This window comes from Jiella soli (genome assembly GCF_020615385.1).
Classification (GTDB): domain Bacteria; phylum Pseudomonadota; class Alphaproteobacteria; order Rhizobiales; family Rhizobiaceae; genus VKMB-3413.
On the sequence record NZ_JAJAVB010000002.1, the window covers coordinates 236,265 to 462,328 of the forward strand.

At 66.0% G+C, this 226,064-nt stretch carries 219 protein-coding genes, 3 tRNA genes and 2 pseudogenes (1 of these 224 only partly in view); 90 read left to right on the plus strand and 134 right to left on the minus strand.

From position 1 onward, the window contains the following. Positions 1-19: 19 nt before the first annotated feature. From LH400_RS01420 to LH400_RS01520, 21 genes are all read right to left on the minus strand, one after another. A complete protein-coding gene (locus LH400_RS01420; RefSeq protein WP_229150860.1) occupies positions 20-226 on the minus strand; it encodes a hypothetical protein in 207 nt (68 codons plus the stop codon). A 42-nt stretch (positions 227-268) separates the two neighbouring features. Beyond that, positions 269-4,153 carry a baseplate multidomain protein megatron gene (locus tag LH400_RS01425; protein WP_229150861.1) on the minus strand — a complete coding sequence of 1,295 codons (3,885 nt, stop codon included), beginning with the start codon at positions 4,151-4,153 and terminating at the stop codon, positions 269-271. A gap of 3 nt (positions 4,154-4,156) precedes the next feature. After that, positions 4,157-4,618 (minus strand): NlpC/P60 family protein, encoded by a 462-nt coding sequence (locus LH400_RS01430; protein ID WP_370638302.1) that lies wholly within the window; start codon positions 4,616-4,618, stop codon positions 4,157-4,159. Beyond that, on the minus strand, positions 4,615-5,505 hold the full coding sequence (locus LH400_RS01435; protein WP_229150862.1) for a DUF2163 domain-containing protein: 891 nt from the start codon (positions 5,503-5,505) through the stop codon (positions 4,615-4,617). The genes LH400_RS01430 and LH400_RS01435 overlap by 4 nt, the downstream gene beginning before the upstream one ends. Next, on the minus strand, positions 5,502-6,140 hold the full coding sequence (locus LH400_RS01440) for a DUF2460 domain-containing protein (protein ID WP_229150863.1): 639 nt from the start codon (positions 6,138-6,140) through the stop codon (positions 5,502-5,504). Before LH400_RS01440 ends, LH400_RS01435 begins: the two co-directional genes overlap by 4 nt. Positions 6,141-6,143: 3 nt before the next feature. Further along, on the minus strand, positions 6,144-6,719 hold the full coding sequence (locus LH400_RS01445; RefSeq protein WP_229150864.1) for a phage tail tape measure protein: 576 nt from the start codon (positions 6,717-6,719) through the stop codon (positions 6,144-6,146). Positions 6,720-6,723: 4 nt separating this feature from the next. Continuing rightward, positions 6,724-6,945: a phage tail assembly chaperone gene (locus LH400_RS01450; protein WP_255616753.1), complete on the minus strand. Its 222-nt coding sequence runs from the start codon at positions 6,943-6,945 to the stop codon at positions 6,724-6,726. Further along, positions 6,942-7,286, minus strand: a complete 345-nt coding sequence (locus LH400_RS01455) for a gene transfer agent family protein (RefSeq protein ID WP_229150865.1) — start codon at positions 7,284-7,286, stop codon at positions 6,942-6,944. The genes LH400_RS01450 and LH400_RS01455 overlap by 4 nt, the downstream gene beginning before the upstream one ends. Before the next feature lie 2 nt (positions 7,287-7,288). Continuing rightward, positions 7,289-7,702, minus strand: a complete 414-nt coding sequence (locus tag LH400_RS01460; RefSeq protein ID WP_229150866.1) for a phage major tail protein, TP901-1 family — start codon at positions 7,700-7,702, stop codon at positions 7,289-7,291. Positions 7,703-7,808: 106 nt separating this feature from the next. Then, positions 7,809-8,219, minus strand: coding sequence for a DUF3168 domain-containing protein (locus LH400_RS01465; protein ID WP_229150867.1), 411 nt, complete (start codon positions 8,217-8,219; stop codon positions 7,809-7,811). An 87-nt stretch (positions 8,220-8,306) separates the two neighbouring features. Continuing rightward, positions 8,307-8,564 carry a hypothetical protein gene (locus LH400_RS01470; RefSeq protein ID WP_229150868.1) on the minus strand — a complete coding sequence of 86 codons (258 nt, stop codon included), beginning with the start codon at positions 8,562-8,564 and terminating at the stop codon, positions 8,307-8,309. Then, on the minus strand, positions 8,564-8,896 hold the full coding sequence (locus LH400_RS01475) for a phage head closure protein (protein WP_229150869.1): 333 nt from the start codon (positions 8,894-8,896) through the stop codon (positions 8,564-8,566). The genes LH400_RS01470 and LH400_RS01475 overlap by 1 nt, the downstream gene beginning before the upstream one ends. Beyond that, positions 8,896-9,453 (minus strand): head-tail connector protein, encoded by a 558-nt coding sequence (locus tag LH400_RS01480; RefSeq protein WP_229150870.1) that lies wholly within the window; start codon positions 9,451-9,453, stop codon positions 8,896-8,898. The genes LH400_RS01475 and LH400_RS01480 overlap by 1 nt, the downstream gene beginning before the upstream one ends. A 68-nt stretch (positions 9,454-9,521) precedes the next feature. Next, positions 9,522-10,775: a phage major capsid protein gene (locus LH400_RS01485; protein WP_229150871.1), complete on the minus strand. Its 1,254-nt coding sequence runs from the start codon at positions 10,773-10,775 to the stop codon at positions 9,522-9,524. A gap of 77 nt (positions 10,776-10,852) precedes the next feature. Beyond that, positions 10,853-11,359 (minus strand): HK97 family phage prohead protease, encoded by a 507-nt coding sequence (locus tag LH400_RS01490; protein WP_229150872.1) that lies wholly within the window; start codon positions 11,357-11,359, stop codon positions 10,853-10,855. After that, complete coding sequence (locus LH400_RS01495; RefSeq protein WP_229150873.1) at positions 11,356-11,697, minus strand: DUF6107 family protein; 342 nt, start codon at positions 11,695-11,697, stop codon at positions 11,356-11,358. The genes LH400_RS01490 and LH400_RS01495 overlap by 4 nt, the downstream gene beginning before the upstream one ends. A gap of 168 nt (positions 11,698-11,865) precedes the next feature. Next, entirely contained in the window at positions 11,866-13,086 is a 1,221-nt protein-coding gene (locus LH400_RS01500) for a phage portal protein (protein WP_229150874.1), read from the minus strand. Between the two features lie 98 nt (positions 13,087-13,184). Beyond that, positions 13,185-14,591, minus strand: a complete 1,407-nt coding sequence (locus LH400_RS01505; protein WP_229150875.1) for a DNA-packaging protein — start codon at positions 14,589-14,591, stop codon at positions 13,185-13,187. Between the two features lie 65 nt (positions 14,592-14,656). After that, positions 14,657-15,487: a hypothetical protein gene (locus LH400_RS01510; RefSeq protein WP_229150876.1), complete on the minus strand. Its 831-nt coding sequence runs from the start codon at positions 15,485-15,487 to the stop codon at positions 14,657-14,659. A gap of 435 nt (positions 15,488-15,922) precedes the next feature. Further along, positions 15,923-17,311, minus strand: coding sequence for a M20 family metallopeptidase (locus LH400_RS01515; protein WP_229150877.1), 1,389 nt, complete (start codon positions 17,309-17,311; stop codon positions 15,923-15,925). 124 nt (positions 17,312-17,435) lie between these two features. Next, positions 17,436-18,350: a LysR family transcriptional regulator gene (locus LH400_RS01520; RefSeq protein ID WP_229150878.1), complete on the minus strand. Its 915-nt coding sequence runs from the start codon at positions 18,348-18,350 to the stop codon at positions 17,436-17,438. Positions 18,351-18,462: 112 nt separating this feature from the next. Between LH400_RS01520 and LH400_RS01525 the strand changes: the two genes are divergently transcribed. The 8 genes from LH400_RS01525 to ggt all read left to right on the plus strand — a co-directional run bounded on the left by LH400_RS01525 (position 18,463) and on the right by ggt (position 29,452). Continuing rightward, the gene (locus LH400_RS01525) at positions 18,463-20,334 is read left to right on the plus strand and encodes a CocE/NonD family hydrolase (protein WP_229150879.1); all 1,872 of its coding nucleotides are present in this window, start codon (positions 18,463-18,465) and stop codon (positions 20,332-20,334) included. Beyond that, the gene (locus LH400_RS01530; protein WP_229150880.1) at positions 20,331-21,872 is read left to right on the plus strand and encodes an ABC transporter substrate-binding protein; all 1,542 of its coding nucleotides are present in this window, start codon (positions 20,331-20,333) and stop codon (positions 21,870-21,872) included. Before LH400_RS01525 ends, LH400_RS01530 begins: the two co-directional genes overlap by 4 nt. 61 nt (positions 21,873-21,933) lie before the next feature. Next, complete coding sequence (locus LH400_RS01535) at positions 21,934-22,851, plus strand: ABC transporter permease (RefSeq protein WP_229150881.1); 918 nt, start codon at positions 21,934-21,936, stop codon at positions 22,849-22,851. A 10-nt stretch (positions 22,852-22,861) separates the two neighbouring features. Then, the gene (locus LH400_RS01540; RefSeq protein WP_229150882.1) at positions 22,862-23,758 is read left to right on the plus strand and encodes an ABC transporter permease; all 897 of its coding nucleotides are present in this window, start codon (positions 22,862-22,864) and stop codon (positions 23,756-23,758) included. 2 nt (positions 23,759-23,760) lie between these two features. Then, the gene (locus LH400_RS01545; RefSeq protein WP_229150883.1) at positions 23,761-24,786 is read left to right on the plus strand and encodes an ABC transporter ATP-binding protein; all 1,026 of its coding nucleotides are present in this window, start codon (positions 23,761-23,763) and stop codon (positions 24,784-24,786) included. Further along, a complete protein-coding gene (locus LH400_RS01550) occupies positions 24,786-25,772 on the plus strand; it encodes an oligopeptide/dipeptide ABC transporter ATP-binding protein (RefSeq protein ID WP_229150884.1) in 987 nt (328 codons plus the stop codon). Before LH400_RS01545 ends, LH400_RS01550 begins: the two co-directional genes overlap by 1 nt. A gap of 10 nt (positions 25,773-25,782) precedes the next feature. Then, positions 25,783-27,810 (plus strand): alpha/beta hydrolase domain-containing protein, encoded by a 2,028-nt coding sequence (locus LH400_RS01555; protein WP_229150885.1) that lies wholly within the window; start codon positions 25,783-25,785, stop codon positions 27,808-27,810. Positions 27,811-27,832: 22 nt separating this feature from the next. Further along, a complete protein-coding gene (ggt, locus tag LH400_RS01560; protein ID WP_229150886.1) occupies positions 27,833-29,452 on the plus strand; it encodes a gamma-glutamyltransferase in 1,620 nt (539 codons plus the stop codon). A 697-nt stretch (positions 29,453-30,149) separates the two neighbouring features. Here ggt and LH400_RS01565 read toward each other — a convergent pair. The 10 genes from LH400_RS01565 to LH400_RS01600 form a co-directional block, all read right to left on the minus strand. Beyond that, the gene (locus tag LH400_RS01565) at positions 30,150-31,178 is read right to left on the minus strand and encodes an IS110 family RNA-guided transposase (RefSeq protein ID WP_229151237.1); all 1,029 of its coding nucleotides are present in this window, start codon (positions 31,176-31,178) and stop codon (positions 30,150-30,152) included. Between the two features lie 96 nt (positions 31,179-31,274). Beyond that, positions 31,275-32,051: a class I SAM-dependent methyltransferase gene (locus LH400_RS01570; RefSeq protein WP_229151238.1), complete on the minus strand. Its 777-nt coding sequence runs from the start codon at positions 32,049-32,051 to the stop codon at positions 31,275-31,277. Then, positions 32,051-32,695, minus strand: coding sequence for a hypothetical protein (locus tag LH400_RS01575; RefSeq protein ID WP_229150887.1), 645 nt, complete (start codon positions 32,693-32,695; stop codon positions 32,051-32,053). Before LH400_RS01575 ends, LH400_RS01570 begins: the two co-directional genes overlap by 1 nt. A gap of 47 nt (positions 32,696-32,742) precedes the next feature. Beyond that, positions 32,743-33,318 carry an adenylyltransferase/cytidyltransferase family protein gene (locus tag LH400_RS01580; protein WP_229150888.1) on the minus strand — a complete coding sequence of 192 codons (576 nt, stop codon included), beginning with the start codon at positions 33,316-33,318 and terminating at the stop codon, positions 32,743-32,745. After that, positions 33,315-34,385, minus strand: a complete 1,071-nt coding sequence (gene selD / locus LH400_RS01585; RefSeq protein WP_370638303.1) for a selenide, water dikinase SelD — start codon at positions 34,383-34,385, stop codon at positions 33,315-33,317. The genes LH400_RS01580 and selD overlap by 4 nt, the downstream gene beginning before the upstream one ends. 6 nt (positions 34,386-34,391) lie before the next feature. Then, positions 34,392-35,069 (minus strand): glycosyltransferase family A protein, encoded by a 678-nt coding sequence (locus LH400_RS26230; RefSeq protein WP_370638304.1) that lies wholly within the window; start codon positions 35,067-35,069, stop codon positions 34,392-34,394. Then, positions 35,045-35,986: a polysaccharide deacetylase family protein gene (locus LH400_RS01590; RefSeq protein WP_229150890.1), complete on the minus strand. Its 942-nt coding sequence runs from the start codon at positions 35,984-35,986 to the stop codon at positions 35,045-35,047. The genes LH400_RS26230 and LH400_RS01590 overlap by 25 nt, the downstream gene beginning before the upstream one ends. Before the next feature lie 3 nt (positions 35,987-35,989). Continuing rightward, entirely contained in the window at positions 35,990-37,156 is a 1,167-nt protein-coding gene (locus tag LH400_RS01595; RefSeq protein ID WP_229150891.1) for a glycoside hydrolase family 99-like domain-containing protein, read from the minus strand. Then, positions 37,149-37,574 carry a 2OG-Fe(II) oxygenase gene (locus LH400_RS26235; protein ID WP_370638319.1) on the minus strand — a complete coding sequence of 142 codons (426 nt, stop codon included), beginning with the start codon at positions 37,572-37,574 and terminating at the stop codon, positions 37,149-37,151. The genes LH400_RS01595 and LH400_RS26235 overlap by 8 nt, the downstream gene beginning before the upstream one ends. Positions 37,575-37,979: 405 nt before the next feature. Beyond that, positions 37,980-38,249: an NHLP leader peptide family RiPP precursor gene (locus tag LH400_RS01600; RefSeq protein WP_229150892.1), complete on the minus strand. Its 270-nt coding sequence runs from the start codon at positions 38,247-38,249 to the stop codon at positions 37,980-37,982. Positions 38,250-38,347: 98 nt separating this feature from the next. On the opposite strand from LH400_RS01600, the gene LH400_RS26240 reads away from it, so the two are divergent. Continuing rightward, positions 38,348-39,163 carry a 2OG-Fe(II) oxygenase gene (locus LH400_RS26240; protein WP_370638305.1) on the plus strand — a complete coding sequence of 272 codons (816 nt, stop codon included), beginning with the start codon at positions 38,348-38,350 and terminating at the stop codon, positions 39,161-39,163. A 14-nt stretch (positions 39,164-39,177) separates the two neighbouring features. After that, positions 39,178-39,984 carry a glycosyltransferase family 2 protein gene (locus tag LH400_RS01605; RefSeq protein WP_229150893.1) on the plus strand — a complete coding sequence of 269 codons (807 nt, stop codon included), beginning with the start codon at positions 39,178-39,180 and terminating at the stop codon, positions 39,982-39,984. Between the two features lie 106 nt (positions 39,985-40,090). On the opposite strand, the gene LH400_RS01610 is transcribed toward LH400_RS01605, so the two are convergent. The 21 genes from LH400_RS01610 to LH400_RS01705 form a co-directional block, all read right to left on the minus strand. Next, positions 40,091-40,732, minus strand: coding sequence for a YcbK family protein (locus LH400_RS01610; RefSeq protein ID WP_229150894.1), 642 nt, complete (start codon positions 40,730-40,732; stop codon positions 40,091-40,093). A gap of 273 nt (positions 40,733-41,005) precedes the next feature. After that, positions 41,006-42,016, minus strand: coding sequence for an IS110 family RNA-guided transposase (locus LH400_RS01615; protein WP_229151239.1), 1,011 nt, complete (start codon positions 42,014-42,016; stop codon positions 41,006-41,008). A 179-nt stretch (positions 42,017-42,195) separates the two neighbouring features. Beyond that, positions 42,196-42,483 (minus strand): DUF6127 family protein, encoded by a 288-nt coding sequence (locus LH400_RS01620; protein WP_023851444.1) that lies wholly within the window; start codon positions 42,481-42,483, stop codon positions 42,196-42,198. A 19-nt stretch (positions 42,484-42,502) separates the two neighbouring features. After that, entirely contained in the window at positions 42,503-43,579 is a 1,077-nt protein-coding gene (locus LH400_RS01625; RefSeq protein WP_229150895.1) for a DUF2793 domain-containing protein, read from the minus strand. 9 nt (positions 43,580-43,588) lie between these two features. Beyond that, positions 43,589-47,554, minus strand: coding sequence for a baseplate multidomain protein megatron (locus tag LH400_RS01630; protein ID WP_229150896.1), 3,966 nt, complete (start codon positions 47,552-47,554; stop codon positions 43,589-43,591). A gap of 9 nt (positions 47,555-47,563) precedes the next feature. Further along, on the minus strand, positions 47,564-48,010 hold the full coding sequence (locus LH400_RS01635) for an NlpC/P60 family protein (protein ID WP_229150897.1): 447 nt from the start codon (positions 48,008-48,010) through the stop codon (positions 47,564-47,566). After that, the gene (locus tag LH400_RS01640; protein WP_229150898.1) at positions 48,007-48,891 is read right to left on the minus strand and encodes a DUF2163 domain-containing protein; all 885 of its coding nucleotides are present in this window, start codon (positions 48,889-48,891) and stop codon (positions 48,007-48,009) included. The genes LH400_RS01635 and LH400_RS01640 overlap by 4 nt, the downstream gene beginning before the upstream one ends. Then, a complete protein-coding gene (locus tag LH400_RS01645; protein WP_229150899.1) occupies positions 48,888-49,514 on the minus strand; it encodes a DUF2460 domain-containing protein in 627 nt (208 codons plus the stop codon). Before LH400_RS01645 ends, LH400_RS01640 begins: the two co-directional genes overlap by 4 nt. Beyond that, positions 49,514-51,931 carry a phage tail tape measure C-terminal domain-containing protein gene (locus LH400_RS01650; RefSeq protein WP_229150900.1) on the minus strand — a complete coding sequence of 806 codons (2,418 nt, stop codon included), beginning with the start codon at positions 51,929-51,931 and terminating at the stop codon, positions 49,514-49,516. The genes LH400_RS01645 and LH400_RS01650 overlap by 1 nt, the downstream gene beginning before the upstream one ends. Then, entirely contained in the window at positions 51,924-52,052 is a 129-nt protein-coding gene (locus LH400_RS25930; RefSeq protein WP_023414271.1) for a DUF7697 family protein, read from the minus strand. Before LH400_RS25930 ends, LH400_RS01650 begins: the two co-directional genes overlap by 8 nt. 98 nt (positions 52,053-52,150) lie before the next feature. After that, positions 52,151-52,588, minus strand: coding sequence for a hypothetical protein (locus LH400_RS01655; RefSeq protein WP_229150901.1), 438 nt, complete (start codon positions 52,586-52,588; stop codon positions 52,151-52,153). Between the two features lie 2 nt (positions 52,589-52,590). Beyond that, positions 52,591-53,532, minus strand: a complete 942-nt coding sequence (locus tag LH400_RS01660) for a phage tail tube protein (RefSeq protein WP_229150902.1) — start codon at positions 53,530-53,532, stop codon at positions 52,591-52,593. 24 nt (positions 53,533-53,556) lie between these two features. Beyond that, on the minus strand, positions 53,557-53,976 hold the full coding sequence (locus LH400_RS01665; RefSeq protein ID WP_229150903.1) for a hypothetical protein: 420 nt from the start codon (positions 53,974-53,976) through the stop codon (positions 53,557-53,559). A 388-nt stretch (positions 53,977-54,364) separates the two neighbouring features. Next, positions 54,365-54,952: a DUF6441 family protein gene (locus LH400_RS01670; RefSeq protein ID WP_229150904.1), complete on the minus strand. Its 588-nt coding sequence runs from the start codon at positions 54,950-54,952 to the stop codon at positions 54,365-54,367. 35 nt (positions 54,953-54,987) lie between these two features. Continuing rightward, positions 54,988-55,299, minus strand: coding sequence for a head-tail joining protein (locus tag LH400_RS01675; RefSeq protein ID WP_229150905.1), 312 nt, complete (start codon positions 55,297-55,299; stop codon positions 54,988-54,990). Next, complete coding sequence (locus LH400_RS01680) at positions 55,299-55,634, minus strand: DUF2190 family protein (RefSeq protein WP_229150906.1); 336 nt, start codon at positions 55,632-55,634, stop codon at positions 55,299-55,301. Before LH400_RS01680 ends, LH400_RS01675 begins: the two co-directional genes overlap by 1 nt. A 77-nt stretch (positions 55,635-55,711) precedes the next feature. Further along, positions 55,712-57,784 (minus strand): prohead protease/major capsid protein fusion protein, encoded by a 2,073-nt coding sequence (locus LH400_RS01685; protein WP_229150907.1) that lies wholly within the window; start codon positions 57,782-57,784, stop codon positions 55,712-55,714. Positions 57,785-57,799: 15 nt separating this feature from the next. Then, positions 57,800-59,305 (minus strand): phage portal protein, encoded by a 1,506-nt coding sequence (locus tag LH400_RS01690; protein ID WP_229150908.1) that lies wholly within the window; start codon positions 59,303-59,305, stop codon positions 57,800-57,802. Next, complete coding sequence (locus tag LH400_RS01695; RefSeq protein ID WP_229150909.1) at positions 59,305-59,514, minus strand: phage head-tail joining protein; 210 nt, start codon at positions 59,512-59,514, stop codon at positions 59,305-59,307. The genes LH400_RS01690 and LH400_RS01695 overlap by 1 nt, the downstream gene beginning before the upstream one ends. After that, complete coding sequence (locus LH400_RS01700) at positions 59,514-61,517, minus strand: phage terminase large subunit family protein (protein WP_229150910.1); 2,004 nt, start codon at positions 61,515-61,517, stop codon at positions 59,514-59,516. The genes LH400_RS01695 and LH400_RS01700 overlap by 1 nt, the downstream gene beginning before the upstream one ends. Continuing rightward, the gene (locus LH400_RS01705) at positions 61,465-62,061 is read right to left on the minus strand and encodes a hypothetical protein (RefSeq protein ID WP_229150911.1); all 597 of its coding nucleotides are present in this window, start codon (positions 62,059-62,061) and stop codon (positions 61,465-61,467) included. Before LH400_RS01705 ends, LH400_RS01700 begins: the two co-directional genes overlap by 53 nt. A gap of 111 nt (positions 62,062-62,172) precedes the next feature. Between LH400_RS01705 and LH400_RS01710 the strand changes: the two genes are divergently transcribed. The 3 genes from LH400_RS01710 to LH400_RS01720 all read left to right on the plus strand — a co-directional run bounded on the left by LH400_RS01710 (position 62,173) and on the right by LH400_RS01720 (position 63,519). Continuing rightward, a complete protein-coding gene (locus LH400_RS01710) occupies positions 62,173-62,397 on the plus strand; it encodes a hypothetical protein (RefSeq protein ID WP_229150912.1) in 225 nt (74 codons plus the stop codon). A 90-nt stretch (positions 62,398-62,487) separates the two neighbouring features. Then, positions 62,488-63,060 (plus strand): DUF3489 domain-containing protein, encoded by a 573-nt coding sequence (locus LH400_RS01715; protein ID WP_229150913.1) that lies wholly within the window; start codon positions 62,488-62,490, stop codon positions 63,058-63,060. Positions 63,061-63,180: 120 nt separating this feature from the next. Continuing rightward, complete coding sequence (locus LH400_RS01720; RefSeq protein ID WP_229150914.1) at positions 63,181-63,519, plus strand: YciI family protein; 339 nt, start codon at positions 63,181-63,183, stop codon at positions 63,517-63,519. On the opposite strand, the gene LH400_RS01725 is transcribed toward LH400_RS01720, so the two are convergent. The 17 genes from LH400_RS01725 to LH400_RS01805 all read right to left on the minus strand — a co-directional run bounded on the left by LH400_RS01725 (position 63,497) and on the right by LH400_RS01805 (position 78,241). Continuing rightward, entirely contained in the window at positions 63,497-63,778 is a 282-nt protein-coding gene (locus LH400_RS01725) for a DUF7220 family protein (RefSeq protein WP_229150915.1), read from the minus strand. The genes LH400_RS01720 and LH400_RS01725 overlap by 23 nt on opposite strands. After that, the gene (locus tag LH400_RS01730; RefSeq protein WP_229150916.1) at positions 63,775-65,151 is read right to left on the minus strand and encodes a site-specific DNA-methyltransferase; all 1,377 of its coding nucleotides are present in this window, start codon (positions 65,149-65,151) and stop codon (positions 63,775-63,777) included. The genes LH400_RS01725 and LH400_RS01730 overlap by 4 nt, the downstream gene beginning before the upstream one ends. Before the next feature lie 416 nt (positions 65,152-65,567). Beyond that, the gene (locus LH400_RS01735; RefSeq protein WP_229150917.1) at positions 65,568-65,948 is read right to left on the minus strand and encodes a DUF6362 family protein; all 381 of its coding nucleotides are present in this window, start codon (positions 65,946-65,948) and stop codon (positions 65,568-65,570) included. Continuing rightward, complete coding sequence (locus LH400_RS01740) at positions 65,941-66,141, minus strand: hypothetical protein (RefSeq protein WP_229150918.1); 201 nt, start codon at positions 66,139-66,141, stop codon at positions 65,941-65,943. Before LH400_RS01740 ends, LH400_RS01735 begins: the two co-directional genes overlap by 8 nt. After that, a complete protein-coding gene (locus LH400_RS01745; protein WP_229150919.1) occupies positions 66,138-66,677 on the minus strand; it encodes a hypothetical protein in 540 nt (179 codons plus the stop codon). The genes LH400_RS01740 and LH400_RS01745 overlap by 4 nt, the downstream gene beginning before the upstream one ends. A gap of 341 nt (positions 66,678-67,018) precedes the next feature. Then, positions 67,019-69,340 (minus strand): AAA family ATPase, encoded by a 2,322-nt coding sequence (locus tag LH400_RS01750; RefSeq protein ID WP_229150920.1) that lies wholly within the window; start codon positions 69,338-69,340, stop codon positions 67,019-67,021. Further along, positions 69,337-70,107, minus strand: a complete 771-nt coding sequence (locus LH400_RS01755) for a hypothetical protein (RefSeq protein ID WP_229150921.1) — start codon at positions 70,105-70,107, stop codon at positions 69,337-69,339. Before LH400_RS01755 ends, LH400_RS01750 begins: the two co-directional genes overlap by 4 nt. Beyond that, the gene (locus LH400_RS01760; protein WP_099650109.1) at positions 70,104-70,310 is read right to left on the minus strand and encodes a DUF6511 domain-containing protein; all 207 of its coding nucleotides are present in this window, start codon (positions 70,308-70,310) and stop codon (positions 70,104-70,106) included. The genes LH400_RS01755 and LH400_RS01760 overlap by 4 nt, the downstream gene beginning before the upstream one ends. 207 nt (positions 70,311-70,517) lie before the next feature. Then, complete coding sequence (locus LH400_RS01765; RefSeq protein ID WP_229150922.1) at positions 70,518-72,206, minus strand: DEAD/DEAH box helicase; 1,689 nt, start codon at positions 72,204-72,206, stop codon at positions 70,518-70,520. A gap of 13 nt (positions 72,207-72,219) precedes the next feature. Beyond that, positions 72,220-72,840, minus strand: a complete 621-nt coding sequence (locus LH400_RS01770) for a hypothetical protein (RefSeq protein WP_229150923.1) — start codon at positions 72,838-72,840, stop codon at positions 72,220-72,222. A 102-nt stretch (positions 72,841-72,942) separates the two neighbouring features. After that, complete coding sequence (locus LH400_RS01775; protein ID WP_229150924.1) at positions 72,943-73,818, minus strand: ATP-binding protein; 876 nt, start codon at positions 73,816-73,818, stop codon at positions 72,943-72,945. After that, a complete protein-coding gene (locus tag LH400_RS01780) occupies positions 73,818-74,114 on the minus strand; it encodes a hypothetical protein (RefSeq protein ID WP_229150925.1) in 297 nt (98 codons plus the stop codon). Before LH400_RS01780 ends, LH400_RS01775 begins: the two co-directional genes overlap by 1 nt. A 39-nt stretch (positions 74,115-74,153) precedes the next feature. Continuing rightward, positions 74,154-74,498 (minus strand): hypothetical protein, encoded by a 345-nt coding sequence (locus tag LH400_RS01785; RefSeq protein WP_229150926.1) that lies wholly within the window; start codon positions 74,496-74,498, stop codon positions 74,154-74,156. Between the two features lie 28 nt (positions 74,499-74,526). Next, the gene (locus LH400_RS01790; RefSeq protein WP_229150927.1) at positions 74,527-75,120 is read right to left on the minus strand and encodes a sigma-70 RNA polymerase sigma factor region 4 domain-containing protein; all 594 of its coding nucleotides are present in this window, start codon (positions 75,118-75,120) and stop codon (positions 74,527-74,529) included. 189 nt (positions 75,121-75,309) lie between these two features. Continuing rightward, on the minus strand, positions 75,310-76,023 hold the full coding sequence (locus LH400_RS01795; RefSeq protein ID WP_229150928.1) for a hypothetical protein: 714 nt from the start codon (positions 76,021-76,023) through the stop codon (positions 75,310-75,312). 30 nt (positions 76,024-76,053) lie between these two features. Continuing rightward, complete coding sequence (locus LH400_RS01800; RefSeq protein ID WP_229150929.1) at positions 76,054-77,034, minus strand: helix-turn-helix domain-containing protein; 981 nt, start codon at positions 77,032-77,034, stop codon at positions 76,054-76,056. Continuing rightward, positions 76,994-78,241 carry a hypothetical protein gene (locus tag LH400_RS01805; protein ID WP_229150930.1) on the minus strand — a complete coding sequence of 416 codons (1,248 nt, stop codon included), beginning with the start codon at positions 78,239-78,241 and terminating at the stop codon, positions 76,994-76,996. The genes LH400_RS01800 and LH400_RS01805 overlap by 41 nt, the downstream gene beginning before the upstream one ends. Before the next feature lie 348 nt (positions 78,242-78,589). Here LH400_RS01805 and LH400_RS01810 point away from each other — a divergent pair, with 348 nt between their 5' ends. The 3 genes from LH400_RS01810 to LH400_RS01820 are packed head-to-tail and all read left to right on the plus strand — an operon-like array spanning position 78,590 to position 80,822. Then, positions 78,590-79,045 carry a DUF2924 domain-containing protein gene (locus LH400_RS01810; protein WP_229150931.1) on the plus strand — a complete coding sequence of 152 codons (456 nt, stop codon included), beginning with the start codon at positions 78,590-78,592 and terminating at the stop codon, positions 79,043-79,045. After that, positions 79,042-80,367, plus strand: coding sequence for a recombinase family protein (locus tag LH400_RS01815; RefSeq protein WP_229150932.1), 1,326 nt, complete (start codon positions 79,042-79,044; stop codon positions 80,365-80,367). The genes LH400_RS01810 and LH400_RS01815 overlap by 4 nt, the downstream gene beginning before the upstream one ends. Then, positions 80,364-80,822 (plus strand): hypothetical protein, encoded by a 459-nt coding sequence (locus tag LH400_RS01820; RefSeq protein WP_229150933.1) that lies wholly within the window; start codon positions 80,364-80,366, stop codon positions 80,820-80,822. The genes LH400_RS01815 and LH400_RS01820 overlap by 4 nt, the downstream gene beginning before the upstream one ends. Positions 80,823-80,829: 7 nt before the next feature. Here the strand turns inward: LH400_RS01820 and LH400_RS01825 are convergent, their stop codons facing one another. Further along, positions 80,830-81,801: a hypothetical protein gene (locus LH400_RS01825; protein WP_229150934.1), complete on the minus strand. Its 972-nt coding sequence runs from the start codon at positions 81,799-81,801 to the stop codon at positions 80,830-80,832. Positions 81,802-81,882: 81 nt separating this feature from the next. Here LH400_RS01825 and LH400_RS01830 point away from each other — a divergent pair, with 81 nt between their 5' ends. Both LH400_RS01830 and LH400_RS01835 read left to right on the plus strand, forming a co-directional pair. Then, entirely contained in the window at positions 81,883-85,152 is a 3,270-nt protein-coding gene (locus LH400_RS01830; RefSeq protein WP_229150935.1) for a site-specific DNA-methyltransferase, read from the plus strand. A 4-nt stretch (positions 85,153-85,156) separates the two neighbouring features. Then, a complete protein-coding gene (locus LH400_RS01835) occupies positions 85,157-87,961 on the plus strand; it encodes a BPTD_3080 family restriction endonuclease (RefSeq protein ID WP_229150936.1) in 2,805 nt (934 codons plus the stop codon). Positions 87,962-88,260: 299 nt separating this feature from the next. On the opposite strand, the gene LH400_RS01840 is transcribed toward LH400_RS01835, so the two are convergent. Next, a tRNA-Ser gene (locus LH400_RS01840) sits at positions 88,261-88,350 on the minus strand. Positions 88,351-88,708: 358 nt separating this feature from the next. Between LH400_RS01840 and LH400_RS01845 the strand changes: the two genes are divergently transcribed. From LH400_RS01845 to LH400_RS01860, 4 genes are all read left to right on the plus strand, one after another. After that, positions 88,709-88,996: a hypothetical protein gene (locus tag LH400_RS01845; protein ID WP_229150937.1), complete on the plus strand. Its 288-nt coding sequence runs from the start codon at positions 88,709-88,711 to the stop codon at positions 88,994-88,996. Positions 88,997-89,136: 140 nt separating this feature from the next. Next, positions 89,137-89,805, plus strand: a complete 669-nt coding sequence (msrA, locus tag LH400_RS01850) for a peptide-methionine (S)-S-oxide reductase MsrA (RefSeq protein WP_229150938.1) — start codon at positions 89,137-89,139, stop codon at positions 89,803-89,805. A gap of 173 nt (positions 89,806-89,978) precedes the next feature. Next, the gene (locus LH400_RS01855; protein WP_229150939.1) at positions 89,979-90,227 is read left to right on the plus strand and encodes a hypothetical protein; all 249 of its coding nucleotides are present in this window, start codon (positions 89,979-89,981) and stop codon (positions 90,225-90,227) included. 223 nt (positions 90,228-90,450) lie between these two features. Further along, positions 90,451-90,870, plus strand: a complete 420-nt coding sequence (locus LH400_RS01860; RefSeq protein ID WP_229150940.1) for a DUF4864 domain-containing protein — start codon at positions 90,451-90,453, stop codon at positions 90,868-90,870. 78 nt (positions 90,871-90,948) lie between these two features. Here the strand turns inward: LH400_RS01860 and tgt are convergent, their stop codons facing one another. From tgt to coaD, 5 genes are all read right to left on the minus strand, one after another. After that, entirely contained in the window at positions 90,949-92,082 is a 1,134-nt protein-coding gene (gene tgt, locus LH400_RS01865) for a tRNA guanosine(34) transglycosylase Tgt (RefSeq protein ID WP_229150941.1), read from the minus strand. Positions 92,083-92,099: 17 nt separating this feature from the next. Further along, a complete protein-coding gene (gene queA / locus LH400_RS01870; protein WP_229150942.1) occupies positions 92,100-93,188 on the minus strand; it encodes a tRNA preQ1(34) S-adenosylmethionine ribosyltransferase-isomerase QueA in 1,089 nt (362 codons plus the stop codon). Positions 93,189-93,209: 21 nt separating this feature from the next. Beyond that, positions 93,210-93,680, minus strand: a complete 471-nt coding sequence (locus tag LH400_RS01875; RefSeq protein ID WP_229150943.1) for a peptidylprolyl isomerase — start codon at positions 93,678-93,680, stop codon at positions 93,210-93,212. A gap of 137 nt (positions 93,681-93,817) precedes the next feature. After that, positions 93,818-94,390, minus strand: a complete 573-nt coding sequence (locus tag LH400_RS01880) for a peptidylprolyl isomerase (protein ID WP_229150944.1) — start codon at positions 94,388-94,390, stop codon at positions 93,818-93,820. A 41-nt stretch (positions 94,391-94,431) separates the two neighbouring features. Then, positions 94,432-94,929 carry a pantetheine-phosphate adenylyltransferase gene (gene coaD / locus LH400_RS01885; RefSeq protein WP_229150945.1) on the minus strand — a complete coding sequence of 166 codons (498 nt, stop codon included), beginning with the start codon at positions 94,927-94,929 and terminating at the stop codon, positions 94,432-94,434. A gap of 183 nt (positions 94,930-95,112) precedes the next feature. On the opposite strand from coaD, the gene LH400_RS25935 reads away from it, so the two are divergent. After that, entirely contained in the window at positions 95,113-95,241 is a 129-nt protein-coding gene (locus LH400_RS25935) for a hypothetical protein (protein WP_255616757.1), read from the plus strand. Between the two features lie 121 nt (positions 95,242-95,362). On the opposite strand, the gene gyrA is transcribed toward LH400_RS25935, so the two are convergent. After that, the gene (gene gyrA / locus LH400_RS01890) at positions 95,363-98,152 is read right to left on the minus strand and encodes a DNA gyrase subunit A (protein ID WP_229151240.1); all 2,790 of its coding nucleotides are present in this window, start codon (positions 98,150-98,152) and stop codon (positions 95,363-95,365) included. Positions 98,153-98,475: 323 nt separating this feature from the next. On the opposite strand from gyrA, the gene LH400_RS01895 reads away from it, so the two are divergent. Continuing rightward, positions 98,476-99,111, plus strand: a complete 636-nt coding sequence (locus tag LH400_RS01895) for a MarC family protein (RefSeq protein ID WP_229150946.1) — start codon at positions 98,476-98,478, stop codon at positions 99,109-99,111. 80 nt (positions 99,112-99,191) lie between these two features. Beyond that, entirely contained in the window at positions 99,192-100,193 is a 1,002-nt protein-coding gene (locus tag LH400_RS01900) for a cation diffusion facilitator family transporter (protein ID WP_229150947.1), read from the plus strand. Between the two features lie 312 nt (positions 100,194-100,505). On the opposite strand, the gene ssb is transcribed toward LH400_RS01900, so the two are convergent. Further along, positions 100,506-101,027, minus strand: a complete 522-nt coding sequence (ssb, locus tag LH400_RS01905; protein ID WP_229150948.1) for a single-stranded DNA-binding protein — start codon at positions 101,025-101,027, stop codon at positions 100,506-100,508. 294 nt (positions 101,028-101,321) lie between these two features. Between ssb and uvrA the strand changes: the two genes are divergently transcribed. From uvrA to LH400_RS01920, 3 genes are all read left to right on the plus strand, one after another. Beyond that, complete coding sequence (gene uvrA, locus LH400_RS01910) at positions 101,322-104,243, plus strand: excinuclease ABC subunit UvrA (protein ID WP_229150949.1); 2,922 nt, start codon at positions 101,322-101,324, stop codon at positions 104,241-104,243. A gap of 143 nt (positions 104,244-104,386) precedes the next feature. Continuing rightward, a complete protein-coding gene (locus tag LH400_RS01915) occupies positions 104,387-104,599 on the plus strand; it encodes a hypothetical protein (RefSeq protein ID WP_229150950.1) in 213 nt (70 codons plus the stop codon). A gap of 31 nt (positions 104,600-104,630) precedes the next feature. Beyond that, the gene (locus LH400_RS01920) at positions 104,631-105,443 is read left to right on the plus strand and encodes a DUF72 domain-containing protein (RefSeq protein WP_229150951.1); all 813 of its coding nucleotides are present in this window, start codon (positions 104,631-104,633) and stop codon (positions 105,441-105,443) included. 263 nt (positions 105,444-105,706) lie between these two features. On the opposite strand, the gene LH400_RS01925 is transcribed toward LH400_RS01920, so the two are convergent. From LH400_RS01925 to LH400_RS01945, 5 genes are all read right to left on the minus strand, one after another. Further along, positions 105,707-105,783: transfer RNA gene (locus LH400_RS01925), tRNA-Asp, on the minus strand. 381 nt (positions 105,784-106,164) lie between these two features. Beyond that, a complete protein-coding gene (locus tag LH400_RS01930) occupies positions 106,165-107,127 on the minus strand; it encodes a cytochrome c (protein WP_229150952.1) in 963 nt (320 codons plus the stop codon). A gap of 111 nt (positions 107,128-107,238) precedes the next feature. Beyond that, entirely contained in the window at positions 107,239-107,703 is a 465-nt protein-coding gene (locus LH400_RS01935) for a c-type cytochrome (RefSeq protein WP_229150953.1), read from the minus strand. 220 nt (positions 107,704-107,923) lie between these two features. Beyond that, complete coding sequence (locus tag LH400_RS01940) at positions 107,924-108,526, minus strand: superoxide dismutase (RefSeq protein WP_229150954.1); 603 nt, start codon at positions 108,524-108,526, stop codon at positions 107,924-107,926. A 189-nt stretch (positions 108,527-108,715) separates the two neighbouring features. Then, positions 108,716-109,597, minus strand: a complete 882-nt coding sequence (locus LH400_RS01945; protein WP_229150955.1) for a branched-chain amino acid aminotransferase — start codon at positions 109,595-109,597, stop codon at positions 108,716-108,718. Positions 109,598-109,804: 207 nt separating this feature from the next. Here LH400_RS01945 and LH400_RS01950 point away from each other — a divergent pair, with 207 nt between their 5' ends. From LH400_RS01950 to LH400_RS01960, 3 genes are all read left to right on the plus strand, one after another. After that, positions 109,805-110,467 carry a haloacid dehalogenase type II gene (locus tag LH400_RS01950; RefSeq protein WP_229150956.1) on the plus strand — a complete coding sequence of 221 codons (663 nt, stop codon included), beginning with the start codon at positions 109,805-109,807 and terminating at the stop codon, positions 110,465-110,467. A 199-nt stretch (positions 110,468-110,666) separates the two neighbouring features. Continuing rightward, complete coding sequence (locus tag LH400_RS01955) at positions 110,667-111,380, plus strand: L,D-transpeptidase (RefSeq protein ID WP_229150957.1); 714 nt, start codon at positions 110,667-110,669, stop codon at positions 111,378-111,380. Between the two features lie 188 nt (positions 111,381-111,568). Beyond that, on the plus strand, positions 111,569-113,146 hold the full coding sequence (locus tag LH400_RS01960; RefSeq protein WP_229150958.1) for an FAD-dependent oxidoreductase: 1,578 nt from the start codon (positions 111,569-111,571) through the stop codon (positions 113,144-113,146). A gap of 41 nt (positions 113,147-113,187) precedes the next feature. Here LH400_RS01960 and LH400_RS01965 read toward each other — a convergent pair whose 3' ends face one another. From LH400_RS01965 to LH400_RS01980, 4 genes are all read right to left on the minus strand, one after another. Beyond that, positions 113,188-113,673 carry a DoxX family protein gene (locus LH400_RS01965; RefSeq protein WP_229150959.1) on the minus strand — a complete coding sequence of 162 codons (486 nt, stop codon included), beginning with the start codon at positions 113,671-113,673 and terminating at the stop codon, positions 113,188-113,190. After that, positions 113,658-114,449, minus strand: a complete 792-nt coding sequence (locus LH400_RS01970; protein WP_229150960.1) for an HvfC/BufC N-terminal domain-containing protein — start codon at positions 114,447-114,449, stop codon at positions 113,658-113,660. The genes LH400_RS01965 and LH400_RS01970 overlap by 16 nt, the downstream gene beginning before the upstream one ends. After that, the gene (gene bufB / locus LH400_RS01975; RefSeq protein WP_229150961.1) at positions 114,446-115,366 is read right to left on the minus strand and encodes an MNIO family bufferin maturase; all 921 of its coding nucleotides are present in this window, start codon (positions 115,364-115,366) and stop codon (positions 114,446-114,448) included. Before bufB ends, LH400_RS01970 begins: the two co-directional genes overlap by 4 nt. A 69-nt stretch (positions 115,367-115,435) precedes the next feature. Next, entirely contained in the window at positions 115,436-115,729 is a 294-nt protein-coding gene (locus LH400_RS01980; protein ID WP_229150962.1) for a BufA1 family periplasmic bufferin-type metallophore, read from the minus strand. A 269-nt stretch (positions 115,730-115,998) separates the two neighbouring features. Here LH400_RS01980 and LH400_RS01985 point away from each other — a divergent pair, with 269 nt between their 5' ends. Next, entirely contained in the window at positions 115,999-116,553 is a 555-nt protein-coding gene (locus LH400_RS01985) for a sigma-70 family RNA polymerase sigma factor (RefSeq protein ID WP_229150963.1), read from the plus strand. Between the two features lies 1 nt (position 116,554). Beyond that, a complete protein-coding gene (locus LH400_RS01990; RefSeq protein WP_229150964.1) occupies positions 116,555-117,193 on the plus strand; it encodes an NrsF family protein in 639 nt (212 codons plus the stop codon). 75 nt (positions 117,194-117,268) lie between these two features. Here the strand turns inward: LH400_RS01990 and LH400_RS01995 are convergent, their stop codons facing one another. Beyond that, entirely contained in the window at positions 117,269-117,649 is a 381-nt protein-coding gene (locus LH400_RS01995) for a hypothetical protein (RefSeq protein WP_229150965.1), read from the minus strand. A gap of 204 nt (positions 117,650-117,853) precedes the next feature. On the opposite strand from LH400_RS01995, the gene LH400_RS02000 reads away from it, so the two are divergent. Next, positions 117,854-119,491, plus strand: coding sequence for a fatty-acid--CoA ligase (locus LH400_RS02000; RefSeq protein WP_229150966.1), 1,638 nt, complete (start codon positions 117,854-117,856; stop codon positions 119,489-119,491). 115 nt (positions 119,492-119,606) lie between these two features. Beyond that, positions 119,607-120,518 carry a DUF1499 domain-containing protein gene (locus tag LH400_RS02005; RefSeq protein ID WP_229150967.1) on the plus strand — a complete coding sequence of 304 codons (912 nt, stop codon included), beginning with the start codon at positions 119,607-119,609 and terminating at the stop codon, positions 120,516-120,518. A gap of 55 nt (positions 120,519-120,573) precedes the next feature. Here the strand turns inward: LH400_RS02005 and LH400_RS02010 are convergent, their stop codons facing one another. Together LH400_RS02010 and LH400_RS02015 are read right to left on the minus strand one after the other, a co-directional pair. Beyond that, complete coding sequence (locus LH400_RS02010) at positions 120,574-121,476, minus strand: MBL fold metallo-hydrolase (RefSeq protein WP_229150968.1); 903 nt, start codon at positions 121,474-121,476, stop codon at positions 120,574-120,576. After that, on the minus strand, positions 121,476-121,967 hold the full coding sequence (locus LH400_RS02015; RefSeq protein ID WP_229150969.1) for a hypothetical protein: 492 nt from the start codon (positions 121,965-121,967) through the stop codon (positions 121,476-121,478). Before LH400_RS02015 ends, LH400_RS02010 begins: the two co-directional genes overlap by 1 nt. Before the next feature lie 209 nt (positions 121,968-122,176). Between LH400_RS02015 and LH400_RS02020 the strand changes: the two genes are divergently transcribed. The 27 genes and pseudogenes from LH400_RS02020 (at position 122,177) to LH400_RS02155 (ending at position 148,251) form a co-directional block, all read left to right on the plus strand. Then, positions 122,177-122,251, plus strand: a tRNA-Gln gene (locus tag LH400_RS02020). A gap of 105 nt (positions 122,252-122,356) precedes the next feature. After that, on the plus strand, positions 122,357-122,614 hold the full coding sequence (locus LH400_RS02025; protein ID WP_229150970.1) for a DUF6538 domain-containing protein: 258 nt from the start codon (positions 122,357-122,359) through the stop codon (positions 122,612-122,614). A gap of 573 nt (positions 122,615-123,187) precedes the next feature. Next, the gene (locus LH400_RS02030) at positions 123,188-124,759 is read left to right on the plus strand and encodes an ABC transporter substrate-binding protein (RefSeq protein WP_229150971.1); all 1,572 of its coding nucleotides are present in this window, start codon (positions 123,188-123,190) and stop codon (positions 124,757-124,759) included. Continuing rightward, positions 124,756-125,805 (plus strand): ABC transporter ATP-binding protein, encoded by a 1,050-nt coding sequence (locus LH400_RS02035; RefSeq protein ID WP_229150972.1) that lies wholly within the window; start codon positions 124,756-124,758, stop codon positions 125,803-125,805. Before LH400_RS02030 ends, LH400_RS02035 begins: the two co-directional genes overlap by 4 nt. After that, a complete protein-coding gene (locus tag LH400_RS02040) occupies positions 125,802-126,617 on the plus strand; it encodes an ATP-binding cassette domain-containing protein (RefSeq protein WP_229150973.1) in 816 nt (271 codons plus the stop codon). The genes LH400_RS02035 and LH400_RS02040 overlap by 4 nt, the downstream gene beginning before the upstream one ends. Before the next feature lie 25 nt (positions 126,618-126,642). Then, positions 126,643-127,389 carry a glycerophosphodiester phosphodiesterase gene (locus tag LH400_RS02045; protein WP_229150974.1) on the plus strand — a complete coding sequence of 249 codons (747 nt, stop codon included), beginning with the start codon at positions 126,643-126,645 and terminating at the stop codon, positions 127,387-127,389. Then, positions 127,386-128,813, plus strand: a complete 1,428-nt coding sequence (locus LH400_RS02050; RefSeq protein ID WP_229150975.1) for an alkaline phosphatase family protein — start codon at positions 127,386-127,388, stop codon at positions 128,811-128,813. The genes LH400_RS02045 and LH400_RS02050 overlap by 4 nt, the downstream gene beginning before the upstream one ends. Continuing rightward, positions 128,810-129,748, plus strand: coding sequence for an ABC transporter permease (locus LH400_RS02055; protein ID WP_229150976.1), 939 nt, complete (start codon positions 128,810-128,812; stop codon positions 129,746-129,748). Before LH400_RS02050 ends, LH400_RS02055 begins: the two co-directional genes overlap by 4 nt. Next, a complete protein-coding gene (locus tag LH400_RS02060) occupies positions 129,745-130,638 on the plus strand; it encodes an ABC transporter permease (protein ID WP_370638306.1) in 894 nt (297 codons plus the stop codon). The genes LH400_RS02055 and LH400_RS02060 overlap by 4 nt, the downstream gene beginning before the upstream one ends. Before the next feature lie 342 nt (positions 130,639-130,980). Next, positions 130,981-131,758: pseudogene (locus tag LH400_RS02065) on the plus strand (integrase core domain-containing protein). Between the two features lie 405 nt (positions 131,759-132,163). Beyond that, on the plus strand, positions 132,164-132,862 hold the full coding sequence (locus LH400_RS02075; protein WP_255616763.1) for a GntR family transcriptional regulator: 699 nt from the start codon (positions 132,164-132,166) through the stop codon (positions 132,860-132,862). Between the two features lie 44 nt (positions 132,863-132,906). Then, a complete protein-coding gene (locus LH400_RS02080) occupies positions 132,907-133,071 on the plus strand; it encodes a hypothetical protein (RefSeq protein WP_229150979.1) in 165 nt (54 codons plus the stop codon). Positions 133,072-133,179: 108 nt separating this feature from the next. Further along, positions 133,180-134,769 carry an ABC transporter substrate-binding protein gene (locus LH400_RS02085; protein WP_229150980.1) on the plus strand — a complete coding sequence of 530 codons (1,590 nt, stop codon included), beginning with the start codon at positions 133,180-133,182 and terminating at the stop codon, positions 134,767-134,769. Continuing rightward, on the plus strand, positions 134,766-135,920 hold the full coding sequence (gene argE, locus LH400_RS02090) for an acetylornithine deacetylase (RefSeq protein WP_229150981.1): 1,155 nt from the start codon (positions 134,766-134,768) through the stop codon (positions 135,918-135,920). The genes LH400_RS02085 and argE overlap by 4 nt, the downstream gene beginning before the upstream one ends. Beyond that, positions 135,917-136,888: an ABC transporter permease gene (locus LH400_RS02095; protein ID WP_229150982.1), complete on the plus strand. Its 972-nt coding sequence runs from the start codon at positions 135,917-135,919 to the stop codon at positions 136,886-136,888. The genes argE and LH400_RS02095 overlap by 4 nt, the downstream gene beginning before the upstream one ends. Next, entirely contained in the window at positions 136,885-137,778 is an 894-nt protein-coding gene (locus LH400_RS02100) for an ABC transporter permease (RefSeq protein ID WP_229150983.1), read from the plus strand. Before LH400_RS02095 ends, LH400_RS02100 begins: the two co-directional genes overlap by 4 nt. Continuing rightward, entirely contained in the window at positions 137,775-138,758 is a 984-nt protein-coding gene (locus tag LH400_RS02105) for an ABC transporter ATP-binding protein (protein ID WP_229150984.1), read from the plus strand. Before LH400_RS02100 ends, LH400_RS02105 begins: the two co-directional genes overlap by 4 nt. After that, entirely contained in the window at positions 138,755-139,717 is a 963-nt protein-coding gene (locus LH400_RS02110) for an ABC transporter ATP-binding protein (protein WP_229150985.1), read from the plus strand. Before LH400_RS02105 ends, LH400_RS02110 begins: the two co-directional genes overlap by 4 nt. Then, positions 139,714-141,150 (plus strand): M20 family metallopeptidase, encoded by a 1,437-nt coding sequence (locus LH400_RS02115; RefSeq protein WP_229150986.1) that lies wholly within the window; start codon positions 139,714-139,716, stop codon positions 141,148-141,150. Before LH400_RS02110 ends, LH400_RS02115 begins: the two co-directional genes overlap by 4 nt. After that, complete coding sequence (locus tag LH400_RS02120; RefSeq protein ID WP_229150987.1) at positions 141,131-142,321, plus strand: aminotransferase class I/II-fold pyridoxal phosphate-dependent enzyme; 1,191 nt, start codon at positions 141,131-141,133, stop codon at positions 142,319-142,321. Before LH400_RS02115 ends, LH400_RS02120 begins: the two co-directional genes overlap by 20 nt. A 504-nt stretch (positions 142,322-142,825) precedes the next feature. Then, positions 142,826-143,887, plus strand: a complete 1,062-nt coding sequence (locus LH400_RS02125) for a LacI family DNA-binding transcriptional regulator (RefSeq protein WP_229150988.1) — start codon at positions 142,826-142,828, stop codon at positions 143,885-143,887. A 74-nt stretch (positions 143,888-143,961) separates the two neighbouring features. Further along, positions 143,962-144,633, plus strand: coding sequence for an amino acid ABC transporter permease (locus tag LH400_RS02130; RefSeq protein ID WP_255616764.1), 672 nt, complete (start codon positions 143,962-143,964; stop codon positions 144,631-144,633). A gap of 9 nt (positions 144,634-144,642) precedes the next feature. Then, on the plus strand, positions 144,643-145,299 hold the full coding sequence (locus tag LH400_RS02135; protein ID WP_229150989.1) for an amino acid ABC transporter permease: 657 nt from the start codon (positions 144,643-144,645) through the stop codon (positions 145,297-145,299). A gap of 32 nt (positions 145,300-145,331) precedes the next feature. Beyond that, on the plus strand, positions 145,332-146,135 hold the full coding sequence (locus LH400_RS02140; protein ID WP_229150990.1) for a transporter substrate-binding domain-containing protein: 804 nt from the start codon (positions 145,332-145,334) through the stop codon (positions 146,133-146,135). A gap of 25 nt (positions 146,136-146,160) precedes the next feature. Continuing rightward, the gene (locus LH400_RS02145; protein WP_304502355.1) at positions 146,161-146,940 is read left to right on the plus strand and encodes an amino acid ABC transporter ATP-binding protein; all 780 of its coding nucleotides are present in this window, start codon (positions 146,161-146,163) and stop codon (positions 146,938-146,940) included. A 28-nt stretch (positions 146,941-146,968) separates the two neighbouring features. Beyond that, positions 146,969-147,934 (plus strand): 2-hydroxyacid dehydrogenase, encoded by a 966-nt coding sequence (locus LH400_RS02150; protein WP_370638307.1) that lies wholly within the window; start codon positions 146,969-146,971, stop codon positions 147,932-147,934. Next, positions 147,931-148,251 carry a hypothetical protein gene (locus LH400_RS02155; protein ID WP_229150991.1) on the plus strand — a complete coding sequence of 107 codons (321 nt, stop codon included), beginning with the start codon at positions 147,931-147,933 and terminating at the stop codon, positions 148,249-148,251. Before LH400_RS02150 ends, LH400_RS02155 begins: the two co-directional genes overlap by 4 nt. 235 nt (positions 148,252-148,486) lie before the next feature. Here the strand turns inward: LH400_RS02155 and LH400_RS02160 are convergent, their stop codons facing one another. Genes LH400_RS02160 through LH400_RS02175 form a run of 4 tightly spaced genes read right to left on the minus strand, consistent with a single transcriptional unit; the run spans position 148,487 to position 153,725 of the window. Beyond that, a complete protein-coding gene (locus LH400_RS02160; protein ID WP_229150992.1) occupies positions 148,487-149,305 on the minus strand; it encodes an inositol monophosphatase family protein in 819 nt (272 codons plus the stop codon). A 41-nt stretch (positions 149,306-149,346) separates the two neighbouring features. Beyond that, the gene (locus tag LH400_RS02165) at positions 149,347-150,408 is read right to left on the minus strand and encodes an ABC transporter ATP-binding protein (protein WP_229150993.1); all 1,062 of its coding nucleotides are present in this window, start codon (positions 150,406-150,408) and stop codon (positions 149,347-149,349) included. Further along, entirely contained in the window at positions 150,405-152,636 is a 2,232-nt protein-coding gene (locus LH400_RS02170; protein ID WP_229150994.1) for an ABC transporter permease, read from the minus strand. Before LH400_RS02170 ends, LH400_RS02165 begins: the two co-directional genes overlap by 4 nt. Before the next feature lie 60 nt (positions 152,637-152,696). Further along, the gene (locus LH400_RS02175) at positions 152,697-153,725 is read right to left on the minus strand and encodes an ABC transporter substrate-binding protein (protein WP_229150995.1); all 1,029 of its coding nucleotides are present in this window, start codon (positions 153,723-153,725) and stop codon (positions 152,697-152,699) included. A gap of 150 nt (positions 153,726-153,875) precedes the next feature. Between LH400_RS02175 and LH400_RS02180 the strand changes: the two genes are divergently transcribed. Beyond that, positions 153,876-154,886: a LacI family DNA-binding transcriptional regulator gene (locus tag LH400_RS02180; protein ID WP_229150996.1), complete on the plus strand. Its 1,011-nt coding sequence runs from the start codon at positions 153,876-153,878 to the stop codon at positions 154,884-154,886. 87 nt (positions 154,887-154,973) lie between these two features. Here LH400_RS02180 and LH400_RS02185 read toward each other — a convergent pair whose 3' ends face one another. From LH400_RS02185 to LH400_RS02215, 7 genes are all read right to left on the minus strand, one after another. Then, positions 154,974-156,014 carry an aldo/keto reductase gene (locus LH400_RS02185; protein WP_229150997.1) on the minus strand — a complete coding sequence of 347 codons (1,041 nt, stop codon included), beginning with the start codon at positions 156,012-156,014 and terminating at the stop codon, positions 154,974-154,976. Positions 156,015-156,055: 41 nt separating this feature from the next. Continuing rightward, positions 156,056-156,688 (minus strand): dihydroxyacetone kinase subunit L, encoded by a 633-nt coding sequence (locus LH400_RS02190; protein ID WP_229150998.1) that lies wholly within the window; start codon positions 156,686-156,688, stop codon positions 156,056-156,058. A 16-nt stretch (positions 156,689-156,704) separates the two neighbouring features. Next, on the minus strand, positions 156,705-157,706 hold the full coding sequence (locus tag LH400_RS02195) for a dihydroxyacetone kinase subunit DhaK (RefSeq protein WP_229150999.1): 1,002 nt from the start codon (positions 157,704-157,706) through the stop codon (positions 156,705-156,707). A 5-nt stretch (positions 157,707-157,711) separates the two neighbouring features. After that, the gene (locus LH400_RS02200; protein ID WP_229151244.1) at positions 157,712-158,755 is read right to left on the minus strand and encodes an ABC transporter permease; all 1,044 of its coding nucleotides are present in this window, start codon (positions 158,753-158,755) and stop codon (positions 157,712-157,714) included. Positions 158,756-158,772: 17 nt separating this feature from the next. Continuing rightward, positions 158,773-160,329, minus strand: a complete 1,557-nt coding sequence (locus tag LH400_RS02205) for a sugar ABC transporter ATP-binding protein (protein WP_370638308.1) — start codon at positions 160,327-160,329, stop codon at positions 158,773-158,775. A 206-nt stretch (positions 160,330-160,535) separates the two neighbouring features. Then, on the minus strand, positions 160,536-161,537 hold the full coding sequence (locus LH400_RS02210; RefSeq protein ID WP_370638320.1) for a substrate-binding domain-containing protein: 1,002 nt from the start codon (positions 161,535-161,537) through the stop codon (positions 160,536-160,538). A gap of 48 nt (positions 161,538-161,585) precedes the next feature. Beyond that, positions 161,586-162,599 (minus strand): ABC transporter permease, encoded by a 1,014-nt coding sequence (locus LH400_RS02215; RefSeq protein ID WP_229151001.1) that lies wholly within the window; start codon positions 162,597-162,599, stop codon positions 161,586-161,588. A 347-nt stretch (positions 162,600-162,946) separates the two neighbouring features. Between LH400_RS02215 and LH400_RS02220 the strand changes: the two genes are divergently transcribed. Then, positions 162,947-163,993, plus strand: coding sequence for a LacI family DNA-binding transcriptional regulator (locus LH400_RS02220; RefSeq protein ID WP_229151002.1), 1,047 nt, complete (start codon positions 162,947-162,949; stop codon positions 163,991-163,993). A 402-nt stretch (positions 163,994-164,395) separates the two neighbouring features. Here the strand turns inward: LH400_RS02220 and LH400_RS02225 are convergent, their stop codons facing one another. Further along, positions 164,396-165,328, minus strand: a complete 933-nt coding sequence (locus LH400_RS02225; RefSeq protein ID WP_229151003.1) for a LysR family transcriptional regulator — start codon at positions 165,326-165,328, stop codon at positions 164,396-164,398. Between the two features lie 262 nt (positions 165,329-165,590). Between LH400_RS02225 and LH400_RS02230 the strand changes: the two genes are divergently transcribed. From LH400_RS02230 to LH400_RS02280, 11 genes are all read left to right on the plus strand, one after another. Continuing rightward, positions 165,591-167,225, plus strand: a complete 1,635-nt coding sequence (locus LH400_RS02230) for a thiamine pyrophosphate-binding protein (protein ID WP_229151004.1) — start codon at positions 165,591-165,593, stop codon at positions 167,223-167,225. A 90-nt stretch (positions 167,226-167,315) separates the two neighbouring features. Continuing rightward, positions 167,316-168,290 (plus strand): Bug family tripartite tricarboxylate transporter substrate binding protein, encoded by a 975-nt coding sequence (locus LH400_RS02235; protein ID WP_229151005.1) that lies wholly within the window; start codon positions 167,316-167,318, stop codon positions 168,288-168,290. 165 nt (positions 168,291-168,455) lie between these two features. Then, entirely contained in the window at positions 168,456-168,944 is a 489-nt protein-coding gene (locus LH400_RS02240; RefSeq protein ID WP_229151006.1) for a tripartite tricarboxylate transporter TctB family protein, read from the plus strand. Then, positions 168,941-170,485 carry a tripartite tricarboxylate transporter permease gene (locus LH400_RS02245; protein WP_229151007.1) on the plus strand — a complete coding sequence of 515 codons (1,545 nt, stop codon included), beginning with the start codon at positions 168,941-168,943 and terminating at the stop codon, positions 170,483-170,485. Before LH400_RS02240 ends, LH400_RS02245 begins: the two co-directional genes overlap by 4 nt. Positions 170,486-170,508: 23 nt before the next feature. After that, positions 170,509-171,270, plus strand: a complete 762-nt coding sequence (locus tag LH400_RS02250; RefSeq protein WP_229151008.1) for a sulfite exporter TauE/SafE family protein — start codon at positions 170,509-170,511, stop codon at positions 171,268-171,270. A 150-nt stretch (positions 171,271-171,420) separates the two neighbouring features. Continuing rightward, on the plus strand, positions 171,421-172,152 hold the full coding sequence (locus tag LH400_RS02255; protein WP_229151009.1) for a succinate dehydrogenase/fumarate reductase iron-sulfur subunit: 732 nt from the start codon (positions 171,421-171,423) through the stop codon (positions 172,150-172,152). Positions 172,153-172,156: 4 nt separating this feature from the next. After that, complete coding sequence (locus LH400_RS02260) at positions 172,157-172,492, plus strand: succinate dehydrogenase (protein WP_229151010.1); 336 nt, start codon at positions 172,157-172,159, stop codon at positions 172,490-172,492. After that, complete coding sequence (locus tag LH400_RS02265; protein WP_229151011.1) at positions 172,489-172,830, plus strand: succinate dehydrogenase/fumarate reductase transmembrane subunit; 342 nt, start codon at positions 172,489-172,491, stop codon at positions 172,828-172,830. Before LH400_RS02260 ends, LH400_RS02265 begins: the two co-directional genes overlap by 4 nt. A 1-nt stretch (position 172,831) precedes the next feature. Then, positions 172,832-174,598 (plus strand): L-aspartate oxidase, encoded by a 1,767-nt coding sequence (locus LH400_RS02270; RefSeq protein WP_229151012.1) that lies wholly within the window; start codon positions 172,832-172,834, stop codon positions 174,596-174,598. Further along, positions 174,595-175,557, plus strand: a complete 963-nt coding sequence (locus LH400_RS02275; RefSeq protein WP_229151013.1) for a fumarate hydratase — start codon at positions 174,595-174,597, stop codon at positions 175,555-175,557. The genes LH400_RS02270 and LH400_RS02275 overlap by 4 nt, the downstream gene beginning before the upstream one ends. Beyond that, positions 175,521-176,201 carry a fumarate hydratase C-terminal domain-containing protein gene (locus tag LH400_RS02280; protein ID WP_229151014.1) on the plus strand — a complete coding sequence of 227 codons (681 nt, stop codon included), beginning with the start codon at positions 175,521-175,523 and terminating at the stop codon, positions 176,199-176,201. Before LH400_RS02275 ends, LH400_RS02280 begins: the two co-directional genes overlap by 37 nt. Before the next feature lie 182 nt (positions 176,202-176,383). On the opposite strand, the gene hppD is transcribed toward LH400_RS02280, so the two are convergent. Beyond that, positions 176,384-177,481, minus strand: a complete 1,098-nt coding sequence (gene hppD, locus LH400_RS02285; protein WP_229151015.1) for a 4-hydroxyphenylpyruvate dioxygenase — start codon at positions 177,479-177,481, stop codon at positions 176,384-176,386. Positions 177,482-177,603: 122 nt separating this feature from the next. Between hppD and LH400_RS02290 the strand changes: the two genes are divergently transcribed. Beyond that, positions 177,604-178,074 carry an Lrp/AsnC family transcriptional regulator gene (locus tag LH400_RS02290; protein ID WP_229151016.1) on the plus strand — a complete coding sequence of 157 codons (471 nt, stop codon included), beginning with the start codon at positions 177,604-177,606 and terminating at the stop codon, positions 178,072-178,074. A 41-nt stretch (positions 178,075-178,115) separates the two neighbouring features. Here LH400_RS02290 and maiA read toward each other — a convergent pair whose 3' ends face one another. The 3 genes from maiA to hmgA are packed head-to-tail and all read right to left on the minus strand — an operon-like array spanning position 178,116 to position 181,093. Then, entirely contained in the window at positions 178,116-178,742 is a 627-nt protein-coding gene (gene maiA / locus LH400_RS02295) for a maleylacetoacetate isomerase (protein WP_229151017.1), read from the minus strand. 7 nt (positions 178,743-178,749) lie between these two features. Further along, entirely contained in the window at positions 178,750-179,772 is a 1,023-nt protein-coding gene (locus tag LH400_RS02300) for a fumarylacetoacetate hydrolase family protein (protein WP_229151018.1), read from the minus strand. Positions 179,773-179,779: 7 nt separating this feature from the next. Continuing rightward, the gene (gene hmgA, locus LH400_RS02305; RefSeq protein WP_229151019.1) at positions 179,780-181,093 is read right to left on the minus strand and encodes a homogentisate 1,2-dioxygenase; all 1,314 of its coding nucleotides are present in this window, start codon (positions 181,091-181,093) and stop codon (positions 179,780-179,782) included. Between the two features lie 89 nt (positions 181,094-181,182). On the opposite strand from hmgA, the gene LH400_RS02310 reads away from it, so the two are divergent. After that, positions 181,183-181,620 carry a MarR family winged helix-turn-helix transcriptional regulator gene (locus tag LH400_RS02310; RefSeq protein ID WP_229151020.1) on the plus strand — a complete coding sequence of 146 codons (438 nt, stop codon included), beginning with the start codon at positions 181,183-181,185 and terminating at the stop codon, positions 181,618-181,620. Here LH400_RS02310 and LH400_RS02315 read toward each other — a convergent pair. Next, complete coding sequence (locus tag LH400_RS02315; protein WP_229151021.1) at positions 181,609-182,409, minus strand: IclR family transcriptional regulator; 801 nt, start codon at positions 182,407-182,409, stop codon at positions 181,609-181,611. The two genes, LH400_RS02310 and LH400_RS02315, sit on opposite strands and share 12 nt — an antisense overlap. Before the next feature lie 60 nt (positions 182,410-182,469). On the opposite strand from LH400_RS02315, the gene LH400_RS02320 reads away from it, so the two are divergent. The 5 genes and pseudogenes from LH400_RS02320 to LH400_RS02340 form a co-directional block, all read left to right on the plus strand. After that, on the plus strand, positions 182,470-183,780 hold the full coding sequence (locus LH400_RS02320; RefSeq protein ID WP_229151022.1) for a cytochrome P450: 1,311 nt from the start codon (positions 182,470-182,472) through the stop codon (positions 183,778-183,780). A 78-nt stretch (positions 183,781-183,858) separates the two neighbouring features. After that, positions 183,859-184,884 (plus strand): TRAP transporter substrate-binding protein, encoded by a 1,026-nt coding sequence (locus tag LH400_RS02325; RefSeq protein WP_229151023.1) that lies wholly within the window; start codon positions 183,859-183,861, stop codon positions 184,882-184,884. After that, positions 184,874-185,428, plus strand: a complete 555-nt coding sequence (locus tag LH400_RS02330; protein WP_229151024.1) for a TRAP transporter small permease — start codon at positions 184,874-184,876, stop codon at positions 185,426-185,428. Before LH400_RS02325 ends, LH400_RS02330 begins: the two co-directional genes overlap by 11 nt. Further along, positions 185,425-186,732 (plus strand): TRAP transporter large permease, encoded by a 1,308-nt coding sequence (locus tag LH400_RS02335; RefSeq protein WP_229151025.1) that lies wholly within the window; start codon positions 185,425-185,427, stop codon positions 186,730-186,732. The genes LH400_RS02330 and LH400_RS02335 overlap by 4 nt, the downstream gene beginning before the upstream one ends. A gap of 232 nt (positions 186,733-186,964) precedes the next feature. Next, positions 186,965-187,090 (plus strand): annotated as a pseudogene (locus tag LH400_RS02340) (IS3 family transposase); the annotation flags it as partial. 96 nt (positions 187,091-187,186) lie between these two features. Here the strand turns inward: LH400_RS02340 and adhP are convergent. The 14 genes from adhP to LH400_RS02410 form a co-directional block, all read right to left on the minus strand. Further along, positions 187,187-188,254: an alcohol dehydrogenase AdhP gene (gene adhP, locus LH400_RS02345; RefSeq protein WP_370638309.1), complete on the minus strand. Its 1,068-nt coding sequence runs from the start codon at positions 188,252-188,254 to the stop codon at positions 187,187-187,189. Positions 188,255-188,711: 457 nt separating this feature from the next. Continuing rightward, the gene (gene recQ, locus LH400_RS02350; protein WP_229151026.1) at positions 188,712-190,517 is read right to left on the minus strand and encodes a DNA helicase RecQ; all 1,806 of its coding nucleotides are present in this window, start codon (positions 190,515-190,517) and stop codon (positions 188,712-188,714) included. A 387-nt stretch (positions 190,518-190,904) separates the two neighbouring features. Then, positions 190,905-191,705 carry a 4-hydroxy-2-oxoheptanedioate aldolase gene (gene hpaI / locus LH400_RS02355; RefSeq protein WP_229151027.1) on the minus strand — a complete coding sequence of 267 codons (801 nt, stop codon included), beginning with the start codon at positions 191,703-191,705 and terminating at the stop codon, positions 190,905-190,907. 9 nt (positions 191,706-191,714) lie between these two features. Further along, positions 191,715-192,521 carry a 2-oxo-hept-4-ene-1,7-dioate hydratase gene (hpaH, locus tag LH400_RS02360; RefSeq protein ID WP_229151028.1) on the minus strand — a complete coding sequence of 269 codons (807 nt, stop codon included), beginning with the start codon at positions 192,519-192,521 and terminating at the stop codon, positions 191,715-191,717. Further along, the gene (locus tag LH400_RS02365; protein ID WP_229151029.1) at positions 192,518-193,399 is read right to left on the minus strand and encodes a fumarylacetoacetate hydrolase family protein; all 882 of its coding nucleotides are present in this window, start codon (positions 193,397-193,399) and stop codon (positions 192,518-192,520) included. The genes hpaH and LH400_RS02365 overlap by 4 nt, the downstream gene beginning before the upstream one ends. Positions 193,400-193,418: 19 nt before the next feature. Continuing rightward, complete coding sequence (hpaD, locus tag LH400_RS02370; RefSeq protein WP_229151030.1) at positions 193,419-194,408, minus strand: 3,4-dihydroxyphenylacetate 2,3-dioxygenase; 990 nt, start codon at positions 194,406-194,408, stop codon at positions 193,419-193,421. 86 nt (positions 194,409-194,494) lie between these two features. Beyond that, complete coding sequence (gene hpaE, locus LH400_RS02375; protein ID WP_229151031.1) at positions 194,495-196,012, minus strand: 5-carboxymethyl-2-hydroxymuconate semialdehyde dehydrogenase; 1,518 nt, start codon at positions 196,010-196,012, stop codon at positions 194,495-194,497. Between the two features lie 113 nt (positions 196,013-196,125). Next, complete coding sequence (locus LH400_RS02380) at positions 196,126-196,524, minus strand: 5-carboxymethyl-2-hydroxymuconate Delta-isomerase (protein ID WP_229151032.1); 399 nt, start codon at positions 196,522-196,524, stop codon at positions 196,126-196,128. A gap of 77 nt (positions 196,525-196,601) precedes the next feature. Further along, on the minus strand, positions 196,602-197,357 hold the full coding sequence (locus LH400_RS02385; protein ID WP_229151033.1) for an ABC transporter ATP-binding protein: 756 nt from the start codon (positions 197,355-197,357) through the stop codon (positions 196,602-196,604). Next, complete coding sequence (locus LH400_RS02390; protein WP_229151034.1) at positions 197,354-199,126, minus strand: branched-chain amino acid ABC transporter ATP-binding protein/permease; 1,773 nt, start codon at positions 199,124-199,126, stop codon at positions 197,354-197,356. The genes LH400_RS02385 and LH400_RS02390 overlap by 4 nt, the downstream gene beginning before the upstream one ends. Beyond that, on the minus strand, positions 199,123-200,163 hold the full coding sequence (locus LH400_RS02395; protein WP_229151035.1) for a branched-chain amino acid ABC transporter permease: 1,041 nt from the start codon (positions 200,161-200,163) through the stop codon (positions 199,123-199,125). Before LH400_RS02395 ends, LH400_RS02390 begins: the two co-directional genes overlap by 4 nt. Before the next feature lie 229 nt (positions 200,164-200,392). Further along, complete coding sequence (locus tag LH400_RS02400; protein WP_229151036.1) at positions 200,393-201,544, minus strand: ABC transporter substrate-binding protein; 1,152 nt, start codon at positions 201,542-201,544, stop codon at positions 200,393-200,395. A 93-nt stretch (positions 201,545-201,637) separates the two neighbouring features. Then, a complete protein-coding gene (hpaR, locus tag LH400_RS02405) occupies positions 201,638-202,138 on the minus strand; it encodes a homoprotocatechuate degradation operon regulator HpaR (protein WP_370638310.1) in 501 nt (166 codons plus the stop codon). Continuing rightward, a complete protein-coding gene (locus LH400_RS02410; RefSeq protein ID WP_229151037.1) occupies positions 202,135-203,082 on the minus strand; it encodes a LysR family transcriptional regulator in 948 nt (315 codons plus the stop codon). Before LH400_RS02410 ends, hpaR begins: the two co-directional genes overlap by 4 nt. A 152-nt stretch (positions 203,083-203,234) precedes the next feature. Between LH400_RS02410 and LH400_RS02415 the strand changes: the two genes are divergently transcribed. After that, the gene (locus LH400_RS02415) at positions 203,235-204,419 is read left to right on the plus strand and encodes a cytochrome P450 (RefSeq protein ID WP_229151038.1); all 1,185 of its coding nucleotides are present in this window, start codon (positions 203,235-203,237) and stop codon (positions 204,417-204,419) included. A gap of 230 nt (positions 204,420-204,649) precedes the next feature. On the opposite strand, the gene LH400_RS02420 is transcribed toward LH400_RS02415, so the two are convergent. After that, positions 204,650-205,684 carry an AraC family transcriptional regulator gene (locus LH400_RS02420; protein ID WP_229151039.1) on the minus strand — a complete coding sequence of 345 codons (1,035 nt, stop codon included), beginning with the start codon at positions 205,682-205,684 and terminating at the stop codon, positions 204,650-204,652. A 118-nt stretch (positions 205,685-205,802) separates the two neighbouring features. Between LH400_RS02420 and LH400_RS02425 the strand changes: the two genes are divergently transcribed. From LH400_RS02425 to LH400_RS02435, 3 genes are read left to right on the plus strand one after another with little or no spacing between them, the layout of a single operon-like run. After that, positions 205,803-207,251: an APC family permease gene (locus tag LH400_RS02425; protein WP_229151040.1), complete on the plus strand. Its 1,449-nt coding sequence runs from the start codon at positions 205,803-205,805 to the stop codon at positions 207,249-207,251. Beyond that, positions 207,248-207,415, plus strand: a complete 168-nt coding sequence (locus tag LH400_RS02430; RefSeq protein ID WP_229151041.1) for a hypothetical protein — start codon at positions 207,248-207,250, stop codon at positions 207,413-207,415. The genes LH400_RS02425 and LH400_RS02430 overlap by 4 nt, the downstream gene beginning before the upstream one ends. A gap of 36 nt (positions 207,416-207,451) precedes the next feature. Beyond that, the gene (locus LH400_RS02435) at positions 207,452-209,422 is read left to right on the plus strand and encodes a primary-amine oxidase (RefSeq protein WP_229151042.1); all 1,971 of its coding nucleotides are present in this window, start codon (positions 207,452-207,454) and stop codon (positions 209,420-209,422) included. Positions 209,423-209,606: 184 nt separating this feature from the next. Here LH400_RS02435 and LH400_RS02440 read toward each other — a convergent pair whose 3' ends face one another. Beyond that, the gene (locus tag LH400_RS02440; protein WP_229151043.1) at positions 209,607-210,527 is read right to left on the minus strand and encodes a helix-turn-helix domain-containing protein; all 921 of its coding nucleotides are present in this window, start codon (positions 210,525-210,527) and stop codon (positions 209,607-209,609) included. Between the two features lie 94 nt (positions 210,528-210,621). Between LH400_RS02440 and LH400_RS02445 the strand changes: the two genes are divergently transcribed. Further along, a complete protein-coding gene (locus LH400_RS02445; protein WP_229151044.1) occupies positions 210,622-212,181 on the plus strand; it encodes a 4-hydroxyphenylacetate 3-hydroxylase family protein in 1,560 nt (519 codons plus the stop codon). 8 nt (positions 212,182-212,189) lie between these two features. Continuing rightward, positions 212,190-212,705 (plus strand): flavin reductase, encoded by a 516-nt coding sequence (locus LH400_RS02450; RefSeq protein ID WP_229151045.1) that lies wholly within the window; start codon positions 212,190-212,192, stop codon positions 212,703-212,705. 88 nt (positions 212,706-212,793) lie between these two features. Here the strand turns inward: LH400_RS02450 and LH400_RS02455 are convergent, their stop codons facing one another. The 6 genes from LH400_RS02455 to LH400_RS02480 all read right to left on the minus strand — a co-directional run bounded on the left by LH400_RS02455 (position 212,794) and on the right by LH400_RS02480 (position 219,224). After that, the gene (locus LH400_RS02455; RefSeq protein ID WP_491014607.1) at positions 212,794-214,683 is read right to left on the minus strand and encodes a heavy metal translocating P-type ATPase; all 1,890 of its coding nucleotides are present in this window, start codon (positions 214,681-214,683) and stop codon (positions 212,794-212,796) included. Beyond that, positions 214,680-215,660, minus strand: coding sequence for an FAD:protein FMN transferase (locus LH400_RS02460; protein ID WP_229151047.1), 981 nt, complete (start codon positions 215,658-215,660; stop codon positions 214,680-214,682). Before LH400_RS02460 ends, LH400_RS02455 begins: the two co-directional genes overlap by 4 nt. After that, on the minus strand, positions 215,641-217,848 hold the full coding sequence (locus LH400_RS02465; protein WP_229151048.1) for a PepSY domain-containing protein: 2,208 nt from the start codon (positions 217,846-217,848) through the stop codon (positions 215,641-215,643). The genes LH400_RS02460 and LH400_RS02465 overlap by 20 nt, the downstream gene beginning before the upstream one ends. A 12-nt stretch (positions 217,849-217,860) precedes the next feature. Continuing rightward, positions 217,861-218,331 (minus strand): DUF2271 domain-containing protein, encoded by a 471-nt coding sequence (locus tag LH400_RS02470; protein WP_229151049.1) that lies wholly within the window; start codon positions 218,329-218,331, stop codon positions 217,861-217,863. Between the two features lie 38 nt (positions 218,332-218,369). Beyond that, positions 218,370-218,732, minus strand: coding sequence for a hypothetical protein (locus LH400_RS02475; RefSeq protein ID WP_229151050.1), 363 nt, complete (start codon positions 218,730-218,732; stop codon positions 218,370-218,372). Positions 218,733-218,885: 153 nt separating this feature from the next. After that, positions 218,886-219,224, minus strand: coding sequence for a PepSY domain-containing protein (locus LH400_RS02480; protein ID WP_229151051.1), 339 nt, complete (start codon positions 219,222-219,224; stop codon positions 218,886-218,888). A 142-nt stretch (positions 219,225-219,366) separates the two neighbouring features. Between LH400_RS02480 and LH400_RS02485 the strand changes: the two genes are divergently transcribed. Both LH400_RS02485 and LH400_RS02490 read left to right on the plus strand, forming a co-directional pair. Continuing rightward, positions 219,367-220,026: a response regulator transcription factor gene (locus LH400_RS02485; RefSeq protein ID WP_229151052.1), complete on the plus strand. Its 660-nt coding sequence runs from the start codon at positions 219,367-219,369 to the stop codon at positions 220,024-220,026. After that, positions 220,023-221,366 (plus strand): ATP-binding protein, encoded by a 1,344-nt coding sequence (locus LH400_RS02490; protein ID WP_229151053.1) that lies wholly within the window; start codon positions 220,023-220,025, stop codon positions 221,364-221,366. Before LH400_RS02485 ends, LH400_RS02490 begins: the two co-directional genes overlap by 4 nt. A 207-nt stretch (positions 221,367-221,573) precedes the next feature. Here LH400_RS02490 and LH400_RS02495 read toward each other — a convergent pair whose 3' ends face one another. The 5 genes from LH400_RS02495 to LH400_RS02515 form a co-directional block, all read right to left on the minus strand. Then, positions 221,574-222,284 carry a ribonuclease activity regulator RraA gene (locus LH400_RS02495; protein ID WP_229151054.1) on the minus strand — a complete coding sequence of 237 codons (711 nt, stop codon included), beginning with the start codon at positions 222,282-222,284 and terminating at the stop codon, positions 221,574-221,576. A gap of 69 nt (positions 222,285-222,353) precedes the next feature. Beyond that, positions 222,354-224,084 (minus strand): L-arabinonate dehydratase, encoded by a 1,731-nt coding sequence (araD, locus tag LH400_RS02500; protein WP_229151055.1) that lies wholly within the window; start codon positions 224,082-224,084, stop codon positions 222,354-222,356. A 4-nt stretch (positions 224,085-224,088) separates the two neighbouring features. Further along, the gene (locus tag LH400_RS02505; protein ID WP_229151056.1) at positions 224,089-224,253 is read right to left on the minus strand and encodes a hypothetical protein; all 165 of its coding nucleotides are present in this window, start codon (positions 224,251-224,253) and stop codon (positions 224,089-224,091) included. Position 224,254: 1 nt separating this feature from the next. Further along, entirely contained in the window at positions 224,255-225,574 is a 1,320-nt protein-coding gene (locus tag LH400_RS02510) for a TRAP transporter large permease (protein ID WP_229151057.1), read from the minus strand. Then, positions 225,564-226,064: the 3' portion of a TRAP transporter small permease subunit gene (locus LH400_RS02515; protein WP_229151058.1), read on the minus strand. It continues 21 nt past the right edge of the window; only the last 501 of its 522 coding nucleotides appear in the window; the start codon falls outside the window, past its right edge; its stop codon occupies positions 225,564-225,566. The genes LH400_RS02510 and LH400_RS02515 overlap by 11 nt, the downstream gene beginning before the upstream one ends.

Consider the following 226,064-nt stretch of genomic DNA (forward strand, 5'->3'; position numbering starts at 1 on the left):
GCGGCGGCCGGTCTCCTGGTTAGCCGATCGTCGAGCGGGCCGCTAGCCGGCCGTAGATCGCGACGATCGCGCCGACGGCCCCGGCGCCCTCGATGAGCGCGCTGGTCAGCGCTTCATTTGTGCCGGCATCGACCTCGTAACCGAAGATGCCGGCTCCGGCAGCGGCCAGCGCGACCACGGAGCCCCAGATCGTGCGCGACAGGTACCACGGTTTGGTGTCGTCCATGCCTTTGTCCTTTCTCTTCCCTGGCTGATGGGTCGCCGGCGCTCAGGCCGGCCGCGAAAACTGCGCCCGTCGCGCAGTACCGGCGCCCCAGACGGGGCTCATCTGGGCGAGGTCGACGGTGACGCTGGCGGGCAGCGCGCCGAACGCCGCAATCTGCTCGTCCGCCGTAATGGTGACCGTCGCGGTCTGCGCCTCGCGCGTCAGCACCGTCCCGCCGCCATCGCGCATATCGATGCGGTAGAGTTCCCGCTCCTCGCCGAGCGGCACGTCGAGGGTCTCCCAGCTGTCGCCGCCGGTTCGCGTGCGGCGGATCCAGGAGAGCGTCAGTGCGCCGTCCCCGGCAAAGCGCGCCCTCAGGTGGACCGGCGACAGCGGCCGCACCGAGCGCGGACCGAGCGTCGCCGTGACCGTGACGGCGGCAGGGTCGTCGGCCGGGCGCGACAGCGGAGCGATGCGCCAGTCGAGGCTTCGGCCCACCTCGCCGGCCGTAAGCCCGAGAGCGCCGCACGCCGCATCGAGAAGAACGAAGAGAGCCCCTTCCGCCGCCCCCGCCGCCATGGCGTCCTCGGTCCCGCCCTTGGCGCGCAGGAGTCCCGAGAGCAGGAAGGTCCCGGGAGCAATCTCCTCGGCCCGCTCGAACTGCAGAACCTCGAAGGAGCCGTTCCTGCATTCGACCGCGCACAGGTTCTCGCCGCCATAAAGGCGCTCGCGCGAGATTCCGTAGAGAGCCCCCCGACCAAGCGAGACCTGAAGGCGGTTGCCCCGGTCGATCAGCGCTTCCGGACCGGGGCCGAGCGCCGCGGCGATTCGTCCGGTCTTCGCCGGCCGGATCGCCGTCGCGCGCGCCGCCAGGGCCTCGCCGCCCTCGACACGGGTGATGCCGTAGCCGGTCCATGGGGCCGCGGAAACGGCGAAACGGGCGCCGTCGAGACCGTCGCCGCCGTCAGGCAGCGGCAGGTCGAGGAATGCGACCTTCGGCCGCGACGCAGTCGGGTAAGCGGGTGGCGCCGTTCGCGGCGGGAGTGTGCCGGCGTCCGGCAGCGCCCGCCGGCGCTGCGGCATGCGCCTTGCCGATATCCGTCTGGCGGTGCCGGTCTCGATCCGGCTCACCAGCCACTCGCCGCGCCTGCCGGCAAGCGTCAGGACGTCGCCGGCCTCGACGGCGAGCATCGCCGGAGCGATGCCGAAGGATGCCGCCTCACCGACTGCCCCAGCCTCCTGAAGCATGAGCGCGGCAAACGTCTTCGCCTCGCTCTCCTCGAGTGCGGCGGAAACGCTGACCACCTCCTGACGCGGCTGTTCGATTCCGGCCCGCGCCGCCTCGGCCGTGCCCGGCTGATAGTCGCGCCAGGGATCGAGAAAAGAGAGGCTGATCATATCGGCGCCATCCCCGGCCTCGGCCCGGCGCATTTCGACATAGGGACCACCCAGTTCGGCGAAGCCGTCGATCTCGGCGACCGGCCGCAGCCGGCCGAGCGCCCGGAACACGATCCTCCCGTCCGCCGCGTTCGCGGCGGTGCCGGTGAGACGCAGCAGCCCTTCCAGGAGATCGCGGGCCGAGCTCGGGCCGTCGTCGACATAGCCGGTCAGCGAGGCCTCGACGCCGGACACGTCGAAATCCGCGATTGCGTGGTCCTTGAGGATTGCCGCGATCAGCGCGTCGGCCGGCGCATTGCCGAGCCGCCCGCTCAGCCAGTGCCCGCGTCGCCAGTTCTCGCCGTCGCGCCACAGATCGCTCCGCCCGGGAAAGGCCGGATAGGGCCGCGCGTCCCAGGTCCAGACATGGACCGCCGACGCATCGACCATCCGCCCGCCATAGATGGGCGAGACCGGATTATTCGCCTCGGAAAACCCTCCGGCCGTCTCGTCCCAATAGCCGAGTTGCGTCTCGAGGAACCGCCGCTGGACGAGGTCGTCGCGGCCTCCGGCCGAAAAATGCGGCACATGGCTCTCGGAAGACTTCGGGTCGACGAAGACGTTCGGCTGGTTCGGGCCCTTGTCGATCGCCGGGCAGCCGAGTTCGGTCAGCCAGATCGGCTTGGCCTTCGGCACGTAAGGCGACGGAGAGCCGAGTTCGACGCCGCCGCGACGATCGAAATGCAGGTTGGACCACCAGCCAAGCAGGTCCTTGGCGCGAAACACCCAGGGCTTGCCGGCCGCACCGTCGGTGATCGCCGTGCGCGCCTTCGCGGCGCGGTCGGCCTCGTTCAGATAGTACCAGTCAAAATATTCGCCGCCTGCGATCCCCGCCGAAAGCCCGTCGCGGTCGTAGACGGACGCTGCGTCAGCGCTCTCCGCCACCTCGTCGCGCCAGTCGGCGAGCGGCAGATAGTCGTCGATGCCGATGACGTCGATCGCATCCGAAGCCCAGAGCGGGTCGAGATTGAAGAAGACGTCGCCGGAGCCGTCCTCCGGGTGATAGCCGAAATATTCGCTCCAATCGGCGGCATAGGTCACGACGGCACCCGGCAGCATCGCCTTCACCTCGCCGGCGATGTCGATCAGTCCCTCGACGAAGGGAAAGTGGCCGGCGTCGTCTCGCAGACGCGTCAGCCCGCGCAGTTCCGACCCGATGACGAAGGCGTCGACGCCGGCGGCAGCCGCCAGATGCGCCTGATGGAAGATCATCCGCCGGTAGGACCATTCGTCCGGCCCCGAATAGGTGAGAACGCCGTCCTCGAAGCTGAAATCTGAAGGCTCGGCCGTCCCGAGAAAGGCTGCGATGTCGCTCCTCGCCGTCGCCGTCCGATCCGCCGTCCCGCCGCGCTCCGGCGCGATGTCGAGGCTGATCCGGCCGCGCCAGGGAAAGGCCGCCTGCTCCGCGCCGCCATAGGGATCGGGAAGTCCGTTACCCGGCGGCACGTCCATCAGCATGAACGGGTAGTAGGTCACCGACAGGCCCCGCGCCCGAAGATCGGCGATCGCGCGCAGAACGCCGGCATCGCTCGGCGTACCGCCATAGGCCGGCCCGCCGTCCACCCAGCTGACGCGCTCGGCCTCCCCGCGCGTGATCGGGCCGACGCGCCAGGCTTCGGTCTCGTCGCGCGCGGAGATCTCGACCCGCGGCGTCAGCCGGCAGTGGCCCGCCCTCAGATCGTCGCCAAACCAGGAGACGACGAGCGCGGCGCGCTGAAGCGCCGGACAAAGCGCCTGGAGTTCGTCGAGCGAAGCGGCCCAGTCGCTCGGCGCGTAGAGCATGTTCCGGTTGACCAGCCGATCCTCGCCCTCGCCGATCCGCTCGCGCACGACGGCGGGGTCGAGCCCGTGCTCGCTGGCGCCGGGAATGATGGTCACCGCCTTGAGCTGGCCTTCGAGAGCGCCAACGGGGCGCAGCACCTCGCAGGAGATCTGCGGAATCCGGTTGCCCCAGCGCCCCAGCGGCATGCGCTCGAAGACGAGATAGGCGAGGCCGCGATAGGCCGGCGCGCGGCCCGGTCCCTGCTGGGCCTCGATGAGCGGATCAGGGGCCTGGGTCTCATCGCCGAGATAGACCCTCAGCGACACGGTCTCGAGGTCGAGTTCCTCGCCATCGGCCCAGATGCGGCGGATCGCGGCGATCGGTCCTTCGCACAGGCCGACCGCGACATTGCCGAAATAGCTGTAGGTCGTGGTCTCGACCTTCTGGCCGCCGCCCTTGCCGCCCTGGCGCTCGGTCTGGGTCTCCTCCTCGAACCGCGTCGTCCAGATCACCTGCCCGGCGACGCGCGCGGTGCCGTAGACGCGCGCGATCCCGGCCCCCTCGTCGGCCTGCATGATCCTCGTGTTCGACAGCCGCGCGCCCTGCCGACGGGTCGTGCCGCCAAACAGCGTGCTGTCGACCGCGGCGCCGGCGAGTCCGCCGACCGCCCGGCCGAGAACGGCACCGAAGGGGCCGCCGAGAATGCCGCCGACGAAGCCGCCGGCCGCCTGCAGAAGGATCGTCGCCATGGCTTACTCCGGAAAGCGGAAGGCGCCGGCGATCCGCCGCCGCCAGGCGTTCGGCATGGGCGAGGAGACGACCGCGGCGCCCTCATAGGCGTGGATCAGCCGCCCGTCCTCGTCGAGGATCGCGCAATGGGTGGCGGGCGACTGGGCGCGCCAGCGAAAGAGGACGACATCGCCCGGGCCGGCCTCGGCCATCGCCAGGGGAAGGAGATGCCGGCCCGCCGCCGCCATCAGCCGGTCCGGGCCGCCGCGCAACGCCCAGCTCCTACCGTAGGAGCCCGGATCTTCCGGTTCGATCCCGTAGAGTTCGCGAAAGACCCCGCGCAGGAGACCCAGGCAGTCCGAGCCGACCTGCTTGCGGCAGCCCTGATGGCGGTAAGGCGTGCCCAGCCAGGTCCGCGCTTCCATGAGCGCCTCCTCGCGGCGTCCGCGGCGGCGTTCCTGGCCGGCATGTGCTGCGGCACTCATGGCACCACCGGCGAGCCGTCGAAGACGCCGTCGGACTTGGCGACGGCGAGCGCCGCATCCGCACCCGGCATATGCGGAAAGCCGCGGAAATTGACGCTGTTTGAAAAGCGCAGGCGACAGGTCTCGAAGCTCTTGTCGCAGCCCTGCGTCACCTTGATCCGATCGCCGGCGGCGAGGCCTGCCTCGATCGCCTCCGCGAGGAAGAACCTCACTGTTCCAAGGCCGCTCTCGGCCGCCGAGACGATGTCGGCGGCCAATCCCGCTCCCTGCCCGGCAAGGACGGCGAGCCGGCCGGACGAGAAAGCGCTGGCGGCCGCGCCGAGATCGCTCGCGGTCTCGATCGACGCTCCCGTCGCCGCGAAAATCACCGCCTCGACGGTAAAGGGCGGCGTCGAGGCCGGAAAGCCGCAGCGCGCGTCGCCGAAGACGGCGTCGCAGCGGCGCCGATAGAGCCGTCCGCGGACCCGGTCGAGGCGGGTGGCGATGCTCCTCAACTCGGCCGTGAAGGCGGTCTCGCCGCGTTTCACCTCGCCGAGCTCAGCGACATCGAGCCGCAGATGGGCCGCCGGATTCTGCCAGTCGACGACGAAGGTCTCGACCGTCGCGCCGTCGTAGCGCCCGGCGAAGATGTCGACCTCCTCGATTGCCGCCGAGGACAGCGCCCCCTCGACCTCGCGCGTCGTCGCGGCGAGGCCGAGTTCCTCTTCCGCTTCGCTCGCCGAAAGCCCTGTCGCCGCGGCAAACAACGTCCCGTCGAAGGACAGCGGCGCGTCGTGGTCGGTGAAGCCGAGGACGGTCCCGTCGCGCCTCGTCAGCCGCCAGCAATTGGCGAGCGTCGTCGCCGGACCCTTCGTCGCCGCGGCAAGCGCGGGGGGCAGCTGTTTCATGGCCGGATCTCGATCAGCGGAATGGAGGGGATCTCGCCCGCCTCGAAGGCGGCGAGATTGACGGAGAGATGGTCGAGGTCGAAGCGCACGGGGACGTCGAACTCGAAGCCGGCGGTCACAAGCGCGCCGGCTGTCGGAGCGACGGCGAAGGTGACCGCGCCCGTGGTCGCATCCACGCTGAAACCGTCGTCGCCGAGCTCGATCCCGTCGCCAGCGACCCGCACGGTCCCAGTGACGGGCTTTTCGATCGGGCGGCGATAGGCCCCCTCGTCCGCCCCGTAGACCTTGACCAGGGCGAACGCCGTCGCCGAACCATCCCCGACCGCGATAGCTTGGTCCAGCGGCGAGACCGGAGCGCCATGGGCGGCCGATCGCCAGTCGAGCGGGTCGCGAAATCGAAACCCCGTCAGCTTGCCGCGGCGCACCTCGAAGAAGGCGACCACCGCGACGAGATCGGCGAGGCTCTTGACGCCCGAGCCCGCATCGTAGCGGCGGGTCGAGTGCCGATGGCGCTGGTTGCGGTGCTCGAAGCCAGTGGACAGGCGGACGATCTCGGTCAGCCGCTCCGGGCCGCCACTCGTGCCGAAGGCGATCCGGAGCGGGAACCGCTCCTCGGAAAAGCTCTCGATCGTCATGGGTCAGAGCCCGCGCCGGCCGCGCCCCGCCGCGCGGGCGAGCATGGCCTGGATCTGCGCCTCGGCACGTTGGAAGCTCGGCGCGTCCGGCGTCGACACGTTGAAGACGATCGACGGTCCCGCGTGCGCCGCCGGAGCCGCGACGCCGAGCGATCCGTCCGTGCCGCGCTTCAGGGGCAGGATCGCCTCCGCCCCCGCCTCGCCCATCAGGCCGAGCTTGCCTCCCGTCGGAAAATAGCTCGGCGCCGCCACGACCCCACCCTTGGCGAAGGGCGTGACGGTGGGGGCGCCGATCGCCCCCGAAACCGCATCACCCAATCCGCTGAAGAGCGGGCCGATCGCGCTCGATGCGAGACCGGTCAGCGGCTTGAGCGCGGCGTCGAGAGCGATCGCCGAGATCCTCTGGCCGAGCTGGCGCAAAACGCTCTCGAACGAGCGACCTCCGACAATGGCGCCGCTGAAGGCCGAGGTCAGCGCCGAGCCGAAGCTGTTCGCCCGTTTGGTGATGTCATCCAGGGCGCGCTCCAGGCCGCTCGTATCCGCCGCGACGGCAACGGTCAGCGTCTCGTCCTCGTTCATCTCGTCATCCTCGATCGGGAAAGCGCCGCATCAGCGCGGCCAGGTCGTCCCGCCCCGGCGCGCCCACATGCGCGGGCAGATGCGGGATCGCAGCGGCGGCAAGCTCGCGCGGGGTCATCGTCCAGAATTCGGCCGGCGAAAGGCCCATCAGGCCGATCCCCAGCGCCATCGCCTCGTCCCAGGGAAAGGCCGCGCCGGCAGCCCCGTCCGCCGGCGCGGCTCTCAAGGGTCCGGCGCCGGCTCCACCGACCGGTCGGCGCTGCCGAACGCCGCCGTGAGCAGCTTTGCGGCCAGAGCCGCCGCGCCGGCCGCCCCGCCGTCGATCCGCATGCTCTCCACCTCGCCGTCGCTCACTTCGGCCCCCGCCCCCCTGAGGCCCGCCCCGATGATGCGAACGAGATCACGCGCCGAGAGCCGGCCACCACCGAACCGCGCGGCGAGGTCCGCCAGATTGTCGGCCGAGAAGGCGTCCTCGAGTTCGGCGAGAGCGCCGAGCGTCAGACAGAGCCGCCGCTCACGCCCTTCGATGATGGCGCCGACTTCGCCGCGGCGACGGTTCACCGCCATCGTCACAGCACCGAAAAGCCGAGCGCGCCGGCCGATTCCAGCGTCGCCTCAAAGGTCACCTCGCCATTGTGCTCCCCGCCATATTCGAGGGCCGTGACCTGAAACGGACCGGAGACGATCCCGAAGTCCGGAATCACCGCCTGGAAGGCAACGATGCGGGAGTCGAAGAAGATCTGCCGAAGCGACGCGTCCGAGGCGGCATCCTTGAAGATGCCGGAGCCGGACAGGGACGCGCGCTGGACGCCGGCGCCGCCGAGGAGTTCCCGCCACCGCCCGGCGCTCTCGGTATCGGTAATGTCGACGGTCTCGGCATTGAAGGCGATCCGGCGGGTCCTCAGCCCCGCCAGGGTGACGAAGTTGCCGTCGCCGTCCTCATCGACCTTCAAGAGGAGGTCCTTGCCTCGCTGTGCGGTCATTCTGACACATCCTGTCTCTGCGGAAGCCAAAGAAAAAGGCGGCCCGTCGGACCGCCTCGAAACCGTTCTGAAATCGTGATCGCCCGACCGGCGGGCGCGCCGTCGCTCAGGCCAGCGGTTCGGTCACCGCACGGAACCGGAGGATCCCGTGATAGGTCGCAGAATCCGGCTCCTGCCGTGCTTCCGCGAACTGGAGCTGCAGGTTGACCAAGTGATGGCCCTCGAGCGGCAGATGCGCGTCGTCGAGCTTGCGCGACACCTTGTCCATGATCTCGTAGGTCTCGGCCTTGCCACCGCCCTTGGCCCACACATGCAGCGTCAGAATGTGTTCCGCGCCGTCTTCCGTGCCGGTCGACCAATCGACGACGGCCGTCCTGCCAAGCGTCAGATAGGGAAACTTGGCACGTTCCGGCCGGCGATCGAAGACTTTCGGACCGCCAAGGAGCGCCGTCAGCGCCGGATCGGAGGTCAATGTCTCGAAAATCGTTTCCTGCAGTTCAGCGCTGGGATGCGCCATCGCTTCGGCCCTCGTTCACGGTTTCTGACCATCTGAAACATATGCCACGATCGACGGTCCGTCACGACACGCGACACCTCGATTTCATCAACTGTTCGTAAAACCTGATCCGTCGAGTCGATAAGTCGTCGCCGGCGTTGTTGTTCCATTCGAGGACAGCGCCGATGCCTCGAAGTCCGCTAGAACGTTTAGCGCGTCGGGACTCGCGGTCAGCAAGGATGTCTCCGGCAGATTGCGGATCGTCGCGGACGCATCACCCAGCCGATGCCGCGCCAGGATCAGGACCGCCTTGTGGCGGACGCTCGCAACGAGCCGTCCCGGATCGATGCGCAAGGAAAGCCGCATCAGGCCTCTTCCTCGCAGCGGCAGATCAGGAACCGACCGGTCTCATCGGGATCATGCACTGAGCGGATGATGAGACGCCGCTCGCCGAGGCGGAACGACTGTCCGCGTTCCAGACCGGAGACGGTGCGGCAGATCACCCGATGCGTCACGGTGACCTCCCGGCGGTCGAAGCGCTCGCGCGCCTCCACGCCGGTCGGCTCGACATGCACCGAGAGTTCGCGCAGTTCCTGCCATGCGGTCGCTGCGCCGCCGGCTCCGTCGGAAATTTCCACCGGCGCCTCCAGCACAGCCCGGCGGCGCAGGAGCCCGGGATCGAGAAACAGCGGCGCCATCAGATCCGCACCCGCCGATAGGGCGCGATCAGTGTCGCAGCGAGATCCGGCATCAGCGCCGGCTGCATGTCCGGTCCCACCGCCGCCCTCGTCTCATAGCTTGCGGCGACGATCGTCTTCAGGGCGAGCAGGAGGTTTTCCGGAACCTTTCCGGCCGAAAATCCTGCCGTGAACTCGATCTCGATACCGTTCGCGGCAGCCTCCCGCGCTGCTGGCGACAGCCGGAAGGCCTCGAGGCCCATCGACCGTTCGATCACCACATCTTCCGCGTCCAGCAGGTTCGGCGTTCCGTCTGCGGCAAACGCCGTGACCGGACCGAGCGCCTCGAGCGGATGCCGCGTCGCCTCGATCCAGCCATGCGGCGGAACCGGGTCAAGAACAAGCCGAAAGCTTCGCTGCGAGAGGGCAAGGCCGGTCGCGGTTTCGATCGCCTCCCGCGCGGCGCGGATCAACGCCGCGATGAGGCCGTCCTCGTCGTCGCGCTCTATCCGCGCCCACAGCTTCGCGTCGGCGACTGAGACGGGCTCCTCCACCACGCCGAGATCGATGGTCGTCATGAGCACCCCCAAAAAAAGAAAAAGGGGCCGGACGTCGCCGCCCGGCCCCGATCACGCAGCCGCCTCTATCAGGCCGAGAAGTCGAGGAACTTCGCCGCGTCGAAGTCCTGGACGCCGCCGCCGACCCGCTTGGTGGTGTAGAAGAGGACGTAGGGCTTGGCCGAATAGGGATCGCGCAGCACCCGGACGCCCTGGCGGTCAACGACCAGGTAGAACCTGGCGAAGTCACCGAAGGCGATGGCCTTCTCGCCGACCGCGACGTCCGGCATGTCCTCGGCCTCGACGAGCGGGAAGCCCATCAGCGTCGCGCGCGCTCCTGCTGCCGAGGGCGGCTGCCAGAGATAGTTGCCGTCGGTGTCCTTCAGCTTGCGTACCGTCGCCTGGGTGCGCCGGTTCATCACGAAGCTGGCGTTCTGCCGGTAGCCGGCCTTCAGCGCATAGACGAGGTCGACCAGCGCGTCGGCCGCCGTCCCCGCCGCGAACCCGCCATCGGCGCCGGTGGAAACGGTCCCGACCGAACCCCAGGCCCAGACGCTCTCGTCGACCGTCGGATAGGTCATGAAGCCCTTCGGCTTGGCGACCCCGTCGCCGGAGACGAAGGCGGCGCCTTCCTGGGCGGCGAAGGCCTGCTCCACCTCCTCACCGATCCAGCGGTCGATATCGACGGCCGCGTCGTCGAGCAGCGTGTTGGTCGCCGCCGGCATGGCGTAGAGTTCCATGGTCGGGAAGGAGAGCTCGGCGAGTTGCGGCGCCGTCGTCTGGGGACGGGCGTCGGTCTCGGCGACCCAGCCGGTCTGCGCACCGGAGATCGCGAAAGGCTTCTTCAGGATCGCCGAGGACACCATGCGCACGGTGGCGATGGAACGGACCGGCGAGATCGCGGCGAGCCGCCGGCCGATCTCCGTCTCGGTCTCGTCGGGAACCAAAAAGCCGCCGTCGGCCCCCGTCAGGCTCGACATCGCCTTTTCCTCGATCCGACGCATCGGCGCCTCGTCACCGCCGCGCACATAGCGCTCGAAGGCGGCCTTGTGCTCGCTCGGCACGCCGCGCCGGTGCTCGGCTCCGCCCCCGCCCAGCGCCGGGCGCATCTCCTTCAGTGCCAGGCGCTCGATCTGCCGCTCCTGGGCGTCGAGTGCCCGGGAGAGGCGCTCGACCTTCTCCTCGGTGACGACGTCGGCATGCATGCGCCTCTCGATCTCGCCGAGCCGGGCGTCGTTCGCCTCGCGGAACACCTCGAAGGTCCGCATGAACTCGTCACGGGCGCCCTCGACCTGCGGCGCATGCGTCTTGGTCTCGAAGTCCGGATGGGACGTCTCGCTCATCATCGTCTCCTGTTTGCGAAGGAATGTCCGACGGTCCGCCGGCGGACGAACATGCTCCCGAAGCGCCGGCTCTTGCGTCAGCGGATGGTCTGCGGGATCGAAGGCAGGCGGATCAGCCGGGCGCGCTCCTGCATCGGGAAGGTGACGAGCGAGATCTCCCAGAGATCGATCGTCACCAGGCGCCGGCGCGTCGGCCCGATTCCGCGCCGCGCGAGCTTGGTGCGGAAGCCGATCGAGAGCCCGTCGAGGGCGCCGGCCGCGACCAACCCCGCGGCCTCCCGTCCGCTCGTCGTTCCCAAAGCGAGGTCGCCCTCGACATAGAGACCGGTTCGGTCTTCTCGGATCACGCGCCAGATCCCGACGGGCCTCGCCACGTCGTGCTGCCACAGCATGCGGATGCCGGAGGCGCCGCGCCCTCGGAGCGAGGCGGCGAAGGCGCCGGGCTCGATCGCGTCGCCGGCCTGGTCGGTCTCGCCGAAGAGCGCCGCATAGCCGCGGATCGTCGCCGCCTGCGGGTAACCGATCCCGGCAAGGACAGGATCGGCCGCCAAGGCGGCGGCCGCGGACCGCGATCCGCCGCTCATTTGCCTCCTCCCGACATGTTGCCGCGAGGCCGGAACAGGCCTTCGGCGAAGCGCGACAGGACACCGAGCGCCCACCAGGCGCAGAGGCTGGCGGAGGCCGACCCCATCAACACGAGGTCGACCGCGTCGAGCGTTCCGTCGAGCTTCAGCCTCTCCGCCAGCATCAGCCCGGCGGGCGGGCCGAAGACGATACCCGTGACGAGCCCGATCAGGAAGCGGATGGCCGCTTCCCGTCGTCCGCGCGGCAGGAGATAGGCGACGGAGATCGCGGCTCCCGCCGTGGCACCGGCGATCTTCGACAGCCAGAGCGCCAGACCGGAGATCGGTTCCAGACTCATGATTTTCCTCCCCGGCTCCCGCGGCTGCGATCGCAGATCCGATTGACGTCGCAGAGAGATCGCAGCATGATTCGCCCGTCCTGAACTCTTGATGTCGTGGCATTCTCGGCGGCGCTCCGCGCGCCGCCTCTCTTTGTGTACAGGTCCAGACCAACCCAAGATCGGGCGTCAGCGCCCCGTGCCGTAGCCGACGGCCTGGCGCTTCTCGTCCCGGCTGAGGAAATCCACCCCGCTCACCCTCGCCCAGAGCGCCTCGCGCTCGGCGCTCAGCCCGTCGACGCGGTCGAGATCGGCTCTGAGCTGAAGCCGCGGCAATCCGTAATGGCCGCCGAGCCAGTCGCCGATCGCGCCGCAGAGCCGGTTCAGGAGCGGCAGCACCGTCAGCCGGTAGAGTGCCCGGTTCGCTTCGGTATAGTTCGAATAGGTCGCGTCGCCGGGGATCCCGAGCAGCATCGGCGGCACCCCGAAGGCCAGCGCGATGTCGCGTGCCGCCCCGTTTCGCGCCTCGACGAAGTCCATGTCCTTGGGCGAGAGCGCCATCGCCTTCCAGTCGAGCCCGCCTTCGAGCAACATCGGCCGTCCGGCACGGGCCGAACCGGCGTAGCCGGTCTCGAGCTCGGCCTTCAGCCGGTCGAACTGGTCCGGAGCGAGATTGCCGCCGTCGGCGGGCTTGTAGACCAGAGCCCCGGACGGACGGGCGGAGTTGTCGAGCAACGACTTGTTCCAGCGCGAGGCCGCGTTGTGAAGATCGAGAGCCGTCTGGGCTGCGGCGAGCGGCGGGTAGCCGGCGATGTCGGCGAGCGGGTGGAACAGCCGCACATGCAGAAGCGGCGCCGGCTTGTCGCCCTGTCCCTCGGCGGCAATCCGCCGGACGCTTCCACCGACCCGGTACTCGTAGGCCTCCGGCCAGCCGTCGCGATCCTCGACGACCCGCACCCGGTCCGGCCTGAGCGCGTGCAGGGCCCGGATCTCGCCGGCCAGCATTCCGGCTTCGAGATAGGCGTTGCCCGACAGAAGGAGGTGCCCGCACAGCGTCTCGACGAGGCCGCTGCCGTCGGTCGCGGCGTTCGGCCGGCGCAAGAGCTCGATGAGCGGATGGTCCTCGATCTCGGCCGTCCCGTCATAGAGCAGCATCGGGATCGCCGCCGCCGTCTCGGCGATCATCCGCACCGAGCGGTAGACGACCGGGTTCTGCATGAAGCCGGTTCGCGCCAGCGCCGGATAGGAGCGCTCGGTCCAGGCATCGGATCCTGCGCCGCTGAAGACCAGCGTGCCGGCCGGCGGTGCAAAGGATTTGCGCCCGGCCTGGCGGTCCGCCTCCGCCGTTTCGGCGCGCGCGTCCGTGTCCGCCCGGCCGAGCCAGGCGGCGATCGTGTTCCTGATCGTCATCGATTGCTCCTGTTTGCCGGAAGACCGAAGACTTTTCCGGCAGCACGCTTCATCCGGCCACGGCCAGTTCCGGCCCCAACGCTTGGCGGAAAAGATCTCTAAAGCCCGCGCACACGCGGATCCTGCGCCGGCCCGATGAGCGCCGTCACCGCCCAGACCAGCGCGTCCAGTCGGTCGGGGGAGCGGCCGCCGGACAGCCCGTCCGGTCCGAAGTCCGCCATCTCGTCCTCGAGCTCGGCGAAGCGGCCGGCATGACGCACGCGCCCCTGTTCGTAGAGCGCGGCGACCGGCTCGGCGCGGACCCATTTGCCCCGGCTCGCCCGAACCGCCTTGAACGCGGCCGACGGGGCTTCGGCCCTGATCACTGCCTCGACCATGTCGCCGCCCTGGTTCACCTCGGCGACGATCCTGTCGGCACCGAGCCGCTCGTAGAGCGCGACGGCCGCCCTTGCCCATTCATGCGGTTTCGCCCCGCGTCGCGAGGCATCGGCGAGAACGTAGATCGCCGACCCGGTCGATGCCCCGCCGGCGGCGATGCCAGCACCGATCCCGGCGGCGATGATCCCGCAGGCGTCCGAGCGCTTGTGCGAGCTCGCCGGCGGATCGACGGCGACGACGATGCGGCGTAGCTCAGGGGCCGCGCGCACCCGGCTGCGTTCGATCGTGGCGAGGTCGAACAGCGCGTCCTCGCGGCTAGCTAAGATCAGCCCGTCGAGTTCCTGCCGCCCGAGCCGGGTGCCGCCATAGCGGGCTTCGATCGCCGCCCAAAAACCCGGGGCGAGGTTCGCGGCATTTTCGGCCGTGCGCATGTGGGTGGTCACGGTCCCTTCGCTCTCGATCAGCCGCTTCAGGAGCGGGATCGGGCGCGGCGTCGTCGTGAACAGCGCCCGCGGCCGGTCCCCCAGCCGCAGGGCGAATTGCAGATTGTCGAAGCAGGCCTCGCCATGCACCCATTTCGCCAGCTCGTCGCCCCAGGCGAGATCGAACTGGTAGCCACGCAGCGCATCCGGGTCTTCCGAGGAGAAGATCTGCGCGATCGCTCCATTGGCGAAGACCAGCCGCCGCCGGCTCGCCTCGAAGACAGGCCGCGAACCGCGCGCCACCGCCAGAAGTCCGCTCTCGCCGTCAACCATCACCTCCCGGGCATCTCCGAGCGTCTCGGCGATCAGCCCGATCCGGCCATGGGGGCGCGTGGCGAAAGGCGCCTCGCCCGCCGCCATGGCCTGCACCCATTCCGCGCCCGCACGCGTCTTGCCCGAGCCCCTGCCGCCGATCATCAGCCATTGCCGCCATTCGCCCGCAGGCGGCAGCTGCGCCCTGCGGGCGACGGAGGCCCATATCGGCTTCGACGTTTCGATGACCTTTCGGGGCGGGATCTCGGAAAGGCTGCCCACCGCCTCCCAGAACTCCGGCTCCGACAGGAGCGCCTCGGGCGGCAGGTCGGATGCGGGTGCTTCCTCGACGACGTCTTGCCGCCCGACGTCTTCCTCGCTCGCCGCCGCCATTCGCGCTCCATGTCCTCTGCTCCAGGATCGCCGATCGCCGGCTCCGTCTGCCCGGCCCGGGCTCGTCAGTTCGGCAGAGCGTCCCTGAGACCGGCGACACCAGTTGGCCCTTCCGGCTCGCCTGCAGCCGGCAGATGTCCGGCATAGGCGCCGGTCTGCGGGTCGAAGAGCGTCGGCCCCGCACGCCTGCGGGCATCGAGGTTCCGCAATCCCAGCAGAAACTCCGCCCGCAGCCGTTCGGTCTCGGCACGGTCTTCGGCACCGCCCTGCCCGGCCAGCATCTCCAGCCGCTTCAGCTCCAGGAGCTTTTCGAGCGTGCGGGTCAGCTGGCCGAGCGCCTCGGCCCGCTCCTTGGAACGCGGCCCGCCAGCCCGGCCGGCAGTCCCGGCCCTAGCCGTTGAACCTTCCGCTGGCGCCGCAGAACGCTTGCACGCCGCTCCGTTCTTCGCCCGTCTCTTGCGTGCGACATCCCCGGGACCTTCCGGCTCCACCGGTTCGACCGCCAAATCCCCTTCGGCGGCCGCCCGCCTGAATAAGACCGGCTTCCGCGGCCGGCCGAACGCACTCTTCGGCACGCCCTGCCCCATGCGTTCGGCGCCGTACGCGGTCCCAGACCGCTCCTCGCCCGCCGCATCCTCGCGCAGATCCAAGCCCGGTCCAGCCTCGCCCTCCCGGCACGGGCCCGCGATCTCGGCTGCCTCGTCTTCGGCCTCTTCCACCAGAGCACCCGCACCAGTCTCCGCGCCCGCACCAGTTCCCCCGCCTGCACGGCCCGCCGCCGCGACGGCGTCCAGCCCCTGCCCAATCTGAGGATTTTCTTCCTTGTAAAGCGATTCCAGCACCGCGATCTCTTCGGTGAGCAGAGCCAGCAGCCGTTCCGACAAGAGAATGGTCATGGGGATTGCCTCGTCTCAACCGCCTGCAGCCAAACACAATGGACCGGCAGCCGGGCAGCCGCTCTGGAAGTCCGAAGTCCGGGTAGACCCATCCAGCAGCACCAATCGGCATCGCTGGCTTTGCCGTAGGCCTCCGCACAAACAAAAAGGCGGCCGGTTGATCACCGTGCCGCCCCGCAATTTCTCGACTGTGCCTGAACCCTATCCGATCACCGTGACGGTGTCAATGACTTTTTTCCTATTTTGATAAGCGAGGACGTGGCGGCGATCCGAAGTCCAAGCTCTTCTGGCAGGCCGGCCCCCGTTCCCATGAAGGAGGCATACGTCCTACCAGCCAGAGGCCTTGGCCTAAGTTCTTCAAAGCTGTCCACCGCCGGCCCGCAGCGGCTCGGCCTGCACGAACCGCGATCGCGCGTCCATCAGGCTCGCCTTCCGTCAGGCGCCCTTCGGCGGCTGTTCGCCGAGATCCCAATAGAGCCCCGCCATCATCGCCAGCCCTTCCTTTACGATATGCGTCGGCATGTGTTCGTTCGGTGCGTGCTGAGAGCAACCGGGGTAAGAGTGCGGGACCCAGATCGTGCGCATGCCGAGGATGTCGGAAAACGCGTCGTTGGGCAGCGAACCGCCCAGGTTCGGCAGGATCGCAGGCTTGCCGCCGGTCGTCCGCTCGATGGACTCCACTGCCCAGGTCACCCACGGATCTTCCGGATCGAGACGTGTCGCTTGGAAGAGCCCGTCCCTGGCGAGTTCGACCTTCACGTTCCCCAGGCCCTGCCGCTCCAGATGGCGGCGGATCGCCGGAACGACGGCGAACGGATCGATACCGACGACGAAGCGCAGCTGCATGCGCGCCCAGGCGCGGGGCGGGATCGCGTTCACCGGCGTCTTGGGGTTGCCGGCCTCGTAAGCGAGGACTTCCAGCGAGCACCATCCGAAGACGCGCTCGGTCGGCGTGAGGCCGGGCTCGCCCCACCAGGGCTCGACCTCTTTGCCTTCCGGTCCCTGCATGATGTCGCAGTCGGCGAGAACCTTGCGGACCGAAGCCGGAAGCTCCTCCGGCACCATTTCCGGAATGCGGATCTGCCCGGTCGGCCCGACCAGGGTGGCGATCGCGTGCGAGAGCTGGATCGCCGGGTTCGAGACGAGCCCGCCCCAATTGCCGGAGTGGCGGCCGCCTTCGCGCGCGTCGATCCACATGTCGAAGGCGATACCGCCGCGCGAGCCGAGAAAGATCGTCGGCCGCTCTTCGGACAGCCGCGGACCGTCCGAGGCGATCAGGACGTCCGCCTTCAGCCGCTCGCGGTTCTCGGCGCACAGCTCGCGCAGGCCCGGCGAGCCGACTTCCTCGCCCATCTCGATCAGATATTTCGCGTTGAAGCCGAGCCGCCCGCGCGTTTCCAGGACCGCCTCCAGCGCATCGAGGTTGATCGCGTGCTGGCCCTTGTTGTCGACGACGCCGCGGCCGTACCACCGGTCGCCCTTGTCGGTCATCGTCCAGGGAGCGAGACCCTCGTCCCAATCGGCGTCGAGACCGCGGATGACGTCGCCATGGCCGTAGCCGAGCACCGTCGGCAGATCGGGATCCTCGGTCCGTTCTGCGATGAGGAACGGCGCGCGTGCGGCCGGATGCTCGACAACCTCAGTCTTGAAGCCGAGCCGCTGAAGATTCGGGATCATCTCCCGTTCCAGATAGTCGGAGAGCGCCTCCGCCCGCTCGGGGTTCTGGCTCTCCGTCGGCATGGCGACGCGGCGCGCGAGCGTTTCGCGGAAGGAGCCGTCCTCGAAGACGGCTTCGGCACGGGCGATGGCGGCTTCTCTGGTCAAGGGACGTGTCGCTCCTTTTGATGATCGACGACCGGTCACGGTCGGCGCGCAGGATTGGCGAGCCTCCGCGGCCGGGTCAAATTCGGAAATCGCAAGGGATGATGCGGCAGGCGCAACTCCGCTGTCACGTGTCCTCGGCCGAGACGTCGGCCCCGCCCTGGCGCCGCGCCGCCTCCCGGATCAGCGATGCGAGCCGATTGACCGAGGGCGTGCGCGGTTGCCATTTCGGGAAGATGAACACGTAGCGCAGCTCGATCGGCGGCTCGAACGGCCGGATGACCATGGCAGGCTTTAGGCTGGAGCGCGCCACGAAGCCGTCGGCGATCGCAACGCCCAGGCCGCGGCCTGCGAGCTCGCACGCCACCTGGCCATTCGGCGTCTCCAGACGGATCGTCGGCTGGCGGCCGATCTTGCGGAACGCGGCGTCGATATGCTGCCGTACGACCGTGCGCGGGGCGTTGGCGACGAGCGGCATGTCAACGAGATCGCTGACGTGTACGCGGTCCTTCTGTGCGAGCGGATGATCGTGGCGCATGACCGCGACCGCGCGCACCGCGACCATCGGTTCGACATCGATGACGTCGCTGTCCAACGGCAGAACGGTGATGCCGAGGTCGAACTGTTCGCGGCCGAGCCAGATCTCGATGTCGAGCCGCGAACGCGAATCGATCGATGCCGTGAAGCCGGAATCCTCCTGCGTCATGACCGCGATGGCGTCGGCGAGCAGCGCATCCGTCACATGCGGCGCGGTCAGGATGCGCACGTGACGGCGCTGCCTGTCGCGCACCCGCTCGGCGGCGTACATCGCTTCGTCGAGCGTGTAGAGCGCGTGCTCGACATGAGCATAGAATTCGCGCGCCTGCTGGGTCGGGACGAGCCGCCTGTTCTTGCGGGTGAACAACGGAAAGCGGATTTCATCCTCGAGTGCGGCGAGCAGGCGGCTCACCTGCGGCTGGGTCCGGCGAAGGCGTTCGGCCGCCGCGTTGACCGAGCCGCCTTCCATGAAGGCCCTCAGCGCTTCCAGTCCTTTCAGGTTCATCCCGGCCCTTTCATATGCGCTTTCCGCATGAACCGTTACAAACTCCGAAATTGACGCATGGTACAAGCCAGCTAGGCTGACTTTTCAACCGTGAAAGAGGTGCGGAGCGAAGATGTCGGATAGTGATGCGGGAACGACCGCATGGCGCGTGCCACCATCGCGCTACCTGGCAGATCGACCGGTTCCCTATGCCCGACCCGCACGCCCGCGCTCGCTCTATCTGACGATGCGGGACGGCTGCCGCCTCGCCGCCGACATCTACCTGCCCCAGCCTGCCGGGCGTGAGGAACAGGTCTATCCGACGATCCTCATCCTGACGCCCTACTATCGGCGCTTTGCCTTGCGCGAAGGTGCGGCCGCGTCGAGCGATCCCTCGCCCAATGCCGCCAAGTACCGGGACTTCTTCGTCCAGCGAGGCTACGCCGTGGTGGTCGTCGACGTGCGCGGGACCGGGGCGAGCTTCGGCACGCGGGACTCCTTCCGATCGCCGAAGGAGCGCGACGACTCCCGGGAGATCGCCGACTGGATCGTGGCCCAGCCCTGGTCCGACGGCATCATCGGCTCGACCGGCATTTCCTATCTCGGAGCGGCATCCTGCTTCCTCGCCTCGACCGGCCACCCGGCGGTGAAGGCGATCGCGCCGCTCTTTGCAGTGTGGAACACCTATGTCGACCACTTCTATCCCGGCGGCGTCCTTCTGAACCAGTTGGCGAAGAGCTATGACGACATCATGGTCGGGCTCGACCACGACCGCCGCGATATTCTGGCCAGGCAGCCCTATTTCGACAATCCGGATTTCGTCGGGCCGCAGCCCGTCGACGAGGATGGCGATGGCGCGCTGTGCCGGGCGGCCGTCCGGGAGCACCTCGGCAATTTTCACATGCCGGATTTCATCTCGGAGTTCCGCTTCACCGACGACCGCCTGCCCTACGATCCCTCCTTCGGCGCGCATTCCTTCAGCCCGTGTCACTATGCGGGCGGCTTCGAGCGCGATTGCGCCATCCTCTCGGTGTCCGGCTGGATGGACGGCGCGGGGTTTTCCAACGGCGCCATAGCCCGTTATCTGTCCCTGCCCAAAAACCGACAGCACATGCTGATCGGCCCATGGGATCACGGCGCGCGCACCAATGTCTCGCCCTGGCGAGGCGCGGTCGTCCCGGACTTCGATGTTCTGGCGGAGGTCTTGCGCTTCTTCGACCATTACCTGATGGGACACGAGACCGGGCTCGGCGAGGAAGCGCCGATCCACTATTTCTGCATGCACGAAGAGCGCTGGCACGCGGCCTCTGCCTGGCCCCCGCGAACCGGAACGAAGACCCTCACGCTCGCGGCGAACGAGCGGCTGCAGGAAGCGCCCTCAGACGCCGGGACGGACCTGGTCGCGGCGGACTTTACCGCCGGCACAGGCTCCTCGACGCGGCACGAGCGGCTCGCGGCGGTGAACACCACGGACTACTACGGCGACTGGGCGGATCACGAGGCGGCAATGGCCTCTTACGATTCGGACCCGCTGCCGCGCACAGCCGAAATCACCGGTCATCCCGTCGTCGACATCTGGCTCACCGCAAATCAGCCCGACGCGGTTCTTCACGTCTATCTCTCCGAGGTCGAGAGCGACGGCAGGATCCGCTACGTGACCGAGGGCGTCCTGAGGGCGCTTCATCGCCACACGAAGGAGCCGCCGGAAAACCAGAGATGGACCTGGCCCTTCCGCGACTTCAGCCGCGCCGATGCCGAACCCTTGCCCTCCGGCGAGCCCGCCCGGCTGCGCTTCGCGCTCCTGCCGGTCTCCTGGCGGTTCCAGAAGGGAAGCCGCATCCGGCTGTCGATCGCGGCGGCCGACGCCGATCATTACGTGCAACTGCCGCATGGGCGGCCACCCGTCCTCGCCATCCACCGCGGCGGGGATATTGCCTCGACGCTGCAACTGCCCTGGCACGAGGGCAGCCAGTCATCGCCATCACAAGAGAGGGAAATGCCATGAGACTCAGGACCGCGTTCTGCGCGACGGCCCTTGCCGTCGCGGCATCCTCGCCGGCGCTCGCCGGCAAGGACGACGACACCTTCACCTGGTCGACCTCGACCGAGATCGGCACCGCCGACATCTATTACGGCAATCTGCGCGAGGTGCTGATCAACGCCTATGCGATGTGCGACAGCCTGGTCTATCGGGATCCCAAGACCAACGAATACGAGCCGCTGCTGGCCACGAGCTGGAACTGGACCGACGACAAGACGCTTGAGCTGAAGCTCCGCGAGGGTGTGAAATTCCACGACGGCACCGACTTCGACGCAGAGGACGTGGCCTACACGCTCAACACGGTCGCCGCACCCGGCAGCGACATGCAGTTCCGGCTGATCGTCGACTGGATCGACAATGTCGAGGTGGTCGACCCGCAGACCGTGCGCATCCATGCCAAGGCGCCGACACCGGCGGCGCTTGAATATCTGACCGGCACCATGCCGATCTATCCCTCCGGCCATTATGACGGCGCCCCCGAGGTGCCGGCCGCCGACGGCAAGACGCGCAAGGACTACGGCGCTGTCCAGCCGGTCTGCACCGGCCCGTACAAGATGACCGACTTCCAGGCCGGCCAGTCTCTCACCCTCGAGAAGAACCCCGAGTATTTCGACGGTTCGCCGAAGGGCAAGCCGCAGATCGGCAAGATCGTCTTCCGGACGATCAAGGACACGGAGACCCAGATCGCCGAGCTGATGACCGGCGGCATTGACTGGATGTGGGGCGTCGCGCCGGAGAACGCGGACCTCCTCTCGCAGGCGCCGAACATCGACGTCGTTTCGGCCGCGACCATGCGAATGTCCTTCCTGGCGCTCGACGCAGGCGGACGCACTGGCGACACGCCGTTCAAGAAGGAGAAGGTGCGCCAGGCGATCGCCCATGCGATCGACCGCGAGTCGCTCTCGAAGAACCTCGTCGGCGCGGGCTCGGCGGTGCTGAAGTCGTTCTGCGCTCCGGTGCAGGCCGGCTGCGATACCGATGTGAAGCAGTACGACTACGATCCGGACGAGGCCAAGAAGCTCCTCGCCGAGGCCGGCTATCCCGACGGCTTCAAGACGACTTTCTACGCCTATCGCGATCGACCCTATACCGAGGCAGTGCTGAACTATCTGCGGGCCGTCGGCATCCAGACCGACCTGCAGTTCCTGCAGTGGGGCGCGCTGCGTCCGCACATCGTCGGCGACGACACGCCGATCGCGCAGCTGACCTGGGGCTCGAACGGCATGCTCGACGTCTCGGCTTCGACCAGCCACTATTTCGAGTTCGGGCCGGACGACTACGCCCGCGACCCGCAGGTGCGCGACTGGCTGGTCAAGGCGGATTCGACCACCGACAAGGCCGAGCGCAAGGATCTCTATTCCAAGGCGCTGAACAGGATCGCCGATCAGGCGCTCTACATCCCGCTCTTCCTCTATGGCCGGACCTACGCCTACAACTCGGACTTCACCTATCCCGTCACCGACGACGAGATGGCGCACTTCTATCTCGGCGAGTGGAAATAACCCATACGAGAATGCGGGAGGCCCGGTCCGGGCCTTCCGCTTCCGCCCAACCGGTGCGTGAATGGCAGCCTATATTCTCAAACGCCTCGTGATGACGTTGCTGGTGATCGTGATCACCTCGATCGTCGCCTTCCTGCTGACCCATCTGGCGGGTGACCCGGCGGCCGCCATGGCCGGCGCCGACGCCTCGCCGGCGGACATCGCCGCGATCCGCGAGACATTCGGGTTCAATCAGCCTTTGCCGGTGCAGTATTTCGACTGGCTCGGCCATGTCCTCCAGGGCGACTTCGGCCGCTCCTACTACCTGCGCATGGACGTCGGCGAGGTGCTGGCGGAGCACGCTCCGGTGACCGCCCAGCTCGGCGTCATGGCGCTCGCCTTCGCGCTGCTTCTGTCGATCCCGCTCGGGGTTCTGGCGGCACTGCGGCCGAACACGCTGATCGACCGCATCGCCCTGTGGATCGCGGTCGCGGGCCAGGCACTGCCTTCCTTCCTGTTCGCCCTCGGCCTGATGTACGTCTTCGGCGTCTATCTGCGCGTAATGCCCATTTCCGGCGGCTCGTCCTTCGTCCATTTCGTGCTTCCCGCGATCGCGCTCGGCTATTATGCGACGCCCGCCATCATGCGGCTCACCCGCTCCGGCATGATGGACGTCCTGCAGTCCGACCATGTGCGCACGGCCCGCGCCTACGGCCTGTCGCCCTTCCGGGTCGTCGTGCGCCACGGGCTGCGCCATGCGATCATCCCGGTCGTGTCGCTCGCGGCCGTCCAGCTCGGCTTCATGCTCGGCGGATCGATCATCATCGAGAGCATCTTCTCGCTGAAAGGGATCGGCTACCTCGCCTGGGAATCGATCCAGCGGGCCGACATCGAGGTCATCCAGGCCATCCTCCTGGTGATCGCGGCCGCCTATGCGCTGCTGACGCTTCTCGCCGACCTTCTCAACGCCGCGCTCGACCCGCGCATCCGCATCTCCTGAGCGAGCCGTCATGGTAGCCCTTTACGAAAGCCCGCCCGCTCCGATCGCACAGTCGCCGGGCCGCGTCGCCGTCCGCCGCGCCCTGCGCCACGGCAGCTTCTGGGTCGGCGGAGCGATCCTTGTCCTCGTCATCCTCGCGGCGGTCTTCGCGCCGCTCCTGACACCCTACGATCCGGCCCTTCAGGATCTTGCCCACCGCTTCGTGCCGCCCGTCTGGACCGAGAAGGGCTCGTGGGACCACATTCTCGGCACCGACAATCTTGGCCGCGACTACCTCGCGCGCCTGCTCTTCGGGGCCCGCATCTCGCTTCTCATCGGCTTCCTCACCGTCGTCATTTCCGGCACCATCGGGACGGTCCTCGGCATCTGCGCCGGATATTGGGGCGGCTGGGCCGATCTCGTCATCAACTTCGTCATCACCATCCGCCTGACCATGCCGGTCGTCCTGGTGGCACTCGTCGTGGTGGCGCTGGCCGGCTCGTCGCTGACCATCCTCATCTGCGTCATCGGGCTCCTCCTGTGGGACCGCTTCGCGATCGTCGTGCGCAGCGCCACCCAGCAGCTCGCCCGCCGCGAATACATCACCGCCGCCGCCGCCATCGGCAGCTCGACGCCGCGCATCCTTCTCAAGGAGCTTCTGCCCAACATCACCGGACCGCTCATCGTCGTCGCCTCGATCGAGCTCGCCCATGCGGTGCTGCTCGAGGCCTCGTTCTCGTTTCTCGGGCTTGGCGTGCAGCCGCCGCTCGTCTCCTGGGGGCTGATGGTGGCGGAAGCCAAGAGCCAGCTATTCTTCCGCCCATGGATGCTCGCCGTTCCCGGCGCGGCGCTCGTGCTGATGATCTTCGCGATCAACCTCCTCGGCGACGCCTTGCGGGACGTGACGACCCCGGAAGGAAAGGCCTGACCATGGCCACGACGCCCATTCTCGAGGTCAGGGGCCTCAAGGTCGACATCCCCCTTCCCGACACGGTCCTGCATCCGGTCCGGCATGTCGATCTCACGGTCATGCCGGGCGAGACGGTGGCCGTGGTCGGCGAATCCGGCTGCGGCAAGAGCCTCACCGCGCTCGCTATCATGGGGCTCCTGCCGCGCAATGCGCGACCGGTCTCCGAGCGCATCGCCCTCAAGGGCGAGTCTTTGACCGGTGCCAGCCGCCGGCGCTGGCGCCAGCTGCGCGGCGACCGGATCGCGATGATCTTCCAGGACCCGATGACCGCCCTCGACCCGTGCTACCGGATCGGCGACCAGATGCGCGAGATCCTGCAGCAGCACCGCCGCGTCTCCAAGGCAGAGGCCCGCGAGCGTTCTCTGGAACTCCTCGGCAAGGTCGGTATCCCCGCCCCGGCGGAGCGGCTGTCGCAGTTCCCGCACCAGCTCTCGGGCGGTCTGCGCCAGCGCGTGATGATCGCCATGGCTCTCCTCTGCGAGCCCGAACTCATCATCGCCGACGAGCCGACGACGGCGCTCGACGTGACGATCCAGGCGCAGATCCTCAGGCTGCTCCGCAACATCCAGCGCGAGACCGGCATCGGGCTCGTCCTGATCACGCACGACCTCGGCGTCGTCGCCGGCATGGCCGACCGGATCGTCGTCATGTATGGCGGCGAGGTGATGGAGGTCGGCAGCTGCGATCAGGTCCTGGGAAAGCCCCTCCATCCCTATACCGAAGGGCTGATGCGCTCGATTCCCGTGCCGGGCGAGACCAGGCGCGGCGAGACGCTCGGCTTCATCCCCGGCGTGGTGCCGCGTCAGACCGGCGAGCGCACGCGCTGCGGCTTCATCGAGCGCTGCCCCTATGCGCACGACGACTGTGCAAAGGGCCCGATCGCCCTGCGCGAGGCCGGCGATGGGCACCAGATGCGCTGCGTTCTGCCGACCGATGGCAGCGGCCGTGATCCGTCGGCCTGGCTTCGCGGCGCGGAGGCTTCCTGATGGACGACGTTCTGGTGATGCGCGGCGTCACGCGCGACTATCCGGTCGGCGGAGCCTTCTCGCGCAAGAAGACGCTGCGTGCCTTGCGCGGCATCGACCTTTCCGTCGGCCGCGGACGCACGCTCGGCCTCGTCGGCGAATCCGGCTGCGGCAAGTCCACTCTCGCCAAGGTTCTCCTCGGCATCGAGGAGGCGACCTCCGGCACGGTGCTGGTCGACGGCAGGAAGATCGAAAGCTACGACCGGGTCGAGCGCGCCCGGCTGATCCAGCCGGTCTTCCAGGACCCCTATTCCTCGCTCAATCCGCGTATGACGGTGGAGGCGATCATCGCCTCTCCGCTTGAGGTTCGCGGCGAAGGCAGCCGCGCCTCCCGCCGCGCCCGCGTGCGCGAGCTTGCCGGCGAGGTCGGCCTGCCGCAGCATCTCGTCAGCGCCTATCCGAGCCAGCTCTCGGGCGGCCAGCGACAGCGGGTCGCCATCGCCCGAGCGCTGATCGGCGAGCCGAAGATCCTGATCTGCGACGAGCCGACCTCGGCGCTCGACGTCTCCGTGCAGTCGCAGATCCTCAACCTCCTGCACCGGCTGAAGCAGGAGCTGAATCTCACGATGATCCTGATCAGCCACAACCTCGCCGTCGTGCATCACCTCGCCGACGAGGTGGCGGTCATGTATCTCGGCCAAATCGTCGAACGGGGCGACAGCGAAGCGATCTTCGAGCGCGCGCACCACCCCTATACGAGCGCGCTTCTGAAGGCGGTGCTGCCGCCGCGACCGGGTTCGCGCCTGCCCGAACTCGGCCTCGAGGCGGAGTTCCCGAGCCCGCTCGCGCCGCCACCCGGCTGCCCCTTCCATCCGCGCTGTCCGAATGCCGACGGAACGACCTGCCGGGAGGTGGATCCCCCGCAGAGCGGCACGGACCACCTCTACCGCTGTCACCATCCGGACCACGTGGCGCCCGCGACGCAAGCGGCTGCCCTCACCGACTGACGGACATACGATGAATTCGAAGATCGATCTCGATGTGCGCGAGCACCGCGCGTTCGCCGAAGGCATGGCGTTCGACGCGAGCGGCCCCTACGAGCGGCTGACGGGACGGGCGACTTTTCGCGTCGATCCGGAAGCCGAGGCGCAAGGGGCGGTGACCGACATCACGCTTGCGCCGCGCGACGCGGACGGGCTGGTCCGCTTCGCGGCGGATTTCTGCATCCTGAAGCCCGTCGACCTGTCCCGCGGCAACGGCCGCGTCTTCTTCGACTACGGAAACCGCGGCAACAAGCGCGCCCTGCAGTATTTCAACGACGCCGTCGGCTCGAACGATCCGATCGCGCCCGAACATGCCGGCAACGGCTTCCTGATGCGGCGCGGCTACTCAATCGTCTGGCTCGGCTGGCAGGGCGACCTCTATCCTGGCGACGGACGCATGCTGCTGGACGCGCCGATCGCGACTAAGTACGGCCGTACCATCACCGGCCTCACCCGCAGCGAGTTCATCGCGGTCGAGCCGGGCACGACTGTCTTTCCGTTGAGTTCGCTCGTCTCGACGCGCAGCTATCCCGCCGCCTCCCTCGACACGACGAAAGCGCGCCTCACCCGCCGCCGCTATGCCCACAGCGAGCGCGAGGCGATCCCCTCTGACGCCTGGTCCTTTGCCCGTCTCGAACGCGGCGGCGGCGTCGACAACCAGGGCATGGAGACAGCGGTGGTTGCGTCCGACTGCCATGTTCATCTGCCCGCCGGCTTCGCGCCCGGCTGGATCTACGAGATCGTCTATGAGGCGAAGGACCCGCGCGTTCTCGGCCTCGGCCATGTCGGCGTGCGCGACTTCGTGAGCTTCCTGAAATACGGCCGCGAAACAGCCTCCGGACATCCGAACCCGCTGCGCGAGGGCGATGCCGGCATCGAACACGCCTATGCCTGGGGCCGCTCGCAGACCGGCCGCTGCATCCGCGACTTCCTGGATTACGGCTTCAACGCCGACGCAGAAAGCCGCCGCGTCTTCGACGGGGTGATGCCGCATGTCTCGGGCGCGGGGAAGATGTGGATGAACCACCGCTTCGCCAACCTCGTCCTCTTGCCGGGCCAGGAGCACGAGAACCACTTCACCCCGGCGGACCGCTTCCCCTTCTCCTATGCCATGTCTACCGACCGCTTTACCGGCCGCACCGACGGCATTCTGAAGCGCCCGGAGACCGACCCGAAGGTCATCCACACCGACACGGCCTGCGAATACTGGCACCGCCGCGCCTCGCTCGTTCATACCGATACGGACGGCAACGACCTCGACCAGCCGGACAATGTCCGCGTCTATCTCTGGGCAAGCTCGCAGCATGTCTCCTCGCCGCAGGTGCCGGCACCCGCCAGGGGCATCGCGCAGACCTATTTCAACGTCGTGTCGACCTCGATGTTCTTCCGCGCCAATCTCGACCGTCTGGACGCCTGGGTCAGCCGGGGCGAGGCCCCGCCGCCGAGCCGCATTCCGCGCCGTGCGGACGGGACTCTCGCGACCTTCGAAGAGTGGCGCGAGGACTTTCCCGCGATCCCAGGCGTTGCCCTGCCGCGTGGCCCGAGCCGGCTGGAGCGGCTCGACTTCGGCCCGGACTTCGAGCGCGGCCTGATCTCGCACGAGCCGCCGGAGATCGTCGCCGGCGAGGACTATCCGGTCCAGATCCCCGCAGTCGACGAGGACGGCAACGAGATCGGCGGTCTGCGCGCGCCGATGGTCGAGGCGCCGCTCGGCACCTATACCGGCTGGTCGCTACGGCGTCGCGACTTCGGTCACGGCGCGATGGTCGGCATCACCGGCAGCTACATTCCCTTCCCCGACACCGAGGACGAGCGCGCGCAGACTGGCGACCCGCGCCCCTCCGTCCTGTCGCGCTATGGCACGCCGGACGCCTATCAGGCCGCGATCCGCCAGGCCGCCGAGGGCCTCGTCGCGGACGGCCTGATGCTCGAGGAGGACGTCGAGCGATGCGTGGCGGCGGCGGCCGACTGGGGCCGGCCGCGCCACGACGTCCGCCTGTGAGGACGCTTTGGAGGGCATGCGCATGAGCCGGAAAGCCATGGTCGTCTGTCCGCAGCCGGAGGCCGCGGAATCGGGGATCGAAATCCTTGAAGCCGGCGGCAACGCCGTCGATGCGGCGATCGCCACGGCCTTCGCACAGACCGTCGTCGATCCGCTGATGTGCGGCATCGCCGGCTTCGGCAGCCTCGCGGTTCACCTGCCGGATGCAAGCGTCCACGACTATCTCGACTTCCATGCGCCGGCACCGGGCGCGGCGACGCCGGAGATGTGGGCGGACCGCATTGCGGGCGAGGCGCGTGACGGCTTCGGCTTCGTTCTGAAGGGCCGGGTCAACGATCTCGGCTACCAGTCGATCTGCGTGCCGGCGGCCTTGCGCGCCTATGAGGAGGCGCATCGCAGATGGGGCCGGCTGCCCTGGCAGGAGCTCATCGAGCCGGCGATCCGCTGGGCCGAGGACGGCTTCTTCGTCCGGCCGGCGATGTACACCTTCTTTCTGGAGGACGGGAAGATGGGCCGCGCCGCGACGGCCGAACGCCTCGCCTTCTCCGCCTCCGGCCGCGCTCTCTACTGCAATGCCGACGGCAGACCGAAGCGCATCGGCGCGCCGCTGTCCAATCCGGACTACGCCCGGACGCTGCGGACGATCGCCCGCCAAGGGGCGGACAGCTTCTACCGGGGAGAGATCGCCGACCGCATCGCCCGCGACATGGCGGCGCATGGCGCCCTTCTGACGCGGGACGACCTGGGAGGCTACCGTCCGAAAGACGAGACGCCGCTCGTCGGCACCTATCGTGGCCGAAAAATCACCACCAACCGCCCGCCAGGCGGCGGCGTCATGCTTCTCGAGATGCTCAACACCCTGGAGACCTTCGACCTCGCCGCCCTCGGCCACAACACGCCCGCCTATATCCGGACGGTCTGCGAGGCGATGAAACGCGCGACGATCGACAAGGACCGTCATGTCGGCGACCCGGCCTTTGTCGAGGTTCCCGTCGAGCGGCTGACCAGCAAGGCCTATGCCGCCGAGCTCGCCGAAGCCATCCGCCGCGGCGAGCGCGTCGACGTGCCGAGGCTCCAGGCAAGCGACATCGTGCCGACGGATACGACGCAACTGTCGATCGTCGACGGCGAGGGCAATTGCGTGTCGATGACGCACTCGCTCGGCATGCCCTCGGGCGTCATCACCGACGGCCTGGGCTTCATGTACAATGGCTGCATGGGCGTCTTCGACCCGCGGCCCGGCCGCGCCGGCAGCATCGCGCCCGGCAAGACCCGCTTCAGCGCGATGTGTCCGACGATCGTGTTCGAGAACGACGCGCCGCGCCTCATCCTCGGCGCGCCCGGCGGCACCCAGATCGTGATGGGCGTGCTCCAGACGATCCTGAACACGTTCGACTTCGGCATGCGGGCGGTCGATGCCGTGGCCGCGCCACGCTTCTCCTCGACAGGCAATGCGATCGACGTCTCCAACCGCATCCCCCGCCGCGTCACCCGGCAACTCGAAGCGGAGGGCTATCACGTCATCCGCAACCCGTACGGACATACGATCGGCTGGGTCCATGCCATCGGCATCGAGAACGGCAAACTGTCCGGCGCCGCCGATCCCGGCCGCGACGGCGTCGCCTTTGAAGTCGAAATCTGAGCCGAAGTAGCGTCGGTTTCGCTCATTCCGTCATGGCGTCCGGGCGGAGGCGCGACATCGGCTCCCGACGATTGGCTCCACGAGGTCAAGCAGTAGGCCACGAACAGAGCCCCGCGTATCTCGAAACCTTCTCGGGAACGCATGGCCGTCTCCTCACCCTTCGTCTGGTCGTCCACACGTCGATGCTCCTGAGCAAACGCCGAAGATCGGAGTCACCGAGGCGCGGGGACGAGATCGACCGGGATGGCCGCGGAACCGGGAGACCAACCCGCGCCTTGCGACGAAGGGTGTAATTGCGTGACGGAGGAGACAGACAGCCCGGTTTCATGACGTGGCGGGATGCTGAGACGAAACCGGCATTGAGAGGCGAACGCATCGACTTAAATCTGGAGCTTAATAATGGCGGAGGGAATGGGCCTGATATCCAACCTTCTTTTGTGGATGCCGCTCGGTTTGCAAGGAATTGCTGATCGTCGGGACTGTGATCGAGTGCGTACTTTTGTCAGGCCTGTTCGTGCGGCCGACATGGCGCCGCTGGCCGGGATGGTGATGCGCGGATCGGGGCCACATCTCTGAGAGCGAGCTCGCGGCTCGGAGAAGGTTTCTGGTTTGCCCGACCCGGATCATGTCGATCATTTGCCCATTCGGATCATGCCTTCCTCACAACTCGGTGGCCCAATGCCCGTTCGACGCCCGATCAGGCGCCGATCAGCACCGGGCCACGATAGCTTTCACCGCGCGTCAGCATCGCCCAGATGCCGCGTGCCATCTTGTTCGCCAGCGCGACCGCGACGACCGGGATCGGCTTGCGATCCAGCATCCGCGCAAGCCAGGAACCCGCGGGAGCACCCCGGCGTGAGGCCCAGCGGATCACGGCGGTCGCTCCGATGACCAGCAATCGCCGGATGTCGCGTTGCCCCATCTTCGAGGTCTTCCCCAGCTTCTGCTTGCCACCGGTGGAGTGCTGCCGCGGCACCAGACCGAGCCAGGCGGCGAAGTCACGGCCGCGGCGAAACTGGTCCATCGACGGCGCGAAGGTCTCGACCGCGAGCGCGGTGATCGGTCCGATGCCCGGCATGGTCTGCAACCGTCGGGACAACTCGACCTCGTTCGACATGGCGGCGATCCGTGCCTTCAGTGCGTTGATCCGTTCGGTCAGGTGCGCGATCTGCTCGAGGAGCATTCGGCATATCTCGCGCGCCAGATCAGGAAGGTCGGCCTGAGGATCTTCGACGACCCGTTCCAGGCGCGGCACATAGCCGATCCCTTCGGGTGCGGTATGGCCGAACTCGTACAGATGAGACCGGAGCGCATTCACGGCTTCGGTGCGCTGCTTCACGAGCTGCTCGCGCGTCCGGAACGCGACTGCCCGTGCCTGCTGGTCTGCAGATTTCGGTTCGACAAAGCGCATGGTCGGCCGCAACGCCGCTTCGACGATCGCCTCCGCATCGGCGGCATCGTTCTTCTGCCGCTTGATGAACGGCTTCACGTAGCGCGGGGCGATCAGCCGGACCTCGTGCCCATGCCGCACCATTTCCCGCGCCCAGTAATGCGCGCTCGCGCAGGCCTCCATCGCCACGAGGCACGGCGGCTGTGCTGCCATGAACCGTGCGAGTTGCGGCCGCGACAGCTTCTTACGGAACACGACCGACCCGTCCGCCGCCGCGCCGTGCAGCTGGAACACGTTCTTTGCGAGATCGACGCCGATGATGGTAGCCTCTCCCATGGATGCCCTCTCCTTCAGCTTGTGTTTCGACACCGCAAGCTTGGCACATTGCGACGCCGTCAAGGGAGAGCGGCATCCACCCCATCTCTGGCGATATCAGGCGGTCGCCACACGCTCTAGCACGACGGCGCTTTGAAACAGGTAGGCACTCTCGATGTACCGGCGGATTCGAAACAGCGGCGGCACCGACTGAATGAAATAGGCCTTATCATAAAAGACCTGGGCGTCGGCGCCCCGTCCTAATACCAGCATATCGAAGCCCTTACTGATTGCAGCTTGACTCCACTCAGACCTTAAGAGCGCAGTCAGCCAAATTTCGGGACCTTGCAGCAATGCTCGTACTGAATGCTTATCGTTGATGGTTATGTAAACCCGACCCCCGACCCGACACAGGCGCGCAAGCTCGAGTAGCCACGCATCTTGCGTATCCTCAAGATGGTTGAAAACGGAACAGCTATAAATGACGTCGAAGTATGCATCCGAGAAGGGAAGGTGCGGGAAATAGGTGGTGGTCGCAAAGTTGCAGTGCGGCCTAAGAAATCTCTTGCACCAGTGTATGCATTCCGCGTCTACATCTACGCCCCACACTTCTGCGTGCGAAGCCGCAGTGGGGACGTGACGCGTCATCCGCCCCGCACCGCAGCCGAAATCCAGGATCCTTCCGGCTTCGCTAAGCTGAAATTCAGACTGGGCAAGTCCAGCCCTCATCGATGAAACGTGTCGTATCCCACTCTCAATGTAAGTTTCCGGATCTTCGCCATAGCCGAGCCGTAAGCAGGTCGGCGGTACAGGTAGCGAAACAGAGGGCCGCTCTCCGAAACGGTTCGCCACAACGTATGAATCGGAATTGCCGTGACTACGCTTGTACAGCATCACTTAACTTCATTCTCTTCGTGCCCCAGAGGGGTCAGACTCTCTCCACGAGCCACCTCAAAAGACAGCGAAAGTTCATTCCAATTGGTGACGTAGCTCTGTACGTCCCGTCGCCAAATATTGGGGGCAACGTCCACCCGCTGAGCGCCAAGAAAATCCGTCACCTTTCCGAATTCATCTTCCCACGATTCCAACAAGCGTTCCAACTGGACCTTTATTATTTGATGCTCACGAAGTCTGCACAATCGCACATCATAAGCAAAGCTATTCCAGCGCTGGAACCACTGAAACTCCCCGATATCAATATGGACGCCGGGGGCGTCTACGTCCACGTCCTCACTCCAGTCGCCTTCCGCCATTGCGTGCCGGATCGCTGCAAACTGAGCGACCGGGTGCCGCCTCAATACAATCACCTTGATTGCTTTGTCCTCTTCTAAGGCGGTCCAAGCTTCCTCCCAGTGGTGCCAAGCCCTGAACTCGAGCGGCTGACACGCATGAAGTTTGCATCCAGCGACCGGATGGGTACTTACGCCGAGCGCGGACAGAAAACGATCACGGCCTCCAATCGGAAGGTTGTGCTTCTGTCTCGGGGACAAAATCTCGTCGAAGACGTGTACGTCGGGATGCTCGCGAAGCGCGCGCATCAGCAGGGACGAGCCCGTGCGAGGCTGGCATAGTAGCACAAACCGAGTCACAAGCTTTCCCTTCGAGGAAACGTCTCGTCGTGCTGCTCCAACCACTTTCCGAGGACTGCAGCGGTGCCTTCAGGAACAAGCGTCCGCCACCTGGAACCGCCCGCAAATATGTCCTTTCGAACCTCGGTCCCGCTGCATTCACGTGTGCCCGACAGCAGTCTTACTTGGTACCCGGCCTTCTTGAATTTCTCCGCCTTCTCGCGATCCCACTCGTCCAACACGCGCATTATGTGTTCGCCTCCAGAATGAGGGAAGTAGCTCCTCCAATCATCTGGCGGTTCATGAATGCGGAACGGTACAGTAGTGATGTCACGCAGGCGACTTGAAAGTTTCGGACAAGCGGCCACCGAAAGCTGGATCATGCGCGACCTCCAGAAGTAGGTGAACGGATTAGCTTCCGGCAGGTGCCGGTGATCATCGGAGGCCACCTGATGGAGCGACGATGTGTCTGGGTTGGTAATCCCAATCACAACGGACGAGTAGAGCGAAAGAGCTTCGGAAAGATAACTAAAATGACCAATATGAAATGGCTGAAATCGACCGTGAACTATACCTGTCAACCCAGCCTTCATGGAGCAACCTCCACGAAGTGCGGGCACCTTTCTAGAACCTCTCCGATAATAGCCGCCTCGCTGAAGCCCGACTTCCTCCACAAAGAGACGATGCTGCCTACCTCGTCCGGTGAAGCGGACAAGAGAAGGCCGCCGTTTGTCTGCGGATCCGCTAGGACTTCAACCAAGGGCAACGACAGGCCGAACGCGAGTTTCAAGTGCTTCTGGCACCATGCCAAGTTTCGAGCAGTCAGCGAGGTCTGATAACCATCTTGGTATAGCTCCAGAACTCCGGGAAATAACGGCACTGAGCCTGCGTTGATACGAATCGTGACGTCACTTGCGCGGGCCATCTCCAGCGCATGACCTACCAGACCATATCCCGTAATATCGGTAAGGGCGTGCACTTCACGTGCCGAAAGCGATAAACCGGGATCGGCGTTCAATTGAGCTGCTGAGATCAGAAACGGAGCAGCGCGACGCATATCATAATGTCCAGCGCGGAGGGCACTGAATGCGACACCCGTTCCTATCGGCTTTGACATACAGATTAGATCGCCGGGCCTCGCCGTGGAGTTCCGGAGGATCCTACTCGGTGGCGCCGTGCCAACTACCGCCAATCCAGCTAGCGCGTGATCTGAATGTACAGTGTGCCCACCTCCCAGAAGCGCGCCGGCTTCATGCACCTTCGAGAGAACCCCTGCCAAAATTTCCCTTGAAGCCTGTACACCGAGTTTCTCCGGCACCGCCAGAATGGCCAAACACAAGAGCGGAACGCCACCTGAAGCGTAGATATCACTAAGGGCGTTCGCAGCAGCGATCTCTCCAAAAAGCATTGGGTCGTCGACTGGCGGCGCGATTACATCGACCGATGCAACAACCGCAACGCTTTCGTTTAGGGCATAAATGGCCGCGTCCTCATTTCCTCCACTCCCCGTGAGGAGTGCCGAAATCCCCTCGTATGACGGGAGCAACGAAGTGAGAGACGATAAAAACTCCTGACTAACTTTGGCAGAACATCCGCCGCAGGCGGAGTGCAAAAAAAGGGAGTCCCTGCGTTTGATACCTTCGTCTGTCACGATTGCCACCTGGCTCTAGCTCTGCTTGTGCTTCATCCTGATATATGTGTAGGCACGCTTCCACTCGACCGGTGTGACGCAGGACGTTTTGGAGCGAGCATGTTGCCTGTAAAGAAGTTCCACGGTGTCGAGGCGTATAGCACGCCCACCGTCTGCCAGTATACCCAGCCAGAGGTCCCAGTCTTCAAGGCAGGAGGATAAATTTTCATCGTATCCACCAACACGATCGAAGTCAACTTTTCGAAACATCGCGCTAGAGTAAATCATGTTTCGCTCGCGTAGCAGCCTTCCATCGTAGGGGGGCACGTCAAATTCGCCCTCTGCGGCCCCAAAAAGTCTAGCACGACCGTAAACGATCTTGGCCTCCTGATGCGCCAAAAGGCACGCAGTCGCTCGCTCGAAAAAACTGTGGCAAAGCATATCATCCGCATCAAGCACCACGATAAATTGGGAGGAAAGGAGAGACAAACCGAGGTTGCGTGCTGCTGGAGTTGGGGCGCGGGTGGTCCTGATTGGAACAAACCTGCAGTCTCCCTTAGTCGCAAACCTAACACACTCTCCGCTCTCGGCTTCATCAAAGACGATCGCACACCGCCACGACACGAACGTTTGCGCGCGAAGCGAAGCCACCGCGTCCGCGAGGTAACGCGCCTGGCCAAAGCACGGAATCACGACGGATATATCGTAGGCCATGTTGCCCAGTGAGCCTCTAAGAAGTTTGCAAACTGCGCACCGTCGAGATTGGGAATCGTTAGACGAGGCACGTCAAACCAGCCCCGTCGTTCGCCCGGCTCTACACTGAAAGCTACCGCGAAGCCTTCATCGGAAACTGCAGCAGTCGAGTTCTCGTCATAGTCCGTTCCTGAGCGCCCATGCGGATATGCGTACGCGGAGATTTTCCTTCCCGTCCAGCGCTCCAAGAGTCGGCGCGATTCCGCCGCTTCTAAGCGCAACGCATTATAGCCCAAATTTGTGGTATGGGAGCGTGAGTGACTTCCGAATGAGATCTCAGGAAGCGTTGCGAGCATACGAACTTGATCGACGGATAGAGGCGCGAAATCCTTTCCAAGCGAATCCATTCGCCCAGTGCTGGCGTAAAGTTCCGCCAGCATGCTACTCCGAAGAGGTTCCTGTAGAGAGCGCAGCTTCCAGTAGAGTTGCTGAAATGCCACGTCTCTCTTCTCAGACCAGGAACGTTCGCCACGCAGAGAGAGCTTGGCGCAGATAATGGCTAGCTGATCTGTGTCAGCCTCACTGATCAGCTGATCGAGAAGGTCCCACCAAAAGGCGGTTCCGCTCCCAATGCGGTCAGTTACGAGAAACAGCGCCGCAGGGATTGAGCGCTCAGAAAGGCCAAGGCATGTTTCGATAAGGTCGTTGTAACCGTCGTCGAACGTAATCAGTACAGATCTTTGACGAACAGGAACGCCGTACTTGACGCCAATAAAGTTTCTAAGGCTAATCGGCTGCCAGCGACGAGCGATTATGTCGAGGTGCTGTCGGAAGTTGCAAGGGGAGATACAGAGCTTGTATGGATCTCGCGGCAGCGCGATAATCCTATGGTACAGAAGAACAAGAGGCAATGCACGTGAATTGGGTGCATTGCCCATGGTCTACCAAATGCCCGCCGAGTTCATTTCGTGGCGAGAATGGTCAAGCCTAGCCCCCAACTCCTGGAACCAGCGCTTCAACCGCGCAATTGCGTGAAGCCTTCCGTATCCGTTCTCCCAATCCGGCAAAAGGAAGCACCCCTCAGACCATTCATTCCAAGGGCCCAAAAAGACAATGCTTCCCTTCGCCCATCGAGAGAGTGCCATCAGAGACAGTACCCCGCGAAGGTGCTTTTCAAACTCGTTGGGCGTGCTCCCAGCAACAACAGGCGTGTAGGGAAAGCGCAGCCCATGCTCTTCAATCCGATAACCGGGCGCACCACGCGGTCGAGCGTCCCATCCGGCGGCAACACACGGGTGAATTTCCACAGTTCGTTGCATCAGAGCTGCCGACCACAGGACAAGCCACTCGGAAGACAGCGCGTCATAACTTTGAACCGGAGCAGTAGAAGAGAAATTCGGTAGCGCCACATAACAGGAATAGGCATCAAACGGCAGGACATTTGCGACGTGGAAGACATTGGCTAAATCTCCCATCACGCTGAACAGACCCACGACGTGGAGCTGCAGCCCGGCTCGCTCAAGTGCAGTGCGCCGAAGTTCATCGAGTCTTACGCGTAGTCCCTCGACCCCATAGAGCAGCAGGAGCATTTCTACCGAGTACATCGTAAGGAGGCAGCTTCCCTCGATCCGCACATAGTGGGGCCGACTCATGTAAAGATCAACGATCCTCTCACCCATGCTGTGAAAAGATGCAACTGAGAGCGTCCGTGGCGGCTCGTCGGCTGGCCCCTCAAGCCCGTAAGGCAATTTCCTCCGCGGCATTCGGCAGCAAATATTGAGGGCAAACTCGATCCCGGCTTTCGGCGACCGCGAACATGTATCAAGTGGCTGCTCGAGTTCTATCGCATCCCCGTCAAAGTAATAGTTATATACGAGCCCGTCGACCCCGTTTGTTCTTGCAACCTCGGCTTCTCTTGCGAAGTATTCGGGCGAGCCGGAGTCCTCAAAGCCCAGCAGGGGTCTAATGCCACAATCGGCCCCTGGTGGTCGCCAAGCGCGGACCAGATCCCATTCGTTGATGTGCCGGCCGGCTGCCGCTTCGCGATATGGGCAATGCGAAAATCCGGGATAGTAGAATGACAACAGCTTCGGCCCAGGCTTAAGCATCAGCCTCCAACCAGTCTATTTGTCGTCTCCATGGGGGACTGTCAGCGTCCGGAAGTCGGACTCTATAGTAATAAGTGGCCAGGGACAGCCGGAAGACGCCTTCTGGACAGGCGAGCGGTTCCGGATGACCATGATACGTATCGCCTTTGGATTCAAACAGCACCGCGCGATTGAAGTCTGGCTTGATGCTTTTGACGCATCGAGTTCCGTCACGCGCCCAAAGCTGAAGGTCTCCGGCGAACTCAGTCCTCCAGTCTCTATTCAGGAAAACAATTAAATTTAGACATTGCATGAAAGCTGGTCCGTTAGGGTGCCTATCAGCATCAGCATGAACAAGAAGGCTCCCATTTCGACCAGTGCAATGGAGACCGCCTCCGCGGAAAGTCGGGTCTGGGACAAGCTGCTCGTGACCTGTCATGAGCTCAAGGAACCTTAGGAAAGTCCACGAATTCAACTGCGTCAGGAAATTTCTAGTAACCAAACCTAAGTGCCGCTCGTCGGAAATCCCCCGTTTATCGCCGTTTACGCGAGCGCCATTCTTTGCACCGGAGCCCCAACGGGTCCAGTGCGCATCGTCGAGGTGCGGAACCTCCTCCAAAATCGCATCTAAGATGTCATCAGGAAAAAGCCGGTCTAGCACTATGTGGGGAAACGGCTGCGCTCCGCGGAATTCATCTTTCCGCTCGATGGCGACACGGGCAAGTTCGTTAAAGTTTGGACAAAAGCACAGAAGTGTCGCAGCCCCTTGAAGGCGATCAGCAACTCCACCTGTCACGGCACAACCTCGCAAGCCAAGAGAACGCGAACCTCTCGGCCGAACTATTTAGTACATTACGGAGGCGCCGTCGCCGAGAAGTCGAATCATTCCCGTTGAGGACTCTAGATTATCGGTGCCGCCCTCGGCTGGAGGAATAACGATGACGTAGTCGGTCGCGCTCTCTTCCACTATGCGCACGTTCTTTCCCTCGGGAACGGTGATTCCAAGCTCACGTTCAAGCACTGCGCGGGGATCCTGAACCAACTCCGCTCGGAAAGTCGCGTCACGTGCGGCGCGGGAAGCCAAGTTCTCTTCGAGTTCGCGTCTTGTCGGCATAGCACTCCTCCTGTACCCTGTCGGTGCAGCCTAGCATGCTTTTGGGTTTCTGCCTACGCTGCAAAATAGGCATCGCCCAGGCGGACGCGGAGGAGTGCATGCGTGGCGCGAGCGTAGTTGAGGGATTGAGCTCAGACGGGCTATCTGCAGTAGCAGACCGGCATGCTCACGCTCTCCGCGTGCCTGACTTTGTGGATCGGCGGCTAGCCAAAGACTTGTCCGACTGGTTCGCGTCACATCCGTTCCGGTGCAACTACGCGACGCTGCGGTTGTCGAAGCAGTCGCCGTTTCAGCCCTCGACTACCGACAGAGTTGGTCCCGTCTTTAGCGAGCTCATCCCGTTCTTGCGTTCGCCCTCTTCACCTGAGGGAGCGAGGGCCATACTCAAATATGAGGGGCAACGGGACCGCTTAATCTGTGAATACAGAAGCTTCCTTAGGGGCCGGGAAAGCCCAATCGAAAAGTTTCACAGTGTTCTTTCCTCGATTTGGCCTGAGGGAGCGATCCTAGCTAACTTTCACGGCATCTTCCCTTACGTGGGAGTCGCTCGGATTGAGGGTTCTTCAGCGCTCGACTTCTCGAAGGATCCTCACGTTGATTGGCTAGCGTCGGCGGTACATCCGCTCTCGGGGCAGCTATCGGCTATAATTTATCTTGAGATGCCGTCGCGTGGAGGCGAGCTCGAGATCTGGAATGTTCCTCAGACGCGGGTGGCGAGCGACCTTCAGCTCGATGGTACGATGAAACGGGAAGACCTGCCGCAGCCGCTAACAATTGCGCCGAAGGAAGGTGAGCTCATCATCATAAACACGCGACAGCCGCACGCGGTTAAAGGATTCTCCAGAGGTGCTCGCGTTGTTCAGACAATCTTTCTGGGTTATCAGCCGCGGCAGCCACTGATATTATGGAGTTAGCTGCAGGAGTGGCCATGGAGAAGTACTTGGCTATCTGCGCGATCGTGAGAAATGAAGCGCTATATCTGGCTGAGTGGATCGATTTCCACAGACGGATGGGTGTGCAGAGATTTCAAATTTACGACAACGAGAGCATGGATCGCCCGGATCAGATTGTTGAGCGCCTCGGGGCGAACGTCTCGTGCGAGATCTTGCGGTGGCCAACCGCTCGGACGTGGCGCGAGACTCAACGCTCGGCATACATGGATGGGGTGGAGCGCCTTCATACCTATAAATACGTGGCGTTTATTGACGTTGATGAATTTTTACACTCTGAGCGAGGTGAAACGCTCCCCGTTCGATTATCTAAATTCGGGCGGGATGTTGCGGCTATTGGAGTGTGTCAGCGGGTATTTGGCTCAAGTGGACTGCTTGCTTTCGATGGGAGGAACGTCACGGAACGATTCACTTTGCGTGCGGAGCAGTCTCACTCCGATAACAGATGGTTCAAATCAATTGTCCGCCCAACCGAAATTTTAGATTTCGATAGCTCTCACAGTGTGGTCTTGAAAACGGGTCAGTATGTACTTGCGGATGGGCGGCCTTTGAGGCGAAGCATGGCGCACCCGGGCATCAGTGATCGAGTTTGCCATGGCCCCTTGCGTGTGAATCATTACCTCCTCAAGTCACTCGAGGAATTCCGCTGGAAGCAGGCGCGTTGGCGAGGGACGACATTAGAATCTCGATATGGGGATGAGTTTTTCTTTAGGCGGGACGCATACAGTAGTGCGGTCACCGACCCGTCTCTCGTAGGCGTGGTTGAACGTGATCGTCGCAATTAAGCGGGAGTAAATCGGAGGAGACCGCGGGAACGGGTGAAACGTGGCCGAGGGAAGATGCTCTAGGAGCGGCGGCGCTGGTGTCTGTTCCCGCCAAAAATGCTGGCGATCATCTCCGCCCCCGTTTCCAATCGTCCAGGCGGGCATAGATGGTGACCGCGATGCCGCCGAGCGCGACGGCGATGAACACCCAGCGCATGGTGTCGAGATAAGGTACTAGCGGCAGGATTGCGGATTGGGTCTCGGCGAGGATGCTCTGCGCCACCTCGACTCCCGCGGCACCCAGCGTCGCCACGCCAGCCGCGCCACCGCCCTTCATGGTGCGGCTGTCGGCCAAAATCTCTCGCGCTGGTGGCGTTTCTTCGGCGAAGGCGATCGCTCGGACCGGAAAGCGCTCGCCCCACTGCCGTGCGGGCCCGAGATCGACATGGATGAACCCCGAGCGCGGGTAGAAGCCGAAGCCGAGGAACCCGACCTGCCGCGCGGCCGCCTCGAACGCCCCCGGATTATGGTTCGCCATGGCGATGTCGAAGGCGGCGCCGTCGAGGTGCTTCGACCGAGTGGCGCCGCCCACGGCGCGGTTGTGCTCGGGGCTGCGATAGGCGGAGCGGACGATCAGCGGCTTGCCGAGCCGGTCGCGCAGCGCCTGCAGCTTGTCGAGCGCCGGTTCGTTGACCAGCAGTTTGCCAGTGCCCCGGCAGGCGATCTCGGCCGGGCTGAAGTTCAGCCAGCGCCAGGTGCTCTCAGGCACGTCGCGCCATGTATGGATGGCTCCTGCTTGGCAAGGGCTCTGTGATGTTTCTGACATCCTGGTCGGAGGCGGCCATGTATCCGGCGTCTCAATGCGTCTGCCGTTGCGACGCGCGCCATGATGGAGTCTGCCGCGATCGGGGTCCCACTCAATGGCGTGCGCTGCGACGCGCGTGGCGCGACACGGGCTGACCCGATCCTGATGCCGTCAGTCTGTCATCACCTCACGTTGCCCTGACCATTCCGTGCGCGCTACCCGTCCTCGCCAGGAGGATCAGGCCGGCGATCTGTAGACTTCCCCCGATCTCAGCAGGGCCCAGATGACGCGGGCCATGCGATTGGCCAGCGCGATCGCGACGAGCTTGACCGGCTTCCTCGCCAGCATGCCTGCAAGCCACGGGTCCGCCGCTCCGGGCCTGCGATGGATGCGAATGCGCGCCAGCGCCCCGAGATACAGCAGTCGTCGGATGGACCTGTTTCCCATCTTCGACAGCCGGCCGATCCGCTCCTTGCCCCCGCTCGAACGCTGCTTTGGCGTCAGCCCGAGCCACGCGGCGTAATCGCGTGCCGACCGGAAGTTGGAGACGTCCGGTGTTGTTGCCGAGACGAGGCTGGCGGTTAGCAGGCCGACGCCGGGAATCGTGGCGAGCCTGCGGCTCGTCTCGTCGGCCTTGTGTGCCTCGGAGATGGCACCTGTGACCTCGGCGATGCTTGCCTCGAGCGCGTGAAATTGCTCGGCGAGAAGCCGCATGGGCGGCCGGACGGCGTCCGGCAGGCGTTCATCGTCTTCTATGCAGGCGAGAAGTCTGGGGACGTTCTGCACGCCCGTCGCCACGACGATACCGAACTCGGCAGCGTAGGCCCTCAGCACGTTGGCAATCTGGGTCCTCTGGCGGACCAGGAACTCGCGCGTGCGATGCAGCAGGATCGCAGCCTGCTGGGCCTCCGTCTTCGCGGGCGTGAAGCGCATGGTCGGTCTGGTCACCGCTTCGCAGATCGCCTCCGCATCGGCGGCATCGTTCTTCTGCCGCTTGACGTACGGCTTGACGTAGCTTGGCGGCATCAGGCGAACGTCGTGGCCGAGCGCCATCAACTCGCGTGCCCAATGATGCGATCCGGCTCCGGCTTCCATGCCGACGAGACAGGGCGGCAGCCTCTCAAAGAACGGACGCACCTGGCTTCGCCTCAGCTGCCGCCGTACGGCAACCGTTCCGTCCTTCGTGATGGCGTGTAGCTGGAAAACGTTCTTCGCCAGATCCAGCCCGATGGTGGTAATCTCTTTCATGGATGGCTCCGCAGTTCGGGTTCTTCGACAACCCCACATTGGCGCATCGCGACGCCGGGAGCAGGAGCCATCCACACCATCAATGGCGGTGGAAGGTCGTCGTCATGGGGTCCTCCGAAAACGAAAAACCCGCCTCGAGGGCGGGTGCGGTTGGGCTGATGATGGGAGATGGGGAGCGGCTACGGGCCGCCGCCAAAGATCTTGAGCTTGATGGCGATGCCCGCGAGCAGCGCCAGCATGACGCCGGTGGTGATCATGCGGACGGCGGTCTGCATGGCGGTGCGGCGCACCAGGCGGATGCAGTCGACCAGGGAGCGCAGGTCGCGGATGTCAAGCGCGGCCTCGTCGCCGTCGAGCCCGACATCGGCCAGCGCGCGCTTCGCGCCTTCCTCGGCAGCGCGCGTCAGGATAGCCTCGAACTCGGCGTCGGGCATGCGCACGAAGCCCTCGGATCGGGGTGGTGTCATCGGATCCTCCTTCCGCCGCTCAGCCGACCTTCGCGCCCCAGAAGGACGTGTGATCGGCAGCGAAGTAGCCGTCCGCGACCCGGAAATACCCCTGCAGCTCGACGGTATCGCCGGCAGTCAGCGGGACCATGGTCTGCAGCCAGATGGCAGTGGCGAGCGAGACATGGGTGGCGGAGATTTCGCCGAGGGAGCCGCGGATCTCCGTCGTGCCGTTCAGCACGAGCCGCCCGCGCATCCTCGCCGTGGTGCTGGCGTTGATCTTGTAGAGCAGCGTCGCGCCGAAGAGGTAGGTGCCGTCGACGGGCGCAACGAAGTGGTTGTTTGCGGCGTCGAACGCGCCCTGATCGTTGTTGTCAGTGTTGTTGAGGCCGATCTTCGTCCAGGTCCCGACGCCGACGTAGTTGTCGTAGTTCGTGTAGGCCTTGAAGCGGGGTAGCCGGGGCTGGTCGACGATGCCGGTGGCGTTGTCGACGCTGAGCCCGTCGGAGAAGGTGCTGCCATCGGCGGAGACGGCAAGCCGGAAGCGGTCGGAGCCGAAGAGCCCCACCAGCGCCTTGGTCACGAAGCCGGTCTGCAACGTCAGGCCGAGGTCGTCGCCGGCGGCCTCCTTGTTCATGGTGTAGAACAGATCGCCGGTGCCGCCCTCAGCCACGGTTTTCGCCGCCCAGAGCGCGGCGTTGAGCTTGGCCGAGAACGGGTTCGACGCATCCGCAGACGTGCCGAGCCCAAGCAGCGCCATGTTCTGCAGCGCCGTGGGCGTGGTGCCGACCCAGTCCGCGCCGTCATAGACCAGCAGCAGGCCCTCGTCCTCGACCCAAGCCCGCCAGCCTGTCCGCGGCGGCAGACGCAGCCACGCGCCGTCCGTCCAGTGCGCGACGTTCAGGTCCCAGCCCGCCCAGTCGCCCGTCGCGCCGGAGCCGACGATGTAGCGGTCGCCATCGGCGGGCGAACCAGGCGGCGCGGTCAGGTCCCGGTCGAGCACCGAGAGCTGGACGAGCCCGTCGAGGATCCGCAGCGCCTCGTTGTGGGTGACATGCTTCTGGGCCTGCGCCGCGAGGATGTAGGGCAGCAGGAGATGGGTGGTGGCGTCGGACATGGGATGGCCTCAGAACGTGAGGGTGACGGGCTTCGGCGCGCCCCGCCCGACGAGGGCGGAGAGCTGGAAGATGCGGATGTCGAGCGTGTCGCCAGGGGCGAGCGGCGCGCCCCAATCGGCGGTCTGCTGGGCGGCGGTGTAGACGGCGTTGGCGGTGTCCGTGCTCAGGACGCGCTTCACCGTGGCACCGTCGAGGATCTCGACCTCGTAGGCTTCGAGCTCCTCGGCCAGCGGCACCTCAAGTCCGCCCCAGCTGTCGGCCGCCAGCGCGCGGGACCGGCGCGTCCAACGGATGGTCAGATCGCCGGGGCTGCGCGGTGTGCGCCATGGCTGTTCAACATGGGCGACCGAGAACGGCCGCAGCCCGACGCCCTCGGGCGTGAAGGTCTGCGCGACATAGGTCTCGTCGCTGACCGGGCGGCTGGCCGGGCCGATGCGCCAGTTCCACGGGATGCCGATGTCGGCTTCGGCGATCGGCAGCGACGCGAGGCTGTCGTCCAGCACGACTACACGCGCGCCTGCGGGTGCCGGGTTGCCCATGGCGGCTTCGGTCCCGCGCTGGCCGCGCAGGAGCCGGGTCAGACGATACCGGCCCGGCGCGATCAGTTCGGCCGCGCCCGCCTGGACCATCTCCCAGGTGCCGGGCGCGCTCTCGATGGCGAGCGCGTTCGCCCCGCCGAACAGAGTGAGGTCGGTGACGCTTTCCAGCGTGCCGGTCAGCAGATCGACCACCAGCGCATTGCCGAGGTCGAAGCGCGACGTCGGCCCAGCGTAAAAGTCCGAGACCAGCAGCCCGAGCCGGGCGCGGCTGCCGAACGTGGTCAGCAACTCGAAGCCATCGGTCGAGGGGCTGCGAAACACCGCCATCTCGCCGGGCCACGGAATCGCATGCGCGGCGACCAGCGGCCGATGCGCGGGCTGGTCCTCGGTCAGCTGCGGCAGGTCCATCAGCACCGCGTCCGGCGCGCCAAACACGACCGCTCGCGACAGCGACGCCGCGCGGGGATCGCCGGGCGGCAGATCGTAGGTCGCCCGGTCCTGGCGAACGGCCTCGACCCCGCGCGCGTCGGCATCCGCGATGGAGACGAGCCGCAGATCGACCAACCGCCCGTCATGCTCCAGCCGGATTGGATCGGCCGGGTCCAGCGCGAGCCGCGAGGGCGGCAGACGGAACGCCGCCGTTTCGCGCCCCACCCACGCCTCCATCAGGGCACGTCGGCAGCGCCGCTCGGCCTCCTCGGGCGGCACCGCCATGGGGAAGGATTCGGACGCGATCCGCGTCGTGTCCACGGTGATCCGCCGCGCCTCGACGAGGGCCGCGTCGTAATCCTCGTCGGCGCGCGCGACCTGCCATTTCAGGGCCTGCGGCAGTTCGGTCTCCTGGCCGCGGGTCAGCTCCAGCACGTCGCCTTCGCGAGCCGCGACCAGATCGTCGGGCTCGAGGGTGGCGACCGACGCCCGGCCGCGCATCACGAACCGGATCACGCCCTCGGTCTCCACCGCATCGAAGCCGAAGTGGCGCGACAACGTGGTGATCGAGGCGCGCGGGCTTTCCAGCGCCGTGATGGCGTAGCCCTCCACCGCGCCCCAGAGCCCCGTGACGTCGATCCGGGACTCGGGCAGCCCGGCGCGCAGGCAGAGGTGCCGGACGAGCGCGGCCAGAGACACCGCGCCGAGCCGTCCGGTCAGCCAGTGGCCGAGCCGCCAGTTCGCCCCGTCCGTCCAGACGTCGGTCAGCGCCGGGAAGAAGGGATAGGGCCGCGCGTCCCAGGTCCAGGCGGCGCATTCGGGGACGTGCACCATGCGGCCGCCATTGACCGAGGACACCGGGTTGTTCGCAGCCTCGCCCCACCAGAGGTACGTCGCCTCGAGATAGGAGCGCTGGATCGCGTCATCCCGCCAGCCCCGCGAGAAATGCGGCGTGAAGCTCTCCGAGGACTTCGGGTCGAAGAAGACGTTCGGCTGGTTGGTGCCACGGTCGATGGCGGGGCAGCCAAGCTCGGTGAACCAGATGGGCTTGGACTCGGGCGTCCACGCTGTCGGCGTGCCGCTCTCCATCCCGCCCGGGCGGTCGTAATGCGGGTTGGACCACCAGGCACGCAGATCCTTGTAGCGGAACACCCATGGCTTGCTGGCCGCGCCATCGGTGATCGGGGTGCGCACCTGCGCCGATCGGTCGGCGGCGCTGGCGTAGAACCAGTCGAAACCTTCGCCGCCCGCGATGCTCCCCTGCAGGTAGGCCCGGTCGTAGATCGCGGGCCAGCCCTCCTGCGCGTCGGCATGTTCGAACCCGTCGCGCCAGTCCGACAGCGGCATGTAGTTGTCGATCCCGACGAAATCGATCTCCGGATCGGCCCAGAGCGGATCGAGGTGAAAGAACACGTCGCCGCTGCCATCGCCCGGCTGGTGCCCGAAGTATTCCGACCAGTCGGCGGCGTAGCCGATCTTCGTGCCCGCACCGAGGATCGAGCGCACGTCGGCGAGCAGATCCCGATAGGCCTGGACCGCCGGATAGGTGGCCGCGCCCGAGCGGATCGTGGTCAGCCCCGGCATCTCGGTCCCGATCAGGAACGCATCGACCCCGCCCGCCGCCGCGCAGAGATGGGCGTAGTGCAGCACCATGCGGCGCAGGCCCCAATCACCCGATGGCCCGGTCCACGAGACCGAATGACCCGAGACGCTGAAGCTCGCGGGCGTCGCCGCGCCAAACAGCGCCGCCACCTGCGTGGCGGCCGTGGCGGTCTTGTCCACGGTTCCGGCGAACCCCGCTGCGGGAGAACAGGTGATCCGCCCGCGCCAGGGGAACGCGGGCTGGCCCGTCTCGGCGGCGTTGTCGCTGTAGGGGTTCGGCAGCGTGTTGCCGGGCGGCACATCCATCAGGATGAAGGGATAGAAGGTGACCCGCAGACCACGGGCCTTCATCTCCTGGATCGCCTGCACGACAGCGAAGTCGGCGGGCGTGCCGCCATAGACCGGCCGGTCCTGGTCGTCGCGGCTGACGAGGAAGGCATTGGCGCGGCTGACGCCATTGACCGACCAGCTGACCGGCGTGGTCGACTTGGCCGAGACCTCGACGCCCGGCCGCACCTTGCACGATCCCGCCCTCAGATCGTCGCCGAACCAGGCGACGACGAGGCTGACGCTCTCGACCGCAGGCGCCATCGCCTGCAGCCGGTCCAGCGCCTCCACCATGTCGGTGGAGTCCGCCAGCGCGTTCAGGTTCTCCGCCTGGGTCGTGCCGCCATCGGTCTTGCGGATCGCCTGCGTCGCGTAGGTGAACTCGCCCGAGGCCGGGATCATGGTGACGGCGCGGGTCAGCCCCTCGGCCGTGTCGGGATCCGCGAGCGGGCGGAACACCTCGAAGGAGAGCTGCGGCAGGCGGTTGCCGTAGGTCGAGAGTGCCAGTTCCTCGAAGACGACATAGGCGGTGCCGCGATAGGCGGGCGTGTTCGCCGCGCCCATCTTCGCGGCAATGAACGGGTCCGCCGTCTGCGTCTCGTCACCCGGATACCAGCGCCAGGTGACGCCGGATAGGTCCATCGGCTTGCCGTCGGCCCAAATGCGGCCGATGCCGGTGATCGAGCCTTCGCACAGCGCGACCGCGAAGCTCGCATAGTACAGATACTCGGTCGTCTTGACCTTGCCGCCCCCGCCGCCCTTGCCGCCGCCCTGCGTGGTGGTCTTCGTCTCCTCGCGGAAATCGGTCGCCCAGATGATGTTGCCGCCCATCCGCATCCGGCCATAGAGCCGCGGGATCACAGCCCCTTCGGTGGCAGAGGTGATGCGCAGCGTGTCGAGCCGCGCGCCCTCGATGCGCTGCGTCGGCGCCAGCGACGAGATGATCCAGCTGTCGACCACAGAGCCGATGGTCGAGCCAATGAAGCCGCCGATGGTCGCGGCGCTGACGCCGAGGATCGCGCCGCCGATGCTGCCTCCGATGGCAGCGCCGGCCGCTCCAAGAACGAGGGTGGCCATGGTCGGGTCTCAGCGTTGCGGGAACAGGAAGGCGAAGGCGATGCGCCGCCGCCACGACTGCGTGAGCGCTTCCTCGATCACACCGAGTCGCTCGTAGGCGTGGAGGAAGCTGTCGGGCGCGGTGAGGATCCCGACATGCTTGGCGATGGCGCGGGGCTTCATGCGGAACAGGACCAGCGCGCCGGGACCGGCTGCCGCGGGTTCCACCTCGATCATCATGCGCCGCGCGCCCTCGGCCAGAACCTCGCGCGACCCGGTCTCGCCCCAGTCGCGGCTGTAGGGCGGGATCGGGAATGGCTCTGGGCCGACGACCTCGCGCCAGACGCCCCGCGCAAGCCCGAGGCAGTCACAGCCGACGCCCTGAAGGCTGGCCTGGTCGTGGTAGGGCGTGCCGAGCCAGTAGCGCGCAATGGCGATGACGCGCGCCGGGTTGGCCGCTGCGAGAGGTTGCGTCACAGCACGGACCCCTCGTGGCCGCCATCCTTTGTGGCGTAGCGGAGGACGGCGTCCTGGCCGGGGATATGCGGGAAGCCGCGGAAGTTGACGGCGTTGGCGAACTTCGCGCCGCAGGTCTCCATGCGCTTGTCGCAGCCTGCACGGATCGAGAAGCCGTCGCCCTCGGAAATCGCGCGCACCGGCGCTTCGAGCAGGGTCAGCACGGCGACGCCGTCGGTCACGTCGTGGCCCAACACCTCCGCCTTGCGTCCCGCATTCGCGCCGGTCGTCCATTCGATGGTGCCGAAGGTGAACCAGCCGGAGGCGAAGGCCCCGAGCCCGGAGGCGGTGAAGGCGCGATCCCGCAGCAGATCGATCACCGCGCCCGTCCCCTTGTAGGCCGGGTCCTCCAGATCGACGCCGCAGCGCGCGTCGCCGAGCGCGGCATCGCAGGTCGCCTGGAACGTCCGCCCGACCGTCTGGCCGAGCACATGCGCGAGCGAACGCACCTCGGCGACGAACGCGAGCCGCCCCCGCCGGATCTGGCCGATGGCGCCGCGCCGCATCAGCACGCGCTGGCCCGTGTCCGCCCAGTTCACCCGCCAGACCTCGACCTCCGCATTGTCCCAGCGGCCGTCGAGGATTTCGGTCTCGGTGATCCGGTCCGAGGTCAGCACGCCCTCAGCGTCCTGCGCATCGACCGACAGGTCAGAGCCCGAGCGCACCTCGGAGGCGGTGAGCCCGCTCTCCGGCTCGAAGTCGGTACCATCGAAGCTGAGCGTCCGGTCGTGATCGGTGAAGCCGAAACTCGCGCCATCGGCGCGGACGATCCGCCAGCACCAGGCGAGCGTGGTCGTGCCCTCGTCAAGATGGGCCTGCAGGTCGGGTTCGAGGGTCTTCATCGACGCAGTTCCAGAAGCGGAATGGAGGTGATCGAGCCGAGCCGCTCGAGGTCGAGCGTCACGTCGAGCGCATCGGTGTCGAAGCGGACGGGCACGTCGAACTCGAAGCCCGCGGTGATCGCGAGGCCAGCGCCCGGTGCCGCGCTGAAGGTGACGAGGCCGGTCGTGGCGTCGACCGACCAGCCGGAGTGCTGCTCGACCCCACCGAGCGCGATGCGCACGGTTCCGGTCACTGGTTTGGCAACAGCTCGCGTCCAGGACTGCGCCCCGGATGCGTAGCGCTTCACCAACTGGAAGGCGGTGGTCGCACCGTCGCCGGTGCCGATGACCTGATCGGTCGGGGACGGCGTGCCCGAAGGCAGGCAGGACTTGTGGTCGCCCCAGTCCTTGAACCGGAAGCCATGCAGCCGCCCGTTGCGCGCCTCGAAGAAGGCGACCACCGCCGCCAGATCGTCCGCGCGGCGGATGCCGTAGGCGACATCGTAGCGGCGGCGCGAATTGGCCCAGCTGGCGTTCCTCTCCTCGTCGCCGGAGGCGAGCTCGACGATCTGGGTGCGCCGCTCCGGGCCGCCCCGCGCGCCGCGACTGATGTTGTCGGGAAACCGCACCTCGTGAAACGCCATCACATGCCCCTCCGGCCTAGCGACACGGCGCGGGCGAGGTCCGCCGCGACCTGCGTGCGCGACTGCCGGAAGCTCTCGGCGTCGCGGGCCATGATGGTGACATTGACGCCGCCGCCGGTGCCGTAGCTCTGGGCCTCGCGCCGCGACAGCACGCGCTCACCGCGCTGCAGGATCGCCGGCACCTCATCATGCCGAAGGCCGGCCATGCCGCCGGAATGCATCCGGGGCGCAGCGGCGAAGGCCATGGCCGGGACCAAGCGCGAGGGGCCGGCCGATCCGACCATCCCGCCCGCATGCAGGACGTTGGCGAAGATGCCGCCCGCACCAGCGAACACGCCGGAGAGCGCATTGGCGATCGGCCCGAGGATGAACCGCCGCGCCGCCAGTTGGGCGAGATCGGCCAACAGCGAGGTGACCAGATCGCGGAAGTTCAGCTTGCCGGTCTTCACGAAGTTGCCCACCGCGTTCTCCGCCGACTGGAAGGCGCCGACGAGGCTCTGGCCGATGTCGCCACCGATGTCGCGGGCCTTGCTGGCGTAATCCGACAGCGCCGCCGTGACCGCCTGCCACCCGGTGACGGCCGCCTCGGTTGCGGGCTCCGCCGCAGCGGCGGCAGCTCCGGCCGCCGCGCCTGCACCCGTGGCGGCGCGCCCGGCTTCACCAAGCGCCGTCTCCAGCCGCTCGGCAGCACCAGTGGCCTCGGTCAGCGCATCCGCGCTCGCCTCGTCGGTGCCGCGGACCGCGTTGCGCAGCGCCTGCCAGCTTTCGAGGGGCGCACGTGCCCCTTCCGCCAGATCGCGCGCGGCGCCGCGGTAGACATTCGCCGACTCGAGCGCGCGGTTTGCCGCCACGGTCAGACCAAGGTCGGGCGCGGTGAGCGGGTTGTCCTCGAAGGCCCGGTCGAAGGCCGCCTGCGCCGCTGTCGTGGCGGCACTGGCTGCACCCTCGAAGCGGTTCTCGATCTCGCCAAGGTCGAGGTCCGGCACCAACGAGATGCGGCGCTCGGACCCGAGGGCTTCGAGTCCCTGGTTGATGCCACCGATGAAGCCGTTGATACGCGAGACCACGCCATTGAGCATCGCCTCGACGCCGTCGACGAGGCTGTTCGCCGCCTGGAACGCCAGATCGCCGATCGCGGCGGGCAGCAGGCCCCAGATCGCCTTGATCGCCTCATAGGCGCCCTCGAAGGTGTTCGCGGCCGTATTCCCGAATCCGACGACGCTCTCGATGGCGCTCTGCATGCCCGACGCGGCATCGGCCTTCAGGTCGAAGAACATCGCCGTGGCGGCCGCGCCCGCCGCCGCCGCGCCCATCCTGATGCGTTCCCAGACCTCGACCGCGAGGTCCTTCAGGAGCGACATCGCTTCTCCGAAACCGCCGGCGCCGGAGACGAGCCGGGTGAACTGGTAGACGAGCTCGCCCGCGCCGACGATGAGCGCGCCGATGCCGGTGCGGATCAGCGCCCCACGCAGGACGACCAGCGCCGTGGCGAGGCCCCGGACCGAGAGCGCGGCAGCGGCCATCCCCGCCACCCAGCGGCCCGCGAGGAAGGCCGCGAAGGTGGCGGCATAGGTCGTCAGGCGGCCGATGTTGTCGAAGAGCCCACGGATCGCGATGCCAAGCGGGCCGGTCCGGCTGGCGACCGCCGCCATCGCGTTGGCGACGGCTTCCAACGCCGGAGCCGCGGCAACGGCCAGCTGGTTCGACAGCCCGCGCCAGATCAGCCCAAGCCGTGAGATCGCGTCGTTCGTCCGCTCGATCTGGTCGGCATCCTGTTCGGAGACGACGACCCCGAAAGCGAGCACGTCCTCCGTCGCCTGGCGCAGCGTCGCGGTGTCGATCCGGCTCATGGCGATGGAGCCTTCCTCGCCGAAAAGCTGCCCCGCGACGGCGGCGCGCTCAGCGGCAGGCACGAAGCTCTCGATGGCAGCGTTGATCGCACCGACCCGCTGATCCAGCGGCAGCGCGATCAGGTCGGTGGCGGAAAGGCCCAGCCGGTCGAGCGCATCGGCGGCGGGGCCGGTCCCGGCCGCCGCCTGGCTGAGACGGCGCGTCAGATCCTTTGTCGCCTGCTCGATGCCGGACATGGAAACGCCCGCCAGTTCGCCCGCGCGCTCCAGCGTCTGGATCGAGGCGACCGTAGTGCCGAGCGACTGCGCGAGTTTCGCTTGCGCATCGACGGTCTGGAGTCCGGAGCGCACCATGGCCACCCCGGCGGCGGTGGCAGCGGCGACGGCGGCCGCGGCGGCCACGCGAACCCGGCGCGAGAAGGCCGCGAGCCGGGCATTAGCCGCCTCCATCTCGCGGCTGAGCCGTCCGAAGCCGCGCGACCCGGCCTCACCGACGCCTTCCAGCTCGGCGCGCACCTGCCGTCCGCCCACGGCCGCGAGGCGGACGCTGACCCTCTTCTCAGCCATGGGAATGATCCATTTGTTCGTTGAGTTTTGCGACCATCACCGCTTCGATGACCGGCAGCAGTTCGGCCATGGCGAGCGGCGGCACGCCGAGCGCATCACCGAGCGCGAGCGCCGCCGACATGTCCCAGCCGATCACCGCGCCGGGCAGGACACGCAGCTGACCACCGAGACGGCCGACCAGGTCCCAGACCTGCCAACCCTCCGGCGTTTCCGGACGGTTCAGCCGCGCCGGGCAGTCCGGGCAGGCTTGCGCGCAGGCTTCGCAGTAGCGCTCGCCCCCACCGAAGGACCATTCGGCGAGAGCGCGGAGGCGTTTTTTTCCGTTTCCAGGAGCAGGCCTTTCGAGACGTAGGTCAGTTGGAAGGCTTCGAAGATCGGCCAGATGTCGAGCAGCGCGTCGATGGCCGCCGGGCTCGGATCGATGGGATTGCCGTCCGCGTCGCCGATGCCCTCCCAGGCGAGCACCGCCCGCCGCGCCAGCGCCTTGCCGAAGGCGACAGCGCGCTCCTCGTCGGAGACCTCTTCGGGCACCGCCTCGACGGCCGGATCGCTGCGCGTCGCCACCATCAGCGCGGTGGTCAGCGGGCGCAGCTGCACCCGTACGCCGGGCGCGAGGTCATGCCAGCGCGGGGCGTTGGTCAGGTCGAGCGTCAGCATTCTCAGTATACCTCGATGTCGTTGGTCAGGGTCGCCGTGCACATCCGGCCGACGACGCTGTCGCGCGCCGCCTGCCAGTCGAAGGTCGCCTGAACGCCCTGCGGCCCGGAAATCTCGATCCGCGGGCGCGGCAGGTAGACGGCGTGCACTGTGAAGGCGAAGCTCTCGCCCGAGGGCAGGACGTAGGCGAACTCCATCTCGCAGGCCTCGCCGTTGATCGCTTGCGTAACAAGCGTCTGGTCGGCGAACCGCACCTCGATCCGGCCGGTCAACGCCGCGATGGATGGGTCGGCGCCGTCGATGCGGCCGTCCGAGCGGATCGTCTCGATGCGGTCGAGGTTGTTGGCGTAGGTGATCTCGGCTGAGACCACGTTGCCGAGCGCCGTGCCGTTGCGGGTGATCGACCCGTTGAAATGGCCGAAGCGCTTCAGCCCCAGCGCGGCAGGCGTCCCGGCGCTGGTCGTCGTGCCCACCGTCTCGCCCTGCGCTACCAGCCGCGCCGTCGCGGTGAGCAAGCCCGAGCGTTGCATCTGCCAGGTGATCTGGTCGAGCACGCAACCGGAATACATCGCGTAGCGCGGGACCTCCGGCATGCCGGTCTCGATCGACATGCTGGGCAGCGTCCAGGACCCCGACTGGAACTCGTGGCTGTACGGGGCTTCCGCGCCCGTGGTCGTCGCCGCGCCGAAGGCCGCCTTGAGCCAGAAGCCCAAGGCCTCCGCGTCGAGCGGCACGACGACGTCGCCGTCCGCCGTCACCGCGTCCTTGATCGGCGCCAGCGGATCGCGGCCGTACCCGAGAAGCTCGGAGTTCAGCAGCGGTTGCTCCGCCCCCAGCGAGGTGCTGGCGAAGGGCATCCGCGTGAAGCCGCTCGCGGGCGGCGTTCCATAGGTCGTCTCGAACGCAAGCGCCATCAGCGCCCGCGCCCCCTGGGCTCGTGCCATGTTCGTCTCCTATCGTCAGAGAAGTCAGCCGAGCGGGTCGGCCGTGGAATAGTGCAGGACCACCGGGATCACGGCGGCCTTCAGGCTGGCCGCGCCCTCGATGGGCAGATCGACGGGCCGCGGCGCTTCTGCCTCGACCCAGTCGCAAAGCCCGCCTAGCGTTCGATCCGCGGCGAGTGCAGTGCCGATGCTGGCGGTCAGCGCGTCGAAGGCGGTGTCACGTGCAGCGCCCTGAACGATAGCCTCGATCTCGGCACGGTGCTGGTAGTGGTAGCGCAGCGGCGACAGCGTGACCTCAGGCTCTCCCGGCTCGCCGTCGCGCAGGATCAGCAGGCCATCGGCCGGCACGCGTTCGGGCAGCAACTCGCCGCGGAGCGCGGTGGCGGGCAGTGCCGAGAGCCGCGCGTACAGCGCGGCGAGGATGGTTTCGCGGGGTGTTGGCATCTGTCCGGTGCTTGAATTCTAATGCGAGTTGTCCGATACATGTGGCAACTCGTCCTTCGGAGGTCGGGGCAGGTTCAAATCCTGCGGTTGCGCTAGTTCTTGTTGTCCTTCTCAGCCTTTTCCATTTCGGAAACAGCCAACTAAGGAGGATCGCAATGAACAAAAAGATGAAGAATTCGAAGTCCAAGTCCTGCACAGCTAAGCGTCTAAAGCCGAAACTAGTGATGATCGTAACCCATATCTTCGAAACTGTTTGGGCAACGGGAGCTGGCGTAGCTGCAGCGATGGTGTTCTCCGCTCCGATCTATTCGCGCAGGGTGTGATTGCGCACCCTGCGCATCCATCTTTGATTGGCGGAAGATCGTGACGATACCTGCCCAATTTGGGTTTATCTCGTATCCACCCAGTTCGCCACGATCAGCCCTGGCACACCATCCAACGCACGGTCTGCATCCCGCGCGAGGTCCAGCCGCTTCGGCAGCTTCACTTGCGGCACCAGCAGGAAGATCGGCGCGGTGACCTTTCCCCGCCCGGTCTTCGAGCGCGACACCACCGCCTGGCCCTTCGTGTTGAGCCGTCCCTCCGCCACCAGCAGGCTCGGGCCCGTGCGGCGATAGACGAAGCGCAGGCGCAGCCCGCGTCGCCGTTCCCATTCGCCGGGCGTGATCCGGCCACCGCGCAGGGACTTGCCTGCGGCGGGCAGCGGGATCGCCAGCCAGAACCCGTTCTTCGATCGGATCAGCGGGCCGGTATCATGCGCGCCGACGATGACCGGGGCCTTCGACCAGACCAGCGCTGCCGCGTCCAGGCTTTCGCCCGACCTCGGGAAGTTCTGGCTCCGGATCGAGTTGGCCAGCCGTCGCCCGAGCCCCGCGCCGGTGATCTGCAACCGCCAGGCCGTCTTCAGGCCCGTTCCGGCCTCGCGCATGGCGGCGGTCACCGCGCGCTCGCCCGCAGCAACCTCGGCTGCCATCATCGCGACGATGTCGGGATCGATATCGAGCTTCAGTCTCACGCAGGCCTCAGATCGACGGTCCAGACCAGCCGCTCGCGGTCACGTACAGGCTCGCCCTGAATGAGGAAGGCGTCGCCGTCGATCTCGATCCTGTCGCCGGGACGCGGGTTCACCACGTCGGCCACGCGCAGGTCGATCCGGCTAGTTTCGGACCAGAGCCGCGCGTCGCCGAAGTCGCTGATCGCGTCCGCACGCCGGGCGACGACCCGCACCAGCACAGGCGCGCCGCCGTCGGCGATGTAGACTGCGTCCCGGCCGATGTTCGGATCGGCGAAGAGGGCGCCGACGGCGGCGGCGAAGGCGCTCATCAGAAGGCCGCGTTCAGGCGCACCCGGCCGATGGTGTCGCCCGCGCCGCTCGCCACCGCCTCCACGGCCACGCCGATAAGGGTGTTGTCGGTGGCGACCGTGGTGCAGCGCTTGTTGGTGTCGTCCCAATAGACCTTGGCGCCGACGGTCCAGGCCTGGGAGCCGACCTTGGTGATGTCGAAGACGCCGACGAGCGCTGTCTCGACGGGCTCGCCGAGGGCGGCCGCTCCGGCGGCGACGCCGAAGATGGCGCCGACGAGCAGGCCATCGCCGGAGGCGACGGCATAGGGTGCGGTCAGCGTAATGGTGTTGCCGGGCTGGACGAAGTTTTTCATGATTGGGATCCTCGTGGAAAGACGAAGGGCGGCCGGTGAGGACCGCCCGCATGTCTGGGTTCAGGATGGGGTGCAGGTTATGCGCCCGGGTTCTTGTAGAGGCCGCGCCAGTCGATAGCCTTGGCGCCGAAGTCGAGGCGGCACTTGATCTCGACCCCGTCGACGTCGAAGCCGTTGCGCGTCTCGATGTAGGCGCCCTGTTGACCCTCGAGATAGGCGTACTCGATGGTGTCGATCTGGTTCGGGCTCGCCGCCAGATACCAGGCGGTTTCGCTGGCGGCGTCGAGCCGGGGCTCGCTGATCGGCGCCAGCGTGCGGATCGACTGCGGCACCACGCTGGACGTCGCGGCAGGCACGAGGTTCTGGGCGACCAGCTGTTCGGCCTTCAACTCCAGCGAGGCGGGCACGATCAGGAAGGCGGGCCGGACGTTCAGCACCGTCTTCTTGTCGAGGCCGGTCTGCTTGGCCATCGCCGCGCGCGCCGCGCCCACCGCATCCACCGCCAGCGCCGCGCCGGTGCCCGCGAGGTTCTTGTGGGTGGTGTGGAACAGCGCGTTGCCGTCGGCCATCGCCGGGTTCGAGGTGATGATGCCCCAGACCACGTCCGATTCCAGCTGGGCGATGGAGTTGCCATACATCGCCGGGATCCGCGTGAAGGCGTCAAGGTCGTCATTGATCAGCGTCTGCCGGGTGATGGCGACCACCCGACCATAGGTCTTGACCTTGTAGCTCTCCTTGCTCTCGCCGAGCGTCCCGCGCTTGAACTCGCCGCTCTCGCCGACCTCCAGCAGCTGCGGCGCTTCGCCAAGCTGGACCCGGTGCATCGCCTTGAAGTCGGTGGCGAGCACCTGGCGGCAGAACAGCATGAACGTGCGCGGATAGGCCTCGTAGGCCTGCCGCAGGGTCTTGTTGGTGACCGCCGACAGGATCTCGGGGAAGTCCGAGGTCGAGTGCAGCGCGCGCGTCGCCACCTCGTCGCGCGACAGGCCGCGCGTGTTGACCCCGGCATTGCCGAGGCTTTCACGGGCGAGCTCCAAGAGCGTCATGCCGCGATACTGGCGCGCGGCGTCCTCCAGCTGGAAGAGCGTCGGGCTGTAGCGGTGCAGCAGCGCGCTTGCTACAGCATCGCGGCGGGTGATGCGCTCGTCCCGGCCGCCGAGCGGAACCGAAACATGCGGGAACGTCCGGGTCTCGTCGGACTTGGCCGCAACCTGATCGAGGATCAGCCGGCGGGATTCGTCGACACTGACACCGCGCTTGACCAGATCCTCGGCGAAGCCGCGCTCCAGATTCAGGCGCCCCGCCAGATCGTAAATGGTGGAGACGCGGTCGCGCTCGGCGTCGCGGGCCCGGCTAACCATTGCGTCGGCGTCCTCCACCACCGCGGACGTCGCTGCGGGCTTCGGCCCTTTCGGTTGGGAGCGGGTCTCGCTGGCGTCGACCTTGGGTTCGGGCGCAGTCGCTTTCGGCTCGGTCATGGTGGTGTCCTCGGTCGCGACCGGCTCGGCCGGCTGGTTGGTGGAGGGGTTCGCGGCGTCGCTCGCCGGGGTCTTGGTCTGGTCACTCATCGGGATGGGTCCTTTCTTGCTGGAAGGGGCGTCCCGGCGGTGAAGGACGCAGTCGTGAAGGGGATGCTGGGTGCGGAAGCCGGCTGCCGGATCGGCGCCGACCGCCACGGCGGAAACCTCGAACGGTGTCCAGTCGACGGCACGCCACAGCTCTCGGCCGCCTTCGGGCTTGGAGACCTCGAAGCGGTGAACCTGGTAGCCGATGGAGACGGCCCGGATGTGCCCGGCCTGAATGTCGCGCCAGATCGGTTCGACATCGGCGCGCTCGGACAGGCGCACCAGCGCAATGCCCCGGCCGTTCTCGATGCGGGCCGATCCTGGTACGATCGAGCCGATCACCGCGTCGAGCTCGGTCAGTTCGTGCACCTTCAGGAAGGGCGCACCCGCGTTAAGCCGGTCGAGCCGGACGTGCGCCGAGTCGAGGCTCAGTTCCTCGTCATAAGGCTCGCCGAAAAAGGTCGCGCGGCGAATGCGGGCACCAGCCGACCAGACCACCTCGACGGTGCGGGCCTCCCCATCGGCTGTGTTCGGCGCAAGCTCCGCCGCCCGGCGCATGGCCGGCAGTTCGATCATCGTATCCATGGAAAATCCTGAAGGTCAGTCGTTGGGGGCCGGAGGCGTGTCACCGTCGGCTGTCGGATCATTCGATTGCGCGCTGCCGGTCTTGGTGACGCGCCGCGGATCGCTGTCGAGCACGAGGCCGAGCGCGTCGAGCTTGGCGTTGGTCGCGGCGATCTCGGCCAGCACGGCGTCGGGATTGCGGCCCTGTTTTGCGATCACCTCGGCCAGCGTCATGGTGCCGGAGCGGATCGACAGCAGGTTGGCCATCGCGTCCTTCTGCGGATCGACGGCCTCGAACTTCGGCGGCGACCATTCGACCGGCACCTCGGGTGTCGGGATCTGGCCCGCCGCCCACGCGGCCTCGGTGAACCAGCGCCAGACCGGCGCGCAGAACATCGGGATGAAGAGCTGCCATTGGACGGCGTCGATCTGGCGGCGGAACTCCACGAGCCCCGCCCGGATCGAGGAATAGTTCACTTGGCTGAGATCGCCGGTCAGCAGCTCGTAGGGCACCCGGAACCCAGCCGAGATCGTGTGCAGGCTCGCCCCCTTGTATTCGCCGTAGCCGCCGGTGGCCGAAGGCTGGTTGAACCGGATGTCCTTGCCGCCACGGGCATAGGCGATCAGCCCCGGCTCGAACTGCTCGACCCGGTTGCCGTCGGCATCGACCACAGACGGCGCGATACCCTGTTGCGCCTCGTCGTCGCCGAAGACGATGGCCGTGACGCAGGCCTCGGTCTTCTTGCGGACCAGCTCGGCCACCTCGTAATCGTCGAGATCGCGCAAGCTGCGGATCACCGGCGCGCCCCAGGGCACGCCGCGCGCCTGAGTCCTCTGCTTCTCGTAGACATGGGCGATCTCGGTCGCCGGGACCGGGCGGCTCTGCAACCCGTTCTGCAAGGCCCCGTAAGCGTCGCCCGGGTGCTCCGCGTGCAGCCAGTAGGCCCGGCGCTTGCCGACGGGGTCGAACTCGATGCCTTGGACCAGCCGCCCCGCGCCGAGGACGCCGGATTTGGTAGCGTCGAGGAAATCGGCCTCCAGCACCTGCAATTGCAGCGGCACCGGCAGACCGTCCGAGGATCGCCGCAGGCGGCGGCGCACCAGCACCTCGCCCGCCTCCACCATCTCTCGGCAGATCAGCGTCTGCAGGCCGTAGAAGTCGAGCTGGCCATCGGCGTCGCACTCCGCCGTCCAGCGTTCGAAGAGCGCATCGACCTTCCGGTCCAGCGTGTCGTCGCCGCTGGCGGCGCGCGGCATGATGCCCGCGCCGATGATGTTGTTCACCAGCACGGCCACGGCCTTGGCCGCATGCGGGTTGTTCCGCACCAGATCGCGCATCCGGTCGCGCAGCAGCGCTCCGGCAACACCGATCTCGGTGTCGGCCGAGGATCCCGGCGCACGCCAGCCCTCGGTGCGACGCCCGCGCGCGGCCCCGTCATAGCCCCGCGTCAGGGCCTCGAAGGCCTGCCGCGCCATCACGCGGCGGGCAGCAGCCCGGGGGGCGACGGAGGCAATAGCCCTGTCGAACCAGGTCGCCGACATCATCGGTCCCCGCGCGAGAAGCCCGCGAGCCCCGCCACCGGCAGCGGCCGTGTGGTGCCCGCGATGGCGCGCTCGATGGTCCGGATGCGGGCCAGCAGGTCTTCGGCCGAGCCGTAATCCACGGACTTGCCGTCATAGCTGACCCGGGTCGTGCCGCTGGCATAGGCCCGGCGCAGCGCCGAGAGCTCCGTTTCCGCCCAGTCGGTCATCAGAACCATCCTCCGCGCCGCCCGAGCCAGTCGGAGCGGCGCTTGCCCTGCGGGGCCTGTCCCGGCCGGTTGATCTGCCCGGCTGGATCGCTGTCGGTGGGGACCGCCCCGAGCTGATCCTCGAGGTCGCGCCATTTCTCGTCGGGCCAGCGATCCGCGCCCGCGATCCAGGCGGCGGCGCGGGCATAGACCCGGCAGTCCAGCGCCTCGTTGCGCTCGCGCAGCTTCTGCCATTCCAGCCGGGCGAAGCCGCGCTTCGTGCGCACCGTCACCAGCTGCTCGGCGACGAACTGCTTCAGCCATTCGTTCTCGACCCAATGCGGCAGGTGCACCGAGCCGGGCGGGAACGCCGCCCCGTCGGCGATCTCCTCCTCGGTCGGCCGCGCCAGCCGCAGGAAGCGGTAGGTCTCGGCCTTGAAGGTCGACACCGCCACGGTCCAGAGCCGGGCCCCGCGCCGCAGGCGTTTGCCGCCCTCGGTCGCGTCGACGAAGGTCGGCCCCGACACCGGACTCGAGCGGTTGAACCCCTCGACGCCCTTCACCGGCGACACCTGCGCGAAGCCTTGCGCCCGCGACCACGAATAGACTGCCGGGGCCTCGTATCCCGTGTCGATGGCGAGCCGCGCGATCCTGAGATGCGCGCCGCGTTCGTGCGGCCAGGACCGGTTGAGCAGCGCGGTTAGCTCCGACCATGCGTCATGCCGGTCGGGCCCGCCCTCGATGACCACGTGATCGACCAGCCAGCTTTCCAGCCCGCGGCCCCAAGCCCAGACATCGACCTCGATCCGGTCCTTCTGCACGTCGGCCCCGGCCGTCAGGAACAACCCGCCCGCAGGCACCGTGCCGGATGTCCAGCGCTCGCGCCGGTCATAGAGCCGCTGCCAGTCGGGCGCTTCCCCGGTCTCGACCCAGGTCTCGCCGAGAATGGTGTTGCGGAACGCCTTGATCGCCTCGTCGGACCCCTGCGCCGCGTCCCATGCCCGCACGATCCGCTCCCAACTCAGCCAGCCGATCGGCGAATAGAGCGCCGAGAGGTGATACCCGACTGTGGTCGGATCGGCGGCCGTGGCGGTCGCCCGCCATTCGCCGCCCTCCAGCATCGCCGTCTTGTGGTGTTCCGCGATAGGCGTCTCGCAGCCCTCGCAGTGATATTCCGCCGTCTCCGGGCGGCCTTTCTGCCAGCGCAGCCGGTCGAACTTCAGCCATTGCGCATGGCCACAGTGCGGGCACGGCACGAAGAACCGACGCTGGTCGCTGGCCTCGTATTCCCGCTCGATCCGGCTCAGACCCCGGATCGTGGGGGTCGAGACCAGCAGCACCTTGCGCCGATGGGCGAAGGTCAGCGACCGCGCCTCGGCCAGCGTGACGGGGTCACCTTCCTCGTCGGCCGAGGCTGGATAGGCGTCGACCTCGTCCAGAAAGATGTACCGCGCCGGGGTGGACCGCAGTCCGACCGCCGAGTTGGCACCCGTCATGATCAGGATGCCGCCCGCGAACTCCTTGGACAGCATCGTGTTGCCCGCGTCGCGGGACCGGGCCGGTTTGACGCGCTCCCGCAGCTCGGGGCTTTCGTCGATCAGCGGGTCGATCCGCTGGCGCGAGTTGCGTTTCGCCAGTTCCACCGTTGGCTGGACAGCCAGCATCGGACCCGGCGCCTGGTGGATGGCGAAGCCGATCCAGTTGTTGCCCGCCTCGGTCGCGCCGACCTGCGCGGCCTTCATGAACACGATCCGCTGCGTGGGATCGCCGGGCGACAGCCGGTCCATGATTTCGCGCATGTAGGGCGTGCGCACCGTGCGGTATCGCCCGGGTTCGGCCGAGGCGCGGCCCGAGAGCATCCGGTGCCGGTCCGCCCATTCCGAAACGGTCAGGTCCGGGTCGGGCCGCAGCCCGTTGCCCCAGGCGCGCAGGATCTCGCCCGCGCCGTCGAAGTCCGTCAGTGCGTCATCATCACCGGAAGTCGGGCCGGACCTCGGCGAGTTCGTCGAGGTGGGCGCGTACATGTTTTTCGAGAACCTTCTGCATCGCGGCTGGCTCCACGGTGATCTGCTGGCCCGTCGCCTCGCTGGACGAGGCCGAGAGCTCGGCCGCCATTAGCGCCGCAGCGCGTGCAGGCCAGTTCACCCACGTGTCCCGTTCCTCTCGCGCCAGCCGGAACACCAGCGCCAGCGCGCGGGCCCGCTCGATCAACTCTCCCTTCAGCTTCTGCAGACGGATGCGCCGCTCCTGCGCCTTCAGCACCTCGTTCGCGGTCTTGGCCTGCAGGAAGGTCGTGCCGCCGCCCACCGCCGGAACTGCCAGACCCTGTTCGCGCAGCGTGTCGCCGACAGCCGCCACCGCCGCCTCGGGGACGGGCCGCAGCTTGGGCGCGGGCTGCTTGCGGGTCTTCGACGGGTCGGTCGTCTCGGCCCGCCGTGCATCGCTGGCGGCCGCGTTGATGCTGCCGTCCGGATAGAGGACCAGCCGCTCGGCCGTCTTCGCCTTCTGGATCGCACCCCGCGACAGCCCGACATGGGCGGCGTACTGGCGCTCGCTCATGCCCTGCATCGACAGCTCCGATTATCATTCAAGATCATGTGCTTATCGAGTTGATAAGCCTCGCCAGCGGAGCGAACGTCACTTCAAAGAAGCGATGCAACTCACCACGGAGCCACCCCGATGACCCGCCGCGCGACCGAAAACACGAAAGCCCTCGACGCCTTCATCGCCGCCAAGTCCGAGATCGACGCGATGCTGGAGCGGCTCGCCGCCCTGAGCGCGGACCATTTCGAGAACAGCCCCGACGAGATCAACTGGGGCCATGTCGGCACCCTGAACCACTACCGCGCCAAGCTGCGCGAGATCGCCGACATGGCGTTCAATGAAGGCGAAGACGCCGAGTGACACGACCCGCTCCCGGTCCCGCCCGCCGACTGGCGGGCTCGACCTCGTAGAAGGGCCCGCATCCTGCGCGCCCCGATACGGGAGACGACGATGACCAAGCTTTCCGACACCCAAGCCCTGATCCTGAGCGCCGCCGCACAGCGGCCCGAGCATATCGCCCTGCCGCTGCCCGAGAGCCTGCGGGGTGGCGCCGCCGCCAAGGTGGTCGGCGCGATGCTCGCCAAGGGCCTCCTGCAGGAGGTGGACGCCGACACGCGCAAGGGCGAGCCCGTCTGGCGCGAGACCGGCGACGGCCACGGCGTCACGCTGGTCGCCACCGACGCAGGCCTCGCCGCCATCGGGATCGAGCCCGAGGACGCAAACACCGCGCCTGCGGGCGCGACGGACGCGCCGACCGAGGAGGCCGCGCCGGACACCCCCACCGAACCGGAGGCCGCGCCAAAGACGCGCACGCCGCGCGAGGGCACCAAGCAGGCGACCCTGATCGCCATGCTGCGCGCGCCGGACGGCGCGACCATCGAGGAGATCATGGCCGCGACGGGCTGGCAGTCGCACACCGTGCGCGGCGCGATGACCGGGGCGCTCAAGAAGAAACTCGGGCTCGAGGTTGCCTCGGAGAAGGTTGAGGGGCGCGGCCGGGTCTACAGGCTTCCTAATCCCTGAAACTTAAGCTCGGAGTATTTGATGCCGCCGTCCATAGGGCGGCGGCACTTCACCGAATGCCAAAGTGACATTTAATCGCTCCGCTCGTACTATTGCGCCGTATCCACGAGGGAGTCCCATATGCCTATGTTCATAACGATCGGATATGGTGATCGAGACGGATATGACCGCACCCCTCAATCTGTCAGGGACGCGGCTCACGCACATGACGCGGATCTGGTTTCCTCGGGAGCAGTCATGGGCATTGCTGAAAAGCCGGTGCAGGTTCGCAATCCTGACGCATCCGGTGTCGAGGTGATTGACGGGCAATTCTTGACGTCCGACCTTCCTGTTGCCGGATTTGCAGTGATCGAAGCCAAAAACATCGAAGAAGCCATCAGGATCGTTTCAAAAGTGCCATGTGCTGTTGCGCATGGGGTCGTCGAAGTATGGCCGCTCAAGGCAGGAAGCGGGGGTTGAACCGAGCTTTCGTCCGCGAAGTGACGCGGGGCCTCGGTCGACCCTGACGCATGCGAAGTGCCTCGAACAACCGCCGCAGCGCGAAGGACCGCGCGATGCTGACCACCGTGAACACCGCGCCCATCTTGAGGTTCTGCGCCAGCGTCGTGTGCAGCCCGAAGATCGGGAAGATCAGGATCTGCGTGACCACGGCGACGCCGTAGCCGACGATCACGTTGGCGACGGACTCGACCAGCGACATGAGGCGCGACTGCTTCATGCGGCGGACTTGCGCTTTCGCGCGGGTTCGGAGGCGGAGTCAGTGTCCGGCGTATCGGCCGTGGGTTCGACACTGTCGCCCAGCCGCTCGGTTCTCACCTGCGCGAAGGTCCGGCCATCGCCATCGAGGATCGCCTCGCGCCCCGTCTCGGCCTGCCAGCGCGCCACGGCGACATCAACATAGGCGGGGCTGATCTCCATCGCGAAGACGCAGCGGCCGTTGGCTTCGCCCGCCATGATCTGTGAGCCCGAGCCGGAGAACGGCTCGTAGCAGAGCCCGCCGCGCGCCACATGCTGCCGCATCGGGATCCCGAAGGCGTCGAGCGGTTTCGGCGTCGGGTGGTCGGGCCGGTCGTCCTTGGCGAAACTCGGCAGCGCCCATGTCGAGGGCAGCGTTTCCTCGGCCACCTTCGGCGGGCGGTTCGGCCGACGCCAGCCCATGAAGCAGGGCTCGTGCTTCCACAGGTAATGCGACCGGGTGAGAACCCCGCGGTCCTTCACCCAAATGATCTGCTGATGCACGAAGGCGCCCGCCTTTTCCCAGCAGGCCTCCAGCATCGCCTGGCGGCGCGAGGCGTGCCAGCAGTACCAGGCCGCATCCTCGGCGATGGCTTCCGCCACGGCCGCCGCGATGAACCCGTCGTAGAGCTCCGCGCCCTGCGAACTGTCGTCCCAGGTCGTGCCGTATGACGCCGACCAGTCCTTGTTGCGGGTCGGATGGTTGGAGCCGTCGTAATCGACGAGATACGGTGGGTCGGTCGCGAACAGGATCGCCCGCTCGCCGTTCATCAGGCGGCGCACGTCGGCCGCGCTGGTGCTGTCGCCGCACAGGAGGCGATGGTCGCCGAGGATCCACAGGTCGCCCGTCCGCGAGGCCGGGTTGCGCGGCGGCTCGGGGATGGTCACCGGCGGCACGGAGCCCCCGGCGCCACCTTCTTCACCGTCGTCTTCCGCGACGTAGGCCAACAGCTTGTCCAGCTCGCCATCGGAGAACCCGACCAGCGACAGGTCGAAATCCTCGGCCAGCAGGTCGTTCAGTTCCGCCGACAGCAGCGCCTCGTCCCAAGTGCCGAGTTCCGTGAGCTTGTTGTCCGCAATGCGATAGGCCCGACGCTGCGCCTCGGTCAGGTGGCCCAGCACGATAACCGGCGCGTCGGTCAGCCCCAGCTGCGTGGCAGCCAGCACGCGCCCATGCCCTGCAATCAGTTCGCCGTCCTCGCCAACGAGGCAGGGCACGGTCCAGCCGAACTCGGCCATGCTGGCGGCGATCTTCGCGACCTGGTCCGGCCCGTGCGCCTTCGCGTTCTTCGCGTAGGGCTGGAGGCGCGACAGCGGCCACGTCTCGATCGCGTCCGGGGCGAAGCTCAGCGTCATGGTGGGCAAGGTTCCTCGGTCGGGTGGATGCCGGTGGCTTCCGGACTCCGGATGCCGGGCCGGACTCCACACGGGGTCCAGCGGCCACCAGCGGTGTCCGGTCGGAAGGTCAGCGTTCGTTGGTGTTTGCGCCGGACGCGCGTGGCTCCGGCTTCCGGGTGGCTTCCCAAAAATCCGGCCCTGTCGCTGGCGATGTCCCGCGCTTCGCCCGCCAGCATACGAATGTCGCCAGGAAGGAACCGGAAACTGCCGTGGGCTGGACCCCGGCCGGACCCTTGCTGGATACCGGGGTCCAGGTGGCCCCCGTCAACGCAAAGGGGAGAGCGAGCTTTCCAGCGCACTCTCCCCATCTTGCCTTCGGAATAGCATGGATCTGTTGCATATGTCGAAGGGAAAAGTGTTGCAACACATTGGAGTCACTGCGCATTCAGGCGCGCAGCGATCTTCGTCAGCGCCAGCTGCCAGCGCCGCCAGGCGGTCGTGCGGTCGCACCCCAGCTCGCCGCTGATCTGTTTCCACGGCACCCGGGCCGCACGCGACCAGACCAGCTTGCGCTCCGCCTCCTCGATCCAGAGCACCCAGTCGAAGGTCTGCTCGAGCCGGGTGATCGCTGCGGCCGAGGGCCAGACCCGCATCGGCTGCGGCTCCATCGCCGCGATCTCGCGGCTGGTCCGCACGATGTCGGGCCAGGTGTTGAAGTAGCCCTGAGCCTTCACCGGCGGCAGCTTGCGCAGGGTGCGAAACGCCTCCTCGAAATGATCAGCGACGCAGTCGGCGGTCCATTTACGATCAGCCATGGTGCGCCTCCCTGTCGGAGGGACGCGGGCCGTAGAGCTTTTCGCCCAGCTGGCGGACCAGTTCACGTTCCGGCCAGGTGAGGCGGTCGTCATCGGCGGAGACCGCGAGGACGCCCTGTTCCTGCCAACCCTCGCGCTTCACCTGTTCCGGATCCCGGCGCCGGCCGCCGTAGCCGTGGGGATGCCACCTCATGCGACCCCTCCGTTCGTCTCGATCGCCCAGAGCAGGATGGCGATGGCGTCGGCCTCGTTGTCGTCGGCGGGGCTGAAACCGCGGGCGCGGACGGCGGCGACCATGGCGGCCTTGTCGGCGTTGCCCTTGCCCGAGGCGTGGCGCTTGATTGTGCCGACCGGGACGCCCTCGTAGGGCACGCCGCGCAGCTCGGCCCATGCGGTCAGCGTGGCCATGAGCCCGCCGTAGATGTGGCTCGCGTCGGTGCCTGCGTTGCGTCGGACTTCCTCGAACCAGATGGCGGCGACAGGACCGGACAGCCGGTCGATCTCGGTCAGCCAGTTCGTGAAGCGCAGGTAGCGCATGCCACCGCCGTCGAAGCGGCCGGGACGCAGCGAGACGGTGCCGCTGGTGATCAGGCCGTCATGGCCGCGGATCGCCCAGCCGGTCGAGGTGCCGAGGTCGAGCGCGAGGATGCAGCGGTTGCGGGGCGTGTCGAGCGGCAGCGATTCAAACCTTGCGCCGTCGCAATTCGGGATCAGAGTCGGCTGAGCCATGATGGGTCTCCTTTGCCGGTGGCCTGTGGTTGGTGGAAGACGACGGCGGTCTGGTGCTTGGCGGTACGGGGCCGCCGTCGTCGGATCGGAGAGCACAAGGGAGCGTCACGGCGGCGCGCGCGGCCGGCCCGGACGTATGGGAGGAGTGGCCAACCCTGTGGGGTGGCCCTCCCATACGTAGTATGGGGGTTTGACACCTAACTGTTCCGAGGTGTTCAAGTGGCTGAAATCATTGCGGAATAAGACTTCATGAAGTCTTCGGGCATGAGTTAGGGACCTAACTCTTATTTGCCCGTAACCTGTTGATTTCATTGAGTGCACAGTTGGCGCTGTCATATGAGTCAGGCCTCACTCATATGAGTTAGGTCGTCCTCCAGCCCCTCCGGGTAGACCCAGACGGCGGGGTTTTCGACCTGCAGGCAGAGCCCGGATTGGGGGCATTTGAAGTGGCTGGGCAGGACCGGACGGGCGCTTGTGGTGACCTCGCCGGTGTCTGGATCGACATGCTCGACGGGCGCGCCGAACTGCATGCCCTCGACGCAGAGGTAGCCGAACCGCGACCGGGTGACGGGGAAGCCGAACCCCGAGGGGTCGCGCAGGAACTTCACGAAGCCCTTGGTCGCCAGCACGCTGAGGCGCTCACGGATCGTGTGCTTGCTGCCCAGACCGCCCCGGTTCTCGAAGGTCTCCGCGAACTGCATGGCGGTGTAGAGGCGCTCGCTGGCCGCCTCATCCAGCAGCATGCCGAGGATGACATCGTGCTTGCGCAACCGTTCGGCATCGAGTTTGGCGCCGACCTCCTTGCGCACCAGGCGCTCGTTCAGCGGGTTCAGCTCGACCCATTCGCCTTTCACCTTGTCGATGAGCTTGCCTGGCAGCGCGGGTCCGTTCCGCAGTTCGATTTCCAGCCTGCGGACGGTGCTGTCCTCGTCGGGCCGGTGCATGAGCAGCCCCGAGGTGTAGAAGCCGCGCAGCGCGCTGGCGCCGGAGAGGGCGAGGAAGGGATCGTCCTTGACCTGATGCTTGGTGGCCTTGCGGGTGTGGTGAGCGAGGATGACGCCCGCGTCCGGATTGACGGCCTCGCGGAGAAGCTCCACCCGGTCCTTCAGGAAGAACATCATGGCGGTGTTGTCGTTCTCGCCACCGCCCTCGGGACCGCCATCGAAGAGATTTCGGATCGGGTCGATGACGATGATGTCGGGCGGTGCGTCGGGGAATGCGGCCCGGATCGCCTCGGCCACGCGGGCGACGCCTTCGGCATCGAGCAGCAGCTTCAGCTTCGGCGTGGCAATGAAGGTGTCGCGCGCGGCGGCAATGACGGCGGTGGGCAGCGCGATCTGCTGCATGCGTTCGCGCAGGTAGTGATACTGGATCTCGGCCTGAAGGTAGAACACGCGCAGCGGCCGGGGCGGCGTGAAGCCGAGGAACGGCACGCCCGCCGCCATGTGCACGAGCCAGGAGATCAGGAAGTCACTCTTGCCGACCTTGGGCGCGCCGCCCAGCACGAGAAGCCCGCCAGGTGTCAGCACGCGGGGTCCGATGATGTCCTCCGGCATCGGACTGGTGTCGTCGAGGAGCGCGCCGAGGCTGAATGTCGGCAGCGGGCTGGCCGGGGTACCCGCGTTGGCCGCGCGCAGGAGCGGCGGACCGTTGCGCTTCACATGCAGCTCCCAGAGCCGTTCGGACTCGGCCTGAAGCCGATCGAGCGGCCAGGACGGGCGCAGCATGGCGGCGTTGTAACCGCAGATTGCCTCCCAGCCCGCGAACGGATCGAGGCGGCCCTCGTGGACGAGGCGTACGTAATGGCCGATGGCGGCGCTGGCCCCCTGGAACCGGGACCAGTCGTCCACTGCGCCTTCGCGCACCGGCGTGGTGAGCACCGCGTCGATGCCGGGCTTCGATGTTGGTGCGGCAACATCGCTGGCGAAGCCCACGCCGGGCAGCGGCGGCATATCGGCGACATTTTCGGCGAAATCCGCAAGATCCACCTCGACGTCGCGATGTTCGCGGATCTGCACGAGGCGCTGATGACCGTGCTTGTGATAGACCGTGCCCGGCACCCGGATCGGCTGGTGCGCCGAGCGGAAATGCGTGTCGCCGCCGACCTTCACGGCGATCTCGCCGCGCAGGCGGCAGAGGGTGACCAGGTCGTCACCCTCGGAGGGTTCGGTCAGTTTCCACCAGACATGGAGCTTCGCGGCGCCCTCGGGCGTGCGCCCGCCGCTTTCGATGATGAGCGTGGGCGGGCCGAGGTGGCGGGTGACATGGTCCAGCTTGGCCGGGATGTCGCCCGCGTCGAGGTCGACCACGATGGCCTGCATCTGCAGCACGTCAGCGGCGCGGGCCTGGCCCTGTTCCTCGACCGTGCCGGGGATGACATAAACCGCAGCGCCTTCACGGTTGGCCCATGCGGCAAAGGTCGCGAGTTTCCCTGGTGCGCTGTCGTCGGCCGCGATCCAGATATTGTGCGGCTTGCCGTCCCGGCCCTGACCCTTGTCGACGAAGCCGCGTAGCGGGATCAGCCCCTCGCACCAGCTGAACACGGTGTCGAGGAACACGGCGATCTGCTCGGGATCAGGGTCGCAGCCGAAGGGGTTCTCGGACGGGGGCCCGTCGTTGAAGTCCATCCAGGGGTTGAAGTGCAGGATGCTGTCGTCGCTCATGCCGGCAGCCCCCAGCAGCGCTCGGACCACGGGCAGAAGCGGCATTCGAAGAAGTCGGGCGTGGTGGCGACGCGCGGCAGAAGCTCGCCCGCATCGGTCGCCTGCAGGATCCGCACGCCCCGGTCGGACATGCACTGCGCGAGATCGGCGTCGAAAGGCACCAGTTCGTGGTGCATCTCGGCCGTGTCCTTGTTGATCGCGGTGAACGCGGCGGGCGCAGCGCTGATGCCGGGCACGCTGGTTTCCATGTAGGCCTGATAGACCGCGATCTGGGCGGCATAGACCGGCTTCGACTTGCTCACGCCGTCCTTGACGCAGGCGCGCCAGTTCTTGGCGTTCATCGTCTTGCATTCCCAGAGGGCGGGAACGGCGAGACCGAAGCCTTCGGGCCCGGCCGCGATGATGCCGTCGACATGACCGCGGATGCGTCCGCCAGCGACCGAGAAGCCGAACTGGCCGCCATCGGGCCGGTTGCCCTTCCGGGTGTAGAGATCAAACCCCGCGCCGCGCAGCCAGGCGACGGCCAGATCCTCGAGCGCGTGGCCGATGGCGAAGATGCGCAGCGACTGGCCGCTGAAGTCCTGGCCCTCGTCCTTCGGCGTTGCCGTGAACTCGAACTGCAGGGCGCGCTCGCAGGCATGGCCGAGGCGGGATCCGCCGAGATAGTCGCGGGGCGGCCGCGTGGCATGATCGGCGGTGAGCGCCCGATCGACGGCGGCGTTGACCCGGTCGGCGAAGCTGGGGCGATGATTGTAATCGAGGGTCAAAACGGCACCTCCGGCGTCTGCGCCCGGGCGATGTCGGACATGGCCTCGCGGAAGCCCTCGACAGCTTCCTCGATCAGCGCGCGCACCTGAGCCTCGGTCAGTTCGGCGAGCGGGGTGGCCCAGCCGATCTCGTCCATCAGCAGCGCCACGCGCTTCATGGTGGCGGTGATCGCGGCGCGCTCTTCCTCGGTCAGGTCAACCATGGTGAGACGCTCCCGCGCCAAGCGCGTCCAGAAGGACTGGCAGGGCATCGAGCAGAACCAGACCGAGGGCCGGGGTCGCTTCGACCGGTGCGGATCGAACCAGCCAAAACCACGGGTGGGTTGCCGGCAGACAGCACAGAGCGTTCCACGCGGATGCCAGAGCCGCCGCCGGTCCTCGGCCGTGATGGGGGTTGAGGGTGCCATGGGTCATGCCGCCCTCCGTTCGGGCCGGGCGGCCCTGTCGATCAGCTGGCGGATGGCCCGCTTGTTGAAGCCGAAGGTCATCAGCGCGGAGGCGCGGTAGCGCGTCAGGCCGAAGTCATGGCGGCACTCGGCCGGCAGGTACTGAAGCTGCTTCTCGGTCGGCGGCTGGCGGAGCCAGGAACGGGTCTTGAAGGCGCTCTCGTCGGTCTCGTGCGTGTTCAGCCAGTCGTCGGCCTGCGCGAGGCAGACCGTGCGCTCGCCGACGCCCAGCAGATGCGGGCGTTCGCCCTTCGCGCCGCCGATGGCGTACCAGACCCCGTCCAGCCAGAAGATGCCGCCCCAAGCGGCGAAGCCCGTGGCCATCAGCGCGTCGTCCGTGCCGTAGAGGTCGACCCACGCGAAGCTGGAGCGCTTCAGCAGGTCGATCTCGGTCATCATGAAGCCCGAGAGCGGCGCGGCACCGCTGCCTTCACCGACCTGTTCATCTTCGCGCGGGAAAGCCTCACCGCAGAGCGGGCATTCGGTGGCGGCCAGCGGGATCTCCGCCTCGCAGGCCGGGCAGGTCTTGGTCGGCGCTTCGCCGGTCTCGGTCTTGCCGTCGAGATCGACATCCTGTTCCAGCGTGCCGTGGATCAGGCTGGAGGTGCCGAAATCCAGAACGACGCAGTCGGTCTTCACGATGCCGGGATGTTCCTCGGGGTCGACGGTGCGCAGGCCGCGCCCGACCATCTGGATCATTGTGGACTTGTACGAGCTGGGGCGAAGCAGCACGACGCAGGAGGTGGGCGGATGGTCCCAGCCCTCGGTCAGCACCGCCACGTTGACGACGACGCGGATGCTGCCCGCCGCGTAGTCGGCGAGGATCGCCTTGCGGGTCTCGGCGGCCAGATCGCCGTGGATCAGCGCGGCGGAAACGCCAGCTGCCCTGAACGCGTCGGTGACATGCTCGGCATGGGCGACGGTGGAGCAGAACACCACGGTCTGACGGTCGCCCGCCTTTTCCTTCCAGTGCCGGATCACCTCGTCGGTGACGGGGGCGCGGTCCATGATGCCCGCCACTTCCGACATGTCGAAATCCGACATCGTCTTGCGGACCGAGCGCAGCTCGTCCTGTACGCCCACGTCGATGACGAAGGTGCGCGGCGGCACCAGGTGGCCGGAAGCGATCAGCTCGCCCAGACGCACCTGGTCGGCGACATTGTCGAAAACCTCGCGCAGGCCCTTCTTGTCGCCCCGGTTCGGCGTCGCCGTGACCCCGAAAATGCGGGCGTCGGGATTGGCCTCGCGCACCCGGTCGATGATGCGGCGGTAGCTGTCGGCGACGGCATGGTGCGCCTCGTCGACAACCAGCAGGTCGAGGCGCGGCATGTCGGCCAGATTCGATGCCCGCGCCAGCGTCGGCACCATGGCGAAGGCGACCTGGCCGTTCCAGGATTTCTCGGTGGCGTCGATCACCGAGGTAGCGACGCCCGGCACCACGCGCTGAAACTTGGCGCGGTTCTGGGCTGTCAGCTCGTCGCGATGGGCGAGCACGCAGGCCTTCGCACCGTCGCCGATCATCTCGCCGGTGACCGCCGAGAGCATGATGGTCTTGCCCGCACCGGTGGGCGCCACGCCCAGCGTGTTGCCGCGGGAGGCGAGCGCAGCCACGCTGCGCTCGACGAAGGTCTTCTGGCGAGGGCGCAGGCGCATGGCCGGTCCCCCCTTACTGCGCCCAGCTCGGCCGACCGGCGGCGCTGGGGGCGGACGCGGGCTGGCTGGGCTGGGTGGCCGTGTTGTGCTGCGCGGCGTGGCCCTGCGCCGGGGCGGCCGAGACCTGCGGCGCGACCGTGCCCATCAGCGCGGCGTAGTCGCGGTGATCGGGCGTGACGGCAGCGCGGATCTCGTTCTTGTCTTCGCCGTTGGTGTCGGTGCCGATGTCGATGCGGGCGGCGAACTCGACGCCGTCGAGATCACCGAAGCCGTTGATGCGGCGGCGGGCCTGCGCCTCGGGCGAGTTGTCCTTGTCGGACACGCCGCGCGCCGAGTTAAGGATGCCGCGGATCAGGCCGCGCCCCATGTTCGCCCAGTCCGGGCCCTTCGGGCTGTAGAGGCCGATCAGCGACCAAACCTTGCGCCGGGCATAGGGCCCCTCGAGCACCGTGTATTCGGCGTCGAGATAGACGGCGCCGGTGGCGGCGCGGCGCGCCCAGCCGCCGGTCCAGCCCTGCGACGGGTCGTCGAAGCCGCCGGGGCGGAGCGTCAGGCGCACCTTGGCGAGCGTGCCCTTGGGGATGACGTTGGTGTTCGATTGCGCGGAGTTGAAGTCGTTCCAGGGTCCGGACATTGCGCGGCTCCTTATCTGTTGCAGGATGGGACGCGCAGCGGCGTCAGAAGGGAAAAGCCACCCCGGCGACCGCATCGGGACACCGGGCGTGGCGAGAGGCGCTCAGCCATGGTCGGGCTCCTGCGCGGGGGCGGGTTCGGCCGGGGTCACCGGCGGCCAGGTCAGGCGTTCGGAGACCGGCGCTGCGGGGCGCTGGATCTTCTCCATCAGCCGACCGAGATGCGGGGCCTCGACCATGTCGAGGCGGCCCGAGCGGTCCTTGGCTGGAAAGCCCCAGGGGTTCAGCGTCTGGCAGACGAAGGCGCGCTGCGGCTGGCCGTCCGGGTCCGGGATGTCGGCCATGGTGATGACCTGATCGACGATCCCCGGCAGCTCGAGCCCGGTCTTCGAGCCGTCGATTTGCGGCTGGAAGACCTTGCGGTTGAAGTCGTCGAGCCGCTCGTCGAGGATGCCGACGAACCAGACATGCTTGCCGCGCGTGTGCTGCAGATGGGTCAGCCAGCCGATCATCTCGCGGCCGTGCAGCCCATAGGCGCCACGGATGTCGGGCTTGCCGGTCTTCTCGGAGAACGCCTCGGGCTGGCCGCGGCACCACTGGAAGCAGAGCCGCCCGGCAACGGTGATCGAGTCGATGAAGACGGTCTCGTACTTCCCGATCACCGTGGGATCGCCGTAGCGGCCGCAGACCTCGTCGAAATGCGCCTGGCTGTAGGGCTGGTCCTCGCGCAGCGCCGGGTTCGGCCCGCCGATGAACACCGCGAAGTCGCGGCATTCCTTCCAGGTGCGGGGCCGGAGCGTGTCGATCTCCAGCCCCTCGACCGCCAGGTCGCCAGCCTCGAGATCGAGGAAGAGCGTGGTCGAAGCGTTCAGCGTCCACAGCAGGCTGGTCTTGCCGATGCCCGATCTTCCGAAGATGCAGCCCTTGATACCCTTGCGCTGCGCGAGCCGCTCGTCAGCGCTGATGATCGGGAGGGCCATCACCGGCTCTCACGCTTGATGACCGTCGCGACTGCACGGTCGGCACCTATTCCTCCAGCCTCGCGGGCGAGCTTGTAGAGACGCTGGAGCGCGTTCGATCGCCGATATGCGGCCATGCTCTCCCGTTCCGAAGCGACGATCGCGAAGGCGATGTCGTCGAGGGTCGCGACGGCAAGCGGCATCGGGACCCCAGCTTCGTGATCGGGATGCTGCGGCGCGCAGATCGTTTCGGGCAGGTCTTCGAGGCTGTAGTGCGCCTTGCGAAGAAGGGTTAGATCGTCGGGCTGGTCGGGCATGTTGTTTCTCCGTGAGATGAGGCGGGCGAGGATGTGCATTCAGGCGGCCTCCGGCTGGGTCAGCAGGCTGGACAAAGGAATCGGGTTGGTGCGGGGCTTCGGTCTTGCGATCGCGACATAGGCGAACCGGTTCGGCCCGAGACGCCGCTGAACGAGATGGACGAGCTTTGCATCGGACGCGCGGCGGGTAGCCGCTGCGAGCGCGGAAAGCCGCCGTCGGTCGGTTTCCTGGAGCCGCGACATCACTGCCGCCGCGTCTACGCTCAGGAAACCAGCATGGTATTCGAACTGCTCACCGGGCGACGCCTGGCCGATCCAGACGCAGAACTCGAGGTCGGTGAATGCGCGCTGAACGCGGGCGGGAACAACGCCCTTGGCGGGCATGAGGAGCATCTTCATGACCTGCCTCTACTCACGACGCTTCCAGGACGTCCCACCGGCCGCCGATCCCGCGCATGGCGAGATCGAGCTTCAGTCGAGCGAGGCGGCGATAGAGGGCGGAACGAGAAATGCCGTCACGGCCGATCAGGTCAGCGACGGCGCAATGACCCAGTGCGGCGCAGAGCCCGCGGGCATCCTCAGGAAGCGCGCCGAGAGCCTGGGCCAGGTCGTGGCGGAGATCGGCAAGCTCGTAAGTGCAGCGATCCTGCCCAAGCCATGCCGCTAGGCTGTCGCTTTCGGCAAGAATGCAGCCAAGTGGTTCGGTGGCGTCGGCGATAGGCACATCGAGCGAGAGAACAGCGCCACCTTGCGCCTGTCGCTGCCGGTGTGTCCGCATCGCTATCCGCGAGGACTGATTGCGCAGGACGATGTTGGCGAAGGCGCCAATGCTGCCTCGGCTGGCATCAAAACCGCGGATACGGCAGATCAGATCGACGAGCAGGTCCTGGCGGAGATCGTCAAGCTCAGCAGGCGGTAGCCGCAGCTTGCGATGAAGGCGGCGCGCAGCTCCGTCTGCCTCGTTGATCAGCTTCGAGAGATCGGTCCTGGGGATCGGGGGAAACATCGGTCAGCGCCTCGGTCATCGTTCGTGATGTCCGCAGGTTGCCGATGCGCCGGCCAGCTAAGGTGGGCACGACGTGGGGATAACGTGTGCGAAGCGTGGGCGCCGGCACGTGATCACAATGAGCTTCCTGCGGTCGGCCGAAATCAATCGGCAGCACAGGTGTGGATTCGCAGAGGGGCGTTGCGCAGCTTATTTCGTCTGCAACGGCCGCCAGGCGATGTCTCTGAGAGCCCGCATCTGACCGTTCTCGTCGAACCAGTTCGATACCCGCGCGATCTCGTCGTCGAACTCACCATCGGGGAACCAGCGCATGACGGTGGTCGGAGAGACTTTCAGGATCTTGGCAAGCATTCTGAAGCTTGGATCAATTCCCCGTGCCTTGAGCTGACCACCCACAATGATTGCCGACCATCGCTTCTGGTGGGCAGCGGACGCCTGTTCGTATTCAAGGTTGGAGCCCCCCAGGCGCTCGCGGACCAGTACAATAAGATCCCTTGGCATGTAGAGCTCGTCGGTCCAGCTCAGGGAATCCAGCATGCACGCGATCAGCCAACTGATCAGCTTGTCAGGGATGGCCAAACCGCGTCTCGCAAGGTGAGTCTGACCGGATCGGGCGAGATTCCGAGCCTCAATCATCCTTTCCATGATCTGCAAGGACAACTCGCTTATCGCCTTAGGATCTGAATCCAAGACAGCTGCAACCATCTGAGGGTCGAAGCCGAACTTTCTAAGCTCAGGCTCCATGAACAACAGTTGATCCATCCCACCGACGACAGACACCTCGATTTCGGCGTCGGGGTTCTCGCGCCTAAGCTTTACATAATGCTCAATGCTCGGATCGTGCTTGTAGGCTTGGCTAACGGCATTGTAGCCACCACCCTCGACAGTACCGTAGTCGGCCACGTTTCCCTCCTGCCGCACCTACCGCGGCGACTACTCTATCAGTTGAATTTCCTCCGGAGGCAGTGCCAGCCGGTAGCCATTCGGACTCCGTCGATTCTCAATGAGTGCGCGTGCGGCCGTAGCATCCCGGCTTCCGAGAGCCAGCGCGTCGCGAAGCGCGCGTACGGGCTCGCGCACCTGCGACGCAATCTTGTGTATGTTTGCCCCCCAGATGTGCGCCTCGATCACACGGTTCTCGACTATGGCGGGCGATTTCAATGCGTGTTCCGAAAGGAAGACCAGCAGCTGAAACTCTTGATCAGAAAGAGTCTTAGGCATTCCATCGAGAGATACGGTCCTGGCGGTACGACGAATTACGAGCCGGGGCGCCGAGCTTGGTCGCAACTGCAGTTTAGCCTGATCGATGGCGAATCCAGGTGCATCTCCGTCGCAAGAAATACAGTCCGACACACCGATAAAATGAAGCCCTGCGTCGACCAAACGCGCCAAGTCACCCGCGGTCATCGCCGGAGCGATCACCGTAACCGCCGATGACCGCGCGACTGAAAGCATCAGGCCGATCATTCCCGGCTGGAATACCGCATCCGCCGAAAGCGCGAGAAACAGCGCCCTCTGGTTCAATGCCTGACCCAGATGCCAAACACATGCGGCGACCGGCGACGGCTCGTCGCCGAATCCAGATGCAGCAGCGATTTCGCGAACCAGCGCGGGAAGACAAATTCGAAAGCTGCGCAGCTCGTCATCGCTGAGAACGAAGTCGCTGCGCCGGTCCATCGGGCAAACGGCGACATCGCGCCCATTGACCTGTTGGACGGGCCGCGAGTCGAGACCGCAATCACAAGCCGAGCAGACATCCCATTCCGTTGCCGGCGCCTGCTCGATCAGGACGCCACGATCGAGCAGCCGTTCAAAATCGTGCCCGGCATGACGAGCAGCCTGTCGGCCCCAAAGTATCGCGGGATCGCCCGCCTCACTCAGCCGCAACAGCAGCCTGGAAAGCGTCTCGGTCATTGAGGAGCCCGTTGCGGCGAAGAAGTGTCATGATCCGGCCCTCGAACTGCTGACGCTTGAACATGGCATGGGCTGGGGGCTTCAGCTTGACGATCACCTTCTTCGCCGACTTCCCGCCGGTCGCGAAATGAACGCGGAAGGCGATGTGATTGATGCGCCAATCCGAGCCGAGACGTGTCCCGCGCATCATCTCGCCCAAACGCATGAGCGCATTGTCGCGGCCGTCGCGCGCAACGTAGGAATAGAAAGTCCGCGTCTCGCCGGTCTTCGGATCGGCGCCGACGCGGTCAACTTGGACTTCGGTGATCTGAACGCGATGAATGCCCGGATCGAAGTCATGGTTGAAGGCGAAGCCGAAACCAGTGCGCTGTACCGGGTCAAGCGTGTAGAGGTTCTGCGCATCGTCGCCCGCGAAGAATCCGGGTTTGCTCAAAATCTTGTCGGCGAAAAGCTCCGCGAGATCGGCGCGGCGGGCTTTTGCCACGCCACCGATCTTCAACAGGCCCGTCGCGGAATTGTAGGACAGTACCGCATGTTCGGCGGCGCGGAAGCTGATCACACGCTTCTTGTCCTTGTGCAGGACATCGGTCGTCGTGATCGGCGAACCATGCTCAATTACGAGGACGAGCTCGTCGGCATCGTCATACCAGCCGGCGCGGCAATGATTGCTGCGGAGATCCTGTTCGAACATCGCAGCAGCCGCGGTTTCAAACTCACCCTTTGCGCTATCATGCGTAACAGCCTCGACACCTTCGTCGCGGCCCACAAACTCGGCAAGCGACGTCCGCGCCATGAGCGCCATCATGTCCGAGGCGGCATTGAATACATCGGGGTGGTCGAGGAAAACCCGCAGGGCGACGTGCTTGGGATCCTGGTGAGCCTCGGGCTCAGCACCACTCGCTTCAGAATTCAGACGTGTCCCGAGCCGCGCGGCCTGTTGAAGAATAAGGTCTAGCCCCGCCGCGTTGCCGAGCTCCGCGATGCGATGCAGGTCGGCGACTAGCCCTTCCGGATATTGGTCCTCTGGCCCCGCGAAGAAATCCTGGACGGCGCTCCGCGCAGCCTCCTGCGATGCCGCATCCCTGAAGATACCCAAATCCAGCCCATCGAGCGCATCGCGGTGGCGCTCAAACAGGCGGCTCAGCAAGCCGAGATCAGCTGTCCGCGTGAACTTGGGGTTCACGAACTTCTTCAGGTTCTTGGCCACTCCGTCCCTCCATCATCGCCTCACGGTTGTTCATCTTACGTTCTCTAGCGTAAGTGCCCGCCTGAGTCGAATCCCATGCTCTTCTGCTGGGACAGTTTGTGGAAGTCGTGAGTAGGGGAAAGGGCGATCGAAATGGAAAGCTATCGCCTTGAAACGCCCCAATCCTCTCCCGCCCGAGCTGATGACGCCCGCCGAACGCCGCACCGAATTGTGCGGCCTGCTTGCGCTCGGGCTGACTCGGCTGCGTATGCCGGAGCGGCGCGAAGTATCTGACGATACTGGAGAACGTTGCCTACACTATCCGCCCGACCAATGCCGTCATGCAACTCCAACTCACCGGAGAAATGCATGAACAAGCCCGATCCCATCCCCGGGCGCCTGGCAGCGCTCAAGACGACGCCGACGCCGGACCTCAAGAAGCAGTGGCGCGACCTGTTCGACAGCCCACCGCCGCCATTCAACCGCCGGTACCTCGAGTCCCGCCTGGCATACCGCATCCAGGAACTCGCCTATGGCGGACTGAATCAGGAGACGATCAGGCGGCTGGAGCGGCTGGGCGAGGAACTGGACGGCGGTGACAAGAAGAAACGCTGCATCCGCGCCGACCGCGATCGCCCCATTTCCGGCACGCGGCTGCTGCGCGAATGGCAGGGGGTCGAACAGATCGTCACCGTCACCGCCGACGGCTTCGAATGGCGAGGGCGGCCCTACAAGTCGCTGTCGGCCATCGCCCGCGCAATCACCGGCACGCGCTGGAACGGGTGGGTCTTCTTCGGCCTCAAGAAACACAGGGGGCGGACATGACGAAACCGCCCGAAAAATCGAAGCTCGTCCGCAAGCTGCGCTGCGCGGTCTACACCCGGAAATCCTCCGAGGAAGGGCTGGAGCAGGAGTTCAACAGCCTCCACGCTCAGCGCGAGGCCTGCGAGGCGTACATCGCCAGCCAGCGTTCCGAGGGCTGGGTGCTGGTCCGCGATCAGTATGACGACGGCGGCATCTCCGGCGGCACGCTGGAACGGCCCGGACTGAAGCGGCTGCTTGAAGACATCGAGGACGGGCTGGTGGACGTGGTGGTGGTCTACAAGATCGACCGCCTCAGCCGGTCGCTGGCGGATTTCGCCAAGCTGGTCGAAGTGTTCGACCGGAACGGCGTGACCTTCGTGTCGGTCACGCAGTCGTTCAACACGACCACCTCCATGGGTCGGCTGACCCTGAACATCCTGCTCAGCTTCGCCCAGTTCGAGCGGGAGGTGACGGCCGAGCGCATCCGCGACAAGGTCGCCGCCAGCCGCAAGAAGGGCATGTGGATGGGCGGGGTGCCGCCCTACGGCTACCGAGTCGAGAACCGGAAGCTGGTGGAGGACGAGATAGGCGCCGCGCATGTGCGCTGGATCTTCGCCCGGTTCCTCGAGATCGGATCGTGCACGGAACTGGCGAGGGAGGTCGGCACGCACGGTATCCGCACCCGGCGAGGGAACAGGATCGACAAGAAATACATCTACCGGATGCTCAGCAACCGCGCCTACATCGGCGAGGCCGTGCACAAGGGCGACAGCTATCCCGGCGAGCACGACGCGATCATCGACAGCGGGATTTGGGACAAGGTCCACGCCATCCTGCAGGAGAGCCCCCGCAAGCGCGCCGCGCGAACCCGCGCCGACACGCCCGCGCTGCTCAAGGGGCTGCTCTTCGGTCCCGACGGCGCGGCGTTTTCACCGACGCACACCCGCAAGGGCGGGCGGCTCTACCGCTACTACGTCAGCCAGACTGTGCTTAAGCACGGTGCCCGGTCATGCCCCGTGGGCCGCGTACCAGCGGGAGAGATCGAGGCCGCTGTCATCGACCAGCTGCGCGCCGTGTTCCGCCAGCCCGAGATCGTAGCGGGCACGTGGAAAGCGGCCTGCGCGCAAGACGGCGACGTCATCGAGGCCGACGCACGCGCGGCGCTACTGGAGCTTGATCCGCTGTGGAACGAACTCTTCCCCGCCGAGCAGGCGCGCATCGCCGTGTTGCTGGTCGAGCGGGTGGAAATCGGCCCAGACGGGCTCAATGTGCGACTGCGCGTCGACGGGCTAAGCGGCCTCGCGCGCGAGATGCTGACCGGAGACATGGGAGCGGCCGCATGACCCGCGGCACGCCGATCCCGGCGATCGTGACCCTCCACGTCCCGTTCCGACTCGTAAAGCGCGGCGGGCGGAAGGAGATGCACCTTCCTGACGGCGCCGCGCAGCCGCGCAAGGCAGACAACACGTTGGTCAAGGCGCTGGCCCGTGCATTCCGTTGGAAGCGAATGCTGGATTCCGGCGAGTTCACCACGGTCGCGGAGATTGCTTCGCACGAGAGTATTTCTTTTACCTACATTTCTCGCGTGCTTCGGCTCGGCCTTCTGTCGCCGGACATCGTCGAAGCGATCCTGGCAGGGCATCAGCCCGCGGAGATGGCGTTGGCCGAACTAATGGAACCGTTCCCTTTGGACTGGGTCCTCCAGCAAGCAAAATGGCCGATTGACGCTGCCACCGAAAACGTGGGGCTCGCGCCGAATGCGGTTGTCCGCGGCTTGAAAAGCAAATCTCCGGACTGACGTCTGATCAGTTCCAGACATCAACTGCGCGACTCGTGAACGCCTTCTTGGCGTCGACATCTGCCACGAATTCTGACCACAGGCTCCCTCCAAGCTTGCGCTTCGCAAAGGCACCAGCCATGGCCAGGTACGCCTTGAGCACTGCAGCCATGTCGTCGGCGAAGCCCGAAAGCATAGTCTCCGTCGCCGAACCATAGGCGAGAAAAAGGGCCTCCCGATAATTCGCCTTTCCGCGATACCGAGATGCCTGATGAACGAAGCCGATGGACTTCTTCTGCAGCCGTTCATCACGAAGCTCTCGAGCAACCCTCTTCCGGAAATCGGTCACGCCAAGAGACTTGAACTGAGGAGTTTTCATCAAATCCTCCTTCGCGCGCCACGCATACCAGGCGGCGGAGCCAGAGAGATATTCGGCAGCAGCGCCGAGTGCTTCAGTCTGAGTGGTTGGCTTCGAGACCAGCTTGCTGGTGCTACCTTGCTTGTATGCTGCGACCTCCGGCTTGTAGGTCACCTCGACTAGGCTGCTCACCCGCCAACTGAAGGGCGGTATGGCCAACCCGCGGCTGGCAATCTGTTCGTCCCACATCCGAGCCGTCCCGGCGTGATCCTCCTGGAAGGAGCCGGACTGTGCAGCGGTCATGGCGCTGGCAGCATTGGCGACACCATAGTACCAGGCAAGGATGCCGACGCGGGCGTAGTCCGACGCTCTTGATCCAGACTGGAATTGCTCGAGAGCTGAAAGGTGGTGCAGTCCCAAGAACAGCTGCTCGAGAATCGTGTTCTCCACCAATGGCGCCATACTGCGCTTCGCTTGGCGAGCGTAGAATGCATCGGCGGTGACAAAATTGATTCCGGCGTCCTCGACCAAGATCCTAAGGGCGCGCATCCAGTTCACCGTCGACGGCAGTGCAAATTGAGGGTCGGGTTTGCCGCCGGGCTCATTGATGGTGCCCTGTTTGATGATCCGGTCGTAAAGCATGAATATTCCAGCCTTCTTCAAACATGGCCGCGCACGACGGAGGATTCGGGCGTGCAAACGCAAGACTCGCGCGATAGGGTCATGGAAAACAAGCTCTTTCTGCAAGTACTGGAACACGCGCGCATGTCCGACAGCCTCAACGATCTGATCCTGTCCCTTACGCCCGAAGACGGCTCGTCGATCGGCAATGGCGCGATGATGGCCTTGTTGCGCGAGCATGTGCCAGGCATGTCCGACGAGGACTACGTGGCCGCCCGTGATGAACTGGTCGATGAAGGTATTCTCGGGCGAGGGCGCGGGCGTGGTGGATCGATCTATCGGGCCGACGTGACCGACCTGACACTGGAGATACAGGACGAGGACGAGCCGACGGAGCCCCGCGGGAAGCTCCGAAGCGCGACAAGATCAGCGGCTTCACGGAGGTCAGGCGAACCGGTGCAGGTGCTGTCCTATCGTCACGGCGAGACGCGGGTGAACAACCCCGAGGTGGGGATGGTCCACGCCGGGACGGACCCGGACGGTGTGCGCACCACATGGGCCTACGACCCGCATCTGGACCCGGTGCTGAACTTCGACTCTGCCCGCGCAGAGGTGGAAAAGCTGATCGATGACGCCCTGGCCAGCGATGATCCCCAGGCGATGAAGGACGCATTGCACGAGCTCAAGCGGCTCCAGCAGCCCTACCTCAACTGGACGGGCAAGGCTGAGCGGACGTCGTTCGACGTCGACACCGTCAGCCTGCACGTGCATGAGCGGGTGGACCCGGCGACAATCCTGGCCAACGCGGCGAAGCGGTTGAAGGGCAAGGATGCGGGCGCGCAATGGCGGCAACCCGACCTGTTCGCAGCGCCGTTCGAGAACCTGCCGCTGCGCCAGGCGCTCGACTTCTACTCCCACGAAAAGGGCTGGTCGAACCGACTGGTGTCTGGTGACAGCCTTTTGGTGATGAACTCGCTCCTGACCAAGGAGAGCATGGGCGGCAAGGTGCAGATGATCTATATCGACCCGCCCTACGGCATCAAATACGGGTCGAATTTTCAGCCCTTCACGAACAAGCGCGACGTCAAGGACCGGTCAGACGAGGATCTGACGCAGGAGCCTGAGATGATCAAGGCATTCCGCGACACTTGGGAGCTGGGTATCCATTCCTACTTGACCTACCTGCGTGACCGTCTGGTGCTGGCCAAGGACCTGCTGCACGAGAGTGGGTCCGTGTTCGTGCAGATCGGTGAAGAGAACTGTCACATAGTTAGGAATGTCCTCGACGAAATATTTGGCGTCGGTAATTTTATTTCGCAGATCATATTCACGAAGACTTCAGGGGCGACGTCGGAAAACCTCGCTGGCACCTACGACATCATTCTGTTTTACGCGAAAGATAAGGCACATCTGAAGTTCCGGCAGCCCTACAATCTGAAGGAAGTTGGCGGCATAGGGGGGTCCGCCTACAAGAAAGTCCGATTGCCCAATCTCGCAGAGCGTCCAATCAAGAAGACAGAACTCGAAAAGCCAGATTTGCTTACTGATGGTGCACGAATATTTCGTATCGACAATCTTACCAGCCAGGGGGCTGGAAGGGACAAAGGAGAAGGCGCCGCATCTTGGTTTCCAGTTAGCTTCAACGGATTCGAATTGCGCCCCTCAGACAAGGTGCGTTGGAAAACAAATGAAGATGGAATGAGCCGGCTCTTCAAGGCGGGGCGGCTCAGCGCAACAACGACAGGACTATACTACGTCCGATATTTCGATGACTTCGCAGCTTTTCAAGAAGACAACATGTGGACCGACACCGGCATAGCCGGTTTCGCTTCAGAGAAACGGTACGTGGTCGAGACCTCAGAAAAAGTTGTCGAACGGTGCATGATCATGGCCACCGACCCGGGAGACCTCGTATTCGATCCAACCTGCGGATCCGGGACAACCGCGGCGGTGGCGGAGAAGTGGGGCCGGCGCTGGATCACGTGCGATACTTCGCGCGTCGCCGTCACCTTGGCCAAACAGCGCCTAATGACTGCAAGCTTCGACTATTATGCCCTGCGCTACCCGCATGAGGGGCTGAAGGGCGGGTTCGACTACGAGACGGTGCCGCACGTTATGTTGAAATCGATCGTCACCAACCCCGACATCGACACAATTTACGAGGAGTACCATCCCAAAATTGTGGAGGCGCTGACATCAGTCAACGCGGCCTTGACAGCCGCGCCGCCGAAGCCCTTCAGGCCTTTGCTCGGCGTTCGCAAAGGTAAGCAGGTGGACTTCGCCAAGAACGATACCATGCACGAATGGGAGGTTCCCTTCGACTGGCCGGATGAGTGGGCAGAGGCTGCTCGCGGACCATTTGAAACATTCCACTCCGCCCGTCAGGCGATGCAGCGCCGCTTGGACCAGTCCATCGCCGATCATGCCGATCAGGAAACGCTCTACGACAAGCCTCGCATCGACCGGAACCGCCTGCGCATCACCGGGCCTTTCTCGGTCGAAGCGGTACCAGCACCGACTGTCCTGTCGTTCGATGACAGCCTTCCGCCTATTGAGGCGGACGACAGCATTGCCCGCACGGGTGAGACCTCGCGCCAGTCGCTTTGGCGCGACGAGCTTCTGAAGACCGGCGTCCGGGCCAAGGGCGGCGCGATGCTGCGCTTTGCCGAATTCGAAACGCTGCCGGGCCTGCGTCACCTCCATGCCAGCGGATCGCTGGCCGACACCGGCGAGCGGGTCATCGTCAGCTTCGGGCCCGAGCACGCAGCCCTCGAACAGCGCCAGGTGGAGCTGGCCCTTACCGAGGCCGAAACCCTGCGTCCCGCGCCGAAGTTCATCCTGTTCTGCGCCTTCACCTTCGATCCCGAGGCCGCCAAGGACATCGACGAGGTCAACTGGCCCGGCGTCACACTGCTGAAGGCGCAGATGAACACCGACCTTCTGACCGAGGATCTAAAAAAGGCGCGCTCGTCGAACCAGTCCTTCTGGCTGATGGGTCAGCCCGATGTGGAGCTGCGCAAACGCAAGGACGGGATGTGGGAGGTCGAGGTCAACGGCTTCGATTACTTCGATCCAAAGGCGGGCGATCTGGTGTCGGGCGGCAAGAAGCAGATCGCCATGTGGTCGCTGGACGCCGATTACGACCAGCGCTCCCTGATGCCCCATCAGGTGTTCTTTCCGATGGCGGACGCCAAGGGCGGATGGAACCGGCTGAAGGCGACCGTCCGATCTGAACTGGACGAGGATCTGCTGGAGCAGTTCCATGGCACCGTGTCGCTGCCTTTCGCAGCAGGTGACAATCGGCGGATCGCGGTGAAGATCGTCGATGATCGCGGGATCGAGTCCCTCAAGATCATGCCGCTCGAGGGCTGAACCCATGTCCCTCATCATCAACACGCCATTCGTCTGCCCGGCTCAGCACTGGATCGAGGACAAGGGTGGCAAGCTTGAAATCAAGCCCGAGCGCCGCCCGGCGAGCTACGAGGTCTTCGACGCCCGCAACAATACAAAGCGGACGGAGGTATTGGACCTCGTGAATACCATCCGCATCCGCGTCGACGCCTGGCGCGATGCGGGCTGGCCCGGCGTGACCATCGTCACCCGAAAGCTGCTGGAACACTGGCACGACCGCGAGGCGCGACAGCACCCGTTCTATTTCTGCCAGTTGGAGGCGATCGAAACCTTGATCTGGTGGGTCGAGGGCGCGGAGGCATTCAAGCAGGGCATCGCGATCCCCGGCGACGGCGGCACATGGGAACGCCTCTGCAACAAGATGGCGACCGGTGCCGGCAAGACCACGGTGATGGCGATGATCATCACCTGGCAGGTCCTGAACGCGCTGACCTATCCGAAGCGAAATAAGAATTTCAGCCGCTCCGTGTTCATCGTGGCGCCCGGCCTGACCGTTAAGGAGAGACTGCAGGTCCTGCTGCCGAGCGAGGGTTCCTATTACGACGAGTTCAACCTCTGTCCGTCCGAGGCGCTGCGCCAGAAGCTGAACCAGGCCGAGGTGCTGATCGAGAACTGGCACACGCTGATGCCGCTGAAGGAGCAGGAACGCTCGGTCGTGAAGAAGGGCCGGGAGTCGGACGAGGCCTTCACGCGGCGGGTGCTGGGCAAGCTGGCGGCGCACAAGGACATCATCGTCATCAACGACGAGGCGCACCATGCATATCGCAAGCCACCCGAGGTGAAGATCAGCAAGAAGGTGGCCGCTGAGCAGGGGATTGACCTCGACGAGGCCACCCGCTGGATCGAGGGACTCGATCGAATCCACAAGACGCGTCGCATCCAGCGCTGCTTCGACCTTTCAGCGACGCCGTTTGCGCCGACCGGCAAGAAGAGCACGGACACGGCGCTATTCGACTGGATCATCTCGGATTTCGGGCTGAACGACGCGATCGAGGCCGGGCTGGTAAAGACGCCGCGCGTCGTGGTGCGCGACGATGCCTTGCCCGACGCGAGGACGCTGCGGTCGAAGCTCTATCACATCTATCGCGATCCTTCGGTCTCCGAGGATCTGAACAGGGCGAAGGCCGAACCGCACGAGGCATTGCCGAAGCTGGTGCAGGACGCCTACACGCTTCTCGGCGCCGACTGGCGCGAAACACAGAGGCAGTGGCGAGATGCAGGTCACCATTCCCCGCCGGTGATGCTGACGGTCTGCAACCGCACCGAGACGGCCGCGCGGGTCGAGCACTATTTCAACCAGGGTGACTCGCACTGGCCGGAGCTTCATGCGCCGAACAGGACGTTGCGTGTCGACTCCAAGGTGCTGGAGAAGGCGGAAATCGGCGAAGCCGCAACGTCCGACAAAGATTACGAGAACAGGCTGAAGGAAATCATCGAGGCTGCAAACCTGCCGGAGACACGAAAGCAGCAGCTCCAGGGGATGAAGAAGGAGGAACTGCTGCGGGAAATCGTCGACAATGTCGGCAAGCGCGGTGCTGCTGGCCAAGATCTGCAGAACGTCATCTCCGTAGCGATGCTGTCCGAAGGCTGGGACGCGAAGAATGTAACCCACATCATGGGCTTGCGCGCGTTCACCTCGCAACTTTTGTGCGAGCAGGTCGTCGGTCGCGGTCTTCGCAGGGTCTCTTACGATACGGATGAGAACGGGCTGTTCCTGCCGGAGTATGTGAACGTCTTCGGGGTCCCGTTGTCCATCTCGGAAACCGGCGAAGGTGGCGACCCGCCTCCGCCCCCCAGACCGACCACCCAGATCGAGGTCATTCCTGATCGGGCACACCTTGAGATCAAGTGGCCCAATGTCTTGCGCGTCGAGACCGTGGTGAAGCCGCAGCTGACCATGGCGTGGGACAAGGTGCCTGCACTTGAGCTCGACCCGGCCTCGACCCCCATAAGTGCTGAACTGGCCCCCGCCTTGGGAGGGGCCACAGACATGGGCAAGGTGACCGCGATCGATCTCGAGCGCCTTCCGGACGGATTCCGCCTGCAGAGACTTGTCTTTCAGGCTGCCAGAAAGGGCTTCGCCCAACTGCGGCACAGCTTCTCCGGAACTGAGGAGTACCTCGCGGCTCAGCTGGTGCGCATAGTCGAGACCTTTCTGAATTCGAAGCTTCTCGACATTCCGTCACTCTTCCACTCGGACCCTTTGCGACGCCGGATCCTGATCGCCTTGAACATCGATCTCGTCGTCCAGCACGTCATGCGTCATGTGAGCGAGCAGAATACTGAGCGCCTCACTCCGGTCTTTGATGAAGAGAACCCGATCGGCGCCACCGGTCAGATGCGGACCTGGTATACGACCAAGCCCTGCTTCCCGGCCATCAAGTCGCACATCAGCCACCTCGTCGGCGACTCGTCGTGGGAGGGACACGCGGCGAATGTGTTCGAGGGCCGGGACGACGTAGTCGCCTATGCGAAGAACGATCACCTCGGCTTCCAGATTCAGTATATGTGGGCCGGTTCACGTCGCCGATATGTGCCCGATTTCCTTGTCCGGCTGTCCAGCGGCAAGATGCTTGCTCTTGAAATCAAGGGAACCGACAGCCCCCAGAACAAGGCCAAGCGGGATGCGCTGAACGAATGGGTAAAGGCGATCAATGGTACCGGAGGGTTTGGAGAGTGGGACTGGGATGTCGCGTTCAGGCCGAGTGACGTGCAGGACATCGTTACGAAGCGCTCGAGCGTCCCCGCGGCAGAACCGGTAGCTCAATGAACTCAGCCGCTTCGATGAGCACGCCAACTCTGCTGTTTCCGATGTCAGGGTCGGGCGCCCTGCGGTCGATCTTGCGAACTGTGTTTCTCGATCTTTCGCAGAAGCGGTGAAATAACAGATGCTTACGGCTCTGCACCGACTTGCCCGTAGTCAAGAGCCTCGGAGAAAACGGCCCCTTAGAGAACGCCTTCCGACAGATATGCGCTGAGACCGGTGGAGAGCCAGCCCCGCATAACCCTCGAATACAACGGGAAAATCCTGCCGCAGCCGGATCGGGAGAACGCTTTCGCGAGGGCAAGTGGCGGTGAGAGAGGGATTCGAACCCTCGATACGGTTTCCCGTATACACGCGTTCCAGGCGTGCGCCTTCAACCACTCGGCCACCTCACCGCAGGTTCGAGCCAAAATCCAGGCGGTTGCTCCCGGACATTCCGCAGACGCGGCTGCAAATCACGATGCCAGCGCCTTGGCCGGCAGAATCGGCACCGCGGCACCGGTGTGGTTCGCACTCGAACGGCGCGGGACTTAAGCCAGATCGGCGAAGGGTTCAAGCGCCGATTTGCCCTGGAAGTGTGCTCGTCGGCGCTTCCGCATAAAAACCGGGTGCGCTAGAAACCGCCGCTGGCAGCCGCCGCGTCCATATCCGGCGGTCGGGCCTCCCGCGGGGCCCCATGCGTTTGCCATCCCGGCGCGCGGACGGCAGCCTCCGCACCGACCGCGCGGCAGACCGGATAATGGAGAATGACCGATGCGTTTCCTTCTGCGCCTGATCGGACTGATATTCCTGGCGACGGGCGTCGTCTTCGCCGTCGGCGACATCGCCCGCTCGATCGCCAACGAATCGACCCGGCTGATGACGATCAGCGAGGCGGCGAGTGCGATCAACCTGACCTTGGAGCAGACGACAGCCGTCGGCAGCCAGACGATCGCCGTCGCGATGAACTGGTCGATCGCCGTGTGCTGCGGCGTGGTCGGCATCGTCCTTCTTCTCCTCGGCCGCCAGCCGGCGTCGCGCCGGCGGCGCCGCGCGATCTGACGCGGCGGGCTTGAACGGGCTCGCGCGGCGACCGACATTGGCGCATGAACGGGCGCCCTGCCCCGGCGAACGGGCCAGCCCCGAAGAGGCGGCCGCCGAGCGGGCATGGCGGCCCGAAATCCCGGCGAAGGACAGGCGCGATGTATATCCTCGACATGTTTTCCAAGAAGATGAAGCTGCCGGGGCCCGGCGAGGCTCTTCCCGGCCGGTTCGAGCCGATCCCCACGGCCGAAACCCACTTCATCAGCGGCCGGCCGTTGAAGGGTCCCTTCCCCGAGGGCGTTAAGACGGCGATGTTCGGCATGGGCTGCTTCTGGGGCGTCGAGCGCAAGTTCTGGCAGACCGAAGGCGTCCATGTCACCGCGGTCGGCTATTCCGCCGGCACCACGGCGAACCCGACCTATCAGGAGGTCTGCACCGGCCAGACCGGGCAGAACGAGGTGGTGCTCGTCGTCTACGATCCGGCAGTTGTCTCCTATGACGATCTCCTCAAGCTCTTCTGGGAGGGCCACGACCCGACGCAGGGCATGCGTCAGGGCAACGACATGGGCACGCAATACCGTTCGGGCATCTACACCTTCTCCGAGGAGCAGGCCGAAGCCGCGCGCGCTTCGAAGGAGCGCTATCAGGCAGCGCTCGCCAAGGCCGGCCACAAGGGGACGATCACCACAGAGATCCAGCCCGCGAGCGAGTTCTACTACGCCGAAGACTACCACCAGCAATATCTCGCCAAGAATCCCGGCGGCTATTGCGGCGTCGGCGGCACCGGCGTCTCCTGCCCGGTCGGAATCGCAGCCGTTTCGGCCTGACCGGCATCGCCGACTCGGCGAAGGGGTTTCCGCCCTCCGCCTTCGGCACGCCCTTCTGCGATCGGCGCTGTAATGCGGGGCCTCGCTCCGACTCCTATTCGGTCGGAGCGAAACATTCCGGCGGTCTTTGCCGTTGTCTTGGCTCAATGACGCCTCATCTAGCCATTATGCCCATGCGACAGACAATCGAACCCCATGCGCCGGTCTCCACCGAGACGGCCATCCGCAATGCCGTCGACTGCGCTGATGCGCTGACGCGGGCGCTCCGCGAGGCCGCCAGACTCGGCATCCGCCTCCACGTAAAGGTCGAGACCGAGGAGGCCGAAAGCGGCCAGCCCTCCTGCAGCCGCGTCCTCGTCGGGACACCCCAGCATGACGAAGGACGGCGGCCCGAGGATCTGAACTCCTCGAACGACGGCTGAGCGCGACGCAGAGGCCTTCTCGGCAGTGGCGTCCGCTTGTTGGACGCCTCACCGCTGCCCCCTGCCCTACAGGAGTGATCGGACAGCAGGGCCGGCCATTTTGCCCCCTGAGTCAAATGATACGGTCTTCCGAACGGCGGATAACGCGGATTTGACCGAAAGGCATGCTTCCCTCGGCGCCGTCCCTTCGAACCTTCCTGATGATCGGAAGGAGATTGCGACGATGACCAGACAGATCTTTCTCGCCTGCCTCAGCCTGTTTGCGGCTCTCGCCTTCGCCGCGCCGGCCGCTGCGGACGACGCCTCGGACATCCGCTCGGTGATTTCGCGCCAGCTCGACGCGTTCCGGTCGGACGACGCGCCGGCCGCCTATTCTCATGCTGCGCCGAACATTCAGGCGATGTTCCCCACGCCGCAGGTCTTCATGGGTATGGTGCAGTCGGCCTACGATCCCGTCTACCGGCCGAACAGCGTCGTCTTCGGCGCACTGAAGGCGGATGGAACGGGCTTTCGCCAGGAGGTCCACCTCACAGACCGCAAGGGCCAGAGCTGGATTGCGAGCTATACGCTCGAGCGCGAGCCGGATGGGACGATGAAGATCACCAGCTGCACGCTGCGCAAGGGCGACGACCTCGCCGCCTGATACCGAGACCTGCCGCTTGGCTGTCGCCTTGCTGAAGACAATTGTTCTGAGATCCGACCGCGCCGCCTGACCGGAATGTCAGACCCGCGGCGGCAGATCGCCCCTGGCCCAGCCGGCCGACGTCTCTTCTGAAAATTCGCCGAAGCGCCCGGCCTCGATCGCCGCGCGAATTCCTCCCATCAACTGCTGGTAGTAGGCGAGATTGTTCCAGGTGAGCAGCATGCCGCCCAGCGCCTCGTCGGAACGCACGAGATGATGGAGATAGGCGCGCGAATAGTCGCGACTCGCCGGGCAATCGGAGGTCTCGTCGAGAGGCCTCGGGTCCTCCGCGTGGCGGGCGTTCTTCAGGTTCACCTTGCCGAAGCGCGTATAGGCAAGGCCGTGCCGGCCGGCTCGCGTCGGCATCACGCAGTCGAACATGTCGATGCCGCGGGCGACGGACTTCAGGATGTCATCGGGCGTCCCGACCCCCATCAGGTAGCGCGGCTTGCTCTCCGGCAGCACTGGCACCGTCTCCTCCAGCGTCGACAGCATCACCGTCTGCGGCTCGCCCACCGCGAGCCCGCCGACGGCATAGCCCTTCAGCCCCATCGCGGCGAGGCCTCGTGCCGAGCGGATCCGCAGGTCCGTCTCCGTCCCGCCCTGGACGATGCCGAACATCGCCTTGCCGGGCTGGTCCCCGAAGGCGGCCTGGCACCGCTCGGCCCAGCGCAGCGACATCTCCATCGCCCGCTCGATCTCGGCGCGCTCCGCCGGCAGGCGGATGCATTCGTCGAGCTGCATCTGGATGTCGGAGTCGAGAAGCCCCTGAATCTCGATCGAGCGCTCCGGCGTCAGCGAGTGCTCCGAGCCGTCGACATGCGAGCGGAAGGTGACCCCCTTTTCGTCGAGCTTTCGAAGCGCGGCGAGCGACATCACCTGGAAGCCGCCGGAATCGGTCAGGATCGGATGCGGCCAGCGCGCGAATTCATGCAGTCCACCGAGCCTCGCCACGCGCTCGGCGCCCGGCCGCAGCATCAGATGGTAGACATTGCCGAGGATGATGTCGGAGCCGAGGTCGCGCACCTGGTCGAGATACATCGCCTTGACCGTTCCAGCGGTGCCGACGGGCATGAAGGCCGGCGTGCGCACATTGCCGCGCGGCATCGAAATCTCGCCGCGCCGCGCCTTGCCGTCGGTGGCGAGACGCGTGAAGGTGAAGTCTTCGCTCATCGTCGGCCCAGCCCTCTTCAAACCCGATCCAGAAGGCAGGCGTCGCCATAGGAATAGAAGCGGTAGCCCGAGCGGATCGCGTGGTCATAGGCCGCGCGCATCGTCTCCAGGCCCGACAGGGCCGAGACCAGCATGAACAGCGTCGAGCGCGGCAGGTGGAAATTGGTCATCAGCCGGTCGACGGCTCGAAAGCGGTAGCCGGGCGTTATGAAGATGTCGGTCGGCCCGGAAAAGGGACGGATCGTCCCGTCCGCATCGGCGGCGCTCTCCAGGAGCCGGAGCGCGGTCGTGCCCACGGCGACGAGCCGCCTGCCGGCGCGCCGCGCCGCATTCAGCCGATCCGCCGTCTCGGCGTCGATATGGCCGATCTCGGCATGCATCCTGTGCTCTGCCGTATCCTCCGCCTTGACCGGAAGGAACGTGCCCGCCCCCACGTGAAGCGTCAGATATTCCGCCATGACGCCGCGCTCCGCCAGCCGCGCCATCAGTTCGGGCGTAAAGTGAAGGCCGGCCGTGGGCGCGGCGACCGCGCCTGGCTCCTTCGCATAGATGGTCTGGTAGTCGGCGCGATCTTGGTCGTCGTCCGGCCGCTTGGAGGCGATATAAGGCGGCAGCGGCACATGACCCATGGCGGTGATCGCCTCGTCGAGGGCCGGACCCGACAGCTCGAAGCGCAAAGTCGCCTCACCGCCTTCGCCGCGCTCCTCGACGACCGCATCCAGCGAGCCGAGGAGGCAGGCGCCGGCCTCCTCCCTGCCGAAGGCGATGCGGTCGCCGGGCTTCACCCGCTTGCCCGGCCGCACGAAGGCCGCCCAGCGGTCCGGCGCGAGCCGCATGTGCAGCGTCGCCTCGATCTGCGCGACCCCCTGCCCCGGCACGGCGTCGGTGCGCCGACGCAGGCCCGTGAGCTGCGCCGGGATCACCCGCGTGTCATTGAAGACGAGGATGTCGCCGGGATCGACGAGATCGGGCAGATCGCCGACCGTCCGATCCGTCAGGCTGCCGTCAGCCGCAACGCGGAGCAGCCGCGCGCTTTCCCGCGGCACGGCCGGCCGAAGCGCGATCCGCTCCTCCGGCAGGTCGAAGTCGAAGAGATCGACGCGCATCGTTCGACAGGCGATATCGGCCTAGAGGTCGGCGGCGACCCGCATGGTCGTGATCTGGTCGGGATCGCGCACCGGCTCGCCGCGCTTGATCTTGTCGATATTATCCATGCCCTCGATGACCTCGCCCCACACAGAGTACTGGCGATCGAGCCAGGGCGCCCGGTCGAAGCAGATGTAGAACTGCGAATTCGCCGAGTCCGGGTTCTGGGTCCGTGCTGCCGAAACGGTGCCGCGCTTGTGCGGCTCGGCGGAGAACTCGGCCTTCAGGTCCGGCTTGTCGGAGCCGCCGGCGCCCGTGCCGGTCGGATCACCGGTCTGCGCCATGAAGCCTTCGATGACGCGATGGAAGACGACGCCGTCATAGAAGCCCTCGCGCGCGAGTTCCTTGACCCGGGCGACATGGTTCGGAGCCAGATCGGGGCGAAGCTTGATCACCACCTTGCCCTTGGTGGTTTCCAGGACCAGGACGTTTTCCGGATTGTCGTATGCCATCAGGGCCTCCATAGCGTCTTCATTAAAAAGCGAAACGGTCCGGATTGTGCCCGGACCGCTCACGAACATGGTGTCTCTTTGGGCGGATTCGACCGTCGGCACAAGCGCCCCGGTCGAATGGGTCGCAAAGAGCGCGCTTACTTCTTGTCGGCTGCGACGCGGACCTTGAGCATCTTGTCCGGGTTCTCCACCGACCCGTTCTCGGACGGATCGCCCTTCTTGATCTTGTCGACGACGTCCATGCCGGACGACACCTCGCCGACGACCGTGTACTGGCCGTTCAGGAAGTCGCCGTCGTCCAGCATGATGAAGAACTGCGAATTGGCCGAGTTCGGATCCTGCGCTCGCGCCATGCCGACGGTCCCGCGCTTGAACGACTCGTCGGAGAATTCGGCCTTCAGGTCGGGCTTCTTCGAGCCGCCCATTCCGGTGCCCGTCGGATCGCCGGTCTGCGCCATGAAGCCTTCGATGACGCGGTGGAACACGACGCCGTCATAGAAGCCTTCCCGCGCGAGCTCCTTGATCCGGGCGACGTGGTTCGGCGCCAGGTCGGGGCGCAGGCGGATGTCGATGTCGCCGTATTTGGTGGTGATGACGAGCGTGTTCTCCGCGTCGTCCTTGGCCGGACCCGCCGCCTGTGCGGCCGAGGTTCCGGCGAGAATGGAGAAGGCGAGCGCAGCCGCCAGGCCGATCGTGGCAAGAAACTTCATGTGTCGGTGACCCCCGGGAGACAGCGGCTGTCCCCCTCGGATCAGCCGACCTTGTTTCGGATCGCTTGCGCGACGTTTTCGGGCACGAATCGTGAAACGTCCCCGCCCATCTTGGCGATCTGGCGAACCAATGTGGCGGTAATGGGCCTTACCGCGGGCGAAGCGGGGAAGAACAGCGTCACGACCTCCGGCCGCATCGCGCCGTTCATCCCGGCCATCTGCATTTCATAGTCGAGATCGGTCCCGTCGCGCAGGCCCCGAACGAGGGCGACCGCTCCGGCCTCGCGCGCCGCCTCTACGACGAGACCGTCGAAGGCGACGACCGAGACCGCGTCCTGCCGCTCGCCAAGTCCGCCGTCACGGGCGAGCGCTTCCCGGATCATCGCCGCGCGCTCCTCGAAGTCGAACATCGGCTGCTTGCCCGGATGTACGCCAATCCCGACGACCACATGCTCGAACACGCGCAGCGCCTGGATCAGAACATCGAGATGTCCGAGCGTCATCGGGTCAAAGGACCCGGCATAGAAGGCCCGGCTCATCTTGTGCCGTCCCTTCGAACGATAGCCTCTCCCTCGGCCGGACGCCGCAGGGTCAGCGCGACAGACACGCTTCCCGCCCCTAACATCTCGTTAACTCCATCGTGAACTTGCCGGAACCGTTTGGGGTCTGGGAACGAATACCGCCGATCATCATTTGAAATGCGAACAATGGAGATCGCCCCAATGCTGGTTTTCGCTCTGTCAATGGCCATGGTCCTGATGCTCGCGACGGCTACCGCCATCACGCTCCACAGTGAGGCGCAGGACGCCCGCGTCAAGGTTCTGGCAAAGAAGTCGCGCCGCTTCTACTGATCCATGCGGCGAAGGCTCGTCACGCCGGGCGCGAGGCCGCTGCCCGGAGCATGAGGCCAATCTATTCCCGCGTTAAGCGGAAAAGGCGCTCGGTGCGGATGCACCGGGCGCCATTTTAGTTCTATTCGTCGGTGTCGGGCTCGTCGCCGCCATCATCGTCGGGAACATCCGGTTCCTCGCCCGTGGAGCCCGCCCCACCCGGATCCTCCGCCGACGGGGCATCAGTGCTGTCGGCTTCGGCTTCGCCGGCCTCGTCCTCGCCCTGGTCCGGAATTCGCTCGACCGATACGACCCGCTCGCCTTCGGCCGTGCGGAAGATCGTAACGCCCCGCGTCGCGCGACCGGCTATGCGAATCCCTTCGACCGGCACCCTGATCAGCTGACCGCGATCGGTGACGAGCAGGATCTCGTCCCCGGCCTCCACCGGGAAGCCCGCGACGAGCTGACCGATCTCGCCCATCCGGTTGATGTCGGTGGCGCGAATGCCCTTGCCGCCGCGCCCGGAGGTGCGGAAGTCGTAGGACGACGAGCGCTTGCCGTAGCCATATTCGGAGACCGTCAGCACGAACTCCTCGTTCGCACCGAGGAAACCGTAGCGCTCGGCGTCGATCGCAACGTCCTCGACGCCCTCCTCGTCCACCACGGTCTCGGCGGCGGACTCGCCTTCCACCGCGCGGCTCATCTTGATGTATGTCGCGCGCTCGGCCGGGGTCGCATCGACATGGCGCAGGATGGCCATCGAGATGACGCGGTCGCCATTGGTCATCGAGATGCCGCGCACGCCGACCGAGTTGCGGCCGGCAAAGACGCGGACATCCGTCGTCGGGAAGCGGATGCACTGGCCGGAAGATGCCGTCAGCAGGACATCGTCCTCCTCCGAGCAGGTCGCGACGGCGAGGATCTCGTCGCCCTCCTCCTCGAGCTTCATCGCGATCTTGCCGTTGCGGTTGACCTGGACGAAGTCGGAGAGCTTGTTGCGCCGCACGGTGCCCCGCGTGGTCGCGAACATGACGTTCAGCCGCTCGGCCGCGTCAGGATCGCTCGGCAGCGGCAGGATCGAGGTGATCCGCTCGCCCTTTTCGAGCGGCAGGAGGTTGATCAGCGCCTTGCCGCGCGATTGCGGCGTCGTCAGCGGCAGCCGCCAGACCTTTTCCTTGTAGACGATGCCCCGCGAGGAGAAGAACAGGACGGCCGTATGGGTGTTCGCCACGAACAGCCGAGTGACGGAATCCTCGTCGTTCTTCAACGACATGCCCGAGCGGCCCTTGCCGCCGCGGCGCTGCGCCCGGTAGGTGCCGAGCGGCACGCGCTTGATGTAGCCGCCATGGGAGACGGTGACGACCATGTCCTCGCGCGGGATGAGGTCCTCGTCCTCCATGTCCGCCGCGCCCTCGGTGAGCTGCGTGCGGCGCGGCGTCGAGAATTCATCCCGGATGGCGGTGAGTTCCGCCTTGATGATCTCGCGGACCTTGGTGCGCGAGGAGAGGATCTCGAGATACTCCTTGATCTCCTCGCCGATCTTGTTGAGCTCGTCGCCGATCTCGTCGCGGCCGAGCGCCGTCAGCCTCTGAAGGCGGAGGTCGAGAATGGCGCGGGCCTGCGCCTCGGAGAGGCGATAGGTGCCCTCCTCCGAGATCCGGTGGCGCGGATCGTCGATCAGCCGGATCAGCGGTGCGACGTCCCTCGCGTCCCATTCGCGCGTCATCAGCTGCTCGCGCGCGGTCGCCGGGTCCGGCGCGGCCCGGATCAGCTTGATGACCTCGTCGATATTGGCGACGGCGATGGCGAGACCGACCAGCACATGGGCCCGCTCGCGCGCTTTGCGCAGCAGGAACTTGGTGCGCCGGTTCACCACCTCCTCGCGGAAGGCGACGAAGGCCGACAGCATATCGGTGAGCGTCAGCTGCTCGGGCTTGCCGCCATTGAGCGCCACCATGTTCGCGCCAAAGGAGGACTGCAGCGGGGTGAAGCGGTAGAGCTGGTTGAGAACGACGTCAGAGGAGGCGTCGCGCTTCAGTTCGACGACCACCCGGTAGCCGTCGCGATCGCTCTCGTCGCGGATGTCGGAAATCCCCTCGATGCGCTTGTCGCGCACGAGATCCGCCATCTTCTCGATCATCGTCGCCTTGTTCACCTGATAGGGAACCTCGGTGACGATGATCGCCTCGCGCTCGCCGCGGATCGTCTCGATATGCACCTTGCCGCGCATCAGGATCGAGCCGCGGCCGGTCGCATAGGCCGACTGGATACCGGCGCGCCCGAGGACGAGCGCTCCGGTCGGGAAGTCCGGCCCGGGGATGATCTCCATCAGCTCGTCCAGCGTGATCGCCGGATTGTCGATCATCGCGATCGTGCCGCCGATCACCTCGCCGAGATTGTGCGGCGGGATGTTCGTCGCCATGCCGACGGCAATGCCGCCGGAGCCGTTGACCAGAAGGTTCGGAAAGCGCGCCGGCAGGACGACCGGCTCCATTTCGCGCCCGTCGTAATTCTCCTGGAAGTCGACGGTTTCCTTGTCGATATCCTCGAGCAACGGGTCGGAGATCTTCTCCAGCCGGCACTCGGTGTAGCGCATGGCCGCCGGCGGATCGCCGTCAATTGAGCCGAAATTGCCCTGCCCGTCGATCAGCGGCGCGCGCAGAGACCAATCCTGCGCCATGCGCACCAGCGCGTCGTAGATCGCCGAATCGCCGTGCGGGTGGAACTTACCCATCACCTCGCCGACCACGCCTGCCGACTTGCGGTAGGACTTCGTCGAGGTGAGACCCATCTCGTGCATGGCGTAGAGAATGCGCCGATGCACCGGCTTCAGCCCGTCGCGCACGTCCGGCAGCGCACGCGAGACGATCACGCTCATGGCGTAATCGAGATAGCTGCGCTGCATTTCTTCGATGATCGAGATGGAATCCATGCCGCCGCCCGTAGGATCCGGCGGCAGCGGGGTCTTGTCGTCTTCGGCCAAGGAGCTGTCCTGACTGCCTCAAAAATGCTGATTTGCTATAGCGCGCCACCGGTTCGAGAGCAAATTTTCGGAGCCGGATACCGCCAGTCTTCTCGTATATGTTTCAACTACTTACAGCGGCTGCAAAAGAAAACATGATGGCGGCGACGGCGCTGCGTCCATTTCCGCCGCATTCGGCCACGACTCGCCGCGAAACACGCGCGCGCGATCGTCTTTCGCCGAACCGGCGAAGCTGTTAGGCAGGGTGACGATCGCCTTTCCGACGGGGCCCGATGTTCGATATTCTCCTCACTGGCTTCGTCACGCTCTTCGTCATTCTCGACCCGCTGGGTCTGATCCCGCTCTTTCTGGCGCTCACACCGGGCGCGACCGTCGCAGAGCGTCGGATGACGGCGATGCGGGCTTCCGTCATCGCCTTCGCCATCCTCGCGCTGTTCGCCCTCACCGGGCCCGCAGTGCTCGACGGACTCGGCATCACGCTCGGCGCGTTCCGGGTGGCGGGCGGCCTCTTCCTCTTCTGGATCGGCTTCGAGCTCGTCTTCGAGAAGCGCAACGAGCGAAAGGGACGCAGCGCCGAGCGTGCCGTCGACGATCCCGATGCCGCCGACATCGCGGCCTTCCCCCTGGCGATCCCGCTGATGGCCGGTCCCGGCGCGATTTCGGCGGTGATCCTTCTGGCGGGAAATCTGCCGGGCGTCGTGGGAAAGCTTGGACTGCTCCTGGTCATCACGGTCGCCATGCTCGTGACATTCGCCTGTCTTGCGGTCGCCTATCGCCTCGACCACTTCCTCGGCGCCACCGGCCGCGCGGTCATCTCCCGGCTGCTCGGCGTTCTGCTCGCGGCCCTGGCCGTCCAGTTCGTGGCGGACGGCGTCGCAGCATTGGCCGCCTCCTCTTTCGCGGCCTGACGGCGGCTCGCCGGAATTGAACGAATCCTGCGTGGGCATAGTTCGACGAAATTGCGACACCAAGTTGGAAAGCGATACGAATGGCGACATCGAAGCAACGAGCCAGCAATCCCGACAGCTCCGGAGGGAGCAAGGGCGCTGTCATTGCAGCCGGTGGTGCCAATCTCGCCATTGCGGTGACGAAGCTCGCCGCCGCATTTTTCACCGGCTCGTCGTCGATGTTCGCCGAAGGAATTCATTCCCTCATCGATACAGCGAACCAGGGCTTCCTGCTGATCGGGCTCGCCAAGGCCAAGAAGCCGGCCGACCGGAAACATCCCTTCGGCTACGGTTCGGAAGTCTATTTCTGGTCGTTCCTCGTAGCGATCTTCATCTTCGCGCTCGGTGCGGGCTTCTCGATCTATGAGGGCGTGGCCGGCCTAATGGCCGGCGAAAGCGAACTCACGTCGCCGCTGGTCGCGTTGGGCGTCCTATTCCTCGCCTTCTGCTTCGAGGGATATTCCTGGTCCGTAGCCTTCAGGGAATTCAACGCCAAACGAGGCGGCAGAGGGATCTTCCGGGACTTCCGCGACATGAAGGACCCGTCGATCTTCGTCGTCCTGTTCGAGGACTCCGCCGCCTGCATAGGCGTCGTCATCGCGGGGATCGGCGTCGGCCTTTCCTGGTCGACGGGAATCCATCAGTTCGACGCCATCGGGTCGATCCTCATCGGCGTGCTGCTCGGCGTGACCGCGGTGTTCCTGGCCATCGAGGTGAAGGGGCTCCTCGTTGGCGAGGCGGCCGATCCGCAGCTCGACAAGGTCGTGCGCGAGGGTGTGGCCGGCATCGACGAGGTCATCGCCGTCAACGAATTGCGCACGCTCCACCTCGGTCCGAGCGACGTCCTTCTCACGATCAGCGTCGACTTTCGCGACGACGTCGTGTCGCAGCGGATCGAGGAGATCGTCAGCGAAATCGAGAGACGCGTCCGCCGGCGTTTTACGATCGTGCGCCGCGTCTTCATCGAGGTCCAGTCGCAGTCGGGCCATGCAAAGCTGGCCGAGCGCGCCGACGGCGGGATGCCTGAAGCGCTCATCAGGTGACGCCGACCAGAGGCGGCGGATCGCCCGGACGGGCCGCCAGGAACGTCGCGCCGCGAAGCTCGCGGCGTTGCCCTAAAGGGCGTCCTCAAGCGCACCTAATCTCCCTGATCGCTTGGCCAGATGATTCCTGCCGCCAATCAGTTCGGCTGAGCGAGCAGCTCAGACGAGTCCGGACGCGGCATAGCCACGAGGAGAGCATCAGGCCCAGGACCAGAGCGATGGCCGTCGACACGGCGCTGAAAGCCCCGCCGCCCAACGCTCCCGGACGCCTGCACGGCCGAAGCTTTGGACGGTGAAGGGCCGCCGCGAACATCAGAACGGGATCTCGTCGTCGAGGTCGCGCGACGAACCGCCGCCGCCGCCATAGCCGCCCGAAGATCCGCCCCGGTCGTAGCCGCCGCCCGAGCTTCCCCCGCGGTCGGATCCGCCGCCGCGCGAGCCGCCGCCTTCATAACCGCCGACAGCCGAGCCCCCGCCCTCGCTGCGGCCGTCGAGCATCTGGAGCTCGCCGCGGAAGCGCTGCAGCACGACCTCGGTGGTGTACTTCTTCTGGCCCGACTGGTCTTCCCAGCTCCGGGTCTGCAGCTGACCCTCAATATAGACCTTCGCGCCCTTCTTTAGGAACTGCTCGGCGACCTTCACCAGATTCTCGTTGAAGATCACGACGTTATGCCACTCGGTTCGCTCGCGCCGCTCGCCCGACTGCTTGTCGCGCCAGTTCTCCGACGTCGCGATCCGCAGATTGGCGACCGAATCCCCGGAATTCAGGCGCCGGATCTCTGGATCGGCCCCGAGATTTCCGACCAGAATGACCTTGTTGACGCTGCCTGCCATGTCCGCACTCCAAATCTCAGTTTTGGCGACACTACCCGAGCGAGACCGACGCGAAAAGCTTCCGCGGGCCGCCTCCGGCCTTGTCCACTGAAAGACCGGGTCCCCGCCGGAACCATCCGGGCGCCTGTCGCGAAGCCCTCTCCTGCAAAATCGTCCCTTGCGAAATACCGCATCAACATATAGAACGAATGAAGAACATGCAACGGCCGATACGCCTCGCCGCACCGCTTGGAACTCGGGCCGAGGAGTCTTAAGTACCGCGCTGCTTTCAATAACCGGACCGGCAAACGCCTCATGGCCGAACTCAAGACGATCTCAATCCGCGGCGCGCGCGAACACAATCTGAAGGGCGTCGACCTCGATCTGCCGCGCGACAGTCTGATCGTGATGACCGGCCTGTCGGGTTCCGGCAAGTCCTCGCTGGCCTTCGACACGATCTATGCCGAGGGCCAGCGGCGCTATGTCGAGAGCCTTTCGGCGTATGCCCGTCAGTTCCTCGAGATGATGCAGAAGCCGGATGTCGACCAGATCGACGGCCTCTCGCCGGCAATTTCGATCGAACAGAAGACGACCTCGAAGAACCCGCGCTCGACGGTCGGCACGGTAACGGAAATCTACGACTATCTGCGCCTGCTCTTCGCGCGCGTCGGCGTTCCTTATTCACCGGCGACAGGGCTGCCGATCGAGAGCCAGACGGTCAGCCAGATGGTCGACCGCGTCCTCGCGCTGGAGGAAGGCACGCGGCTCTACCTCCTCGCCCCGATGATCCGCGGCCGCAAGGGCGAGTACAAGAAGGAGCTGGCGGAGCTTCAGAAGAAGGGCTTCCAGCGCGTCAAGGTCGACGGCGAGTATTACGAGATCGCGGACGCGCCGGTCCTCGACAAGAAGTACAAGCACGACATCGACGTCGTGGTCGACCGCATCGTCGTGCGCGAGGACATGAAGTCGCGTCTCGCCGACTCGATGGAGACGGCCCTTGGCCTCGCCGACGGTCTCGCGGTCGCCGAATTCGCCGATCGGCCGCTGCCGAAGGACCGGCTTGCCGACGCTGGCGCCAATCGCAGTAAGAACGAGACCCACGAGCGGCTGCTCTTCTCGGAAAAGTTCGCCTGCCCCGTTTCCGGCTTCACCATCCCGGAAATCGAGCCGCGGCTGTTTTCCTTCAACAATCCTTTCGGCGCCTGTCCGCGCTGCGACGGGCTCGGCTCGGAACAGGCGGTGGATCCCAAGCTTGTGGTCCCGAACGAGGCGCTGACCCTGAAGGCCGGCGCGATCGCGCCCTGGGCCAAGTCGTCCTCACCCTATTACGGGCAGACGCTCGACGCGCTCGGCCGCGTCTACGGCTTCAAGCAGACCGACCGCTGGCAGGATCTTCCGGCCGAGGCGCAGGACGCCATTCTCAACGGCACCGGCAAGGAGAAGATCGAGTTCCGCTACAATGACGGCCTCAGATCCTACAAGACGACAAAGGCCTTCGAAGGCGTCGTCGCCAATCTCTCGCGCCGCTGGAAGGAGACCGAATCGGCCTGGATGCGCGAGGAGATCGAGCGCTTCATGTCGGCAACGCCCTGCCCGGCCTGTTCCGGCTATCGGCTGAAGCCCGAAGCGCTCGCCGTGAAGATCGCAGGATGCCACATCGGCGAGGTGACCGAGCAGTCGATCCATCAGGCCGTGGACTGGTTCGGGCGGCTTCCCGGCGAGTTGAACGCCAAGCAGAACGAGATCGCCGTCCGCATTCTCAAGGAGATCCGCGAGCGGCTGCGCTTCCTCGACGATGTCGGGCTCGATTATCTGACGCTGTCACGCGCCTCCGGAACGCTGTCCGGCGGCGAGAGCCAGCGCATCCGCCTCGCCTCGCAGATCGGTTCCGGCCTCACCGGCGTGCTCTATGTCCTGGACGAGCCCTCGATCGGGCTCCACCAGCGCGACAATGCCCGCCTGCTCGACACGCTGAAGCATCTGCGCGACATCGGCAACACGGTCATCGTCGTCGAACACGACGAGGACGCGATCCTTGCCGCCGACTATGTCGTCGACATCGGGCCCGCCGCCGGCATCCATGGCGGCGAGGTGATCGCGAGCGGCACGCCCGGCGCAATCATGGCGAACCCGAAATCGCTGACCGGCCGCTACCTTTCGGGCGATCTTGGCGTGCCGGTGCCGGAAAGTCGGCGAAAGCCGCAAAAGGGCAAGCGGCTGAAGGTCGTCGGCGCCAGGGGCAACAATCTGAAGAACGTCTCGGCCGAGATCCCGCTCGGCCTGTTCTCCTGCGTCACTGGCGTCTCCGGCGGCGGCAAGTCGACCTTCCTGATCGAGACGCTGTTCAAGGCTGCCTCCCGGCGGATCGCCAACGGCCGCGACATCCCTGCCGAGCACGACCGTGTCGAGGGTCTGGAACATCTCGACAAGGTCATCGACATCGACCAGTCGCCGATCGGCCGCACGCCGCGCTCGAACCCCGCGACCTATACCGGCGCCTTCACGCCGATCCGCGACTGGTTCGCCGCGCTCCCCGAGGCCAAGGCCCGGGGCTACCAGCCCGGCCGCTTCTCCTTCAACGTCAAGGGCGGGCGTTGCGAGGCCTGCCAGGGCGACGGCGTCATCAAGATCGAAATGCACTTCCTGCCGGATGTCTACGTCACCTGCGACGTCTGCCACGGCAAGCGCTACAATCGCGAGACGCTCGAAGTGACCTTCAAGGAGAAGTCGATCGCCGACGTCCTCGACATGACGGTCGAGGAAGGCGTCGACTTCTTCGCCGCCGTCCCGGCGGTACGCGACAAGCTGGCGACGCTGAAGGAGGTCGGCCTCGGCTATATCAAGGTCGGCCAGCAGGCGACGACGCTATCGGGGGGCGAGGCGCAGCGCGTGAAACTCGCCAAGGAGTTGTCCCGCAAGGCGACCGGCCGCACGCTCTACATTCTCGACGAGCCGACCACCGGCCTGCATTTCCACGACGTCGCCAAGCTCCTCGAAGTGCTGCACGACCTCGTCGACCGCGGCAATACGGTCGTGGTGATCGAGCACAATCTCGAAGTCATCAAGACCGCCGACTGGCTGGTCGACATCGGCCCCGAGGGCGGCGACGGCGGCGGCGAGATCGTCGCGACCGGCACGCCCGAGGACGTCCTGAAGGTCGAGCGGTCCTACACGGGGCAATTCCTGAAGGAGCTTCTGGAGCGCCGCCCCCGGGTGAAGCGGGAAGCGGCGGAATAGGTGAGCGACACGCTGGCGCGGATCCGTGGGCTGGTGCGGTCCGAAAAGCTAGTGGTTTCGACGCATGCGCTGACGGAGATCGAGGCCGACGGAATTATGGTCCCGAGCCGTTGGAGCGACGACTTCCTGCCAAGGAAAAGGATATGACGCGGTCGTCGGTTCGCCTCATTCACGAGGGCAATCTCGCCGCAGAAGTGACGGTGAAATTGAAGGACGAGGCGGGCGACTGGTCTCCCGCTATCTCGCTCGCGGATATGCGTAGGCTTGATCGTGTTCGGATGGCACTGCGGCGCGGCGACGTTCAGGCCGAAACCAAGGACAGACGGTTGTTCCGGCTGACACCTTTGGCCGTTTGACGCGCCCACGGAAATTACGAAGGCAGACGGCATGGTGAGCAAATCGGGCACGATCCGCAGCGGCATCGGCGGCTGGACCTTCAAGCGCTGGGACGAGACCTTCTATCCGGCCGATCTGCCGAAGAAGCGACAGCTCGAATATGCCGCCTCCAAGCTGACGACGATCGAGGTCAACGGCACCTTCTACCGAAGTCAGAAGCCGGAGACCTTCGCGTCCTGGGCGCAGCAGGCGCCGGAGGGCTTCGTCTTCTCCCTGAAGGCGCCGCGCTACGCCGTGAACCGCAAGGTGCTCGCCGAGGGAGGCGAGTCGATCGGGCGCTTCGTCCAGTCCGGCATCGTCGAGCTCGGTGACAAGCTGGGCCCCCTGCTCTGGCAACTCGCCGCCACGAAACGGTTCGACCCGGACGATTTCGCCGCCTTCCTGAAGCTTTTGCCTGCAAAGGTCGGATCGACGCCGCTCCGCCATGTCGTCGAACTGCGACACGAAAGCTTCGCCTGTCCGGAGGCGGTCGCGCTCTGCCGCAAGGCCGGCGTCGCGATCGTCCACGCGGAGAGCGCGGACTATCCGGAGATGTCCGACGTCACCACCGACTTCGTCTATCTCAGGCTCCAGAAGGGCGACGAGACGATCCCGACGGCCTATCCGCCTGATGCGCTGGATCGATGGGCGGAGCGAGCGAAGGTCTGGGCGAAGGGCGGTCAGCCCGACGATCTGCCGCGCGCCGATCCGGACCATGCCGCACCGACCAGGCCGCGCGACGTCTTCGTCTACTTCATCCGGTCCGGCAAACCGCGAGCGCCACACGCCGCCATGGCGCTGATGGAACGGCTGGCTGAAAGCTGACGCGGCGGTTCGCATCTTCACCCACTGAAGACAGCGCCCCGGGGGCGAGCCTCTCCGCGGCGGCGCCCGCTGACGCGCCCCAGCTCAGGCGCCGGCGCTGGCCGGACGAGATGACAGGAGCGGATCAGACGCTGCCGGATATGGATCAGATGCGCCTGAATATCGGGGCCGCACGACGAGAGCGCATGAAGCCCTAGGCCGCACCCGCGTCGAACTTTCCGCGCCGCCCCCACCGAGTCGAAAGGCCAAAGTCAAGAAGAAAATGGCGCGAGTGACGGGGCTCGAACCCGCGACCTCCGGCGTGACAGGCCGGCACTCTAACCGACTGAGCTACACCCGCGCTCGGCCGCTCGCTCATCGCTGCGGCTCGTGTGGCGCTCATCTACGAAGATCGCCGGGGACTGTCAAGCGCTTGTCATCGAAGACGGAAGAGTTCGTCGCCTCGGGCCGGCAAGTGGGAGCGTAGCACCCGAAAAACAGCGCAAAATCCCGGCCGGAAGCCGGTCCGATGTCGAGCAGCGATCTCAATTCGAACCCGTGGAATCGGCGCTGAAGCCGCGCCGACCGCTCGAATCGATTCGCCCAGGCTGCACGCGCCGACCTACGACGAATCGCGCCGCTGGGAAAATCTCCGTCCTTGCATCGCGCGGTCGCTCCGCCGGCTGGCCGACTCGCAGGCTCGGCCTGCAGTGCCGGTCTGCCGACCAGCTTGCCGTGCAGATCAGTTTGTGGCGGCGGCCGCCTCGCCGGTACCGACCGCCGGACCACCACGCGCCGGGATCGCCTTCAGATAGACGGCGATCGCCTCGCGATCTGCCGCCGGCAGCCGCGCCATGTTTTCCTGGACATCGACCATCGAGCCGCCGACCGAATCGAAGTCCGGCGTGAAGCCGCTCTCCAGAAAATATGCGATGTCCTTTGCGGACCAGGAGCCGATGCCGGCCTTCGACGGCGTGATGTTCGGCACCTTGCCCTTGCCTTCGGGATTGGGCGCTCCGGCCAGCCATTGCGACGCCATCAGCGCGCCGGCGCCGCCGAAGCTGCGCGGTGTGTGGCATTGGCCGCAATGGCCTGGCCCTTCGACGAGGTACTGGCCGTCATGGGCGGCCTTCGGCGCGTCCGCCGGCAGATCGATCACCGGCCCGGAACCGTCCATGAAGACGAGCTTCCAGAGCCCGATGCCCCGCCGGATGTTGAAGGGAAACGGCAGATCGTTTTGCGGCGCCTGGCCCTCTATCTTCGGCAGCGTCTTCAGAAAGGCCCAGAGGTCGGCGACATCGCCTGGCTTCAGCTTGACGTAAGACGTATAGGGAAAGGCCGGATAGAGGTGGCGGCCCTCGTCGTCCACGCCGCGCTGCAGGGCGTTGGCGAAGTCGGCAAGCGTCCAGCCTCCGATCCCGTCGACCGGATCGGGCGAGATGTTCGGCGCGTAGAAGGTCCCGAACTCTGTCTTCAGCGGCGCACCGCCGCCGAGCTTCAGCTTTTCCTCCCCCTTGGCGTCCTTGGCCGCATGGCAGGAGGAGCATCCCCCCGCCCAGAAGATCCGTTCCCCGCGCGACGCCTCGCCCGCACCTTCATCGGCAATCTGAGATGCCGGCAATCGCTGCGGAATGGTCAGGAGCTCGAAGGCCCCGGCTCCGATCAGGACGATGGCCAAGATGCCTGCGAGAACGCTGTTCAGCATGGGGCAATGTCTTCCAACTCGTGCGGTGGACGCGGCACGGCAAGACGGGGCGGGACAAAGGGTGGACCGCCACCGGACCGCAGGCTGCGGCGCAGTGGCGGTACGAAACCGTCAGTCCTTCTCGACGCGGAAGTCCTCGTGGCAGCTCTTGCAGTTCTGCGCCACCTTGCCGAAGACCTGCTGGAAGGCTTGGCGATCCGCCGGCGCGGAATCCATCGCAGCCGCCGTGTCCTCCTGGAACTTCGCCAGCGCGGCCTTGAACTCCTCAGGCTTGTCCCAGATCGCGGGAGCGGCCTCGGTCTTGTGACCGGTCTTGGAGTCTTGCGGGAAATAGTCCCCGAACTTCATCGCCACCTCGTGCATGGAGGTGAAGACCTCCTTCGCCTTTTCCGGCGAATATTCGGCCTCTCCCTTGATCATCTGAACCGCGGCCTTGGCGGACTTGCCGTTCTCCTTCATCAGCTTTTGGCGCTGTTCGATCGGACTGTCGTTCTGGGCACCGGCAGGCAGGCTCGAAAGAGCGGTCGCGGAAATCGCGATCGCGGCTGCAGCGGCAGAGAGGCGAAACAGGCGCATGCGAAAACTCCTGGAAGGGATTCATGGCAGGACCTGCAGTTGATCCGAGATCGCCGCCATCCGCAATGTCGATCGAAGGCCGTGGGTGCTCACGAATGCGTGGCGCAGACAGTGCCCGGACAGGATGCCCCTTGGCGGATGCCGTAACGACGAAGCCCCGCGGCCGGGCCGCGGGGCTCTCGCATGCTCTGACGAAAACGTCCTGGCGCCCTTTGTGGCGTCAGCGCATCGCAGCCTCGTAGCACTCCAGGACGTAGTCCCAGTTGATCAGGCTGTCGACGAAGGCCGAGAGATATTTCGGCCGAGCGTTGCGGTAGTCGATATAGTAGGAATGCTCCCACACGTCGACGCCGAGGATCGGCACGCCGCCGTGGACCAGCGGGTTCTCGCCGTTCGGCGTCTTCATGATCTGCAGCTTGCCGTCCTTGACCGCGACCCAGGCCCAGCCCGAGCCGAATTGGCCGGCGCCGGCCGCCTCGAAATCGGCCTTGAACTTGTCGAAGCCGCCGAGATCGGAATCGAAGGCCGCGGCGAGCTTGCCCGGCAGGCTCTTGCCGCCGCCGTTCGGCTTCATCCACTTCCAGAAGTGGATGTGGTTGTAGTGCTGCCCGGCATTGTTGAACAGCGCCTGGTCGGTCCCGTAGGACTTCTTGACGATCTCCTCGAGCGACAGGTCGGCCATGCCGGCCTTCTCGGCGAGTTCGTTGCCCTTGGTCACATAGGCCTGGTGATGCTTGTCGTGATGGTATTCCAGGGTCTCCTTCGACATGTAGGGACCCAGAGCATCGTAGGCATAGGGAAGCTCGGGAAGAGTGAAAGCCATGTTCGTCTCCTTCGTTGCGGGGGTTATCGTCGGCGACGCCGGACTGGCGGCCGGGGACCGGCCAGTCGATGCCGCATCGTCGCGCCGTCGGAATCGCCGCTGTCCGACGGCACAGCTAGTGCGCAGGCAGCGATCCGCCAGCGCTCGGATGCCCTCGCCTGACGGAAAATCCGCCGGGCGAAAGTCGCCTCAACCGGCGGAGCGGGCGAAAGCCATGTAGGCCTCGCGCGCCTCACGATAGACCGGGCCAGGCTGCAGTTCGCGCCCCTCGATGCGGTTGACCGGCACCACCTTGGAGTGGTTGCCGGTCGAGAAGATCTCGTCCGCATCCATGAACTCGGTGACCGACAGGCTCTTTTCCACGACCTCGCGCCCCGCCTCCCTGAGGAGGGCGATCACACGCTGGCGGGTGATGCCGTTCAGGAAGCAGCCGTTCGGCACGGGCGTGTAGACGACACCTTCCTTCACGAAGAAGATGTTCGACGTCCCGGTCTCCGCGACATTGCCGAGCATGTCGAGGACGAGGGCGTTGCCGAAGCCGCGAGACCGCGCTTCCAGGATGGCACGGGCGTTGTTGGGATAGAGGCAGCCGGCCTTGGCGAGCGTCGGCATCGTCTCCGGCGTCGGCCGCCGGAAGGGCGAAACGGTGACTGAGAAGCCGGCCGGCTCGATCATCGGCGTCTCGTAGAGGCACAGGCAGAAGCGGGTGGAGTCCGGATCGGCGGGAACACCCATATAGCCGCCGTCCTCGGCCCAGTACATCGGCCGGATATAGACAGCGACCTTGCCGGAAAAGTCGGAGAGGCCCTCGCGGGTGAGCGCCACGATCTCCTCGGCCGGCATGGTTGCCTTGAGGCCGAGGGCCTCGGCCGAGCGATTGACCCGCCGGCAGTGCAGGTCGAGGTCGGGTGCCGCCCCGTCGAACCACCTGGCGCCGTCGAAGACGGTGGAGCCGAGCCACATCGCGTGGCTCTTCGGACCGATCAGCGCGGGCGAGCCGTCATGCCAGTCGCCGTCGACGAAGGTGCGGGTGCGAAGTTCGGAGGACGAGGCTTGGGACGCGTGGGACACCGGGGTTTCTCCTTTCGCCCGATCGCGCGGCGCACCGACGATGAGGGTCTTGGCTGAATGAAGACGGGTCGCAAATGACGACCATGGAGTTGGCGTAACGCCGCCCGCCGCAGTTTTCAATCGCCGCGCCATATGGCGGTGCGGCGCGCCTGCCCCATCTTGACGGTTCCTGCAGTCCCGACATCCGCCCGAAAGAGGACGCCCGCCTTGCATTCCGTCTATGTCTTCGACGCCTATGGCACGCTCTTCGACACGAACGCGGCCGTCGCCCGGCACGCGGGCGGCCTCGGCGAGGCGGGCCGTCTGCTGGCGGAGATCTGGCGGCGCAAGCAGCTCGAATATTCCTGGGTGCGCGGCCTGATGGGTGATCCCAGCCGCAATTTCTGGGAGCTGACGGAAGACGCGCTCGACTACGCCTTCCGCAAGGTGCCGGACGCCGATCGCTCCCTGCGCGAGGCGCTGCTCGAGGCCTACCGCGACCTTGACACCTTCGAAGAGGTACCCGCGACGCTTCGGCAGCTGCGGGAGAAGAATGCGCGGCTCGCGATCCTGTCCAACGGTTCGCGAGACATGCTCACGCGTGCGGTGCGGGCGGCCGGGATCGAGGACCTGTTCGACACGATCTTCTCCGCCGAGGATTGCGGGCAGTACAAGACCGCTCCGGCCGTCTACGAGATGATCACCACCAGCTTCCGCCTCTATCCGGACGCGGTCTCCTTCCAGTCCTCGAACCGCTGGGACGTCGCGGGGGCAGCCAGGTTCGGCTTCCATACGGTCTGGATCAACCGCAGCGGCGAGCCCGACGAATATCCGGACTGGGCGCCCGATGCGATCCTTCCGGACTTGCGCAGCCTGCCGAAGCTCTGCTGACGCGCCCGGCGCGAGCCACGCCACCCGGAGCCAACGTCGTCGCCGTTTCACACTCCGGTCGGCCGACGCTTCCCGCCGCCCTCCGCTGCTGCGCCCTCGTCGCACCTGTGCGGGAACCATCTCGGGCGAAACGGGTTCATCTGCCAATGAGAACAGTGGTTTCGGCGGATGGCCGGACCCAAAAAGACGAGGCTGGACGATGGTGGAGTTTGCAGGGCGCGAGGCATCGCGCCGAAAGTTCCTTCTGGGCCTGGGCCTTGGTGCCGTGTCGGCCGTGGCGGGTTGCACCTCCGGGCCCCGCGCCAGGGCCGTTGGCCTGACGCCATTCGCCGAAGAGGTGATGGGCGGCGGCGGCGACAGGAACTACCAAGCGATGTACGGCCGTATGGTGGACGACGGCCACGTCATTCCCGCCATTGATCTCAGTCGCGTGCGCCAGGGCTATCTGCGCAAGGAAGTCGCCGACCCGACGGGCGAAGCGCCGGGCACGATCGTCATCGATACCGCCAACAAATATGCCTACTACGTCATGCCGGGTGGCCGGGCGATGCGGTATGGCGTTGGCGTTGGCCGTGAAGGCTTTTCCTGGAGCGGCAGGGCGAAGGTCCAATACAAGAAGAAATGGCCGACCTGGACGCCGCCAGCCGACATGATCGACCGTCAGCCGGAACTCGCCAAATATGCCGATGGAATGGATCCGGGCATCAACAACCCGCTCGGAGCCCGCGCGCTATATCTCTATGAGGGTGGTCGCGATACCCTCTACCGCCTCCACGGCTCGCCGGAATACTGGACCATCGGCACGAACGCGTCCTCGGGCTGCATCCGCTTCATGAACCAGGATATCGTCGATCTGTACGATCGCGTCACGCCGGGTTCGCCGGTTCTGGTTAGCCAGGGCGCCGTCGCCTGACTGCCCGAACGTCCCGCGACAGGGAGAGATACCGGCCGGCAGATCCTGCGCATATAGGGCATTTGCCGGCCGGCCTTGCACATGCAGAGTTGCAGCCGCTCCGGCTTTGCGTGCCGGCAGTTGCGGAACGAAACTTCCGGCCAGCCGTTCCAACGGTCCATCCTTCTGAAGATCGAGGTGAGGCCGACATGAGGCATGACGTTTGCGCGCTCGACGATATTCCGGAGACGGGAGTTAGGGAATTCGAGGTCACCGAGACGCGAATCCTATTTGTCAGGAGCGGCGACGCCGTCTTTGCAACCGGAGCCATCTGTCCTCATAAGGGCGCTCCGCTCAAGAACGGCACCCGCGTCGGCAACCATCTGATCTGCCCCTGGCACCACGCGCAGTTCGACTTGACCACCGGCGATCATATCCAGCCCCCCGGTCAAGGATGCCTTGCTCGTTTTACGGTCTGGGTGGAGGACGGCCGGGTCCTCGTCGACCTGCCGGAGCATCCCCGGCAGCACCGGCCGGAAGTCGACCCCATCACCCGGCGGATCGGCGGCTCGAAAGTCGCTGCCATCGTCGGCGCAGGGGCTGCGGGACTTGCCTGCGCGCAGGAACTGGTGCGCCAGGGCTTCGATGGCCGGATCGTCCTGATTTCGATGGAGGACGAGCCGCCCTACGACCGGACCGATCTGTCGAAGACCTATCTCCAGGGGAAGAAGGAAGACGCCGACCTTCCGCTCACCTCCTTCGACACGCTCAAGGCGCTCGGGATCGAGTTCCTCGCGGCCGAGGTCGAGCGGATCGATGCGGCGGCGCGGAGCATCGGCTTTGCGGCCGGCGGCCCGCCGGACCTGTCCTATGACGTCTGTTTCGCCGCGCCCGGCAGCGACGCCAAGCACCTGCCGCTTCCAGGGGCCGACAGCGAGAACGTCCTGACGCTGCGCCAGCACTGGCAGGCCGCCGATCTCGTGGCAGCGGCGGCGACGGCGCGCGACATCGTCATCGTGGGAGCGGGCTTTATCGCGATGGAAGCGGCCGCAGGCCTCGTCCAGCAAGGCCGGAACGTCACCGTGATCGCGCGCGAGAAGCTACCCTTCGCGAAACGCTTCGGCGAGGCCGTCGCCGGCCAGATTTCCGATCAGCACCGCGAAAAGGGCGTCAGGCTGATCACCGAGGCCGAAATCGCAGAGTTCGAGACCGATGCCGGACGCACCGTGTGCATCCGGCTTAAGAGCGGCGACGGGATCGGGGCGGACCTCGTAATCCTCGCGGTCGGTGCGCGGCCGCGCATCGAGATCTTCGGCGATCTTGCGGCGGACGAAACATCGGTGGAGGTTTCGTCGACGCTTGAAGCGAGCCCGGGCCTCTTCGTCGGAGGCGACGTCGCGAAATTCCCGCTGCCCGCTCGCGATTATGCGACGCGGATAGAGCACTGGCGGGTGGCCGAGCAGCATGGACGTCACGCGGCGGGAGCCATGCTCGGAAGCCAGGTGCCATTTTCCGGGGTACCCTTTTTCTGGTCGGCGCAATACGGCGCGATCCACTATGTCGGCCATGCCGCCGATCATGACGACGTTCATATCGAGGGCGATCTTTCCGGCGGAAGCTACACGGCCTTCTACATCAAGGACGGTTCGATTGTGGCCGCGCTGGGCCGCGGCAAGGCGGATACGACCGCGGACCTTCACGCCGTGATGCTCGCCGACCCCACTCCCTCGCGCGCTCGGCTCGAGGCTGCCGGCTGGCGGCCCAAGGCGTTGATCCAAGGAGGCTGAGGCCCCTTTTCCCTGCTCAGGCTGCCGGCGTCGGCTCGCCTCTACTCGGAGGGTCGGAGCCGGTGTCCTCCTTCGGCCTCGCCGCGGAAAAGCAGCCGGTCGAACGCAATGCGGCCGCCGCCGAAGACGACGAGGGCGAGCGCCATCGCAGCCCAGGGGAGATGGAAGTTCGCCCAGCCGTCCGGGACGGTGAGCTGGATCACTGCCGTCATGGCGAGGATTCCGAATGCGGCTAACCGCGTTCCGAGACCGAGCACCAGGAGGATCGGCAGCAGGATCTCGGCGGTCCCGGCCACATGCGCCAAGAGGATCGGCATCGGATAGGCCAGTTCAAAGCCGATCAGATGGAGCTTGAATTCCTCCTCGAAGAGAAACCGGGCGCCCATCGACAGCTCGAGAAAGCCGTCCCATTTGGTCAGCCCCGAGCGGAAGAACGGCACCGCCAGCGCAATGCGCAGGACGAGAAGCGGCAGCGACGCCGGAATGGACGAAAGTGTCCGATCCGCCTGTCTCAAGAGCCCACGCATTGCTCGTTTCCCTCCCTGAAACATCCGAGCGAAACGAGCGCGACGAGCGCCCGCCCGAAATCGAACCCTCCCCCGGCGCCGGCAGCTGCGGCCGCCTCAAGCGTCTTGCCAGCGAAAACGGAACAGACGAACGCCTCGTCTTCGACAGGGATGACAGTGAGCTTCACCTCGGCCAGCGGCCGGGTGAGGACCACGGTCTCGCCGCGCCAGATCTCGACCGGCCGGACGGGGTCCGGCTGATGGTTCGACCAGATCGTGCCGACGGGGAAGCCGGACGATACGAGGCGCGTCGCGGGGTGGAGATGAAGGACCTGGTCGGCGAGCTCTTCCGGCGGAACCCGGGCGAGATCGTCGAGGCTGAGGGGAATGGCGTCGGCTGCATGATATGACTGCGACAGAGCACTCTCCAGCCGCGCGACATCGGCGAGATAGGGAAGCGATGCCGCCGGCGGAAACGCCGCGACGAAATCCGGGAAGCCCTCGCCATAGTCGATCAGGACAGGCGTCTCCGGCTTGCAGTCCACCACGAAGACGCGCGCCATCCCACGGAAGAATTCGTCGCCGACGAGACGGCGTGTCACCGGGAAGCGCTTTTCCAGTGCGCCGACGAGGCCGACATGGACATTGTTGCGATAGACCGCAAAGCGCAGTCGATCGCGCCGACCTGACCGTGTCGCGAGTCCATCCGGAATGCTGTCGCCGCCGCCTCGAAGAGCTTCGAGAAAACCGCCCTGCCCCGATTCCGAAAACGAGGCGCCGTCTTCCGCCGCGCTCATGCCGCTTGGCTCGCCGCTCGTCGGCCGGAGGCAGGGCTGGCCGCGGCGCTCTCCGCTAGCGCCGCATCCACCCGCCTCGCCTCGGACATGAGGCCTTCGAAGCTCGGCACGTCATTGTCCCATTCGACGAGGGTCGCGACCGGGCCGCAGCGCGCGAGCGCGTAGCGGTAGAGCGCGAAGACGTCCGGTCGCACAGGGGAGCCATGGGCGTCGATCAGCAACCGGTCGCCTGCCTCGTCGACAGTTTCGTCAAAGCCCGCAAGATGGATCTCACCGACCCGGTCGAGCGGGAAGCGGTCGGTATAGGCGAAGGGATCGAGCCCGTGATTGACCGCCGAGACCATGACGTTGTTGACGTCGAGCAGCAGGCCGCAGCCGGTGCGCGCCGCGATGCGGTCGAGGAAGTCGATCTCGTCGATCGTCGATTCGCAAAAGACGAGATAGGTCGACGGATTCTCCAGAAGCATGCGCGTTCCGAGCGCCTCCTGCGTCTCGGACACATGCCGGCAGACCCGCTCGAGCGTCGCCTCGGTGTAGGGCAGCGGGAGGAGATCGTTGAAATAGGATCCCTCATGCGTCGACCAGGCGAGATGTTCCGAGAAGCTCGCGGGGCGGTAGCGTTCAATCAGACGGCCGAGCCGGGCAAGATGTTGGCGGTCGAGATCGTCCTCCCCGCCGATCGAGAGCCCGACGCCGTGCAGCGAGAGCGGATAATGCCCGGCGATCGCAGTGAGATATCGGTGCGGCGGGCCGCCCGCTCCCATGTAATTCTCCGCATGCACCTCGAAGAAGCCGACGGCCGGCCGGGTCTCCAGGATTTCGCGGTAGTGCTCGGGCTTCAGCCCGAGGCCGGCTTCTGCCGGCAGCGGCCTTGCAAAGGCTTCGCCGGTCGCGTTCACATTCTTCCAGGGTTCCATGGCGGCACTCCCTTCCGCGCTGCTGGGGACCCGGCAGGAGCGCCGGGTCTCGCCTTCAGCCGTTTTGGTTCAGCTCGGCAGGTCGCGCTCCAGCGGTGCCAGCGACCCCATGCGGCCGTCCGGCAGTTCCATCGTCTCGCAGGTGCCGGCCGGCACCGCCTTCCAGGAATTGCCCTGATAGTCGACGCTCGAGGTCCCAGCGCAGGTCGTGCCCGGCCCCGCCGCGCAGTCGTTCTGGCCGGCAAGCGCGACACCGTAGCACTTGACCGTTTTGGAATCGGCGGCCTGAGCCGGAATGGCGGTGCCGGCAAGGGCGGCGGCAAGCGAGCCCGCGAGAGCGATATTGAGCGAACGGCGATCCATGATGTCCTCCTTGAGACGGGTTTTCGGGCAAGGCGCGCAGTCGCCTTGTTCCGCCTAGTTCGTTGGAGGCTGACCTTGCGTTACACGCAGATGCGCCGTTTCACGTCCATGTGACCGTCGGGCCGGATCGTAAGTCACACCGAACAACCAGGTTTGCTCAGCGGGCGCGACCTCCGCAGGCGGGACGCCGGCTTCGGGGATGTCGATCACATTCTCGATGCTGTAAGAATTGTTGGAAACATTTCCCGGCCGCGAGCGAAAGAATGGCTATGGAGCCTGCGTTCAAGACCAAGCGCCAGCCGCTGGAGGAGCTGCTCGCGTCGGCCGTCGCGGGTGACGACCGGGCCTATCGCGAATTCCTGATTGAGGCGTCGGCGGTCTTGAGGCGCTTTGTGGCCCGGCGCGTTCCCAGAAACGCCGTCGCCTTCGACGTCGAGGACCTTGTGCAGGAGATATTGATGGCCGTGCATCGCAAGCGGCACACTTGGCGAACGGATGAACCGGTCGGGCCGTGGCTGTTCGCAATCGCGCGCTACAAGACGATCGATGCCTACCGCCGCCGGGGCCAGCGCGTCGACGTCGACATCGCCGATTTCGCCGACCTTCTGGAAGACCCCTCTACCGTCCCGACGGCCACGGCCCACGATGTGAACCGCGCACTCGGCACATTAGCCGGCAAGCAGCGCGCCGTCGTCTCGGCGCTATCGGTCGAAGGTCGGTCGATCGGTGAAACCGCCGAGCGGTTCGGCATGAGCGAGGGCGCCGTGCGGGTGGCCTTCCATCGCGGCCTTGCGGCGCTTGCCAAGAAGTTCGGACAGAATTGACATGAACACCGACGGCTTGATCGATACTCTCGTGGCCGATGCCGAGCGGCATGCGCCCGACAGCCCGCCGTCCTGGTGGCTCTTGTCCCTGATCGCCGCAGTTCTCGCCGCGGCGGTCTTCTTTCTCATCCTCGGACCGCGGCCCGATTTCCTGGAATCGCTCGGCAGCATCCGCTTCGACGCGAAGTTCGTGGTAACCGGTCTTCTTGCTCTTGCCGCGATCTCGGTCGCCATCGCCATGGGCAGGCCCGCGGCCTCCCTCGGAGCGCGGGTCGCCCTTCTCGCGGTCCCGGCGATCCTGCTCTTTGCGGCGGTTCTGGCCGAACTTCTCGCCGTGCCCTCATCGCTCTGGATGACCCGCATGATCGGGTCGAACAGCAGCATCTGCCTGACCGCGATTCCGACGATCGGCGCGCCCGTGCTGCTTCTGTTCATGTGGGGGCTGAAACGGCGAGCCCCGACGCAGCCGGCCCGGGCAGGTGCCGTCGCGGGCCTTGCCGCGGGCGGTGTCGCCGCCTTCTTCTACGCGGCGCATTGCACCGACGATTCGCCGCTCTTCGTAGCGCTCTGGTATCCGCTGGCGACGCTCATCCTGGTCGCCGCCGGCGCCATTGCCGGAAGCCGGTTGCTGCGCTGGTAGAAACGCCCAGTACCGCCGCGGCGTCGGTGCCGCAATCGGGCGGCGAGAACGCGCCTTCCCCTCTTGGAAATGCGGTCAGGCGCTGCCTTCCGGCTCCATTGAGCCGAACGGAAGGTCGTCGCGGATGCGCGACAGGACGCCGACGAAGGCGCGGGCAAAACCATAGAAGCGGTCGCCGACTTCCGAGCGGTCGGCAAGGCGGATCGCGTCGGCTTCGGCATTGAGGATGGCGAAGATGATGCGATCGCGGCCGCCGCCCGCGATCCGCACGGCGGCGATCCGCGAAGCGTCTTCGAAGGACCCGTCGGACGGCATGTCGAACAGGAGTTCGCCGCCCACGACCTCTGCCGCGGACCTCACGCAATCCTCGAAGCCTTCGGAGGACAGATCCCGCATGTCGAGCGCGAGTTCGAACTCGACCGCCTCGACCGCCTCTGCGCCGACATCGGCGGCCATCACTTGTTCTTCAGTTTGCGGCCGCATCGGCGGCACTCCTCTTGATGAATTTCCGTCTGACTTCCACGCACTTAGTCGCAAGGAAATGACCGAACTGAGGCGAAGTCGGACCGTGCTCGCTGGACAACCCCGAGGCTTTCGGTCGACATTGTGCCCGCAGAAAAAGGCCGGGAGACACAACTCCGGCACGCGGGGAGGATAGCGATGCAAGGTCTGATGCAGGAATGGCCGCTCTTGTGCACGAAGGTGCTAGACCACGCGGCGACCTTCCATCCGGAGCGGGAGATCGTCAGCCGCTCGGTCGAGGGTCCGATGCACCGGACCAATTATCGCGATATCCGCGCCCGCGCTCTGAAGGTCTCCCAGCGGCTGGAGCGGAACGGCATCGCCCTCGGCGACCGCGTCGCCACCCTCGCCTGGAACACATGGCGCCACTTCGAATGCTGGTACGGCATCGTCGGCATCGGCGCGATCTACCACACGCTCAATCCGCGTCTCTTCCCGGACCAGATCGCCTGGATCATGAACGACGCCGAGGACAAGCTCCTCTTCACCGACCTCACCTTCCTGCCTTTGGTTGAGGCGATCCTGCCGAAGGTGCCGAGCGTCGAGACCGTCATCGTGCTGACGGATGCGGCACACATGCCGGAGACCTCGATCGCCAACGCCGTCCCCTACGAGGAGTGGATCGGCGAGGCCGATGGCGACTTCGCGTGGAAGACGTTCGACGAGAACACCGCCGCCGGCATGTGCTACACTTCCGGCACGACCGGAATGCCGAAGGGCGTCGTCTATTCCCACCGGTCCAACGTGCTCCACTCCATGCTCGCGCAGCAGCCGGACGCCATGGGCCTTTCCGCCCGCGACCGTGTCCTCCCGATCGTGCCGCTGTTCCATGCCAATGGCTGGGGCATCGCCTTCACCTGCCCGATGGCCGGAGCGGCTCTCGTCATGCCCGGCGCGAAGATGGACGGGGCGTCGGTCTACGAAATCCTGACGACGGAGAAGGTCACGTTCAGCGCGGCGGTGCCGACCGTCTGGCTGATGCTCCTGCAATATCTCGAAAAGGAGGGCGGGGAGCTTCCCGATCTGAAGAAGGTGGTCATCGGCGGATCGGCCTGTCCGCGGATCGTGACCCAGACCTTCGAGGAGCGCTACGGCGTCGAGGTGATCCACGCCTGGGGGATGACCGAGATGAGCCCGCTCGGTTCGCTCTGCACGCTGAAGCCCGAATATGCCGGCCTGACCGGTGAGGCGCTCCTGGACGTGAAGGACAAGCAGGGCCACCCGCCCTTCGCCGTCGAGATGAAGATCACCGACGACGAGAACCGCGATCGCCCCTGGGACGGCAAGACCTTCGGCCGGCTGAAGGTCCGCGGACCCGCCGTCGCCCGTGCCTATTACAAGGGCGCGGGCGCCGAACAGTTCGACGCCGACGGCTGGTTCGACACCGGCGACGTCGCCCATATGGACGCCAATGGCTACATGCAGATCACCGACCGCGCGAAGGACGTCATCAAGTCCGGCGGCGAGTGGATCTCGACCATCGAGCTCGAAAACCTGGCCGTCGGCCATCCCGATGTCGGGGAAGCGGCGGTGATCGGTCTGAAGCATCCCAAGTGGGACGAGCGGCCGCTCCTCGTGATCGTCGCCAAGGAGGGCTGTCAGCCGGCCAAGGAAGACATTCTCGCCTATCTGTCGGACAAGATCGTCAAATGGTGGATGCCCGACGACATCGTCTTCGTGGACGAAATCCCCCATACGGCGACTGGCAAGATCCAGAAGATCACGCTGCGCGAACAGTTCCGCGACTATCAACTGCCGACGGCCGCCGAGGACTGACCGCGCCGGCCGCTGGCTTCGGCCGCATGGTTCCGTTCGAGCACAAGAAAGTCCCGGCTTCATTGCGTCGCCCGGCTGGTCTATGCTGCAGCGTCCTCGAAACGGCGTTGGTCTCATGAACTCGGTCTACGGACGGCTGCCGGTCTCCGGCCACTATCTTCGCAAGCGTCTGCTGCTTGCCGGATTTTCGCGGAGCCTGGCGGTCTTCTCGCTCATCCTGATCGGCATCGGCATCCTCGTCTACCGCCTCGGCGGGATCGTGCCCCAGGCGCTGATCTCGATTCTGCTCCTCGGCGTCGCACTCGCCGCGCTGGCCTTCCTGATCGCGGTCTACGGCCTCCTGCGGGTCTGGTTCGGCGGCGTCATGGGCGGGGCAGCGGTCGTCGGCGGGTTCTGCATGTCGCTCTTGGCGCTCGCGCCCTTCGGCTTCGCCGCATACCTTGCGGTCTCCAACCCACCGACCAACATCGCCTATACCGAGGCAATGGCGCCCGACAGCGTCGCCGCCGTGATCGAATCCGCCAAGGCGCAGCCGCTCTCGCTGATCTCGACGGTGCCGGGAACGCCCAGCCTCCTGACGGGACGCCGCTACCTCGCGGACGCTCCGACGGTCTACGAGGCGGCCAGGACCGTCCTGTCCGACAAGGGCTGGACGATCAAGGACGTCGTCGCCGGCGATCCCGCCGCCGCCGCCCAGCGCCGCGCAAATGGCGACCTCGGCATCAGCGGAACGATCGAGGTTCCGGTTCCAACGCCGCGCTCCAACGTGGATCTGGCCGATTCCAACCAGCCGTTCCTCAGGCCGGAGAGCGAGCAGTACCGGATCACCGCCGTCGCCCGCGATCTCCTCTTCGCGCTGCCGAGCGACATCGACATCCGCATCGTGCAGGATGCCGGGGAGACCTTCGTCGACATGCGATCGCTTTCGCGGTCGACCGGCATCGATCTCGGCCAGAACAAGCGCTTCATTCAGGGCTTCCTCAACGACCTCGACGACGCGATGACCGGCAAGGGCAGCACCGACTGAGCCGGTCAATGCCCGCGACGGTTGCCGATCTGCGGGAGCGAGGCGGGCGGACGGGTCAGACGGTCCGGTAGCGCCCGTCGATCGCCGCGGGCCCCTCGCACAGGACCCGGCCGGCTTCGACCAGCGCGACCAGATGCGCCAGGACGGACAGACCGGCAGCACCCGCCAGCCGGGGATCGATGTCCCGGTAGATCGCCGAGACGATTTCCGGAATGGTCTCGTCGCCCGCCGCAAGACGCGACAGGATCGCCGCCTCGCGCATGCGCCTGTGCTGGACGAGACCCCGCACGAACGCCGCCGGCCGTTCGACAGGTCCTCCATGGCCGGGCAGATAGCGCCGGTCGGAGCGGCGCAGGAGCCGGTCGAGCGAGGCCATGTAGTCGCTCATCGCTCCGTCCGGCGGCGCCACGATGGTCGTGGACCAGGCCATGACGTGGTCCCCCGACAGGAGGATCCCCGTGTCGCCGAGCGCGAAGGCGAGGTGGTCGGATGCATGACCGGGCGTCGCGACAATCTCGACCGGCATGCCGCCGAGCGTCAGCCGCTCGCCGTCCGTCAGTATCCGGTCGAAGGCAAGGCCGCGGTCGATCGCCTCGTCGAGCTCGCTGCCCGGGACGAGCGACGCGGAGTCGGGCGGCGGCGAAAGCGGGGCACCCAGAAGCGGGGCGGACAGGGCCTTGGCCGCCCTCGCCGCCAGCGCGCTGTGGTCGCGATGGCTGTGGGTGAGCAGAACCGCATCGACCGCCCGCCCGCCGACGGCCCCGACCAGCGCATCGAAATGGGCCGGATCGTCCGGGCCGGGATCGATGAGCAAACAGCGTGCGGCATCGCCGACGACATAGCTGTTGGTGCCCTTGAAGGTATAGGGCGAGAGATTGCTCGCCGTCACCCGCAGGATGCCCGGCTCGACCGCGACGGCGGCGCCATGGGCGGGATCGAATTCTCTCGCCAGATCCATCACGTCCGGTTCAGCCTTTCCCCCCGGCGCTTGCCGGCGCGGCCCGGATCGCCGAGATCGAACACGTCGATGGTCAGGCGCTGGTTTGCCGCATCGCCCCGGTCCTGATGCGGTAAATCACAGGCGACCCGACGCTTCGGCTCGCCATGAAGCTCGGTGACGACGAGCCCTTCGGCATGGTCGGCCCCGCGGACCGTCGGCAGGTCGAAGGCGCTGCCGAGGGCGAGATCGCAGCCCTCGCCGGCTCTGCGGGTCTCGGGGGCGAGGATGACGCGCTCCACCGCCGAGGTCTCGTCAAAGGTGCAGAACAGCGACCGGCCGGCGACGAGCGAGGAGACGTCCTCGAAGATCGGATCGCAGACGGGGTCGAGGCGGTCCGTGTGCAAAAAGACAAGGTCGGACGCTCCCGAACGCCGACGGTCGGGATCCAGCCCCCGGCTCTTTCCGGCGCCCGCCGGCAGGGCGAGCTTGGTCCTGCGGTTCTTCGCCATGCCGGCCTCGCGTCATCTGGGTTCCAGCAGAACATCGCGCGGCGCGTCCCGATGACAACCTGTCTCCAAGCGACCGGCCGGTCCCGACGCGCCGAGCGGGCCGACTGCGTCCGCGCCAGGACGCACACAGCACCCTGTCAATCGCTGTCACCGGCGCGTTGCATAGCCAATCGCCAGCCGCTATAGCACGACGACAGCGCCACGCGCTTTGGGGCGTCGCCAAGCGGTAAGGCAGCGGCTTTTGGTGCCGCCATTCGCAGGTTCGAATCCTGCCGCCCCAGCCAAAATCATCTAAACCATTGAAATTGTGACCGATTTGTTCCAGCTGGGAGCCATTCCGCCAGGTGGGACACACGCCTGTGACACAACCGTGTGACACGGAGTGTGAAATGGGGATCGCGACAGGTCTCGAACGACGCGGCGCCGTCTACTACTGGCGCAAGCGCCTGCCAGATACGCTCGCCGGGCGAATCGGTCTGGCGCATGTTAAGCTCAGTCTTCGAACCCGCGAGGCTCAGGAGGCGCGATATCTCGGGGCTTGCCTTAACGGGATGGCTGCCGAGTTGCTGATGAGCGAACTTCCAGAGATCACGCGGGAGCAGCTGCAATCGCTCTTCCGCAAGACGTTCGAGCAGCATCGCCGCTAACTTTCCCTTCTTGTCGACTTCGCCCGGAACGAACGGAGCTTCACACCATCGCAGGAGTCCTGGAAGAGACAGCAATGGGGTGGGCCTATCGTCACTTCTCTCGGAACGGCCCGCATGCTTCCCTCGACGAGGATGCTCGAGATCGCTTTGCGAAGGCCGGCCTGTCCAGGGAAGAGATCGAGCGCATCGCGGCGACGGGTGGACGTGTGAAGGCAAGTGGCGAGGCGAAACCTTCGGCGTTTCGCCTGGCTGAAGCCATCACGGCAACCGGCGCCAAGGTCACGGTGGACTTGACCCGTTTTAGTGCTGTGTCCGGCCGCTCGTCTCGACCAGACGCACGGCCTCCTTCTCGAGTTCCTTCGTAAATCGTCGATGTCGCTTTGCCATCGAGTTCCTCATGCCTCACTGAGAACTCTCCGCTTTTCCGGGGCAAGTCCAACCTGATCTACCTCAGGTTTTATAACGAGCGGCCGCATGTTGTGAGGCGTTCATCGAACCGTCGTCCAGCTGTCACCCTGGCTTATTGTTCTGTCGGTAACGGTCCCCCCGTTCCGAGACAAACGAGGGGTCAAAATGATTTCGTGCACATTCAGGGCGTTGCTGACGGCCGGCCTGCTGGCGCTCGGCGCTGCTACGCCCACGGCAGCGGCCGATGCAGACAACAGGCCCGACATCGTCGTCGCCGTGGCCGACAACCCGCCGACGCTGGAGCCCGCGAAGGAGCTCTCCAATGTCGGCACACGGATCACCTATTCCGTCTTCGACACCCTGATCCGCCGTGACTTCCTTTCGGAAAAGGGCGGCGGCGGTTCGAAGCTCGTCCCTTCGCTGGCGACGGACTGGAAGCGGCTCGATGACAAGACGCTCGAAGTCAAACTGCGCGAAGGCGTGAAGTTCCAGAACGGCGCCGACTTCACCGCCGAGGACGTGATCTTCACCTTTTCGCCCGAACGGTTGATCGGTGATGATTCACCGCTGCCGCAGGGCCGCGCCTATTTCGGCGTCCTGGATCATATCGAGAAGATCGACGACCACACCGTGCGCTTCGTTACCAAGGAGCCGGATCCGCTGCTCGAACAGCGGCTTGCCTCTTGGGCGTCCTGGATCGTGAACAAGAAGGACTGGCTGGAAAAGGCTAATGGCAAGGCCTTCGCCCAGTTTCCGGTGGGCACCGGGCCGTACATGCTGGACGACTACAGGGCCGATCAGTACGTGAAGCTGAAGGCCTTCGACGGCTACTGGGGCGGCAAGCCGACCGCAAGCACCGTGACCTTCAAGAAGGTCCCGGAACCAGCGGCCCGCATCGCAGGCCTCGTCAGCGGCGAGTTCGACATCATCACCAACGTCGCGCCGGACCAGATCCCCCAGATCGACGGCTATGACGACATCGAGACCCGCAGCGTCGTTCTCGCGAACTCCCACGTGCTCGTCTACAATACCGACAACGCGGTCCTGAAGGACAAACGGGTTCGCCAGGCGATGAATCTGGCGATCGACCGCCAGCTGCTCGTCGACGCTCTCTGGGGTGGCGAAGCCGTCGTTCCCAACGGCCACCAGTATCCCGAATATGGCGACATGTATCAGGCCGACCGTCCGGGCTTCGAATACAATCCGGAAAAGGCCCGGAAGCTGCTGCAGGAGGCCGGCTACAACGGCGAGGAAATCGTCTATGCGACCGAGCCGCAATACTATCTGAACGCGCTTCCGGCCGCACAGGCGATGCTGGAAATGTGGAAGGCGGTCGGCCTCAACGTGAAACTCGAGGTGCGCGAGGACATCGACACCATCCCGAACGACCAGCTGATGGTGCGCAACTGGTCGAACTCGACCCGCTATCCCGATCCGGTCGGCGGTCTGTGGAACACCTGGGGGCCGTTCGGCTCGGCTCAGAAGTCCTGGCAGACTTGGTCGCCCGAGGAATTCAACAAGGTCGGCCGCGAACTCGAGACGACACTCGACCACGACAAGCGCTTCGCCCTGGCCGTCAAGCTGATGGACATCTGGGAGGACGAAGCTCCGGGCACGATCCTCTACCAGCCGCTCGAGACCTACGGCGTGCGCAAGTCGCTGAAGTGGCAGCCCTACACCTTCTACTACATGGACCTGCGGCCCGATAACCTGAAGGACGAGGCGCACGGCTCGTGACCGTCGGTGTCCTTGAAAGACCTGGCGTCGGCTTTGCCGGCGCCTCGGCTCCCCGCGCTGGCGATCCGCTCGCCAGCGCACTCGTTCGTGAGCCGGTGCTGTCGATCGACGGCCTCTCCGTCTGCACCGGCGACGTCGACCTCGTCATCGACGTTTCGCTTCAGGTCGTGCCGGGCGAGACGCTCTGCCTCGTTGGCGAGAGCGGCTGCGGCAAGAGCCTGACCTGTCTTGCGGCCATGGGACTTCTGGCTGAACCGGTTCGGCGCAGATCCGGCAGCGTCCGCCTGCAAGGCCAGGAACTGACGGGGCTTGGCGAGAAGCAGCTGCGCCAGGTCCGCGGCCGCGAGATGGCGATGATCTTTCAGGACCCGACCGCCTCGCTTAACCCGGTGCAGCGCGTCGGTCACCAGGTCGCCGAAGCGTTGGTCGTCCACGGGCAACTCAGCCGGAGGGCGGCCATGCGCCGTGCCGTCGAACTTCTGGATCGGGTCGGGATCGCCGATCCGGCGGCCCGCGCCGCGGCCTATCCGCATCAGCTCTCCGGCGGCATGTGCCAGCGGGTGATGATCGCCATGGCCCTCGCCTGCCGGCCGCGGCTGATCATCGCCGACGAGGCGACGACGGCGCTCGACGTCACCACCCAGTCCCAGATCCTGAAGCTGATGAAGACGCTACAGCAGGAGACTGGGACGGCAATGATCTTCGTCACCCATGACCTCAGCGTCGTGGCGGAAATCGCCGACCGCGTTGCCGTCATGTATTCCGGCCGCATCGTCGAGACCGGCCCCGTCGACGCGATATTCGAGAATCCGGGCCATCCCTATACGCGCGGGCTGATGGATTGCCGCCTGCATGCGCTGTCGGCGACGGCCGGGCGGCTGGCGACGATCACGGGAACCGTGCCGCGTCCGGCGGCGCGCCCGGGCGGCTGCGCATTCCGTCCCCGCTGCCCGAAGGCTGCCGAGCGCTGCGAGACGCTTCCGCTGCCGCAGGGCTTTGCGCCGCGCCAGACGGTCGCCTGCCACTTTCCGGGACGGGCGCGATGACGATCGCGGCCCTCGAATTGCGCGGCGTCAGCCGGCACTATCGCCGCAAGGGCGCATGGTTCCTCAAGACCAAGCCGCTGCGGGCCGTCGACGGCGTCGACATCGAGCTTCAGGCCGGCGAGACCCTCGGCATCGTCGGCGAGAGCGGAAGCGGAAAGTCGACCCTCGGCCGCATCGCCGCCGGCATCGAGGCGCCGAGCGGCGGAAGCATCGCCTTTCGCGGCGCACCCTATGCCGACATCGGATCGTCCGCCTGGCGCCGCCAGCGCCGCAATGTCCAGGTCGTGTTCCAGAACCCGTCGCAGGCCCTCGATCCGCGACTGTCGATCGCCACGCAGATCCACGGACCGATGGTGGCGCATGGCCTCGATGCCGGCGACGACATCGTCGCGGCAATGCTGGCTCGCGTCGGCCTCGCGGGCCTCGGCACCAGGTTCCCCCACCAGCTTTCAGGCGGCCAGTTGCAACGGGCGGTGATCGCCCGGGCGCTTGCCCTGTCGCCGGACGTGATCGTCTGCGACGAAGCCGTGAGTGCGCTCGACGTCTCCGTCCAGGCGCAGATCCTGAACCTCCTGCAGGACCTGCAGGCCGAGTTCGGTATGGCCTATCTGTTCATCTCCCACGATCTCGGCGTCGTGCGCCACGTCAGCCACCGCATCGCGGTGATGCGGCACGGGCGGATCGTCGAGACCGGCCCCGCTGCCCGCGTCTTCTCACAGCCGCAAGATTCCTACACCCGGTCGCTGATCGCTGCCCTGCCGGCGGCCTCGCCCGCCGCGCGGCGCGCTCGTGACGCGCACCAGCCCGCTTGATCCTCGAAAGTCCACGATGCCTGACATGGCCCGACCGACCTCTCTGCCCCTGATCGTCGCCCACCGGGGATTTTCCACCGCCCATCGCGAGAATTCGCCGGCCGCCTGGATTGCGGCCGTCGAAGCCGGTGCCGACGTCGTCGAGGTCGACATCCGGACGACGCGCGACGGCAAACTTGTCTGCTGCCACGACGCCGATCTCCGGCGGCTGGCGGATCGGACCGAGGCGATCGCGGACATTGATGCCGCCGAACTCGCCGGCATCGCGGTCGCCGGCGCTCCCGCCACTCCGACCCTTGAGGAACTGTTCAAGGTACTGCCGTTAGGGCAGGCGATCGTCTTCGACGTCAAGGACGAGCGCGCCGAGGTGCTGGACCTACTCGTCGCAGCGGCCACGGCTTCGGGGCGGGGCGGGCTGATCTTCGGCCTGCATAGGATCGCTTCGGTGACGCATGTCCGGATGCGGACAGATGCCGCCATCCTCGGCCTCCTGTCATCCCTCGAGGATGTGGATGCCTTCTTCGCGGTCGGCGGCGATATCCTGCGGCTGTGGGAAAGCGATGCCACGGCCGAGCGGGTCGGCGCATGGGCAGCTTGCGGCCGGCCCGTCTGGGTCACTACCGGGGAAGGCATAACCGGCCGCAAGGTCGGTGATTTCGCTCCGGACAAACTGCGCCGCATGACGGCCGAGGGCGTCTGCGGCTTCCTCGTCAACGACCCGCTCGCGGCGCGCGATGCGCTTCTGCCCGTTCTGCAGGAGACGGGCGCATGATCGACGGCTCGACGCTTCTCGTCTGTTTCGACGGCCTGCGCCGCGACCGCGCGACGACCGACCGGATGCCGAACCTTGCCGGTTTCATGGCCGCCGGCGCCGACATGATCAACGCCCGGAGCGTCTTTCCGAGCGAAACCCGCGTCGCCTCGACGAGCACCGTCACCGGCTGTGCGCCGGGACTTCACGGCCTCGTCGCCAACCAGTTCATCAACCGGCAGGTCGTTCCGGATGGCCTCTTCAACACCGCGAGCCATGAGGCCCTTGGCCGTGCCGACGCGCTGGGCGTCCTGATCGACCGCGAGAGCCTCGGCCAGCGGCTGGCGCGGGCGGGAAAGAGTTTTGCGGTCGTCAGCACCGCGACGCCCGGCGCCACCTTCATGATGAGCTACGGGGCGGCAAGAGTCGGTCAGCCGGTCTTTTCGGTCCATGAGGGCGTTGGCACGCCTGTGCTGATGGAGGCAGCCGCCGCCTGCTTCGGGCCGATACCGGGGGCCGCAACACCCAACACCGCTCGGATCGACTATGCGACCAGGGTTTTGACGGACATCGTCTATCCCATGCACCGGCCGGATCTCGCGATCCTCTGGATGTCCGATCCCGACATCACCTCCCATGGCTTCGGCATCGACGCGCCGGAAACGATCGCGGCGCAGCGCGGCTGCGACGAGGCCTTCGGGCGTATTCTCGACTTCTGGAAGACGGGCGACGGCCCCGAGAACATCGTCGTCATGTCAGATCACGGCCACATCACCGGCTCGGCGAAGGTCGATCTCGCGGCGGCGCTGCCCGAATACGCGGCGTCCCTTTCGCCAGGCACCTTTTCCGGCCTCTATCTGCCTGATCCGACGCCGCAGACGATCGCGGCAACCGTCGAGCGCCTGGCGGCAGAGCCCTTCTGCGGGCTGATCTTCGTCGACATGCCGGGCGCTCCCGAGGCAAGCGTCCCGGGGGCGCTGCCCGCCTCCGTCATGGGCGGCGGCCATGCCCGCTCGGCGCCCGTCTCGTTCACGCTGCGAACGTCGCCCACGGCAAGGATTGGCGAGCCGGAAACCTGCCTCTTTGCCGGCGGCATCGAACCCGGCGGCGGGATGCATGGCGGACTGACGCGTGGCGAACTCTCGACCGTCCTTGCCGGCGGCGGTCCGGCCTTCCGGGCCGGTTTCGTTTCCGAGACGCCGTGCTGGCTGCCGGACATCGGTCCAACATTGCTAACCATCCTCGGCCTTCCTACCGACGGCACCAGCGGCCGGGCGCTTGCCGAGACGTTGGCGGGCGGGAACGCTCCCGCGCCTGCTGTCACGCGGCGGGCCCTGCACGCGTCGATCGCCGACCACGAGCAGGGTGTCGAGCAATGGCTGGTCGATGGCCGGCCGATCACCGATTTCGGCTGGTCTACCGGGCGGGACGGGGTGCCGCAATGAACCTCCGCTTCATCCTGACGAAACTGTTTCGGGCGTTGCTGACGCTCGTACTCGCCGTGACCTTCGTCTTCGTCGTGCTCCGCATGTCCGGCGATCCGGTGACGCAGATGCTGCCCGACGACGCTCCACCCTCCGTCATCGTCCAATATCGCGAGATGTGGGGCCTGGATCGCCCCCTGCCGGAGCAGTATCTTCGCTACGTCGCCGGGATCGCGCATGGCGACTTCGGCTACTCCTTCCGGGACGACCGCCCGGCGCTGGATGTCGTTCTGGAACGTGTGCCGCTGACGCTGGAACTCGGCCTGACGGCTCTTGCCATCACCATCCTCCTCGGCCTCGCCGGAGGGATCCTCGCGGCGCTGAACCGGGGCAGTTCCGTCGACCGGGCAACCATGGCATTCACGATCTTCGGCCATTCCATGCCGAACTTCTTTCTCGGCATCCTCCTGATCCTCTGGCTGGCGATGACCTGGAGAATCCTGCCGAGCTCGGGCGCCGGCAGCTGGCGTCATCTGGTCATGCCGGCGGTGACACTCGGCACAGGCTATGCCGCGACGGTCGCCCGGTTCACCCGGTCTTCGCTGCTGGAAGTGCTGCACCAGCCCTTCATGCGCACCGCCAAGGCGAAGGGCGTGCCGTTCCGGCGCCGGATCCTCGGTCACGCGCTGCCGAACGCGGGGATTCCCATCGTCACGGTCATCGGCTTGCGGCTGGGCGGGCTCATCGGCGCGGCGGTGGTCGTCGAGCCGGTCTTCGCCTGGCCTGGTGTCGGCCAGCTTCTGGTCAACGCCGTCGCCTTCCGCGACCTCGCCATCGTCCAGGCGGTCGTGCTGCTCATCGCCTTCACCATGGTCGTCGTGAATTTCCTCGTCGACATCACCTATGGCTGGCTCGATCCGCGGATCGGCATCATCCGGGGCGAGGCAAGCGCATGAGCGAGGCCGTTGCTCCCCTTGCGCCCGCTGCCTCGGCAACCGCGCCACGACGCCGCCGTCGACTGCCCGTCGTCATGTCGCTGTGCCTCGCCTGGCTCGCCATCGCCTTCATCCTGGCCGTTGGCGCCGACTGGATCGCTCCCTACGGCTATGCCGAGCAGAGCCTGCTTCACCGGCTGAAGCCGCCGGCCTTCCTGGGCGGCGACCCCGCCTATCTCCTGGGCACGGACGGTCTCGGCCGCGACGTCTTGTCGAGGCTGATCTACGCCATGCGCACCAGCATCCTGATCGCCTTCTGTGGCACGCTGATCGGCTCCGTCGTCGGCACCTTCCTCGGCTTCCTGGCGGCGCATTTCCGGGGCTGGGTCGAGGAAGCGATCATGCTCATGGTCGACTTCCAGGCCGCGATGCCGTTCCTGATCATCGCGCTGGCGATCCTCGCCTTCTTCGGCAACAGCTTCGAGCTGTTCCTCGTGGTCGTCGGCTTCTACGGGTGGGAGGTCTATGCGCGCCTGACGCGCGGCCTGGTCCTGCAGGCGAACGCCCAAGGCTATGCCTTTGCGATCCGCACGCTCGGCGTCCATCCCTTGCGAATCTATGTCCGCCATGTCCTTCCGAACATCCTCAGCGTGCTCGTCGTGCAGGTGACCCTGAACTTCCCCGAGCTGATCCTGCTCGAGACCTCGCTCAGCTTCCTCGGCCTCGGTGTCCAGCCGCCCCAGACAAGCCTGGGTCTGATGCTCGGCGAGGGCCGCAACTACATCGCCTCCGCCTGGTGGATGGCGGTCCCGGCCGGCATCGCGATCTTCGTCACGACCCTGTCGGTGAGCCTCCTCGGCGATTGGCTGCGCGACAGGCTCGATCCGACGCTGCGATCGGCGGAACGATAGTTTCGCAGAAGCGACAGGCGGACGGCCTGTCCGGCGGGCGGCGTCCTCGCAGTCGAAAGCCTCGTACGTCGCCACCGCGCGGCCATGGCTCGCAGGACGCCGGAAAGGCTGCCTCGTCGGCAAGGCAGGCGCAGATCGTACGGCGGAGGCCGGAGCGAAACTGCAGGATCAAGCGGGTCGTTGTGTCTTCCGCCGGCGCAGCGACATGCGGTACTCGAACCCATCCGCAGGATGCTGGCTGGCCCTGACATAGGCAACAGAGGTGGCTCGGCGAATTTGAACAGCGGCCTGAGTGGAATGTCTGCCTGAAGACGGCGAAGATGGCCGTGAACAGGAGAGACGATGAGCAAGAGACCGCGCCGGAACCACAGCCCGGCCTTCAAGGCGGAAGTCGCGCTTGCGGCAGTCGGCGGGGAAAAGACGCTGGCCGAGTTGGCGCAGCAATTCGACGTCCACCCGAACCAGATCACACAATGGCGCTCGCAGCTTTTGGAAGGCGCCGCCGGGGTTTCGGATCGCCGTCTCCGGCCGCGGCCGAGCCGGTTGATGTGAAGACGCTGCATGCGAAGATCGGGGAGTTGACGCTGGCGAACGATGCTTCGCAGAGCCGCGGGTCTCTGCTTCGATAGAGGGCGCGCTCGACAAGGCCGGACTGTTGGCGAGCGCAAAGCGATGATCGATCGCTCGCACGACCTACCGATTTCAGTACAGGCACAGGAATTGGGGATCAGCCGCGGCAGCGTTTATTATGAGCCGCGTCCGGTCAGCGACGCCGATCTCGCGCTGATGCGCCGGATCGACGAACTGCATCTGGAATACCCTTTTGCCGGAAGCCGCGCAGTTCACCAGCATCGACTTCACGAAGGTCCTGCTGGCCGAGGACATCAAGATCAGCATGGACGGCAAGGGCGCCTGGCGCGACAACGTCTTCGTCGAGCGGCTCTGGAAATCGGTCAAATACGAGGAGGTGTATCTGCGGGCCTACGAGACCGCCAGCCATGCACGAGCATCGATCGGCCGATACCTCGACTTTTATAACGGACGACTTCCGCATTCTCGGCTGGGAGGGAAAGCGCCCGACCAGACCTACTTCAACCAGCCGCTTCTGGCAGCGGCGTAAACCCGGCAGACGATCCACTTATCAAGCCGCCGAGGCTGTTCAGACAAACCGAGCCGCCTCTTTCATCAGCCCCGTCCAGTTCGAACGACGGGCCATCGCATGACCAAAACGCTCTTCACTAAAGCGGGGCAAGTCCAGGATCAGTTCGTCGAGGAGGCGACGATTTCGATCCAGCGCATCCAGACCGACCGCAGTTGAGAGTTCTTCGCCAACCCCGTCGGGGAGCGGTTGCGCTCTTGGAGCATCAAGTTCCGGCTAATCCGCCCACGCTCGCCGCACCGGACTCTCGAAAGCCTTCGCCAGACCATCATCGGTCAAATGCGACTGCCTGGGGTGCGAGTCACGACAGATTTGATTATTTGATCATACGATATAGCATCGAGCGACAGCGAGTGGGACAGCACTTTGGATACAGACTCTAGAGGCCCGTACTCTTTCAGACATGTCCGGCGCAGAAAGACCACGCAGGATCTCGTATACGAGCAAATCCGTGATGCGTTGATCGCCGGCACGTTTGAGGCTGGCCGGACGTTCACCATCACCTCGATGGCCACTGAGTTCGGCACCTCGCACATGCCGGTGCGCGAAGCGCTGCGACGCCTGGTGGCCGAACATGCGCTCGAACTCGATTCCACGGGTACCGCGCGTGTGCCCCTGACAACGCCGGAGGGCCTCGATCATCTGTGCGATGCCCGCTGCATCGTCGAGCGCGCGGCGGCGGAACAGGCCTGTTCACGGCTCCACGCGCCCGAACTCGAGGCTCTGGAGGCGGTGGCGCAGACCCATGTGGAGGCTTTGCGACAAGGCGATGCGGTCCGCATGCTTTCGAGCAATTACACATTTCATTTCACGGTCTACCAGGCCTCCGGCAATCCGGTCCTGATCAATCTCGTCCAGAACCTCTGGCTGAGATACGGCCCCTATGTGCGGCTGCTGACGGATCGGATGACCGAGATGCTGAAGCAGGACGAAGCCGGCAGCTACTCGAAGTACCATCTGGAACTCCTGGCTGCGCTCAGCCGGGGTGACGCCGCCGCAGCCGGCCAGGCGATCGTCGACGACATCCACAACAGCCAGCGTCTCCTCCACCGCTTCTTCGACTGAAGCACGAGATTTGCTCGCGGCATCCGCGACGGTTGCGCGGATCGATGACCGCCGCCCTCCTCGACCGATCGCCCACAATCCCTTCTTTTGCGCTGCAGCATCCTGGCGATCCTGCACTGCACAATATTCGTGCATCCATTCCTGCTGAAAATTTCGTGGGCGGACTTGATCATTTTTCGGACCGATGGTCTGATCGTTCGATCAAATGATCAGGCCATCGGTCGTGTTGATGGCTTCAGCGGTCGGGACTTCCGGTTCCGGCAATTCGAGCAAACCGAGCTGGCCCCCGCGAAGTCGGCGACATGGAGTGGACTGCAATGACATTGAGACGCACCAGCTTTCTCGCAGGTCCCGCCTTGGCTGCGCTTCTTGCCGCCGCACCGTCGGTCCAAGCGGCCGAGTTCAAATTCGCCGGGCCATTGGACGCCTACACGCTCGACCCGCACGCCATCTCGAACACCCTCGTGTTCGCCGTCCTGCGCAATGTCTACGAACCGCTCGTCACGCGCGGGAAGGATCTCTCCATCGAGCCGGCGCTCGCCACCGACTGGAAGCAGGTCGAGGACACAGTCTGGGAGTTCAAGCTGCGCGAGGACGTGAAGTTCTCGAACGGCAATGATTTCACCGCCGACGACGTCGTCTTCTCCTTCGAGCGGGCCAAGAAGGGCGGCATGAAGTCCCATCTGTCCGAGGTGGAGTCCATCGAGAAAGTCGACGACCATACCGTCCGCCTGAAGACGAAATCGGTCGACCCGATCCTGCCCAAGCAGATCGTCAACTGGTTCATGATGGACAGCGACTGGGCCGCGGAGAACGGCGCAACGGAACCCGGTCAGGCCGACAATTCGACGGAAAGCTACGCCAATCGCAACGCCATGGGCACCGGATCCTATGTGATCTCCGATCGTGACCCCGGCGTCAAAACCGTCTTTTCCGCCAATCCCGACTGGTGGGGCAAGATGGATGGGAACGTCGACAAGGCGACGTTCTTCGTCATCGCCAATCCTTCGACCCGTGTCTCGGCTCTGATTTCGGGCGAGGTGGACATGATCGATGGCGTCCCGCCCCAGGACGCGAGCCGTATCGAGAGCACCGACGGCCTGCGGATCGAGGCGACGTCCGACCTTCGCACGGTCTATATGCAGCCGGACGTGGCGCGCGACGAACTGATCCATGGCGGCGGCGTCAAGGGCAATCCCTTCAAGGACCCGAAGGTTCGCCAAGCGATGAAACTCGCCATCGACACCGAGGCAATCCAGAAGCGGATCATGCGCGGCTATTCGACCCCGGTCGGGCTGCCGATCGCCAACGAGGTCGAGGGCTCGACGTCCGAACTCAATGCGCCGAACAAGCCGGATCTGGAAAAGGCCAAGCAGTTGATGAAGGAGGCCGGCTACGAGGACGGCTTCGACGTCACGCTCGACTGCACGAACGACCGCTTCATGAACGACGAGGCGACCTGTCTCGCTGTCGGATCCTTTCTGGCGCAGATCGGCATCCGCATCACGCCGCGCGCGCAGGCGACGGCGCGCTGGGCCCAGCAGATCAACCCGCCGGGGTACAACACCTCCTTCACGATGCTGAGCTACTCGCCCTACACCTATGATGCCCACCAGTTCCTGTCGGGCCTTGCTGCAACCCGTGACCCGGCCAATGGACGCGGCGTCTTCAACATCGGCGGCTATTCGGACCCGCGGATCGACAAGCTGACCGACGAGATCGGCTCGGAAAGGGACCCGGAGAAGCGCACGAAGCTTCTGCAAGAAGCCTTTTCGATCCTGAAGGCGAGCGACGCCTACATTCCGATCCACCAGCTGCAGATCCTGTGGGGGGTCCGCAAGGGTGTCGACGTCGTGCAGCAGGCCGATCTTGCCTACCCGCTCAGATGGTTCCAGGTGTCGAAATGACGGCAGACGCCGATTTCGCCCGGCGGCTGGCGGAGCTGATCGCCTTTCCGACTGTCAGCGATGTCTCCAACCTCGATCTCGTCGCACATATCGAGGCGCTGGCGGCGGAACACGGGGCGACCTGCCGTCGCTTCGACGATCCGCAGGGCGGCGCGAAGACCAACCTTGTCGTCACGATCGGGCCCGAGGTGGCCGGCGGCCTGGTTCTGAGCGGGCACACCGACGTGGTGCCCGTCACCGGACAAAGCTGGACCGGCGACCCCTGGGCGATGCGCACCCTGAACCACCGCTTCCTCGGCCGCGGCGCGACGGACATGAAAGGCTTCCTCGCCTGCTGTCTCGCCGCCCTCCCGCATTTCGCCGGGATGGCCTTGAAGCGGCCGATCCACCTCGCCTTCTCCTATGACGAGGAGGTCGGGTGCACCGGTGTCGGGCCGATGGCGGAGTGGCTCGGACAAAACGCCAAGCCGTCTCTCGCGGTCATCGGCGAAGCGACGGAGATGGATCTGGTGACCGCCCACAAGGGCGGCACGATCGGCTGGACCTACGTGACCGGCAAGCCGGCCCATTCCTCGCAGCCCGACAAGGGCGTCAACGCCGTGATGATCGCCGCCGAACTCATCGCCGAGATCAACCGGATCGCCGAGGAGATGCGGTCCGGCCCGACTGTCGAGGGCATCGACCCGCCCTTCTCGACGATCCAGGTCAACCAGATCGAAGGCGGCAGCCACGGCAACATCCTTGCCGAGCACTGCAAGTTCTTCTGGGAAATGCGGCTCGTTCCCGGCGACAGCGTTGAGCGGGTGCTGGGCCGCATGAAGGCCAGGGCGGACATGCTTGAGCCTGCCATGAAGGCGGTGACGTCGGATGCGGGAATCCGGCTCGACATACAATCCCGTATCCCGCCCCTCGGCCCCAGCGGCGACGATGCGCTCGAGGCGCGTCTGCTGGCGCTGCTCGGCCGCACGGCACCAAGGGCCGTGCCCTATGGCACCGAAGCCGGGATTTTTGCGGCGGCCGGCATGCCGGCGGTCGTCATCGGGCCCGGCACGATCGCCGACGCCCATCAGCCGGACGAGAGCATCGCCATCGAGCAGATGGCCGCATGTTCGGATTTCCTCCTGCGGCTCGCAGCCTCCGAAGTCTCATGATCGCCTATGCCTTTGGCCGCATCCTGCAGACGCTGCTGGTGCTTCTGGTCATCAGCTTCATCGCGTTCCTTCTCGTCGCGACGCTCGGCGATCCGCTCGGCCTTCTGCTGCCTCCCGAGGCAAGTCTTGCCGAGCGGCAGGAACTGATCATGCGCCTCGGCTTGAACGAGCCGCTGCCGTCTCGCTTCCTGCATTTCCTCGCGGGCATGCTGCAGGGCGATTTCGGCCTTTCCTACCGCACACAGGAGGGAGTCGGCGCGATGATCGCCGCGCGGCTTCCCGCCACCATCGAACTCGCCTTCGCAAGCCTGCTGGTTACGCTCGCCATCGGGGTGCCGCTGGGTATCCTGTGCGGAGTGCGGCCGAGCAGCCCTCTGGCGAAGAGCGTCATGCTCGTCTCGATCGCCGGCATCACGCTTCCGAACTTCGTCGTCGGCGTGTTGTTGATTGCGGTCTTCTCGGTACAGCTTGGCTGGTTTCCCTCGTTCGGGCGCGGCGAAACCGTCGAACTCGGCGGCTGGACCACCGGCTTGCTGACGCTCTCCGGCTGGCAGGCCATCATTCTTCCGGCCATCACTCTGGCGGCCTTCCAGGTCACCTTCGTCATTCGGATGCTGCGCACGCAGCTCCTCGAGGTCGGGCAGAGCGAGCACATCCGCTTCGCGCGCGCGCGCGGTCTCAGCGAACGGCAGGTCTGGCTTTCCTATGCGATGCGCAACGCCCTTCTGCCAACGATCACCATGCTCGCCCTCCAGCTCGGCAACGTCATCGCCTTTTCGGTGGTCACAGAAGGGGTCTTCGCCTGGCCCGGCCTCGGATCGCTGTTTCTGCAGTCCGTCCAGTCCGCCGACATCCCCGTCATCGCCATTTACCTCATCTTCGTTGGTGCCGTCTTCATGATCATCAATCTCGCCGTCGAGCTCAGCTATCCGCTGCTCGACCCGCGTCTCAGGCGGGGCCGCGCATGAGGGGGCTCGCCGACGCGCTGCGGGGCCAACCGGGGCCGATCGCCGCGGCCGTGATCATCATGCTCCTCGTCGTCTACGCCTTCGTGGTGCCGCTCTTCACCGCCGACCCGTTCTCGATGGCCGGCATGTCGATCCTCGACGCGTTCTCTCCACCGGCCTGGATGGAGGGCGGCGTCGCCGCCATGCCGCTCGGTGCCGACGATCAGGGGCGCAATCTTCTGACCGCCATGGCCTACGGATTGCGCACGTCGATCATGGTGGGAGGCATTTCCGTGGTGATCGGGCTGGGCCTCGGAGGGGCGCTGGGCCTGATTTCGGGTTACGTCGGCGGGCGGACCGACGCGGTGATCATGCGCCTTGCCGATGTGCAGCTCGCCTACCCGGCCTTGCTCCTGGCCATGGTCATCGACGGCATCGCCAATGCGTTGCTCGGTCGCGGCCGCTCGAACGAGGTCGCCATCGCGATCGTCACGATCTCGATCGGCATCGCCTTCTGGGTGCAGTACGCCCGCACCATCCGCTCCAGCGTCATGGTCGAGCGCGACCAGGAATATGTCGCGGCCGCCCGCGTGACCGGACGCTCGAATACGGCGATCCTGGTCAAGCACATCCTGCCGAACGTGATGGCGCCGGTGCTGGTGATCGCCACCATCAATCTCGGCATCGCCGTCATCACCGAAGCGACCTTGAGCTTTCTCGGCATTGGCATCCCGCCGACCTATCCCTCGCTCGGCTCGCTCATCCGCAACGGCAACGCCTTTCTGCAGTCCGGCGAATGGTGGATCTCGGTCTGGCCGTGCCTGGTCCTGGTCCTGCTGGTGATCGCCGTCAACGTGCTCGGCGACCATCTGCGCGACCATTTCAACCCGAAGATCAGGGGGCGCTCGTGACCGATCCTCTGCTTCAGGTGCGCGACCTCAGTGTCGTGCTTGCCCGCGACGGCGCCGACCTGCCGGTGCTCGACCGGGTGTCGTTCGACATCGCCCCCGGCGAGGTCCTCGGCATTGTCGGCGAGAGCGGCGCCGGCAAGTCGATGGCCGGCGCTGCCATCATCGACCTGCTCGCGCCCCCGCTACGCCGCTGCGGCGGCACGATCACGCTCGGCGGCGAGCGCCTCGACCTGCTCACCCGCCGGCAGATGCGACGGGTGCGCGGCAAGCGGATCGGCTTCGTCTTCCAGGATCCGATGACCTCGCTCAATCCGGTTCTCACCATCGGCCGGCAGCTCACCGACACGATGCGCCGTCACCTGCCGCTCAGCCGTAGCGAAGCGCACGAGCGCGCAATCTCCTGGCTGACCCGCACCGGTCTGCCGAACCCGGCCCGCGTCTTCGCTGCGGCGCCGCACGAGCTGTCCGGCGGCCAGCGGCAGCGCGTCGTCATCGCCCTCGCGCTCTGCGCCGAACCCGACCTCGTCATCGCCGACGAGCCGACCACGGCGCTCGATGTCTCGGTCCAGGCGCACATGCTGCAGCTCCTGCGGGACCTTCACGAAGAGACCGGAACGGCGATGATGCTGATCACCCACGATCTCGGCGTGATTGCCAAGATGGCGGACCGCGTGGCGGTCTTCTATGCCGGGCGGCTGATCGAGACCGCAAGGACCGAAAGCCTGATCGCGGCGCCCCTTCACCCCTACACTGCCGGCCTGATGCAGGCGACGCCGGCGCCGGACGCCGAAGGGGTCATGCGCGTCAAGGCGATCCCGGGTTCCATGCCGGGTCTTGGCGCAATCCCGCCAGGCTGCGCCTTTCACCCGCGTTGCGACCGTTCGCGGGATATCTGCCGAGAGTCGCCGCCGCCGCTCGCCAGAGCCGGCGGGCACGAGGCCGCCTGCTATTTTCCGCTGCAGCAGGGGGGCAATCCATGAGCGCGGAAGACGTTCTCATCCTCGACGCGGTGTCGAAAGCCTATGGCGGCCGCGCCTCGATGCTGGAGAAGATGCTCGGACATCGGCCGAAGAGCCTGCAGGCCGTGCGCGAGGTGAGCTTCACGATCCGCAAGGGCGAGGTCATGGGGCTCGTCGGTGAATCCGGCTGCGGCAAGTCCACCATCGCGCGCATCGCGGCCGGCCTGATGGCGCCGACCGGTGGCGCGATCGGCAGAGCTGGCGACACCCGTCAGCAGATGATCTTCCAGGACCCGTTCTCCTCGCTCAATCCGCGCTGGCGCGTTCACGACATCGTCGCCGAGCCGATTCGCACGCACAAGCTGCGGGCGAAGAAGGACGTCAGTGCGCGGGTCGGCGAACTCCTGCGCCAGGTCGGCCTGTCGGAGGCCGACGGCGCAAAGTTCCCGCAGGCCTTCTCGGGCGGCCAGCGCCAGCGCATCTCGATCGCCCGGGCGCTCGCCGGCGAGCCGGACTTTCTTATCCTCGACGAGCCGACCAGCGCCCTCGACGTCTCGGTCCAAGCGCAGATCCTCGATCTCCTTCGCGACCTGCAGGCCCGGCTTCATCTGACGAGCCTGTTCATCACACACAATCTGCCGGTCGTGCGTCTGATGGCCGACCGGATCGGCGTCGTCTACCTGGGGGAACTCGTCGAACTCGCGCCCACGGACGCGATCTTCGAGCATCCGCGCCATCCCTATACGCGGCTCCTGATCGACGCGGCTCCAGATCTCGATGCCGAGGACCGCAGCCTGCATCCGATCCCCGGCGAACTGCCCGATCCGTCGGACCCGCCGTCCGGCTGCGTCTTCCGCACGCGATGCCCCTTCGCGACGGACCTTTGCGCGAAGGAACGTCCGGAGCTTCGCAACACCGGCGCGGGTAAAGTCCGCTGCCACTACGATCTCGACCTCGCGGAGACGGAGATGGCGGCATGAGCCGGGACAACGCCATCGCCAGGGCACAGAAAGGCATTGCCGACGGCAGCTTCGCCAGCGCGCTGGCCCGGCGCGTCGCGATCCAGAGTGCCAGCCGCGTCGCGGAACTGCGGCCCGAACTCGCCCGCTATCTCGACGAGGAGATGATCCCGCTCTTTTCGCGGCTCGGCTTCACGACACGGCTCTTGGAGCATCCGCTGGCACCGGGGCCGTGTCTGCTGGCCGAACGCATCGAAGGGCCCGATCTTCCCACCATCCTGCAATACGGCCATGGCGACGTCGTCGCAGGCCTCGACGGCTGGCACGAAGGGCTCTCCCCCTTCACCCTCACCGAGCGCGACGGGCGCTGGTACGGTCGCGGCACGGCCGACAACAAGGGCCAGCACAGCATCAATCTCGCGGCCATCGAGGCCGTGTTGTCGGAGCGTGGAAAGCTCGGCTTCAACCTCAAATACCTGATCGAGATGGGCGAGGAGTCCGGCTCGCTTGGCCTCAGGGAGATCTGCGCCGAGCATTCCGAAGCGCTGACGGCCGATGTCCTGATCGCCTCCGACGGGCCGCGGCTCGCCCTCGATCGCCCGACGCTCTTCCTCGGCGCGCGGGGCGGCGTCTCGTTCTACATCGAGATCGTCGCGCGCGAAGAGTTCCAGCACTCCGGCAACTGGGGCGGCATCCTCAGCAATCCTGGCGTCGAGCTCGCCCACGCGATCACCCACCTTATCGGCCGCACCGGACAGATCCGCGTCCCGTCGCTGACGCCGGGCGACATTCCTCCGAATGTCAGGACCGCGCTTTCGAAGCTGAAAATCACCCCCCTCGCCGGCGATCCGCAGATCGAGCCGTGGTGGGGCGAGCCTGGCCTGACCACCGAGGAAAAGGTCTTCGGCTGGTCGAGCTTCGAGGTGATGGAGATGGAGTGCGGCAACCTCGCCCAGCCGCTCTACGCCATTCCACCACGGGCTCGTGCCCGACTGCAGCTGCGCTTTCCCGTCGGCGTCGATGTCGAGGCGGTGGTACCGGCGGTACGCAGGACGCTCCGGGACGCCGGCTTCGACCGGGTCGTCGTGCATGAGCCACACGACGCGATCTTCCTGGCGACACGCCTCGATCCAGATCATCCCTGGGTCGGACGGATCGCCGGTTCACTCGAACGAACGGCGAAGGCCGTACCGGCGATCCTGCCCAATCTCGGCGGCTCGCTGCCCAACGACATCTTCGCCCGGGATCTGAAGCTTCCGACCGTCTGGATCCCGCACTCCTATCCCGGCTGCCTGCAGCACGCCCCGAACGAACACCTGCCCATCGATCTCGCCCATGAGGCGCTCGGCCTGATGGCCGGACTCTACTTCGATCTCGGCGCGGACAATCCGGACGCCGAGACCCTCTCATCCCATCGACACGGAACAGCAGACCATGAAGCGACTGGCCATTGACCCCGACACCGCGCTGGCGCACGTGCGAGGTGCGATAGCCGACGTCGAGACCGACAATATCGCCCTGATGGCCGAAAAGGCCGGCTCGATCGGAGACGTGATCCGCCTGTGGTACGGGGAGAGCGACGTGGTGACGCCGGAGCCGATCCGGCGCGCCGCGAAGGAGAGCCTCGACCGCGGCGAGACGTTCTACGTGCCCCAGATGGCCGGCCACCCGGCGCTTGCCGCCGAACTTGCGACCTATCAGTCGGAGCTTCACGGCCTGTCGCTCGGCATCGACCGCTCGACCGTCACGCCGGGTGGCATGCAGGCGGTCCATCTCGCGCTGTCGCTGATGCTCGAGCCGGGCGCGAACGCGGTCTATGTCGAGCCGCAATGGCCGAACATCCGCCACTCGATCCATCTGACCGGCGCCGAGGCCCGTCCCGTCGCGCTCGACCTCGTCGACGGGCGCTGGTCGCTGGATCTGGACCGGCTGTTCGACGCCTGTGACGCCCGCACCCGGGCGATCGTCTTTTCGACGCCGTCGAACCCCTGCGGCTGGTGCGCCAGTCACGACGAGCTGGAAGCGCTGGTCGATTTCTCCCGGCGGACCGGCATCTGGATCGTCAGCGACGAGATGTACAGCCGCCTTGCCCGCACCGGCCGTGCAGCGCCCTCGCTCCTGCAACACGCCGGGGACGAGGACCTCGCGCTCTGCATCAACGGGTTCTCCAAAGCCTGGGCGATGACCGGCTGGCGCGTCGGCTGGCTGAACCATCCGGCCTCCGTCGCCCCGGCCTTCCGGGCCGTGACGCAATACGTCAACAGTGGCACCTCTCCCTTCGTTCAGGCGGGCGCCCTGGCGGCGCTCCAGCACGGGGAGGAATACGCCCTGGCGATGCGCGATCGCTGCATGGCCGGGCTCGATGCTGTCTACGAACGTCTCGGCCGATCGAACTCGATCCGCCTGCCGGAGATGCCGGAGGGCGGCATGTACGCCTTCTTCCCACTCGCCCCCGAGGGAGAGGACGCGCGCCAGGCCTGCCTCGATCTCGTCTCGAAGGCCCGCGTCGGCCTCGCGCCGGGCGGCATGTTCGGAAAAAGCACCATCAACTGCGTGCGCATGTGCGTCGCCCGCGATCCCGAGGTCGTCGCCGAGGCCTGCGACCGGCTCCTCGCCGCCTTGTAGACCCGCCGGGCGGGCCGCGCGACAGCGCGTTTGCGATGTTTGGTGGCGATATGCGCCTGCATAACCCGACCCCTCCCCGGGCGCGAGGTGGCTTAAAGCACGCGGAACGACCGCGATGGCCGCCGTGCAGACCGTCAATTCGGCAGAACCGGACCGAGCTCACCAGTTTTGCGAGCCCAGTCCAAACTCGCGAGATGGCTGAGGAGAACGGTCAACCGGCGCAGCTCCGGAGTCTCGTCCGGTGTGCATGCGCCGGAGGAACGCGGCGAGGCGGCAGGCGCGGCGGCTGAGCCGATCTTCCGCACCTTCGATGCGCGCCCATTCCACCATCCGGAATGCCAGCGCTTGCCAGCCGAGCCGGTCAATCCCAAGCCGGCTGATCGGCGCCGATGCGCAAGGCATTGCGTCGCGCCTGTCCTCCGACTGAGACGGTCCCCATGCGACTTTCCCCGAGGCCGACGTGCGAGTAGGATTGGATCGATCTAACCGAGGGAGACGGCAGGCATGACGCAGGCACAGCCGGGAGATCGGATGAAGCGGCCGACATTGCTGGACGTCGCCGAACATGCCGGCGTCTCCAGGGCGACGGCCTCCCTGGTCGTGAGAAAGAGCCCGCTCGTCTCGGTCAAGACGCGCGAGCGGGTCGAAGCCGCGATGGCCGAACTCGGCTATGTCTACAATGCCGGTGCGGCGCGCATGCGCGCGGCGCGGAGCCGGACCGTCGGCGTCGTCGTCCCGAACCTCACCAATCCGTTTTTCGCCGTGCTCCTTGCCGGCATGGAAGCGGTCTTCGAGACCGAAGGCCTCGCCGTCATCTTCGCCAATTCGAACGAGTCGTTGGCAAAGCAGACCGGATTCCTGACGCGGATGCGCGAACACGGCGCCGACGGTGTCATCGTCTGCCCTTGCGAGGGAACCGATCACCGGCTGGTGGACGACACGGCGCGCTGGGACCTGCCGCTGGTCCAGGCCCTGCGCTACCTGCCGGAGACGGTCACCGACTATGCCGGCATCGATTACCGCGAGGGGATGCGTGACGCGACGGAACGGCTGATCGCGCTCGGCCATCGGCGCATCCTCTTCGTCAGCGGCAATCGCCGGCACTCCGCCCAGCTCGATCGGTTGGAAGGATTCGGCGCCGCGATGCGCGCCCATGACCTCGACGCCGGCAACGTCGCCGAGCTCCCGCTGACGCATGCTGCCGCGCGGCAGGCCGCCCTCGCGATTGCCGCTGCGAAGGACCGGCCAACCGCGGTCATCTGCTTCAACGACGTCGTCGCCCTCGGTCTCCACCGCGGCTTCTTCGACCTCGGCCTGCGGGTGGGCCGCGACGTCTCCCTGGTCGGCTTCGACAATGTCGCTGAGGCCGCCCTCGTCGTTCCCGGCCTCGCCTCCGTCGGCACCATGCCCTTCGAGGTCGGGGAAAACGCCGCCCGGCTGCTTCTGCGCCGGATCGGGGAGCCGGAGGCGCCTGTCGAACGCTGGGTCGCGGCGACCGAATTCGTCATGCGGGAATCTCTCGGCCCGACAGAGCCCGCCCTTGACCGTCAGTCAGCCCTCCTTTAGATCGATCTAAACGGCGCAAGGTCGCTCGAAATTGCCGTCGCCGGGAGGCTGCGCGGCATGGGAGGTTTCGAGACTTGAACTATCAGCTGAATTTCGCGCCTGTCTTCGCGAATTTCGACCACCTTCTGGCGGGCATGCTTGTGACGCTGGAACTGTCGGTCGGCGCGATGCTGCTCGGCACCGTGGTGGCGGTCCTGTGCGCCGCGGGCAAGACCGGCGGCCCGCGTCCGGTCCGCTGGCTCGTCGACGTCTATATCGAGCTGATCCGGAACACGCCGTTCCTGATCCAGATCTTCTTCATCTTCTTCGGCCTGCCGGCGCTCGGCATCCGCTTCTCGCCGAACACCGCAGCGCTGGTCGCGCTGACGGTCAATGTCGGCGCCTATGCGACGGAGATCATCCGCGCCGGCATCGAGTCGATCCAGAAGGGGCAGATCGAGGCCGGGACCGCGCTGGGGCTGAGGCCCGTCCAGATCTTCCGCTACATCATCGTCAAGCCGGCGCTGCGCACCGTCTATCCCGCGCTGACCAGCCAGTTCATCTATCTGATGCTGACTTCGAGCGTCGTCTCCGTCATCTCCGCGACGGATCTTGCGGCCGCAGGCAACGACATCCAGTCGCAGACCTTCGCCTCCTTCGAGGTCTACCTGGTCATCACGGGCATGTATCTCGTCCTGTCGATCGTCTTCTCCGGACTGTTCTCGCTCATCCGGCGCCGGGCGTTCAACTATCCGCTGAGCCGATAGGAGCCGCCGATGATCCGTCCCTTCGGCATCAACGAAGTCCTGTTCATCGTCGCCGCGATCCAGTGGACGCTGGCGCTGTCGGCCGTCGCCTTCGCCGGCGGCGCGGTTGGCGGACTGATCGTCGCGCTCTGCCGCGTCTCCGCGTCGAAGGTCCTGTCCTACCTCGCGCTCGGCTACATCCGGCTGTTCCAGGGCACGCCGCTTTTGATGCAGCTGTTCCTGGTCTATTTCGGCCTCAACATCTTCGGCGCCGGCATCAATGTGTGGCTCGCCGCATCGCTGGCGCTGACGCTGCATGCCAGCGCCTTCCTCGGCGAGATCTGGCGCGGCTGCATCGAGGCGGTGCCCTCCGGCCAGTCGGAAGCCTCCTGGGCGCTCGGCCTTCGCTATGTCGACCGCATGAAGTCGATCGTCCTGCCGCAGGCGGCCAAGATCGCCGTCGCGCCGACGGTCGGCTTCCTTGTCCAGCTGATCAAGGGCACCTCGCTCGCCTCGATTATCGGCTTCGTCGAGCTGACCCGCGCCGGGCAGATCATCAACAATGCCACCTTCGTCCCCTTCAAGGTCTTCGGCCTGGTGGCGATCCTCTATTTCGTCCTGTGCTGGCCGCTGTCGCTGCTGGCGCGCTGGATGGAGCGCCGTTTCGCAGTGGCCACGCAGCGCTGAGCCGCCGGCCCAACAACAGGGAGAGAACGTTCATGAAGCTCATCAGGAAGGTCGCCGCGCTGGCGGCCGCAGCCGCGATGGTCGCAGGCCTCGGCACGGCCGCCGTGAAGGCGCAGACGCTCGACGCGGTCAAGCAGCGCGGGACCATCAATGTCGGCATGCTCGTCGACTTCCCGCCCTTCGGCATCCTCAACACCGAGGGCAAGCCGGACGGCTACGACGCCGACGTGGCGCGCCTGCTGGCGAAGGATCTCGGCGTGAAGCTGAACCTCGTCCCGGTCACCGGTCCGAACCGCATTCCTTACCTCCTCTCCGGCCAGGTCGACGTCCTCGTCGCCTCGCTCGGCATCACCCCGGAGCGCGCCAAGCAGGTCGACTTCTCGCAGCCTTACGCCGGCATCGAGATCTTCGTCTTCGGCGACAAGGACGTATCGGTGAAGGGGCCGGAGGATCTCGCCGGCAAGAACGTCGGCGTCGCCAGAGCCTCAACGCAGGACACCGCCATCACCAAGGTCGCGCCGGACAGCGCCAACATCCAGCGCTTCGACGACGACGCGTCCGCGGTGCAGGCGCTCATTTCCGGCCAGGTGCCGCTGATCGGCTGTTCCAACACGGTCGTCGCGCAAGTCGAGAAGGTCCGTCCGGACACCTACGACACCAAGTTCTCGCTCAGCCAGCAGAAGCAGGGCATCGCGACGCGCCCCGGCGCGGACAAGCTGATGGCGGCGATCAACGACTTCCTCGTCAAGGTGAAGAAGGACGGCGAGCTGAACAAGCTGCACGAGAAGTGGCTGAACGCGCCGCTGCCGGACTTCATCGCCAAGACCAAGAGCTGATCGGAAACAACGCGGGATGTCAGCGATGAGCACCACCTCGCCCACCGGGCGCGCGGACGCAGCCGCCGACACGCCCGCCGTGCGGATGGAGGGTGTCGAGAAGTACTACGGCACCTTCCACGCCCTGAAACACATCGACCTCAAGGTCGCGCGCGGCGAGAAGATCGTCGTGTGCGGCCCGTCCGGCTCCGGCAAGTCGACGCTGATCCGCTGCGTCAACCAGCTGGAGGCCGTGCAGAAGGGCACGATCGTCGTCGACGGCATCGAGCTCACCGCCGGCCCGAAGAACGTCGAGCAGGTCCGGCGCGACGTCGGCATGGTGTTCCAGCAGTTCAACCTCTTCCCGCACATGACGGTGCTTCGGAACTGCATGCTGGCGCCGATGAAAGTGCGCGGGGTCGATAAGGCGGAAGCTGAGGCGACGGCGCGCAAATACTTGGAACGGGTGCGCATTCCCGAACAGGCGGACAAATATCCGGCGCAGCTCTCCGGCGGACAGCAGCAGCGCGTGGCGATCGCCCGGGCTCTGTGCATGAACCCCAAGATCATGCTGTTCGACGAGCCGACCTCGGCGCTCGATCCCGAGATGGTCAAGGAAGTGCTCGACACCATGATCGACCTTGCCGGCGAGGGCATGACCATGATGGTCGTCACCCACGAGATGGGCTTTGCGCGGCAGGTCGCCGACCGGGTGATCTTCATGGACCGCGGCGAGATCGTGGAAGTCGCCGGGCCGAACGAATTCTTTTCCAATCCGAAGCACGAGCGCACGCGCACCTTCCTCGGCCAGATCACCGGCCATTAGGCGGTCCGCGGCGGACAAGAGGCAGACTGTGAAACAGGACATCCTGCTCGTCGAGCCGATGCTCGCCGAGATGGAGGAGCGGCTGGACGCCGCCTACGAAGTCGTCCGGCTGTTCGAGGCGGACGGCCAGGCGCGCGCCGCAGCAGCGGCAGAGCGCATTCGCGCCGTCGTCACCGGCGGCGGCACCGGTCTCTCAGCGGAATGGTTCGGGAAGCTGCCGTCGCTCGGCCTCGTCGCCATCAACGGCGTCGGGACCGACAAGGTGGATCTCGACCTCGCGCGCCGACGCGGCATCCACGTGTCGACGACCCCGGGCGTCCTCACCGACGACGTCGCCGATCTCGGCATGGCGCTGATCCTCGGCGTGCTGCGCCGCCTCGGCGAAGGCGACCGGCTGGTGCGCAGCGGCGCCTGGGGGGAAGGCGGCAAACTGGCGCTCGGCTCGAGCCTACGCGGCAAACGCCTCGGCATCCTCGGCTTCGGCCAGATCGGCCGGGCGCTGGCGCACCGGGCGCAGGCCTTCGGCATGGTCGTCGCCTACTGGAACCGCTCCGCCGTCGAGGCGCCCGCGCACTGCCGGCGCAGCGAGACCGCGATGGCCCTCGCCGCGGAATGCGACGCCCTCGCCATCTGCCTCGCCGGGAACGCCGGCACCGAGAAGATGGTCGACGCCGAGATGCTGGCAGCGCTCGGTCCCAAGGGCGTCCTCGTCAATGTCTCGCGCGGCAGCGTGGTCGACGAGGATGCGCTCATCGCGGCGCTGCAACAGGGCGCGATCGCCGCAGCCGGTGTCGACGTCTTTGTCGGCGAACCGGCGATTCGGCAGGAATTCCGTGAGCTGGAGAATGTCCTCCTGATGCCGCATCAGGGCAGCGCGACGATCGAGACCCGGCGCGCCATGGGGGAGCTGGTGCTCGCCAATCTCGATGCGTTCTTCAAGGGCGAGACGCCGCCGACCTCCGTAATCCGCCTCCAGGAAGAAGCCAGTCGATGATCGTCCGCCAGGCCTTCTTTGAAGGCGCTATCCATCCCGGCCGTGAGATGGAGTTCCGCCACTTCGTCGAGACCCGCCTCATCCCGATGTGGCGTCGCTTTCCCGGCGTGCGGGACCTTCGCGTCCTGTTCGCGCTGGAGCGGGACGACGGCGCGCCCCCCTTCCTGCTGTCGCTGGCGATGACCTTCGACGACCGGGCGGCGCTCGCCGAAGCCTTGGAGGCACCGATCCGCTACGAGAGCCGGGCCGTCACCGGCGAGCTGATGAAAATGTTCGACGGGCACATCCACCACCACGTGTTCCAGGTGATCGGCTAGGCACCGGCGATCGCCGCAGGGCAGGACGACCGGGGCAAAGTGGCGCCGAGGCCGGCCCTACTCGGCTCGTGCCTCTTCGCCAGAAGCCAGTCTGTGAAGGGCACAGACCCAGCTGAAGAGAGCCAGGGCAGCGTCCTCGGCACCGCCCGTCAGCGCGACTGACCTGCTACCCACAAGTTAGGCTTCTCGTTGCGAGTCGGTGCTTCCTTCCCGCTCGGCCGCCAGCGGGCGCCGGTCAGGCCGGCAGCCTCTCGCTCAATCCCGCAAGCCCCCGCATGTCTTGCCGCGTCCCGCCCGCGCCGGCGAGAACCAGGCCGCCCTCCGCAAGGCTCGGCCACTCGCGCGGGTCATGGATCCAGCCGCCCGCCTCTTCGACAATCAACAGGCCCGCGAGGCAGTCCCACGGGTTCATGTGCGGCTCCCAGTAGGCGGCGAGCCGGCCGGCCGCGACGTAGGCGAGCATCAGCGCGCCCGAACCGTTGCGGATGAACATGCCCTCCATCTCGAGCAGCTGCTCGACGAAGTCCGATACCACCCGCGGCGGGATGCGGTGGCTGGCCCCGACCCCGACGATGCCATTCTTCACCGTCGTTTCGCTGCCGAGCCGGAGCGGCATTCCGTTCAGGCTGGCGCCCTCGCCCCGGCGGGCAGCGAAAAGCTCGTCGGCGACCGGCGCGTAGATCACCCCGGCCGCCGGAAGCTCCCGGGCCATCACCGCAACGGACACGCACCAAGCGTCGAGGCCGAAGATGAAGGGGCTGGTGCCGTCGATCGGATCGATAACCCAGGTGAAGTCGGACCGACCCTCCTGCACTCCGAACTCTTCGCCAAGCAGACCATCCTCCGGAAAGCGCGCCCGGATGTGCTCGCGCAGCAGAAGTTCCACCTGGCGGTCCGCCATGGTGACGGCGTCTTGGCCGTTCAGCTTGGTGTCGATCGTCAGCGAGGCACGGTCCCTGAAGAAGGCGAGCGCGGCGCGCCCGGCCTCCTTGGCGATCTCCCGCGCGAGGATGAAGCGATCGACAAGCGCAGCATCGGTTTCGGTCTGGGTCACTGGGTGTCCTCGATGGGCGGAGCCGGCGGCTCCACAACTGGTCAGTTCGGAATGATCGCGACGCCGCGGTCGGAGAGGCCGAGGCCGACATTGCTGCCCACCGCCCGAACCCGCTCCACGAAGGGGTCGGTGACGAACAGCGTGCCCGCTGCGGTCTCGATCTCGTATTCGACGTGGTCGCCGAGATAGGCGGCGCTCAGTACCCGGCCGCCCAGGCCGCCGGCGTCCTCGCGAAGGACGACCGCATTCGGACGGATTGCGAGCCTGCCAGCCCCCTGCGGCACCTCCCGCGCCACGAGTTCGTGCTCGTATGTGCCAATGCGGATCCGCGCCCGCCCGGAGCCGTGGCCGAGGATCTCGCAGGCGACCACATTCGCCTCGCCGATGAAGTCGGCGATGAAGGCGGAGGCCGGGTGCTCGTAGAGATCGCGCGGCGCGCCGATCTGTGCGACCTCTCCGTCCTGCATCACGACGATCTCATCGGAGACCGCAAGCGCCTCCTCCTGGTCGTGCGTCACGTAGACCGCGGTGAAGCCGAGCCGCTGCTGCAGCTCGCGGATCTCAGTGCGGACCCGCCGCCGCAGCCGGGCGTCGAGATTGGAGAGCGGCTCGTCCAGCAGCAGCACCTGCGGCTCCAGCACCAGCGCCCGCGCTACCGCGACGCGCTGCTGTTGGCCGCCAGAGAGCTCGCTCGGCAGCCGGACGCCGTAGCCGGCGAGGCCGACCAGCGACAGCCCGTGCTCGGCCTTCTCGGCCGCCTGCCTGCGCGAATGCCCCGAGGAGCGCAGACCATAGGCGACGTTCTCGGCAACGCTCATGTGCGGGAACAGGGCGTAAGACTGGAACACCATCGAGACGTCGCGCTCGTTCGCAGGCAGCGCGGTGACGTCGCGTCCCCCGATCAGGATCCGGCCGCCCGAAGGCTGCTCCAGCCCGGCCAGCATCCTCAGCGTCGTGGTCTTGCCGCAGCCCGACGGCCCGAGCAGCGTCACCAGGGTTCCGGGCCGGATGGTCAGCGACAGCTCGCGGATCGCGACGTGCGAGCCGAAGCTCTTGCGCACGTTCTCGAAACGCACCGAGCCACGCGGTTCGTTGCTCGTCATGCAGGCTTCTCCTCCCGGAATGCCGGCGCTGTCACCGGAGCGGGCCCGGCTTGGTCGGCGGCGCGGCGCAGCGTGCGCTTGCCGACGAGCAGCTGGAAGCCCGAGATGATGAGGACCATGACCACGATCAGCGCCGCCGAGTAGGCGATAGCGACGCCGTATTCGCCGTTCTCTGTCAGGCCGACGATATAGGCGGTGGCCATGTTGTACTGCGCGCTGACCAGGAAGATCACCGCGCTGATCGAGGTGATCGAGCGCACGAAGCTGTAGACCAGCGCCGTGACGATCGCCGGCCTCAGCAGCGGCAGGATGATCCGCCGCAGGGTTGTGAAGCTGTTGGCCCCGAGCGTCAGGGAAGCCTCGTCGAGGCTCCGGTCGAGCTGGCTCATCGAGGCGATGCCGCCGCGCACCCCGACCGGCATGTTGCGGAAGACGAAGCAGATCACCAGGATCGCCGCCGTGCCGGTGAGCTCGATCGGGGGCAGATTGAAGGCGATCACGTAGCTGATGCCGATCACCGTGCCGGGGATGGCGAAGCTCAGCATCAGCAGGAACTCGAAGACTTCGCGCCCGGCGAAGCGCTGCCGCACCACCAGATAGGCGGTCAGCAGGCCGACGACCGTCGTCAGTGGCGCCGCGATCAGCGCGATCTCCATCGTCGTCCAGAAGGAATCCCAGGCGACGCCGCTCCAGTGGATCCCGTCGGCAGAGACGTCGACAGAGAAGGCCTTCGCGAAATGCTCGAGGGTCAGCGTGTGATCAAGGCCCCAGGTCCGCACGAAGCCGCCGAACAGGATCATGGCATAGATCACCATGGTGAAGGCGAGCCAGGGCAGCACGACCAGGTAGACCACGGCGGACAGCCGCGGATCGAGCTCGATATGCCGGCCGCCGTCGCCCTTGCCGGTGATGGTGGTGAAGTTCCGGCCCTTCAGCCAGACCCGCTGCAGGAGGAATGCCGAGAGCGTGAAGCCCAGGAGGATGAGGGCGAGCACCGCCGCCCGCGACGGGTCGTTCTGCGCGCCGACGACGGCGAAGAAGATCTCGGTCGAGAGCACGCCGTGGCTGCCGCCGAGAACCAGCGGATTGCCGAAATCCGCCATGCTCTCGATGAAGCCGATCAGGAAGGCGTTGGCGAGGCCGGGCCGCAGCAGCGGAAAGGTCACCGTCCAGAAGGTCCGCCACCGGGTCGCCCGCATCGTCTGCGCCGCTTCCTCCATCGATGGGCTGATCGCCTCGACGACGCCCACCAACACCATGAAGGCGATCGGCGTGAACGACAGCATCTGCGCGATCCAGATGCCGGTGAGACCGTAGAGCCAGCGTCCGGCATTGAAGCCGGTGAGGTCGGCGACGAACTGGGTGATCACCCCGGAGCGGCCGAGCAGCAGGATCAGCGCCAGCCCGATGACGAAGGGCGGGGTGATGATCGGCAGGATGGTCAGGAGGCGCAGCGGCTTGCGGAAGGGAAAGCGGGTGCGGGTGATGAGCAGCGCGAAGGCGAGGCCGAGCAGCGTCGTCCCGAGCGCGGTGGCGATCGCCAGGAATACCGTTCGCCAGGCGAGCCCGCAGCTGTACTCGCTGGCGAAGCAGGCGAGCGACCAGATCGAGGGATCCTGAATGTTGCGGATGAAACTCGTCGGATCGAAGGAACCGTCGAAGGTCTGGAATGCGCCGATGAGGAGGCTGACGATCGGGTAGAGCACGAAGCTCGAGACCAGTCCGACCAGGATGGTGATGGCGGAGACGACGAAAGCGTCGCCCCGCATCGCCCCACGCTCGGCGAGCCCGAAGGAGACGAACAGCAGGAAGGTCGTAGCAAGCGCCATGCCGCCGAGCCCGAGCGGCAACTGGCCGTCGTCGAGCGGCCCGAGCAGCATCTCCCAGCCGCTCCAGTTCCAGCCGCGATAGCCGATCGATAGCCCTTCAAGCAGCAGCCAGGCGATGCCGAAGGCGCCGGCGAGCGCCACCCAGCGGCCACGCTCCGGGCCGGGCCGGCAGAAGCGCAGCGCCGCCACGGCAGCGAGCACCAGAGCAAGCGGGGCCAGCCACCAGGCGCCGCGCAGGAAGATCTGCACCAGGGCCGGTCCGACCTCGGAATCAAGCGGATAGCGGGCCAGCCAGCCGAAACCGAGCACCCCGCCCTCGACGCCGTACCAGGGCAGCAGCAGGAATGCGACTGCTCCGAGGAGCAGCGCCAGATCGAGCCGGCGGACGCGGCGGTCCATCGACAGCCTCCTTTTGCAAAGGACTCGGCCGGGCGGCCGAAGCCGCCCGGCAGCGCGACCTCACTTGGCGATGGCGCCGATTTCGCGATCCCAGCGCTCGAGCAGCGCCTTGCGGGTATCGGAATCGCCGTATTTGGCGAAGTCGTAGTCGATGAGCTTGATCTCATCGAGGTTCGGCGCCTCCGGCGGCACGGTCGCTCGCTTGTTGGAGGGGATCTGGAACGAGTCCGCCTCGACGGCCTTCGACTGGACGTCGGCCGAGAGCGCCCAGTCGTAGAAGGTCTTGGCGTTCTCCAGGTTGCGCGCGCCCTTGACGATCGACATCGACCCGACCTCGTAGCCGGTGCCCTCGCAGGGCGCGACGGTCTTGACCGGGAAGCCCTGCACCGTCATCGCCACGGCATCGTGCATGAAGACGATGCCGATGCCAGTCTCGCCGCGCGCCGCCGCCTTGACCGGCGCGGAGCCGGACTTGGTATACTGGGTGACGTTGTCGTTGAGCTTCCTCAGATAGGCGAAGGCCTCGTCCTCGCCCATGATCTGCACGAGCGTCGCCAGCGCGGTATAGGCGGTGCCAGAGGAGTTCGGGTTGGCGACCTGGATCTCGCCGCGATAGGCGTCGGAGGTCAGGTCCTTCCAGCACTTCGGCGGCTCGGCACCCTTCTTTTCCAGAATGTCGGTGTTGTAGCCCCAGCCGAGTGCCCCCGAATAGACGCCGACGGTGCGGTAGCCGGAGACCTCCGCCTGGTGTTGCGCCCACGGCTGCAACTCGGAGAGCTTCGGCGACTTGTATTCCAGCGTGAGGCCGTCCTGCGCGGCCTGCAGGTGCGGATCGCCAGTGCCGGCCCACCAGAGATCGGTCTTCGGATTGCGCGACTCGGCCCGGATGCGGGCATAGGCCTCGCCCGAACTCATGCGCACCATGTTGACGTCGATGTCGTGGCTCTTCTCGAACATGTTTTCCATCAGCTCGCACCACTTCACGTCGGCAGCGCAGATCATGTTCAGCGAGCCTGCGGCGTTGGCCGCGGATGGGGCGAGCGGCAGCGTCGCGACGAGGGCCGTCGCGGCGAGAAGCTGGATGCGCATTGTTTCCTCCCGGTGCATGTTATCGAGTTATTGCACTCGTGTGCAAAGCTGTCGCATGATCGCGCCGCTGTCAACGCCCAACGAAAAGGACCGGGCGGTCCGGCGTCTGAAGGCCGGCGCTTCGCGGGAAAAGAAGGGAAGTCGCGCAGCATGAAATTAAGATCGACTTCGGGTTTCGTCAGCGCACAGGACGTCGCCCGCCTCGCCGGGGTCTCGCGCTCGGCGGTGTCGCGCACCTTCACGCCGGGCGCCAGCGTTTCGGCCGAGACGCGCAAACGCGTAATGGCGGCCGCCGAGGCGCTCGGCTACCACGTCAACCATCTCGCCCGCGGCCTAATCAGTCAGACCACCAGCATCGTCTGTCTGGTCGTTTCGGACATCGCCACGCCGTATCTGTCGAGCATGGTCGACGCGCTGACCCGGCGGCTGCAGGAGGCCGGCAAGGTGGCGATGGTGATCAACGCCACCGGAAGACTGGAGAAGGTCGAGGACGCAATCAGCCAGACCCTCCACTACCGCGCCGACGCGACGGTGGTGCTGTCGGGCTCGCCGGACCGGACAATCATCCAGACCTGCCTCGACAGCGGCCAGCGCATGATCCTGCTCAATCGCGACGAGATGCTCGCCGGAATCCGCAATGTCTCGGTCGACAATGCCACGGCGGCGCGCCAGACGCTGCACGCCTTCCTGCAGGTCGGTCGCCGGCGGCTCGCCGTCGTCGCCTCCGCCGCCCGCACACCGAGTCTCGTCGGCCGCGAGACGGGCTTCGTCGATGCGGCCCGGGCCGCAGGGCTAGAGGTAACGAGATGGAGCGGAGGTGCGACCGCGCATGCGAGCGGCGCCGCCGGTGCCCGGCACCTCCTGGCGCAGACTGATCGCCCGGACGCGGTGTTCTGCGTCACCGACCTCCTCGCCTGCGGCTTTATGGACGCCGCGCGCCACGAGTTCGGGCTGAGGATTCCTGAAGACGTTAGCGTCATCGGGTTCGATGATATCGAGCAGGCCGCCTGGCCGTCCTACGCCCTCACCACCTTCGCCCAGCCGATTGCGGAGATTGCGGACTACGTCGTTGCATGCGTCATGGCCGACGACGCCGCCGAGGCCGGGCCGCTGCGCCTGTTCCCTGCGCCGATGATCTGGCGCGGCACAGTGCACCGCTGATCCACATGGGTCTTGCCGCAGCAAAGCGAGCCTGTGCTAGCAGAGCTGTCCTACTCGAGACGCTTGAGGCCACGGGTGGAGCTTCCCCTATTCTCCGATGAGCCCGTCGGCCGGGCCGAAGCGTGGGCGGGCGAACTGGTCCTGATGCCAGTGCGGGTAGATCAGGGGCGGCCGGCTCACGGCATCGAGCCGCTGCAACTCCGCCTGCGACAGGGTGAGATCGAGGGCGCGGAAGTTCGCCTCGAACTGCTCGACGTTTCGCCCGCCGACGATCAGCGATGCGACGGCAGGCCGGGTGAGGGTCCAGGCGAGCGCGATCTGCGCGGCTTCGAGACCGTGATCGCCGGCAATGGCGAGGAGTTCGTCGACGATCCGCCAGAGCCGTTCCATGTCGCGGACGGGCGGCTCCGTCCAGCCCTTCTCCTGCCGGCTTCCCGGCGCCACCGGCCGGTCGCGCCGATGCTTGCCGGAGAGGAGGCCCGCCGCGAGCGGGCTCCAGACGGTGACGCCGATGCCCTGGTCGACGGAGATCGGCAGGAGCTCGTATTCGGCTTCCCGCGCCTCCAGCGTATAGTGGATCTGCTGGGTGACGAAGCGGGCGAGCCCGTGGCGCTCGGAGGCCATCAGCGACTTCATGAGCTGCCAGCCGGTGTAGTTCGAGCAGCCGGCATAGCGGATCTTGCCCTGGCGGATCAGCGTGTCGAGCGCCTCCATCGTCTCCTCGACGGGGGTCGAGCCGTCCCATTCGTGGATGTGGTAGATGTCGATATGGTCGGTCTTCAGCCGCTTCAGGCTGCGCTCGCATTCGCGGATGAGATGCCAGCGGCTGGCGCCTTCGTCGTTCGGCCCGTCGCCGATCCGCATTCGCGCCTTGGACGAGATCACCACACGGTCCCGCCGACCCTCGAGCGCTTCGCCGACGATCTCCTCGGCAAGGCCGGTGGAATACATGTTGGCCGTATCGATGAAGTTGACCCCGTGGTCGAGGCAGCAGTCGATCAGCCGGCGCGCGTCGCTAACGTCATGCTCGCCGACCATGGCGAAGGGCCCCCTTCCGCCGAAGGTGAAGGTGCCCATGGCGAGGGCCGAGACCTTGAGGCCGCTGCGGCCGAGCGAACGATACTGCATGAGGAAATTCCTGAAGGTTGGTCTTAGGGAACGCCGGTCGGTCAGCCGGCCTCGGCAAAGACCGCGTGAAAGGCTTCGGCGAGGATGACCGCAGCCGTGCCGCCAGCGTCGGGTAGCCCGCGCGACTTCTCCTGGAAGGCCGCGGCCTTGCCGTGCTGGGCGACGAGATCCTTGGTCTTTTCGAGCCCATCGCGCGCCGCCTCGACGGCACGAGCGAGAGCCGGCTCCGGCGCCGTACCCTCGGCCGCCTCCGCTTCGAGCGTCTCGGCGATCGGATGCAGAACGTCGAGAACCGTCTTGTCACCCAGCTTGGCGCGGCCGCGCTGGGCGATGCCGTCGCGAAACGCGGCGAAGAAGGCCGCAAGCTCCGCCGTGCCAACGTCCTGCGCCATCTCGATCGCCTTCGAGCCTCGCAGGAAGCCGGTCGCCATCAGCGTACCCATGGTGGACGGCGCGGCCTTGGCGATCGCCGCGCCCGCCTGCTTGGCCTGGGCGGACGGGCCCGCCTCGCCGAGGGCGACGACCGCATCACGCGCGGCCGAAAAGCCCTTCGCCATGGTGATGCCGAGGTCGCTGTCGCCCACCTTTCCGTCGAGGGCGATCAATTCGTCCCGCTTTTCCTCGAAGGCCCTGGCGAGCCGCTCGAACAGCGGCCTGAGATCGTGAAGGCTCATGGCTCGGACCCCGCAATCAGCGCGCAACATGCTTGAAGAAGGGCGTGTCGGCGGAGGCGGCGATCAGCGGCTCGAGTTCCTCATCGAGGCGCAGGACGGAAATCGACGCACCGGCCATCTCCATCGAGGTGGCGAACTCGCCGAGCCAGACGTTCCGGACGGTCGCGCCCAGCTGCTCGAAGCGCTGCGAGACGCGGCGGAAGAGGATGTAGAGCTCTTCCAGCGGGGTCGCGCCGAGGCCGTTGACCAGCACGGCCACCGCGTCGCCCTTGCCGTAGCTGTCTTCAACGAAGATGCGGTCGAGCATCTGGTCGACGACGCTGTCGGCGGGTGCGAGCTTGCTGCGCGAGATGCCCGGCTCGCCATGGATGCCCATGCCGATCTCCATCTCGTCGGCACCGATCTCGAAGCCCGGCTTGCCGACCTCCGGGACGATGCAGGGCGACAGCGCCACGCCCATCGTGCGGGTGTTCGACCGGGCCTTTTCGGCGATGCGGGCGACCTCGTCGAGCGGCATCATCCTGGCCGCGGCGGCACCGGCCGCCTTGTAGAGGAAGAAGATGCCGGCGACGCCGCGACGCTTGTGCTCCTCGCCGACGACGGAGGAGGCCACGTCGTCATTGCCGATGACCGTCTTGACGGCGATGTCCTCCATTTCCGCCAGTTCGCCGGCCATGTCGAAGTTCATGATGTCGCCGGTGTAGTTGCCGTAGATGTAGAGGACGCCGGCGCCCTGGTTGACGTATTTCGTCACCTCCAGGATCTGGTCCGAACTCGGCGACTGGAAGACGCCGCCGACGGCCGCGCCGTCTAGCATGTTCTCGCCGACATAGCCGAGGAAAAGCGGCAGATGTCCCGAGCCGCCGCCGGTGACGATGCCGACCTTGCCGGGCTTGGGATGCGCGGTCACGTAGCAGCGCAGGTCGTCCGCCGTCTTCGTGACTTCGGGATGGGCCAGATAGATCCCCTCGAGCATCTCGTCGACGAAATCTTCGGGGCGGTTGAGAAACTTCTTCATGGCGCTCACTTGATACTCTCGGAGTGGAACTGGCGCTGCCGCGTGACGAAGAAGGCGGCGGCGAGCAGGATGAAGGAGCCGACGACGACGCGCTGCCAGGTGCTCGGAATGCCCACGAGGACGAGCACGTTGTTGACGACGGTGATGAGGAGGACGCCCACGACGGTCCCGAAGACCGATCCTGTGCCCCCGGTGATGCGTGCCCCGCCGAGGACGACGGCCGCGATCACGGGGATCTCGGAGCCGACGAGGTCGAACGGGTTGGCCATGCGGTTGGCGCTGACATGGACGATGCCGGCGAGCCCCGCCAGCGCGCCGGCAAAGGCGAAGACGAAGACATGGACGAGGCGCTGGTCGTAGCCGAGCCGCGCCGCCACCTCGGCATTGCCGCCGGTGGCGAAGATCGCCCGCCCCATCAGCGTCTTCTGGAAGAGCAGCCAGGTCAGGATGGCCGCAGCCGGAAAGACCAGGAAGTATACCGGCAGGGTGATGGTCGCGCCGTTGGCGGTCTCGAAGTCGAAGAGCGAGGCCTTGCCGAAGGCGACCATCTGGGGCGGCAGCTCCATCAGCCAGACGGTTCCGATGAAGGCGAGGAGGATCCCGCGAAAGAGGTACTGCGTGCCGATCGTCACGATCAGCGACGGCACGCGCAGGCCATAGACGAGGAGGCCGTTGACCGCACCGAGGATCGCGCCCGAGACGATACCGAGGATGATGATCAGCGACATCGGCATCCACGGCGCCACCGTGAGCACGGTCAGCGTCAGCGAATACATCGTCAGGGCGGCGATGGCGGTGAAGGAGACGTCGATGCCGCCGGCCGCGAGGATCGCGAAGACGCCGAGGGCGAAGAGGCCGGTCACCACGCTCGCCCGCCCCATGTCGACGAGCGAGGAAGGCTGCAGGAAGGCAGGGTTGACGACGGCGACGGCGACGCAGATCACCGCGAGGAGGAACAGGCTGACGAGCTCCGGGCGTCGCTTGAAAAGGTCGGTCGCGGCCGATCGCCTTCCCGGAGCGGCCTGCGAGGCTGCGGCTTTCAGTTCCATGTCGTCGTGCAGCGTGGTCATTCCGCAGCATCCCGTTCGGAGGCCACCATCGCCTGGTAGAGCCGGTCTTCGTCGGCGCCCTCGGCCATCAGTTCGTCGACGATCCGCCCGCCGTTCATCACGGCGATGCGATCACAGTTCTGCAGGAGTTCCGGCAGGTCGTCCGAGACGATGATCAGGCCGATGCCGCGTTCCGACATCGCCTGCATCGCCCGATAGATCGTGTCCTTCGAGCCGACGTCGACCCCCACTGTCGGGCCGTGCAGGATCAGGAGCTTCGGCTCGATGCTGAGCCAGCGGCCGATGAGGACGCGCTGCTGGTTGCCACCGGACAGGGCCCCGACCGGCAGATCGATGTCCTCGGTGTTGAGCTGCATCTCGGCCGAGATGCGCCTCGCCTCGGCGCGGCCCTTGCGGTCGTCGAGGAGACCGAGGAAGCCGGCGATCCTGTCGAGGATCAGCGGCGTCTCGTTGGCGTAGATCGACTTCTCCAGGAAAAGCCCTTCGCTGAGGCGATCCTCGGGCACGTAGCCGATACCGAGGGCGATCGCGTCCGCCGGGCGGGCGATGCGGACCGGTTCGCCGGCGAGCGTCAAGTCGCCGGAGGTCAGCGGCAGATGCCCGGCAAGCGCAAGCGAGAGCTCGTTGCGGCCGGAATCCGACAGGCCGGTGATGCCGAGGATCTCGCCGCGCCGGAGCGTGATGTCGACGTCCTCGAAATGGCGGCCGGCGGACAGTCCGCGTGCGCGGAACAGGACGTCGGACTGCGGCGCGGCGCGGCGATAGCGCTGGGCCTCGATCGGCCGGCCGGTCATGAGTTCCGCGAGCTCACCGCGGCTGAAGCTGCCGATCGGCGCCTGCGCCACCGACTGGCCGTCGCGAAAGACGATCGCCTGGCCGCCGATCCGGTAGCATTCCTCGAGCTTGTGGGTGACGAAGAGCACGGCGACGTTCTGCGCCCGAAGCCGGCCCACCACCTCGATCAGCGTCTCGACCTCGTGGCGGGTCAGCGACGTCGTCGGCTCATCCATGATGACGAGACGCGCCTCGCAGGCGATGGCCCTCGCGATCGCCACACGCTGGCGGATGGCGAGCGGCAGGTCGGCGACCTTGGTGCGCATCAGCGCAGGCGTCGGATCGAGGCCCACCTCGCTGACCGCCCGCCGAGCGGTCTCGACCAGCCGGCGCCGGTCGAGCACGCGAAGCAGCCGACCCTTGCCGTGAACCAGCTGTTCGCCAAGCGCGACGTTCTCCTCGACCGTCAGGTTGGGGAGCAGCGAGAGATCCTGGTAGACCGTTTCGATCCCCGCCTCCATCGCCATCAGCGGCGTCAGCGAGCGGCGGCTGCGGCCGTCGAGCACGATCTCGCCGTCGCTCGGCTCGTAGGCGCCGGAGATGATCTTGATCGCGGTGCTCTTGCCGCAGCCGTTCTCGCCGAGGAGGTGGTAGGCCTCGCCGGTGCGGATCGTCAGGTCGACGCCGCGCAGGGCATGCACGCCGCCGAAGCGCTTGTGGATCCCCCGCAACTGGAGGAACGGCTGGTCCGATCCTGGCTGTTTCGACACGGTCGACAATCTCCGGCAAGCGTCGCCTCGCCTCCCACGCCTCTGATCGTCCGGCGTGACACGGAGGGGCGGGCGCAAACGCGCTTCATCGAGGCACGGCGCCTCGGCATCGGCGCGCTGCGGCCGTCGCGGCCGCAGCGCCCATTCGGGAGGGGCACCGCCCCTCTCCGCCGACGGCGATGGCCAAAGGCCGGCCGCCGGCAGCGGAAGCTGCCTCAGAAGAGGTATTCCTTGTAGTTGTCCTTGTCGGCGAGAACCATGCCGTTGCCGATGACGAGCTTGCCCTTGCCGGCGCCCGGCTTCACCGTCACCTTCTCGTAGCCCGGCACGCCGAGATCCATGCCGTCCTCGACGGACTTGCCCTCGATCAGCAGCTTGGCGATCGCGTTCATCGCCATGCCCGCCTTCTGCGGATCCCAGAAGCCGATCGCCGTGATGGCGCCGGAATCGAGGTAAGCGGCGGAGGGGTTCGGCAGGCCCGTGCCGACCAGGCAGACCTTCCCGGTGAGGCCGGCTTCCTCGATCGCCCGGCCGACGCCGAGAACGTCGTTGCCGGCGGACGTCTGGAAGCCCTTGATGTCGGGATGCTTGCGCAGGATCTCCTTGGCCTTCTCGTAGGTGCCGTTGGCATCGTCGAAGGACTCGTTGTTCGGATCGACGAGGTCCATGTCGGGATGCTTGGACTTGGCGTTCTCCTCGCCTGCGCCGACCCACTGCATGTGGGTGCGGCTGCCGAGCGAACCGACGAAGGTCGTCCACTTGCCCTTGCCGCCCATGCATTCGGCGAGCCGCTCGTTCAGCGCGGCGCCGTAGGCGGCATTGTCGAAGGCCTCGACGTCGACCATCGTGTTCTTCTGGTTGTCGGCCTCATGCGTCACGATGATCGTGCCGCGATCCATGGCGCGCTTGAAGATGCCCTCGAGGATCGAGGGATCCATCGGGACGACGGCGAGAGCGTCGGTCCCCTTGGCCACGAGATCCTGGATGATCTGTAGCTGCTGGGCGGAATCGGCTGTTGCCGGGCCGACCTGGGTGATGGCCATGTCCGGGTTTTCCTGGGCGAACTTCTCGACGCCGGTCTTCATCCGGTCGAACCAGGGAATGCCGCTGATCTTGACGACGGTGGTGATCGACTTCTCCTGCGCCTGCGCCGTTTCGGGCGCGATGGCGGCGGCGGAGACCATGAGGGCCGTGATCAGGCCAATGTGGATGGACAGTTTCTTCACGCTGTGTTCCTCCCTGGAAACGTGAGACCCTCGATGACGTCAGACCCTGGAAGCGCGAGGGCGGCGCTTTCGGGCGAAGATCGACGCGAACTGTTCGATGAGGGCGAAGCGGCCGACGGCGAGAAAGCCGAGCAGCAGCGCACCCCATGCGAAATCCCGCACGAAGTTGGACAGGCCGACGAAGTTCAGCAGGCTCGACAGGAGCTGCAGGACGACGGCGGACAGGACGACGCAGATGACGCGGCCGTAGCCGCCCTGCGGGCGCACCCCGGCCATCACCGCGACGAGGATGGCGATCAAAAGGTAGGACGTGCCGTAGTCCCACTTCACGTTGACGTTGCGCGCGGCGATGATGACGCCGGCGATACCCGCGAGGGTCCCCGAGATGGTGTAGGTGGTGGCGATGATCCGGCGCTTGGGAAATCCGCTGTAGTCGGCCGCCTTCGGATTGGTGCCGGTCAGCATCAGCTGCAAGCCGTAGGGGGTGTAGCGAAGCACCGCGCTGAGCAGCGCCGCGACGGCGCAGAAGATCAGGAAACTCGTCGGAACCTCGAACAGGAGGCCGTTGCCGAGGTCGTAGAGCGGATCGGGAGAGCCGATGGTGACGGACCGCCCGTCGGAGAAAACGACGGCAAGCCCCGTATAGAGCATCTGCGTGCCGAGCGTGCACAGGATCGGGGTGATGCCGAAGCGCGAGATGATCCAGCCGTTGAGGAACCCGCCGGCCATGCCGACCAGCACCGCTCCGGCAGCGAAGGTGATGGTGAACAGCATCGGCGCATCGTCCGCCGAGAACAGCGAGAGCGCGACCAGTCCGGAGGCGACGCCCGCGAGGTTGGCGAGCGCGATGCCCGACAGGTCGATGCCGCCGTTGCCCGCGCACATGGCGAGCATCACGCCGATGGCGAGCAGCCCGATCTCGGGCACCTGGCTGGCCATGGACTGAAGATTGTAGAGCGAAAGATAGGTTCCGTCGGAGGTCGCGCCCCCGACGAGGAGGAGCACGACGACGAGCACCGACAGCACGACGAGATGTCCGTCGAGTTTACGCAAGACCTCCTCCCAAAGGTTTAGTAAACAACAACCCGATTTAGTGAATTGCTAGCAGACATCGCCGGGCTTCACAACAGGGTCGGCCGCCGATGCGCGCTGTTCCGCCCCCGGCCCGGTATCGCAATCCGGGCCCTTAGGCGCAGATCCGGCGCCCTCAGGGACGGGGTTGATGCCATCAATCGCCTAGACCACAGGGATTTCTCTGCCCGCCATCGAAAATTCCGAGCCCCGGAGACCACCGCGCAACGGCACCACCGCTCCCCTAGCGAACGGCGACAAATCAGTTTACTAAACATCCATGATAACGAGCCGCGAGGACGGCGCGTCGCAACAGCAGGAAGCAACCATTGAAGCGGTCGGTGACACTGCGCCAGGTGGCTGAACATGCCAGGGTTTCGGCCTCCACGGCTTCGTTGGTCCTGAACGGCAAGGGCGACATATCGGAGGCGACGCGCCAGCGCGTGATGCGCGCGGTCAGCGAGATGAACTACGTCCCGCGCGCCGGCCGCGCCCGGCCCGAGGCCGGCAATACGATCTCCTTCCTGAAGATCGCCAAGCACGGCCACACGGTGAACCGCGACCACAATCACTTCATCTCGGACTATATCGACGGCATGTCCTTCGAGGCGACGCGGCGGGACTATTCGCTGCATGTGGTCAGCATCGAGGGGAGCAATTTGCGCCCGGCTTTCGACGCCATTTCCAACGGCGACCTCAGCGGCGTCGTCGTGCTCGGCACCGAACTCGCGCAGGAGGACGTGCAGAGCTTCCAGCGCGAAGGCCTGCCGATGGTCTTCATCGACACCTTCTTTCCGCAGCTCGACGCCAATTTCGTCGACATGGACAATGCACAATCGATCTATCAAGCGATCGAGCATCTGAAGGATCGCGGCTTCACCCGCATCGGCCTTGTCGGCAGCTACTCGGCTGTCACCAATTTCAGCCTCCGCCAGCAGGCCTTCTCAAGCGGTCTCGCCGCACTTGGACTTTCCGCCCATGGTGACGCGATCCTTTCCGTCGAATCGACCCTCGACGGCGCCTATCAGGACGGCCTTCGCCTGCTGAAGGAGGGCGCCGCGGTCGCCGAGGCTTATTGTTGCGTCAACGACATCGTCGCCCTCGGCTTCATGCGTGCTCTTAAAGAATGCGGCTACCGGGTCCCGGAGGATGTCTCGCTCATTGGTTTCGACAATCTGCCGATGAGCGCCATCGTCGACCCGCCGCTCACGACCATCGAGGTACCGAAGCAGCGGATCGGCGCAATGGCGATACGCCTGCTCGACGATTTGATTGTCTCAGAAACTCCCCAGCCGGCGGTCAAGGCATTGATCAGTGGCCGGTTGGTCCTGAGGGACAGCACGTTGCCCTCTAAGGAACCGTTCGGGAACGGTTGATGGTCGCGGGAGCCTTGGTTTCAGAGGCTGTCTTGAGCGTGATCTGGAGAAGCTATCACTACCTATTAGTGTATGAGGCGATATGACTTTCTCTGATTGGATGAAACGTTGCGGCGGTTCTTCGGACTGGTTGAAAGCAGATCCAGCCGCTACGTTTATGACCGGGCGAACGTGCCCCCCGCAGAACGAGTAGCTCGGCTGCGGTAGGTCAGCGGCCGCTATTGTGCGACTTTAGCACCTGGTGGCGCAGACGTTTCCCTGACGCCGTCTCCGAACCTGCTCGGCGCATGGTGCGCGTGGAGCACATTGCAGTTCATCTCGCGCTCGGCGTTTCTCCTATGGCATACCGCCGGTATTGCGACCGTTTCTCTCCGATGGGGCTGATGGCAACCGCTCGCTCCGTCAGCTTTGCTGCGTCTGCGTGTCGGCAGCGATTTGCTGGAGCCAGGGGAGAACCGGGTCCGGTTGACGGACGGCTTCAACGATCTTCTCATAGACTTCGTTGATCGCCCGGGACTTCACCGTGTCGGATCGATGAACCACGCCAAGGAGTCGCTTGATTGGCGCGGGACCCGGCAGTGGCAGGTGCTTCAGGGGCGGCGGCATGATCGACACGCTCGGCTTGGGCGCGATGGAGACGCCCAGATTGAACAAGACCATGCTGGAGATCGTCTCGAGGTTTTCCAGTTCCATGCTCTCTCGCACGGAGATGTTGTGGTCTTGGAGCCATTGCTCGATCATCGCTCCGACCACCGCGCTCCGCGAAAACCGGATGAAGGGCCGCGTCCGCAAGAGATGGATCGGGTCGTCGCTGTCGGCCTGGATCGACGCCAGCACCTCCATGGGCTCCTCGGCGACATCCAGCCAGTTGAGCTTCTGGGGAATGAACGGCGGCTTGGAGACGATTGCGAGATCGAGTGCGCCGCGTTCGACCTGCTGCACCAGCGTCGTCGTCAGGCCGGGCACGACGCTGACATTGAGCCTTGGGTAGTCGATCTTCAGCTTTGAAATCGCCATTGGGACGAGGCCGGTCAATGTCGTCGACACGGCACCCAGGGCCAGAACGCCCTGAAGGCCGGACTCGCCCAGGACAGAGGGCAGAATTCCGTCATAGGCGACGACGACCTCCCTCGCCCGCGCGACGAGCGCCCGCCCGGTCGAGGTCAGCTCGGGGGTGCGCTTCGTGCGGTCGAAGATCTTCACGCCCCACTCTTCCTCGAGACCCTTCATCTGCTGGCTCACTGCGGCATGGGTCAGGAAGACGGCGTCCGCTGCGGCACTGAACGTGCCGTGTTCCTCGATCGCGATCAGGGTCTTGAGGACGCGAATGGTCACCGGCGGTGCGACTTGCTATTGTTAGCAGAATTTTCAGATTGCGTTAGCATTTGTCCCTTTCGTACAATTTGCCTTTCCAATATCCTCTTTAGAACGGCTGGAAATCAAGGGGGAGAGGAGCCCCCGAGTCAGCCGGGAGGAGGAGGATCATCATGCTGACCGACCGCGTCGAGCCGTCGCAGTTCCGGCCTGTCCGCCGATGGACGAACGCGGACGGCGGCCGGGTTCCGGATAAAGCAGTATCGCGCGAAGCTGGGCCGGCATGCTGACCCGGGCGGACCGGAAGAGCGGTATCCGCGGCGCCGACCTTCTCGTGAGGATCCTCGCTGCGGCCGGCGTTCGACGAATATTCAGCCTGTCCGGCAACCAGATCATGCCGGTCTATGACGCCTGCCTCGACGCCGGCATCCAGATCATCCACACACGCCACGAGGCGGCCGCGGTGTTCATGGCCGATGCCCATGCGCAGCTGACCGGGACGATCGGCGTGGCCCTGGTAACCGCGGCGCCCGGAGCCCTCAACGCCGTCGGTCCCCTTTACAGCGCCCGCTGTTCGGAAAGCCCGGTGCTGCTGCTGACCGGCGATTCCGCCGTGGCGCAGGACGGCATGGGAGCGTTCCAGGAACTCGACCAGATTGCCGTGACGGCCCCCCTCACCAAGCTGTCGCGCCGTCCGTCGAGCCCTGCGGAACTGTCACGCGACCTGATCGCGGCAATGCGCACCGCTGTATCCGGGCGCCCTGGCCCGGTTCATCTGGCGCTCCCCTTCGACATGCTGGAGGCCGATGCCGGCGCCGTCCCGCCGCCCGAGACGGCGATGCCTGCTCCGCGCCGCGCCGCCGCGCCGGATGCCGAGCTTTCGGGGCTGCAGGCGAAGATTGCGGCGGCAAGCCGGCCGCTCATCATTGCCGCTCCCTGCCTAGCGGCGACGCGCTCCGGTCCGCTGACCCAAAGCCTTGCCGATGCGCTGGACGCGCCAGTCCTGGTCATGGAGAGCCCGCGCGGCACCCGGGATCCTTCGCTGGGAGCCCTCTCCCAGATCATTGCTGAGGCCGACCTGATCGTATCGTTGGGCAAGCGGATCGATTTCACCCTCGGCTTCGGCCGTCTGGCAGTGGAATCCGATTGGGTCTTCGTCGATCCCGAGGACCAGGAGCACGAGCGGGCACGCCGCAACCTCGGCTCCCGGCTCGTGGCCGCGATCAGGGCGGACGCCGGCGCGGTAGCCGAAGCGCTGGTCGGCTCGGCCGGGCAAGGAAGGGCCCGCACCGCGTGGCGCGATCTGGTCGCGCGCAATCTTGCAGCCCGGCAAGGCGATCGGCGGGAACTGCCGCGAGGCGACCGGATCACGTCGGCCGCCCTGTGTGCAGCGGTGCAGGCGCATATCTCGGCGGCGGACGAGTCCGTGGTGATCTGCGATGGCGGCGAGTTCGGCCAGTGGGCGCAGGCCGGAACCCATGGCACCTACCGCCTGATCAACGGCCCGTCCGGGGCGATCGGCGGGTCCCCCTGCTATGCCCTCGCTGCAAAGCTCGCGCGTCCACATGCACAGGTCTTCGCGCTGATGGGCGACGGAACCATCGGCTTTCATCTGGCCGAATTCGAGACCGCGGCGCGGGAAAACGCGCCCTTCGTCGCGATCGTCGGCAACGATCGCTGCTGGAACGCGGAACACCAGATCCAGCTGCGCGAATACGGCCCGGACCGCCTGATCGGCTGCCAACTCTCCGAGGCGCGCTACGACAAGGCCGTCGAAGCGCTCGGCGGACACGGCGAATTCGTCACCAGACGCAGCGAGCTCGACGCGGCCATCGCGCGCGCCGTCGGATCCGGCAAGGTCGCCTGCGTCAACGTACTCATCGAAGGACAAGCTGCACCGAGCGGAGCGGCGCATTGATCGGCGCATAGTCGGTGTCGCGGCGACCTGGCTGCTTGGGAGGGCGGCCGGTCGACGAATGATCGAAGACAATCAACTGGGAGGAAGCACATGAATTTCCGCAAAATCGCCGCTGCCGTCGGGCTGGCCGCCCTTGTCGCCACGCCCGCGCTGGCCGAATATCCCGACCGGCCGGTGCAACTCGTCATCCCCTATGGGCCGGGCGGCGCGACCGACCTGTCTGCCCGAGCGCTGGCAGCCGCGCTCGGTCCGCTCTCGCCCAAGCCGTTCGTGCTGGTGAACCGCACCGGCGCCGGCGGCGCGACGGGCTCGACGGCGGTCGCCAACGCCAAGGGTGACGGCTACACCATGCTTGCCGCACGCGTCGGATCGCACACCGTGAACCCGGCGATGAAGGCCAATCTGCCCTACAAGCTGGACGATTTCCGCTTCGTCGGCGTCTACGAGATCAATCCCGTGGTCTGCGCCGTTTCGACCAATTCCGACATCAAGTCGATGGACGACCTGATCGCCGAGGTGAAGAAGGATCCCGGCGCCGTCAGCTACGCGACCTCCGGCGTCGGCAGCATGCTCCAGATCGCCGCGGTGATGGTGCTCGACTCCTTCGGCATCCAGGACGTGAAGGCCGTCACCCATCTTCCCCTTTCGGGCGACGGCGAAGCGGCGCTCGCCGTCTATCAGGGCACGGCCACCTTCATCTGCACGAACTCCTCGCCGCTCGCGAGCTTCGTGAAGAACGAGCAGCTGCGTCCGATCCTGGTCACCACGGCCAAGCCTCTCGACGGCTTCGACGCGCCGACCGCGACCTCGCTTGGCCACGAGGATCTCGAGGCGCTCGTGGGTTGGACGGGCATCGCCGGGCCGGACGACCTCACCGACGAGGCCGCCGAGAGGTGGCGCGGCTGGCTGCAGCAGGCGGTCAAGGACGAGACCTTCCTGAAGTTCATGAAATCGGTGGGCTCCGAGGTCGATCTGATGTCGCCGGAAGACTCGGTGAAGTTCGTCAACAATCAGTACAAAGTGTTTTCCCGCCTCGTCGACCAGCTCGGCCTGAAGGTCGAGTAACACCATGGGCAATGGGCGCCGGCGGCTGGAGATCGATCGTCCGCCGCCGGCGCCGAGATCTGGGCGTCGGGGCGCGTTGGCCGCACCCCTTCGCCCTCAGGCGCCGGCACCGGTATCGCGGGGGCCGGAAGATCCGGTCCGCGGGTCATAGACGGGGAGATAGGCATGCTGTCGCGTCCGATCGAACTCGGATTGTCGCTTTTCGTCGTCCTGTTCGCTTTGTTTCTCTGGCTGGTCCTGATCCCGTTCGGCATCGACGCGCCGTCGTCGATGCGCTCGATCCTTCTGTCGCCGCGCTTCTGGCCGACCATTCTGGCGGCGGGCCTGCTCCTGCTCGGGGTCATTCTGGGCGTCGCGACCTTGAGGCGGAAGACCAGGGACGGACATGACCTGTTCGAGCCTTTCACGCGTTCGGAATATGTCCGCCTCGCGGGCTTCGTCGTCCTCCTCGCCGTCTATTTCGAAGCGATTTCCTGGATCGGCATGATCTGGTCGTCGGTCCTCTGCTTCGCTGCGGTCGTCTTCCTGACCGGGGCGAAGAACAAGGCCGTCGGTCTTTGCTGCGCCCTGCTCCTGCCGATCGTCCTCTTCGGCTTCTTCTATCACGTCGCGGGCGTGAACATTCCGCAGAGCGAACTTCTGAGGTTGCCATGACCGCCCTCGATTCGATTGCGCAGGGCTTTGCTCTCGTCGCGCAGTGGCAGAGTGCCGGCTATCTGGTACTCGGCGTCGCGATCGGCGTCGTCGCCGGCGCCATCCCCGGCATGTCGGCCGTCATGGCCGTCGCACTCACCTTGCCCTTCACCTTTTCCCTGCAGCCGATCTTCGGAATTCTCCTGCTGCTCGGTGTCTACAAGGGCGGCATCTTCGGCGGCTCGATCCCGGCGATCCTCATCAAGACGCCCGGCACGCCCGCCTCGTCCGCAACCGTCTTGGACGGCTACCCGCTGGCAGAGAAGGGCCAGGCCGGCAAGGCGCTGGACATGGCGCTCTATGCCTCCTGCGTCGCCGACTTCATCTCGAACCTGGCGCTCATCCTGCTTGCCGGCTGGCTCGCCTCCTTCGCCATGCAGTTCGGGCCGCCGGAATTCTTCACGCTGATCCTGTTCTCGCTGACGATCATCGCCGGCGTCTCCGGCGACAGCCTCGCCAAGGGCTGCATCTCCGCGATCTTCGGTCTGCTTCTGGCGACCGTCGGGCTCGACCTCGTTTATGGCACGAACCGCTTCATCTTCGGCTCGACCGACCTCATGGGCGGGCTGAACTTCATCGCGGTGCTGATCGGGCTCTTCGCGATCCCGGAGATCTTCGCCTATATCCGCCAGCCGCGCGAACTCGACGGGGACGTGCGCAAGCTCGGTCACGCCCATCTGACCTGGGCCGAGTTCAGGGCCTCCTTCAAGACCATCGTCCGCGGCAGTTTCATCGGCGTCTTTCTCGGGGCCATCCCCGGCATCGGCGCGGCCCCCGCGGCCTTCGTCTCCTATTCGGAGGCCCGCCGAACCTCGCCCAGAAGGGCGAATTTCGGCAAGGGCGAGATCGAAGGCGTGGCGGCTTCGGAAGCGGGCAATAACGGCGTCGCGGGCGCGACGCTGATCCCGCTTCTCGCGCTCGGCGTGCCCGGCGACGTGACCACCGCGGTCATCATCGGCGCCTTCATGATCCATGGACTGCAGCCGGGCCCGATGATGTTCCAGACCAATGGCGACATCATCTACGCGATCTTCATCGGGCTGGTGCTGAGTTCCCTTGTCCTGCTGCTGATCGGCGGGGTCGCGATCCGCGCCTTCCGCTACATCGCCGACGTTCCGCGCTACGTCCTCCTGCCGAGCGTCCTGATCCTATCGGTTTACGGCGTCTTCGCGGTGAACAACGCGATCTTCGACGTCGCCGTCATGTTCGCCGTCGGCGGCCTCGGCTATGCGATGATGCTGCTCCGCATCCCCGCGGCTCCCTTCGTCATCGCCTTCATCCTCGGACCGCTGCTCGAGAACAACTTCCGGCAATCCCTGCTGATGTCGCAGGGGTCGATGGAGATTTTCGTTCGGGGGCCGATCACCTGGTTCTTCTGGGCGCTTACGGTGCTGGCGATCGTCATCATCTTCCGCCAGAGCCTGCAGCTTCGGCGCGACAGGGCGAAGGAAGAGAGCGAAGCGGCGCGCGGCCTTCCCGCAACGCCCAGCGCGGCCGAGTGACCGCCCAGCCGGGACGAACCATCATGCAGATCTCGGACCTCGACCTGGCCGGCCTGTCGCTGCTCGCGGCGATATTCATCCTCGGCGGAATGGTGAAGGGCGCGCTCGGCTTCGGCCTGCCGCTGACGACGATGGCGATCCTGCCCTTGTTCGTGCCGGTGGACTTCGCCCTCGCGGTCAATGCGCTGGTGCTGCCGCTCACCAATGTCGCGCAGTTCGTGCAGGCGCGTCGCATGCGCGAGACCGTCAGGCGATTTCAGTATGTCCTCGGGGGCATCGTGCTCGGCGTGCCGATCGGGGCGACGCTGGTGAGCCTCGTCAGCGACAACGAATTGCGGATCGCGCTCGGGTGCTTCGTCCTCATCTTCATCGCGCTGACGATCGGCCGTCCGTCCTTCGCCATCGCGGCGGGGGTCGAGCGCCCGGTCGGCGCCGGGGTGGGCTTTGCCGCCGGCATCGTTGGAGCGCTGACGACGGCGAACGGCCCGCTTTTCGTCATGTATCTCGTCGGCCTGAAGGTCGACCGTCAGCTCTTCGTCTCCGCTCTCAGCCTGCTCTTCATCGTCTCGGGCGTCCTGATATCGGGGACATTCCTGGCGAACGGGCTGATCGATCGGTCGCGTCTTCTGGCCGCGACCCTCGCGGTCCCGGCTTCGCTCGCCGGCATGGCGGCGGGTAGCCTGCTCGCAGACCGGATTTCCGCCGAGAAATTCCGCATGGCGGTCCTCTTCTTCCTCGCGATCCTGGCGCTCAACATGCTCGCCCAGGGTGCGGCCGAGCTCTGACGGGCCGCGAGCGCCCACGCCTTCGACGCCAGCCCGTCATGTAAGATTATCCTACATAAATGGTCATTATTTCTGGTTTTCTGTCAAAAAATCTTCCGCCTATAAGGGCGGGTAGAACAATGAAAAAGACGCAGCCGGGGAGGTTCGAGCGTGTCGTCAACTGAGCGGACCCTTTCGGTCTCTGTCTGGCGCGGAAACGCCGAAGGAGGCCATTTCGAGGACTTTCAGGTTCCCGAACGGGACAACCAGACCATCCTCGACGTCGTCTCCTGGGTGCAGCAGAACCTCGATCCCACCCTCTCCTATCGATACGCCTGCCGGGTCGGCATGTGCGGCTCCTGCGCGATGATGGTCAACGGCAAGCCGCGCTGGACCTGCCGCACGCATGTCGGGAAGGTCGCGGGCGAGGACGGACGCCTGGAGGTTGCCCCCCTGCGCAATCTGCCGGTCATCAAGGATCTGGCGACGGACATGGATCCGTTCTTCGACAAATGGGTCGAGGCGGAGGGCCGCTTCCATCCGACCAGGACCCGGGCCCACGACGTCGAGCGCGTCGATCCGCATTCGGCGGCGCGCCAGAAGGCCGATGCCGGGATCGAGTGCATCAATTGCGCGGTCTGCTTCGCCGCCTGCGACACCGTGGCGGGAAATTCGGACTATCTCGGCCCCGCCGCCCTCAACCGGGCCTGGACGCTGCTCAACGACGTCAAGGACGCCGGCCGGCAGGAGATCATCGAGGCCGTCTCCGGCAGCGGCGGCTGTCATAACTGCCATTCCCAGGGCAGCTGCGCCGTCTTCTGTCCGAACGAGCTGAGCCCGATCACCTCGATCGCAGGGCTGAAGCGCGAGACGACGAAGGCCTTGTTCGGATGGGGAGGATAGGCCGGTGATCGGCATTCGACTCTACATGCTGCAAAGGCTGACCGCGCTCGTGATGGCGCCGCTGGCGATCGGACATCTGGCGGTGATGATCTACGCGATCCAGGATGGCCTCTCGGCCGGGGAGATCCTCTCCCGCACGCAGGGCAGCCTCGCCTGGACGCTGTTCTACGGCACTTTCGTCGTCGCGGTCTCGATCCACGCCGCGATCGGCCTGCGGGTGATCCTGGCGGAAACCGCGTCGCTCGCCAACAGGCGCGCCCTCGACGTCTTCACCGTCGCCGTCGGCGTCGGGCTCCTCGCAATGGGTCTGTCCGCGGTCTACGGGGTGACGGCATCATGATCCGGCCGCACCGCAACCACCCCCTGTGGCTCGCCTTCATCCTGCATCGGATTTCCGGCCTCGCCCTGGCGCTGTTCCTGCCTGCGCATTTCTATGTCCTGTCGCTGGCGCTCTCGGATAGCGCGCGGCTCGACGGCCTCCTGTCCTGGACGGACCTCCGGATCGTGAAATTCGCCGAGTTCGGGTTGGTGTTCCTGCTCGCCGTCCATGTCTTCGGCGGTCTCCGCCTCATGGCGCTGGAATTCCTGCCTTGGAGCCCCGGGCAGAAGTCGCTGGCGGCGGGCACAGTCGCCCTCGCCTTTCTGATTTCCACCGGCTTCTTCCTGCGGGCGGTCTGACATGTCGCAACGTTTTGCCGTCGATCGCCACGATACCGACATCCTGATCCTCGGCTCCGGAGGAGCCGGGCTGTTCGCCGCCCTGCATGCCCAGCAGTCGGCGCCCGCCGGCACGAAGATCACCATGGCCGTCAAGGGCCTGATCGGCAAATGCGGCTGCACCCGCATGGTCCAGGGCGGTTACAACGTCGCGCTGGGAACCGGCGACAGCGTCGAGCGCCATTTCATGGACACGATCCAGGGCGGCAAATGGCTCCCCAACCAGGACATGGCCTGGAAGCTCTGCGAGCAGGCGGTGGTCCGCGTGCGCGAACTCGAAAACGAGATCGGCTGCTTCTTCGACCGCAATCCCGACGGCACGCTGCATCACAAGGCCTTTGCCGGGCAGACCGCCGACCGCACGGTCCACAAGGGGGATCTCACCGGCATCGAGATCATCAACCGGCTGATGGAGCAGGTTCTCGCCCGCCCGATCGAGAAGCTGCAGGAGCACCGCGCGATCGGGCTCATCCCGACCGCCGACGGCTCGGCTCTCGCGGGCGTCCTGATGATCGACATGCGGGCCGGCCGGTTCCGCTTCGTGCGGGCGAAGACGGTGCTGATGGCGACCGGCGGCGGTCCGACGATGTACAAGTATCACACGCCCTCCGGCGACAAGACGATGGACGGGCTTTCGATGGCCCTGCGCATCGGCCTGCCGCTCCGCGACATGGAGATGGTGCAGTTCCATCCGACCGGGCTGCTTGCCGGCGACCACACCCGCATGACCGGCACCGTGCTGGAAGAAGGGCTGCGCGGCGCCGGCGGGCAGCTTCTCAACAGCTACGACCACCGATTCATGTTCGACTACGACGCGCTGGGCGAGCGCGCGACCCGCGACGTCGTGAGCCGCGGCATCTATGCCGAGATGCGCAAGAACAACACGTCCGAGCACGGCGGCGTCTACATCTCCATGGCGCATCTGGGGCCCGACAACGTGCGCCGGAAGTTCAAGGGCATGGTCAAGCGCTGCGCCGACTGCGGCTTCGACCTCGCCGGCGGCAAGGTCGAGGTGGTCCCCACCGCCCATTATTTCATGGGCGGCATCGTCGTGGATCCGGACACCCGCACGGAACTCGAGGGCCTTTACGTCGCCGGCGAGGACGCCGGCGGCGCGCACGGGTCGAACCGGCTCGGCGGCAACGGCGTCGCCAACTCCACCGTCTATGGCGGCGTTGCGGGCGACGTCATGGGCAGCGACATCGCCCGCATGAAGACGTTGCGCGATCCTGACCCTGCCGTGCTCGCAGCTGAGGTGGAGCGCGCCTGTGCGCCCTTCGGCAGACGGTCCGGCAACATCCAGACGCTGCGTGCGGCGCTGCAGGACGCCATGTGGGACCATGTCGGCGTCATGCGCACGCAGACCGGCATGACCCGCGGCCTGCAGCGGATCGCGGAAGTCGAGGCTGAGCTTGCCGAGACCGGTATCGCCAGCGACGAACTCGCCTTCAACCTCACCTGGCACGACTGGCTGAACCTGCGCTCGCTCTGCGACATTTCCGAGGTCATCGCGCTTGCCGCGCTCGAGCGGGAGAACTCCCGCGGGGCCCATTTTCGCGAGGACTTTCCGGAATCCGGCGACCTCGAACGGTCTTATTTCACCGTCGCGCGCAAGCGGGGCGAAGCGGTCGAGATGGATCGGGAGGACGTCCGGTTCACCATCGTCAGACCCGGCGCGACGATCCTGCCCGAGGGCGAACCCGACACACTTCTGAAGGCTGCAGAATGATCGCCATCGAGACCATCCAGAAAACCGCCGAACGGCTGATGGAAAAGGCCGCCATCGAGATCCCCGATGACTATCTCGACGGGCTCAAGGCGGCGGCGCGCGTGGAGGACGGCGATCTGTCATCCTTCGTGCTCCAGGCCATGCTGGAGAACTACGAAGCGGCCAAGGAGGACCGCCGCGCCATGTGCGGCGACACCGGCTGCCCGCGCTGGTACGTGAAGATGGGCAATGAGGCGCGGATCGAGGGCGGCCCGGTCGCTCTGGAAGCCGCGCTGCGGCGAGCGACCGCCAAGGCCACCAACGACATCCCGCTGCGCCCCAATCGGGTCCATCCGCTCTGGCGGACCGACCACGACAACAATGTCGGCATCGGCGCGCCGGAGATCGAATACGGCTTCGAGCCCGACGGCGCCTGGATCGACCTCGTCACCGTCCACAAGGGCGGCCTGTTCGGCACCGACTATCGCATGCTCTTCCCCTCGGACGGCATCCAGGGGATCAAGCGCTTCTATCTCGACAGCCTGGTCGCCTTCGGCAAGCGCGGCCTCGCCTGCCAGCCGGCGATCATCGGCATCGGCCTCGGCGGCTCGAAGGACACCTGCATGGTGCTCGGCAAGCGGGCCGCCTGTCTGCGCACGGTCGGCAGCAAGAATCCCGATCCCCGGATCGCCGCGCTCGAGGAGGAGTTCAAGGAGCTCGGCAACTCGATCGGCATGGGCGCCATGGGCTTCGTCGGCAAGTCGATGGTCGTCGATTGCCATATCGAGGTCGGCTACTGCCACACCGGCGGCATGCAGATGAGCGTCCACGCCTTCTGCCTCTCCTCCCGCCGCGCCGTCGCCCGCATCCATGCCGACGGGCGCGTGGAATACCGGACCGATCCGGATTGGTTCACCGATTATCAGCGCCGGGAGACGGTCGAATGGAACATGCCGCAAAGCCTCAGCAAGTCCGCCTGAGCACGACGCCGACACACGAGGATCTGGCGAGGCTGAAGCTCGGCGACATCGTCTATCTCGACGGCCTGATCTACACCGGCCGCGAGGGCGTCTACATGCGGGTTCTGGAGGAAGGCGCTGACCTGCCGCTCGACCTGCCGCGCGAAAGCGCGGCCAACTTCCACTGCTCGCCCGCGGCGACGGTGCGGCCGGACGGGACCTTCAACATGGGCGCGGTCACGGCGACGGCCTCGTTCCGTTTCACCAAGTGGATCGGCCGCTGGCTCGAACTCTCCGGGGCGAAGCTGATCATCGGCAAGGGCGGCATGACGTCGAAGGATTACCGGGAGCACTTCGTCCCGAACGGCGCGATCTATCTGACCACCGTCGGCTACGGCACGGGCGCGCTGCTCGGACGCGGCATCAAGTCCGTCAAGGCCGTGCATTGGCGGGCGGAACTCGGTCTCGCCCAGGCGATGTGGGTGATCGAGGCCGAGAAGATGGGGCCGTTCATCGTCGACAGCGATCTCGATGGCAACAGCCTCTTCGAGCGGGAAAACGCCCGCATCGCGGCAAACCTCGAAAAGGTCTATGAAGGAACGCGTCCCGCCGTGCTCAAGCGCTTCGGCGAGACCGACGACCGTTCCGATGAAGTCATCGGGTAGGCGACCGTCGTCCGCTTCGATCTCCACGGCGAATTTGGCATAGTGTCAGGCGATGACGGGGAGATGTTCGTTCCAGCGCATCAGTCGGGCGACGCGCCGGCGGCCGGTCGGCAGGTCATCGAAGCCGAACGTGGGAGGCAGCCTTCGCCGGATTCCGGAAGAGGATCAACTCCAGCGGAACGTCATTCTGCTGCCGCGCCGATGACGCCGCGGTCGATCTGGTCCTGCTCGATCGCCTCGAACAGGGCCTTGAAATTGCCCTCGCCGAAGCCGTCGTCACCCTTGCGCTGGATGAACTCGAAGAAGATCGGGCCGATCATCGACTTCGAAAAGATCTGCAGGAGGATGCGGGTCTCGCCGCCGTCGACGACGCCCTCCCCGTCGATCAGGATGCCGTGCTTCGCCATCTTGTCGATCGGCTCCTCATGACCCTTCACCCGCTCCTTCGACAGCGGATAGTAGGTCTCCGGGGGCGCCGGCATGAATTTCAGCCCGCGCTCGGCGATGGCGTCGGCCGAAGCATAGATGTCGCGGGCGCCGACAGCGATGTGCTGGATGCCCTCGCCATTGTAGCGCTTGAGATATTCGACGATCTGCCCGGTTTCGCCGCGATCCTCGTTGATCGGGATGCGGATGCGCCCGCACGGACTGGTCAACGCCCGCGAGAACAGGCCGGTGAACTTGCCCTGGATGTCGAAGAAGCGGATCTCGCGGAAGTTGAACAGCCTGCCATAGAAGTCGAACCAGGTGTCCATGTTGCCCTGGTGGACGTTGTGGGTCAGGTGATCGAGGTAGTAGAAGCCGACGCCCATGGGATGGGCTGTGCTGTGCCAGTCGAACTCGGCATTATAGACCGAGTGTTCCCGATGGCCGTCGACGAAATAGATCAGGCTGCCGCCGATACCGCGAATGGCCGGCCAGTCGAGCGTCAGGCCCTCGGTCGCCGGCTCGGCGCCCATCGCCACAGCATGATCGAACGCGTGCTGCGCATCGGCCGTGCGCCAGCCCATGGCCGGCGCGCAGGGCCCGTGTTCCTCAACGAAGCGCATGGCGTGACTGCCGGGCTCGAAGGTCAGGAGATAGCTGATGTCGCCCTGCTGCCAGAGCTCCACGGCGCGGCTCTTGTGAGTGGCGACGTGGGCAAAGCCCATCTTCTCGAACTGCGCGCGGATCGCCTCGGGGTCAGGCCCGGCGAATTCTACGAACTCGAAGCCGTCCGTTCCGGCGGGATTGTCCTTGGTGATACCGGTCATCGGCGCGTCGTGGGGGAACGGTCCCATGGAATTCTCCTCCTGAAACTCTGCACTGAGCAAGAGTCTGCGCCAGACGGCGTGCATCGTGCTTGCAAACTGGGCGGCCGCACGGCTTCATATGCACGAAACGCGCACGAAGGTAGGATTTCATGCAGAATATGAGCCTCGATCGGTTCGATCATGCCATTCTGCAGGCACTTCAGGAGGATTCCGCGCGCACGAATGGCGATCTCGCGGAGATCGTCAATCTCTCGGCGTCGCAGTGCTCGCGCCGGCGAGCCCGGCTCGAGGAAGACGGGGTGATCACCGGCTACACCGCACGGGTGAGCGCCACGGCGCTGGGCTTCGGCCTCAGGGCCATCACCCGGGTCAACCTCTCGGCCCACAGCGAAAAGAACGCCCAAGGTTTTGCCGACTTCCTCGACCGGCACGAGGAGGTGCGGGCGGCCTTTTCGGTGTCGGGCGACGCGGACTATGTGCTGATCCTGATGACGCGGGATCTCACCGCCTTTGCCGATTTCATCCACCGGCACCTGCTCCCGCACCCCCAGGTCAGCCAGGTGCGGTCGGAAATCGTGCTGCTGACGCTGAAGGAGGAGTGCGGCGTGCCGGTCGGCTGAACGGGATTCCTTCGAAGGATCCGCGACGGCTTCGGCCAGCCTTACGCCGTAATGGGCTGGTGGTTCTCCGGCCGCGCCCGGTCGAACGCCTCCGTGGCGAGACAGACCGCCTCGACCGCCACGCATTTGGGATAGGCGCCAAGTGCGACGCCCCAGCGCCGGGCGTTGTAGAGCTGCGGGATGAGGCAGAGATCAGCGATGCTCGGCGCCTCGCCGACGCAATAAGGGCCATTCGGATCGAGGCAGGCCTCCACGGCGGCGAGTCCCCTCGCCATGACGGACCGGTTCCAGTCTGTCCGCGCGTCCTTCCCGCCCATTGTCTCGACCCGCGACAGCACCGACGGATTGCAGAGCGGATGGATGTCCATGGCGATGATCGTGGCGATCTGCATCGTCCGCGCCCGGCATGCGGGATCGGCCGGATGGACCGAGGGCTCCGGCGCCTTCGCGTCAAGCCAGTCGAGGATGGCGAAGGACTGGCTGAGCTTGAGGTCGCCGTCGACGAGCACCGGCAGGAAGCCTTGCGGGTTGAGCGCCGTGAAGGCCGCGCCGCGATGCTCGCCCGCGAGGATGTCGACGGGCACCAGTTCGGCGTCGAGGCCCTTGAGGTTGAGGGCGATCCGGACGCGGTAGCTCGCCGAGGACCGCCAGTAATGGTAGAGCTTCATGGCGCCTTCAGGCACCCTTTTCGAGCGTCTGTTCGATGGCGCCAAAGATCGAATGACCGGATGTGTCCGCCATCTCGATGCGGACGGTGTCGCCGAAGGCCATGAAGGGAGTTTTCGCCGCGCCGCTTTCGATGGTCTCGACCATGCGAATCTCGGCGAGGCAGGAATAACCGACGCCGCCGGCCGCGATCGGCTGTCCCGGCCCGCCGTCGCTGCCCCTGTTGGAGACCGTTCCCGAGCCGATGATCGTGCCGGCCGAAAGCGGCCGGGTCTTCGCGGCATGTGCAATGAGTTTGGGAAAATCGAAGGTCATGTCGGTGCCGGCATCCGCCTTGCCGAAGGATTCCCCGTTCAAGGAGACGAGAAGGGGCAGCGACAGCCTGCCGCTGTCCCAAGCCGCGCCCAGTTCGTCCGGCGTCACGGCCACCGGCGAAAAGGCGGAAGACGGCTTGGCCTGAAAGAAGCCGAAGCCCTTGCCCAGTTCGCCGGGGATCAGGCCGCGAAGGGATACGTCGTTGACCAGCATGACGAGACGGATCGCGTCGCGGCAGGTGGTCTCGTCCGCGCCGAGCGGCACATCGTCGACCACGACCGCAATCTCGGCCTCGAAGTCGACGCCCCAGGCCGGCACCGCCTCGGCAGGGAAGCGGATCGGGTCGCGCGGTGGCAGGAAGCTGTCGGAGCCGCCCTGATACATCAGGGGATCGGTCCAGAAGCTCTCCGGCATCTCCGCGCCCCGCGCCTTCCGCACCAGCTCGACGTGGTTCACATAGGCCGAGCCGTCGGCCCACTGATAAGCGCGCGGCAGCGGCGAATGGGCATCGTGCTCGTGGAAGCGCATGGTCGGCTGGCCACCGGCCTCGATTCCCTCCGCTACGCCTGCGAGGCGCGGGGCGACGTGTTCCCAGTCGTCCAGCGCCGCCTGTAGGGTGCGGGCGATGTGCGGCACCTCCGAACAGCGGGTGAGGTCCTTCGAGACGACCACCAGCCGGCCGTCGCGCGTCGTGTCCTTCAAGGTACCGAGTTTCATGCCGTCCTCATTTCACGCCGGGGGTGCCGTCGAATTTCTTGTCGAGACTGGTCCAGCAATCGACGTAGTCGTCCTGCAGCGGCGCCTCTTTGGCGGCCCAGGCGGTCAGCTGCTGGGGAAAACGGGTCTCGAACATGAAGCTCATCGTCTCGTCGAGCTTTTCCGCCTTCAGTTCGGAGTTCGAGGCGCCCTCGAAGGCGTTCCGGTCCGGCCCGTGGGGCAGCATGCAATTGTGCAGGCTCATGCCGCCGGGCACGAAGCCCTTCGGCTTGGCGTCGTAGATACCGTAGATGTTGCCCATCAGCTCGCTCATCACGTTCTTGTGGTACCACGGCGGGCGGAAGGAATGTTCGGCCACCATCCACCGCTCACGAAAAAGAACGAAGTCGATGTTGGCCGTCCCCTCGACGCCTGATGGCGCGGTGAGCACCGTGAAGATCGACGGATCGGGATGGTCGAAGAGGATCGCGCCCACCGGCGAATAGGTTCGAAGATCGTATTTCCATGGCGCGTAATTGCCGTGCCAGGCGACGACGTCGAGGGGTGAGTGATCGATCGACGAGCGATGGAAGCTCCCGCACCACTTGATCGTCACCGTGCTCGGCGTGTCGCGGTCCTCGAAGGCGGCGACCGGCGTCTTGAAGTCGCGCGGATTGGCCATGCAGTTGGCGCCGATCGGGCCGCGGTTCGGCAGGTCGAACTTCTGGCCATAGTTCTCGCAGACGAAACCGCGGCACGGCCCCTCCAGCACCTCCACCCGATAGACGAGGCCGCGCGGCAGGACGCAGATCTCCTTCGGCTCGACGTCGATGACTCCGAGTTCGGTCACGAAACGCAGCCGCCCCTCCTGCGGCACGACCAGAATCTCGCCGTCGGCGGAGTAGAAATACTCGTCGACCATCGACGCGGTGACGAGATAGACATGGGCCGCCATGCCGGTCTGGGTATTGACGTCGCCGGCGGTCGTCACCGTGCGCATGCCGGTGATCCAGGTGAGCGGCTCCGTCGAATGCGGCACCGGGTCCCAGCGATATTGGCCAAGCGAGATGACGTCCGGATCGACGTTCGGAGCGCTCTTCCACAGTGGCAGGGCGATCTTCTCGAAGCGCCCGGTATGCTTCACCGAGGGCCGGATGCGATAGCACCAGGTCCGCTCGTTCTGGCCACGCGGCGCGGTAAAGGCGGTGCCCGACAGCTGCTCGGCATAAAGGCCGTAGGCGCATTTCTGTGGGGAGTTCTGGCCTTGCGGGAGTGCGCCCGGCAACGCCTCGGTTTCGAAGTCGTTGCCGAAGCCCGGCATGTAGTGCGCGGTGCGGTCCATCTTCGCCTCCCCGGCTCGATTGCTTGCAGACTTGTCACCCGAAAGGGTATTGGTCCAAATTGTAACCATCAAGGGCGGGCTCCCGCGGAATGCATCTCGACGACTTCGTCCCCTACCGCCTCAACATCATCGCAGAGCTGATGAGCCGCCGGGTGATGCCGGTCTATCGCGACAGCGAGGGGATGACCCGCCCGGAATGGCGCGTTCTCGCCCATCTCGCGCGGCTGGGAACCGCCACCGCCAAGGAGCTCGGCACCGCGAGCGCGATGCACAAGACCAAGGTCAGCAGGGCCCTGCAGGATCTCGAGACACGGCGCTGGATCAAGCGCACGAAAAGCGAGGACGACCGGCGGTTCAACCAAGTCGCGATCACCCCCGTGGGCCGCAAGGCGCACGACACGATCTTCCCGCAGATGGTCGCGCGATCCGACGAGATTCTCGCCGATCTGGCGCCGGAGGAACGGCGCACCGTCGAACTGGCCTTGACGGCCTTCGAGCGGGTGCTTGATGCGCCCTCATTGCGCTGAATCGGCCCGGTAGCCGAGCCTCGACGAAAGGTCTCGCGCCGCCTTTCGGACGGCGCCCGCGACCGGTCCGGCAATCGCGGCATCGAACGCCGCCGAGGGCCCGAGCGTCGTCAACACCCCGGCAAGACCGCCCCGGTCATCGAGGACGGGCGCGGCGATCGCGGAGATGCCCGGCAGGAGCAGCCCCTCGATGCGGGCCATGCCCTCGGCGGCAACGCCGGCCGCGATCGTCTCCCGCAACCGCTCCGCTCCGACCATGTCGGTGCCCTGCTCTGCGGCCAGCCGCCGCACCACCGGCAGGGGCGATCCGAACGCGCAGACGACGCGGCCTGTGGCGGAGGTGGCGAGCGGCAGGATCGAGCCCGGCCGGACGTTGACGACGACTGCGTCGAGTGCCTCCGACTGTCGCACCACAGTTGCCCCGCCATCGCCGAGCACCGCACAGAAGGCGGAAAATCCGGTCTGGTCACGGATGCTTTCGAGGTATTCGCCGGACAGAGCCACGACATCCATCTGCCGCAACGCCGAGAGTCCGATCCGCATCGCACCGGTGCCGAGCCGATAGACGCCGGACGGCTCCTGCTCGGCAAGCCCAGCGGCGATCAGTCCGATGAGATAGCGATGCGCCTTGGCCGGAGCAATCCCGGCGGCCCGGGCGACGTCTCCCAGCTGCGAGGCCCGGCCGAGACCGGAGAGCGCGTAGAGGACCGCAGCCGCGGTCTCGACCGACTGCACCCCGCGCCGTGCCTCTCCCGGACCGCCATCCGGCTCCTCGCGATCCGTCAACACGCACCTCTCCATTGACAACTCCATAACCTGATATCACCATGCGTAATTGGGAGGAAGTTCATGACGGCATCATTCGACGGCGCGCTCGCGCCTGATCTTTCGCGGGTCGAAGGTCCGGCGGACGGCGACGGCGTCGCGCTTCCAGCGAAGAGTTTCGATCTCCGCGCCCTGCCCGCCTCGTTCCACGACGACCCCTACCGGACGTATCGCGCTCTTCGCGAGACGGAGCCGGTCAAGCGGTTGCCGGACGGACAGGGCGTGTTCCTGACCCGGCACGCGGACTGCCTCGCGGTCTACAAGGACACGCGCCTCTTCACCTCAAGCAAGACCGACGAGTTCCGGCCGAAATTCGGTGCGACGCCGCTCTACGAGCATCACACGACGAGCCTTGTCTTCAACGACGCGCCGCTGCACACGCGGGTCCGCAAGATCATCGCCGGCGCGCTGACACCTCGCGCGATCGCCGCCATGGAAGATGGTCTCCGCGCACTGGTCGGCGAACTCGTCGACCGCCTTCGTGAAAAGGCGGCAAATGGCCGGCAAGTCGATCTGATCGAGGACTTCGCCTCGGCCATCCCGGTGGAGATCATCGGCAATCTCCTTGCCGTTCCCCATGCCGAGCGCGGCCCCTTGCGCGACTGGTCGCTGGCGATCCTCGGGGCGCTCGAGCCGGTGCTGACCGGCGAGCAGCTGGCGCGCGGCAATGCCGCCGTGACCGAGTTCACCGCCTATCTGACCGGCCTCGTCGGCGAACGCCGGCAAAACCCCGGCGACCCGGCGACGGACGTTCTGACCCGGCTGATCCTCGGGGAGACCGGCGGCGAGACGCTGAGCGCCTCCGAACTCCTGCAGAACTGCATCTTCATCCTCAATGCCGGGCACGAGACCACCACCAACATGATCGGCAACGCGCTGGTGCTGCTCTGCGAATGGCCGCAGGAGCGGGCCCGGCTGATCGCCGATCCGTCGCTGATGCGCACCGCGGTCGAGGAGGTGCTGCGCTTCGAAAGCTCGAACCAGCTGGGCAATCGCGCGGCCTCGGAAGACTGCGAGATCGGCGAAACCCCAATCCCGGCCGGAACGAGCATTACGCTCTGCATCGGCGCGGCGAACCGCGACCCGCAGGCCTTCGCCGACCCGGACCGCTTCGACGTCGGGCGGCAGCCGAACCGCCACCTCGCCTTCGGAATGGGGCCGCATCAGTGCGCCGGCATGAATCTCGCCCGGCTCGAGGGCCGGATTGCGCTGGAGATGTTCCTCGCGGCGTTCCCCGACTATCGTCTCGCCGGCGCGCCGGTCAGAGGCGGCCGGGTGCGGTTTCGCGGCTACCAGTCGATCCCGGCGGAGCTGACGCCGCAGACGGCACGATAGACAGTTACAAAAGCTGCGACCAAAAACCGGCGGGGATGCTATCACCGCCGACAACAGGCAGATTTCTCGGGAGGAAACATGCTCAAGACCCTCGGGCGCACCGCGCTCTGTTCGCTCGTCTCGGCCGCCGCGCTGACGGCGGGTCCCGCCTCGGCAGAGACGAAGCTGAAGCTCAGCCACTACCTGCCGCCGGTTCACGGCATCCAGACCGACTTCGTCCAACCATGGACGGAGGACGTTTCGAAATGCACGGGCGGAGAGGTGACCTTCGAGGTCTATCCGGGTGGCACGCAGCTCGGCAACGTCGCCAAGCAGCAGGAGCAGGTGCTGGCGGGCGTCGTCGATCTCGCGGTCGGTCTGAGCGGCATTCCGCGCGGACGCTTCCCGCGGACCTCGATCGTCGAGATGCCGTTCCTGACCAAAGATGCGGGCGCCGCGAGCCAGACCCTCTGGGATCTTTATCCCAACTATCTCTCCGACGAGTACAAGGGTCTGAAGGTGCTGGCCCTCTTCGCCCACAATGGCGGCCTGATCCACACCACCGCCAAGAAGGTCGAGACGATGGACGACCTGAAGGGCCTGCGCATCCGCACGCCGAGCCCGGCCATCTCCGACATGCTCACCTATCTCGGCGCAACGCCGCAAGGCCTGCCGCCAGGCGAGGTCTATGAGAGCCTGCAGAAGGGCGTAATCGATGGCACAGTGTTCCCGTGGGATCCGGTGGCCTCCTTCGGCCTCAACGAGGTGCTGAAGTATCATCTCGACGCAGGCGCCTACACTGTTCCCTTCTTCTTCGTGATGAACCAGCGCAAATACGACGCCCTGCCCGAAAACGTACGCGCCTGCATCGACAAATATTCCGGCGAGGCGCTGGTCTCGAAGTTCGGCGACTGGTGGGACAAGTGGGACGCGGTCGGCCGCAAGCAGGCGGAAGACGCTGGCCATGTCATTTCCAAGCTCAGCCCCGAGGAGCGGGACCGCTGGCGCGAGGCGCTGAAGCCGATGATCAGCGCCTATCTCGCCAAGGTGAAGGCGTCGGGCGTCGACAACGCAGACGAAATCTACAAGGCGATGCAGGAGACGATCGCCAAATATGAGAAGTGATTCCGCAAAGGCCGCGGAAGACCGGCCGCCGATTCTCGGCGGCGGGCGCCACGAGCGGCGCCCTCTGGCGCTGCGCGTGCCGCGGATGGTGGTGACGGGAGCCGCGGCCTGCGGCTTCCTCGCCTATGCGGCGGCAGCGCTCCTCACCGTCGCCGACATCGTCGGTCGGCGGTTCTCCCTGCCGGTCCCCGGCGTCGTGGATCTCGTCCAGCTTTTCGTCGTCGCCGGCGCTTGGCTGGTCATCCCGTTCGCCTTCCTCGTCGGGGCGCATGTCGGCGTCGACCTCGTGGTCGAGACGATGCCCCGTCCGCTGCGGCGGGGTCTTCGCGCGGTCGCGAGCCTTGTCGCCATCGCGCTGCTCGGTCTGATCCTGTGGAACTGCTACCAGACCTTTCAGCAGCAGCTCCTCTTCGGCGACCGGTCCCAGCAGCTCGGCATTCCGATCGTCTGGTACTGGGTCCCGCTTCTTGTCGGCGTCGCCCTGTCGATCATGGCGTCTTTCCTGACGTTGTTCGATTCCCCGGAAGGTGTCCCGCCGGCATGAGCGCCACCCTCCTCGGCTTTGCCGGCTTCGTCTGCGCCCTCGTGATGATCGCCTTCGGCCTTCCGGTCGCCGTCGCCATGGGCGTCGTCGGCACGGCCGGCTTCTGGTGGCTCAACGGCTGGAGCGGCGCGGCCTTCATTCTCGGCTCTTCGCCCTTCGAGGCGATCTTCCCCTATTCCCTGAGCGTCATTCCGCTGTTCGTGATGATGGGCGTCTTCGCGGCGCGGGCCGGCCTGTCGCGGTCGCTGTTCGACATGGTGACGAGCTTTCTCGGCCATGTCCGCGGCGGCCTTGCCGTGACGGCGGTCGGAGCCTGCGCGATCTTCGGCGCGATCTGCGGCTCGTCGCTGGCCACCGTCGCCACCATGGGACGCGTCGCCATCCCCGAGATGCGCGCGCGCGGCTATGCCGACTCGCTCTCCTCCGCCTCGATCGCGGCCGGAGGAACCCTCGGCGTCCTCATCCCGCCCTCGATCCTCCTCGTCATCTATGGCATCCTCACCAACACCTCGATCGGCCAGCTCTTCATCGGCGCGATCATTCCCGGCATCGTCGGCGCGGTCCTCTACGGCCTCGCCATCGTCGTCCGGGTCGCGATCACCCCGGATCTGGCGCCGCAGGCGCCGCGCATGGCTTGGCGCCACCGGCTGTCGACCATCCGCCGGGTCTGGGGTGTCGTCCTTTTGTTTTCGCTGGTCATCGGCGGCATCTATCTCGGCTGGTTCTCGCCGACCGAGGCCGCCGCCGTCGGCGCCGTCGGAGCCTTCGCGCTGGCGCTCCTGTCGGGCGAAATGGACCGCCAGGCGCTGTGGAGTTCGGTCACGGAAACCGCGGCGCTCACCGGCATGATCTTCTTCATCCTGATCGGCGCCTCGCTGTTCAACTATTTCCTCGAGACCACCGGCGTGCCGGCGGCGCTGATCGCCGCGATCAAGGACACCGGTCTCGGACCTCTGGCCGTGCTCCTCCTGATCATCGCCTTCTACGTCGTTTTGGGATGCTTCATGGATTCCATGTCGATGATCCTCCTGACCGTTCCCTTCCTCGCCCCGGTGGCAGTGGAGATGGGCTACGACATGGTCTGGTTCGGCATCATCGTCGTCACGGTCGCCGAGATCGGGCTGATCACACCGCCGATCGGCATGAACCTGTTCGTCGTCCAGTCGACGGTCCCGGGCATCACGCAACGCACCGTCATAGCCGGAATCCTTCCGTTCATCCTGGCGGATTTCGTCCGTCTTACGGTGATCGTCGCGCTGCCGATCCTGACGCTCTGGCTTCCGTCGCGCATGTTCGCGGGCTGAAGCGTTTCGGTTTCTGTCAGAATCGAGGGAGGCTTCCGGTATTCCTAGCTTGAGATTCTCAATGTGCTGGCTGGATGGAGGCCGGCATTCAAGGACAGCACCTCTATCTCATGATCTCCGCAAGCGGGTGTGTCGACGATCAGGCGCGTTTGCAGCGGCTTGAACGCAAGGTGAAGGAACTCCGCCGGGCCAACGAGACCCCGCGCAAGGCATCGGCGTATTTTGCGATGGCGCGGCGTTGCGCTGGGTCCATTGGTTCAACAATCACCGCCTCTTCGGACCGATCGGGCATATCCCGCCCGCCGAGGCCGAAGCCAGCTGTCATGCTGCACGCGGCAACCTCGCTAAGGCTGCATGACTTAAATGAACGGGCCTCCGGAAAACCCGGGACGCTCCACTTCGTCGGTCGGCCGCGGGACCGAGCGTCTCGCTGTCCCGCGATCCTCCATCCCGGTCAGGCCGATTGCTTGGTGACGCGGCCGACGCCGGCAAGGTCGAGGTCGAGCACTATGCGCCCTTCGATCCTGCCTCCCTTCATATCTTCGAAGATCGCGTTGATGTCGGCGAGCGCTGCAGTTCTCACCTCGCACTTCACTTGGCCGGATGCAGCGAAGGCGATCGCCTCGTCGAGATCGCGCCGGGTGCCGACGATCGAGCCGCGCACTGTGATCCGCTTCAGGACCACGTCGAAGATCGGTGTCGGGAAGTCTCCCGCCGGCAGTCCGACGAGCGCCACCGTTCCCTTTCGGCGCACCATGTGGAGCACCTGATTGAAGGCCGGGACGGAAACGGCCGTGACGAGAACGCCTTGGGCGCCGCCGCCGGTGATTTGAAGGACCTTCTCGATCGCGTCGGGAGCGGAGGCATCGACGGTGGCATCCGCGCCGGCTCGTTTCGCCAGTTCCAATTTGTCCTTGGCGATGTCGAGTGCGACGACCTTCAGCCCCATGGCCTTGGCATATTGCACGCCGACATGGCCGAGCCCGCCTATGCCGGAGATCGCGACCCATTCGCCGGGCTTCGCCTCGGTTTCCTTCAAGCCCTTGTACGTCGTCACGCCAGCACAAAGAATCGGCGCGATCTCGGCGAAGTCGACGTCCGCCGGCAGCCGGGCGGCGAAGGGCGCTGCGGCGATGACATATTCGGCAAAGCCGCCATTCACGCTGTAACCGGTGTTGTGCTGGTGCTCGCACAGGGTTTCCCATCCGGTCTCGCAATATTCGCAGGAGCGGCAGGCGTCGTGCAGCCACGGCACGCCGACAGGATCGCCAATCCTCAGCTCGGTGACACCCTCGCCGAGCTTCACCACCGTTCCCACCACCTCGTGGCCGGGAATGAAGGGCAAGGACGGCTTCACCGGCCAGTCCCCCTTGGCGGCGTGGAGATCAGTGTGACAGACGCCGCAGGCCGCGACCTTCACCAGAACCTCGCCTGGCCCCGGTTTGGGAATCGGAACATCTTCAATGACCAGGGGTGCATCAAACGAGCGAACCAAGGCGGCTTTCATCGTGTCGGTCATCATCGAGCTCTCCTTCAAGGGCAGTCTCGTGGGTAACCGCCCTACCAATCTGCGCCTTGATCCGGATCAAAGGCATCCGACCTGCCAGCCGTCTCATTCGGATGCCTTGATTTCCATCCGCTTCCAACGCGGTTCTGGAGCGCACCCCGTTCTGACCGGACAGGCGGCATAGCCGACAAGGCATAGGCTTCCGCCTATCAGGACGACTACGTCGAAAGCTCCTGACGACCCGTTTTCCCGGGTCGAAGTGATCACCTCCGTACAACGTCGGCGGCGATGGTCGACGGGCGAGATCTACGACGGCGGCTCGCGCAGCGATGCGGCACGGATCGGCGCCACCTTGCAGATCATCCGCGACTGGGGAATGCGGTTCAACGCCCGCGGTCCCGATAGGCTGATCAACGGCACGGCGCCGGGCAACCGGCCGAATGCCCGGGCAGCGGGCCAATCGCGAGGCACTTCATCCTGCGTGTTCGGCGATCACCAAAAGGAAGGCCGGGCCGTAGCGGTCAAGCTTGGCTTCGCCGACACCCGGGACATCGGCCATCTCGGACCGCGATCCGGGGCGCGCCGCCGCCAGTTCGATCAGCGTCTTGTCGTGGAAGATCACATAGGGCGGCACGTTCTGCAGACGGGCGATTTCCGTGCGCTTCTGCCGCAGCAACTGGAACAGCTCGCGGTCCGCCTCGGGCACGGCGGATTGCTGCGTCCCGCCGGCCGCCGCCTTGCCGCGCCGGGCCTTGCGAGGCGGCGGCACACGCAGCATCAGCGCCGGCTTGTCGCGCAGGAAGTCACGGCCGGCGGGCGCGATCGACAGGCCGCCATGGCCGGCGAGATCGACATCGACGAGGCGCAGCGCGATCAGCTGCCGCAGGATCGCCCGCCACATCCTGTTGTCGTGTTCCGTCCCGATGCCGAAGGTGGAGATCTGGTCGTGGCCGAACTGCGCGATGCGCTCGTTCGTGGCCCCGAGCAGGACGTCGACGATATAGGCCTGCCCGAACCGCTCGCCGGTGCGATAGATGCAGGACAAGGCCTTCAGCGCCGAGATAGTCCCGTCGAAGAGCTTCGGCGGCTCGGCGCAGGTGTCGCAATTGCCGCAGGGCTCGCAGCGGTCGCCGAAATAGGCGAGGAGCACCTGCCGGCGGCAGCCCGCCGTCTCGGCGAGCCCCAAAAGCGCATCGAGCTTGGCCCGTTCGGTGCGCTTGCGCTCGACGGGCGCGTCGGACTCTTCGATGAAACGGCTGCGCAGCGCGACGTCCTCGGCGCCGTAGAGCATCAGCGTGTCGGAGGGCAGGCCGTCGCGCCCGGCGCGGCCGGTCTCCTGATAATAGGCCTCGAGGCTCCCCGGCAAGTCGAGATGGGCGACGAAGCGCACGTCGGGCTTGTCGATGCCCATGCCGAAGGCGATGGTGGCCACCATGATGACCGCCTCGCCGTGCTGAAAGCGCTGCTGATTGGCCTCCTTCTCGGCCTTGTCCATGCCGGCGTGATAGGCGAGCGCGTCGTAGCCCTCGGTTCGCAGCCAGGCCGCCGTTTCGTCGGTCTTCTTCTTCGACAGGCAGTAAACGATGCCGCTCTCGCCCTCGTGGCGCTTCAGGAAGTCCTTCAGCTGGGCGCGGGGATTGTCCTTTTCCGCGATGGCATAGCGGATGTTGGGGCGGTCGAAGCCCGCGATGAAGGCGTCGGTTTCGGCGATGCCGAGATGCGCCAGGATCTCCGCGCGCGTCGGCTCGTCTGCCGTCGCGGTCAGCGCCATGCGCGGCGTTTGCGGAAACTGCCGGGCGAGGATGTCGAGTTGGCGGTAGGAGGGGCGGAAGTCATGTCCCCATTGGGACAGGCAATGGGCCTCGTCGATCGCGATCACCGACAATTGCGCCCGGCCGAGCCGCTCCAGCACCCCGCCGCGCAGCAGCGTCTCGGGCGCGACATAGAGAAGGTCGAGCGCGCCGGTGTCGATGGCCTCCCACAAGGCGCGCCGCTCCTCCGGCGGAAGGTCGGAATTCAGCGCCGCCGCCCTCACCCCCGCCTGCCGCAGGGCCGCCACCTGATCGGCCATCAGCGCCAGGAGCGGCGAGACGATCAGCCCCATGCCGGGACGGGCTATGGCCGGAATCTGATAGCAAAGCGACTTGCCGCCCCCAGTCGGCATCAGGACGAAGGCGTCATTTCCTGCGATCACATGCTCGACGATGCGGGCCTGCGGTCCCCGGAACGCATCGTAGCCGTAGACGGTCTTGAGGATTTCCAGGGCGTTGGCGGGCATCGGCATTCGCGGCGAGAATCACGGGAGCGCCCTCCATAGCAGCTTCGTGCGGTTATGAACCCCGCCGCCTTCCTTGCCCGGAGACCGATCGGCTTGAACCAAAGGCTTCGATCGGCACCGTCGCAAACCCGGCGTAACAGGCAGCTCCCGTCTCGGCCGGCGGAATGGCACCGATCGGCTGGGACAGCCGGCGGCTATCGACCCCCTAGACGCATCCGGAGGCGGCAATCCCGAAAGCTTCGAAGCTGCACCGCGCCTGCCACGCCGCGGCGCGGCGATTTCCTTCGCGGTCGCGGTGGAGCCGGTTCGAGCTGCCTCTACAAAGTCGAAATCCATCTCCCGAGCTGCAAATGACGGTTGGGGCCGCGCTGCGCTGCCGCTCCCGCCTTAGTAGCCGCCGCTCTTGCCAGGCTCTTTGCCGTCCTGCTTGAATCGGCGCAGGAGGTCGGCGCCGCCGCGCATCAGGAGCGAGACGTCGGTGCCGACGGCGACGAAATCGGTGCCGAGGCCAAGAACCGCATCGGCGAAATCGAAGGTGGTCGCCAGCGTGCCGGAGGCCCTTCCGGTCGCCTTGATGCGGTTCAGCCCGTCTTCCACCGCCGCCCGCACGTCCCGATAGGCGGGATTGCCGAGGTGACCCATATCTGCAGCAAGGTCCGACGGACCGATGAACAACCCGTCGACGCCTTCCACCGCGGCGATCTCCTCGATCGCCGCGAGGCCCTTCAGCGTCTCGATCTGGAGGAGAAGGCAGATCTCGTCATTTGCTGTCGGAAGATAGTCGGTGACGCGGTTGAAGCCGGAGGCCCGGGCAAGCGCCGCACCCACACCTCTGATACCGTGCGGCGGGTAGCGCGTCGCACGCACCAATTCGCGAGCCTGTTCAGCGCCCTCCACCATGGGAATCAGCAACGTCTGGGCGCCGATATCCAGCACCTGCTTGATCAGCCACGTCTCGCCGATCGGCAGCCGCACGACCGGATGGGACGAGGAGGTCGCCACCGCCTGGAGCTGCGAAAGCAGCAGCGGCACGTCGTTCGGTGCGTGCTCTCCATCGAGGAGCAGCCACTCGAAGCCGAGGCCGGCCACGACTTCCGCCGAATAGGGATTGGCGAGGGCCACCCAGAGGCCGATCTGGGCACTGCCGCTTTTCAGTCGCTGTTTGAAGGCGTTGGTCGGGGCGGGCATGGCCGATCCTCACTCGAAATGCAGGCTGACCGACCCGTAGGGGCCGAAATCGGCGCTGATCGTGTCGCCATGGCGCGCCTCGATCGGCCGGATGAAGGAGCCCGACAGGACGACCTCGCCTGCCGCGATCTTCGAGCCGTATTCGGCCAGGCGATTGGCGAGCCAGACGATGCCGGTGCCGGGATGGTTGAGAACGCCGGCGCCGAGCCCGGTCTCCTCGACCTCGGCATTGCGCGAGACAATGGCGCCGATCCAGCGCATGTCGGCGTCCAGCGGACGCACCGGCCGGCCACCCATGGCGATGCCGCCATTGGCGGCATTGTCGGAGATCGTGTCGAAGATCGTCCGCGCCTTGCCGGTCGCCGGGTCCGAACGCACGACCCGCGTATCGAGGATTTCCAGCGCCGGCACGATGTAGTCGGTGGCGTTGAGAACGTCGAACAGCGTCACGCCCGGGCCTTCGAGAGGCGCCTTCATGACGAAGGCGATCTCGGCCTCGACGCGCGGCTGAATGAAGCGATCGGCGGGAATACGACTGCCGTCGGCAAAGAACATGTCGTCGAAGAGGACGCCGGAATCCGGCGTCGTGATGTTCAGCGCCGACTGCATCGCCTTCGAGGTGAGGCCGATCTTCCAGCCCTTTCGAACAAGCCCCGCCGCTTCCTTGCGCTTCACCAGCGCGCCTTGAACCCGGTAGGCCTCCTTCAGGCCGGCCTCGGGAAAGCGCTGGCTGAGAAGCGGAATCTGGGTCCGCGTACGCTCGGCCTGGAACAAATCCTCGGCCATGCTCTCCAGGTCTTCGTCCCTGATGCTCATGACGACTGCGCCTCGCCTTCGTCGACGACGCCGTTGATGAGCGTTCCAAGCCCGGTGGCGGACACTTCCACGGTATCGCCCGGCTTCAGCCAGACCGGCGGATCGAGCCGCGCACCCGCGCCGGTCGGCGTGCCGGTGACGATCATGTCACCGGGAACGAGCGTGGTGAAGGTGGAGATGTAGCTGATGATCTTTCTGAAGGAGAAGATCATCCGCGACGTGCGATCGCTCTGACGCAGCTCGCCATTGACCCTGGTCGTCAGCTCGATGTCGGCAATTTGCTCTTCGCCGGTGAAGGGCACGAACCACGGACCGATCGAGCCGCTGCCGTCGAAGTTCTTGCCCTGGGTGACGTTGAACTTCGCATGCCGCACCCAGTCGCGGAGCGTGCCCTCGTCGCAAAGGCTGAGGCCCACGATATGGGACAGCGCGTCGCGCTCGGCGATATGGCGGCCGGACTTGCCGATGACGACGACGATCTCGCCTTCATAATCCAGTTGCTCGGAGGCCTTGGGCCGGGTCAGCGGCACGTTGTGGCCGACGAAGGAGCGCGCGAACCGCGGAAACAGCGAGGGGTTGGGCGGGGCCGTCTGGCCGTCCTTGTATTCGGCGTTGCGGTCGGGAAAGTTCACCCCGACGCAGATGATCTTCTCGGCGCTCGGAACCGGGATATCGAAGGTGATGTCCCCCTCGCCCATGTCGGGCGACAGCCCCTCTCCGACCTGGACCAGCCGGTCGATCCCACCGGCCTCGACGGCGGTGCGCAGGTCGCGCCACTCGCTGCCATGGCGGGCCGACAGATCGACGATCCCGCCTTCCTTGGCGAGGCCGTATCCGCGCTTGCCATCGGCAATGAAGCTCAAGAGCCGTGATGTCATGAGGCGCACTCCGTTACCGTCACGGCGCGATGATCGGCTGTGCGGCGAGCTGGGAATCCTTCACCTTTGCCCCCGCGAAGAGCGATCCCTCCTCGAACCAGGAGCGCGGCGCCGGAGCGCCCCAAAGGGTCTGGCGCTGCGGGTCCTTCAGATCCCACTTGATCGGCTCGAGATCCGGATCGACGGTCTGATAGTCCGAACAGTAGATCTCGATGCGGTGTCCGTCGGGATCGCGGATGTAGAGGAAGAAGGCGTTCGAGATGCCGTGGCGGCCGGGGCCGCGCTCGATGTTCTTCAGCCAGCCGGTGGTCGACATCAGGTCGAGCAAATCGATGATGGCGAGCGGGGTCGGCACCCAGAAGGCGGTGTGATGAAGGCGCGGGCCGCGGCCATTGGTGAAGGCGATGTCGTGAACGCCGCCCTTGCGGTGCGCCCAGGCGGCCCAGAGCTTCCCAGTCTCTTCGTCCTCGGTGTATTCGGTCACCCGGAAACCGAGCTCGTTATAGAAGGCGACGGATTCGTCGACATTCGGCGAGAAACAGTTGAAATGGTCGATCCGAAGCGGCCGGACGCCGTGATAAAGCTCGTATTTCTGGTGGATCGGAGGGAGGCGGTCCATCTTGCAGTAGAATTCCAGCGGCACGCCGTGCGGATCGCGGGTCTGGAAGGTCTTGCCCTGATAGGGGCGCTCCACCCATTCGACAGGCAGATCAAGGCCCCTGAAGAAGCCCTCCGCCTTGTCGAGATTCTCTTCGTCATAGACCTTGAAGCCGAGATGCCGGGCCTCGCCCGCGGTACCGTCCGTTGCCTTGCGCAGGACGACGCAGTGATGGCCGCGCTCTTCGAGTGCTCTCAGATAGATCACTTCGTCCGTCTCGTCGGTGACTTGAAGACCGAGGGTATCGACGTAGAAGGACCGCGACTTCGCCAGGTCGCTGACGAGGAATTCGACGTGGCTGAGGCGCACGATGTTGAAGGGCGGGTAGAGTTGCGGCTTTGGAATGGGCATCGTGGTTCCTCCCGGTGAGCGAACCCGCCCAGCCTTGGCTTCGGGCGGCTCGCTCCGTTTGACGTATCGACTGGTTCCGGCCGCGCTCAGCCGGCGAGCTTGGGAATCTTGTGCGCTTCGGTGGCGAAGGCGACGTTCTTGGTTTCCATGTAGAAGTCGAAGGACCAGTCCCCGCCGTCGCGCCCGATGCCGGAACTCTTGACCCCGCCGAAGGGCGTCGGCAGATGCCGGACGTTTTCCGAATTCACCCAGATCATGCCGGCCTCGAGCGCGTCTGTGACACGCAGGGCGCGGGTGATGTCGGCGGTCCAGACATAGCCGGTCAGGCCGTAGGCGACGTCGTTGGCGACGTTCAGCGCCTGCTCCTCGGTCGCGAAGGGAATGGCCGACAGCACCGGGCCGAAGATCTCTTCCTGGGCAATGCGCATGTCGTTGGCGACCCCGGTAAAGAGCGTCGGCGCGACATAGCAGCCGCCGCCCGGTCCCTCGACCTTCTCGCCGCCGGCGGCAATCGTCGCCCCCTCCTCCCGCGCGATCTCGAAATAGGAGAGCACCTTCTTCTCGTGGCTCGGGTGGATCAGCGGCCCGACCACCGTCTGCGGATCGAGCGGGTGGCCGACCTTGATCGCCTTGGCCTTCTCCGCGACCTTCCGCGTGAACTCCTCGTAGATCGAGGCTTCGACCAGAAGCCGCGAGGACGAGGTGCAGCGCTCGCCATTCAGCGAATAGATCATGAAGACGGCGGCATCGGCCGCACGTTCGAGATCGGCATCGGCGAAGACGATGACGGGGTTCTTGCCGCCGAGTTCGAAATGGACCCGCTTCAGCGTCTCCGCGCCCTGGCGCATGATCATCGACCCGGTGCGGCTCTCGCCGACGAAGCCGATCGCCTTGATGTCGGGGTGCTCCGTCAGCGCCTTGCCGGCATCCTCGCCGAAGCCGTTGACGAGATTCCAGACGCCTTTGGGCAGACCCGCCTCTTCGGCGATCTCGACGAGGAGGCGCGCCGTCAGCGGCGAGAATTCCGCCGGCTTGTGGACGATCGTGCAGCCGGCGGCAAGCGCCGGGACGATCTTCCAGGTGGACAGCATGAAGGGCGTGTTCCAGGGCGTGATCACGCCGACGGGGCCGATCGGCGAGCGGCTGGTGACGTTCAGCTGTCCGGCCTTGCGCAGCGCTGCGCCATCTCTTGCCGCCGGCGCCCGGTCGGCGAAGAAGCGGAAGTTCTCCGCGCCCCGCAGCGCGGCCTTCGACATGAAGCGGTAGGCCTGGCCGGTGTCCATGCATTCGACGAGGGCGATCTCCTCGGCCCGCGCGACGATGGCGTCGGCGACCTTGTGGAGGATCTTCTTGCGCTCCTCGCCCGATATCGCCGCCCAGGCCGGAAAGGCGGCCTTGGCCGCCTTGGCGGCCCGATCGATATCGGCGGCCTTGCCGCGCGCCACCCTTGCGAGCGGCTTCAGATCGACCGGCGAGATCGTCTCGAAGCTGTCCCCGTCGGCCGCCTCGACGGCCTCGCCGCCGATCTGGTTCATCACGACGCCTTCGCGGAACCTTGCAAGGTACTTCTCGGCCTTGGCGAGATGGGTCTCGAAATCGCTCATGACGCTTTCCTCTATCGATCGCGCACGCGGCCTGGCTTCGGGTTCGCGCGCCGCCTTGTTCTGTTCATCTTCGCCGCGGCCCCGCCGATGCGCGGTCTCGGCCGACAGGCGGTTCAGCCCTTGGACGCGGGCTCCCGCAGCCGGGCATGCATGGCGTTCTTCTTCCAGCTGAGCACCGGGTCGATCTCGCGGATCTCCAGCGACAGCGCGAAATGCGGCGTGTCGAAGAGCGGCTCCAGATGCCGCTGCGCCGCCGCGAAGATCGTCTTCCCGGCCCGCTTCTTCTCGTCGTCGCTGCGCCCGACGCCAATCCGGAAGCTCATGTCGAGAAAGGCGTTGTCGGGCAGTTCGTCGGCAATCGCATAGGTCTCGCAGGAGATCGCACGCACACGCACCGCGCCGGTTTCGAACAGTCCGGTTTCCAGCACCGCCGTCTTGAGCACATGGCAGAGCGCCGTAAGGTCGGCCTTCGCCGAGAGATTGGCCGAATGTTCGAGAATGAGATGAGGCATCGGTCTCGTACCGCCCGTTTGTTAACGTGTTAAATATATTGCCCGAGGTTCGTCAAGTCGGAATCGCGACGAAAGCTTCAGGCGGCTTCGTGGCCCTTGCCGAAACCGAGATAGGTTTCGATCAGGCGGGCATCGGAGAGAAGCGAGGCAGCGTCGGCCTCCATGGCGACGCGGCCCTGTTCGAGCACATAGCCATAGTCGGCGATCTTCAGGACGGCGCGGGCGTTCTGCTCGACGATGAGGATCGAGACACCAGACCGGCAAAGTTCGGCAACCGTCTCCAGCACTTCTGCAACGATGAGGGGTGCAAGGCCGAGGCTCGGCTCGTCCAGCATCAGCAAGCGCGGCCGGGCCATCAGCGCCCGCGCGATCGCCAGCATCTGCCGCTCCCCGCCCGACAACGTGCCGGCCAGCTGGTTATGCCGTTCTTTCAGTCGCGGAAAGCGCTGATAGGCGGCTTCCAGGTCGGCCTCCACGGCGCTCTTCGGGTCATGGCGGCGCGAATAGGCGCCGAGAGCGAGATTGTCGGCAACGCTCATCTCCGCGAACAGCTCGCGCTTTTCCGACACGAGACAGAGGCCCTCGCGCAGCCTGGACTCGACCGGCAACGCAGCGACGTCGCGGCCGTCGAGGCGAACGCTTCCTTGGGCCGGCAGGAGACCCATCAGCGCGTTCAGGAGCGTCGACTTGCCGGCACCGTTCGGGCCGATGACCGAGACGATCTTCCCCTTCGGCACATCCAGCGAGACGCCGGCCACGGCCTCGACCGGGCCGTAGGAGACATGCAAGTCAGAGACCGCAAGAAGCGCCTGATCGATCATGTCGTCCCTCATGCCGCGACTCCGAGATAGGCTTCCTGAACGGCCACGTCGTTCTGGACTTGAGACGGGACACCCTCGGAGATCTTCTGCCCGAAGGAGATCACCACCAGGCGGTCGACGAGGTTCATGACGAAGTTCATGTCATGCTCGACGATGAGGACCGCGACGCCCTCCTCCCGCAGTTTCGAGAGCAGTTCGGCGAGTTCCTGCTTTTCCTTGAAGCGCAGCCCGGCCGCCGGCTCGTCGAGGAGAAGCAGCGCCGGATCGGCCGCCAGCGCGCGGGCGATCTCGAGGATGCGCTGCTGACCGAGCGCGAGACTGCCCGCCGGCGCATGGGCGAGATGGGCAAGCCCCACCCGCTCCAGCTGGCGCATGGCCTCCGCCAGCAGCTTTTCCTCCTCGCGCCGGTCGAGGCGCAGGAGCGCCGAGAGATAGCCGCGGTGAGACCGCAGATGCGCGCCGACCGCGACATTCTCGAGCGCCGACATGTCGGAGCGCAGAAGCACGTGCTGGAAGGTCCGGGCGACCCCGAGGCGGGCGATCCTGCGCGACGCCATCCGCTCGATGCGCTCTCCCCGGTAGCGAATCTCTCCGGCCGTGGCCGGGGAAATGCCGGTCAGGAGGTTGAAAAGGGTCGACTTGCCGGCGCCGTTCGGACCGATCACGCCGAGGATCTCTCCGGCCTTGAGGTCGAAGGAGACGTTGTTGACGGCGGTCAGGCCGCCGAAGCGCTTCGTCGCGCCCTCCACGACAAGGATCTCGCTGCCCCGCTCGGGTTTCGGGCGGCCGTCGAAAGGCGGGATCCTGCGGGCGCGGTCGAGTTCCATCAGCGGCCGACCGCGTGCCGGCAGAAGGCGCAGGAGCCATGGCATGATACCCCGCGGGGCCGTCTGCAGAAGGACGACCATGACGAGACCCAGCATCACGATCTCGGTCGCACCGCCGCTGCCGACGAGTCCGGGAGCGAGACGCTGCAGACCGTCGCGCAAAAGGGTCATGACGCCGGCGCCGATCACGGCACCGACGATATGCGCCGATCCGCCGATCACGGTCATGAAGAGATATTCGATACTGGCGTTGAGGCCGAAGGGCGTGGCGTTCACGAACTGGATGAGGTGGGCGTAGAGCCAGCCTGAGAGCGCCGCGAGGATGGCGGCATGGATGAAGATTGCCAGGCGCAAGCGAGCCGTATCGACGCCGAAGGCTTCCAGCATCACCCGCCGCCCGCGAAGGCAGCGCACCGCGCGGCCGTCGCGTGAGGTCAGCACATTGGCGACCGTCAGCAGCGACAGAGCGACAGCCGCAACGATCAGCCAAGTATAGACCGGGCCGGCCAGGACCCAGCCGAAGAGCGAAATCGGCGGCACGCCGGGGATGCCGTCATGGCCGCCGAGCGCGGCGACATTGCCGATGAGGAAATAGAGGCTGAGGCTCCAGGCAATGGTCGACAGCGGCAGATAATGCCCCGACAGGCGCAGCGTCACCGCGCCGATGACGAGGGCGAACAGCGCTCCCGCAAACAGCGCAAGCGGCAATGCGAGCACCGGCGAGAGGCCCATGGCGGTGGTGAACCAGGCGGTCGTATAGGCGCCGACGCCGACGAAGCTCGCCTGCCCGAAGGACGTCAGCCCGCCGATGCCGGTGAGGAGGACGAGGCCCGCGACGACGATCGCCGCCAGCCCGATGAAGTTCATCAGGGTCAGGCCGTAGACCGGCAGAACGAGGGGAAGGACGAGAACGACGACGGCGAAGGCCAGGAGCGCGATCTTGCGGGGGCTCATTCCTCATCCTCCTGGATCTGAGTGGACCGCAGCGACCGCCAGAGAAGGATCGGAATGATCAACGCGAAGACGATGGAATCCTTGTAGAGGCTGGCGAAAAAGGACGAATAGCTCTCGAACAGGCCGAGAATTACGGCGCCGAGGGCGGCCAGCGGATAGGAGGCGAGCCCGGCGAAGATCGCCGCGATAAACCCCTTCAGGCCGATGAGAAAGCCGGTGTCGTAATAGATGGTGGTGATCGGCGCGACGAGGACGCCGCACAGGGCGCCGGCAAGACCCGCGAGCAGGAAGACCAGGCGCGCCGCCTGTTCGGTGGGGATGCCGACGAGGCGCGCTCCGACCCGGTTGAACGCCGTGGCGCGCAGCGCCTTGCCGGACAGCGTTCGGCCGAAATACAGCGCCAGGGCCACGATCGCGACAACGGCCACCGCGATGACCACCAGCGCCTGGCCGGACACCGGCACGCCGAAGATCGGATAGCGTCCGGGCAGAAGCGGCGGCGTGCGAACGCCTTCCGGGCCGAAGAACAGAAGGCCGCAGCCGAGCAGCACGAAATGCACCGCCATGGCCACGATCAGCGACAGGAGCACCGTCGCGTCGCCGAGCGGGCGAAAGGCGACCCGGTAGATGAGCGGGCCCATCGGCACGACGATCAGGAGAACGAGCACGATGTTCCAGATAAAGCCGAACCCGGCATCGGCGGTGGCGTAGGTCAGGGCAGAGACGGCGGCCGGCACGAGGAGATAGGCCGCCATGGCCCGCAGCCGCGCCGGCGAGCGGTCCCTGCGCAGATAGGCGAAGGCTTCGAGGCCAGCTGCCAGAACACCGAGCATGAGGATCAACCAGAGCGAGCCGGGAACGCGTCCCTGCTGCAGGCTTGCCAGCGACAGCGAGGCATAGGTCACGAGTTCGCCCTGCGGGATGAAAATGATCCGCGTGACGGAAAAGACCATGACCAGGGCCAGCGCGACCAGCGCGTAGATGGCGCCGTTGGTCAGTCCATCCTGGGCGAGCAGGGCGGCGATGAGATAAGACATGGGTCGTCCGCTAGGGGCTGAAGCATGGTCGTGATGCCTGCGACGTCAGCCATGGGGAATTTCGCAATACAGGGGACCACGCGACTGCAGGACTGCGGGGCGGCACCTCACCCGCGTTGTGAGGCTCGAGACACCGCTTGCGAACGCCGCGAGCCTTCGGAAGGTCACGCAGCCGCGACCACCGAACGGCCGTCCGCCCTTGTCGGGCGGACGGCCGTGCGAGTTCCGGTCAGTCGAGCGGGACGTATGTCCAGTCGCCGTTCTCGATCTTGACGAGGGATTCGGCGCGAAGATCGGTGCCGTTGTGATCGGTCGCACTCATGGTGAAGACGCCCTGAGCGCCGACGACTTCGTTCAGCTTCTCGAGTTCGTCGCGCAGCGCCGAGCGGAACGCGGCCGTGCCGGGCTCCGCCGTCTTCTTGGCTTCGACAGCGGCCTTGGAAGCCAGATTGAAGGCATCCCAGATCGTGGCTCCGAAGAGGTTGCGCGACCCCTTGCCATACTGGCCTTCATAGGCCTCGATATATTTCAGCGCCTCGCCCTTCACCGGATTGTCGTCGGGGAGCTGCTCGGCCACCAGAACCGGCGAGACTGCCAGCTTCACGCCGTTCAGCGCATCGCCGCCGACCCGCAGGACGTCCGGATTGGCCATGCCCTGATTGATGTAGATGTCGCCTTCATAGCCGAGACTGCGCAATTCCAGGATCGGCGCCACACCGGGCGTACCCGACGCGCCGATGATCACGGCATCCGGGCTGGCGGAGATCGTCGACAGAGCCTGGGCGGTCACGCTCGAGTCACGCGCCGAATAGCGCTCGTCCGAGACGACCTCGATGCCCCGCTTCTCGGCTTCCTTCTTGAACGCGCCGATGAAGCTGTCGCCGAACGCATCGTTGAAGCCGATGAACCCGACCGTCTTGTCGCCGGCCTTTTCCATGCCGCCATAGACGTAATGCGCCATGGAGGATTCCTGCGGCGCGAGCTTGAACGCCCATTTCTTCGGGCCCTCGACCGGGCTGGCGATGACCGCCGATCCCGCCGCCGAAATGAACGGCGTCTCGCCCTTGGCCATGGTCTCGAGAATGGCGAGGGATGTCGGAGTTATCGACGGGCCCAGCACCACGTCGACCTTGTCCTCGTTGATCAGCTTGGAGGCTGCACGCACGGCGGCCGAGGGATCGCTGGCATCGTCGACGATGGTGTAGCTGACCGGCTCGCCGCCGATCTCCTTCGGCAAGACGTCGATCGTCTGCTTTTCCGGGATGCCGAGCGAGGCTGCGGGTCCCGTCAGCGACAGGATCGCGCCGATCTTGATCTCGGCCTGGGCCGCGGTCGAGGCGAGAAGCCCCGCCACGAGTGTTGCGACGGTGAATGTGCGCATGCGTCCTCCCGAAAATTGGCTGGCCGCGATCTCCCGAAGCGGCACAGTCAACTACTTAACATGTTCACATTCTTCCGGCAACCGGTCGCGGGATCAGGCCTTGATCGGCTCCTCCAGCACTTCCTCCAGCTCCTTCAGCATCGACTGCAGGAGTTGCAGCCGCTCGGCACCGAAGCGCCGGGTGATCTCCGCATAGATCGCCTCGGAATGCTGGCCGGCGCGTTCGACGAGATCCCGGCCCGTGGGGCTGATCGCCACCATGCCGCGCCTCAGATCCTCCGCGACGCTCGACCGCTCGATCAGCCCGCGCGCTTCGAGATCGCGGATGATGCGCGACAGCGAGGGCGGCAGGAGGAAGGTCGCCGAGGCGAGGTTCATCGTGCCGATGCTCTCGACCGTGGTCAGCGCGCGCAGCACGCGCCACTGCTGCTCGGTGAGATCGAAATGCCGAAGCCCCGGGCGGAAATGGCCCATGACCGCTTCGCGCGCCCGCAAGAGCGACATCGGCAGCGACCGCGAAAAGTCGCGCAGGCGCCCTCTGCTCGTGCGTGCCGGCTGCCCTGCGGCCTGGGCTGTGTCGAGGGCTTTCTTCATGCCATGCTTCCTTCCTGTCTGGCAGATCTCAGAAATCGTTCGAAGTCGGTGAGCTGCTGGCGGCAGTGGCTGCGGAAGGCTTCCGCGCGCCGGCTGAGCCGCCCGGTTTCCGGCCAAGCGAGCACGATGCCGAAATCGCGGCATGGCTCTGCAATAGGGCGGCACACGACCCTTTCGCCATCATGGGTCAGGTCGCTCGTCGGGTGATGCAGCATCACGGAGTAACCGAACCCCGCGCCGACGAAAGAGCGGGTCAGATCGAAATTCGTGGTTCGGCGGGAAATCTGCGGCACGATGCCGAAATGGGCGAAGATGCCGAGCGTATTTGCGCCAGCCGGGGTGGCGTCGTAGAGAATGAAGGGCTCGTCCGCGATGGCGTGCAGCGAAACGGTGGGCTCGTCCGCCATCCGGTGCGTGGCCGGCAGCAGGACATGCGGCCGTATGCGATAGAGCACGTCCCGGGCGAAGCGGTCGCTCAGACAATGCTCGTAGACGATTGCTAGTTCGATCCGTCCCTCCGCCAATTCGGACAGAAGCACATCGTGCTCGTCATCCTTGAGGTCCACCGCAATGGCAGAATGGACGTCCTGGAAACCGCGCAACAGCTTGGCGGCGAGAAAGGGCGACAAGGTCGAGAAGCAGCCGACGGCGAGCGAGCCTGCGGGCTCCAGCTCCCAGCGCTCGGCCAGGGACTGGAGGTCGGAAGCGGAATCCAGAACGGTGCGGACCTGCCCGACGAGATTGGCTCCGGCCTGGGTGAGCCTAGCGCCGACCGCGCGTTGGCGGTGTAGAAGCGTCGTTCCGAGCTCACGCTCGAGATCGTTCAGCGCCTGGGTCAGAGCCGTCGGCGAAACATTGAGTGTTTCGGCCGCTGCGCGCACCGAACCGTGCTCGGCGACGGCCAGAAAATACCCCAGCTGCTTCAGGGAAAAACGGGGATTCACCGACCAGCGCGCCTTGTTCGGAAAAACTGAGTTTAGAACAATGAAAAACCCATTTTACGGACGATAGCGATACTTATTATGTTAAGCAATATCACCTGTTAGGTCCGTCATCGCGGATGAACAGGGTCTGAGAGAGCGGTTGGGAGGCCGGTATGGATACGATTTCAGAGAATTTTGCCGCAACAATCGACCTGAACGATCTCTGGAACGACCCTTACCCGATCTACGAGCGGCTCAGGAAAGAGGCCCCGGTCGCCTTCGTGCCGGCGGCGAACCGCTATCTCGTCACCCGCCATGCCGACATCGTTGAACTGGAGCGCAAGCCGGAGATCTTCAGCGCCCACGAGGCCAACTCCCTGATGATCCGGGTCATGGGTCACACGATGATCCGCAAGGACGGCGCGGCCCACAAGCGCGAGCGCACCGCCTGCGAACCGGCACTGAGGCCGGGCGTCGTCAAGAACAAGTGGATCCCCACCTTCCAGGCGATCGTCGACGAGCTGATCGACGGTTTCGAGAAGGACGGTGCGGTCGATCTGTTCGATCGCTTCGCCGGGCCTTGCGCCTCGCTGTCGCTGATCGCCATGCTCGGCCTGAAGGACGTCGACCAGAAGGACCTGCGCGTCTGGTCGCAGGCGATGATGGACGCAACCGGAAACTATGCCGACGACCCGAAGGTCTGGCGGCGCTCGGACGAGGCGGCGGCGGGGGTCGACGCCGCGCTCGATGTCACGATCCCCTATCTCCAGGCCCATCCGGACGAGTCGCTGATCTCCTGCATGCTGCATGCCGAGGATCCGCTGTCACGCGAGGAGATCTCGGCGAATGTGAAGGTGATCATCGGCGGCGGGCTGAACGAGCCGCGCGACGCCATCGCCACCGGAGCCTACGCGCTCCTGAAGAATGACGAGCAACGGTCTCGCGTGGAAGCCGATCCCGCCCTGTGGCGCAAGGTCTTCGAGGAAACCGTGCGCTGGGTCTCGCCGATCGGCATGTATCCTCGACAGACGGCGATCGACACAGAGCTGGCGGGCGTACCCTTGCCCGCGGGATCACGGATCGGCGTCGTTCTTGCAGCGGCCAATCGCGACGAGAGCGTCTTCGAGGATGCCGACCGCTTCGACATCGACCGGCCCAAGAAACCCCATGTCGCCTTTGGCGGCGGCCCGCATTTCTGCCTCGGCGCCTGGGCGGCCCGCGCTCAGGTCGGGGAGATCGCGCTGCCGACGCTGTTCTCGCGGCTGAAGAACCTGCGGCTCGACGAGAGCGATCCCGTGCGCTTCGGTGGCTGGGTGTTCCGCGGCCCCTTGAATCTGCCGGCGCGCTGGGACGCCTGAAACAGGCAGCACGCGCCGCATCGAGCCGGGTGAATGATCCGGCTCGTCAGCAAGCGCCGGGCTGACGCCTATCGAAGGTCTCGGCTTCGAGCGGGAAAAGAAACGGCCGTGCCGGCGCCAGCCGATTCTCGGTGTGCTGACCCGCACCAGGGAGGCCGGCGCCCCGTCAACGAAAGCCTGGCCGATCCGGTTCTCGCCTTGGCTGCGCACCCGCCCCCGCCATAGGGAACTCACTTCGAACTCGGCGAACGACCGGTCCAGCTCTTGTAGGCGCGGCCGAAAGCGGTGCTGTCGGCATAGCCCAGGACCTCGGCAACCGCGTCGAGCCGCATGTCGCCCTTGGCGAGATAGCGTTCGGCCAGCTGCATGCGGTGCTCCTGCAGAAGCTGGCGCAGCGACGAGCCCTCCTCGGCCAGCCGTCGCTGCAGGGAACGCGTCGAAAGCTGCAGCTCTCGCGCAACGGTCGCCGTCGTGACCGGGTTGTAGCCCATGTGCAGGCCGATGACGCGTAGCACCTGCTGTCGCAGGCTGCCCGTATCGTTGCTCGTCATCTGGGCGGCCTGGTTCTTGGTATGGCGCTCGATGATCGAGACGAGATCGCGATCCTCGTCGCGGAAGGGGCGCTCGGCCTCGCGGCGCTCCATGACGATGCGATTGCGGCTCTGACGAAAGCGGATCGGCGCCTGGAGAATCTGCCGGAGCTCCGCCTCGCGTTCTCCGCAATCATGCTCGCAGTGGATCTCGATCGGCTGCCAGCTCGTGCGAAAGCAGCGCCGCACCAGATGGCAAGACGCCGACAAGGAAAATTCGGCGTCCTGGACACGCGGCCAGATCTTTGCATCGCTCAGGGAATAGTTGAGGATCAGCGTGTCGCTGTGCTCGACGATGAGCTCGATATTCGTCGCCCCCTGCAGCGAATGGACATAGGCGGCGAGCCGTTCGAACGCTTCGCGAATGGTCGAGGAGACCGAGAAGAGCACGCCAGCCGGCCCGAGATCCGCCGGCGTGCAGGACGCGCCAAGACGAGCCCCGATCAGGGGATCGTTCAAAGCATGCGCCGCATCCTCGAAGATCGCGACATACCGCTTCAGGAGGATCTGGGCGTACGGATCGGTCACCTGGGCGCGGAGCAGTCCGTGCTGAGCGAGAAGCACGTCGGCGCGCGGTCCCGCCTGATCCAACCGCCTGAGAAGCGGGCCCAGCACGGATGCGCGGATCGTGGGAAGCGCGCGAACCGCAGTGCTGTTTTTTTTCGCACCACCCATGCCCTGACCTCCGTCGCGACAATTGGCGCAGATTATCGAATCTGTGGCGCATTCTGCAATGGCGGCTCGGAAATCGCCTCCATACGCTTCGTGGTTCCGGCTGAGGGAGATTACCGCGATGACGAACCGCGTTGCTGCACAGCAGCAAGATACGAGACATCTGGCGAAGAATTCGATCGGGCTTGCCCATATCGTGTTCTTCGTCGTGGCAGCAGCCGCTCCGCTGACGGCCGTCGTCGGAGCCTCCCCCGTCGCCTTCGCGTTCGGCAACGGCGTCGGCGTTCCCGGCGCTTATCTCCTGGCGGGCATTCTATATCTCGTCTTCAGCGCCGGCTTCACCGCCATGAGCCGCTATGTCGGCAATGCCGGCGGCTTCTACGCCTATATCAAGCAGGGGCTCGGCACGCCGGCGGGGATTGGCGGCGCGATGATCGCGATCGTCACCTATTACGCCGTTCAGATCGCCGTCTACGCGCTGTTCGGAGTCTTCCTGGCCGGCGCGCTCGATCCGTTCGGCATCGTTGCGCCCTGGTGGGTCTGGTCGATCGGCGCACTTGTCGTCATCTATTTCTGCGGGCGGCGCAACATCGCCTTTTCCGGCACCATCCTCGCCTACTGCATGGTGGCAGAGGTCGCGATCCTGCTGCTTCTGGACGTCGCCATCGTTCTGGCCGGCGGCGGACCCGAAGGGATCGGCTTTGCGTCCTTCGCGCCCTCGGAAATCTTTGCGCCCGGTCTCGGCGTCGCGCTGGTCTTCGTCCTTGCCTCGTTCATCGGGTTCGAGGCGACCGCGATCTTCGCCGAGGAGGCGGAAACGCCCGAACGAACGATCCCCCGCGCCACCTATATGGCCGTCACGCTGATTGCCGTGTTCTACGCTTTTTCCACCTGGGCCATCGTGCAGCATTACGGGCCGGGCCAGATCGTGGCGAGCTCCGAAGGGGCTCTCGAAACGCTGTATTTCGACGCATCCGGAGCCTTGCTCGGCGCCTGGTCGGTCGTGGTGATGAACGTCCTCTTGATCACCAGCCTCTTCGCTGCGCTCCTGTCCTTCCACAACACGATCAACCGCTACTTCTTCGCGCTTGGTCGTGAAAGCGTGGCGCCCTCCGCGCTCGGCGCGGTCCATGTCAAACATGGCTCGCCCCATGTCGCGAGCCTCGTCCAGAGCCTGATTGCGGCCGCCATCATTCTCGCCTTCGTCGTGGGCGGTCAGGATCCCTATGCGGTCGTCTTCTCCTGGATGTCCGCGCTTGCCGTCGTCGGGATCATCGCCGTCCAGGTTCTGGTCTGCCTTGCGGTGATCCGTTTCTTCCGCAAGCGGCCGGCGCTCGAGGTCGGCCCAATCCGCGCCGTGATCGCGCCGCTGGTCAGCGCGGTCGGTCTGGTGGCGGCCTTCGTCCTGGTCTCGGCGAACCTGTCGTTGCTGTCCGGATCCGACAGCCTGATCGTCGCCTCCTTCCCTTACCTGATCGTCCTCGTGGGCCTCGCCGGCGCCGCCTTCGCCATGTGGCTGCGCTCGGCCCGACCGCAGGTCTATTCCTCGCTCGGGAAGGCTTTCGAGTGATCGCTCTCAGCTCGCCAGCCCGGCCGCTCGGCCTTTCCGCCATCGCCCTTTCCGGCGCCCTCGCCGCGGCACTGGCAGCGAAGACCCACCTCCTCTGCACGCTGATCTGCGTTCACGGCCAGGACCACGACTTCAGCGCAATGGCGCAGATCTGCGACGGCTGACCGTCCGCACAGCAGCCTCAAGGACACAAGAAATCGATGACAATCCACCAGACCATCAATCATCCGCTCGACCCCCTCACGCTCGAGGAAATCAAGGCGGCAGTCGACATCGTCAGATTCGAAAAGCAGCTCGGCGAGAAGGTTCGCTTTCCGATGGTGCGGCTGGAGGAGCCGACCAAGGAAGAGCTGAAGGCCCGCTCGAACGGCAAGGCGGTCCCGCGCGAAGCCTTCGTTCTCAGCCTCGATCTCCTTAGCGGCGAATCCACCGAGGCGATTGTCGATCTCGGCGAGCGCAAGATCACCTCCTTCGAGCGCATCCCGCACGACCGCGAGCCCTACGGCCAGCCGCCGGTGATGATGGAGGAGTTCTTCCGCTGCGAGGAGATCGTGAAGGCCGACCCTGCATGGCGAAAGGCCGTCATGCGGCGCGGCCTGGAAGAGGCCGAACTCGATCTCGTTCAGGTCGATCCGTTCTCCTCGGGCTTCTTCGGCCGCGACTTCGAGAAGGGCAAGCGCATCGTCAGAGCCGTCAGCTATTGGCGCGAGGATATTCGCGACAATGGCTACGCCCATCCGATCGAGGGCGTCGTCGCCGTCGTGGACCTGATCGCGAACCGCGTGGTCGACCTGATCGACGAGGAGAAGGTCGTCCCTGTCCCGCGCAAGAAACGCAATTACGGCCGCGAGAACTTCGAGCCGAGGACGAGCGTCAAGCCGCTCGACATCGTTCAGCCCGGCGGGCCGAGCTTCAAGGTCGACGGCTGGAAGGTGGAATGGGAAGGCTGGCAGTTCCGGGTCGGCTTCACCCCGCGCGAAGGCCTTGTCCTGCACGAACTCGGCATAAAGGACGGCGACCGGTTCCGCCCGATCATCTTCAGGGCATCGGTCACGGAAATGGTCGTGCCCTATGCCGATCCCGGCGCGAACCACTACTGGAAGAGCGCCTTCGACGCCGGCGAATACGGTCTCGGGCGGCTGGCCAACACGCTGGAACTCGGCTGCGACTGCCTTGGCCACATCCATTATTTCGATGTTCCCTCCCATGACGACCTCGGCCAGCCGATGGTGATGCAGAACGCCATCTGCATGCATGAGGAGGATTTCGGGATCCTGTGGAAGCACAACGAATTCCGCAACGGGATCCACGAGGTGCGGCGCTCGCGCCGCCTGGTCGTCTCCTTCTTCGCCACCGTCGGCAATTACGATTACGGCTTCTACTGGTATCTCTACCAGGACGGCACGATCCAGCTCGAATGCAAGCTGACCGGCATCATCCAGACCTCGGCGATCGCCGATGGCGAGACGTACCCCTATGGCGGCATGGTCGACGACAATCTCGGCGGGCCGACCCACCAGCATTTCTTCAATGCGCGCCTGCACATGGATGTCGATGGCGGCGGCAATTCCGTCACCGAGACGGAGTTCGCGCCGCGCCCGATGGGCAAGGACAACCCCTATGGCAATGTCTTCGACACGCTCACCCGAACCGTGAAATCGGAACAGGACACGAGCGGCCTCGCCGACGGGGCGAACGGGCGCTACTGGAAAATCGTCAATCCCAACGTGAAGAACTCGGTCGGCAAGCCGACGGGCTACAAGATGATCGTCAATCCGAGCCCCCTGATGCTCGCAGACGAAGGTTCGACCGTGCGCCGGCGCGGCGGCTTCGCCACGCGCCATGTCTGGCTGACGCCCTTCGACGAAAAGGAGAAATACGCCAGCGGCGACTATCCGAACGTCCATCAAGGCGGCGACGGGCTGCCGAAATACGTCGCCAAGGACAGGCCGATCGAAAACGCCGATCTCGTGCTCTGGCACTCCTTCGGCCACACCCATGTGTGCAAGCCCGAGGATTTTCCGATCATGCCCGTGGAATATGCCGGCTTCATGCTGAAGCCGAACGGCTTCTTCGACCGCAACATCGCGATGGATCTCCCGCCGGACGAAAACAAGCACTCGATCGACAACCGCACCGGCAAGTCCGGCGGAAGCTGCTGCGGGAGCTGAGCCCCGCGCGGGTTGCGAGGAATGGCGTGAAATTGCCGAGGCGGCACCTCATCGCCCTTCCCACGGCCGCTCGGACAACGCTACGCGTGGGCTGGGAAGAGCCCTGCGGCCCTCGCAGGGCGGATAAACGATCATCACGGCGGGCGCGCCTGCGAAACGTGCGCTCGTCCGACCGTCATTCCCTTCAATATCGGCCGGGTTCCTGTCCCGGTCCGCGCAAGCGCGCCTCGTCTCGGCGCCAGGCCGCCGGAGACCGGCCGACCCGCTTTGTGAAGAACCGGGAGAAATAGGCCGGATCGCTGAACCCCGTCTCGTAGGCGATTTCCTCGACGGAGCGGATCGTGAAGAGAAGCAGGCGCTTGGTCTCGATCAGCCGGCGATTGAGCACCGCCTCCTTGATCGACTGACCGAGAACCTGCTTGGCGGCGCGCTCCAGCTGATAGCGCGTCGTGTTCAGCCTGCCGACGTAGTCATCGACGGTCAGAGCCTCGTGGTAGTGGCGGTCGATCGCCGCGCGGAGTTCGCTGGCGAGCCTGACCGCCGGCGTGAGATGACGAAGCTGCCGCGAGTTGGACAGACGACCGAGATAGGTCAGCGCCGCGGCGAGGAGCAAGGGCATCAGCCTGTCGTCGGCCCGGCCGTTCACCTGCTGTTCCTCGCAGATGGCGGCGATCGTCTGGTCGAGGCGCAACCACGCAGCCGGATCCTTCGTCCCGGTGACGAGATGCGGCAGGCCGAGCGGCAGCGTCGTCAACTCCGACAGCGAAGACAGAAGCGCATTGGAGATCGATATCACGATCGCATCGGCATCCGGCGCGATGGAGAATCCATGCGCGACGCCGCTCGGCACGAAACTGACCGCAGGCGCTGAAAAGTCCAAGCTCCCGTCTTCGATCCGGTAGCAGCCCGATCCGCACGTCCAATAGGTGATCTGGCCCATCTGCTCATGCATGTGAGCCCCCACCTCGCCACGATGGATCGCGTTGCGATCCCTCACCTTTTCGACGTGCAGGAAACCGACCCCGAGATCGCGCGCCGGCTCGCCATAGATGTGGAACTCGGGGATCGAAGCGCTGGCGTCAGCGGATGAGCCGGAATGTTTCATGGTCGAAAAAGTACAGGTCTTTCGCCCGTTCCGTCCATGGCTTCCTGGCCGGCGAGAGCTAAATTTAACATGATAAGATATTTGGGAGGCTTGCATGCGATCTGAGGATTTCCGGAAGGACAAGACGCGTCCATTTACCGGCGCGGAATATCTGGAGAGCCTGCGGGACGGGCGCGAGGTCTATATCAATGGCGAACGGATCAAGGACGTCACGGCGCATCCGGCGATGCGCAATTCCGCCCGCTCCCATGCCCGTCTGTATGATGCGCTGCACGATCCTGCGACCAAGGACCGGCTGACCTCGCCGACCGACACCGGCAATGGCGGCTATACTCACAAATATTTCCGCGTCGCCCGCTCCTCGCAGGATCTCGTCGCCCAGCAGGGCGCGATCGCCGACTGGGCCCGCATGTCCTATGGCTGGATGGGCCGCACCGCCGACTACAAGGCGGCGCTGATGAACACGCTGGGCGCTAATGCCGACTGGTACGGCCCGTTCAAGGACAATGCCCTCGCCTGGCACACGCGCGCCCAGGAGTCCGTGCTGTTCATGAACCATGCGATCGTCAATCCGCCGATCGATCGCGACAAGCCGGCCGATCAGGTGAAGGACGTCTTCGTCCACATCACCAAGGAGACGGACGCCGGCATCTACGTGTCCGGCGCCAAGGTCGTGGCGACCTCATCCGCGCTGACCCATTACAACTTCCTCGCCCAGAGCTCGGCGACCGTCACCGAGGACCCCTCCCTGTCGGTGATGTTCATTGTTCCGATGAATGCGCCGGGGATCAAGATGTTCTGCCGCGTCTCCTATGAGGAGACCGCCAACAGGGTGGGCGAGCCCTTCGACTATCCGCTCTCCTCGCGCTTCGACGAGAACGACGCGATCCTGGTTCTGGAGAATGTCTTCATCCCGTGGGAGGACGTGCTCGTCCTGCGCGACGCCAAGAAGATCCTCTCCTTCCACCCCGCCTCCGGCTTCATGCATGGCTATTGCTTCCAGGGCTGCACGCGCTTTGCCGTGAAGCTCGACTTCCTGGCAGGCCTTCTCGCGAAAGCCCTTCGGGCGACGGGCGGCTCGGCGTTCCGCGGCAATCAGGCAGCGCTCGGCGAGGTGATCGCCCTCAGGCACATGTTCTGGAGCTTCTCCAACGCCATGGCCCACAACCCCATCGACTGGGCGAACGGGACCAAGCTGCCGAACCTGGAGGCTGCGCTGTCCTACCGGACCTTCATGTCCGAAGCCTATCCCAGGGTCATCGAGACGGTGCGCAAGGTGGTCGCTTCCGGTCTCATCTACCTGCCCTCCTCGGCCAAGGATTTCGCCAACCCGGAGATCGACAAATATCTGTCGCAATATGTGCGCGGCTCCGGCGGCATGGGCCATATCGAGCGCATCAAGATCATGAAGCTTCTGTGGGACGCGACCGGCACCGAGTTCGGCGGCCGCCATGCGCTCTACGAGCTGAACTATGCCGGCGCGGCCGAAGAGGTGCGCTTGCAGGTCCTGAAGGGTGCCGAGCGTGGCGGGACGCTGGCCGAGATGGAAGCTCTCGTCGACCGGTGCATGTCGGACTATGACGAGAACGGCTGGACCGGCGATACCTGGCTGCCGCCGCTCGGCAGCGAGGCCCATCTGAAGGCAGCCGAGTGAGGTGCGCCATGACCGACACCGTTTCCAAGATCGAGTTCCGCGACGCGATGGCGCGCATCTGCACGCCGGTCAACATCATCACGACCGACGGTAAGGCCGGTCGCGGCGGCTTCACCGCGACCGCCGTGTGCAGCGTGACGGACGAGCCGCCGACGGTTCTCGTCTGCATGAATGCCGGTTCGGCCCAGGTCGAGACGTTCAAGGCCAATGGCCGCTTCTGCGTCAACGTCCTGACCAATGACCACACCGGTCTCGCCTCCGGCTTTGCCGGGGGCATTCGCGAGATGGAAGAGCGCTATGCCGCAGCCCACTGGGTGACGATGGACTCCGGCGCGCTGGCCCTCGACGACGCCATCGTCTCGCTCGACTGCGAGACGGCGGATATCCATCGCGTGGGAACCCACAATGTGATGATCGGCCGCGTGACGGCCCTGAGGCTCGGCGCCGCAAAAGGCCCGAACCCCCTCCTCTACATGGATCGGACCTACATGGTCCCGGCGCAGGCCGGCAGCTTCGGGGGATAGTCCGCAAGCGGTCGTTTCGTTCCGGCCGGGGAGCCTTTTCGCCTCGTGGTGCTCAAGACTGCAACACAGCCACCGCCGGCGATCAGGATCAGCGCTCGCCCGGATTCCGCGCAGCGGCCGGCGTTGCAGTCTCACGGGGCGTAATGCGCAGCGCGCGCAGCGCGTTCAAGATCACCGCGACGTCGATGGCCTCCTGCAGGAGCGCTCCCTGCACGGGCGTGAGATAGCCATAGGCGGCGGCGATCATGCCGAGCACCGAAAGGCCGATCCCCGCAACGACGCTCTCGACCGCGATCCGACCCGAGGCGCGGGCGATTTCCATGCCGGACCCCAGCCGGTCGATCCGGTCGACCAGGAGGACCACGTCGGCAGCCTCGGCGGACGCTGCCGCCCCCCGCGCCCCCATCGCCACGCCGACATCGGCGGCGGCGAGAGCCGGCGCATCGTTCACCCCGTCACCGACCATCATGACCGGGCCGTTCTTGCGCTCGGTCAGGACCAGCAGAACCTTCTGGTCGGGCGTCAGGCCGGAACGAAGCCCGTCGAGCCCCAGCCCTTGCGTCACGCGCTCGGCCACCTCGGCCCGGTCGCCGGTCGCAAGCAGAATGCGGCGGATCCCCTCTTGCCGAAGCCCTGCGAGCGTCAGGCCCACGTCTTCGCGCAGCGGGTCGGCCATCACAAGGTGCCCGGTCATCCGGCCGTCCACCGCGATGGCGACAAGGACGGAGCCTGCGGGAAGAGCGGAGCTGTCTCCCGCGCTGCGCCCGACATGCCCTGCGACGAACCCCTCGCCGCCTACGACGACCGCTCGCCCCTCGACCCGGCCGACGACGCCCTCGCCGGGCATTTCGGAGACCTCGGAGGGGACGGGCAATGCGAGACCGCGCGCTTTGGCCGCCGCAACGATGGCCTGGGCGACGGGATGCTTCGATGCCTGCTCAAGGGTTGCGGCAAGGCGCAGGATCTCGTCCTCGCCCATTCCGTCCCGGCTGTCGATCGACACAATCCGCGGCCGTCCGTCGGTCAGCGTGCCGGTCTTGTCGAGGATCAGGGTGCGGATGCGCGCCATCGCCTCGAGCGGCCCGGCGCCCTTGATCAGCACCCCGAAATGCGCCGCGCGCGAGAGGCCAGCGACCAGCGCGACCGGAACGGCGAGGATCAGCGGACAGGGCGTTGCGACGACCAGCACGGCGACGGCTCGGATCGGATCGCCGGTGAACCACCAGGCTGCGACGGCGATGGCGACCGTGACCGCAAGGAAGCCCAGCGACCATCGATCCGCCAGCCGCGACATCGGCGCCTTGGACGCCTGGGCCTCCTCGACCAGCCGGACGATGCCGGCATAGGTGCTGTCCTTGGCAGGCCGCGTCGCTGTCAGGTCGAAGGCCTCGCCCGCATTGGTCGAGCCGCTCATGGCGTCGACCCCGCGCGCCAGCCGCACCGGAAGGGATTCGCCGGTCAGGGCCGAAGTGTCCACGAAGGCCGCCTCGGATGCCACCGCGCCGTCTACCGGCACCACGTCGCCCTGCCGGATCAGGAGACGATCGCCGGGTGCGATCTTGTCGAGGGGAACGTCCTCAAGCCCGCCGCTTCGGTAACGGGCGGCGGTCCTCGGGACGCGGGACAGGAGGTCGTGCATCTCGCGCCGGGCGCGGCCTTCGGCAAAGCTTTCGAGAAAGGTGCCGCCCGAATACATCACGGCGACGACCGCCGCCGCCAGCGTCTCGCCGAAGACGAGCGCCGCCGACATGGAGAGCGCAGCAACGATATCGAGCCCCACTTCGCCGGAGCGCAAGCTGCGCAGGATCTCGACCACGAGCGCGGCAAGTGCGGGAACGACCCCGGCGATCCAGATGAGGTTCGCGATGCCGGGCCGGCCGGCGAAGTAGACTGCAAGTCCCGCGATCAGGCCCGTCGCCGCCAAGAGCAGGATAGCGGTCTTGAAGCGATCGGTCGCAGTCCGTTCCACGCGGCTCATGTCCCCCCTGCCGAGACGAGCGCCGCTGGCTCTTCGGAAAACAGACGTCCGACTCCCACGCCCCTTACGCTCCCTCCATCATCGCGCAGGAGGAACAGGGCGTCGAGCCCGCTTCTTCTCGCGAGCGCCGCGCCTCTGTCGGGACCGAGCACCATAAGCGCCGTTGCCCAGGCATCCGCCTCGGCACAGCTGCGGGCCGCCACGGTGACGGAGGCCGGCGACGCTATCAGGGGCGCGCCATGCTTGGGATCCATGGTGTGCGACAGGCGCCGTCCCTGGACTTCGACCCAGTGGCGGTAGTCGCCGGAGGTTGCAACGGCGGCGTCCTCGAGCGCGAGGATCGAATGGGGCGTTCGACGCTCGGCGTCCGGCGCCTCGACGGCGATGGTCCACGCTTCTCCGTCCGGACGCAGGCCGAGCGTGCGGATCTCGCCATCGATCCCGACAAGGGCGTTGCCGATCCCGTGGTCGCAGAGGGTCTCGGCCAGGCGGTCGACCCCGTAGCCCTTGGCGATGCCGTTGAGGTCGAGGGCGATGGGCTGGGCCTTGCGCACATGAGCGCCGTCGATCTCCAGCACCTCATGCGCCGGGCTACGCTTCGCGGCCATCGCGGCACGGATGTTCGCGGGCGCCGCGGCCTTCGGCCCGAAGCCCCAGGCCGTCACCGCATCGCCCATGCCGATGTCGAACGCTCCGCCCGAGGCGCGCCCGATCTCGAGGCCAAGGCGTAGAACGTGCAGGAGGTGCGTGGGGACTGCCACCCAATCGCCCACGGGCGCCGCGTTGAGCCGCATCAGGTCGCTGTCCGGCTGCCAGATCGACATCTGGACGTCCACTTCATCCACAGCCGCCTGAAGCGCAGCCTGGACCCCACCCTTGTTGAACCCCGGCTCCGCGAAGAAGAGCGCGGACCAGCGCGTGCCCATGGTCGGACCGTTCAAGGCGAGCCTTGTCCGGTCAGTAGACATCTTCGACATACCGTCCCTCCGCCTTCAGAACTTCCGGCGTGAGCCCGGTCGGCGCGAGGATCTCGGCCAAGGCGTCGGCCACGCCCGCCGCCATGTCGCGCCCGCCGCAGACCATCACGCGCGCTCCGTCGCATATGAGCTGCGCGACCTGGACAGCGTCGTCGCGCAGCGCGTCCTGCACGTAACGGCGCCGCGTCCCGCGCGAGACGGCTGTGACCAGCCGGGTCAGACGGCCCTCTTCCTGCCATGCGAGCATCTCCTCGCCATAGAAGAAGTCGCTATCCTCATGCCGCATGCCGAAAAACAGGTGGACGGGCCGGCGCCGCGCATTGCCGCGCACGAAGCCCGCGAGCGGCCCGATGCCCGTTCCGGCGCCGATCAGGATCAGCGGCGCCCGGCTCCGACCGGGCCGGAAACCGGGATTGCGTCGCAGGAAGGCCGTCACGGTGGAGCCCGGCTCCAGCGCCGTCAATTGGCCCGAGCAAAGCCCGCCGGGGTGCTTCTTCACGACGATCTCGATGAAGCCGTCGCGGCGGCTCGAGGCGAGGGAATACAGCCGCGGAACGGCGCCGCCCTCCGGCAGGATGCCGATCAGGTCGCCGGCTGCGAACCGGGCAAAGCCGCACCCGGTCAACCGCTGCCAGAGAGAGAGACGCGGCAGGGCGAAGCGGAGGATCGCGGTCGGGGCCTGCACCTCGGCGCCGTAGTCCCGCCGCGTGACGAGAGTCAACGTCTCGGTTTTTGGAAGGACGGGCCGATGCGACAGTTCGATGTCGATGCCGAGCGCCTCTCCGAGCGCGCGGCCCCAGCGCGCGAAGTCTTGCGGCGACTGGCGGTCGATCGTGTCGAAGGGCATGAGTTCGGGCCAGCCCTTCGACATGGCGGCCCGAGCGACGGCCTTGGCGAAGGCGCAATAGGCGGGAAAGCTGCGGTCGCCGAAGCCGAGAACGGCCAGAGGAATGTCAGGGGCGCGATCGGCAGCGCCCAGCCGGTCGAGGAACCCCTTGGCCGAGGCAGGAGCCGCACCGTCACCATAAGTCGAGGCGAGGAGGATGATCCGCTCGGCCCGACTGTAGCGTTCCGGCGCGAAGGCCGACATCGGGCCGACATGGACGCTCTGCCCCACAGCGGTCAGTGCGGCGTGCAGCGTCGCGGCGAAGCCCCATGTGCTGCCGCACTCGCTGCCGACGAGCAGGATCGTCTCCGCATATCCCGCGCGCTGATTGCCGCGGATGCGGGGCCGCCCGCGCCGGCCGGCGAGCCAGACCAGCACACCCGTCGCTCCCATCACGGGTACACCGAGCGCCATCAGACCGAGCACGAGGCCGAGCGTCGCCGCACCCTGACCGGTGTGCAGCATGTAGATGGTTTCCGAGACGTGCTCCCACCCCGTCAGGTCGGCCCATGTCAGAAGCGCGCCGTTGCCCTGGTCGAGATATCCGGTTCCCTGGTCGGTCTTCAGCGTGAAGACGTCGGTCTCATCGCCGGGATAGGGAAAGCTCAGCTCCCGCAGTTCGCCGACCGGCGTCTGCCCGAGGACAGGCATCCGATCGAGAGCGAGCCCCGTTCTCCCGCTCACCTCGGCCGGGAAGGCGGGCATAGCGCCGCCGTTGGGGAGAAGCTCGAAGGTGGAGGCCGTCATCCACAGGGCGGTGGTGGAGGAGAGGACGAGGCCGATCACGGCAATGCGGGCGATCTCGACGTGCAGCCGGCCTGCGAGCGGCCCCCGCAGGCGGGAGAACCAGCGTCGCCAGCCGCCCGTCCGCCGGGCTACCAAGGCAGCCCCCGAGAAGGCGAGGACCAGCATCGCCGCGGCGCCCGCGGCCATGGCGATGCGCCCGCCGTCCCCGAGGAACAGCGAGCGGTGGAGGTTTGTAAGCCACCGTTCGACCTGGTTAGGATCGGCCGAGGCCACGCCCTTGCCGGTCGCCGGGTCGATCACGGCCGCGCCCGGCGTTCCCTGATCGAACCAGTAGGCGGTGATCTGCCCCGACGGGGCGCGGCGGATCTGCTCGACGCCCGGATAGGCCGCCTGAATGCGGGAGGCCAGGCTGCCCACCGTCAGTCCGGCCTCCGCCTGCGGCGCGCCAATCCGTTCGGCTGCGGGGAAGACCGACAGCGCCGCGCCGCTCAGGGCGAGAATGGTGACGAGCGCGAGAGCCAGCAGACCCGGCCAGCGATGGAGTGCACGGATCATGGCCCTCACTCCTCACATGTCGTAGGCGAAGCTGGAGATGTAGCGGCGGCCGCGCACCGGGGTGCCCGCGCCTTCGCTCGTCAACGGCACCGACACCTCGTTCGGACTGTCGCGCATGTCCTCGACCGCCGCGTCGATGTGGAGCGTGTAGCCCGCCTCGAAAAGCGCATCGGCAAGGTCCAGCGTGATCTCGAGCGTGCGGCCGGCGCCGACGCTGGCGCCGGTGATGCCGTTGACCTGAGCGGTATCGCCGCCCGTGGCGCGGTACCAGTCGCTGAGATGCCGGTAATATTTCGACTTGCCCCCGGCCATCCAGAGGCTGCCGACATAGGCGCCCGATGCGTCGGTGACGTAGAGCGCGAGATAGGCCCCGTCGCCGCCATAGTCGTTGAGTGTCGTGGTGAGGGTCACCGGCCTTGCCATGGCAAGGCCGGGAAGGGTCAGCGCGGTGGTGAGCGCAAACATTGCGAGCAGCGATTTCATCGGATGGATCCTTATTCGAAGGGGTGCTGCGGAGCGGCTCACTTCACCTGGGTCTGCGGCGGAGCGCCGTTCCCGAAGAGGCCGTTCGGCGGCGGTGCGACGGTGCCGGCGGGCGCGGGATTGCGGGCGCCGCCGCGCCGATCGTCGTCCTCGTCATCATCATCGTCATCGTCATCGTCATCGCCGTCGTGTCCGCGCCACAAGCCGTCCCACCAGCGGCGGTCGTCGTCATCGTCGCTTGCGAGAACCAGCGGCATCGTCTGCATGCCCTCCTCGAAGAGCGCGGCGAAGGGCAGAGACCTTCCGTCGGCCGGGGCCTTTGTTGCGCTCCAGGCGGGAACGCCGATGGCGGCGGCCAGCGCCGTGGAGGCGACGAGTAGCGTCAGGGTCTTCTTGGTCATGGCAGGGTCTCCTTTTTCGTCTGCGGGGACAATCTGGAGAGCCGACCTGAGGGGTTCCTGACGCGATGGCGATTTCCCCTTCAGCTTGCCGTCAGGAAGAAGAAAGGCCCCGCCGGTGACAGCAGGGTCTCCAGGGCGTCATGAACGGTTGCGTCAGTCATTGTCGCCTGCTTCGCGATCCCGGCGGGATCGATCGTCGTCGTGATTGTCATAGCGATCGTCGTGGTGGTCGTATTTGAGCTTGATCACTTGCAGCGTCGCCGGATGGATCCTCGCTTCAATCCGGCGCCCCTCCGCATCTTGCCCATTGATCTCGTAGCAGCCGTCATCGATCTTGATGCGGCGCACAGTCCAGCGGTTCTTCTCGGCCAACTGGGCAACGGCATCGCGCGGCTGCCAATCGGCCATCGGCACGAAGCAGTCGTCGTCCGCCCGCGCCACACCGGCCGGGAAGACCGCGAGAAAGCCGAGGATAGTTAATGTCTTCTTCATGGGCCAAACTCCTCGCTGCGGCCATTCTGGCGCAATTCATGCGCGGCGAATCTGACGGCAGCCTGAAGGGGTTCTCTCGGCCGCTTCAGCTTCGTGTCAGCCGGACGGGCCATCTCTGATCATCGGGAAAGGACGGGGCGACATGCGCATCCTGCTGATCGAGGACGATACGGTTCTGGGCGCCGCGGTGCGCGACCAGATCGCCGCCGATGGCCAGTCGGTGGACTGGGTCACGCGCCTCGACGCCGCGGGCAACGCGCTGAGCGCGACCTCCTACGACCTGATCCTGCTCGACCTCATGCTGCCGGACGGTCGCGGCATCGGGTTCCTCAAAGGCTTGCGCGTTCGGGGCGACGTGACGCCGGTCATCATCCTGACAGCGCTCGACCAGGTGTCGGACCGGATCGAGGGGCTGAACGCCGGCGCCGACGACTACCTCGTGAAGCCCTTCGACCTTGCCGAACTGTCCGCCCGGATCGGATCGGTCGCCCGGCGCTACAGCGGCAACCCGAACCCGATCGTCACCCACGGGCCGCTGGACATCGACCTCGCCGCCCGCAGCGTCCGCCGCGACGGCAAGCCTGTCCAGCTGACGGCGCGAGAATGGGCGCTGTTCGAAGCCCTGCTCGCGCGTCCCGGCCAGCTTCTGTCGAAGGCGCAGCTCGAGGAAAAGCTCTACGCCTTCGACGCGGAGGTGGAGAGCAACACGATCGAGGTCCATGTCAGCCGCCTGCGCAAGAAGCTCGGGCCTGCAATCATCGAGACCGAGCGCGGCATGGGCTACCGTCTGGGCAAGCCATGAGGCTGCCGCGCAGCCTTCAGGCGCGGCTCGGCCTCTCGCTCGGCCTCGTCCTGACGATCCTCTGGCTGCTGGCCGCCACGGTCACGGCTGTGATCGTGCGCAGCGAGATGGACGAGGTCTTCGACAGCGCCCTCCGCGAGACCGCGGAGCGGATCCTGCCGCTGGCCGTGAGCGACATTGTCGGGCGCGAGGACGAGGGAGTGACGCAGCGGCTCTCGCCGATCCGGGCGCATGACGAGTACTTCACCTATCTCGTCCGCGATGCCGAGGGGCGCATCCTGTTGCAATCCCATGCGGCCGATCCCGCCGCGTTTCCCCCCTGGGACGGGCCGGGGTTCCGGCAGACCGCGATCAACCGCCTCTACAGCGACGCGGCGCTCCAGGGAACGGTCCGCATCACGGTCGCCGAGCCGCTGGCGCATCGCGCGTCGGTGGCACGGGAGATCCAGATGGGCCTCGGCCTGCCGCTGCTGATCGTGCTTCCGGTTGCGCTGGCGGCGATCATCCTGGCCGTGCGCTTCAGCCTCGCCCCCCTGCGCCGGTTCCGCACGCGGCTCGAGGCGCGCGGCGTCCGCGACCTGTCGGAGGTGCCCGCAGGCGACCTGCCGACGGAGATCGGCCCGCTGGCCACGACCCTGAACAGCCTTCTCGCCAGGCTGCGCGACGCGTTCGAGGCCGAGCGCAGCTTCGCGGCGAACGCTGCCCATGAACTCAGGACTCCGCTCGCAGGCGCCATCGCGCAGGCGCAGCGGCTTCGCTCGGAAACGCGTGACCCGGCCACAGACGCGCGCGCTGCGGAGATCGAGGCGACGCTCAAGCGGCTGACAAGGCTTTCCGAACGCCTGATGCAGCTTGCGCGAGCGGAAGGCGGGCGGCTGCGGATGGACCGAAGCACGGACCTAAGGGTCGTCGCGCGCGTCGTCGTGGAGGATATCGATCGGGCGGGTGCGCCGGGCCGGATCACGCTGACACTGCCGGACAGGGCTGTCATGTCCGACCTCGACCCCGACGCCTTCGCGATCCTCTGCCGGAATCTCGTCGAGAACGCGCTGCGTCACGGGGCGGAAACTGCTCCCGTCGAGGCGACCCTCACGGCAGAAGGGCAGCTGATCGTGGCGAATGACGGTCCTGTCCTGCCGCGTGGCACCCTCGACCGCCTGACCGCACGCTTCGAGCGGGGAGATTCCAGCACCGATGGCAGCGGGCTCGGCCTCGCCATCGTGGCAGCGATCGCGGATCGGATCGGAAGCTCCCTCACTCTGGAATCGCCTCGTCCGGGTGCCTCTTCCGGATTCCAGGCGTCCGTCAGGCTGCCGACAGACGCTCCGGAAACGATCTGACGGACTCCCTGTCGGCCTTCGTCAATGACGAAGGGCGCGCTGCCCAAGCCGTAGCGGGTGTGGGATTTCGGCCGCCCGGGCCTGACAGCGTCGGCTGTCCTTTACGCTAGGGCAGGCTCCGGGGCTACCGCCGCAAGAACCGACGATGGCGCGGTTTCGAGGATAGATTCGCACCGTCAGATCACCTGAAGCCGACGGCACCGAGGACTATCTCCCATGCTTCTTCCGCCAGTCCTCGAACGCTGCGAGATGCTCGTCCTTCGTGCGCGGGTATAGGCCGATGATCGTCTCTCCGGCCTTCACCTTCTCGACGACGAAGTCCTCGTAGACCGTCATCTCGAACGTCTCTGCGGCGACTTCATCGGCGAGGTGCGCCGGGATGACGATGACGCAGTCGTCGTCGCCGACGATGATGTCGCCCGGAAATACCGGCGCGTCGCCGCAGCCGATCGGCTCGTTGATCGCGATCGCCTCGTTGATCGTCAGATTGGTGGGGCTGGACGGGCGGGAGTGATAGGCCGGGATATCCAGTTCGCCGATCGTCGCCGCATCCCTGAAGCCGCCATCGGTCACGACCCCTGCCCCGCCGCGCACCATCAGCCGGGTGATCAGGATGTCGCCGGCGGATGCCGCCCGGGCGTCCTTGCGGCTATCCATGACGAGGACGTGCCCCTTGGGGCAGGTCTCGATCGCGACACGCTGTGGATGCTCCGGGTTGCGGAACTCGGACAGCTGGTTGCGGTCTTCGCGCGCCGGCATGTAGCGGAGCGTGAAGGCCGGGCCGACCATGTTGCGACCCTTGGCCTTTACGGGATGGACGCCTTGGATCACCTGGTTGCGCAGGCCGCGCTTGAAGAGCGCGGTGGCGAGCGTGGCAACGGACACGCCCTTCAGCTTGTCGCGTGTGCTTTCGTTCATCGTTCGATCCTGTTCGAAGAGGGATGTTCGCCCGCGACGGCGCATGGAGCGCCATCGCGGATGGCATCGTCAGAAGATGTCGGGCTCGCCGGCCGCTTCGCCGAAGCCGCGCTCGAGGAAATCGAAGTCGCAGCCCTTGTCGGCCTGGGTGACGTGGCGCGAGAACATCCAGCCCCAGCCGCGCTGGAACCGTGGCTCGGGAGGCGTCCACGCCGCCTTGCGCCGTTCGAGTTCGGCCTCGTCGACGAGCATGTCGAGCCGGCGGTTCGGCAGGTCGAGCCGGACCGTGTCGCCGTTCTTCAGAAGCGCCAGCGGCCCGCCGACGAACGATTCCGGCGCGACATGAAGGACGCAGGCGCCGTAGGACGTGCCGGACATGCGCGCGTCCGAGATCCGCAACATATCCCTGATGCCCTTTTTGATCAGCGCCTTGGGGATCGGCAGCATGCCCCATTCGGGAAAGCCCGGACCGCCCAGCGGACCGGCATTCCGCAGCACCATGACATGGTCCGGCGTGACGTCGAGGCTTTCGTCGTCGACCGCCTTCTTCATCTCCGGATAGCTGTCGAAGACCAGCGCCGGACCTTCATGGACGTGGAACTTCCGGTCGCAGGCCGCCGGCTTGATGACCGCGCCGTCCGGGCAGAGATTGCCGCGCAGGAGGGCGAGCGAACCTTCCTTGTAGACCGGGTTCGACAGCGGCCGGATGACATCCTCGTTGTAGACCTCGGCGCCGTCGATGTTCTCGGCAAGCGTCCGGCCGTTGACGGTCAGGACCGAGGTGTCGAGCATTGCCTCCATCCGCTTCATCAGCGCGCGCAGACCGCCCGCATAGAAGAAGTCCTCCATCAGATAACCCTTGCCCGACGGGCGGACATTGGCGATCAGCGGGGTCGTGCGGCCGAGCGCGTCGAGATGATCGAGCGTCAGGTCGACGCCGGCGCGGCGCGCCATTGCAATGAGGTGGACGACGGCATTGGTCGAGCAGCCGGTCGCCATCGCGACCTTGGCGGCGTTATGGAAGGCGGCTTCCGTGGCGATCATGTCCGGCGTCACGCCTTCCCAGACCATATCGACGATCCGCCGGCCGCAATCGGTCGCCATACGGTGGTGGCCGCTGTCGACCGCCGGGATCGAGGAGGCTCCCGGCAGCGTGAAGCCGAGAGCATCGACGATCGACATCATGGTCGCGGCGGTGCCCATGGTCATGCAGGTGCCATGCGAGCGCGCGATGCCGCCCTGGACGCCGAGCCATTCGGCGTCGGTGACATTGCCGGCGCGGCGCTCGTCCCAGTATTTCCACGCGTCTGATCCGGAGCCGAGGACGCGGCCGGCATAATGGCCGCTGAGCATCGGACCGGCGGGAAGATAGACCGTCGGCACGCCCGCCGTGATGGCGCCCATCATCAGGCCGGGCGTCGTCTTGTCGCAACCGCCCATCAGGACGACGCCGTCCAGCGGATGCGAGCGGATCATCTCCTCGGTCTCAATCGCGAGGAGGTTGCGGTAGAGCATGGAAGTCGGCTTGGTGAAGCTCTCGTCGACCGAGAGCGCCGGCATTTCCACCGCGAACCCGCCGGCCGCGAGCACCCCGCGGCGGACATTCTCCACCCGCTCGGGGAAATGGCCGTGGCAGGAGTTGAGCTCCGACCAGGTCGAGAGGATGCCGATGACCGGCTTGCCCAGGAAGTCCTCTTCCGAATAGCCGAGCTGCATCATCCGCGAGCGGTGGCCGAAGCTGCGCAGATCGTCCGGCGCGAACCACCGGGCGGAACGCAATTGGTCATATGTCTTGGTCATGGTCCTATCCGGTGACGGTGAAGATCATCCAGGTGACGAGCGCCACGAAGACGAGGCCGACGACCTCCGGCCAATTGCCGAAATCGATGTCGTCGGCGGCTTCCTCGGCCTCGAAGGCCTCGGGATCGGTGCCCTCGCCCTCGTCGCGCTCTTGAGACAGTCCGGACATCTCAGCCTCCATTCAGTACCGAGGGGAGCCACAGGGCGATCTGGGGAAAGAACAGGACGAGGAACAGCCCGATCGCCTGCAGCGCGATGAACGGCAGCACCGCCGCAAAGATCTCCTGCAGTTCGATGTCCTTGGTCACCGACTTCAGGAAGAAGCAGGCGGGACCAAAGGGCGGCGACAGGTAGTAGATCTGGATGTTCATAGCGAAGAGCACGCCGAACCAGACCGGGTCGAAGCCGAGATCGGACACCACCGGTGCGAAGATCGGCACAGTGATGAACAGGATTGCGATCCACTCCAGGAAGGTGCCGAGCACCATGACGATCAGCATCATGACGACGATCACCATGATCGGCGCGATGTGCAGCGACGTCAGCAGTTCGCGCAGGAAGTCGCCGCCGCCGATCCGGTTGTAGATGCCGATCAGCGAGACCGAGCCCAGCACCAGCCAGATGATCGAGCCGACGGTGAGAACCGTCTGGCGCATGGCGTCGCGCACCATCGGCCAGTTCAGCTCCCGGCGCACCCCGGCGACGACGAGCGCGCCGACCGCGCCGATCGCGGCGGCCTCGGTGACGGTCGCGATGCCCGAATAGATGACGCCGAGAACCGCGACGATCAGGATCGCGGGCAGGATCGCGCCCTTCAGGAAGGTCAGGCGTTGGAAGAACGGCAGACCGGTCTCGGGAATGTCGTAGATCGGCGCCATCGCGGGATTGAGGCGCACGCGGACGAGGATGTAGGCGATGAAGAGGGCCGCGAGCAAACAGCCCGGCACCGCCGAGGCGGCGAAGAGCTGGGTGATCGAGACCTGCGCGGCGAGGCCGTAGATGATCAGCACCACCGAGGGCGGGATCAGCGTCGCCAGCGCTCCGGCGGCGCAGATGATGCCGATCGAGAGCTTGCGGTCGTAGCCGAGGCGCAACATCTGCGGCAGTGCGATGAGGCCGAGCATGACGATTTCGCCGCCCATGATGCCGCTCATCGCGGCGAGCAGCACGGCGACGACGGTCGTCTGCACGGCAACGGACCCGCGGAATCGCCCGCCCATGATCGCCATGGATTCGAACAGCGTCCGCGCCACGCCTGATCTCTCGAGCACATTCGCCATGAAGACGAAGAAGGGCACTGCGATCAGCTCGTATTTGTGCAGGACCTCTGTGACGTTGGCCGAGACCAGGAAGAAGCCGGCGCGCTCGCCGAAATAGAGGATCGCCGTCCCGAGCGAGACGGCCAACGTCGTGATGCCGAGCGGTATGCCCAGCGCCATCAGCGCCAGCAGCGACGCGACGATCAGGATGGTGATGTATTCAATGCCCATCGGCCGCAGCCTTCTCGGTGCCCTGGAACCAGCGGATCAGGTTCGCCAGAAGCTGGAGGACGTAGAGGACGCAGCCGATCACGAGGACCACCTTGAGATAGCTCGGCTGGATGGAGTTGAGCGCGGTGCCGGAATATTCCGGCCGCTCGATCACCCGCAGCGCCGGCCCCCACAGGGCGGCCACCAGCGTGCCGACCGCAAGGATCGACACGATGATCTGCATGAGCCGGAAATACCGCCAGACCTTCGGGCCGACGACGAGTTCCAGCATGGTGATGGCGATGTGGCGGTTGCGCTCGGTGACGTAGCCGACCGACATCACCCAGGCCGTGGCGCAGAGCGCCATCGTCACCTCGATCGACCAGCTGGTCGGGTGATCGAAGCCGTAGCGCATGACGACTTCGAGCGCGGAGAAGCCGATGCAGGCGAAGAACATGGCGGAGCAGGCATGGCCGACGAACACGCTGACGCGGTCCGTCGCTGCGGCATA

Bases quoted from the DNA above. Each gene is read 5' to 3' on its own strand.
- LH400_RS02280 (WP_229151014.1), top strand. From the start codon at position 175,521: ATGGAACATGCCGCAAAGCCTCAGCAAGTCCGCCTGAGCACGACGCCG.
- LH400_RS01580 (WP_229150888.1), bottom strand. From the start codon at position 33,318: ATGAAGGCTGGGTTGACAGGTATAGTTCACGGTCGATTTCAGCCATTT.
- LH400_RS02190 (WP_229150998.1), bottom strand. From the start codon at position 156,688: ATGAGCCTTCACGATCTCAGGCCGCTGTTCGAGCGGCTCGCCAGGGCC.
- hpaD (WP_229151030.1), bottom strand. From the start codon at position 194,408: ATGCCCATTCCAAAGCCGCAACTCTACCCGCCCTTCAACATCGTGCGC.
- LH400_RS01570 (WP_229151238.1), bottom strand. From the start codon at position 32,051: ATGCTGTACAAGCGTAGTCACGGCAATTCCGATTCATACGTTGTGGCG.
- LH400_RS02095 (WP_229150982.1), top strand. From the start codon at position 135,917: ATGATCGCCTATGCCTTTGGCCGCATCCTGCAGACGCTGCTGGTGCTT.
- LH400_RS01825 (WP_229150934.1), bottom strand. From the start codon at position 81,801: ATGCTTTACGACCGGATCATCAAACAGGGCACCATCAATGAGCCCGGC.
- LH400_RS01600 (WP_229150892.1), bottom strand. From the start codon at position 38,249: ATGCCGACAAGACGCGAACTCGAAGAGAACTTGGCTTCCCGCGCCGCA.
- LH400_RS01735 (WP_229150917.1), bottom strand. From the start codon at position 65,948: ATGGCTGATCGTAAATGGACCGCCGACTGCGTCGCTGATCATTTCGAG.
- LH400_RS01505 (WP_229150875.1), bottom strand. From the start codon at position 14,591: ATGGCGGCGGCGAGCGAGGAAGACGTCGGGCGGCAAGACGTCGTCGAG.
- LH400_RS02155 (WP_229150991.1), top strand. From the start codon at position 147,931: ATGATCGTCCGCCAGGCCTTCTTTGAAGGCGCTATCCATCCCGGCCGT.
- LH400_RS01590 (WP_229150890.1), bottom strand. From the start codon at position 35,986: ATGGGCAATGCACCCAATTCACGTGCATTGCCTCTTGTTCTTCTGTAC.
- LH400_RS01760 (WP_099650109.1), bottom strand. From the start codon at position 70,310: ATGGTTGACCTGACCGAGGAAGAGCGCGCCGCGATCACCGCCACCATG.
- LH400_RS02135 (WP_229150989.1), top strand. From the start codon at position 144,643: ATGATCCGTCCCTTCGGCATCAACGAAGTCCTGTTCATCGTCGCCGCG.
- LH400_RS02010 (WP_229150968.1), bottom strand. From the start codon at position 121,476: ATGGATCTGGCGAGAGAATTCGATCCCGCCCATGGCGCCGCCGTCGCG.
- LH400_RS01740 (WP_229150918.1), bottom strand. From the start codon at position 66,141: ATGAGGTGGCATCCCCACGGCTACGGCGGCCGGCGCCGGGATCCGGAA.
- araD (WP_229151055.1), bottom strand. From the start codon at position 224,084: ATGACCAAGACATATGACCAATTGCGTTCCGCCCGGTGGTTCGCGCCG.
- LH400_RS02475 (WP_229151050.1), bottom strand. From the start codon at position 218,732: ATGACCAAGAAGACCCTGACGCTACTCGTCGCCTCCACGGCGCTGGCC.
- LH400_RS02395 (WP_229151035.1), bottom strand. From the start codon at position 200,163: ATGTCTTATCTCATCGCCGCCCTGCTCGCCCAGGATGGACTGACCAAC.
- LH400_RS01480 (WP_229150870.1), bottom strand. From the start codon at position 9,453: ATGACGACCATCGATCTCGGCGTGGTGGAGGAGCCCGTCTCAGTCGCC.
- LH400_RS01595 (WP_229150891.1), bottom strand. From the start codon at position 37,156: ATGCTTAAGCCTGGGCCGAAGCTGTTGTCATTCTACTATCCCGGATTT.
- LH400_RS01845 (WP_229150937.1), top strand. From the start codon at position 88,709: ATGCGTTTCCTTCTGCGCCTGATCGGACTGATATTCCTGGCGACGGGC.
- LH400_RS01900 (WP_229150947.1), top strand. From the start codon at position 99,192: ATGGCGACATCGAAGCAACGAGCCAGCAATCCCGACAGCTCCGGAGGG.
- LH400_RS02450 (WP_229151045.1), top strand. From the start codon at position 212,190: ATGACCGACACCGTTTCCAAGATCGAGTTCCGCGACGCGATGGCGCGC.
- LH400_RS02195 (WP_229150999.1), bottom strand. From the start codon at position 157,706: ATGAAGAAGTTTCTCAACCGCCCCGAAGATTTCGTCGACGAGATGCTC.
- LH400_RS02470 (WP_229151049.1), bottom strand. From the start codon at position 218,331: ATGAAATCGCTGCTCGCAATGTTTGCGCTCACCACCGCGCTGACCCTT.
- LH400_RS01685 (WP_229150907.1), bottom strand. From the start codon at position 57,784: ATGGATACGATGATCGAACTGCCGGCCATGCGCCGGGCGGCGGAGCTT.
- ssb (WP_229150948.1), bottom strand. From the start codon at position 101,027: ATGGCAGGCAGCGTCAACAAGGTCATTCTGGTCGGAAATCTCGGGGCC.
- queA (WP_229150942.1), bottom strand. From the start codon at position 93,188: ATGCGCGTCGATCTCTTCGACTTCGACCTGCCGGAGGAGCGGATCGCG.
- ggt (WP_229150886.1), top strand. From the start codon at position 27,833: ATGAGCCGGAAAGCCATGGTCGTCTGTCCGCAGCCGGAGGCCGCGGAA.
- LH400_RS02170 (WP_229150994.1), bottom strand. From the start codon at position 152,636: ATGGACCGCCGCGTCCGCCGGCTCGATCTGGCGCTGCTCCTCGGAGCA.
- LH400_RS01790 (WP_229150927.1), bottom strand. From the start codon at position 75,120: ATGTTTCCCCCGATCCCCAGGACCGATCTCTCGAAGCTGATCAACGAG.
- LH400_RS02235 (WP_229151005.1), top strand. From the start codon at position 167,316: ATGAATTTCCGCAAAATCGCCGCTGCCGTCGGGCTGGCCGCCCTTGTC.
- LH400_RS01815 (WP_229150932.1), top strand. From the start codon at position 79,042: ATGACGAAACCGCCCGAAAAATCGAAGCTCGTCCGCAAGCTGCGCTGC.
- LH400_RS01605 (WP_229150893.1), top strand. From the start codon at position 39,178: ATGGAGAAGTACTTGGCTATCTGCGCGATCGTGAGAAATGAAGCGCTA.
- LH400_RS01985 (WP_229150963.1), top strand. From the start codon at position 115,999: ATGGAGCCTGCGTTCAAGACCAAGCGCCAGCCGCTGGAGGAGCTGCTC.
- LH400_RS01475 (WP_229150869.1), bottom strand. From the start codon at position 8,896: ATGGCGCCGCTGTTTCTCGATCCCGGGCTCCTGCGCCGCCGGGCTGTG.
- LH400_RS02200 (WP_229151244.1), bottom strand. From the start codon at position 158,755: ATGGAACTGAAAGCCGCAGCCTCGCAGGCCGCTCCGGGAAGGCGATCG.
- LH400_RS01490 (WP_229150872.1), bottom strand. From the start codon at position 11,359: ATGAGCGGCGGATCGCGGTCCGCGGCCGCCGCCTTGGCGGCCGATCCT.
- LH400_RS01770 (WP_229150923.1), bottom strand. From the start codon at position 72,840: ATGTCCGGACCCTGGAACGACTTCAACTCCGCGCAATCGAACACCAAC.
- LH400_RS01705 (WP_229150911.1), bottom strand. From the start codon at position 62,061: ATGCAGGGCATGAGCGAGCGCCAGTACGCCGCCCATGTCGGGCTGTCG.
- LH400_RS02510 (WP_229151057.1), bottom strand. From the start codon at position 225,574: ATGGGCATTGAATACATCACCATCCTGATCGTCGCGTCGCTGCTGGCG.
- LH400_RS02300 (WP_229151018.1), bottom strand. From the start codon at position 179,772: ATGAAACTCGGTACCTTGAAGGACACGACGCGCGACGGCCGGCTGGTG.
- LH400_RS01500 (WP_229150874.1), bottom strand. From the start codon at position 13,086: ATGACGATCAGGAACACGATCGCCGCCTGGCTCGGCCGGGCGGACACG.
- argE (WP_229150981.1), top strand. From the start codon at position 134,766: ATGACGGCAGACGCCGATTTCGCCCGGCGGCTGGCGGAGCTGATCGCC.
- LH400_RS01680 (WP_229150906.1), bottom strand. From the start codon at position 55,634: ATGAAAAACTTCGTCCAGCCCGGCAACACCATTACGCTGACCGCACCC.
- LH400_RS02110 (WP_229150985.1), top strand. From the start codon at position 138,755: ATGAGCGCGGAAGACGTTCTCATCCTCGACGCGGTGTCGAAAGCCTAT.
- LH400_RS02185 (WP_229150997.1), bottom strand. From the start codon at position 156,014: ATGCAGTATCGTTCGCTCGGCCGCAGCGGCCTCAAGGTCTCGGCCCTC.
- LH400_RS02015 (WP_229150969.1), bottom strand. From the start codon at position 121,967: ATGGCGAAGAACCGCAGGACCAAGCTCGCCCTGCCGGCGGGCGCCGGA.
- maiA (WP_229151017.1), bottom strand. From the start codon at position 178,742: ATGAAGCTCTACCATTACTGGCGGTCCTCGGCGAGCTACCGCGTCCGG.
- LH400_RS01525 (WP_229150879.1), top strand. From the start codon at position 18,463: ATGTCGGATAGTGATGCGGGAACGACCGCATGGCGCGTGCCACCATCG.
- msrA (WP_229150938.1), top strand. From the start codon at position 89,137: ATGTATATCCTCGACATGTTTTCCAAGAAGATGAAGCTGCCGGGGCCC.
- LH400_RS01860 (WP_229150940.1), top strand. From the start codon at position 90,451: ATGACCAGACAGATCTTTCTCGCCTGCCTCAGCCTGTTTGCGGCTCTC.
- LH400_RS02400 (WP_229151036.1), bottom strand. From the start codon at position 201,544: ATGCGCACATTCACCGTCGCAACACTCGTGGCGGGGCTTCTCGCCTCG.
- LH400_RS02100 (WP_229150983.1), top strand. From the start codon at position 136,885: ATGAGGGGGCTCGCCGACGCGCTGCGGGGCCAACCGGGGCCGATCGCC.
- LH400_RS26235 (WP_370638319.1), bottom strand. From the start codon at position 37,574: ATGACAGGTCACGAGCAGCTTGTCCCAGACCCGACTTTCCGCGGAGGC.
- LH400_RS02455 (WP_491014607.1), bottom strand. From the start codon at position 214,683: ATGAGCCGCGTGGAACGGACTGCGACCGATCGCTTCAAGACCGCTATC.
- LH400_RS01435 (WP_229150862.1), bottom strand. From the start codon at position 5,505: ATGAAACAGCTGCCCCCCGCGCTTGCCGCGGCGACGAAGGGTCCGGCG.
- LH400_RS02250 (WP_229151008.1), top strand. From the start codon at position 170,509: ATGCAGATCTCGGACCTCGACCTGGCCGGCCTGTCGCTGCTCGCGGCG.
- LH400_RS01550 (WP_229150884.1), top strand. From the start codon at position 24,786: ATGGACGACGTTCTGGTGATGCGCGGCGTCACGCGCGACTATCCGGTC.
- LH400_RS01455 (WP_229150865.1), bottom strand. From the start codon at position 7,286: ATGGCGGTGAACCGTCGCCGCGGCGAAGTCGGCGCCATCATCGAAGGG.
- LH400_RS02050 (WP_229150975.1), top strand. From the start codon at position 127,386: ATGATCGACGGCTCGACGCTTCTCGTCTGTTTCGACGGCCTGCGCCGC.
- LH400_RS01745 (WP_229150919.1), bottom strand. From the start codon at position 66,677: ATGGCTCAGCCGACTCTGATCCCGAATTGCGACGGCGCAAGGTTTGAA.
- LH400_RS02335 (WP_229151025.1), top strand. From the start codon at position 185,425: ATGAGCGCCACCCTCCTCGGCTTTGCCGGCTTCGTCTGCGCCCTCGTG.
- LH400_RS26230 (WP_370638304.1), bottom strand. From the start codon at position 35,069: ATGGCCTACGATATATCCGTCGTGATTCCGTGCTTTGGCCAGGCGCGT.
- LH400_RS01445 (WP_229150864.1), bottom strand. From the start codon at position 6,719: ATGAACGAGGACGAGACGCTGACCGTTGCCGTCGCGGCGGATACGAGC.
- LH400_RS01710 (WP_229150912.1), top strand. From the start codon at position 62,173: ATGACCCGCCGCGCGACCGAAAACACGAAAGCCCTCGACGCCTTCATC.
- LH400_RS01920 (WP_229150951.1), top strand. From the start codon at position 104,631: ATGGTGAGCAAATCGGGCACGATCCGCAGCGGCATCGGCGGCTGGACC.
- LH400_RS01970 (WP_229150960.1), bottom strand. From the start codon at position 114,449: ATGAGCGCGGCGGAAGACGGCGCCTCGTTTTCGGAATCGGGGCAGGGC.
- LH400_RS02145 (WP_304502355.1), top strand. From the start codon at position 146,161: ATGAGCACCACCTCGCCCACCGGGCGCGCGGACGCAGCCGCCGACACG.
- LH400_RS01620 (WP_023851444.1), bottom strand. From the start codon at position 42,483: ATGACACCACCCCGATCCGAGGGCTTCGTGCGCATGCCCGACGCCGAG.
- LH400_RS02495 (WP_229151054.1), bottom strand. From the start codon at position 222,284: ATGAACGAAAGCACACGCGACAAGCTGAAGGGCGTGTCCGTTGCCACG.
- LH400_RS02045 (WP_229150974.1), top strand. From the start codon at position 126,643: ATGGCCCGACCGACCTCTCTGCCCCTGATCGTCGCCCACCGGGGATTT.
- LH400_RS02040 (WP_229150973.1), top strand. From the start codon at position 125,802: ATGACGATCGCGGCCCTCGAATTGCGCGGCGTCAGCCGGCACTATCGC.
- LH400_RS02230 (WP_229151004.1), top strand. From the start codon at position 165,591: ATGCTGACCCGGGCGGACCGGAAGAGCGGTATCCGCGGCGCCGACCTT.
- LH400_RS01425 (WP_229150861.1), bottom strand. From the start codon at position 4,153: ATGGCGACGATCCTTCTGCAGGCGGCCGGCGGCTTCGTCGGCGGCATT.
- LH400_RS01625 (WP_229150895.1), bottom strand. From the start codon at position 43,579: ATGTCCGACGCCACCACCCATCTCCTGCTGCCCTACATCCTCGCGGCG.
- LH400_RS26240 (WP_370638305.1), top strand. From the start codon at position 38,348: ATGCGTGGCGCGAGCGTAGTTGAGGGATTGAGCTCAGACGGGCTATCT.
- LH400_RS01855 (WP_229150939.1), top strand. From the start codon at position 89,979: ATGCGACAGACAATCGAACCCCATGCGCCGGTCTCCACCGAGACGGCC.
- LH400_RS01690 (WP_229150908.1), bottom strand. From the start codon at position 59,305: ATGTCGGCGACCTGGTTCGACAGGGCTATTGCCTCCGTCGCCCCCCGG.
- LH400_RS02060 (WP_370638306.1), top strand. From the start codon at position 129,745: ATGAGCGAGGCCGTTGCTCCCCTTGCGCCCGCTGCCTCGGCAACCGCG.
- LH400_RS01510 (WP_229150876.1), bottom strand. From the start codon at position 15,487: ATGACCATTCTCTTGTCGGAACGGCTGCTGGCTCTGCTCACCGAAGAG.
- LH400_RS01565 (WP_229151237.1), bottom strand. From the start codon at position 31,178: ATGGGAGAGGCTACCATCATCGGCGTCGATCTCGCAAAGAACGTGTTC.
- hppD (WP_229151015.1), bottom strand. From the start codon at position 177,481: ATGGGACCGTTCCCCCACGACGCGCCGATGACCGGTATCACCAAGGAC.
- LH400_RS01750 (WP_229150920.1), bottom strand. From the start codon at position 69,340: ATGAGCGACGACAGCATCCTGCACTTCAACCCCTGGATGGACTTCAAC.
- LH400_RS01535 (WP_229150881.1), top strand. From the start codon at position 21,934: ATGGCAGCCTATATTCTCAAACGCCTCGTGATGACGTTGCTGGTGATC.
- LH400_RS01520 (WP_229150878.1), bottom strand. From the start codon at position 18,350: ATGAACCTGAAAGGACTGGAAGCGCTGAGGGCCTTCATGGAAGGCGGC.
- LH400_RS01725 (WP_229150915.1), bottom strand. From the start codon at position 63,778: ATGAAGCAGTCGCGCCTCATGTCGCTGGTCGAGTCCGTCGCCAACGTG.
- LH400_RS01915 (WP_229150950.1), top strand. From the start codon at position 104,387: ATGACGCGGTCGTCGGTTCGCCTCATTCACGAGGGCAATCTCGCCGCA.
- LH400_RS01995 (WP_229150965.1), bottom strand. From the start codon at position 117,649: ATGGCCGCCGATGTCGGCGCAGAGGCGGTCGAGGCGGTCGAGTTCGAA.
- LH400_RS02485 (WP_229151052.1), top strand. From the start codon at position 219,367: ATGCGCATCCTGCTGATCGAGGACGATACGGTTCTGGGCGCCGCGGTG.
- LH400_RS02415 (WP_229151038.1), top strand. From the start codon at position 203,235: ATGGATACGATTTCAGAGAATTTTGCCGCAACAATCGACCTGAACGAT.
- LH400_RS01830 (WP_229150935.1), top strand. From the start codon at position 81,883: ATGGAAAACAAGCTCTTTCTGCAAGTACTGGAACACGCGCGCATGTCC.
- LH400_RS01555 (WP_229150885.1), top strand. From the start codon at position 25,783: ATGAATTCGAAGATCGATCTCGATGTGCGCGAGCACCGCGCGTTCGCC.
- LH400_RS02000 (WP_229150966.1), top strand. From the start codon at position 117,854: ATGCAAGGTCTGATGCAGGAATGGCCGCTCTTGTGCACGAAGGTGCTA.
- LH400_RS01675 (WP_229150905.1), bottom strand. From the start codon at position 55,299: ATGAGCGCCTTCGCCGCCGCCGTCGGCGCCCTCTTCGCCGATCCGAAC.
- LH400_RS02440 (WP_229151043.1), bottom strand. From the start codon at position 210,527: ATGAAACATTCCGGCTCATCCGCTGACGCCAGCGCTTCGATCCCCGAG.
- LH400_RS02245 (WP_229151007.1), top strand. From the start codon at position 168,941: ATGACCGCCCTCGATTCGATTGCGCAGGGCTTTGCTCTCGTCGCGCAG.
- LH400_RS01960 (WP_229150958.1), top strand. From the start codon at position 111,569: ATGAGGCATGACGTTTGCGCGCTCGACGATATTCCGGAGACGGGAGTT.
- LH400_RS01880 (WP_229150944.1), bottom strand. From the start codon at position 94,390: ATGAAGTTTCTTGCCACGATCGGCCTGGCGGCTGCGCTCGCCTTCTCC.
- LH400_RS01645 (WP_229150899.1), bottom strand. From the start codon at position 49,514: ATGGCGTTTCACGAGGTGCGGTTTCCCGACAACATCAGTCGCGGCGCG.
- LH400_RS02165 (WP_229150993.1), bottom strand. From the start codon at position 150,408: ATGACGAGCAACGAACCGCGTGGCTCGGTGCGTTTCGAGAACGTGCGC.
- LH400_RS01485 (WP_229150871.1), bottom strand. From the start codon at position 10,775: ATGAGCGAGACGTCCCATCCGGACTTCGAGACCAAGACGCATGCGCCG.
- LH400_RS01670 (WP_229150904.1), bottom strand. From the start codon at position 54,952: ATGATGGCAGCCGAGGTTGCTGCGGGCGAGCGCGCGGTGACCGCCGCC.
- tgt (WP_229150941.1), bottom strand. From the start codon at position 92,082: ATGAGCGAAGACTTCACCTTCACGCGTCTCGCCACCGACGGCAAGGCG.
- LH400_RS01650 (WP_229150900.1), bottom strand. From the start codon at position 51,931: ATGGCTGAGAAGAGGGTCAGCGTCCGCCTCGCGGCCGTGGGCGGACGG.
- uvrA (WP_229150949.1), top strand. From the start codon at position 101,322: ATGGCCGAACTCAAGACGATCTCAATCCGCGGCGCGCGCGAACACAAT.
- LH400_RS02240 (WP_229151006.1), top strand. From the start codon at position 168,456: ATGCTGTCGCGTCCGATCGAACTCGGATTGTCGCTTTTCGTCGTCCTG.
- hpaE (WP_229151031.1), bottom strand. From the start codon at position 196,012: ATGAGCGATTTCGAGACCCATCTCGCCAAGGCCGAGAAGTACCTTGCA.
- LH400_RS01990 (WP_229150964.1), top strand. From the start codon at position 116,555: ATGAACACCGACGGCTTGATCGATACTCTCGTGGCCGATGCCGAGCGG.
- LH400_RS01800 (WP_229150929.1), bottom strand. From the start codon at position 77,034: ATGACCGAGACGCTTTCCAGGCTGCTGTTGCGGCTGAGTGAGGCGGGC.
- LH400_RS02025 (WP_229150970.1), top strand. From the start codon at position 122,357: ATGGGGATCGCGACAGGTCTCGAACGACGCGGCGCCGTCTACTACTGG.
- LH400_RS01780 (WP_229150925.1), bottom strand. From the start codon at position 74,114: ATGCCCGACCAGCCCGACGATCTAACCCTTCTTCGCAAGGCGCACTAC.
- LH400_RS02265 (WP_229151011.1), top strand. From the start codon at position 172,489: ATGATCCGGCCGCACCGCAACCACCCCCTGTGGCTCGCCTTCATCCTG.
- LH400_RS01875 (WP_229150943.1), bottom strand. From the start codon at position 93,680: ATGGCATACGACAATCCGGAAAACGTCCTGGTCCTGGAAACCACCAAG.
- LH400_RS02385 (WP_229151033.1), bottom strand. From the start codon at position 197,357: ATGAGGGACGACATGATCGATCAGGCGCTTCTTGCGGTCTCTGACTTG.
- coaD (WP_229150945.1), bottom strand. From the start codon at position 94,929: ATGAGCCGGGCCTTCTATGCCGGGTCCTTTGACCCGATGACGCTCGGA.
- LH400_RS01460 (WP_229150866.1), bottom strand. From the start codon at position 7,702: ATGACCGCACAGCGAGGCAAGGACCTCCTCTTGAAGGTCGATGAGGAC.
- hpaI (WP_229151027.1), bottom strand. From the start codon at position 191,705: ATGCCCGCCCCGACCAACGCCTTCAAACAGCGACTGAAAAGCGGCAGT.
- LH400_RS02420 (WP_229151039.1), bottom strand. From the start codon at position 205,684: ATGGGTGGTGCGAAAAAAAACAGCACTGCGGTTCGCGCGCTTCCCACG.
- LH400_RS01955 (WP_229150957.1), top strand. From the start codon at position 110,667: ATGGTGGAGTTTGCAGGGCGCGAGGCATCGCGCCGAAAGTTCCTTCTG.
- LH400_RS01810 (WP_229150931.1), top strand. From the start codon at position 78,590: ATGAACAAGCCCGATCCCATCCCCGGGCGCCTGGCAGCGCTCAAGACG.
- LH400_RS02180 (WP_229150996.1), top strand. From the start codon at position 153,876: ATGAAATTAAGATCGACTTCGGGTTTCGTCAGCGCACAGGACGTCGCC.
- LH400_RS02445 (WP_229151044.1), top strand. From the start codon at position 210,622: ATGCGATCTGAGGATTTCCGGAAGGACAAGACGCGTCCATTTACCGGC.
- LH400_RS01660 (WP_229150902.1), bottom strand. From the start codon at position 53,532: ATGGCACGAGCCCAGGGGGCGCGGGCGCTGATGGCGCTTGCGTTCGAG.
- LH400_RS02005 (WP_229150967.1), top strand. From the start codon at position 119,607: ATGAACTCGGTCTACGGACGGCTGCCGGTCTCCGGCCACTATCTTCGC.
- LH400_RS02320 (WP_229151022.1), top strand. From the start codon at position 182,470: ATGACGGCATCATTCGACGGCGCGCTCGCGCCTGATCTTTCGCGGGTC.
- LH400_RS01775 (WP_229150924.1), bottom strand. From the start codon at position 73,818: ATGGCCCTCCCGATCATCAGCGCTGACGAGCGGCTCGCGCAGCGCAAG.
- LH400_RS01820 (WP_229150933.1), top strand. From the start codon at position 80,364: ATGACCCGCGGCACGCCGATCCCGGCGATCGTGACCCTCCACGTCCCG.
- LH400_RS02465 (WP_229151048.1), bottom strand. From the start codon at position 217,848: ATGATCCGTGCACTCCATCGCTGGCCGGGTCTGCTGGCTCTCGCGCTC.
- LH400_RS02275 (WP_229151013.1), top strand. From the start codon at position 174,595: ATGATCGCCATCGAGACCATCCAGAAAACCGCCGAACGGCTGATGGAA.
- LH400_RS01470 (WP_229150868.1), bottom strand. From the start codon at position 8,564: ATGCGGCTTTCCTTGCGCATCGATCCGGGACGGCTCGTTGCGAGCGTC.
- LH400_RS01765 (WP_229150922.1), bottom strand. From the start codon at position 72,206: ATGCGCCTGCGCCCTCGCCAGAAGACCTTCGTCGAGCGCAGCGTGGCT.
- LH400_RS02435 (WP_229151042.1), top strand. From the start codon at position 207,452: ATGACAATCCACCAGACCATCAATCATCCGCTCGACCCCCTCACGCTC.
- LH400_RS02055 (WP_229150976.1), top strand. From the start codon at position 128,810: ATGAACCTCCGCTTCATCCTGACGAAACTGTTTCGGGCGTTGCTGACG.
- LH400_RS01730 (WP_229150916.1), bottom strand. From the start codon at position 65,151: ATGACGCTGAGCTTCGCCCCGGACGCGATCGAGACGTGGCCGCTGTCG.
- LH400_RS02325 (WP_229151023.1), top strand. From the start codon at position 183,859: ATGCTCAAGACCCTCGGGCGCACCGCGCTCTGTTCGCTCGTCTCGGCC.
- LH400_RS01715 (WP_229150913.1), top strand. From the start codon at position 62,488: ATGACCAAGCTTTCCGACACCCAAGCCCTGATCCTGAGCGCCGCCGCA.
- LH400_RS01530 (WP_229150880.1), top strand. From the start codon at position 20,331: ATGAGACTCAGGACCGCGTTCTGCGCGACGGCCCTTGCCGTCGCGGCA.
- LH400_RS02120 (WP_229150987.1), top strand. From the start codon at position 141,131: ATGAAGCGACTGGCCATTGACCCCGACACCGCGCTGGCGCACGTGCGA.
- LH400_RS02140 (WP_229150990.1), top strand. From the start codon at position 145,332: ATGAAGCTCATCAGGAAGGTCGCCGCGCTGGCGGCCGCAGCCGCGATG.
- LH400_RS02505 (WP_229151056.1), bottom strand. From the start codon at position 224,253: ATGTCCGGACTGTCTCAAGAGCGCGACGAGGGCGAGGGCACCGATCCC.
- gyrA (WP_229151240.1), bottom strand. From the start codon at position 98,152: ATGGATTCCATCTCGATCATCGAAGAAATGCAGCGCAGCTATCTCGAT.
- LH400_RS01835 (WP_229150936.1), top strand. From the start codon at position 85,157: ATGTCCCTCATCATCAACACGCCATTCGTCTGCCCGGCTCAGCACTGG.
- LH400_RS02085 (WP_229150980.1), top strand. From the start codon at position 133,180: ATGACATTGAGACGCACCAGCTTTCTCGCAGGTCCCGCCTTGGCTGCG.
- LH400_RS02425 (WP_229151040.1), top strand. From the start codon at position 205,803: ATGACGAACCGCGTTGCTGCACAGCAGCAAGATACGAGACATCTGGCG.
- LH400_RS01665 (WP_229150903.1), bottom strand. From the start codon at position 53,976: ATGCCAACACCCCGCGAAACCATCCTCGCCGCGCTGTACGCGCGGCTC.
- recQ (WP_229151026.1), bottom strand. From the start codon at position 190,517: ATGCCCGCCAACGCCCTGGAAATCCTCAAGACCGTCTACGGCTACGAT.
- LH400_RS02175 (WP_229150995.1), bottom strand. From the start codon at position 153,725: ATGCGCATCCAGCTTCTCGCCGCGACGGCCCTCGTCGCGACGCTGCCG.
- LH400_RS01785 (WP_229150926.1), bottom strand. From the start codon at position 74,498: ATGCCCGCCAAGGGCGTTGTTCCCGCCCGCGTTCAGCGCGCATTCACC.
- LH400_RS01935 (WP_229150953.1), bottom strand. From the start codon at position 107,703: ATGCGCCTGTTTCGCCTCTCTGCCGCTGCAGCCGCGATCGCGATTTCC.
- LH400_RS02480 (WP_229151051.1), bottom strand. From the start codon at position 219,224: ATGAAGAAGACATTAACTATCCTCGGCTTTCTCGCGGTCTTCCCGGCC.
- LH400_RS02490 (WP_229151053.1), top strand. From the start codon at position 220,023: ATGAGGCTGCCGCGCAGCCTTCAGGCGCGGCTCGGCCTCTCGCTCGGC.
- LH400_RS02365 (WP_229151029.1), bottom strand. From the start codon at position 193,399: ATGACATCACGGCTCTTGAGCTTCATTGCCGATGGCAAGCGCGGATAC.
- LH400_RS01720 (WP_229150914.1), top strand. From the start codon at position 63,181: ATGCCTATGTTCATAACGATCGGATATGGTGATCGAGACGGATATGAC.
- LH400_RS01540 (WP_229150882.1), top strand. From the start codon at position 22,862: ATGGTAGCCCTTTACGAAAGCCCGCCCGCTCCGATCGCACAGTCGCCG.
- LH400_RS01655 (WP_229150901.1), bottom strand. From the start codon at position 52,588: ATGCTGACGCTCGACCTGACCAACGCCCCGCGCTGGCATGACCTCGCG.
- LH400_RS02310 (WP_229151020.1), top strand. From the start codon at position 181,183: ATGCATCTCGACGACTTCGTCCCCTACCGCCTCAACATCATCGCAGAG.
- bufB (WP_229150961.1), bottom strand. From the start codon at position 115,366: ATGGAACCCTGGAAGAATGTGAACGCGACCGGCGAAGCCTTTGCAAGG.
- LH400_RS02390 (WP_229151034.1), bottom strand. From the start codon at position 199,126: ATGAGCCCCCGCAAGATCGCGCTCCTGGCCTTCGCCGTCGTCGTTCTC.
- adhP (WP_370638309.1), bottom strand. From the start codon at position 188,254: ATGATGACCGACACGATGAAAGCCGCCTTGGTTCGCTCGTTTGATGCA.
- hpaH (WP_229151028.1), bottom strand. From the start codon at position 192,521: ATGAGCATCAGGGACGAAGACCTGGAGAGCATGGCCGAGGATTTGTTC.
- LH400_RS01430 (WP_370638302.1), bottom strand. From the start codon at position 4,618: ATGAGTGCCGCAGCACATGCCGGCCAGGAACGCCGCCGCGGACGCCGC.
- LH400_RS01930 (WP_229150952.1), bottom strand. From the start codon at position 107,127: ATGCTGAACAGCGTTCTCGCAGGCATCTTGGCCATCGTCCTGATCGGA.
- LH400_RS02080 (WP_229150979.1), top strand. From the start codon at position 132,907: ATGACCGCCGCCCTCCTCGACCGATCGCCCACAATCCCTTCTTTTGCG.
- hmgA (WP_229151019.1), bottom strand. From the start codon at position 181,093: ATGGACCGCACCGCGCACTACATGCCGGGCTTCGGCAACGACTTCGAA.
- LH400_RS02125 (WP_229150988.1), top strand. From the start codon at position 142,826: ATGACGCAGGCACAGCCGGGAGATCGGATGAAGCGGCCGACATTGCTG.
- LH400_RS25930 (WP_023414271.1), bottom strand. From the start codon at position 52,052: ATGTCGGCGGCGCTCGCGCTCGGTGATGCGCTCGGCGTGCCGCCGCTC.
- LH400_RS01695 (WP_229150909.1), bottom strand. From the start codon at position 59,514: ATGACCGACTGGGCGGAAACGGAGCTCTCGGCGCTGCGCCGGGCCTAT.
- LH400_RS01440 (WP_229150863.1), bottom strand. From the start codon at position 6,140: ATGACGATCGAGAGCTTTTCCGAGGAGCGGTTCCCGCTCCGGATCGCC.
- LH400_RS02330 (WP_229151024.1), top strand. From the start codon at position 184,874: ATGAGAAGTGATTCCGCAAAGGCCGCGGAAGACCGGCCGCCGATTCTC.
- LH400_RS01545 (WP_229150883.1), top strand. From the start codon at position 23,761: ATGGCCACGACGCCCATTCTCGAGGTCAGGGGCCTCAAGGTCGACATC.
- LH400_RS25935 (WP_255616757.1), top strand. From the start codon at position 95,113: ATGCTGGTTTTCGCTCTGTCAATGGCCATGGTCCTGATGCTCGCGACG.
- LH400_RS02270 (WP_229151012.1), top strand. From the start codon at position 172,832: ATGTCGCAACGTTTTGCCGTCGATCGCCACGATACCGACATCCTGATC.
- LH400_RS01940 (WP_229150954.1), bottom strand. From the start codon at position 108,526: ATGGCTTTCACTCTTCCCGAGCTTCCCTATGCCTACGATGCTCTGGGT.
- LH400_RS01965 (WP_229150959.1), bottom strand. From the start codon at position 113,673: ATGCGTGGGCTCTTGAGACAGGCGGATCGGACACTTTCGTCCATTCCG.
- LH400_RS01980 (WP_229150962.1), bottom strand. From the start codon at position 115,729: ATGGATCGCCGTTCGCTCAATATCGCTCTCGCGGGCTCGCTTGCCGCC.
- LH400_RS02380 (WP_229151032.1), bottom strand. From the start codon at position 196,524: ATGCCTCATCTCATTCTCGAACATTCGGCCAATCTCTCGGCGAAGGCC.
- LH400_RS01640 (WP_229150898.1), bottom strand. From the start codon at position 48,891: ATGAAGACCCTCGAACCCGACCTGCAGGCCCATCTTGACGAGGGCACG.
- LH400_RS02460 (WP_229151047.1), bottom strand. From the start codon at position 215,660: ATGTCGAAGATGTCTACTGACCGGACAAGGCTCGCCTTGAACGGTCCG.
- LH400_RS01895 (WP_229150946.1), top strand. From the start codon at position 98,476: ATGTTCGATATTCTCCTCACTGGCTTCGTCACGCTCTTCGTCATTCTC.
- LH400_RS02030 (WP_229150971.1), top strand. From the start codon at position 123,188: ATGATTTCGTGCACATTCAGGGCGTTGCTGACGGCCGGCCTGCTGGCG.
- hpaR (WP_370638310.1), bottom strand. From the start codon at position 202,138: ATGAAGAAAGCCCTCGACACAGCCCAGGCCGCAGGGCAGCCGGCACGC.
- LH400_RS01700 (WP_229150910.1), bottom strand. From the start codon at position 61,517: ATGTACGCGCCCACCTCGACGAACTCGCCGAGGTCCGGCCCGACTTCC.
- LH400_RS01615 (WP_229151239.1), bottom strand. From the start codon at position 42,016: ATGAAAGAGATTACCACCATCGGGCTGGATCTGGCGAAGAACGTTTTC.
- LH400_RS01630 (WP_229150896.1), bottom strand. From the start codon at position 47,554: ATGGCCACCCTCGTTCTTGGAGCGGCCGGCGCTGCCATCGGAGGCAGC.
- LH400_RS01420 (WP_229150860.1), bottom strand. From the start codon at position 226: ATGGACGACACCAAACCGTGGTACCTGTCGCGCACGATCTGGGGCTCC.
- LH400_RS01575 (WP_229150887.1), bottom strand. From the start codon at position 32,695: ATGCGCGCGCTTCGCGAGCATCCCGACGTACACGTCTTCGACGAGATT.
- LH400_RS02290 (WP_229151016.1), top strand. From the start codon at position 177,604: ATGCAGAATATGAGCCTCGATCGGTTCGATCATGCCATTCTGCAGGCA.
- LH400_RS02115 (WP_229150986.1), top strand. From the start codon at position 139,714: ATGAGCCGGGACAACGCCATCGCCAGGGCACAGAAAGGCATTGCCGAC.
- LH400_RS01495 (WP_229150873.1), bottom strand. From the start codon at position 11,697: ATGAGTCTGGAACCGATCTCCGGTCTGGCGCTCTGGCTGTCGAAGATC.
- LH400_RS01465 (WP_229150867.1), bottom strand. From the start codon at position 8,219: ATGGCGCATCCCAGCGCTGAACTGCAGGAAACGATTTTCGAGACATTG.